Origin of the sequence: Thiomonas arsenitoxydans, from assembly GCF_000253115.1 — a bacterium.
GTDB lineage: Bacteria > Pseudomonadota > Gammaproteobacteria > Burkholderiales > Burkholderiaceae_C > Thiomonas > Thiomonas arsenitoxydans.
Window position 1 is genome coordinate 1,599,221 of sequence record NC_014145.1, and the last position, 226,855, is coordinate 1,826,075.

A 226,855-nucleotide genomic window follows, 5' to 3' on the forward strand; every position below is an offset into this window, starting at 1 on the left:
TTGCTGGGGCAGATGGACATCGACCAGCCCGCGCGGCGTGCGGCGGACTATCCGCATCAGCTCTCCGGCGGCCAGAGGCAGCGGGTAATGATTGCCATGGCGTTGGCTTGCCGCCCCCGGCTGCTGCTGGCCGACGAGCCCACCACCGCGCTCGACGTGACCGTACGCCGCCAGATTCTCGATCTGCTCGACGCCTTGCAGGCCGAATACGGCCTGGCCTTGCTGTTCATCACCCACGACCTTCATTTGGTGCGGCGCTACGCGCACCGCGTGGCCGTGATGCAGCAGGGCAGGGTGGTGGAGGCCGGAACGGTTACCTCAGTATTCGCCGCGCCGCGGCACCCCTATACGCAAATGCTGCTGCGCAGCCGCCCGCGCCGCCTCGTGCAGGAGTCCGAAAAAAATGCGGCGCCGCCGCCCACCGTGCTTCAGGCGCGCGCGCTGAGTGTGCGCTTCGCCCAAAACAGCGGTTTCTGGCGCAAACACTGGCACACCGTGCTGCAGGACGTTTCGCTGGAATTGCCCGCAGGGCAGACCTTGGGCGTGGTGGGCGAATCGGGCAGCGGCAAATCGACCCTCGCGCTCGCACTGCTCGGCCTGCTGCGCCGACAGGGCGGGGAGGTGAGTCTGCTGGGACGCGATCCGGCCCGGTTGTCCGCTGCCGCGCTGCGCCCCTTGCGCGCGCAGGCGCAAATCGTGTTCCAGGACCCGTTTTCCAGCCTATCGCCGCGGCGCACCGTGGCGCAGATCGTCGAAGAGGGTCTGGAAAACCATCGTCCTGAGTGGAGTGTCGTGCAACGTAGCGAGCGCGCCCAGCAGATTCTGGCAGAAGTCGGCTTGCCGCTTTCTCCGGCCGAAATGCAACGCTATCCGCATGCATTTTCGGGTGGGCAACGCCAGCGCATCGCGATAGCGCGGGCCTTGATTCTGGAGCCCAAGGTGCTCATTCTCGACGAGCCGACCAGCGCGCTCGACGTGTCCGTGCAGCAGCAGGTACTTGATCTTCTCGCTGCATTGCAGCAAAGGCATGGGCTGGCCTATGTGCTCATCAGCCACGATCTGTCGGTCATTGGCGCGCTGTCGCACCGTGTGCTGGTGCTGCACCAGGGAAAGGTGGTCGAGCAAGGGCAGGCAGACGCCGTGCTGCGTGCGCCACGCCAGCCCTACACCCAGGCCTTGCTCGCAGCATCCGACCTGGGGGAAGAAGTGCGCCGATGAATGGCACAAGGAATAGGGCAGGAAGAGGGCGCAGAGTACGCGCAGCCGAGGCGCGTTATTGCCAAAAAGTTCCTTCCTCTCTATAATCCACTTTTTTGTTGACCGCAAGAAAATTTCCGAGAATTTCAGACTCAGGTTTTGTCAGACTTTATCTGATGGGGCACAGAGGGCGCAGTTCAGAGCGCAGTTTTCAAAGAAAAAGTAGTCAAAGAGCAGTCGCTTGGCAGTGGCAGAACACCGGGAGAGCGCAGTGTGCGGGCCCGACCACAGCAGTGAGCAAAAACTGGGCGACGTCATCGCCCTTTTTTTTTGCTTGCGCGGCGGGCGATTGACGAGATTTGCGGTCAGGTGATGAACGAAATATTGGCAAACGCATGAGTGCAGCACAGGCAATCGATACGGCAGTCACCAGTCTTGGACTGGAACTCGTGGAGGTGGAGCACCTTCCGCGCGGCTTGCTGCGCGTGACCATCGATCATGCCGACGGCGCCCCGGTGACGGTGGAAGACTGCGAGCGGGTGACCCGTCAGTTGCAGTATGTGTTTGAAGTAGAAAACGTGGACTACGGTCGTCTGGAGGTGTCGTCTCCCGGCTTGGACCGTCCTCTGCGCAAGTCAGAAGATTTTGTGCGATTTGCCGGGTTGGAGATCGACGTCGTTCTTCGCGTGCCGTTTCAGGGTCGCAAGAAGTACCGCGGCGTTTTGCTCGAGCGCTCGCAAGACGACGAGCCGGGGCGTTTTTCCGTCGCCTTGTCGCCGCCTGAGGTGGGTGAAAAAGGCAAAGGCAAAGGCAAACCCGGCGCCGCGAACAAAAAGCCGAAAGCTGTCGGAGCGCCTGTCGCTCCCAAGGCAGAAGAGCAGGACGTGTTGTCCGTCATGAATTTCAGTCTGGCCGAGGTGCGCGATGTGCGCCTGGTGCCTGTTGTCGATTTTGGGAGTGGTCGAAAATGAGTCGCGAGATTTTGATGTTGGTGGACGCCCTGGCGCGTGAAAAGAATGTCGATCGCGATGTTGTCTTCGGCGCGGTCGAGGCCGCGCTGGCCTCCGCAACCAAGCGTCTGTACGAAGGCGAGGCGGATGTGCGCGTGCAGATCGACCGCAATACCGGCGAATACGAAAGCTTCCGTCGCTGGCATGTGGTGCCGGACGAAGCCGGGCTGCAGTTGCCCGATAGCGAAATTCTGCTGTTCGAAGCGCGGGAACAGATTCCCGATATCGAAGTGGGCGACTACATCGAGGAACCGATCGAGAGCATCGCCTTCGGCCGAATCGGCGCGCAGGCGGCCAAGCAGGTCATTCTGCAGAAAATCCGTGACGCCGAGCGCGAGCAGATCCTCAATGATTTCCTGGCCCGCAACGACAAGATTTTCAACGGCTCGGTCAAGCGCCTCGACAAGGGCGACCTCATCATCGAATCGGGCAAGGTCGATGCGCGACTGCGCCGAAGCGATCTGATCCCGAAGGAAAACCTGCGGGTGGGTGACCGGGTGCGCGCGGTGATTACCAAGATCGACCGCACCGCCCGCGGCCCGCAGATCGAAATCTCGCGCACCGCGCCGGAATTCATGATCGAGTTGTTCCGCCTGGAAGTGCCCGAGATCGAGCAGGGCCTGATGGAAATCAAGTCTTGCGCCCGTGAGCCGGGAGTTCGCGCCAAGATTGCGGTGGTGTCGCACGACCGCCGTGTCGATCCCATCGGCACCTGCGTGGGCATTCGCGGCTCGCGCGTCACCGCGGTGACCAATGAACTCGGCGGCGAACGGGTCGATATCGTGCTCTGGTCGGAAGATCCGGCGCAGTTCGTCATCGGCGCGCTGGCGCCGGCGAATGTTTCGTCCATCGTGGTGGACGAAGAAAAGCACGCCATGGATGTGGCTGTGGACGAGGAAAATCTGGCGCTGGCCATCGGCCGCACCGGGCAGAACGTGCGGCTGGCCTCCGAGTTGACGGGGTGGAAGATCAATATTCTCAGCGCCGAAGAGTCCGACGCCCGCAACACCCAGGAAACGCAGAAAATGCGCAGCCTGTTCGTTGAAAAGCTCGACGTCGATCAGGAAGTGGCTGACATTCTCATTGCCGAGGGGTTCACCAGCCTCGAAGAACTGGCCTACGTGCCGATCAACGAAATGCTGGAGATCGAGGCCTTCGATGAAGACACGGTCAATGAACTGCGTGAACGCGCCCGCAATGCCTTGCTCACGCAGGAAATCGCGCGCGAGCAGAAGCTCGATGAAGTCGATCCGGCGCTCAAGGCGCTCGATGGCCTGAGCGCAGACGAGCTGGCCCTGCTGGCCGAAGCCGGTGTGCTCACCCTTGACGATCTGGGCGATCTGGCGACCGACGAGCTCACCGGCATTCTCCGCACCGACGAGGCCCGGGCCGCCGACCTCATTCTGAAGGCGCGCGCGCACTGGTTCGACGCCTGAACCCCTCCGAACCCGCCGCCCGCACTTCACACGTTTCAAGCCGTACTAGGACACACCATCAATGGCCAGTCATACCGTCTCACAACTCGCTGCAGAACTCGGCAAACCCTTGAACCTCTTGCAGGAGCAACTGCAACAGGCGGGAGTCGGAGCGCGCGCGGCAGACGACGTCATCAGTGAGGCCGACAAGGCCCGCCTGCTCGAGCACTTGCGCGCGGCGCATGGTGGTGCTGCTGGCGGCGAGCGCAAAAAAATCACCCTGACCCGCAAGCAGACCAGCGAGATCAAGCAGGCGGACGCCACGGGCAAGGCGCGCACCATTCACGTGGAAGTGCGCAAAAAGCGTGTGTTCGTCAAGCGCGACGAATCCGCACCGGTTGCCGAGGCGTCGGCTGCACCCGAGTCGAACGAGCCGGTGGTGGATGATGCCGAACTCCAACGCCGCGAGGCCGAGGCGCAGCGTCAGGCCGATTTGCTCGCGCGCCAGGCCGAAGAGTTGGCCGCGCAGCGCGCAGCCGAGCAGGAACGTCGGGCTGCCCAGGAGCGCCAGGAGCAGCAAGCCCGCGAGCAGGCCGAGCGCGAGGCTCAGGCGGCCCGCGAGGCTGCAGCCAAGTCGCAACAGCCCGCGATCGTGACGGCCGAGCCGACCGCGCAAATACAAGACAAGCAAGACAAGGAGCCGTCGCAAGCGAGCGAGGCGGCTGCCTCGGCTTTGGCGAGTTCGCAGGCCGCTGCAGCCGAGCGCGCCGCAGCGCAAAAGAAGCAGGACGCCGAAGAAACCGCCAAACTGGCGCAGATCGAAAAGCGCCGCAAGGCCGCCGAGGCGGAAGCCGCCGCCATTCGCGACATGATGGCCCGCCCGCGCACGGTGATGCGCGCCGAGAAACCTGCGGTCAAGACGGCCGAGGCAGCTCCCGTCAGCGGCACCATCAAGGGCACGATCCACAAACCGGCGGCGGGTGCAGCCAAGACGGCCGGGGCCAGTGCCACGGCCGCGCCGGGTACTGCGGCGAAGAAGGACGACAAGCAGGTCAAGTCGGAAAAGCTGTCGTCCTCCTGGGCGGACGACGCGGCGAAAAAGCGCGGTGCGTCGATCAAACCCCGCGGCAATCCCACCGGAGCGCCGGGTGGCTGGCGCGGCCCGAAAACGACGGTTGGGCGTCGCGGCGGACGCAATGATCGGGGCGGTGAGCAGCATGTGCAGGCAGCGCCTGCAGAGATGATCGTGCGCGAGGTGCATGTGCCCGAGACCATTACCGTGGCCGAATTGGCGCACAAGATGTCGGTGAAGGCCGCCGAGGTCATCAAGAGCCTGATGAAGCTGGGACAGATGGTGACCATCAACCAGGTGCTCGATCAGGAAACCGCGATGATCGTGGTCGAGGAACTCGGTCATACCGCCGTTGCCGCCAAGCTCGACGATCCCGAAAACTTCCTGACGGAAGACGGCGAAGGCGCGATGGCCGACGCGGAACAATTTCCGCGAGCGCCGGTGGTCACGGTCATGGGTCACGTCGACCACGGCAAGACTTCGCTGCTCGACTACATCCGCCGCGCCAAAGTGGCGGCAGGCGAGGCCGGCGGTATTACGCAGCACATCGGCGCCTATCACGTCCAAACGCCGCGCGGCATCATCACCTTCCTCGACACCCCGGGTCACGAAGCCTTCACGGCCATGCGGGCGCGTGGTGCGAAAGCGACCGATATCGTCATTCTGGTGGTGGCCGCAGACGACGGCGTGATGCCGCAGACCAAGGAAGCGATCGCCCACGCCAAGGCGGCAGGCGTGCCCTTGGTGGTGGCGCTCAACAAAATCGACAAGCCGGGGGCCAACCCGGATCGCGTCCGCCAGGAACTGATTGCCGAGAGCGTGGTGCCCGAGGAATACGGCGGCGACTCGCCCTTCGTGCCCGTGTCTGCCAAGACCGGCGAAGGCATAGATAGCCTGCTTGAACAAATTCTGCTGCAGGCCGAAGTGCTGGAGCTCAAGGCCCCGATTGACGCCCCAGCCAAAGGGCTGGTGATCGAATCGCGCCTCGACAAAGGCCGTGGTCCTGTGGCCACCATCCTGGTGCAGTCGGGCACGCTCAAGCGCGGGGACGTGGTGCTCGCCGGGGCCGCATTCGGCCGCGTGCGCGCCATGCTCGACGAGTTGGGCAAGCCGGTGACCGAAGCTGGGCCGTCCATCCCGGTGGAAATTCAAGGCTTGACCGAAGTGCCCAGCGCCGGTGAAGAAATCATGGTGCTGCTCGATGAGCGCAAGGCGCGCGAAATTGCGCTGTTCCGCCAGGGCAAGTACCGCGATGTCAAGCTGGCCCGCCAGCAGGCCGCCAAGCTCGAAAACATGTTCGAGCAATTGAACGAAGGCGCGCAAAACCTGCCGCTCATCATCAAGGCCGACGTGCAGGGTTCGCAAGAAGCGCTCATCCATGCGCTCACCAAGCTCTCCACCTCCGAAATCAAGGTGCAAGTGGTGCATGCGGCGGTCGGCGGCATTTCCGAGAGCGACGTCAATCTGGCCATCGCCTCGAATGCGGTGATCATCGGCTTCAACACCCGCGCCGATGCTGGAGCGCGCAAACTGGCCGAGAACAACGGCATCGACATCCGCTACTACAACATCATTTACGAGGCGGTCGACGAGATCAAGGCGGCCATGTCGGGCATGCTCACGCCGGACAAGAAGGAAGAGACTCTGGGTCTGGTCGAAATTCGCCAGGTGTTCCGCATCCCGAAGGTGGGCGCGGTGGCCGGCTGTATGGTGTTGTCGGGTCTGGTGCGCCGCTCCGCGCAGGTGCGCGTGTTGCGCAACAACGTGGTCATTCACACCGGCGAGCTCGATTCGCTCAAGCGCTTCAAGGACGATGCGCGCGAAGTCAAGGAAGGCTTCGAGTGCGGCCTGTCGTTGAAGAACTACCAGGACATCGAAGAGGGTGATCAGCTCGAAGTCTTCGAGATCAAGGACGTGGCGCGCACCCTGTAATGGGCCAGCAGCCAGACTGAGATGAAGCGCGCAACGCCCAACCGCACCCAACGCATCGCCGATCAGATTCAGCGCGATCTGGCCGAACTGATCCAGCGCGAGCTGCGCAACCCGCAGCTCGGGCTGGTGACGCTCACCGATGTGCAGCTCACGCCCGACTACGCCCATGCCAAGGTTTACTTCAGCGTGATCGGCGCCGAGCCAGACACTGCGCGCCAGATCTTGAGCGACAAGGCCGGGTATCTGCATAGCCTGCTGTTCAAGCGCCTGCAGATCCACACCGTGCCTACGCTGCACTTTCTGTTCGATCCGACCACCGAGAAGGCGGCGGAGATGGACGGGCTGATCCGCCAGGCCTTGGCGCAACAGGCCAAAGACGATTGACCCGGCGTGCCGCGCCCGGGTTTTGACCACCATGAATGTCCAGAAAACGCCTTGGGAGGCGGTCAACGGCGTGCTCCTACTGAACAAGCCCCGCGGGTTGACCTCGCAGCAGGCTTTGTTTCGCGTGCGCCGCAGGCTGCGCGCCGCGAAGGCCGGGCATGGCGGCACGCTCGATCCTCTGGCCGACGGCCTGTTGATGCTTTGCTTCGGCGCCGCGACCAAGTTCGCCCAGCGTCACCTCGAAGCCGACAAACGCTATGTGGCTGTACTGCAACTGGGCGTGCGCACGACGACCGATGACGCCGAAGGTGAGATCGTCGAACGCCGTGCGGTACATGTGAGCCAGTCGCAGGTCGATGCCGTTCTGCCGCGGTTCATCGGCGCCATCAGCCAGACGCCGCCGGTGTATAGCGCGCTCAAGCGCGACGGAAAGCCGCTTTACGCCTATGCCAGGGCGGGCGAGACCGTCGAGGTGGCGGCCCGCACGGTGCAAATTCACTCGATGGACTTGTTGTCGCTGCAAAACGATCAACTCACGCTGGCCGTGCATTGCGGCAAGGGCACATACATTCGCGCGCTGGCGCGTGACATCGGTGAGGCGCTAGGCTGTGGCGCGCATCTGGCGGCACTGACGCGCACGGCAAGCGGCGGTTTTTCGCTGGAACAGGCTTTGACGCTCGACGAGGCCGAAGCGCTGGCCTCTGCCGATCTGCGCAGCAGGCTGCTGCCGACCGACGTGCTGCTGCAATCTTCGCCGCGCCAGAATCTCGACCTTGCCTTGGCCCAGCGGTTTTTGCACGGTGCTCGTCTGAGTGGTTTGGCGCCGGATGAACCTGTAGTGCCGGGCGAAGACGTACGGGTTTACGGACCGCTAGCGGCGGGCCAGGACGCCGTGCTGCTGGGCATCGGCGCCTGGGAGCAAGGCGCGGAGTCGGTTGTGTTATCGCCGCGCCGCCTGCTTTGCTCCGACGAACTCGCCCCTGCCAGAACTTTTGCGATACCGCCTCCCATTTCACAACCCCGAACCGAATCTCTCCCCGAATCTCTCCATCAGGACGCAACACCATGAGCAAATCCATCCGCAATATCGCCATCATCGCCCACGTCGACCATGGCAAGACCACCATGGTCGACCAGCTGCTGCGTCAGTCGGGCACCTTCGCCGAACACGAAAAAGTCGTGGATACGGTGATGGACAACAACGCCATCGAACGCGAACGCGGCATCACCATTCTGGCGAAGAACTGCGCGGTGAGCTGGGAAGGTACGCACATCAACATCGTCGACACCCCGGGCCACGCCGACTTCGGCGGTGAAGTCGAGCGCGCGCTGAGCATGGTCGATGGCGTGGTGCTGCTGATCGATGCCCAGGAAGGCCCGATGCCGCAGACGCGCTTCGTCACCAAAAAAGCGCTGGCCCTGGGGCTCAGGCCCATTGTGGTGGTCAACAAGGTGGACAAGCCGGGCGCCAAGCCCGATGCGGTGGTGAATGCCGCGTTCGACCTGTTCGACAAGCTGGGCGCCACCGACGAGCAGCTCGACTTTCCCGTGGTCTATGCCTCGGGCATCAACGGCTGGACTTCGCTGGAAGAGGGCGAGCCGGGCCAGCAATGGGGCCCGGACATGTCCGCCCTGTTCAACACCATTCTCAAGCATGTGCCGCCGCATAGCGGCGACGCGGCAGCGCCGCTTCAACTGCAGATTTCGGCGCTGGACTACAACAGCTTCGTCGGCCGCATCGGCGTGGGCCGCATCAATGCCGGCACGATCAAACCCGGCATGGACGTGCTGGTAATGGAAGGGGTGGACGGCAACTCGATCAAGGGCCGTGTCAATCAGGTGCTGACCTTCCAGGGACTCGACCGCGTGCAGGTGACCGAGGCGGGCCCGGGCGACATTGTGCTGATCAACGGCATTGCCGACATCGGCATTGGCGTGACCGTCACCGATCCGCTCAACCCGGCGCCGCTACCCATGCTCAAGGTGGACGAACCGACGCTGACCATGAACTTCTGCGTCAACACCAGCCCTCTGGCCGGCCGAGAAGGCAAGTACGTCACCAGCCGCCAGATCTGGGATCGGCTGCAGAAAGAATTGCAGAGCAATGTGGCGCTGCGGGTGAAGGAGACTGACGAAGACGGCATTTTCGAAGTCTCGGGTCGCGGCGAACTGCACTTGACGATTCTGCTGGAAAACATGCGCCGCGAAGGTTACGAGCTGGCGGTGTCCAAGCCGCGTGTGGTGTTCAAGGACGTGGACGGCGTGCGCCATGAGCCGATCGAGTTGGTGACCGCTGACATCGAAGAGCAGCACCAGGGCGGTGTGATGCAGGCGCTGGGCGAGCGCAAGGGTGAGCTGGTCAATATGGAGCCGGACGGCCGCGGCCGCGTGCGCCTCGAATACCGTATTCCGGCGCGCGGCCTGATCGGTTTCACCAACGAATTTCTCAACCTGACTCGCGGCTCGGGCCTGATCTCCAATATTTTCGACGGCTACGAGCCGCACAAGGGCGAGATCGCGGGACGCAAGAACGGCGTGCTCATCTCCATGGACGATGGCGAAATCTTCACCTACGCGCTGGGCAAGCTCGATGACCGCGGCCGCATGTTCGTCAAGGCGGGTGATCCGGTTTACGAAGGCATGATCGTGGGCATACACAGCCGCGACAACGATCTGGTGGTCAACGCCACCCGGACCAAACAGCTGACCAACTTCCGCGTGTCCGGCAAGGAAGATGCGATCAAGGTCACGCCGCCTATCGACCTGAATCTGGAATATGGCGTCGAGTTCATCGAAGACGACGAACTGGTCGAAATCACCCCCAAGAGCGTGCGTCTGCGCAAACGCTATCTGACCGAACAAGAGCGCAAGCGCGCCGGTCGCTCGGCCTGAGTCTGCTCTGAATCCCGCCCCGAATCCCGCTCTACACCCCGCGCGGCAGATGGTGGCCAAGCCTCACCTCCGCGCCGTGCTCGCCATGGTTGGCGCCACGCTGATGTGGAGCGTGGCGGGGGTGATCACCCGGCATCTGCATCACCAGAACGGGCTCGATCTGGTTTTCTGGCGCAGCAGCTTCGCGGCGCTGGGTGTGTTGGCCTGGCTGCTCTGGCGCCAAGGGCCACGCGGTCTGGCGCGCGACGTGCGGCATGCTTCGCCGCTGTTGTGGCTGTCGGCCGGGTTCTGGGGGGTGATGTTCACCGCCTTCATGGTGGCGCTCACCCTGACCACGGTGGCGCAAACCCTGATCGCCGAAAGTCTCAGTCCCCTCATCGCCGCCTTGCTGGGTTGGCTGGTGCTGCGCCACGCCTTGCCCGCGCGGACCTGGCTGGCCATCGCGCTTGCCCTGACGGGCATGGGATGGATCGTCTGGCAAAACCTGCATCACCTCAACGGATCGACACAGTTGCTCGGTATGCTCGTCGCGCTGGCCGTGCCGTTCAGCGCGGCGGCCAACTGGGTCAGTCTGAGACGGGCCGGGGCCGCTGTGCCGATGCAGGCTACCGTGATGTTGGGTGCGCTGTTCTCGGTGCTTGCCGTGGCGTTTCCGGCCTGGCCGGTGAGCGTGGACCTGCACGATCTACTTTGGCTGGCGTTCTTAGGCGTGTTTCAGCTCGCTGCGCCGGGTTTGCTCGCTGTCTGGGCGGCTCAGCGTCTGGCCCCGGCAGAGGTCGGTTTGCTCGGCCTGCTGGAGATTGTGTTCGGCATTCTCTGGGCGTGGATCGGCGCAGGTGAACAACCCAGCTTCGGGACTTTGATGGGCGGTGGACTGATCATGTTCGCACTAGTAGGCAACGAATTACTGGGATGGCGGCAGATCAAACGGGGAGAGCAAATTTATGCTTAAAAATTTGCGCCACGCAGGCCTTTGGATCGGCCTGACGGCTTTGTTGTTGGCAGGCTGCGGCGGCGGGGGCGGCACCAGCGCCTCTACCGACAGTGCGACCACGGGCGCCACACCTGTTGCCTTGAAGCGCACCACGCCGATGGGTGTGCTCGTGCCGCTCTACGGCTATCCGCTGGTGTCCAGCGGCAGCGGCGCGACTTACACGACGGCCGAGAATCCCGCCTGGACGGAGGTGGCCGCTAATGCGGCCGCGGTGCCCACGGTCGCCATCATCAACCCGCAAAACGGGCCGGTCGCATGCACCACTCCGCCCTCGGCCACGCTCAGCGCTTTCACGCAGGGCATCGGTCAGCTTCACGCCGCCGGGGTGAAAGTACTGGGCTACGTTCACACCAGTTACGGCTCACGCGCGCTCTCGCTGGTGCAGCAGGATGTGCAGACCTACGCCCAGTGTTATGGCGTGGACGGCGTCTTTTTTGACGAGGTTTCCAATAAGGGCAGCCTGGCGAGTTATTACGCGGCAGCCGCTGCCACGATGCGTCAGGACATTCTGCCGGGCAGTGGTCAGGCCGCGCTGGTCGCCATCAATCCCGGCACCTATCCCGACCTGTCCATCGCCCAAACGGCCGACATCACGGTGATGCACGAAAGCGCAGACCTGAATCTACCCGCCGCGCCGGCGAGCCTCGCTTCTTACCCGTCGGCGAAATTCGCCTATCTGGCGCTGGGTATCAGCAATCTGACGCAGACTCAGGCGGCTACGCTTTCCAGTCTGTACCAGCAGGGCGTCGGTTATGTTTATCTGACCGATCAGGGCAACGGCAACGATCCGTGGGCCAAGCTGAGCACCAGTTATCCGGCGCAGATCCAGATCATTCAGGCGTTGAACCAAAGCAAGAACTGAGGCCCCCATCGCCCCCTTCGACTGTCGTGTAGATTTCGAGACAGAAAAACAGGAGGCGCGATGGAATTCGATACGGTGATTGTCGGCGCGGGTTCGGCGGGCTGCGTGCTGGCCAATCGGCTCAGTGCTGACCCTGCGCATCGGGTGCTGTTGATCGAGGCCGGTGGCTCGGACTGGCATCCCTACATCCGCATGCCTGCGGGCATCGCCAAGTTGGCGGGCCACAAGCGCTTCAACTGGGGCGTCACCACGGAGCCCGAGCCGCAGCTGCACCATCGCCGTTTGTGGTGGCCGCGGGGCAGGGTGCTCGGGGGCTCCAGTGCGATCAACGCCATGTGCTATGTGCGGGGTGTGCCGCAAGACTATGACCGATGGGCCGAGCTGACCGGAGAGTCGGCGTGGTCGTGGGACGCCGCGCTGCCGCTGTTTCGCGCCGTGGAATGCAACACGCGCGGCGCCGACGCCTGGCATGGTGATCAAGGCGAATTGGGGGTCAGCGATCTGCGGCATCACAATGTGCTGACCGATGCGTTCATGGCCGCTGGAGAGTCGTTCGGGTTGAACCGCAACGTCGATTTCAACGGCCCCACTCAGGAAGGCGTTGGGCTCTACCAGGTCACGCAGAAAAACGGATTGCGGCATTCCAGTGCTGCCGCCTTTCTTGCTCCCGTACGCGGGCGAAACAACCTCACCGTGCTGACGCAGACCCTGACGGAGCGCGTGCTGATCGAACGTAACCGGGCAGTCGGCGTGCAGGTGCGCACGCACGGCGCTTCTCCGACGCGCATCGAAGCCGGGCGCGTGGTGCTCAGCGGCGGGACGATCAATTCGCCCCAACTTCTGCTGCTCTCGGGCATCGGGCCAGCCGATCATCTCCGCGACATCGGCATTCCGGTCGTGCGCGATCTACCCTCCGTGGGCGAGAACCTGCAGGATCACCTCGACATCTGCACCTTGAACGCCGCCACCCAGCCCGTAACCTACGACCACGTCAATGTCGTCCTGGCCGGTTTGCGGTTCTGGCTCACCCGTCAGGGAGTTGGAACCTCCAATGCCGCCGAGGGCGGTGGCTTCATGCGCTCGCATTACGCCACCGATGCGCGCTGCGACCTGCAATTTCACTTTGTTCCCGCGCTGCTCGACGACCATGGCAGGGGACGCCTGCCAGGCTACGGCTACACCCTGCACGCCTGCGTACTGCATCCGCACAGCCGCGGGCGTATCCGGCTGCGCAGTGCCGATCCCGCCGCACATCCACTGATTCAACCCAACTACCTGAGCGACGCCGATGGCTTCGACCTGCGGCGCATGTGCGAAGCCGCGCGCGTGTCGCGCGAAATCCTGGCGCAACCCGCATTCGACCCATGGCGAGGCGCCGAGATCTTTCCTGGAACGCTCGCCTCGCCGGACGGCGACTTTGCCGAATTCATCCGCAGCAAAGCCGAAACGGTCTATCACCCGGTCGGAACCTGTCGCATGGGGGCAGACGAAGCCAGTGTGGTCGATCCGCAGCTTCGCGTCCGGGGCATCGAGGGCCTGCATGTCGTGGATGCGGCCATCATGCCCGAGGTCCCTACGGGCAATACCAACGCTCCGACGCTCATGATTGCCGAGCGCGCCAGCGCATGGCTACTCGCCGATAACTGACCCCAAGTCGTGCTGTTTGTTGTTTTGCGTTTGACTTTTCGATTGGTTTTGCAATCGCACCCTTTGAATTGGGGGGTGTGCCGCCTGTGCCGGGGATAGACCTGTCATTCCCGATTGACAACAATCCCACGAACCCAACAAGAAACCCAGATTTGTCGTCAGAACTGCCAAAAATTTCACATCGATCTGACCGCCTCGCAGCGCAAAATTCTGGCAACGAGCTGGTGTCGCAACCGCGCCAGATTGCAGTCTGTTTTCCTGACGCAATAATCCAATACCCAGAGTGAAAAATGTTCAAGATCTTTAATCTATACATTCCCGCAAAAATGACGCTGGAATTGCTGGTTGATCTGGCGATTTCCATTCTGTCGTTTGCGCTTGCAACCTGGTCTGTTTATGTGATGACTGTAGGTAAGCAAGATTTTTCGTATTGGATTCAGCAGGGGTTCTATCCGCTGATTCTGTATACGGCGTTGACTATTTTGCTATACACCGCATTGGGTGTTTACCGTATTGATGCGGAAAACAGCTTGCGCAGCTTTTTAGGGCGCACCTCGGTTGCCTTCGCCTTCGTCTTCTTCCCGGTTTACTGGTTCACCCTGATGTTCACCGAAGCCGGCAGTTCTTTTCGAGTGCTGGCGTTTGCCTATCTGTTTCAAATGGCACTTCTCGTGCTGATCCGTTATATTTTCCTGCGACAAACAGCGTTGTCTGGCATGACGCGACGCATTTTGATCGTCGGAAATGGGCGCGAGGCGCAAGCGCTATCGCGCCAGATCATGGAAAATCACGGTACTTCCTACAGCATCGTCGGCTTCTACCCCACTCAGCAAAATGATCAGCCGCCGGTTCAACTTGCTGGGAAGGTGTTTGACGAAAATACGCCTCTCGAACAGGTCGTGCTCGATATGCGGGTGGATGAAATCATTGTTGCCGTACGCGAACATCGGGGCGGCGTACTCCCGATCCGCCAACTGCTCGAGGCCCGGATTCTCGGCACCCCGGTTCACAATCTGCCGACTTTCTACGAGCGCTTGAAGGGCGAGGTTCCGCTGGAAAGCATGAAGGCGAGTTGGCTGATTTATGGGGGCGGTTTTACACAAGGCCATATCCGTGCCTGGGCCAAGCGTCTATTCGATATCATTAGCGCCAGCGTTCTTCTGCTTGCCCTCTGGCCCATCATGTTATTGGCTGCTCTGTTCATCAAATTAGAAGATCGGGGGCCTGTATTTTTTCAGCAAGAGCGTGTCGGCTTGTTTGGAAAGTCTTTTTACTGCCTCAAATTCCGCAGTATGCGCACGGATGCAGAAAAAGATGGCGTGGCACGATGGGCCAGCACCAATGACAACCGGATCACCCGTATTGGCGCTTTCATCCGAAAAACGCGCATTGATGAACTGCCGCAGTTGATCAATGTCTTGCGCGGAGAAATGAGTATGGTCGGGCCGCGCCCGGAGCGCCCGACTTTTGTGGACATGCTCGAAAAGGATATTCCTTTCTATGCAATTCGTCACAGCGTCAAACCGGGGGTCACAGGTTGGGCGCAGGTGCGCTACGCCTATGGCGCTTCGGTGGAAGATGCGAAGCGTAAGCTGCAGTTCGATCTTTACTACGTAAAAAATAACAGCGTCTTTCTCGATTTTTTTATTTTGTTCGAGACGGTGCGCGTCGTGATTTTCGGTGAAGGTGCAAGATAATTTTTAACTTATAGAAAGAGAACGATGACAGTAGTTGCTGTGGTGGGATTGGGGTATGTCGGTCTTCCTTTGGCCGTCGAGTTTGGTAAAAAATATCGCACGATCGGATTCGACCTCTCGGTCGAAAAAATAGCGGCTTATTGCAAGCATGTCGATCCGACTGGGGAAGTCAGTCAGGAGAGCCTCAAGCAGGCGACCTTGCTCGAGCCGACAACCGATGCTTCGAAACTGAAAGAGGCCGACTTTGTGATCGTCGCCGTGCCAACGCCGGTTGACGATGCCCACAACCCGGATTTCAGCCCCCTCGTGGGCGCTAGCACCTCCGTTGGCAAATATCTCAAACCCGGCGCCATCGTGGTCTATGAATCGACCGTTTATCCTGGGGCTACCGAAGAAATCTGTGTGCCGATTCTTGAAAAACAGTCGGGGCTGAAGTGGAAAAAAGATTTCTTCGTCGGCTATTCACCCGAGCGTATCAATCCAGGCGACAAAGAGCACACCCTGACCCGAATTGTCAAGGTGGTTTCTGGAGATACCCCGGAGACGCTTGAAACCGTCGCAAATGTTTATGCCTCGGTGATTACGGCCGGGGTTCACCGAGCCGAAAGCATCAAAGTGGCCGAGGCGGCGAAAGTGATTGAAAACACGCAGCGCGACCTGAATATTGCGCTGATGAATGAGTTGTCGCTCATTTTTCATCGCATTGGCATTGATACGCTGGACGTGCTCAAGGCGGCGGGTACCAAGTGGAATTTCCTGCCGTTTCGTCCGGGCCTGGTGGGTGGGCATTGCATCGGTGTCGATCCTTATTACCTCACGCACAAGGCCGACATGCTCGGCTATCACCCGCAAGTGATTCTGGCGGGGCGTCGCATCAATGACGGTATGGGCAAATACATCGCTGAACAGACGATCAAGCAAATGAGTCAGGCGGGCCTGCCGATCAAGGGGAGCGACGTGATCGTTCTCGGTCTGACCTTCAAGGAAAACTGCCCCGATCTGCGCAATTCCAAGGTGATCGACGTGATTCGCGAACTGGCGTCATATGGGGTCAACGTGATCGTGCACGACCCCATTGCCGATGCGGACGAGGCTGTGCATGAATATGGCGTCACGCTCACGCCTTGGGCCGAATTGCCTCGCGCTCAGGCCATCGTGGCGGCCGTGGCGCACCAAGCCTACAAGGACATGTCGGTCGCCGAAACTCTCGAAAAGCTGCTGCCGTCTGGCATTTTCATGGACATCAAGTGCCAATACGACGCTGCCGCGCTCCAGTCGCACGGTGCCCAGGTCTGGAGACTTTGAGCCGCCATGTCGATCGAGCAAATGCTGTCTTCGAAGCCCCAGCGCTGGCTGGTGACGGGGAGCGCCGGATTCATCGGCTCTCACCTGATCCAAACGCTTCTGACCCATGGCCAGGACGTGGTCAGTCTGGACAATTTTTCAACCGGCCATCAATCCAATCTGGATGAAGTGCGGCGCCTCGTTGGCGAAGAGGCCTGGAAGCGGCACACCTTCATCGAGGGTGACATTGTCGATCCGCAGACTTGCCAGCGGGCTTGTCAGGGCGTCAACATCGTGTTGCATGAGGCGGCTTTGGGATCTGTGCCGCGCTCGATTGAAAACCCGCTGGCAACGCACGCGGTCAACGCCACGGGTTTTCTGAACATGCTGGTCGCCGCGCGCGACGCGGGCGTGGGTCGCTTCGTTTATGCGGCGTCCAGCTCCACCTATGGCGATCACCCGGGCTTGCCCAAGGTCGAAGACCTCATCGGCAAGCCGCTGTCGCCCTATGCGGTGACCAAATATCTCAACGAACTCTACGCAGACGTATTCGGCCGGGTCTATGGCTTGCAGAGCATCGGACTGCGCTATTTCAACGTGTTCGGCACCCGCCAGGACCCCAATGGGCCTTATGCGGCGGTGATTCCCAATTGGGCCAAAGCCATCCGCGGCAATCAGCCTTGTTTCATCAATGGCGACGGCGAAACCACGCGCGACTTCTGCTATATCGACAACGTGGTGCAGGCCAATGTGCTGGCAGGGCTGAGTACGCATCCTGAATCGGCGAATCAGGTCTACAACGTGGCGTTTGGCGAGCAGACAAGCCTGAACACCCTTCACCAGTTGTTGAGCGAGGAAATCATGGCGCTCGACACTAGCGTGAAATTCACCCCGCCGGTTTACCGCGACTTTCGCAAGGGTGACGTGCGGCATTCCCTTGCCGACATCAGCAAGGCCAAACGCCTGTTGGGCTACAGCCCCGATTTCAGCGTGCGCGCGGGCTTGAAAATCGCCATGCCGTGGTACGTTGCCAAGTCGTAAAGGCCAAGGCTTGATCGTTGATCTTTCTCTCAGCAAGCTGCCGGATAGGCAGCTCGCTGAGAGACTGGGGCGTCAAGTCAATCTAGGCGTTGAATTGACCCGTTCAGACCGTCGCCGGGGTGGCGTCGAGTGAGGGGTAGTCGGTGTAGCCGGCTTCGCCGCCGCCGTAGAAGGTGGCAGGGTTGGGTTTGTTCAGTGCAGCGCCTTGCTGAAAACGCGCCACCAGATCCGGGTTGGCGATGAAGGGGCGGCCGAAGGCTACCGCGTCGGCCAGTCCCGAAGCCAGGCGGGCCTCGGCGGATTCCAGGGTGTAGTTGCCGCAGACGATGATGCGGCCCGCATAAGCGGCACGCAGCTTTTTGCGGAACTCGTCGGTCAGCGCCGGTCCGCCCGCCCAGTCGGGTTCGGCGATGTGGATGTAGGCAATGCCGCGGCGATTGAATTCCTGCGCCAGGTAGAGGTGAATCTCTTCGGTCTGCGCGTCCTGAATGTCGTGACGATTGAAATGCGGCGAGATTCGCACCCCTACCCGGTTGGCGCCGGCCACCGCAATCAGTGCATCGATGGCTTCGAGCACGATGCGGGCGCGGTTTTCCAAGCTGCCGCCGTATTGATCGGTGCGTTGGTTGGCGTTGGTCGCGAGAAATTGTTGCAGCAGATAGCCGTTGGCGCTGTGCAACTCCAGCAGGTCGAAGCCCGCTTGCAGCGCGCGCTCGGCTGCTCGTCGGTAGTCGGCGATGATGCCCGGAATTTCGGCGGTTTCGAGCGCGCGCGGCATATCGCAGGGCACGCGCTTGGGGCCTTCATCAGGCAGCACGACGAAGGATTCGCCCGTGTCGCTGCGCAGGGCACTGGGCGCGACCGGGGCCTGGCCGTCCTGTTGAAGCAGGTGATGGGAGATGCGTCCCACATGCCAGAGCTGCATGGCCATATGGCCGCCGGCGGCGTGCACCGCATCGGTGACTATTTTCCAACCGGCGACTTGCGCGTCGCTATAAATGCCCGGGGTGAAGGCGTAACCCTGCCCTTGCCGGGAAATTTGCGTGGCCTCGCTCACGATCAGTCCGGCGGAGGCGCGCTGGGCGTAATAGCGTGCATTCATTTCGCCTGGAATGTCGCCCGGTTGTTGCGCGCGGGAGCGCGTCAGCGGCGCCATCACCATGCGGTTGGGCAGTTGCAGGGCGCCGAGTTGGAGGGGGGTGAACAGGGTAGGTGCAGTCATGTCATTCCTTTTGTTGTTGCAGTGCCGCAATATCGTAGGGGGCTTTCGCAAGGCCTGCACGAGTGCCGAAAAACAGACCGAGCCTCCCAGCTCAGCGCGCGCCTGGAGCGCTTTTGTAGATCGGGCTTTGCTCGGGGCCGGGAAGCTGGGCCTCGTAGAGCGACGGATAACGCGCTTTGCGCGTCAGCCAGACCTGAAGCAGAAAGCTGATGACCACCGCGAGCATGGTGGGCGCCATGAGCTTGGTGGCGATGGGCACGCGCGCGGCGCCGCCTAACCAACCGCGGCGCTGGTGATGGCGCAGGGCAGGGCGCGGTCGTCTGTTGACAGGGGCGGGTGAACAAGCCGCTCAATTCATCACAAAATCAGATATAAAAAATCAGAACAATTCGTTTGTTGAATCAATGGTCGGCGGCTAAGGTCTATCCATCTCAATAAAAAGAGACAGCCTCCACCATGTCCGCCCTGTTCAAACCGCTCAATCGCCTGTTTTCCAACGGCCAGCCGCTGCACGACCCGCTCACCCCGCCTCCCGGCGATACCGAGGTGAAGACGACTACCTGCTATATGTGCGCCTGCCGCTGCGGCATCAAAGTGCATCTGCGCGATGGCGAGGTGCGTTTCATCGAGGGCAACCCCAACCATCCGCTCAACCAGGGCGTGATTTGCGCCAAGGGGTCGGCCGGCATCATGAAACAGGTGTCGCCCGCGCGCCTGACGCAGCCCTTGCGCCGCAAACCCGGCAGCGAGCGCGGCGCGGGTGAGTTCGAGCCGATCTCGTGGGACGAAGCGCTGCAGACGCTGGAAGACCGGCTGCGTCACCTGCGTGCCACCGACCCCAAGCAATTCGCGCTGTTCACCGGACGCGACCAGATGCAGGCGCTCACCGGGCTGTTCGCCCGGCAGTACGGCACGCCCAACTATGCCGCGCACGGTGGCTTCTGCTCGGTGAACATGGCTGCTGGCATGATCTACACCTTCGGCGGCAGTTTCTGGGAATTCGGCGGCCCCGATCTGGAGCGCGCCAAGCTGTTCGTGATGATCGGCACCGCTGAAGATCACCACAGCAACCCGATGAAAATCGCCCTGTCCAAATTCAAGCGGGCGGGCGGGCGCTTCATCTCCATCAACCCGGTACGCACCGGTTACTCCGCCATTGCCGATGAGTGGATCCCGATCCGCCCCGGCACCGATGGCGCTTTGCTGCAGGCGTTGGTGCACGAACTGCTGCGTACCGGCCGCTTCGATGCTGACTTCACCGCGCACTACACCAACGGCGCGCAACTGCTGCGGGTGCAGCCGGGCCACTTGCAAGACGGCTTGTTCATCCCCGATGCCTCTGGCGCGGAGCAATCGCAAGGCCGGATGTGGTGGGACGCCGTGACCCAGCGCCCCGTGCCCGCCTGGGCTGAGGGCGCGCAGCCTGCGCTTTCGGGCCGCTACCGTCTGGCCGATGGCACGCCGGTCGCGCCCGCGCTGCAACTGCTGCGCGAACAACTGGCCGACAGCACGCCGGAATGGGCCGCGGGCATCACCGGCGTGAGCGCCGAGCGCATTCGCCAACTGGCACAAGAGATGGCGCAGGCCGCGCTCGATCAGGGCGAAGACCTGCCCATCGCCTGGACCGACTGGCTCGGCCGCGAGCACGCCAAGGTGCGCAGCAAACCGCTGGCGTTTCACGCCATGCGGGGCCTCGCGGCGCATTCCAACGGCTTTCAGACCATCCGCGCGTTGTCCATTCTGATGAGTCTGCTGGGTACGATCGATGCGCCCGGCGGCTTTCGCCACAAGGCGCCTTACCCGAAGGACGTTCCGCCCGAGGTGCGCAACCCGCGCGGCCCGCAGGACGTGCGACCCGACACGCCGCTGAACGGCGCGCCGCTGGGCTGGCCGACTTCGCCCGACGATCTCGCGCTGATGGACGACGGCAGCCCGCTGCGCATCGACAAGGCGTTTTCCTGGGAGCATCCGCTGGCGGTGCATGGCCTGATGCACAACGTCATCACCAACGCCTGGCGCGGCGACCCTTATCCCATCGACACCCTGCTGATCTTCATGTCCAACATGGCGTGGAATTCGGCCATGAACACCGTGGACGTGCGGCAGATGTTGCGCGACAAGGGCGAAGACGGCAGCTACCGCATTCCCTTCCTCGTGGTGTGCGATGCCTTTCACAGCGAGATGACCGCCTTCGCCGATCTGCTGCTGCCCGACACCAGCTATCTGGAGCGGCATGACGCCATGTCCTTGCTCGACCGGCCCATCTCCGAGTTCGACGGCCCGGTGGACTCGGTGCGCGTGCCGGTGCTGCCGCCTCTAGCGCAGGCGCGGCCGTTCCAGGAAGTGCTGGTGGAGCTTGCAGGTCGCCTCGGCCTGCCGGCTTTCGTCAACGCCGACGGCAGCCGCAAATACAAAAACTATCCCGACTTCATCGTCAACTACGAAACCGCGCCCGGCTCAGGCATCGGCTTTCTGTCGGGCTGGCGCGGCAAGGACGGCACGCAGTCGCTCAAGGGCGAGCCCAACCCAAAGCAATGGGAGATGTATGCGCAGAACGACTGCGTGCACTTTCACCACCTGCCCGAGCCGCTGCGCTATATGCGCAACTGGAACCGCGACTACCTCGACTTTGCGCAGGAGCAGGGCTGGCGCGCGCGCAACACGCCCATCATCATCGCGCTCTACTCCGACGTGCTGCAGCAGTTCCGGCTGGCGGCGCGCGGCCAGCGCCCCGGTCGGCAACCGCCCGAAGCGCTGCGGGCGCGGGTGGCGCATCACTTCGATCCGCTGCCCTTCTGGGAGCCGCCGCTGGAACATGCGGCCACCGATCTCTCGCGCTATCCGCTGGCTGCCGTGACCCAGCGCCCGATGGCGATGTATCACGCCTGGGACTCGCAGAACGCCTGGCTGCGGCAGATTCACGGCCACAACCGGCTTTACGTCAATCCCGCCGTGGCCGCACAGCAAGGCATCGCCGATGGCGACTGGCTGTGGATCACCTCGCCCTGGGGCCGGGTGCGCGCGCGTTGCCAATACAGCGAGGCGGTCGAGCCCGGCACGGTGTGGACCTGGAATGCCATCGGCAAGGCCAGCGGCTTCTGGGGACTGCATCCGCATGCCGAAGAGGCGCAGACCGGCTTTTTGCTCAACCATCTCATCCGCGAGGAGCTGCCGGCCAACGCGCTGGGCGCCGGGCAGGGACTGATCTCCAACAGCGACCCGGTCACTGGCCAGGCCGGCTGGTATGACGTGCGGGTGCGCATCGACCACGCCGAAGCTCCGCCCGAAACCGACGAGCCCCTGCCTGCTTTCGCCGAGCAGAGCTGGCCGCAATTTGCACCTCCCGCCGCGCCGCCCCAGTCTGCTCCGCACGCACCGCAGCTCAGTGTGCTGCGCTATTTCGCCGGGCGTTCGTCCCGCCAAGGAAAACAGCCATGACCCAACTCGCCCTGGTCATCGACCTCAATGTCTGCGTGGGCTGCCACGCCTGCGTCACTTCCTGCAAACAGTGGAACACCTCCGGTACGGCCGGGCATTTGAGCGACCACGAACCCTACGGCGAGAATCCGCTGGGGGTGTTTTTCAACCGGGTGCAGACCTACGAGGTCGGTCAGTTTCCGCAGACGCAGACCGTGCACTTTCCCAAGAGCTGCCTGCACTGCGAAGAGCCGCCCTGCGTGCCCGTTTGCCCGACCGGCGCGTCGTACAAACGCCAGGAAGACGGCATCGTGCTGGTCGATAGCGACAAGTGCATCGGCTGTAAATACTGCTCCTGGGCCTGCCCCTACGGCGCTCGCGAATACGACGAAGACCGCGGGGTGATGACCAAGTGCACTCTGTGCGTCGATCGCATCTACGACGAGAGCATTCCGCAGGCGCAGCGCCGCCCGGCCTGCGTCAACGCCTGCCCGACCAACGCAAGGCTGTTCGGCGATGTGCACGACCCCGATTCCGAGGTGTCTCGCGCCATCCGCGAGCGCGGCGGCTATGCCCTGATGCCCGAACTCGGCACCCGTCCGGCCAATCACTATCTGCCTCGTCAATTGCCGCATGGCGCTGCACCGGCGAACGCAGAGGCCGCGTCGCCGCACCAGACCACGGCGCGCCCACAAGCCGCTGCGGTGCGCCCGGCCCCGAGTGAAGCGGTGCTGGAAGTCGAAGCGCGCGGGCTGTTCGCCAAGCTGTTCGGCGCGTTCTCCAAGCCCTCGCCAGCGCGCGCGGGCCACAAGACCGTCGAGATCACTCAACTGGAGGCTCGCTAAAGTCATGCGTCCCGCGTTTTCCGTTTTATTGCTCACCACCCTGGTCGGCTGCGCGCAGGGGCTGGGGGTTGTGGTGGCGCTGCCAGCGCTGTTCGGCGCGGCGCAGAGCGCCTCTTGGCTGGCGTTCTGCAGCCTGAGTCTGTGGATCATCCTGGGGCTGGGCGTCATCGGGCTAGCCGCCTCGTTCGGCCATCTCGGACGCCCGGAGCGCGCCTGGCGCGCCGCCGCCATGTGGCGCACCTCCTGGCTGTCACGCGAGGTCATCGCCCTGCCGGCCTTCCTGGGATTGACCGCCTTGAGCCTGCTGGGCATTCAAACCCTGCACGATTGGCCTGGTCTGCTGGCAGCGGTCTTGATCATCGGTGCGCTGGCGCTCTGGGTCTGCACCGCCATGATCTACGCGGGGGTGCGGTTTCTGCGCGAATGGGCTACTCCGCTCACCGCGCTGAACTTCGTGCTGATGGGTCTGGCCAGCGGCTGTCTGCTGGCTTCCGTGCTGGCGCTGTGGCGGCTCGCGCCGCAGGCGGCGATCTATGCCCACGCCGCCGCCGTATTGCTGGGTATCGCCCTGGTGGGGCGTCTGGCGGCGCTGCTGCGTGTGCGGGGTCTGACACCTGCGGGGTCGATGCAGTCGGCCATCGGGGTGGGCAGTGCGGTGATCCGCCAGACCTCCAAGGGCTTCACCGCCGGGGCATTCAACACCCGCGAGTTCTTTCATGGACGAAGCGCGCTATGGGTGGCGGGTGCGCGCTGGGGCTTCGTGGCGTTTGGCTTCGTGCTGCCGATCTCGCTGCTGCTTCTCACGCCGCAGCCGCTGCGCTTGGTCGGCTGGCCGCTGGCGCTGGCCAGCAATCTGCTGGGCATGCTGGCCGAGCGCTGGGATTTTTTCGCTCAGGTCCGTCATCCGCAAAACCGCTATTACCAGGCTGCGCTGTGACCGATTGAAACCAGCGGGAACGCCCGTGCGCGGCGCGGCTCCATCCTTCTTTTGAAAGAGGATGAACATGCGTGGAATCGGTTTTTTGTGCGGCGGGTTGTTGGTGTTGACGTGTTTCGGGCAGGCGCAGGCCGCGATTGAGGTGAAGACCCCGCCCATCTGCCTGTCGCAACCGCGTAGCGCAGATTGCGCCGCACAGACCCGTCGCGCGCTCAATGAGCGCATGACCCATCTCTATCACCTGGAATTGCAGAAGGTGATGGGCACCTACACCGAGCGGCGGCTCGATCATGCGCAGAATCTGTGGCGGCGCTGGGCGAATGCGGAATGTGAGTTCCGCAACGGCCCGCCCGATTGGCCAAATGCCGCCTGGAGCACGCGGCAGGATGACTGTCTGTCGGGCATGATCCGCAGACGAATCGCCCAGCTCGACGGCTTTTTGCACTGTTCCGGCGCCACCTGCCCACCCAAATGACCCGCGTCAGATAAGGTTCAGCATGTGCTTGCATCATCTACTGAAAACCCAAGGAGACCGCCATGCCCAACCCCACGAACCCGACCGACGTCCTGCTGCATGAACGCGATGCGCGCGGCGTGGTTACCGTCACGCTCAACCGCCCGCAGGCGTTCAACGCCTTGTCGGAGGCTTTGCTCGATGCACTGCAGGCGCAGATCGACGCCTTGACGGAAGACGACGGCGCCCGCGTGGTCATCCTGCGCGGCGCAGGCCGAGCTTTTTGCGCCGGGCACGATCTCAAGGAAATGCGCGCCCAGCCCTCGCAGGCCTATTACCAGTCGCTCTTCGCTCGTTGCGGCAAGGTCATGACCGGATTGATGCGGCTGCCCCAGCCCGTCATCGCTCAGGTGCATGGCATCGCCACGGCGGCCGGCTGTCAGTTGGTGGCGAGTTGCGATCTGGCGGTGGCCAGCGCTGACGCGCGCTTTGCCGTCTCGGGCGTGAATTACGGGCTGTTCTGTTCCACGCCCGGCGTGGCGCTGGCGCGCAATCTGCCGCGCAAGCAGGCGATGGAAATGCTGCTCACCGGCGAGTTCATCGACGCCGCCACCGCGCAGCAGCGCGCCCTGATCAATCGCGTCGCCCCGGCCGATGCGTTGGAGGCTGAAGTGGAGCGACTGGTCGCCAGCATTCTGAACAAACCCGCCGCCGCGGTGCGCATGGGCAAGGCGCTGTTCTACCGCCAGGTCGAGACCGGCATCGATGCGGCTTACCAACTCGCGGCGCAGACCATGACCTGCAATATGCTCGACGACTGCGCGCTAGAAGGCGTGCAGGCCTTCATCGAAAAACGCGAACCGAGTTGGCGCGTGGCCTCAGGCGCCTGATGACGTACTTGATGTCTCACCCGGCGCGGGCAGCCGCGCCAACTCGATGACGATGAGGGACAGATTGTCGCCGCGGCCGCCGGCGCGGGTGCGGGCCTTGTCGATCAGGTACTGACAGCACTCGCGCGGCTGCAGTTTGGAGGTGGCGATTTCAAGATCCTGATCGGTGAAGTAGTGCCACACGCCGTCGCTGCACAGCATGAGCACATCACCCGGCATCAGCGGGCTTTCTTCCACCGGCTTGGACGGCAGCTCCGACATGCCCAGACTGCAGGTCAGCACATTGCTCATCGGATGGTTGCGGGCCTTGGCTTCGGTGATCTCGCCCTTGTCGACCAGGGTTTGCACATACGAGTCATCGGTGGTGCGCAGCAGCAGTCGACCGTTGCGGAAGATGTAGAGGCGGCTGTCGCCCACATGCGACCAGTAGCAGCGGCCTTCGTCGGCGTGAAACAGGGCGCAGACGATGGTGGAATGCGGCTCCTGCTCGGTGGACAGTGCTGTGAGCCGGATCATGCTGTGGCTTTCCTGCACGATCTGCTGCAGCAGCGCATGCGGATCGTCGCTGTCCGGGTGATAGCGCTCGAACAGTTGTTGTGCGGTGAGCATGACCTGATCGGCCGCTTTGCGTCCGCCGCTTTTTCCGCCCATGCCGTCGGCAATCACCGCCAGCACGCAGCCCTGCACGCGGGGGTGGGCAATGACCCGCAACTGATCCTGCTGATACGGCCGGTCGCCTTTGTGCAGGCCACTTGCCGCGCTTAACCGCCAGCGGGTACCCGCACGGTGCTGCACCGGCGTGGGCAGGGGCGGCAACCGGGACGGCGGGTAGTGATCGGTGGGATCCATAGAATCGGCGGCGATTCGGTGCAGAAGGCGGCTATGAGTGAGCGGATGAACAAACTGATGGAAAACACTAATTCTAGGGGGCGCGCATGTCCGCCTTCGCCACGCTGTGCGGCACTGGAATGTGCCCGCCATCGGCATGCGCGCTGATTCCCCGTCTTCGACGCCTCAGGCGCCAGAAACCTCCACAGCTTTGGCCGAGCATTGCGACGCGCTGTTTTCTCCCGGCAGTCCGCTGCAGGAGGAATTGCCGCAGTGGTCGGTGCGCGAGGGGCAGCGAGAGCTGGCGATGGCGGTGGCCGGGGCCATCGCCGACCGGGCCATCCTCATGGCGGAAGCCGGTACGGGCACGGGCAAAACGCTGGCTTATCTCGTGCCCGCGCTGCTGCATGGCGGGCGGGTGATCATTTCCACCGCGACCCGCAATCTGCAGGATCAGCTTTACAACAAGGATCTGCCCGCCGCACGCCGTGCGCTGGGCGCAGCGGTGAGTACCTGCGTGCTCAAAGGCCGCTCGAATTACGTCTGCCTCTACCGCCTGCAGCGCGCGGCGGAATGGGTGCACGGCCGCCATGCCCATACGCAATTGCGCCGCATCACGCAGTTCGCCAAAAGCGATGCGCGTGGCGATCTGTCGGCGCTGTCGGGGCTGGAAGAAAACTCCGCGCTTAACTTTCTCCTCACCTCCACCACCGACAACTGCCTCGGGGCCGACTGCCCTGACTACAAAGCCTGTTTTGTGATGAAGGCGCGCCGCGAGGCCTTGGCTTCCGACGTGGTCATCATCAATCACCATCTGTTTTTCGCAGATCTGGCGTTGCGCGGTGAAGGCGTGGCCGAATTGCTGCCGACCGCAGACACGCTGATTCTCGACGAGGCGCATCAGCTTGCCGAAATCGGGGTGCAATTCCTCGGCGCGCGCTGCGGTACGGCGCAGGTGGTCGATCTCAGCCGGGACGTGCTGGCCGGCGGCCTGCAACATGCCAAAGGCCTGGCCGACTGGCAGACCTTGAGCGGTGCACTGGAGCGCGCAGCGCGCGATCTGCGCCTGGCCGCACCGCAAAACCCCGGGCGTCTGAGTCAGCCCCAGGTGCTCGATCTGCCCGGCTGGGACGTGGCCTTGCACGATCTCCAGGCGCAACTGGCGCATACCGCGGAGGTGCTGTCGGCCCATGTCGAGGCGGCGGCTGAGTTCGAGCGGCTGATGGATCGCTGCACCGCCTTGCACCAGGCCTTTTCAAGTTGGCAGGCCGCACCTGACCCCGAACAGACCGACGCGCCGCCACAGGTGCGCTGGGCCGACGTGGGCAGCGCGCATCTGCGGTTGCAAGCCGCGCCCTTGTCCATCGCACCGGCGTTTGCCGCCCTGGTGGCCCAACGCAGTCAGGCCTGGATTTTCACCTCGGCGACCTTGAGCGTGGGCGGCAGCTTTCGCCACGCTCGCGCCGCGCTGGGGTTGACGCCGGAGCAGGGCGGCTGTGCGCCGGTGGAAGGCGGGGCGGCGCCGCGTTGCCGCGAATTGCGAGTGGCCAGCCCGTTCGACTATGCCGAGCAAGGGCGCTTGCTGGTGCCGCAAGACCTGCCGCTGCCCAATCAGCCGGGCCATTCGGAATCGGTGGGGGCGCTCGCCGCCCAGCTTGCCATGGGCAATACCGGCGGCACGTTCGTGCTCACCACCACGCTGCGGGCGGCGAAGATCATCGCGCAAACCCTGCGCGCGCTGCTGCCCGGCAGGGCGGTGCTGGAACAGTTCGACGAATCGAAAGCCGCCTTGCTGGCCCGCTTCGCCAGCACGCCGCAGGCGGTGCTGGTGGGTAGTCAGAGTTTTTGGGAGGGCGTCGATCTGCCCGGTGACCGACTGACCCTGGTGATCATCGACAAACTACCGTTCGCCCCGCCCGACGACCCGCTCACCGCCGCACGGCTCAAGCAGATCGAGGCCGAAGGGCGCAGCGGCTTTACCGACTACAGCATGCCCCAGGCCGCACTCTCGCTGCAGCAAGGGGCGGGCCGGTTGATCCGCACCGAAAGCGATCGGGGGGTTCTGGTGGTGTGCGACCGGCGCCTGACGGCGACCGGCTGGGGGCGACAACTTCTGACGAGCCTGCCGCCCTTCACGCGCGTGAGCCAAACCGCAGAGGCTCAGGCGTTTTTGCAAGGAACGAAGTGAATCAGGCTTACCAGAGCTTCCAGAACGGATCGTCGCGCTTGGGCAGGCCTTCGGTGAGGTAGGTGCTCTGCGGGTAGTTCAGCTTGAGCACGCGCTCGGCGTCGTCGCGTAGTTGGGTCATGCCCAGTTTGCCGTAGGCATCGACCAGTATCGCCAGGGCGAGTTGATTGGCCGGCGCGTCCTGGTAGTGCTCGATGGCGCGTTGCGCGCGGTCGGCCGCGGCGACATAGGCCCCGCGGCGGTAATAGAACAGCGCGACATGCGTCTCATACTCGGCCAGCGAGTTCACGATGTAGCGCATGCGCTGGCGGGCGTCGGGCGCGTACTTGCTCTCAGGAAAACGGGTGACGAGTTCCTTGAAGCTCTCGAACGACTGCTTGGCCGCAGCCTGATCGCGCTCGTACAACTTCTGGTCGGACAGGAAGGAGAACCAGCCCTGATTGGTGTTGAAGTTGATCAGGCCCTTAAGGTAGAGCACATAGTCGGTGTAGGGGTTGTTGGGGTAGAGCTTGAGAAAGCGGTCGGCGGCGGCCAGGGCCTGCGCCCGCTCGCCCTGCTTGTAGTTGCCGTAGGCGATCTCGATCAGCGCCTGCTGCGCCAACAGCCCGTAGGGGTAGCGCGACTCGAGCTTCTCGTACAGCTTCACACCCTTGTCGGTGTTGCCGCTGTTCATTTCGTCCTTGGCCTCTGCATACAATTTGGCCGACGACCAGCCCAGGGTTTCGTCTTTCGACGGCGTGGAGGCACAGCCTGCAAGGCCCAGCAGCACGACTGCCGCCGCAGCGCCCAACAACCGCAACGTCCAGAGACGGTACAACGCAACACGCATATCAATCGCCCAGGGTGGTGTAAAGCTTGCAGATTATAGGGAGCCTCGCTTCCCCCTCATGACCGATCTCTCTCCACATGCTTCGCCCTCTGCGGTCGACGGCGATTTCGCCGATCTCGACGAAGACAGCGCCGCTGACGATTCGACGGTGCTCGAAGCCGTCGTCCCCGAGGCCGACGCCGGGCAGCGGCTCGACAAAGTACTTGCCGCGCAGTTTTCGCAATATTCCCGCAGCCGCCTGCAGCAGTGGTGCGAAGCGGGGCTGGTGCGCATGGGCGCTCAGGTGGCTGGCGTGCGCGACAAGGCCCGCGCGGGCGAAACCCTGCGCATCGCTGTGCCCGCATTGCCTGAAGACACCGCCTTCGCACCCGAAGACTTGCCACTCAACGTGGTGTTCGAAGATGCCGATCTGGCCGTGCTCAACAAACCGGCGGGGCTGGTGGTGCATCCGGCCGCGGGCAACTGGAGCGGCACCCTACTCAACGGCTTGCTGGCCCGCTACCCCGAGACGGCAGGGCTGCCGCGAGCGGGCATCGTTCACCGTCTCGACAAAGACACCAGCGGGCTGATGGTGACGGCGCGTACGCTGGAGGCGCAGACCGAGTTGGTGCGCCGGTTACAGGCGCGCACCATCCACCGCCAATATCTCGCGCTGGCCTGGGGCTCGGTCAGCCGCGCATTCAACGTGGAGGCGCCCATTGGCCGTCACCCGCGCGATCGTCTGCGCATGGCGGTGGTGCATGGCGGCAAACCTGCCCGTACCGATTTCACCCCGCTGGCCGAACTCGACACCCGCTGGGGGCCGCTGACGGCGCTGCGCTGCAAGCTGCACAGCGGGCGCACGCATCAGATTCGGGTGCATCTGCAGTTTGCCAAGCTGGAGATGGTGGCCGATTCGGTTTATGGCGGGCGCTTGCGGCCCGATCTGCCGCTGCAGCGGCAGGCGCTGCATGCCGCGCGGCTGGCGTTTGCCCATCCCCTGAACGACAAGCCGATGGATTTCATCGCTCCCATTCCGGACGATATAGCGAGTTTCTGGGACGCCTGCGGCGGTGAGATGGATGAGATCGATCCGCAGGGCTGGTGAGCGCTGCCCTATCTTTGCACGCGTCAGGGGGATATAGCCCGGACGAACTGCTCGAAATGCAGCCCGGGCTCTTGCTGCCAGGCCTGCAGATAGGCCGCGTTGAGCCGCCGTTTGCGGTGCAGACACGCAGCCAACGTCGCGGTTTCGCCCGAGGCCGGCGACAGGCGCGACAACATCTGCGCGTAGGCCCGCTCGGCCCGGTGGCTGGCAGAGGGCATGTGATGCGTGGCCGAATCGGGGCGAATGCGGTAGTGCATCAAGGGTTGCGGATGCACGAACAGACCACCGGCGTTGACCACGGCAACGTGGTTGAACAACAGGTCTTCGGCGAAATCGAGCTCTTCATCCCAGGTGTGGGTGATGCAATCGCGGCGGTACACCGGGCAGAACCCACCGTCGATCAGCAGGCTGTCCTGCGGCGAGAGGTGTCCGTGTTTTGGCAATACCGGGGTCAGCTTCGGCGTGCCTGGCGCGTCGAGGGCGGTGATCGCCATGCGGCAAACCGCGGCGCCGTGGGCTACGGCCAAAGGGAGCAAGGCGGCGGCGCGGCCGGGCAGCCAGAGATCGTCCGCATCCAGAAACGAGATGAAATCGCCGCTGGCGCGATTCAGTCCGATATTGCGCGCTGCCGACGGCCCTGCCGCGATGCGTCCTGTCGTGGCGGAAAGGCACTCCAGAGTTTGTCGGCGGGCAGCGGTGAAGTGGTGGGCATAGTCGGTGCCGTCATCCGCAACCACGATGACTTCGAGGGCGAGCCCGTCTGGCTGCTGCTGCGCCGCCAGCGAATCCAGCGCATCGCCGATGAAGGCGTGCGACCGATGGGCGGGAATGATGACGGAAAGGCGCATCGCAGGGTAGAAGGCTCGGGACTGAAACGGGTTGTACGCTTTCACTATAAATTGCGCACCCAGCCCACAGGCTGCGGACTCTGCCGACCGCAGCAGATTGATACACCCCTTACCCTTTTTCCGGGCCCGGCTTGCCGCCGGCCTCACACGCCATGCTCCACACGCCTGTTCTGACGGACTTCAGCCCCGACAACCTCGCTGCACCTACGGCGCAAGCGCCTTGGCTGCAAGTCGCCTGGCCTGGAAACCCGCGGGTGCGCGCGGTGTTCACCAGCTGCGCCGGGGGCGTGAGTGTCGCGGCCTATGGCTGCGCGCAAAGCACTCTGGGCGGTGGAATGAATCTGGGCAACCATGTCGGCGACGATCCGGCCGCCGTTTCGCAGAACCGCAGGCTGCTCAGCGACGCGCTGGGCGGCGCACTGCCTCGCTATTTGCAGCAGGTGCACGGCATCGCGGTGGCCGATCTCGATCAGTTCCATGACGACGACCCGGAACCCGTGGCGGACGCGGCCTGCACTTCGCAGCGCGGCGTTGCGGCCACGGTGCTGGTCGCCGATTGTCTGCCGGTGTTGTTTGCCGCACCTGGGGGCAAGGCGGTGGCCGCCGCGCATGCCGGGTGGCGCGGCCTGGCGGGTGGCGTGCTCGAAGCCAGCGTTCAGGCCGTCTGCGACCGCGCCGGTTGCCCTGCGGCCGAAGTGCAGGCCGTGCTGGGCCCGGCGATCGGGCCCGGGGCGTTCGAGGTGGGTGATGAGGTGAGAGCGGCTTTTGTCAATCGTCATCCGCAGACAGCCGTCGCGTTTTTGCCGGGCCAGCCGGGAAAATGGTGGGCCGACCTCTGGCAGCTTGCGCGCATCCGCCTGCAGGCGGCGGGCCTGTCGGCCGAGCATATTGCGGGCGGCGGTCTTTGCACCTTTGGCCTTGCCCAGCGGTTTTACTCCTACCGCCGCCAACCGGTTACTGGGCGGCAGGCCGGCTGCATCTGGGTGGAGTAGGGTGGTTTCCGCATCGTGGAAGCGCCGTTGACACGGCCTGCGGCCTGTTCAAGAATGCCGTGGCCTGCCGCCTTTGCGGATGGGCTCGCTCCCTTCCCCGTCCCACCCAACCCCATGGCCCAAAACACTTCGACCGGCTCCGCCGCGCCGCCTTTTTTTTCGGGACAGACCGATCCTTGGGCCGCATGGGCCGACATGCAGCCGATGTGGACTTCGCTGCTTTCAGGCGCGGCAAAGGGGCAACCCGTCCTGTTCGAGCCCTCGCGGCTGCAGGCGCTGCAACAACGCTACGTTGACGAGTTTCGCCAGTTGTGGAGCGGTCTGCTGGAGGCGGACGCGGCCAACACATCCGCTCCGCCGGAAAATGATCGGCGTTTCTCCCACAACACCTGGGCAGAGAGCCACATTTCCCGCTACACCGCGGCGCTCTATCTACTGGGCGCGCGGGCCCTGTTCGATTTGGCCGAAAACGTGCAGGCCGACGAGACGACGCGGCAGAAGCTGCGCTTCGCGGTGCAGCAGTGGGTCGATGCGGCGGCGCCGTCCAACTTTCTGGCGCTCAATCCCGAGGCCCTTGAGAAAGCGGTGCAGACGCAGGGGGAAAGCCTGCGCGCCGGCGTAGAAAATTGGCTCAAGGACCTGAAACAGGGTCGAATGACGCAGACCGATGAATCGGTTTTCGAGGTGGGCCGCAACGTGGCAACTACCGCAGGCCAGGTGGTGTTTGAAAACGATTTGTTCCAGCTCATCGAGTACACCCCGCTGACCGAGCGCGTGCATGCGCGGCCGCTGCTGTTCGTGCCGCCTTCGATCAACAAGTACTACATCCTCGATCTGCAGCCCGACAACTCGCTGGTGCGGTTTGCGGTCGAGCAGGGGCACCGGACTTTCGTCGTGTCGTGGCGCAACCCGGACGCCAGCATGGGCCACCTGACCTGGGACGATTATGTGCAGGACGGCGTGATTCGCGCCATGGAGGTGGTGCGCGACATCGCGGCGCAGGGCAGCGATGGCACCATCAATACCCTGGGGTTCTGCGTAGGCGGCACCCTGCTGGCCAACGCGCTGGCGGTGCTGCAGGCGCGGGGCGAACAGTTCGCCCATAGCGCGACCCTGCTGACCACGATGGTCGATTTCACCGATACAGGCATTCTGAGCGTTTACGTCGATGAAGCCTCGGTGGCCCTGCGCGAAGCCACGCTGGGCAAGGGCGGGCTGATGACCGGGCGTGAACTGGCCTCGGCTTTTTCCAGCTTGCGACCGAACGATCTGGTGTGGAATTACGTCGTCGGCAATTACCTCAAGGGCGAAACGCCGCCGCCGTTCGATCTGCTGTACTGGAATTCCGATTCGACCAATCTGCCGGGGCCGCTGTTTGCCTGGTATCTGCGCAACACCTATCTCGAAAACAAGATGCGCCAGCCCGGCGCGCTCACCGTGGCCGGGGTGCCGCTGAACCTGCAGGCGGTGAAGCTGCCGACCTATGTGTACGCCTCGCGTGAAGATCACATCGTGCCGTGGAAAACCGCGTATGAAACCACGCGCATCCTCGGCGGGCCGATGCGCTTCGTGCTGGGCGCTTCGGGGCATATCGCCGGGGTCATCAACCCGGCCAAGCGCAATAAGCGCAGCCACTGGACTTCGCCCGCCAGCCAGCGCAAACTGCCAGCGCAAGCGCAAGCCTGGTTCGACGTCGCAACAGAGCATCCGGGAAGCTGGTGGACCGACTGGGCGCAGTGGCTGGCGAAACAGGCCGGGCCGGAAGTCGCCGCGCCGAAAAAACCCGGCAACGCACGCTACAAGCCGATCGAGCCCGCGCCCGGGCGCTACGTCAAGGTGCGGGCCTGATGCTCTGCAAGCGGTCTTTTATTTTTGTATTCGTCATCTCACTCAAAAGGAAATTCGATCATGACTGATATCGTCATCGTGTCCGCCGTGCGCACGGCGGTGGGGAAATTCGGCGGTGCGCTGGCGAAAGTGTCGGCGGTCGATCTGGGCGCTCTGGTCATCAAGGAGGCGGTCGCGCGCGCCAAGCTGGAGCCAGGGCAAGTGTCCGAGGTCATCTTCGGGCAAGTACTGCAAGCGGGCTGTGGACAGAATCCAGCGCGTCAGTCCAGCATCAAGGCAGGGTTGCCGGACATGGTGCCCGCGATGACCATCAACAAAGTCTGTGGCTCCGGCCTGAAGGCCGTGATGCTGGCCGCCCAGGCGATTCGCGATGGCGATGCCGACATTGTGGTGGCGGGCGGGCAAGAGAGCATGAGCGCCTCGCCGCATGTGCTGCCGGGCTCGCGCGACGGTCAGCGCATGGGCGACTGGAAGATGATCGACACCATGATCGTCGATGGCCTGTGGGATGCGTTCAATCAGTACCACATGGGCACCACGGCCGAGAACGTGGCAAAGAAATACGGCATCACCCGCGAAATGCAGGATGCTTTCGCCGCAGCCAGCCAGAACAAGGCCGAGGCGGCGCAAAAAGCCGGGCGCTTCACCGATGAAATCGTGCCGGTGATGCTGCCGCAGAGAAAAGGCGACCCCATCGCGTTTGCCAACGACGAGTTCGTGCGGCATGGCGTGACGGCAGAGAGTCTCGGCGGGCTGCGTCCGGCATTCGACAAGGGCGGCACGGTCACCGCGGGCAATGCCTCGGGCCTCAACGACGGTGCTGCGGCGGTGGTGGTGATGTCGGCCCGGCGCGCCGCTGAGCTCGGCCTCAAGCCGCTGGCGACCATCCGGGCCTATGCCAACGCGGGTCTCGATCCGGCCTATATGGGCATGGGGCCGGTGCCGTCTTCCACCCGCTGTCTGTCGCGCGCAGGGTGGACGCCGCAGGAACTCGATCTCATGGAGATCAACGAGGCGTTTGCCGCGCAGGCCATCGCGGTGAATCAACAGATGGGCTGGGATACCGCCAAGGTCAACGTCAACGGCGGCGCTATTGCCATCGGCCACCCCATCGGCGCCAGTGGTTGCCGCATTCTGGTGACTTTGCTGCACGAGATGAACAAGCGCGATGCGAAAAAGGGCCTGGCCTCGCTGTGCATCGGCGGCGGCATGGGCGTGGCCATGGCGCTGGAGCGTTGAACCACCGCAGATTGATCAAACTGAAACCAAAACGAGGAGAACAAAATGAGCAAAAAAGTGGCTTATGTCACGGGTGGTATGGGCGGTATCGGCACCGGCATCTGCAAACGGCTGTGCGAGGCAGGGCACAAGGTCATCGCAGGCTGCGGCCCCAATTCCAGCCGCAAGGAGAGTTGGCTGGAAACCATGCGCTCGCAGGGCTTCGATGTCTATGCCTCCGAGGGCAATGTGGCCGACTGGGACTCGACTCAGGCGGCCTTTCAGAAAGTATTCGCCGAGCACGGAAAGGTGGACATTCTGGTGAACAACGCCGGCATCACCCGCGACTCCGTACTGCGCAAAATGAGCTACGAAGATTGGGATCTGGTGCTGCGAACCAATCTCTACTCCATGTTCAATGTGACCAAGCAGGTGATCGACGGCATGGTCGAGCGGGGCTGGGGCCGCATCATCAACATCGCGTCGGTGAATGGCGAAAAAGGCCAGTTCGGCCAGACCAATTACGCCGCGGCCAAAGCGGGCATGCATGGTTTCGCCATGTCGCTGGCGCTGGAAGTGGCCTCCAAAGGGGTGACGGTCAACACGGTGTCGCCGGGCTACATCCTGACCGATATGGTCAAGGCCATCCGGCAGGACGTGCTCGACAAGATCGTGTCTTCCATTCCGGTCAAGCGTCTGGGTACACCCGAAGAGATCGCCTCCATCGTGGTCTGGCTGGCCAGCGAGGACGCCGGGTTCACCACCGGTGCCGAATTCAGTTGCAACGGCGGGCTGCACATGAGCTGAAGCGCGATGCTGCGGTGCGGGAAAGCCTCGGTGGCGCTCGCCGGGGAATATGGTTCAATCCGCAAATCTTTTGCCTGTGCACCTTCGCTTTTTCCGACCGCTTTTGCCGACTGCATTCCACCGCCATGCCCAAGTCCGATATTCCTCTGCGCATCATCAAAAAGTACCCCAACCGCCGTCTTTACGACAGCGAGGCGAGCGCCTACATCACCCTAAGCGATGTCAAACAACTGGTGATGGACGGGGTGCGCTTTGTGGTGCAGGACGCCAAGACCGGCGAAGATCTCACCCGCAGCATCTTGCTGCAGATCATTCTGGAAGAAGAGAGCGGCGGCGTGCCCATGTTCAGCTCGGTCATGCTTGAGCAGATCATCCGCTTCTACGGCCACGCCATGCAGGGCATGATGGGCAGCTATCTGGAAAAGAATGTGCAGGCGTTCATCGACATTCAGAACAAGCTCGCCGAGCAGTCGCGCGGCGTGTATGACAACGCAGCCGTCAACCCCGAGGCGTGGACCCAGTTTCTCAACGTGCAAAGCCCTATGTTGCAAAACATGATGGGCAATTACCTCGAGCAGAGCAAGAACCTCTACATGCAGATGCAAGAACAGATGCAGGAGCAGGCCAAGCAGATGCTGGGCGCCTTTCAGCCGCCTGCGCCCAAGAAATGAAGCCTCTGGTGAGCTGAGAGGGTGTGAATAAATCCGCCTGGCTTCAGCGACAATGTCGGGATGGAAACATCCCTCACGCCAACATCGCCTGCCGCAGCCGCGGCGCCAAAAATCGGTTTTGTCTCGCTCGGCTGCCCCAAGGCGCTGGTGGATTCCGAGCGCATCCTGACCGAACTGCGCGCACAAGGATATGACACCTCCAAGAGTTATGCGGGGGCGGATCTGGTCATCGTCAACACTTGCGGCTTCATCGACGCCGCAGTACAAGAAAGTCTCGACGCCATCGGCGAGGCCTTGGCCGAAAACGGCAAAGTGATCGTGACCGGCTGCCTGGGCGCGCGCAACGATGCGGCCACGGGCAACAACCTGGTGCGCGAAGTGCACCCCAAGGTGCTCGCCGTTACCGGGCCGCACGCGACCGACGAGGTGCTGCAGCATGTGCACGCCGTCTTGCCCAAGCCGCACGATCCCTTTGTCGATCTCGTGCCGCCAGCGGGCATCAAACTCACGCCCAAGCATTACGCCTATCTCAAAATCAGCGAGGGCTGCAACCATCGCTGTACCTTCTGCATCATCCCAGCGATGCGGGGCGATCTGGTGTCGCGCCCGATCGGAGAGGTCTTGAGCGAGGCGCGTGCGCTGTTCGCGTCGGGTGTGAAAGAACTGCTGGTGGTCAGTCAGGACACTTCGGCCTATGGGGTCGATGTGAAGTACCGCACAGGCTTTTGGGACGGTCGGCCGATTCGCACTCGCATGACCGAACTGGTCGATGCGCTGGGCAGTCTGGCCGCCGAGCATGACGCCTGGGTGCGTCTGCACTACGTCTATCCCTATCCGCATGTGGATGAAGTGTTGCCGCTAATGGCGCAGGGGCGCATCCTGCCCTATCTGGACGTGCCTTTGCAGCACGCCCACCCTGACGTGCTCAGACGCATGAAGCGCCCGGCTAGTGGCGAACGCAACCTCGAACGCATCGCCCGCTGGCGCGAGATTTGCCCCGAACTGGTGGTGCGCTCAACCTTCATCGCGGGTTTTCCGGGCGAGACAGAAGCGGAATTCCAGACCCTGCTCGATTTCATCCGCGAGGCAGAGCTCGACCGCGTGGGCTGCTTCGCCTATTCGCCGGTGGAGGGGGCGACCGCCAACGCGCTGGCCGATCCGGTGCCCGAAGCGCTGCGAGAAGAGCGCCGCGCCCGCTTCATGGCCGTGGCTGAAGAGGTATCCACCCGCAAACTGCACAAGCGGGTGGGACAGGTGATGCGGGTGTTGGTCGATCAGGCAAGCCGCGAGGGGGGAGTGGGCAGAACCTTCGCCGATGCGCCCGAAATCGACGGTAAAGTGCATTTGCTGCCGCCCGATAAACCCTCGACCATAATGCGCCTGGCACAAAGCGGCGGCCAGTTCGTGCGCGCCCGCATCGTGCGCACCGACGGTCACGACCTGGTGGGTGAATTGGTCTGAGCCGCTCCGGGGCCGGGCGGCGCCCGGCCTCTAGATTTACTGCGAGCCGATGGCGGCCTTGAGCGCGGCTACATCGCGCGCAAAGCCGATGTGTGTAATCTTGCCCTGGCGAACCTGCATGACAGTCACCGCCTCTTTTTCGTGCTGCATGAAGGCAGCCTGTTCTGCCTTGCTGGCCAGCAGGATGGAGTAAGGGCGTTTGCGCATTTTGGGCAGAGCGAAGGTCTGGGTGACAAACCCCGGCATGCCGCTGATATCCGCGAGGAACACGATGCCCTGTTTGTGCATCGCTTCGACGCCCAAGGCCGTCAGGTAGTCGTTGACCACGTCGGAGGGGGCCTTTTCCACCGCGAACAACACGACCCGGGTATCAGCACCCGGAAAGTCTTCCATCTTTCCGTGCTGATTCTCGAATTGCGTCTGGGGCAGGGTGCCTCCCACGCCTAGCGGTGAAGCCAAGGCTAGCGCTGGCGAGGCGCTGGAGCCCAATACGGCGGCGACTAGCGCGGCGGATAGAAAGGTACGGCGTTGCATTCGATCTCCTGTAAACGAATGCAACATCAGAACAGATCGAAGGCCGGAGGTTCCACCCCGATCGAGATCCTCGACCTGCCCGATTGCGGCTGGTCAAAACCTGATGGCCTGATGCCGACCATCCGACCTGAATTTAGAGATGGATGCCGAAGGCCGACATGTTTTTGTAGATCATGTAAGCCGCCACCACGGCCACCAGCGCCGCAAAAATCAGGTTGAGCGTGCCTTTGCTGCTCTTACCCAAGTGGGTGGCCAGTCGTGCGCCGAACACACCGCCCGCAATGCCCCCGGCGATATATAGCCCCGCGACCGTCCAGTCGAGCAGGCCGGAACTCGCATAGTTCACCGCCGTGGTCAGGCCGAATGTGCCTTCCGAGAACAGCGAGGAACCCACCGCCGCCAGCATGGGCATGCCGGTTGCGAACACCAGGCCCGGCACGATGAGAAAACCGCCGCCAATACCGAAGAAACCCGAGAGCGTGCCGACGATGGCCGCGGATACCACCAATTTCCACATCGAAAACTGACCGGGATTTCCTTCCATTTCGCCGGGTTTGACCTTCTTCGGGCGAATCATCAAGGCGGCGATGACCAGCATCAGAATGGCGAAAAGGAATAGCAGCTTTTTGCCGTCGACCGCCTTGCCCAAAGTAGAACCTATATACGCCGCAATGGCGCCGATGATGGCAAAGATCACCGCTTCTTTCCAACGCACATTGCCCGCGCGTGCGTGCGGAATCAGATTCAAGTAGGCGTTGATCGATACCGCCAGCGCCGTCGTGCCAATCACGACGTGGGGATTGGGATAACCCACCAGATAGAGCAAGAGCGGCACCGCGAGGATGGAGCCGCCTCCGCCGATCAGGCCGAGCGTAAAACCGACTGCCACGCCAGAAACGACGGACAGGATGTGTTGGGTCAGGGTCAGGTCTGCGAGCATGATGGCGACAGCATATAAGAACAGTCTTATGAGTTCTGTGAGGATTTGTGCTGATTTGTGGCGAGGCGATGATTTACGTCTTTCGGAAGTGACCCGGGTGACGAGGTGTAAAGCCTGCACGAAGTTTGTGACATGTAGGCGACCCGTCAGGCAGATTGTCGAAGCTTCGCGCGGACTGGCAATGCGCCAGCCACCACGGCGAAATCATCGCTGTGTTCCCTGAAAACAACGAGGAGATTGAAATGGCTGAGAAAAAAGCGATCAACCCGGCGCCATTAGGCCTATCCGGATTTGCCTTGACCACGTGGTTGCTGAGCATGGTGAATGCCGGCTGGTTCCCCGGCGCGGATGTGCCGATGGTGCTGGCCGCCGCCTTTGCATTCGGTGGAACGGCGCAGTTTGTTGCGGGTGTGGCGGAGGGCTTCGTTGGCAACGGCTTTGGCTTTGTGGCGTTCTGCGGATACGGCGCGTTCTGGTGGAGCTTCGCCCTGTTCGTCGACTTTTTCGCCAAGGGCGTTGGCGGCCCGTTCGTCGGCTGGTATCTGCTGCTCTGGGGTGTTTTCACCACTTATCTGTGGATTGCCACCTGGAAAAAAGGTCGCGCCCTGATGCTGGTTTTCACGGCGCTGGTTCCCACCTTCTATCTGCTGGCTGCGGGCGCATTGACCGGCAACAGTGGCTTGACCGTATTCGGGGGCTATCTGGGACTGATTACGGCGGCACTGGCGTTTTATCTCGCAGGGGCCGAAGTCATCAACGAGGCTTGGGGGCGCGTGGTATTGCCGGTTTGACGATCTGTTGAGGGGATGTGGCAGGCCCATGCTTGATACAACCGGCGCTGCAGCGCAGCATCAAAACGACTGAATCAACATGAACTGATTCAGCACGGCGTCAGTTTTGCGCTGCAGCATTCTGGCAAGAGTGCTGCGTCCGGCCCGAAGCTCTTCCGGCCGGATGCTGCCATCAGGCGCGGCTGGCTTATCGGTCAGACCGGGCACTCGCACCCAGAGCCTGTTCACATCATGAAAAATCGCTGGATCGTTCTCGGCGCGGCCGTTGCTTTGTCCGCGCCTATTGCCTGGGCCAGTCTGGTCCAGACACACTCATCACAACCCGACGCATCGAAGCGGCGGATGGTTCCGGCCGCGACCGCACAGATTGTGTCACGCTCGTTGCCTGACAATCTGCAGATCCGCGCCGCAACGGGGCCTCAGGGCATCCCGGTGCAGGAATACATCGGGGCCGATGGATCGCTATTCGCCATCACCTGGGCCGGCCCGCAGCGCGTGCAAGCGCAAGACATGGTGCGCCATTTCTTCCCTCAAGCCTCGGCTGAAAACGCCCATGCCGCGCATGGCCTGCAAGCGGTGGTGCGCAGTGCGCGGCAATCGTGGGGCAATGAAGGCGTGGCCTACTTGCCCGCCTTGATGCCGATGGATTTCGATCCGAACGGGCTGGCGCCCTGAGGCATTTCCCAAGGCCGCCTCTAGCTGATAGCTGGGCGGCGACTATTGCCTTGCCGATGCCCTGGCCCACAAAGGTTTCATCCGAGTGCGCAGCGCATCGTATTCGTGGTTGATGCGAACGATTTCGGCTTTTTGGCCTTGGATGAGTGCGGTTTGCTGCTTGGTCAGCACTTTGTTCTCATCGAGCTTGGTTCGCAGTTCGAGGGGCAGTGGGCCTTGCGGATAAAACTGCGCATCGATCTGCAGACGCTTGAACTGACGCTGCAGAGTAGCGAGTTGTTTTTCGGCGTCCTCAATCATCGACTGCGGCCGATTCAAATCGCTGACGCGGGCGGCCTCCAGCGCGGCTTCGTTTGGGTAGCGCAGCAACAGGGCACGATCCTCACGTTGCTGATCGCGCTGCTGTCTGGCCAGATTCTGCGCGGCCTCTTTTGCCTGGGCCTGCTCGGCCTGTTCCTTCATGGTCAGAATGCGCCGACGCACGGTGCCGTCTGAGCCGATCACTTTGCCGCCATAGGTCAGGCAATCCTGCGTCAAGCGATCACTGGAAACCAGCGTGCCGTTCGCGTCGCGACAGAGGTAGATGTCAGCGTGCGCCCACGGAGCGGTGCACAACAGCAAGCCGAGGAGGAGGGGTCGAAGTTGGCGCACGGTCAATTTCATGAACTGCGGGTGAGAGTGTTGCTGCAACAATGTCGAAGTGGGCCGTCGCGTTGACGAGCCGCCTTATTGTGCCTTGCTTTGCGGCGTTGCAGGCGCTGCCTGTGTTGCAGAGCAGATACCCGAGTGCCTGCCTGTTCATTGCCTGACCCAACCGGATGCCTGGATATGTTGCCTTTCCCCTTGCGCGTGACCACTCTGAATCTCAATGGCGTACGTTCCGCCGCGAACAAGGGGGTCGATGACTGGCTGCGCTCGCAGGCACGCCCGGATGTGCTCTGCGTGCAGGAACTCAAAGCGCTGGAAGCCGATATGACGCCCAGCCTGCGTACCTTGGGTGGATTGCCCGGGGCCGCATTTCAGCACGCCGAGAAGCCCGGCTACAGCGGCGTCGGCCTCTATTGGAAGCACGAACCCGATGAAGTGCGCATCGGTTTTGGCCATGCCGAGTTCGACGCGGAAGGGCGCTATGTCGAAGCCATTTACAAGCGCTCGGGCGGCGGGCGTCTATCCATCGTGTCCGCCTACTTTCCCTCGGGCTCCAGCTCCGAGGAGCGCCAGCAGGCGAAATTTCGGTTCCTGGCCGATTTCCACGAACACCTTCTGGCCCTGAAGGCCGCAGGCGAGGTGCTGCTGTGCGGCGATGTCAACATCGCCCACAAAGAGATCGACTTGAAGAATTGGAAAGGCAACCTCAAGAACAGCGGCTTCCTGCCGGAAGAGCGCGCCTGGATGACCCGACTGATTGATGAGGCGGGCTATGTGGACGTGTTTCGCCAACTCGACCCCGCGCCAAATCGCTACACATGGTGGAGCAATCGCGGGCAGGCCCGAGCGAAAAACGTGGGATGGCGCATCGACTATCACCTGGCCACTCCCGGCATCGCGGCGCAGGCTAAATCGGATAGCGCCTGGATTTACACGGAGCAGCGGTTTTCCGATCATGCTCCGCTAACTATCGACTACGCCTGAGGTCGGCTACGGTCGGTGGGCAGTGGGGCGCGGCCGCAAATAAAAAAACAGCCCGGTGGGCTGCTTGTTGTCGCCGACCGATAACTGAGATGCTTTGGATGCCCTCCCACCTGCGGGGGGCTGAGGCAAAAGGTGACCTTGCTGTCGGCAGCGGTAAGTCTGCATGTGGACTCCTGGGAGTCTGTCGGGCTTGGGGCGCGGATGGCGAAAAAAACCGCTGGCGCAGGGCGCCGCAGCGCCATTTTGCAGCCCGCGATCCTCAAATCCGACAGACTCCTAGCCAATACCATGAGGCTTTATCCCCAATTCAATAGCCATTGGGTGTGGCACTTTCACTATTGAACCCGCACTCAATAAACCAATAACAAAAGTCAAGACCGGTGCTGGCGAGCGCGTCGGAGTTCGTCCACGATCGCCAGCATGGCGCCGATGAAAATCGCCGAGTCGGCCAGATTGAACGCGGGCCAGTGCCACTGCTGGCCGTTGAGGGTGATGTAAAAGTCGAGGAAGTCGGTCACCTTGCCCCACAGCACGCGGTCGATCACATTGCCCAAGGCCCCGCCGAGAATGCACGCCAGCGCCAGGTTGAACAAAGGCTTTCCCCGGTTGCGGAACATCAGCCAGAGGATGAACAGCGAAGCGGCGAGGCTTAGCGCGGTGAAAAACCAGCGCTGCCAGCCCGGCGCACTGGCGAGAAACGAGAACGCCGCTCCGGGGTTGTGGATGTAGACCAGATTGAAAAAACCGGTCACCGGATGGCTGCTGTCGAGCGGCAGGTCTTGCCGTACCCACCATTTGGTGAACTGGTCGGCGGCAATGATCGCCAGCGAGACCAGCAGCCAGGGCCAGACCCGGCCGCGCCGGGCAGTGAAGGAGCTGTCAGACAGTGCAGAGGGCATGGGCGGGGGAGTCTCAGGCGAGATGGCGCGGTTCGCCCGCGCCGAAGAGGTTGCTCACGCAGCGCCCGCACAGACCGGGATGCGCCGGATCGGCATCGACATCTTCGCGCCAGTGCCAGCAGCGTTCGCATTTGGGTTGCTTTGTGGGCGTCACCACGATGCGCAGTTCTCCATCGCTCGGATGCAGGCTGGCGCGCGAGGTGATGAGCACAAAGCGCAGGTCGTCTCCTAAGCGTTCGAGCAGGGCGTGCTCGGTCTGCGGGGCGTAAATATCGACTTCGGCCTGCAGCGAGGCGCCGATTTTTCCTTGCTCGCGCAAGGCCTCGATTTCCTTGTTGGTCGCCTCTCGTAGGGCGCGAATACGCGCCCACTGATCGAGTAGCAAGGCGCTGTCGGTCTGCTCGGGCCACTGCCAATAGGTCTCGACAAAAATGCTCTCGCTCTTGCCGATCAGCGCCCAAGCCTCTTCAGCGGTGAAGCTGAGGAAGGGCGCCATCCAGCGCAGCATGCCTTGGGTGATTTGCCACAGCGCGGTCTGGGCGCTGCGTCGGGCAAGGCTGTCGGGCGCGGTGGTGTAGAGGCGGTCTTTCAGGGCGTCGAGATAGAACGCGCCCAGGTCTTCGGAGCAATAGACCTGCAGCTTGGCCACCACCGGGTGGAACTCGTATTGCTCGTAATGCGCCAGGATGACCGATTGCAGACTCTGCGCGTGGGCCAGCGCCCAGCGGTCGAGTTCGAACATCTGGCTCAGCGGTACGGCATGCTGGGCGGGATCGAAGTCGCTGGTATTGGCCAGCAGAAACCGCAGTGTGTTGCGGATGCGGCGATAACCATCGACCACGCGGGCGAGGATTTTGTCGTCGCCCGCAATGTCGCCGGAATAGTCGGAGGCGGCTACCCACAGGCGGATGATCTCCGCGCCCAGCTTGTTGCAGGTCTGCAGCGGATCGATGCCGTTGCCCAGCGACTTGCTCATCTTGCGGCCCTGGCTGTCCACGGTGAAGCCGTGGGTCAACAGCCCTTTGTAGGGCGCGCGGCCGTACATGGCGCACGAGGTGAGCAGCGAGGAATGAAACCAGCCGCGGTGTTGGTCATGGCCTTCCAGATAGAGATCGGCCTGCGGGCCTTCGGCATGGCCCGCGCCTGCATGACTGCCCATGAGCACGGTGGTGTGCGTGGTGCCCGAGTCGAACCAGACTTCGAGGATGTCAGCGCTTTTGCTGTAATGCGCCGCGTCGTTTGCGCAACCCACGCGGCCGAGGATGTCGGCGGCGCTGGCCTTGCTCCAGGCCTCGATGCCGCCGTGCTCCACCATCTCGGCGGCGACATCGAGGATGTCCATGGTGCGTGGGTGCAGTTCGCCGCTGTCCTTGTGCAGAAAAAACGGGATCGGCACGCCCCAGCTCCGCTGGCGGCTGATGCACCAATCCGGCCGGTTGGCGATCATGTCGTGCAGGCGCGCCTTGCCGTTCTCGGGGTAAAAGCTGGTGTGCTCAATGGCCTCGAGCGCCATCTGCCGCAGCGTTTTCGGCGCCTTGTCCTTGGTGAACACGCCTTCGCCTTCGTCCATGCGGATGAACCACTGCGCCGCCGCGCGATAGATCACCGGCACCTTGTGGCGCCAGCAGTGCGGGTAGCTGTGGGTGATGCTGTAGGTGGCCATCAGCCGATCAGCCTGACGCAAGGTGTCGATGATGTGAGGCACCGCCTTCCAGATGTTCTGCCCGCCGAACAGCGGAAAGTCGGGCGCGTAGTTGCCGTCGCCCTGCACCGGGTTGAGGATGTCCTCATAGGCCATGCCGTGCGCAACGCAGGAGTTGAAGTCGTCGACGCCGTAAGCGGGTGAGGAATGCACGATGCCGGTACCGTCGTCGGCGGTGGCGTAGTCGGCCAGATAGACCGGCGACAGTCGGCGGTAACCCGCATCCACCTCGTAGAGCGGGTGGCGGAACTCCAGCCCGCCCAGCGCCTTGCCGGGCGCGGTGGCCACGATCGCGCCCTCAATCTCATAACGCTTCAGGCAGGGTTCGACCAGGCTGGCGGCCAGCACCAGGTAGCCACGCGGCGTATCGACCAGGGCGTATTCGATTTCCGGGTTGAGATTGAGCGCCTGATTGGCGGGAATCGTCCAGGCGGTCGTCGTCCAGATGACGGCGAAGGCGGGCTTGGCGGCATCGGGTAGCGCGGGCAGACCAAAAGCCGCAGCGAGTGCCACGCGATCATTCGACTCAAAGGCGACATCGAGCGTCTGCGATTTTTTGTCAGCATATTCGATCTCGAATTCAGCCAGCGATGAACCGCAATCAAAACACCAGTACACCGGCTTGAGGCCACGGTACACAAAGCCGCGCTCGATCACCCGTTTGAAAGCGCGAATCTCCGCTGCTTCGTTGACGAAATCCATGGTGCGATAGGGATGATCCCAGTCGCCCAGCACGCCCAGACGCTTGAAATCCGTCCTTTGCTGGTCGATCTGCGCCGTGGCATAGGCGCGGCTCTTGGCCTGCATCTCGTCGCGCGGCAGGCAGCGGCCAAACTGCTTTTCAATGGCGTTTTCGATCGGCAGACCGTGACAGTCCCAACCGGGAATGTAAGCCGCATCAAAGCCGCTCAACTGACGTGCCTTGACGATCATGTCCTTCAGAATTTTGTTGACCGCATGTCCCATGTGAATCTGACCGTTGGCATACGGCGGACCGTCGTGCAGCACAAATTTCGGCGCCCCGGAGCGCGCCAGGCGCAGCCTCTGGTAGAGACCGTTTTCGTTCCAGTCCTTGATCCATTGCGGTTCGCGCTTGGGCAGGTCGCCGCGCATGGGGAAGGGGGTGTCTGGCAGATTCAGCGTGGCCCGGTAATCGGGTTTTTCGGCTGCGGAGGAGTCGGCGTGATCCATGGAATGGCAGTGCTGTGCTGGAGCCCCGAGCAAAGGGTCCAATGAGAAGGAGTGAGCGAGAAAAAAGTGAACCGCGATATCACCCGAAGCAACCGATCGTCAAAGCTGGGCGAGTCGGGTGCCCAAGGGCGAGCGCCGTCAAATTCGATCGCGGGTGGTTTGTCGGGCGAGCTGAGCAAACCAGGCACGCGCCTGGTCGCTGTCGTTCTGAATCGCCGCGATCAGTTGAGTCAGGTCGGGGTAATGCGCTTCGTCGCGCAGTTTGTGCAGGAGTTCCACCCGGATGAGTTTACCGTAGGCCTCTCCATGCCAATCGAACACATGCGTTTCCAGCAACACCCGCCCGTCGGTCTCGACGGCCGGTCGTGTTCCCAGGCTTGCCACGGCGGGCAGGGGCGCCAACTCCAGCCCGTGCACCCGGGCGACGAAAACACCGCCAAGCGCGGGGCGTGCGCGATCAAAACGCAGATTCAGCGTAGGAAATCCCAGCTTGCGGCCAAGTTTGGCCCCGTGCAACACATGCCCCGAAATGGCATAGGGGCGACCCAGCAAAACCTGCGTGGTCTCCATGTCACCCGCCTGCAGCGCCTGCCGCACAGCCGAACTCGAGATTCGCAACGCGGTTTCCGTGACCACAGGCATCTGACGTGCTTCGCCGCCCAGGTTGCGCATCAAGGTATCGAGCTGGGCGAAATCTCCCGCGCGCCTGGCGCCAAAGCGGAAATCATCGCCGACCAGGACGAATTGCGCCTTGAGGCCCTGCCATACGATCTGCACCACAAACTCCTCTGGAGATAACGCGGCGATGCGAGGATCGAAGCGCAGCACGACAACTTGCTGCACTCCGGCTTCACGCAAGGCGCACAACTTGTCGCGCAAGGTCGAAATATGGCTGGGTGCGGAGTCAGGGTGCCCCTGGAGTGTTGCAAAAAAATCACGCGGGTGCGGCTCGAAAGTCAGCACCGTCGGCACCAGCCCACGCGACCGGGCGACTTGCACCAACTGGTGCAACATGGCGAGATGTCCCCGGTGCACCCCATCGAAATTGCCGATGGTCAGTGCCGTTTGCGAGGCCAACGATTTGTGATGAATTCCTCTAAAAACATACATAAAAACAATTTATTAGAGTGTTATTTTGAGAGATTTTTTGAGCTGCTGCAGCAATCAAAAAATTTTAAGGGTGCGCTCCAATCTGATGCGCACGTCGGCGCATCGCTGCGACCTTGCCTGCCTGAAAAACGTCTATTGTCCGCCTTATCCAACACCGCGCCGATTGCTGTCGTGCACAGAGGGTTTGCCCTGCGCTGAATTGTCGCGCGCGCTGGTTTTTTGCGTGTATAGTTAGTGCGCAGTCGAAACAAGAACCAAGGTTCTCATTTGCTTGAAATGTTGGCTTGTGGCGGTTTCACAGTAGTGATTTGCCGGGCTTGTTGAAGATTTGCACTTATCTATATTTTCTTTAAAGGTTGATTCATGGCTACCGGTACTGTGAAATGGTTTAACGAGTCCAAGGGCTTCGGCTTCATCAAGCCTGATGAAGGCGGCGAAGATCTGTTCGCGCATTTTTCTGAAATTCAGGCCAAAGGTTTCCGCACTCTGCAGGAAAACCAGCGCGTCGAATTCACGGTGAAGGCTGGCCCGAAAGGTCCCCAGGCTTCTGCCATTCGCCCCATCTAATTAGATAGGGTGGCTGCGTCCTGATCAAAAGTCAGGGCGTTGCAAAATCAACCGGCCACTGGCCGGTTTTTTTGTGCGCCAACTATCTCGATAGACTCGTAACTCATGGTCGAGGATTTCGTTCGACATTACGGCTATGCCGCAGTAGCTTTAGGCGCCCTTGCCGAGGGAGAGACCGTACTGCTGCTTGCGGGGTATGGGGCCCACCGTGGCTGGCTGGAGTGGCCTTGGGTTGTTTTGGTGGCTGCACTGGCAGCTACTCTGGGGGATCAGTTTTTTTTCTTTCTGGGGCGTTGGTTTGGGCCGCAGTTGGTCCAGCGTTTCTCGGGCCTGGAAAACAATCTGCCCCGCGTTCAGCGCTTGCTGCATCGCGGGGCGCCCTGGGCGATTGTCAGCGTGCGTTTTCTCTATGGCTTGCGCATCGCCGGTCCCGTGCTGATCGGCATGGCGGGCGTAGCACCCTGGCGGTTTGTGCTTTACAACGCCATAGGCGCCGCCTTGTGGGCGCCGCTGGTCACGGGGCTGGGATGGTTTTTCGGCGCTGGCGTGGCGGAGTTGGCGTCTCGCTTGCAATGGGCCGAAGAAATCCTGCTGGCTATCGCCATCGTCGTCTTGTTGATCGTCTGGCGTCTGTGGAAACGCCGACAACGCGCATCTTCAAATCTTTAGGCCCATCGCGTCTCGGACGGCGTGCATAGTTTGTTGTGCCGTGGCGCGCGCCTTGTCGCTGCCGTGCGCCAGGATGTCGTGCACCAGCGCGGGGTTGTCGAGGTAGGGCTGGGCCCGCTCGAACATGGGTTGCTGTTCACGCAGGATGGCATCGATGACGGGCTGCTTGCACTCCAGGCAGCCGATGCCCGCCGTGGTACAGCCGCGTTGCACCCAGTCGCGGGTGGCGTCGTCAGTGTAGGCCAGGTGGAATTGCCAGACGGGACAGAGTTCGGGCGTGCCGGGATCGGTGCGTTTGACGCGCGCGGGATCGGTGGGCATGCGTTTGATTTTGTGCTCGACGCTCGCGCGCTCCTCCCGGATGGCGATGGAATTGCCGTAGCTCTTGGACATCTTGCGGCCATCCAACCCTGGCAGCTTGGACTCAGGGGTCAGCAGCGCTTCGGGTTCGCGCAGGATTTGCCTGCGACCACCGCTGAGTTGCGCTCGCAAGGCGTCTTTTTCTGCACGCGACAGTTTGCTGGCGGCGATCAGTTCGCGAGCCTGTTCGCGTTTTTCGGTCAGCCCCTCCTGATCGGCGGCACGACGCAGGGCAGCGAGTTGTGCGCGAACGTCCTCGGGCAATTTGGCCGCCGCGGCTCGCGACTGCGCCTCAACCGCAGGGTCTTTGCCATAGAGGTTGTTGAAACGGCGCGCGATTTCACGGCTCATCTCTATGTGCGGCACCTGATCGGCCCCGACGGGCACATAACGCGCGAGATAAATGAGGATGTCTGCGGCCTGCAGCAGCGGGTAGCCGAGAAAGCCGTAGGTCGTCAGGTCTTTGTCCTTCAGATTGGCGATCTGATCTTTGTATGTGGGCACACGCTCCAGCCAGGACAAAGGGGTGCCCATACCCAGCAGCAGAAACAGCTCGGCGTGCTCCAGCACCCGGCTTTGTACGAATAAGGTGGCCTTGTTCGGATCGACGCCAGCGGCCAGCCAGTCGATCACCATCTCGGTGGTGTGCGCGTGGATGGTTTCCGGCGTTTCGTAATGGGTGGTCAGCGCGTGCCAGTCGGCGACGAAAAAGTAGCAGTCGTGCGCGTTTTGCAGCTGTGCCCAGTTTTTCAAGGCGCCGTGGTAATGCCCCAGGTGCAGCGCACCCGTGGGGCGCATGCCGGACAAAACGCGATCATCGGCGCCCGTTGCGCCATCGGCCTGTGCAGGGAGAGTCATAAGGAAAGAGTCGGAGGAGAAAAGGGGGCTCAGAGGAGCATCTGAAAGGGGCTGAGCAGAACCTTGAGAACTTGCATGGACAGCGCCATGAGCGGGCTGAGCCAGAAGTTGGTGACGATGCCAGTGAGCACCAGCGCCATCACGATGAAAAAGCCGTAGGGTTCGACCCTTGAGACGGCGATGGCTTGCCGCACCGGCAGCAGCCCCACCAGAATGCGGCCGCCATCGAGTGGCGGCAGCGGAAACAGGTTGAACACGAACATCACCAGATTCACCAGAATACCGGCCTGGGCAACATCGTAAAAATAGACCTCGTTGACGGCGAAGGCGTGCAGGCCGACAAGCAGCAGGCCCCAGAGAAAGGCCTGAAAAAAGTTGGAAGCCGGGCCGGCGAGCGCGACCCAGATCATGTCGCTCTTGGGGTTGCGCAGTCGCCCGAAATTCACTGGGACCGGCTTGGCATAGCCAAAAAGAAAAGCCCCGGAGGTGGCGAAATAGAGAATGAGAGGCACGAGGATGGTGCCGATCGGATCGATGTGCCGCACCGGATTGAGAGATACGCGGCCCATCATGTAGGCGGTGTTGTCGCCGAAGTAGCGCGCCGCATAGCCGTGCGCCGCTTCGTGCAGGGTGATGGCGAAGAGCACCGGCAGGGCGTAGACGGTGACAGCCTGTATGAGTTGATCCATGCGGGAATTGTAGGAAGGGCGTGGTGACAGGACGGGCCAGGGGCGGCTTGACCCGCCCTGCGCCGAGGATGAAGAGCTTGATTGCGGGGTTTACTGCAGGGCCGGGAGGCCGAGCGCATCGAGCGGGCCGCGGCCGATGCGAATGACCACCGGCTCGGCGCCGCACAGATCGACCACGGTGGTGGGCTCGCTAGGGCAGGGCCCGGCGTCGAGCACCAGATCGACTTGATGCTCGAGCTGGTCGCGAATGTCGGCGGCGTCGTTCAGCGCGTGTTCGTCTCCGGGCAGAATCAAGGTGGTGGCGAGCAGGGGTTGGGCCATTTCCACCAGCAGGGTGTGGGCAACGGCGTTTTGCGGCACCCGCACGCCGATCGTCTTGCGCGAGGGGTGCGACACTCGGCGCGGCACTTCCTTGGTGGCTTCGAGAATGAAGGTGTAGGGCCCGGGCGTGCAGGCGCGGATGAGACGGTATTGCCGGTTGTCCACGCGGGCATAGTTTCCTAGCTCAGACAGGTCGCTGCACAGCAGGGTGAGGTGATGCCGCTCATCCACCTGGCGGATTTGCCGCAGGCGTTGCACGGCGGCTTTGTCGTCGAGATGGCAGACCAGGGCATAAGACGAGTCGGTCGGAATCGCCGCCACGCCACCACTGTGCAGCACGGCGGCGGCTTGCTTGATCAGCCGAAGCTGCGGGTTGTCGGGGTGCAGGTTGAAGTATTGCGCCATGGTGGAGGGGTTCAATGCAGCAAATCCCAGACGGGAGCGAGATCGGCAGGCAGGGGGGCGAGACGCCCGAGGTCGCAGATGCTTTCTCCTGGGCTGTGAAAATCGGAGCCACGCGAGGCGTAGAAGCCGAATTCCAGCGCGAGCTTGGCGTATTTGCGGGCCTGCGCTGCGGTATGGCTGCCGGTCACCACCTCGATGCCCTGACCGCCCAGCGACTTGAAGCGTTCCAGCAGGGCCCACTCTTCGGTTTCGGTGAAGCGGTAACGCCCCGGATGTGCAATCACGGTGATTCCCCCGGCGGCGCGAACCCAGCTCAGGGCCTCGTCGAGGCGGGCCCATTCGTGTTCGACATAGCCAGGCTTGCCCGGTGTGAGATAGCGGCTGAACACCTCGTGGGTCTGGCGGCACACGCCGAGTTCCACCAGCAAGCGGGCAAAGTGCGTGCGCGACATCAGCGCCGGATTGCCCGCATAGCGCAGCGCGCCGGCGTATACGTCGGACAGACCCAGATGCTTTTCAAGATCGGCCGCCATATCTCTTGCGCGTTGGTCGCGACCGGAGCGAATCTGTTGCAGGCCGCCTTGCAAGACCGGATGAGAATCGTCGAAATTCAGCGCCACGATGTGCACGGTCTGCGCGGCAAAAGATACCGAAATTTCCACCCCAGTTACAAAACGCAGACCCAGCGACTCGGCGCTTTGCCGCGCTTCTGTCAAGCCGCCGAGTTCATCGTGATCGGTGAGCGCCCAGAGATCAACCCCATTCGCATGGGCCCGCTGCGCCAGGGCGGCAGGCGTCAATGTGCCGTCTGAAACCGTGGAATGACAGTGCAGATCGGGGTTACGCGCAAAAGAAGCAGACATGATGCCGCATTGTAGGGAGGACGTCTAAACTGCGCCGGATGGGCAAATCTTCTCGACATATCAGCCTGACCCCGGCCACGCAATGGCTGCGCGCGCAAGGCGTGGCCTACACCGAGCATGTGTATGACTACGTCGATCATGGCGGAGCCGCCTGGGGCGCGCAGACCTTGGGGCTGCCCGTGCACGCGGTGATCAAAACCCTGGTGATGCAAGACGATGCATCGCAACCGCTGGTCGTGCTCATGCATGGCGACCGGGAGGTCTCGACCAAGCAGTTGGCCCGGGCAATCGGTGCGCGGCAGGTTGAGCCCTGCAAGCCAGAGGTGGCGCAGCGGCATAGCGGGTATCTGGTTGGCGGAACGTCGCCCTTCGGTCTGCGCAAGGCCATGCCGATTTATGGCGAGCAATCGGTGCGGGCGCTGGAGCGCATCTACATCAATGGCGGGCGGCGCGGCTATTTGCTGGGGCTCTCCCCCGACGTGCTCGACGCGGTTTTGCAGGTGCGCTGGGTGAACTGCGTTCAATAGAATCACAAAGCATGAATACATCGAACGTTGTGGCCCTGATCTTCGCCGGGCTGGCCTATCTGTTGGGATCGCTGTCGTTCGCCGTCTTGGTCAGCCGCGTCATGGGCATGGCCGATCCGCGCACCTACGGTTCGGGCAACCCGGGCGCCACCAATGTGCTGCGCAGCGGCAACAAGCTCGCCGCCATCCTGACCTTGCTGCTCGACGCCTTCAAAGGCTGGCTGGCGGTCTGGCTGGGCCTGGTGATCGGTCCTGGCTTCGGGCTTAGCGCGCCGGGTGTGGCCCTGGTGGCTGTGGCCGTGTTTCTGGGGCATCTCTACCCTGTGTTTTTCCATTTCAAGGGCGGCAAAGGCGTGGCGACTGCTGCGGGCGTGTTGCTGGCCGTCCAGCCCTGGCTGGGGCTGGCTACGCTGGCGACCTGGCTGATCGTGGCCGGATTTTTTCGCTACTCCTCTTTAGCGGCGTTGGTGGCTGCGGTATTCGCGCCGTTTTACTACTGGTTTGGCGGCGGGCTGGCCTGGAACGTCGACCCCGCGCTGCTGCTTGCCCTGATGATCATCAGCGCGCTGCTGATCTGGCGACACAAAAGCAATATCGGCAAGCTGATGCGCGGCGAAGAAAGCCGCATCGGGCGGAAGAAATAAAAACCGCGCGCCCCTCAATATCGAGGGCTCAGGGTCATGCGGTCGCCGTCGTGTTGCATATTGACCCGCTGCAGAAAGCTCATGCCGAGCAGGGCGTAGGGCATTGGGGTGTTGATCACCACGGCGGGTACGTTGTGCAGCTCAATATGGCCCACGCGCACTTTGTCGAGATCAATCAAGGTTGCAGGGATGGTGCCATTGGCGGTGTTGACGGCCGAGGTTCGCCTATTCTGCAGATTGATTCCCAGCCGCTGGGCTTGTTCGCGGCTGAGGGTGATGCGGGTGGCCCCCGTGTCCACCATCATGCGCAACAGTTCGCCGTTGATGCGGCACTCTGTCACGAACTGTCCGTTTGATTTCGCAAACAGAACGGTGCGCTGCGCGGCCGTCGCCCCCACGCCCAGCGGCGCGGCGCCCAGGCCCAGTTGCATTTTCTGCCCGCTGACTTCCACCGTGGCCTGTTGGTCCGAGAGGGCCAACAGTTTCATGCCTTGCACCGTTTGACCGATGCGCATTGTGCGCGGCGCGCCACCGTCGATCACCAGCAGCGCCTGATCGCCAAATTTTCCGGCCAGACCCACGCTTGCCGCCGCAAAGGCCGGGTTGCCGCCAAGCGCAAAGACCGTGCAGGCTAAGACCCAGCGGGCAGCGCGCGCAGCAGACCAAGGGCGCAGCAGCCTGGCGGATTTGCTCACGCCAGCTCAGTCCCGAAAATTGTTGAATGACAGCGGCGCTTCCTCGATGTCTTTGCGCAGCACCGCCATAGCTGCCTGCAGGTCATCGCGCTTGGCCCCGGTGATGCGCACGATGTCGCCCTGAATCGCTGCGGTCAGTTTGAGCTTGGAACCCTTGATCGCTGCGGTGATCTTTTTCGCCAGCTCCTGCGGAATGCCGGCCTTCACGGTGATGACCTGTTTGACCTTATCTCCGGAAATTTTTTCGATTTTCCCGAGATCGAAAAAGCGTGGGTCGATTTTGCGCTTGGCGGCCTTGGCCATGAGCACATCGCGCACCTGCCCGAGCTGAAAGTCGCTGTCGGCCGTCAGCGTGAGCGCCTTGTCGTTCTGCTCGACCTGGGCGGAACTGCCCTTGAAATCAAAGCGGGTGGCGATTTCCTTCGCCGCTTGATCGCAGGCGTTGCGCACTTCGACAAGATCGGGTTCGAGAACGGCATCGAAAGAGGGCATAAGTGAACCTTGAAGATAATGGACGTTTGATTTGTGGGATTCTATGAGCCTGGAACTCGAAACCGATGTGCCCCTGCGCGCATTCAACACCTTTGGCATCGAAGCCACCGCGCGGCGTCTGGTGCGGGTGCGCAGTGCGCGCGATGTTCGTCTGGTGGTCGATCATCCCGAATGGGGACGTTCGCCCAAATTCATTCTGGGCGGCGGAAGCAACGTGCTGTTCACCCGCGACATTGACGATGCGGTGGTGGTGAAGACGGAAATTCGCGGCCTGCGCGTGCTCGAAGACGACGCCCGTTCCACCCTGATCGAAGTGGGCGCAGGCGAGCCCTGGCATGACGTGGTGATCTGGGCGCTGGAGCAGGGCTTCGCTGGGCTGGAGAATCTTGCCCTCATTCCCGGCACGGCGGGGGCGGCGCCGGTGCAGAACATCGGCGCGTACGGCTTGGAGTTGTCCGACCGGCTGGAGTCGGTCGATGTGGTCGACTTGGTCACCGGCCGCAGCGCCACCTTGCCTGCGGCACATTGTCGGCTGGGCTACCGCGACAGCATTTTCAAACGCGAACTCGCGGGCAAGTCGGTCATCACCGCGATTCGCCTGCGTCTGCCCAAGCCCTGGGCGCCTGTGGCGGGGTATGCGGATGTGGCGCGGTGGTTGCAGCGCGAGCAGATCTCCGATCCATCGCCCCACGACGTGTTCAAGGCCGTGTGCGCCATCCGAACCAGCAAATTGCCGGATCCTGCCCAGCTGGGCAACGCCGGGAGCTTTTTCAAAAATCCGGTGGTCAATCGCACCATCCGCAATGAAATCCTGGAAGAACATCCCGACATCGTCAGCTACCCGCTGGACGACGGCACCTACAAACTCGCCGCAGCGTGGATGATCGCCGCCTGCGGCTGGAAAGGGCAAACGCTGGGCCGCGCGGGGGTGCATGAGCAGCAGCCCCTCGTTCTGGTCAACCGCGGCGGGGCTACGGGCGCCAACGTGCTGGAACTGGCGCGCGCGGTGCAAGACAGCGTCGAGCAGAAATTCGGCCTTCGACTTGAGCCCGAACCGGTCATTCTGTGATGCAGGCGATCGTCGATTTTTTCGCCTTCCGCACCTTTGTCAGCCTGGACGTCCTGCGCGTGGTTTACGCGCTGGGCGCCATCGGCATGCCGTTGCTGGCCTGGGCGGTTTGGCTGTGGCTCGATCGTTTCGCGCTGTGGCGGTCGATGCGCGGCGTATCAGCGTCTGCGGTTCGCCGGGTTGTTCCCAAGCGTTGGCGTGTGATCTCTGTTTTGTTGTTTCTGCTGTGTTTTTTCTGCATGGAACTCATGTGGCGCATGATGTTTGAATTCATCATCGCCTATCTGCAGATGCACGAGGCCTTGCAACTGCTTTCACAACGCGCGGGCCTGCGCTGACTGGAGAAATAGCCGATGACACTCCACACCATTTTGCGCATGGGCGACCCCCGGCTGTTGCGCGTCGCCAAACCGGTGGTCAAGGCGGATACGCCCGAACTTCACGCCCTGATCGCCGATCTGTTCGAGACCATGCAGGCGGCCGGTGGTGTTGGCCTTGCCGCGCCGCAGATCGGGGTTGACCTGGCCGTGGTGATTTTCGGTTTCAGCCAAAGCGCCCGTTACCCTGAGGCGCCAGCCGTGCCGCAGACCGTCCTCATCAACCCGGAAATTTCAGTGCTCGACGATGCCGAGGAAGAGGGCTGGGAAGGCTGTTTATCGGTGCCCGGCCTGCGCGGCTGGGTGCCGCGCTTTCGCCGGATTCGCTACCGCGGCATGGATCCCTATGGCAACCCCATCGACCGCGAGGCCGAAGGCTTCCATGCCCGCGTCGTGCAGCATGAGTGCGATCATCTGATCGGCAAGCTCTACCCCATGCGCATCCGCGATTTCAGCCGGTTCGGTTTTACGGACGAGTTGTTTCCCGGGCAGGACATCGCTGACGACTAAACCCTCAGGGCTTCACTTCCACCAGCCACATGGAGCTGGTGGGGTTGTTGATGGCGGTTTCCGCTGACCATTCAGGGTTAACCGCTGTGCCAGCATAGGATACGGTCTGCCAGGCATCGGCTCCACTGTTGGAGTTCAGCGAGTTGTTGCCCATATCCAGACGCGTCCAGCCAACAGGCGCGTTGTAGACGTTGGTGGGATCGCTCTGAGAGCCGGTGAAATCGGCGGGGCCCCAGAAGGACACGACCAGACTGTTCGGACCCGTGGTGGTCAGAGGTTTCGCACTGTCGTTTGAGCGCGAATCGCTGTACGTCCAATCGCCCAGCGCGCTTGCGCCCGACAGCACCACAACGAACAAGGTTGCCTCGTTGTCTTCATAGCTCGACGTTTTGTTCAGGCTCCAGGTCTGTCCTGTACCTCCCTTGGCGTTGACGCAGGCATAAAGGTAGCTGCCGGCCCCGACCCCTGCATAGGTTTGCGCATTGCCGATGCGCGTGTAAGTGTTGCCCTTGTTGTCGGTGAGACTGGAGAAAGTACCGGTATTTTGAGTGAGCACCTGCACCAGGATGATGGAACCCGATGCAGGCGTGTTGACCGGGGGCGTGGTCATGGGAGACGTACCGATACCCGACACATCGACCTTCAGCGCGTGTGCGGCGACATTGACGACACCCACATTGTTTGTCGGGGCAGACGGCGATGCAGAACTTGAATTGGATGCGGTGCCGCTGGGTGCCGTGGAACTCGGGGTTGTAGAACTCGGGGTCGTGGAACTCGGGGTCGTAGAACTCGGAGTCGTAGAACTCGAAGTCAAGGCGGAATTTTGGTCCGCCGATGGGCTGGCTGTCGAACTACCTCCACCGCCGCACCCCGTCAACAGCAAGGCGCCGAGGAGCAGAGCGGGAAGGGGAAATACAACAAAGCGTCGTGTCAAAGTTTTGATGGGCATGACGGTGTCCTCGTTAGGCGAACTGCTGGCAATAAGACCAATGCGCGCTCAGCAGGCCTAGGCTTGTCGTGCGCTACTTTTTTTTGCGGATGAGCGCATGGTAAGCATTTGATTTGACTTGCAAGCCCAAGTGATTGCGGGGGCGATGGGCCAAGGGCAGCGCCCCTCAGCTGATCCTTGCTGAAACGCTCACTTACATCCCTGCTTTGCGTTGCATCAAAACTGCGTGCTAGAGTGTTGCCAGACTCGTTTGAGTCCAGGCCCTTCTAAAGCCGCAATCCGCCAATCGGGCAGCCCGAGCCGCGGAAGGATGTTCTCCCACTGAGCGCCGGGGTGCCCGGCAGACTGTGAGCGCATATGTTGATGCAGAAATTCAAAGCCAATTCCTATCTCTTCGGCGGCAATGCCCCGTATGTCGAAGAGATGTACGAGAGCTATCTCTCCAATCCCGGTTCGGTTCCCGACCATTGGCGCGAATACTTCGATGCGCTGCAACATGTGCCCGCGCTCGACGGCAGCAATGCGCGCGATGTGCCGCATGCCCCGGTGGTGTCGGCCTTTGCCGAGCGCGCCAAATCCGGCCCGATCCGCACCTTGCAGGCAGTGGCCGATGGTGAACTGGCGCGTAAACGGGTTGCCGCGCAGCAACTGATCGCCGCCTACCGCAATGTGGGAGTGCGCTGGGCCGATCTCGACCCGCTCAAACGCACCGAACGACCGAATATCCCGGACCTGGAGCCGTCGTTCTATGGCTTTACCGATGCCGATCTGGAAACCGTGTTCAACGTCAGCAACACCTTTTTCGATCGCGAAAATCTGTCACTGCGCGAACTGCTCAACAACCTACACGAAACCTACTGCGGCTCACTGGGCGCCGAGTTCATGTACCTCAGCGATCAGGACCAGAAACGCTGGTGGCAACAGCGGCTGGAATCCACCCGCACGCGCCCGGATGTCGATGCCGAGGCGAAAAAACATCTGCTTGAACGGTTGACCGCTGCTGAAGGGCTGGAGCGTTATCTGGCGACCAAATATGTCGGCCAGAAGCGCTTTTCGCTCGAAGGCGGCGAGAGTTTTATCGTCGCCATGGATACCCTGGTTCAGCGCGCGGGCGCGCTGGGCATTCAGGAAGTCGTCATCGGCATGGCGCACCGCGGCCGCCTCAACGTGCTGGTCAACACCCTGGGCAAACGGCCGCAGGACTTGTTCGACGAGTTCGAGGGCAAACATGCAGATGACCTGCCGTCCGGTGACGTGAAGTATCACCAGGGCTTTTCCAGCGATGTGTCCACGCCCGGCGGCCCGGTGCATCTGAGCCTGGCGTTCAACCCGTCGCATCTGGAAATCGTCAATCCGGTGATCGAAGGCTCCACCCGGGCGCGGCTGGATCGGCGCGGCGACGCGCTCGGTGAAACGGTGTTGCCGGTGCTGGTGCATGGCGACGCGTCGTTTGCCGGGCAGGGCGTGGTGATGGAAACCCTGGCGCTGGCGCAGACTCGCGGCTACACCACGGGCGGCACGGTGCACATTGTCATCAACAACCAGATCGGCTTCACCACCTCCGATCCGCGTGATGCGCGCTCCACGCTGTACTGCACCGATGTGGCGAAAATGATCGAGGCGCCCATCCTGCATGTGAATGGCGACGATCCTGAGAGCGTGGCCTTTGCGACCAGTCTGGCGCTCGACTATCGCAAACAGTTCCATCATGACGTGGTGGTGGATATCGTTTGTTTCCGCAAACTGGGGCACAACGAGCAGGACACCCCCGCCGTCACCCAGCCGCTGATGTACAAAAAGATCGTGGCGCATCCGGGCGCGCGCAAGGTCTATGCAGACCGTCTGGTGAGCCAAGGGGTGATTGCCGCGGCCGATGCCGATCAGTTGGTGCACGAATTCCGTGCCGAAATGGAGTCGGGCATCAGCCTGGAGCCGGTGCTCACCAACTACAAGAGCAAGTACGCGGTCGACTGGTCGCCCTACCTCAACCGCCGCTGGACCGACAGCGCCGACACGGCCCTGCCGATGACCGAGCTCAAGCGGCTGGCCGAGCGCATTACCACCGTGCCAGAGAATTTCAAGCTTCACCCCTTGGTCGAAAAAGTGATTGCCGACCGCGCCAAGATGGGCCGCGGCGAAATGCCGCTGGACTGGGGCATGGGCGAGCACATGGCCTTCGCCTCGCTAGTGGCCAATGGTTTTCCGGTGCGGCTCTCCGGCGAAGACAGCGGTCGCGGCACTTTCAGCCATCGCCACTCGGTGCTGCATGACCAAAGCCGCGAAAAGTGGGACGTCGGCACCTACATCCCGCTGCAGAACGTCGCCGAAGGGCAGGCGCCGTTCACCGTGATCGACTCCATTCTGTCGGAAGAGGCGGTGCTCGGCTTCGAATACGGCTACTCCACCGCCGACCCCCGCACCCTGGTGATCTGGGAGGCTCAGTTCGGCGATTTCGCCAATGGCGCGCAAGTGCTGATCGACCAGTTCATCTCGGCTGGCGAAGTGAAGTGGGGCCGCGCCTGTGGCCTGACGCTGATGCTGCCGCACGGCTACGAAGGGCAGGGGCCGGAGCACTCTTCGGCGCGCCTGGAGCGCTACCTGCAGCTTTGCGCCGAAACCAATATGCAGGTCTGCCAGCCGACCAACCCGTCGCAGATTTTTCATCTACTGCGGCGGCAGATGCTGCGGCCCTTCCGCAAGCCGCTGATCATCATGACGCCCAAGTCGCTGCTGCGACACCCGCATGCCAAGTCGCCGCTATCCGATCTGGCGAACAGCCGTTTCGAGGTGGTCTTGCCTGAGGTGGAAGAACTGCAGGCCGATAAAGTCAAGCGCATCGTGGCCTGCTCCGGGCGGGTGTATTACGACCTGCTGGCGGCGCGCACCGAGCGCAAGATCGACGATGTGGCCATCATTCGTCTTGAGCAGATCTATCCCTTCCCGCACAAGGCCTTTGCGGCTGAAGTCAAACGCTACCCCAATGCGCGCGACATCGTGTGGTGCCAGGACGAGCCGCAGAATCAGGGCGCATGGTTCTTCGTACAGCATCACATCCACGAAAACATGCTCGAAGGGCAGAAGCTCGGTTACGCCGGGCGGCCTGCCTCCGCATCGACCGCGGTGGGCTATTACGCCAAACATGCCGAGCAGCAAAAAGAGCTTCTGAGCGCGGCCTTCGGCAAGCTCAAAGGCTATGTGCTGACGCGCTGATTGATGACGGGCGGCGCGCGTACCGGCCGCCCCGAAACCCACAAAAAATCTTCTGACACCGTTCACTGGCCGCGCAGTTCCCGCAGTTCCCTTCCTTTCTCGCGGCCGCCTTAAAAATACCGGACTCCATCATGGCGCTGATCGACATCAAAGTTCCCCAACTCTCCGAATCCGTGGCTGAAGCCACTCTGCTGACCTGGAAGAAAAAGCCCGGCGAACCCGTGGCGCAGGATGAAATCCTGATTGAAATCGAGACCGACAAAGTGGTGCTCGAAGTGCCCGCTCCCGAAGCCGGGGTGATGGCGCAGATCGTCAAGAACGACGGCGAATTGGTGACCAGCGACGAAGTCATCGCCAAGATCGACACTGAAGCCAAGCCGCAGACCAGCCCGTTGCCCGTGGCGCCAGTCAAGGCGGCTGAACCGGCTGCTTCGGCTCCGACCGCGATTGCATCTGCAGTTGCGCCTGCGGCGCCCTCCGCAGGCGCGGCGGTGGCTATGCCGGCTGCGGCGAAGATCATGGCCGAGCAGGGCGTGAATCCGTCAGACGTGGCGGGCACCGGGCGCGGCGGCCGCATTACCAAGGGCGATGCCTTGCAGGCTGCGGCTGCGCCCAAGCCGCCGACCGTTCCAGCCCCAACGCCCGCGCCGAAACCGGCGACCGCTGCGGCCGCAATGCCCTCGCTCACTATCCCCGCGTTGCAGCCGGTGGAGGCCGATCTCGATCTCGCCGCCTACACCGACCGGCCCGAACAGCGCGTGCCGATGAGCCGCCTGCGCGCGCGCATCGCCGAACGGCTGCTGCAGTCGCAGGCCACCAACGCCATCCTCACCACCTTCAACGAAGTGAACATGAAGCCGGTGATCGACATGCGCAATCTGTACAAAGACAAGTTCGAGAAGCAGCACGGCGTGAAGCTGGGTTTCATGAGCTTTTTTGTGCGCGCCGCGGTGCATGCGCTGCGCAAGTTCCCGCTGCTCAACGCCTCGATCGACGGCAATGACATCGTCTATCACGGCTACTTCGACATCGGCATCGCCGTGGGCAGTCCGCGCGGGCTGGTGGTGCCCATTCTGCGCAATGCCGATCAGATGAGTTTTGCCGACATCGAAAAAGCCATCGCCGATTTTGGTGCCAAGGCACGTGACGGCAAGCTGACCATCGAGGAGCTCACCGGCGGCACCTTCTCCATCAGCAACGGCGGAGTGTTCGGCTCGATGCTGTCCACGCCCATCATCAATCCGCCGCAGTCGGCCATTCTGGGCATCCACGCCACCAAAGACCGACCCGTGGTCGAAGACGGTCAGATCGTGATTCGCCCGATGAACTACCTGGCAATGAGCTACGACCATCGCCTGATCGACGGCCGCGAAGCGGTGCTCGGCCTGGTGGCGATGAAAGAGGCGCTCGAAGACCCCGCGCGTCTGCTGCTCGATCTTTGATCCGGGCGCCGAGCCAAGGCTTCATCCGCTTATTCGCGTCGACGCGCCGCGTGCGCGCAACCAGGAAACCATCATGTCTTCGGAATTTGATCTCATCGTCATCGGCGCTGGCCCTGGCGGCTATATCGCCGCCATCCGCGCCGCTCAACTGGGCCTGAACGTGGCCTGCATCGACGCCTGGCGAAATGCCCAGGGCGGCCCGGCGCCTGGTGGCACCTGCACCAATATCGGCTGCATTCCCTCCAAGGCGCTGTTGCAGTCGAGCGAGCATTTCGAGCAGGCGGGTCACGATTTCGCCGCGCATGGCATTGGCGTGAGCGGCCTGTCCATCGATGTACCCGTCATGCAGCAGCGCAAGGCCCAAGTGGTCAAGCAGAACAACGAGGGCATTCTCTATCTGTTCAAGAAGAACAAGGTCACGTTTTTCCACGGCACAGCCGCGCTCAAAGGCGGCAACGCCGACGCAGGCTGGCAGGTCGCGGTGACGGGCAAGGACGCCGAGCAGGTGCTGTCGGCCAAGCAGATCATCGTGGCGACCGGCTCGGTGCCGCGCAGTCTGCCCGGTCTGGACTTCGATGAGCAGCGCGTGCTGTCCAACGACGGCGCGCTGTCCATCGACGCTGTGCCCAAGACGCTGGGCGTGATCGGCGCGGGGGTGATCGGGCTGGAGATGGGCAGCGTGTGGCGCCGCCTTGGTGCGCAAGTCACCCTGCTCGAAGCCATGCCCGACTTTCTCGCCGCCGCCGATGCGCAGATCGCCAAAGAGGCGCTCAAGCAGTTCACCAAACAGGGGCTGGCGATCCATCTAGGCGCGAAAATCACGGCGACCAAGGTACTGAAAAACGGGGTGACCGTCGAGTGGACCAACGCCAAAGGCGAAGCACAGACGCTCAAGGTCGAGCGGCTCATCGTCTCCGTCGGTCGCAAGCCGAATACCGACTCGCTCGGTGCACAAACCATCGGCCTGCAACTCGACGAGCGCGGCTTCATTCAGGTGGATGCCGACTGCCGCACCAACCTGCCGGGCATCTGGGCGGTGGGTGATGTGGTGCGTGGCCCCATGCTGGCGCACAAGGCGGAGGAAGAGGGCGTGGCCGTGGCCGAGCGCATCGCCGGGCAGAAACCGCACGTCGATTTCAACACCGTGCCCTGGGTGATTTACACCGCGCCCGAAATCGCCTGGGTCGGACAAACCGAGCAGCAGCTCAAGGTCGCAGGCCGCGCTTACAAGGCGGGAAGTTTTCCCTTCATGGCCAATGGCCGTGCCCGTGCCCTGGGCGACACCACGGGCTTCGTCAAAATGCTGGCCGATGCGCAGACCGATGAAATTCTCGGCGTGCACATCATCGGCCCGATGGCCTCGGAGCTGATCGCCGAGGCCGCCGTGGCGATGGAATTCAAGGCCGCCAGCGAAGACATCGCCCGCATCTGCCACGCTCACCCCACGCTGTCGGAGAGCCTGAAGGAAGCGGCGCTGGGCGTTGCGGGCCGCACGCTGAACTTCTGAACGGCAGCGCATGAACGTCACCGAGTATTTCGAGCAATCCCTGAGTGAGAGAGGCTTTACTGCGGATGCCGCCCAGCGCGCGGGCGTGGCCCGTCTGCAGCAGTGTTACGACGAATGGGTCGAGTACAAGTCGCGCCGGTCGAGCGCCATTCGCCGAGCCCTGGTGCATCCCGAATTGCCACGCGGGGTTTACCTCTACGGCGGCGTGGGGCGGGGCAAGTCCATGCTGATGGATGCGTTTTTTGTCACCGTGCCGCTGCTGCGCAAAACGCGGCTGCATTTCCACGAGTTCATGCACGAGGTGCAGCGCGAAATGGCCGCATTGCAGGGCACGGTCGATCCGCTGACCGAGCTTTCCAAACGCATTGCGCGGCGCTTCAGGCTGATCTGCTTCGACGAGTTTCACATCAGCGATGTGACCGACGCCATGATCCTGCACCGCCTGCTCGACGGGCTGTTCGATCATGGGGTGCAAATGGTTGCCACCTCCAACTTTCATCCCGACGATCTTTATCCTGATGGTCTGCACCGCGACCGCATACTGCCCGCCATCGAACTCATCAAACAAAAAATGGATGTGGTCAAAATCGATGCGGGTGTGGACTATCGCCACAAAGCCCTGCGCGAACTCAACCTCTACATCACCCCGCTGGGAGACGAGGCGCAAGCCCGCATGGAACAGGCCTTCGAGCGCATGGCTTCGAGCACTGAAGAAGACCCGGTGCTGACCATCGAAGGCCGCGAAGTGCAGGCTCTGCAGCGGGCCGGCGGCGTGGTGTGGTTCAGCTTTCACGAACTCTGCGAAACCGCGCGTTCGCAAAACGACTACCTCGAACTCGCCAGCCGCTTTCACACCGTGCTGCTGTCCGACGTGCCGCTGATGACCGAAGACATGGCCAGCGCCGCGCGCCGCTTCACCCTGCTGGTGGACGTGCTGTACGACCGCCGCATCAAACTGATTCTGTCTGCCGCCGTGCCGCCCGAGCAGCTTTATGTGCACGGGCCGCTCGACTATGAATTCACCCGCACCGTTTCGCGCCTGAACGAAATGCAGAGCGCCGAATATTTGCGCGAGGGGCGGCGCCAGGGCGAGGCCACGCTGGTATGAACGTCTTCCAAAAGGTTTTCCCAGTCGGGTGGGTGCTGATGGCTTGCCTGGGTTCGAGCGCAGCCCTGGCGACGACGGCGCAACCCACCCCGGCCCAAGACGCTGCGCAACAAGCCGCCTTGCAGCAGCAGCGCGCGCAGGTGCAGGCGGAGTACGCGGCGCAGCGCGGTGCCTGTCTGCAGCGCTTTTTCGTCAACGACTGCCTCGACGCGGCGCACAAGAAAGAGCGCGCCGCACTGACCCCCATCGACACCGATCTGCAGGCCATTGCATTGCGCGGCCGCCTGCGTGCTGCCGAAGACGAACTCCGCCGGGTGCAGGCGAATATGGCCGCCTCACAGCGCGGGCAGCCCGACCGCGCACAAGCCGAGCAGCAGAGCGCGGCACGCGAAGCCGACCTTGCACAGCGACAGCAGCAGGCCGCCCAACAAGCCGCCCAACGCGCCGCACAAGCCGCTGCAGCGCCGCCGAAGACGCCTGCCACCGCCGCTGCGCCCGTGCCACCGCCTGTGGGGCGCCTGTTTCCGGCCCCTGCGCCGCAAAGCCAAATGAGCCCGGCGCAGCGCGCTGCAGAGATCAAGCAGGCGGAGGCCGACTTCGCCGCCAAGCAAAAGACCTACGCCGAGAAGCAGGCCGAGCAGGCGCGACAGAATGCCGCCAAGCCGTCGGCAGCGCCGTTGCCGGTGCCGCCACCCAGCGCACCATAGAAGAGCACGCGGGTGCGGCGGGCTACCATGCCCGCCTGTTCATTCGGGCCATTCGGGCTTTTGCGCATGTTGATCGAATCTCCTCTTATCGCGGCGTTTACCCACCAATCCCCAGAGCAACTGCGGCTGCAGATCGGCATTCTGCTGGGCGTTGTGGCGCTGGGTGTGCTGTTGGGCACGGCGCTTGAAAAGCAGGTGCGCAAGCTGCCCAACTGGAAGACGGCGTTTCACGCGACCTGGCGCTACGGCCTGGGATTTCCTGCGGTGGCCTTGCTGGCGCTGGTTCTGGTGCGGCATGGCTCGTATCTGCTGCTCAAACTGCCGCTGCTCAAACTGGCGCTGCCGGTGCTGTTGGTGCTGCTGCTGGTGCGTCTGGCAGGCTCGGTCGCAAGGCAACGGTTTTCCAAGGATGGCGGCGTGCACTATCTGGTGCGGGTGGTCAGTATCGGCCTGTGGGTGACGCTGGCCCTGCATCTGGCAGGTGTGCTGCCTGAAATTCACGAAGCGCTCGATGCCCTGTCGATTTCCCTGGGCAGTCAGCGACTTTCCGGCTGGACCTTGCTCAAGGGCGCGGCGTCCATCGCCGTCACGCTGCTGCTGGCGCTGTGGGTCTCGTCGCTGCTGGAATCGCGGCTGATGCGCTCGCCGTTGGACGCCAGCCTGCGTCTGGTGTTCACCCGGCTGCTGCGGTCGGTGGTGCTGCTGGTGGCCATCCTCACCGCCTTGCAGATGGTGGGCATCGATCTCACCGTGCTCAGCGTGTTTGGTGGTGCCTTGGGTGTCGGCCTCGGTCTGGGTTTGCAGAAAATCGCAGCCAACTACGTCTCGGGCTTTGTCATTCTGCTCGAACGCAGTCTGCGCGTGGGCGACAACGTGCGAGTGGAGACTTTTCAGGGCCAGATCATCGACATCAAGACCCGTTACACCCTGGTGCGCAGCGCCGGGGGCACGGACTCCATCGTGCCCAACGAAATGCTGATCGCCAACCGCATCGAAAACCTCTCGTATAACGACCCCAACGTCTGGCTCTCCACCACCGTGGGCGTGTCGTACGACACCGACGTTGAAAAGGCGCTGGTGCTGATCAAAGAGGCGGCGCAGTCCGTGCCGCGCGTCTTGCAAAGCCCCGGCCCGAGCGCGGTACTCGATGCGTTTGGCGAAAGCGCCATCAACATCACCGTGGGCTACTGGATTGCCGACCCGGAACACGGCACACTGGGCGTGCGCGGCCAGGTCAATCTCGCCATCTGGCATGCGCTCAAACAAAACGGGATCGAGATTCCGTTTCCGCAGCGGGTTTTGCAATGGGCGCCGGGCAAGGAGCCAGCCGCGCAGGCTGCAGAGCGCCAATAGCGAGCGCAGGCTCCCACGCAAGGTCTGCGAAAGGCGTCTGCTGCAGCATGTTGTCGAGACAAGGAGACCGATATGCAAGACGCTGACCTCACCCCCAATTGCGCCAACCACGCGCCGCTCACGCCGCTGATCTTTCTGGATCATGCCGCCGACCTTTATCCGCAGCGCTTGGCCGTCCTTCACGGCAGCCTGCAGCGCAACTGGGCGCAGACGCGCGAGCGCTGCCGACGGCTGGCATCGGCCCTGGTGCGACGGGGCCTGCAGCGCGGGGATGTGGTGGCGGTCATGCTGCCCAATGTGCCGACCATGGTGGAAGCGCAGTTCGGCGTGCCCATGGCCGGGCTGGTGCTCAACACCCTCAACACCCGGCTCGACGCCGAGGCGCTGGCCTACATGCTGCTGCACGGCGGCGCCAAGGCCGTGCTGGTCGATCCTGAACTGGCGGCCGTGATGCAGCAGGCCGTGGCGCTCGCGGTGGAGCAGGGTCTGGCGCCGCCGCTGGTGATCGACGTGCCCGATCCGGAGTTCGTGCCCGGCGGCCAAGGCATCGGCGCGCTGAATTATGAGGCGCTGCTCGCAGAAGGTCTGGCGAGCGAGGCGTTGCCCGATGTGGCCGACGAGTGGGATTCGATCTCCTTGAATTACACCTCCGGCACGACCGGCAAACCCAAGGGCGTGGTGTACTCCCATCGCGGCGCGTATGTGAATGCGGTGTCCAATATTCTCGAATGGGACATGCCCAAGCACCCGGTCTATCTGTGGACTCTGCCCATGTTTCATTGCAACGGCTGGTGCTTTCCGTGGACGGTGGCCGCGCGGGCCGGGGTCAACGTCTGTCTGCGCAAGGTCGAGGCGCAGGCCATTTTCGATCGCATCCGAAGCGCGGGTGTAACGCATTACTGCGGCGCCCCGATCGTCCAAAATCTGCTGGTCAATGCGCCCGCCGAGATGAAAGCCGGCATTCACCACGCGGTGCGGGCCATGGTGGCCGGAGCCGCGCCACCCGCGGCACTGATCGAGGGGCTCGAAGCCATGGGCTTCGATCTGACTCACACCTACGGCCTCACCGAGGTGTATGGCCCGGCGACGGTTTGCGCCAAACAGGAGTCCTGGACTGAGCTGCCGCTGCCCGAGCGCGCGCGTTTGAATGCGCGGCAGGGCGTGCGCTATCACCTGCAGAATGCCGCGACCGTGCGGAACTCAGACACCCTGGAAGAAGTGCCGCACGATGGGCAAACCCTGGGCGAAATCATGTTTCGCGGCAACATCATGATGAAAGGCTATCTGGGCAACCCCGAGGCGACCGAGCAGGCTTTTCATGGCGGCTGGTTTCACAGCGGCGACCTCGCGGTGGTCGATCCCGACGGCTACATCAAGATCAAGGATCGCAGCAAGGACGTCATTATTTCGGGCGGGGAAAACATCTCCAGCATCGAAGTCGAAGACGTGCTTTACCGCCATCCCGCTGTGCTGGTGGCCGCCGTGGTGGCCATGCCCGATCCGAAATGGGGCGAGAGTCCCTGCGCGTTTGTCGAACTCAAGCAAGGCCGAGCGGTGACCGAAGAAGAAATCATCGCGTTCTGCAAAGCTCACCTCGCAGGCTTCAAAACGCCGCGCAAAGTGGTGTTTGGCGAGGTGCCCAAAACGTCCACCGGCAAGATCCAGAAATACGCCTTGCGCGCGCAGGCGCATTCCCGCGAAGCGATTGATCTGTAGAAATCCGCTTTGAAAGCGGCCCTTCCTGATGCCGCCAAAGGAAATGAGCCCTTTGCGCGGGGCTTGATTTGCGGCCGCGTCCGTCGTTACACTGCCAAAAACGAACGGTCGTTCTATTATGGGTCCGTCAGTCCGTTCAGGTCAGGGCGCTGCCTATACTGACCCACACAACAAACCCTACTGGAGCAATTGCATGAAAGTGCTGGTCGCGGTCAAGCGCGTGGTGGATTACAACGTCAAGGTGCGGGTCAAGTCGGATGGCAGCGGCATCGATACCGCCGGTGTGAAGATGAGCATGAACCCGTTTGACGAAATCGCCGTGGAAGAAGCGGTGCGGCTCAAGGAAAAGGGCGCGGCAACCGAGATCGTCGCGGTGAGTTGTGGTGTAGCCGCCTGCGGCGAGACCCTGCGCACCGCCATGGCGATCGGCGCCGACCGCGGTGTGCTGGTGGAAAGCGAGGCTGAGTTGCAGCCCCTGGCCGTGGCCAAGCTGCTCAAGGCTGTGGTCGAGAAAGAGGGTGCGCAGTTGGTCATTCTGGGCAAGCAGGCCATCGATGACGATTCCAACCAGACCGGGCAAATGCTGGCTGCTCTGCTGGGCTGGTCGCAGGCTACCTTTGCGTCCAAGGTCGAACTCGACGGCACGCAGGCGAAAGTTACCCGCGAGGTGGATGGCGGACTGGAGACGATCGCGGTCAAGCTGCCCGCCGTCATCACCACCGACCTGCGGCTCAACGAGCCGCGCTACGTCACTCTGCCCAACATCATGAAGGCGAAGAAAAAGCCGATTGATACCCTCAAGCCGGAAGAACTGGGCGTGGATGTGAGCCCGCGACTCAAAACGCTGAAGGTTGCCGAGCCGCCCAAGCGCGGCGCGGGCGTGAAGGTGCCCGATGTCGCCACGCTGGTCGACCGTCTGAAGACCGAGGCCAAGGTCATCTGACCTGCCTTCCCTGAGCGGCTTTCCGCAAGCAACCCATTCGAGGATTTTTCCATGACCGCACTCGTCATTGCCGAACACGACAACCAGGTTCTCAAACCCTCCACCCTCAACACCATTGCCGCCGCGCTGCTGTGCGACCCGCAAGTGCATGTGCTCGTTGCCGGGCAAAACTGCGCAGCGGTTGCCCAGGCTGCCGCGCAGGCTGCTGGCGTGAGCAAGGTGTTGTGCGCCGACGCGCCGCAACTCGCCGCGGGCCTGGCGGAAGCCAGCGCTGCGCAAGTGCTGGCTTTGGCGCCGTCCTACAGCCACATCCTGGCGCCGGCCACGGCCTTCGGCAAAAACATCGCCCCGCGCGTGGCGGCCCTGCTCGATGTGGCGCAGGTTTCCGACATCATTCATGTGCACAGCCCCGATACTTTCGATCGCCCCATCTACGCTGGCAACGCCATTGCCACGGTGCAAAGCAGCGACAAGATCAAGGTCATCACCGTGCGCACCACGGGCTTCGACCCGGTGGCCGCGACCGGCGGCACGGCCGAGGTGAGCAGCGTTGACGCCGTGGCCGATGCCGGGCTGTCCAGCCTGGTCGGGCGCGAAACCACCAAGAGCGAGCGGCCGGAACTCACCGCGGCGAAGATCATCGTCTCCGGCGGGCGCGGCCTGGGCAGCAAGGAAAACTTCGAGGCCGTGATGACCCCGCTGGCCGACAAACTCGGCGCCGCGATGGGCGCCAGCCGCGCGGCGGTCGATGCGGGCTATGCCCCCAACGACTGGCAGGTGGGGCAAACCGGCAAGATCGTCGCGCCGCAACTCTATGTGGCCGTGGGCATATCCGGCGCCATCCAGCATCTGGCCGGTATGAAAGACAGCAAGGTCATCGTCGCCATCAACAAAGACGAAGAAGCGCCGATCTTCGGCGTGGCTGATTACGGTTTGGTGGCCGACTTGTTCACCGCCGTGCCGGAAATGGTCAAGCAGATTTGAGGCTTAAACCCCGCCCGTTCACAACGTGTTGACACCCGACTACGGCCGCGCAGACGGCTGCACCCCCAACATCCCCAGACGGAGACTCGCATGAGCTATATCGCCCCCATCCGCGACATGATGTTCGACCTCGAACATCTCGCAGGCCTGGAGTCCATTTCCAAACTGCCAGGTTTCGAGGACGCGACCCCCGACACGGCGGCCGCAGTGCTGGAGGAATGCGGCAAATTCAACCGCGATGTGATCGCTCCGCTGAACCGCGAGGGCGACCTCCATCCCAGCGCCTGGGCAGACGGCAAGGTGACCACCACCCCGGGGTTCAAGCAGGCGTTCCGGCAATTCGTCGATGGCGGGTGGCAAGGGCTGCAGCATTCGGCTGAATTTGGCGGGCAGGGTTTGCCCAAAAGCATCTCGGCGGCCTGCACCGAAATGCTCAACAGCGCCAACCTCAGTTTCGCGCTGTGCCCGCTCTTGTCAGACGGCGCCATCGAAGCCTTGCTCACTGCGGGTACCGATGCGCAGAAGCAGCGCTACATCCCCAGGCTGATCTCGGGCGAGTGGACTGGCACCATGAACCTCACCGAGCCGCAGGCGGGCTCTGATCTGGCGCTGGTGCGCAGCCGCGCTGAGCCGCAGGGCGACGGAACTTACCGGCTGTTCGGCCAGAAAATTTACATCACTTATGGCGAGCACGACATGGCGGACAACATCGTCCACTTGGTGCTGGCCCGCCTTCCGGATGCGCCGGCGGGGGTCAAGGGCATTTCGCTGTTCATCGTGCTCAAGGTGCTGGAAGACGGGCGGCGCAACGACGTTTGGTGCGCCTCCATCGAGCACAAGCTGGGTATCAAGGCCAGCCCGACGGCGGTGCTGATTTACGGCGACGGCAAGGGCGAGGTGGGAACCGGCGCGATTGGCGAGCTGGTGGGCGAGGCCAATCGCGGGCTGGAATACATGTTCATCATGATGAACGCGGCCCGCTACGCCGTGGGCCTGCAGGGCATTGCCGTAGCCGAGCGGGCTTACCAAAAGGCGGCGGCCTATGCCAAGGATCGAGTGCAGTCGCGCCCGGTGGACGGCAGCGCGGCGCAGTCGGTGAGCATCGTGCATCACCCCGATGTGCGCCGCATGCTCATGACCATGCGCGCGCTCACCGAAGGCTGCCGCGCACTCGCGCTGGTGGCCGCGAGTCTGCACGACGTGGGCCGCGCCCATCCCGATGCCGGGCAGCGCGCTGCGCACGAGGCGGCCTACGAGTTTCTGGTGCCGCTGGTCAAGGGCTACTCGACAGAGATGAGCATCGAGGTGGCGAGCCTGGGCGTGCAGGTGCACGGCGGCATGGGCTTCATCGAAGAGACGGGGGCGGCCCAGTATTACCGCGACGCCCGCATTCTCACCATCTACGAGGGCACCACGGCCATCCAGGCCAATGATCTGGTGGGACGCAAGACGGTGCGCGATGGCGGCGCCCTGGCGCTGCACTTCGCCGCGCGGGTGAGCAAGGTCGAAGAGGCGCTCACGGCCACGGGCGATGCGCAGGCCGTGGCCATGGCCGGCCAGCTGCGGCAAGCCCGCGAGGCGTATGCGCAGGTGGTGGCGTTTGTCGCGGCGCACGGCAAGTCCGACCCCAATACGGTGTTCGCGGGCAGCGTGCCGTATCTGATGCTGGCGGGCAACCTGATGGCCGGTTGGCAGATGGCGCAAAGCTGGCTGGCCACGCGCGACCTTCCGGCGGATGAAGCCGCCTTCGCCCAAGCCAAACGGGCCACCGCTGCGTTTTACTGCGCCCACATCCTGCCGCGCTGCGGCGGTTTGCGCGACGCGGTCTTGAGTGGCGCCGACAGCGTGATGGCCCTGCCGGTGGAGGCGTTCTGAGATGAGTCTGCCCGCCATTCTTTCCAAGCTGCAGCTGCCTGTCATCGGGTCGCCGCTGTTCATCATCTCCAATCCCAAGTTGGTGATTGCGCAATGCACCGCGGGCATCGTCGGTAGTTTTCCCGCGCTGAATGCCCGCCCGGCGTCGCAGCTCGACGAATGGCTGGCCGAAATCACCGAGGCACTGGCTGCGTGGAACGCGGCCCATCCCGACCAGCCCGCTGCGCCGTTCGCGGTCAACCAGATCGTTCACCGCAGCAACGAGCGCCTGGAGCAGGACATGATGCTCTGCGCCAAGTACCGAGTGCCCATCGTCATCACCTCGCTGGGCGCTCGCCCCGAAGTGAATCAGGGCGTACATGGTTGGGGTGGCATCGTGCTGCACGATGTGATCAACCAGACCTTTGCGCACAAAGCGGTGGAGAAGGGCGCAGACGGTCTCATTCTGGTGGCGGCCGGCGCCGGCGGACACGCGGGCACGCAATCGCCTTTTGCGCTGGTGCAGGAAACCCGGCGCTGGTTCGACGGGCCGGTTGTGCTTTCAGGCGCCATTGCCCGTGGCGACTCGGTGCTTGCCGCGCAGGCCATGGGGGCCGATCTGGCCTATATCGGCAGCGCCTTCATCGCCACCGACGAGGCGCGCGCCGCCGAGGGCTACAAGCAGATGATCGTGGACAGCAGCGCGCAAGACATCGTGTACTCCAGCCTGTTCACCGGCGTGCACGGCAACTACCTGCGCGGCTCGATTGCCGCCGCCGGGCTCGATCCCGACCATCTGCCCGAGGGCGATCCGAGCAAGATGGATTTCGCCGCCGCCATCGGCGGAGCCAAAGCCTGGAAAGACATCTGGGGCTGCGGCCAGGGCATAGGCGCCGTGGACCGGGTGCAGCCCGCCGCAGACCTTGTGGCCCAACTGCAGCGGGAATACGAAGCCGCGAAAACTCGGATGTGCGGCCGCTGACGCTCCGACAGCTCGCCTACAGTAGTGTAGTCCGAAGCACGAATCTGGAGACACCCCATGCGTGCACATCATCATCGCCCGCAGGCTCAGCCTGAGGCGCCGTCACCCCCCAACGCCGCGCAACTCGCCGGGGCGCGCACGTTTGCCGAGTTTTATCCGCTGTATCTGGCCGAGCACCGGCTGCCGCTCACCCGCAAGCTGCACTTCGCTGGCTCGACCCTGGCGCTGATCTGCTTGTTTTTTCTCATTTTCACCGCCAACCCATGGTGGCTGCTCGCGGCCGTCATCTGCGGCTACGCTTTTGCCTGGGCGGCTCACTTTTTTGTCGAACACAACCGACCGGCGACGTTCAAGCGCCCGCTGTTCAGTTTCATGGGCGACTGGGCGATGTGGTGGCAGATGCTGACGCATCGGCTGTGACGGGCGGTTCCGATAGCAGTTGGGCCAGATTCCAGTCGCGCTCTTCATCGCTGAGCATGTGGCCGAGCAGCGCCGAGGTGTGAGCAGCGCGCTTTTTATCGAGCAGCAGCGCGTCGATCAATGGCCCAAGGGGCGTGGCCTCGGGGTTGCAGAGCAGCGCCCAGCGCGAGGGGCTGCGGGGCTTGGCGGCGACCTTGCCGATCCAGCCCAGACGTTCCAGCACGGTGAGCAGGTCTTGCAATTGCAGGGGATCGATGCGCAGGCGCTTGGAGAGTTGATCGGCGGGCAGGCCGCAATCGGGCGCCAGGCGCGCGCCGTGGAGCAGCTTGAGCACTTGCACCGCGTTGAGAAACTCGGCGCCCGCATAGCCGTCCAGCCGGATCGCGCGCACACGCAGCGAAGGCAGGTAGGCCGCGATCATGGCGCCGACCAGCACGGCGATCCAGCTGAAGTAGATCCACAACAGCAGCAGGGGCAGGGCCGCGAAGGTGCCGTAGACCGCGGTGTAGGTGGTGACGGTGGAGAAATACCAGGCCAGCGCCCGCCCGCCCAGACTGAAGGCCAGCGCGGCGACGAATCCGCCAATGAGCGCATCGCGCCAACGCACTTCGGTGTTGGGAATGAAGCGGAACAGCGCCGCCAGCGCCACAGCCATGACGGCCCACGAAGCAAAGCTCAGCAATGCGCTGGCCCCGCCGGGCAGGTGGTGCAGCAAGCCGCGGTGTGCGCCAGCGACGAAGCTCATCAGACCGATACTCGCGCCCAGCACCAGTGGGCCGAGGGTGAAACCGGCCCAGTAGAGCAGCACGCGCTGCGCCAGCGAACGGGGCCGCGGGGTGCGCCAGATGGCGTTGAGCGCACGGTCGACGGTCAGCATCATCGAAGTGGCGGTGACGATGAGAAAAACCACGCTGACCACCCCGAGGCTCTTGGCCTTGGCGGCGAAATCGCTGAGGTAGTGATACACCTTATCCGAGATGCCATCGGGCAGCATGGTTTGCGCCAGATGCGCCTGGATCTGTCCCTGCATTCTGTCGAACGCCGGAAACGCGGTGAACACCGCCAGCACCACGGTGAGCAGGGGCACCAGGGAGATGAGGGTGGTGAAGGTGAGACTACCCGCGGTTTGCGCCAGATTGTCCTGAGCAAAGCGCCGGGCCAGGGTGCGCAGGCTGGCGAGCAGGGTGTCGGAGGGGCGTAGGCGGGGCATGGCAATACGATAGCGGCATGAAAGACATCCTGATTCTGTATTACAGCGTACACGGCGGCACCCGCACGCTGGCCGAAAGTATGGCGCAAGGCGTGGCGCAGGTGCCGGGGGCGCTGCCGCGGGTGCGTACCGTGCCGCGGGTCAGCACCGTGGCGGAACAGACTGCACCGTCCATTCCCGACGACGGGCCGCCTTATGTGGAACTGAGCGACCTGCAGGAATGCGCCGCTCTGGCGCTGGGCTCGCCCACTCGGTTTGGCAATATGGCCGCGCCGCTCAAATACTTTCTCGACCAGACCTCAGCGCTATGGCTTTCGGGCGCTCTGGCGGGTAAGCCGGCGGCGGTGTTCACCTCCACCGGCACGCTGCATGGCGGCCAGGAAAGCACCCTGCTGTCGATGATGCTGCCGCTGCTGCACCACGGCATGCTGATCGTCGGCCTGCCCTACACCGAGACGGGGCTGATGACCACCCGCGGCGGCGGCACGCCCTACGGCGCCAGCCATCATGCCGCGCCCGATGCCAGCCTGCCGGTGAGCGAAGAAGAAAAGCGCCTGGCCTTCGCGCTGGGGCAGCGTTTGGCGCGAGTGGCGCTCAAGCTTGCGGCAGACTGAACCGTGCGCATGATGTCGGATTCTTCTCAACCGTTATCGACCGCCTCCTGGCAGCATGTCTGGCACCGGGGTGCGGTGGCCAGCCTGCTGGCGCTCATCCTGCTGTGTGTGGTCTGGGAGCTTTGGGCGGCGCCGCTGCATCCCGGAGGATCGCTGCTGGTGCTCAAGGTGCTGCCCCTTTTGCCCGCCGTGCCCGGCGTGCTGAGGGGCCGGGCGCAGACGTTTCGCTGGCTGAGTCTCCTGTTGTGGTTTTACGCGGCCGAGGGCATCACCCGCGCGCTGACCGACCCCAGCGCCGCCTCGCGCGGGCTGGGGTGGATTGAACTGCTGCTCTCGCTGCTGTTGTTCCTCAGCGTGGCCGGTTTTTTGCGCACCGGAGCGCCGCGCCGTGCTGCCCGCTGAACAGCATCGCTTTCTGGACGCCTTGCGCGCCTTGCTGGGCACGTCGCATGTGCTGCACCTGGCGGAAGACTGTGCACCCTATCTTACCGATTGGCGCAAACGCTATCAGGGACGCGCGCTAGCCGTGGTGCTGCCGGGCGACGCCGCGCAGGTGGCCGGGGTGGTGCAGCTTTGCGCGCTGCATGGCGTGGGGGTGGTGCCGCAGGGCGGCAATACTGGCCTGGTCGGCGGGGCCACGCCAGACGCCAGCGGCGAGCAGATCGTGCTGAGTACCCGGCGACTCAACCGCATTCGCTCCATCGACCCCGCGGGCGGCGTGCTCGTCGCGGAAGCCGGGTGTGTGCTGGCCGCCGTGCAGCAAGCCGCGGCCGAGCACGGTCTGCTGTTCCCGCTGTCTCTGGCCGCTGAGGGCAGTTGCACCATAGGCGGCAATCTTTCGACCAACGCTGGCGGCACGGCGGTCTTGCGCTACGGCAATGCCCGCGAGTTGTGTCTCGGACTGGAAGTCGTCACCGCGCAGGGCGAGGTGCTCGACGCACTCAACCTGCTGCGTAAGAACAATACCGGCTACAGCCTGCGCGATCTATACGTCGGCTCCGAGGGTACGCTGGGCATCATCACCGCGGCGGCGCTCAAGCTCTTTGCGCAACCGGCGGCGCAGATCACCGCGCTGGTGGCCGTGCACGACGTGGCCGCCGCCATTGGCCTGCTCGGCTTAGCAAACGCCCGGCTCGGGTGCAGCCTGACCGGCTTCGAGCTGATGAGCGCGCACAGTCTGCAACTGGTGCAGCAACATTTTCCGCAACTCGCTTTGCCTTTTGAGTTGCCCAGCGCCTGGTGCGTGCTGCTGGAGTCGAGCGAAACCGAGGGCGAGCCGCAGGGCAGGGCGCGTCTGGAGTCTTTGCTGGAGATGGCGCTGAACGATGGTTTGATCGTCAATGCAGCCGTGGCGCAGAGCCTGGCGCAAAGCCAGGCGCTCTGGCATTTGCGTGAATCGATTCCGCTGGCGCAGGCGCAGGAAGGGCTGAACATCAAGCACGATATTGGCGTACCGCTCTCGCGCATGGTTGCCTTTGTCGAGTCCACCGCCGAGTTGGTGACGCAGGCGCTGCCCGGCGCGCGTCTGGTGGTTTTCGGCCATCTGGGCGACGGCAATCTGCACTACAACGTGCAGGCCCCGGTGGGCGCGGATGCGGCACGTTTTCTGGCCGAGCATCAAGCCGTTTGCAACCGCATCGTGCACGATGCCGCGGTGGCTTGCGGCGGAACGTTCTCGGCAGAACACGGAGTCGGCCAGCTCAAGCGGGACGATCTGGCGCGTTACGGCAACCCGGTTGCGCTGGCCCAGATGCGCGCCCTCAAGCAGGCGCTCGATCCGCAGAATCTGATGAATCCGGGGAAGATGTGGCCCGGCTGATACCCGGCAGCGCTTCGCCGCAGCGGCGGCAATAGCGGGCATCTGCAGTGTGCCCGACCAGCCCGCAACGCGAGCACGCCTTGGCGTCTTCCTCTTGCGCCTGGCGGTGTTCTTCGACGCGGCGCTGGTTCCGATACGAGTTGATCAGCTCCGCCGAATAGATGCCCGTCGGCACGGCGATGATGCCGTAGCCCACGATGATGATGCCCGCGGTGATGATCTGTCCCAGCGCCGTCTTCGGCGTGATGTCGCCAAAACCCACCGTGGCCATGGTGACGATGGCCCAGTAGATGCCACGCGGGATGCTGGTGAAGCCGTTTTGCGGTCCCTCGACCAGATACATGATGGAGCCGAAAATAGTGGTCAGCGTCAGCACGCTGAGCACGAACACAAAAATCTTGTTCTTGCTGCGAGACAGCGCATCGAGCATCTGATTCGACGCGCTGGTGTATTCCATCAGCTTGAGAATTCGGAAAATACGCAGCACCCGGAGAGTCCGGATAACCGTCAGATGGCCCGACCCGAGAAAAAGCAACTCCAGATACGCCGGCAAGAAAGACAGCAGATCGATGATGCCGAAAAAGCTGCGCGCATACCGCCACGGGTTCTGCACCACGGACAGCCGAAGCACATACTCCAGCGTGAAGGCGATGGTGAAAATCCACTCTAAAACATAAAACACTCCATGCGCACGAACATGCACGGCCTGCACCGAATCGAGCACGGTGATCAGCACGCTGAGCAGAATGAAGCCGATCAGCACCAGATCGAATAGCTTTTCGTCGCGCTCGTCGTGGTAATACATCACCCGGTACCAGTACGCCCGCCACCCCTCCTTGGAGCGTGGCGCAAGCTGGGTGCTGGACTGTCGGTTTTGCATCAGCGTAGGCGTAAGTAAGGCGCTTCGCGATTCTATGGGGGCGCAACTCGGGGCTTGCGGCCACCGATCAGTGGAGCCTCCGGTTGGGGCTCTTCGCGACTGAGGCACTGCACGACCATCCCGGGCATTGGACGCAAGCGGGCAGTGATGTCCTGCGCGACGGTCCTTCATCCAAATTACAGCACGGCGCTGTCGAGTTCGGCTTGCCTTTCAGGCTACCGAAACATCGGCTGGAACGGTGCGAGCCCGGCGCCTGGCGTAATGAAGATCTTGCGGGCGTGGGCGGCCATGTGCACCGATTTGTAGGCGGGCAGCGCGCCCCGTAGGGCAGCGGTCGGGTCTGTCTCGGCGCGGCCGGTGGCCACGGCGTAGCGAATCACGGTGCCGATGGTCTGCTGGGTGCGGTGGGCAGTGTCGAGCACGCCGCGTGTCTCGATCTTGCGCAGCACGGCCAGGATGTCGGGCGCGGTAATGGACGCAATCGGTTTCTTGCCCAGGAATGGGAAGACCTCACGCTCAAGCCTGCGGATTACGCGGGTTCGGTGGCTTTCCGACCGCGCGGCCAGGTGGCGCTTGGCCCATTCCATCGCGATAGCCTCGAATGAGTCTTCAGCCATCTGCAGCGCGCGGGCCTTGGCGGCCTTGCGGGCCTCGCTGGGGTCGATGCCATCGGCCAGCATGCGCCGTGCATCGTCGCGTTTTTCGCGGGCAGCCTTGAGGCTGACTTCGGGGTACACACCCAATGCCAAAGTTTTCTCAAGCTTCAAGTAGTGATACTTGAAGCGCCAGTATTTCGACCCATTCGGGTGAACCAGTAGATAGAGCCCCTTTTCATCCGTGAGCTTTTGGGCGCGGTCGGTGGCCTTTGCGTTGCGGGCGACGGTATCGGTCAGCGGCATGGGTTCCCTCCATCTAGGCATGTACCCCATGCCTTTCTGATGTACCCCTGCTTTGTACCCCTATCAACTCGCGGATGTCAAAGAACGACACCGAACAGCTACGGAATAAAAAAAGCCGTAAAGCATTGATTTCTGTATGCTTTACGGCTCTCTTTGAACTATGCCGAATAATAAACTGGTGGGCGGTACTGGGATCGAACCAGTGGCTTCCACCGTGTGAAGGTGGCACTCTACCGCTGAGTTAACCGCCCGAATCACCCTTCCGTTCCAGGAAGGACGATCAGCAAAGTCCGCAATTATTGCACAGTTTTTTCGGTTCAACTGTTTTGGCTCGCCTCCGCGCCCGGACGCCAGATGCTCTTGCCTTGGCTTTTTTTGTCGAGCAATTGCAGAAACGCTTCATGCGCGGCTTGCTCGTCGCTGCTGGGGGCGCGAACGAGCAGGGAAAAATGATCGAGTCGGTGCGAAGCCACGCTCATCTGTTGTTGAGGCGTCTCCAGATCGATCACCAGGCTTTCTTGACCTCGCGTGAGACTGAGATAGACCTCGGCGAGCAATTCGGCGTCTAGCAGCGCGCCGTGCAGGGTGCGGTGTGCGTTGTCGATGCCGAAGCGCTTGCACAGCGCGTCGAGGTTGTTGAACTTTCCGGGGAACTGCAGCTTGGCCATCGCCAGCGTATCGGTGACCAGCGGGACGTGTTGCTTGAAGGCGGGACGGTTGAGTCGCTCGAGTTCGGCGTCGAGGAAGGCGCAATCGAAGGGGGCGTTGTGAATGATGATTTCGGCATCGCGCACAAACTCGAGCAGGTCGTCGGCGATCTGGGCGAAGCGCGGCTTGTCGGAGAGAAATTCTTCGGTGAGTCCGTGGACTTTGAGGGCGTCGGGGTGGCTGGCGCGGTCCGGGTTGAGGTAGGCGTGGTAGTGCTTTCCCGTCAGCCTGCGGTTGAACAGTTCGACTCCGGCAACTTCGATGATGCGGTCGCCGCTGGCGGGATTGAGGCCGGTGGTCTCGGTGTCGAGGACGATTTGGCGTGTCATGCGGGGTGGGTCTCAGGCAAAATAGCGGGATTTCTGCGCCGCTTTTTATTTGGCGGCCACTTTGCGCGTAGCGGCGGGCTGCAAGGCCTCAGGTCTATGAAATTCAAATTCTTTTCCCGCTACGCAGCCCAAAGCCTACCCCAGATGCAAGCCGTCGCGAGATGCGACCCGGCCAGACCATGAGCACGAACGAATCCGAACTGAACCGCGAGCAGATCCGCAGGCGACGCACTTTCGCCATCATCTCTCACCCCGACGCGGGCAAGACCACACTGACCGAAAAGCTGCTGTTGTTCTCCGGCGCGATTCAGATTGCGGGCAGCGTGAAGGCGCGCAAGGCCAGTCGCCACGCCACTTCGGACTGGATGGAGATCGAGAAGCAGCGGGGCATTTCGGTGGCCTCGTCGGTCATGCAGATGGAGTGGCGCGATTGCGTGATCAACCTGCTGGATACGCCGGGTCACCAAGACTTTTCTGAAGATACCTACCGCGTGCTGACCGCAGTGGACGCGGCCTTGATGGTGATCGACGCGGCCAACGGCGTCGAAGAGCAGACGCTGCGTCTGCTCGAAGTCTGCCGGGCGCGCAACACGCCGATTCTCACCTTTGTGAACAAGATGGACCGCGAGGTTCGCCAGCCGCTCGACTTGATGGACGAGATCGAGCGCAATCTGGGCATGGCCGTGGTGCCGTTTACCTGGCCAGTGGGTATGGGGCGCGAATTTCACGGCGTTTATGACCTGCGCCTGGACCGCATGCGGGTGTTCCGGCCTGGCGAGGAGCGGGTGCGCGACGACGACCAAATGCTGACCGGGCTCGACAATCCCGAGTCGGCGCGCCGCTTTGGCCAGCCCTACGAACAGGCGCAGGGCGAAATCGGCTTGCTGCGCGAAGCAGCGCCGGCTTTTGATGCGGCGGAGTTTCTCGCAGGGCGTCAATCGCCGCTGTTTTTCGGCTCGGCGATCAACAACTTCGGCGTGCAGGAGGTGCTCGATGCGCTGGTGGAACTCGCGCCGTCTCCATTGCCGCGCGCGGCGACTACGCGGGTGGTGCAGCCGGACGAAAGCGCGTTTACCGGCGTGGTGTTCAAGATCCAGGCCAATATGGACCCGGCTCACCGTGACCGCATTGCGTTCGTTCGCATTGTCTCGGGCCATTTCGAACGCGGCATGAAAATTCGGGTGGGGCGCACGGGCAAAGACATTCGGCCGGGCAGCGTCGTCACCTTCATGTCGCAGCGGCGCGAGTTGCTGGACGAAGCGTTTGCCGGCGATATCGTCGGCATTCCCAATCACGGCACGCTGCATCTGGGTGATAGCCTGAGCGAGGGGGAAGAACTGCAGTTCACCGGGCTGCCGTTCTTCGCGCCCGAGATGTTTCGTGCGGTCGAAATTGCCGACCCGATGCGCAGCAAACAACTGCGCACCGGGCTGCAGCAACTGGGCGAGGAGGGCGCGATTCAGGTCTTTCGCCCGTCCACCGCCGGCAGCCTACTGCTGGGGGCCGTGGGAACACTGCAGTTCGAAGTGGTGCAGCACCGGCTCAGGTCGGAGTATGGCGTGGAGGCGCGCATGGAAAGCAGCAAATACCGCATGGCGCGCTGGTTCACTTGCGACGATCCGCAGGCGCTCAAGCGGTTCATCGAAACCAATGCCCACCGCATCGCCTACGACGTGGTCGATGCGCCGGCGGTCTTGCTTACTCATGCCAGCGAATTGCGGGTGATGCAGGAACTGGCGCCCAAAATCCAGTTCCATACCCTGCGTGAGCATGCCGGCCAGGTGTTCAAGACCTCGCTGCAGACTTGACGATCAGGCTGTGGCGGGTTGTTGCAGACTGGGGCAGACGACGCCCCGGTAGGCGTGCCAGCTGGCATGGCCAATGACGGGCAGCACAATGATCCAACCCAGGCCAAAGGGCAGCATGGCCAGCAGGCTGATGCTGCCGATCAACGCCGCCCAGCAGAACATCGCCACCGGATGCTCCAGGCAGACGCGCAGGCTCGTCAGCGCCGCGGTGATGGCGTCCACGGGCCGGTCGAGCATCATGGGGATAGACACCACGCTGATGGCGAACACCAGCCCGCCAAACAGCAGAGCGACCCCCAGATAAACCAGGACGAATGTGACGTTGGCAGGGTCGAGCAAGAGCCGCAACACGCCGCCGGTTTCGGGCATGCCCGCATCGAAAAACAGGGCGAACACCACCAGCGCGGTGCGCCCCCACAGCAACTCGATGACCAGCAGCAGCCCGGCGAAAATGGCCACGCTGCCCCGGTGAGGCCACCAGCAGCGGATACAGAAGTTCAGCCGAGCCTTGAGATTAATCTCGCAGCGGCGGCTGGCTTCCATCAAGCCCATGGCCAGGGCGGGGCCGACCAGCAGCAGGCCAGCCGCCAGCATCAGGGTGTATTCGGGCGAACTCGCCAGCGTCCAGGCGAGCAGCCAGCCCAGCGCAGTGAAAATGAGCCCGTAGCTCAGACCGACAACCGGGCAGCGGGTAAAGTCACGCCAACCGGCGGCCAACCAGCGAAAAGGCGTATTCCATTGCAGACTGCACACGCTCACACGGGTGCGGGTTTCCGCGGCTAGCGGGTGATGCTGCGCTTCTTCTGGCGTCATATCCCTGTTCTCCTCCATGTTGGGGGCAGCCGACTTAGGGCAGCCCATCCAACTCAGAGGCTAAGCTGCGACAAACCGCCGCACAACCCGGGATACCCCGTGGTGTCTATCGTGATGTCTCAGCTGGTATGGGCGCTGGCTTGCGGCAACCAGATCTGAATCTGCAAACCGCCAGGCTGAGCATTGCTGAGCTCAAGCCGCCCGCCCATGGCGGTGATGGTTTTTTCCACGATGGAAAGACCCAGGCCCGTGCCCTTGGCCGAGGTTCTGGCCGCGTCGCCGCGAAAGAACGGACGGGTGAGCTGGGCGAGGTGATCGGCCGGGACGCCCGGGCCGTGGTCGCGCACAGTGAGTTGCACATGGTCGATGCCCGGCTGCAGGCTGATGTCGAGATCGGTGTGCACTTCACCCGGCGTCAAGGCGTAGCGCTTGGCGTTTTCCACCAGATTGACCACAACGCGTTGCAGCTCCAGGGTGTTGGCGCGTACCGGCGGAACCGGCGGAGTCTGCAGATGCAGCACCACGGTCTCGTCTTTCTGATAACGATCGCGCACAAAGTCGATCAAGGCATTGAGATCCACCGTCTCGATCTTCGGCGTGGTGCTGCGCGCATATTCAAGAAATTTGCTGATGATGCGGTCGGCCTGCTCGATGTCTTCGATGATGTGTTCGCGCGCCTGCTCGTCGGGCACGCTCATCTCGGCTTCCAGCCGTAACCGGGCCAGCGGCGTGCGGATGTCGTGCGAAATGCCGGCGAGCATCAGCGCGCGCTCCTCTTCGACTTCCTGAAGGCTGCGCGCCATGCGGTTGAAACCTCGGTTGACTTCGCGAATTTCGCGCATGCCCGACAGCTCGTCGAGCATCTGCGAGTAATTGCCGGCGCCTACGCGGGCCGTGGCCAGGCGCAGATCGCGCAGCGGCTTGTTGACAAAGCTGGCGATGACCGCCGCACCAATGAGCGCCAGCAGGGTGGCGATGACCCCCCAGCTTGCCCAGGTCTCACTCAGCGAGGGATCGATCCGGGAGCGGTCGAGCAGCAACCAGTAGGGGTCGCCTTCGAGCACGAAGCCGATCCACAAGCCAGGGCGGTCGTTCACGACGTCAGCAAAATCGAGATGTTCGTTCAACCGCGTGTCCACCGCGACTTCAAGCCGCCGGGTGAATTCGGAATGATTCATCGGCGTCCACTGATCGCCCGGACTGCGCGGGTAGATGTAGATGCCTTCTTTTTTCGCCAGATCTTCGAGCAGCGAAACCCGGTATTGCGGGTCGGAGTGAATCAGCGCCAGCCGCGTGAGATCGATCAGGCTGGTGATTTGTCGCGAGGTCTGCTCGACCTGGGGGCCGAGTTCGAGCAGGCGAAAGCTCTGGAACCAAGTCGCCAGGCTGGCGCTGACCAGCAGGACGATGAGCAGAAAAGTGCGCCAGTACAGGCGGCCGAACAGCGCGCTGATCCAGCGCGTCATACGGGAAAATGGACTGAGAGAGAAAGCCGCAGAGCCGCCGACCGAGACCGCGCCACGCCCCGGCGTCTGGTCGGGCGGGGTAGGGACTTCGTCAGGATCAGCCTTCGGCGTTGTCGGGGACGAAGACATAGCCCACGCCCCATACGGTCTGGATGTAGCGCGGATGCGCTGCGTCGGTTTCGATGATTTTGCGCAGACGGGAAATGGCGACGTCAAGGCTGCGGTCGAAGGCCTCGTAGTCGCGTCCGCGGGCCAACTCGGCCAGGCGGTCGCGCGACAGCGGTTGGCGGGGGTGGCGTACCAGCGCCTTGAGCATGGCGAATTCACCGGTGGTCAGGCTGATGACTTCGCCGTTTTTGCTGAGTTCGCGCCGGGCCAGATCGAGGCTGAAGGGGCCGAACACCACGGTTTCGTCTTCGCGCGAGGGCGCGCCGGGCAGTTCCGGCGAAGGCTGGCGACGCAGCACTGCGCTGATGCGGGCGAGGAGTTCTCGGGGGTTGAAGGGCTTGGGCAGGTAATCGTCAGCGCCGACCTCCAGGCCGATGATGCGATCCACATCTTCGCCCTTGGCCGTCAGCATGATGATCGGGGTCTGGTCTTTGGAGGCGCGCAGACGCTTGCAGATGGATAGGCCGTCTTCACCGGGAAGCATCAGATCAAGCACGATCAGGTCGAAGCGCTCCTTCACCATGATGCGCGACATCGCCTTGGAATCTTCGGCTACGAACACTTCATAGCCTTCTTGGGAAAGATAGCGACGCAGCAGGTCGCGGATGCGCGCGTCGTCATCGACGACCATCAGCTTCTTCGGTTTTTCGTGGTCCATAGAGGCGTCATTCCTGAATGAAAACAAGGCAAAAACAAGGCAAACTAGGCTGCCGACCTTCCTTGCAGCGATGTGTCAGCTTAAGGCTTGTTACAGAGTTTACTGCGAGAGCAAGGTGATTCGGGTCGATTCGATTCGATAATTTCATTTGCAAACTTTGGATACGCCCTTGCCTGTGATCTTGCGTCCATCCTGGCGTCGATTACGCCTGATTTCCCTGATCGGCGCCTGCCTTGTCGGCACGGTGGCTCAGGCGGGGGCGTCTGCGGCGTTGATGCCGCAGCGGCTGCGCCAGATTGCCGGGCCGGTGGAGGCCAACCTGGCCGAAGGAGCGGGCGGCAAGGTGGCGGATGGCCGACTGGCTACTTCGCAGTTTCTCAGCCCAGCTGCCTCCACCCCCGTCAAGCCGCATGTGTTGACCTTGCATGACCGGGAAATTCTGCGGCAGCAGATTCAGGGCGCGACACAGGGCATGAATGCGCGGGCGCCCTCCGCCACGCACAAATCGCATCACTGATCTCTCTGAGTCGGTCGGTGATCGGTATGATGAGCCGATCCTTCTGAAACTCAGTTGATCGCCGTGGAAAATCAGCCTCGTCTCTGCTCTGTGCAATGCCTGCATCCCGGAGGTTTGCATCGCCTGGCCTATTGGGAATGGGGCGCTGCGGACCAAGATGATGTCGTCGTCTGCGTTCATGGTCTGACCCGGCAGGGCCGCGATTTCGACGTGCTGGCGCAGGCGCTGCAACCGGGTCGCCGCGTGGTGTGCCCTGATCTTCCCGGCCGGGGCGAGTCGGACTGGTTGACCAATCCTGCGCTGTATCAGGTGCCGCAATACCTTGCCGATCTTGTCACTTTGATGGCCCGTTTGAAGGCGCGTCGGGTGTCTTGGGTGGGCACCTCGCTGGGCGGCCTCATTGGTATTGCTCTGGCCGGCATGCAGCACAGCCCGATAGATCGGCTGGTGCTCAACGATGTGGGCCCATCGCTCGATTCGCGAGGGTTGATGCGCATCGCCAGCTATGTCGGACGGCAAATGCGCTTCGACACCCCCGAGCAGGCGGCTGATTCACTACGCGAAATTTCGCAGGGCTTTGGCCCCCACACCCCGGAGCAATGGATGGCGCTGACCCGCCCCATGTTGCGCCCGGACGGTGACGGCTGGCGCTTGCACTACGACCCCGCGCTATCTCAGCCGTTCAGCGCGGCGACGGCGCAGGCCGTAGCGGCTGGCGAAATCGCCCTTTGGCAGGCCTACGATCAGATCGCAGCGCCGACTTTGGTTGTGAGAGGGGCGGATTCCGACATTCTCAATGTGCAGACGGCGCTGGCGATGACGCAGCGCGGCCCCAGGGCGCGTCTGGTCGAGCTTGCTGGCGTGGGGCACGCGCCGACGCTGGTGCAACCCGACCAGGTGGGCATCGTGCGCGACTTTTTGCTGTCGTGAGCCCGAATCAGTCCGTCACGGTGCGTAGCGCCGCCCAGGCGGAGCCCGCAGACCAACGGATCGACCAGGCGCGGGCCTACGCCCTGGCGCTGATCGATACCGTGGTGCTCGAAACCGGCGAGCCCGCCGTGGAGCATGCGGACGGCGTGAGCGCCATCCTGCGCGAAATCGGTGCCGATGCCGACGCCCAGGCCGCGGCCTACCTCAATCTGGTGGTGCCCCAACTGGCGCATCCGCAAGATCAGCTGAGCAAACACTTCGGCGAAGCGCTGGCGGCCTTGTCGGTGGAAACACGCAAGCTGGTTGAAGTCTCCCGCATGGCGCGGGGCGGGCCGGACGAGGCGGAACTGCGGCGTCGGCACACCGAATTGGTGCGGCGCCTGCTGCTTGGATTTTCACGCGATCTGCGTGTCGCCCTGCTGCGCCTGGCGTCAAGGCTGCAGTCCCTGCGATATTTCACCCGCACCAAGCAAGCCGCGCCCGCGGCATTTCTGGCTGAAAGCATGGAGGTCTATGCCCCGCTGGCGAATCGTCTGGGCATCTGGCAGGTCAAGTGGGAGATGGAAGACCTGTCTTTCCGTTTAATGCAGCCCGAGGTTTACAAAGACATCGCCCGCAAACTGGACGAGCGGCGCATCGAGCGCGAACAGGGCATCAGCACGGCCATCTCCCTGCTGCAGAAGGAATTGCAGCGGCAACACATCGCCGCCGAGGTGGTTGGCCGACCCAAACACATCTACAGCATCTGGCGCAAGATGCAAGGCAAGCATCTGCAGTTCGAGCAGGTGATGGACTTGCGAGCCTTGCGCATCATCGTCGGCGACGTCAGCGCCTGCTATGCCGCCTTGAGCGTGGTGCACGCCATGTGGGCTGCGCTGCCGGGCGAGTTCGACGACTACATCGCCAAGCCCAAGCCCAACGGCTATCAGTCGCTGCACACCGTGGTGCGAACCGACTCGGGTCAGATTTTTGAAATCCAGATTCGTACCGCCGCCATGCATGCGCACGCCGAGCAGGGCAGCGCGGCGCACTGGGCCTACAAAGAGGCGGGCGCCAAGGGTTATCTAGGGCAAACGCAGGCGGGCGACTACCAATCGCGCATCGCCTTGGCGCGCCAGCTGCTGGCACTGCAGCAGGAACTCGCCGGTGCAAGTTCGTCAGCAGCAAGTGCGCCAGCATCGACGGGCGCCTCCGCCGACCCCGCCGTGGAGTCCGACGCGGAAGACCGCATCTTCGTACTGACTCCGCAGGCCCGCATTGTCGAGCTGGCCAGAGGCGCCACGCCAGTGGATTTCGCTTATGCGCTGCATACCGATCTGGGGCACCGCTGCCGAGGCGCGCGCGTCGATGGCGCACTCATCCCGCTGACCACGCCGCTGCGCAGTGGGCAGACGGTGGAGATCGTCGCAGCGAAAGAGGGCGGTCCATCGCGAGACTGGCTCAATGCCGAGCTGGGCTATTTGCGCAGCCCTCGGGCGCGTGCCAAGGTGCGCGCCTGGTTCAATCAACTCGCCCAGCAGCAGACGATTGCCAAGGGCCGAGCGCAGGTCGAGCGCCTGCTGCAACGCGAGGGCAAGACCAGTTTCAATTTGCAGAGTCTGGCTGACGGATTGGGGTTTCGCACTGCCGATGAGCTATTCGAGCGCGTCGGCAAAGATGAGTTTTCGCAGCGGCAGATCGAGGCCTACCTGCGCGCCGATCCCGCGACTTCGGCTGTGGACGAGTCACTGGTTTTTTCAAGCGGTGGCGCAGCCCCTAAAAAGCAGGGCGGGCAGGTGCTGGTCGTGGGCATGGGCTCGCTGCTCACGCAGCTTGCGGCTTGCTGCAAACCGGCCCCGCCCGACGCCATCGGCGGCTTTGTCACCCGTGAGAAAGGCGTGACGGTTCACCGCGCCAATTGCCAGAATTTTCGCAATATCGCGCGACAGCATCCCGAGCGCGTGATTGCCGTGACCTGGGCCGGCCAAGATGATGCCAGCGCGCTCTACCCGATTGACCTAGAGGTCAGCGCGAACGACCGCCAAGGCTTGCTGCGCGATATTTCCGACGTGCTGACGCAAGAGCGCATCAACGTCATCGCAGTGAGCACCCGCTCAGTAGGCGACCTAGCGCAGATGCGGTTCACCGTGCAGTTGGCCAACAGCGCCAAACTCAAGCGCGCCCTCAAGCTGATTGCCGACGTGCCCGGTGTGCTGAAAGCTTCCAGAAAATAACTCTGTTATTTGGTGCACAAGAGCCGTGCTAAGATTGCGGGCTTCGTAGGCGGTTAGCTCAGATGGTTAGAGCGCTTGCTTGACATGCAAGAGGTCGTTGGTTCGATTCCAATACCGCCTACCAAATTCTTCCAATCTCCTCATACAACGCCATGCAGCCTTTTCGAACTATCTTGCAGACCCCCTGAGTTTCAGAGGTCCGCACGCCCGTGCATAGCGATGACAAGGTGCGGTCCATCCGCACCTTTTTTATTTGAGCGAGACGCATCATGTTTCAAATCACCCTGCCAGACGGTTCCAAACGTGCTTTCGAAGCCCCGCTGATGGTCGCCGAACTGGCGCAGTCGATAGGCGCCGGGCTGTTCAAGGCGGCCTTGGCCGGAAAAGTTGACGGCAAGCTGGTCGATACCAGCTACCGCCTTTCGCAAGATGCCGAGGTGGCCATCGTCACGGACAAGGATGCCGAGGGGGTGGAAGTGATTCGGCATTCGACGGCTCACCTTCTGGCCTACGCCGTCAAAGACCTGTATCCCGACGCGCAAGTGACCATCGGCCCGGTGATCGAAAATGGCTTCTACTACGACTTCGCCTACAAGCGGCCCTTCACGCCTGAAGATCTCGAAAAGATCGAGGCGCGCATGGCCGAACTTGCCCGCAAGGATGAGCCAGTGCGCCGCAAGGTGCTGCCGCGTGATGAAGCGGTCGACTATTTCAAGTCGCTTGGTGAGCATTACAAAGCCGAAATCATCGCCAGCATTCCTGCGGGTGAGGATGTGTCGCTGTATTCCGAAGGGGCTTTCACCGATCTTTGCCGCGGCCCGCACGTGCCATCGACCGGGCGGCTAAAGGTGTTCAAGCTGATGAAGGTGGCCGGTGCCTATTGGCGCGGCGACCATCGCAACGCGCAATTACAGCGGATTTACGGCACCGCCTGGGCCAAGAAAGAAGATCAGGACGCCTATCTGCATGCATTGGCTGAGGCGGAAAAGCGCGATCACCGCAAGCTGGGCAAGGAACTCGACCTGTTCCATTTCCAGGAAGAGGCGCCGGGGCTGGCCTTCTGGCATCCCAAAGGCTGGGCGCTGTGGCAGGCTGTCGAACAGTACATGCGGCAGGTCTATCGCGATAGCGGCTACCAAGAAGTCAAGGGACCGCAGATTCTCGATGTGAGCTTGTGGAAGCGCTCGGGTCACTGGGACAACTATTCGGAGAACATGTTCTTCACCGAGTCCGAAAAGCGCCAGTTCGCGGTCAAGCCGATGAACTGCCCCGGTCATATCCAGATTTTCAATTCAGGTCTGCGCAGCTATCGCGATCTGCCCATTCGCTATGGCGAGTTTGGCTCATGCCATCGCAACGAGCCCTCCGGTGCGCTGCACGGTCTGCTGCGCGTGCGCGGTTTCACGCAGGATGACGGTCATATTTTTTGCACCGAAGATCAGATCGAGGCCGAGGTAACAGCTTTTCACCAGCAGGCCATGCAGGTCTACACCGACTTCGGCTTTACCGATATCGCGCTGAAAATTGCCTTGCGCCCAGAAAAGCGCATCGGCGAAGAAGCCGTTTGGGACAAAGCCGAGGCCGCATTGCGCGCTGCGCTGCAGGCTTGCGGTGTGGCGTGGCAGGAGTTGCCGGGAGAGGGCGCGTTCTACGGCCCGAAAATCGAATACCACATGAAAGACTCGATCGGTCGCGCCTGGCAGGTGGGCACCATGCAGGTCGACTTCATGATGCCTGAGCGGCTGGATGCCGAGTATGTCGATGAGCATTCGCAGCGGGTGCGGCCGGTCATGCTGCACCGGGCGATAGTCGGCTCGATGGAGCGTTTCATCGGTGTACTGATCGAACACTATGCCGGTGCGATGCCGCTGTGGCTCGCGCCGGTTCAGGCCGTCGTGATGAACATCACCGACGCGCAGGCCGATTACGCACGATCTGTTGCACAAGCGCTGACAAAACAAGGCTTTAGGGTCGAGTTGGATTTGCGCAACGAAAAAATCAACTATAAAATACGCGAAAATGCATTGAGCAAAGTGCCTTACTTGCTTGTGGTCGGTGACCAAGAGCGAGACGCGGGAACCATCGCGGTACGGGCACGCGGCAATGTCAACCTCGGGGTGCTGTCCCTGGAGGCGCTGACGCAAAAACTCTCCCAGGAAGTGCAGTCGCGCGCATCAGCCCAGCAGTAAGAACTCAGCTGGGGCAGCATATTTGTCTAAATGAATTGAAAGGTTTGAGCCATCGCTACGTTCCAGAGCCGTAATACACCGGAAAAACGCGCGCATCGTCTGAATCGCGAAATCACGCTTCCCGAACTTCGCCTAGTCGGACCTGACGGCGAGGCGCTCGGGGTGGTTTCCCTCACCGAGGCGCTCAGACTCGCCGAGCAGCATGATGTGGACCTGGTGGAAATTGCGCCGACCGCATCACCTCCGGTCTGTCGCTTGATGGATTACGGCAAGTTCAAATACGAAGAACAAAAAAAGAACCACGAAGCCCGGGCCAAGCAAAAGCAAATCCAGATCAAGGAAGTCAAATTCCGTCCGGCAACAGACGACGGCGACTACCAGATCAAGCTGCGTAACCTCCGCCGTTTCTTGGAAGAAGGTGATAAAGGCAAGGTCAGTCTGCGTTTCCGTGGGCGTGAAATTACCCACCAGGACATCGGGATGCGGGTGCTGGAGCGCGTTAAGGCCGATGTCGAAGATGTCGGCCAGGTTGAGCAGATGCCCAAGCTGGAAGGGCGCCAGATGATCATGGTCATCTCGCCGAAGAAGAAAAAATAAACAGCCTTTGCTGCGCTGGTTCAAATGGATCTGGTGCAGCGAAGGCGAGAAGTGCGTTCCTGCTTTTTGGCGGTGAACAAACCTGTAGCGCAAGCTGCAGTCGCGTGTGTTTGGCTCAGAGGGGCGAATGCCGCAAAACTCGTGTGCGTGGGCTTGAAAGTGTCTGGTTCATCGTCAGACCGCCTGCGGATATGTCATATTTAATGGAGCAATCATGCCCAAGATGAAGACCAAAAAGAGTGCCGCAAAGCGATTCCGCGTGCGTCCGGGCGGCACTGTCAAACGTGGCCAAGCGTTCAAGCGCCATATCCTGACCAAGAAAACCACCAAGAACAAGCGTCACTTGCGTGGGGCCACGGGGGTGCATGACAGTGATCTGAAGCAGATCGCAGCCATGATGCCTTTCGCCTGAAGCGCCAGTCGCCTCAGTTCGAACAATCAATCAGGATAAGGAGTCTTAAATGCCTCGCGTCAAACGTGGTGTGACTGCACGTGCACGTCACAAAAAAGTTCTCGACCTCGCCAAGGGTTTCCGCGGCCGCCGCAAAAACGTCTATCGCATCGCCAAAGAAGCGGTGATGAAGGCTGGGCAATATGCCTACCGTGACCGTCGTGCCAAGAAGCGTGAATTCCGCTCGCTGTGGATCACCCGGATCAACGCCGCGGTACGCCAGTCCGGCATGACCTACAGCGTGTTCATGAATGGCATGAAAAAAGCGCAGATCGAAATTGACCGCAAGGTGCTCGCCGACATGGCGGTGCACGACGCAGCAGCGTTCGCCAAAATCGTCGCTCAGGTCAAGGCAGCAATGGCCTGATCGCAGGGCCTGGAGCTTTGTTGCTCTGTTGCGTGTCTTGCTGTGCAAAGGCCTGTTTCCACAGGCCTTTGTTCTTTGTTGGCGGTGCTGCGCTTGGGCGCAAGGGTTGGTTGCCGTCTCTTGGGATGCCTGTTCACACTTTTTCGGTGTACTTAGTCTATGAATCCTTTGCAAACCCTGATCGATCAAGCCAGCGCCGAGTTTTCGCGAGCGACGGATTCCGCCACGCTGGAAAACGCCAAGGCGCGCTATCTGGGAAAGACCGGCTTGATCACCATCGAGATGAAAGCCCTGGCGGCTCTCCCGACCGAGGAAAAGCGGGCCCGGGGCGCTGAGATCAATCTGGCAAAACAGGCGATTGAGCAGGCTTTGCAACTGCGGCGCGAGGCGATCGAGCAGGCGGCGCTCCAGGCTCAACTGCAGGCGCAGGCGATTGACGTGACCTTGCCGGGGCGCGCGGGAAATCAAGGCGGCTTGCACCCGCTGACGCGTAGCTGGATGCGGATGGAGCAGATTTTCCGCTCCATGGGTTTCGACGTGGCCGACGGCCCGGAAATCGAAGACGATTGGACCAATTTCACCGCGCTGAATTCGCCACAGAATCACCCCGCGCGCTCGATGCAAGACACCTTCTACGTCGACGCCAAGGATGTGCACGGCCAACCGTTGCTGCTGCGAACGCATACCTCTCCGATGCAGGTTCGCCATGCCCGAGCCCACGTGCAGCGGTATGCAGGGGCCGCCGAAATGCCGCCGATCAAGGTGATTGCGCCGGGACGCACTTATCGTGTGGACAGCGACGCGACGCATTCTCCGATGTTTCATCAATTTGAAGGACTATGGATCGACCAGAATGTGTCGATGGCTGATCTCAAGGGCACCTTCACCAGTTTTCTCAAGGCCTTCTTCGAGCGCGACGATATTCTGGTGCGCTTTCGCCCCTCGTACTTTCCTTTCACGGAGCCGTCCGCCGAGATCGACATGATGTTCGAGAGCGGGCCGCTCAAAGGCCGCTGGCTGGAGCTTGCAGGTTCCGGGCAGGTGCATCCCACGGTGGTGCGCAACTTCGGGCTCGACCCCGAGCGGTTCATCGGCTTCGCCTTTGGCAGCGGTCTGGATCGCATCACCATGCTGCGCTACGGCATCTCGGATCTGCGGCTGTTCTACGAAAACGATCTGCGCTTTCTCCAGCAGTTCGCCTAACCCAGTCGCCACCCCTCGCTTTTATTTTGCGGCCTGACCGCTGAGCTGAACTTTTCAAAGAGCTGATCATGCAGTTTCCCGAATCCTGGTTGCGCCAGTTTTGCAATCCCGACCTCTCGACCGAAGCGCTGGCCGATACCCTGACCATGGCGGGTCTGGAAGTGGAGGAAGTGCAAGCCGCGGCGCTCGCTTTTTCGGGGGTTGTGGTGGGGCTGGTGCGTGATGTGCAGCCTCATCCCAATGCCGACAAACTTCGTGTTTGCCAGGTGGATGTCGGCGCGGCTCAATGGCTGCAAATCGTCTGCGGTGCGCCCAATGTGGCCGTCGGCATGGCCGCGCCCTGTGCGCTGGTGGGGGCCGAGTTGCCGCCGCAGCAAGAGGGGCAGGGCGCGTTCCGGATCGGGCCGGCCAAGATGCGCGGTGTGGAATCGCAGGGCATGCTGTGCTCCGCGCGGGAGCTGGGCCTGTCGGCCGATCATGCCGGTTTGCTGGCGCTTCAGGGAGCACCGCAGGCCGGGGCGGATCTGCGTGAATGGCTCTCGCTCGACGAAGCCGTGTTCACCATCAAGCTCACGCCGAATCTGGGGCATTGCCTGAGCATCATCGGTGTCGCCCGTGAGGTGTCTGCAGTCACGGGTGCGGTGTTCCACAGACCGACGTTCAGGACCGTGGCGCCCACTCTGGCGGACCGATTGCCGGTGAGCATTGAAGCGCCCGATCTCTGCGGGCGGTTTTCCGGCCGCATCATCCGCGGTGTGAATGCTCGGGCCGAAACACCGCAATGGATGAAGACACGGCTGGAACGCAGCGGACAGCGAAGCATTTCGGCTCTGGTCGACATTTCCAACTATGTGATGCTGGAGTTGGGCCGCCCGAGCCATGTGTTCGATCTGGCCAAGATTCGCGGCGGATTGACCGTGCGCTGGGCGCGCGAAGGCGAGCAGCTTGAATTGCTCAACGGGCAGACCATCTCGCTGAGCGCCGACATGGGAGTGATTGCCGCCGAAAACGGCGTGGAATCTCTTGCCGGCATCATGGGGGGCGAGTCCACCGCCGTCACCTTGGACACTACGGACATCTACCTCGAGGCTGCATTCTGGTGGCCGGACGCCATTCGTGGCCGCGCCCGCCGTCTGAACTTTTCTACCGATGCGGCCGCCCGCTTCGAGCGCGGGGTCGACTATGCGACCACCGTCGAGCACCTCGATGCCATCACCGCGCTGATTCTGGACATCTGCGGCGGACAAGCGGGCCCGGCCGACGATCAGATCACCCAACTGCCGCAACGCAAGCCGGTGCGGATGCGGGTGGCGCGGTGCGAGAAAGTCATCGGCATCCCTATCGGCTCAGACCGCATGGGCGAGATTTTTTCGCGGCTCGGGCTTCAGGCTGAACTCGACCGCAACAGCACTGAACCCGCCTGGATCGTGACGCCAGGCGCTGAACGTTTCGATCTGGAGATTGAAGAAGATCTGATCGAAGAAGTCGCACGCATTCACGGCTATCAGCACATTCCAACCCAGGCGCCGGTGGCGCGCCTGCATCCGCTGCCGGTGCCCGAGGGCCAGCGCACTTTGCACAGCCTACGTCTGAAAGCCGCGGCCCTAGGCTATCAAGAGACCCTCAATTTCTCTTTTGTGGATGCGCAAGCGGAGCAGGATTTCGCAGGTCAGGCTGACCCCATCCGCCTGCTCAATCCCATCGCGTCACAGATGTCGGTGATGCGCTCCACGCTCATCGGCTCACTGGTCAAGGTGCTGGCAGACAACCTCAACCATCGTGCTAAACGGGTGCGTCTGTTTGAACTCGGTCGTGTGTTTGCGCGCGATGCGCAGGCCGAGAACGGGCCGATGCAGGTTGCGGGCATTCGCCAGCCGATGCGCCTGGCGGGTCTGGCCTATGGCTCGGTGGTTCCCGTGCAGTGGGCCGAGCCGGAACGGCGGGTCGATTTCTACGATGTGAAGGCAGATGTCGAGGCCTTGTGTGAGGGTTTGGGCAACAGATCCGGTGAGTTGCAATGGACGCCGGTTCAACATCCCGCCTTGCATCCGGGGCGCAGCGCGGAAGTTCGGCTGGGCGGTGAGCGCCTGGGCGTGGTGGGAGAATTGCATCCGCAATGGGTGCAGCGCTATCACCTGCAGTTTGCACCCGTGATCTTCGAGCTGGATGCTGGGCTGTTGCAGGCCCAGAAACTGCCCGTGTTTGCCCCCATCAACCGCGTACCCGCCGTGCAGCGCGACCTGGCGTTTCAGGTTCCCTCGGGCGTCAGCTATGCGAAGATGCAGCAGGCAGTACAAACCGCCATCCAGAACATTCCGGTTTGCGGCATCATCCGGGAGGTGCGACTCTTCGACCTGTTCACCCCGCCCGGAGACACGACCTCGAAAAGCATGGCCTTCCGTCTGCAGTTGCAAGACCAGCAAACCTTGACTGACGAGCGGGTGGATGCCGCCTGTCAGGCGTTGGTTGCCGAGTTGGCGACAGCAACCGGGGCACAACTCAGGGGTTGAAGTCGGTCGAAACAATAACAAAAGCAGCACACAGGAGGACACAGATGGCACGCATTCAGATCGAATCGGTGCAGACACCGACGCTGACCAAGGCAGAACTCGCCGAACAGCTCTATGAGCGTATCGGCCTCAACAAACGTGAATCGAAAGACATGGTCGATGCCTTTTTCGACCGCGTTCGAGATGCCTTGGGCCGCGGCGAAGATGTCAAACTTTCCGGGTTCGGCCATTTCCAGTTGCGCGAAAAGGCGCAGCGGCCAGGCCGCAATCCCCGCACCGGCGAAATCATTCCCATCGCCGCGCGCCGGGTGGTGATTTTCCACGCCAGCCACAAGTTCAAGCATCAACTCCAAGGCCCCGCCCTTGCTGATCTGGCCGAAGAGGTGCAGTGACCTTCGCCGGGTCTGCAAATCGTCGAAGAACGCCGAAATTTGTTGGTAAGGTATGTGAAGAATGCCGCGAACCCACGGTGAATCCGGCTGGACATTGCCGTTATCCGCCTGTGATGCGGCAAAATCCATTAACCAGCCCCTTTGGGCGAATTCCGTTTTGACGTAACCGCTCACGCTTCTAGGATTTGTCACGTCTCCACCATGAGTGCCGTCCCTGCATTGCCGCCCATCCCTGCCAAACGCTACTTCACCATTGGAGAAGTCAGCGAGTTGTGCGGCGTGAAATCGCACGTACTGCGGTATTGGGAGCAAGAATTCGCACAATTGCGCCCGATGAAAAGAAGGGGCAACCGGCGCTATTACCAGCACCATGAGGTGCTGTTGATTCGCCGTATTCGCGAGCTGCTGTATGAGCAAGGTTTCACCATCAGCGGCGCCCGAGCGCGTTTGGGCGGGATTCCTGGCGACGAGCACGCAATGCGAGAAGCAGCGGGCACGCCGGATGCCGGAGAGCAGGCTCCGCTGGTGCCGCTACCTGCCATTCAGCACATCAACGAACTGCGCGCCGAACTCCTCTCGATCCGCAGAAGTTTGATCGAACCCTGAGGAATAGTGTATGATTGCCTGCTTTGGTCGTCGGGGCGTAGCGCAGCCTGGTAGCGCACCTGCATGGGGTGCAGGGGGTCGGAGGTTCGAATCCTCTCGCCCCGACCAAAATTACTCAGAAAATCAAAGAGTTAGAGAGAAATCCCACACTAACACTGTGGGCTTTTTTTCGTCTAAATGGTGAATTTCGCGGATTAATTCCCCCTGAATTCCCCCTAGATTCCCCCAAAACACACCCACGCCGCACCTTTTACAACTCCCCCTGCGTGAGCTGATCGATCTCATGGGGCCGGGTGGCCACAGCGACGGTTCTCGCAGCGCAGAACTTTTCAGGCACGGCAGCGGCGCACCCACTGTGCCGCGCTGTTGCGGATTCTGTCTACAGTGTTGCCCCCGGTTTGTGGAGACAAGGTTGCGACATGGCGTAGCGGCCCGGAAATGGTGATTGCGATTGCCGATATGCTGTATCGCCGCTCACCGCCCAATCCCTCGTGAGCGCTCAATTTCAGCGTTGATCTCAACCTGGCGCATCAATGCGCCCGCCCCATCGTCCATGCGACCGATGGTGTGTTGCGCAGCATCTCCCACACTGCCGCCGTCGGCCCGGATGCGGTCGATGGCGCTCATCCAGGCCGTGGCTGCTGCGGTCTTCTCGCCCCCGGTTTTGGCTTCCTCCCATTCCGCCAGCGCCCGGTCGATGCCGGGGTAGGGGGATTCGTTGGATTGCGTGGGCGCTGGCTGTGCCTGTTTTTCAGGCATTTCAAGCGAGGCCTGTGCTGGCGCATGCACTGGGTGCCTTTCCGCGCTCTTGTCCTTGGCTTTGTCCACAGTTTCTGTGGGCAAGTGCAGCGGCTCTTTCTTCTGGGCCTTGTGTTTCAACAGTCCTTGTTCCTGCATCCGGTTATAGACTGCCTCTCCTGCGACGGTGAGCTGGCCTTTGGCATCAACCAGGGCCTGGCGCGCCGGATCGGTCAGCACAGCTTGCTGTTCGGCGGTCAGCGTTTTGTCTTGCCCCGCCGCTTCGATGGCGTCCCATCCCGCGACGGGCAGGTGTGCCAGAGCGGATTCGGCGGCCATGAAGGCTGTGTCGATGACGTAGCGGGGCCGTGGCGCGCTTGGCGGTTGGGGAGTAGGTTTGACTGGCGGTTGCCGCGGCTGCCGCTGTTTTTGCCGCTCCTGTTGACTTTGCAGCTCATCGGCGACGATAGGCTGCAAATCGGCACTGGTGACGACGATCCCGAGCCGCACAGCCTGCCGCGCTGCCCGCTCCCGAAATTCACTGCTTCCCGTGACGTCCACCTCGCCGCCATACTTCTGCGCGGCGATACGCAAGGCCGCTTCCAGGGAGTCATCTGCCTTGTCGTGCATGACGATGCGCGGCCCTGTGTCGGTGAACTTCGCCTGGCCATCCTGCCCACGGTAGATTACCAACTGGCGCTTGTGGTCGATCTGCACATCGAGCGCGGCCACGGTGAGCTTGCGCAGCGGGTCGAGATCTTCGCCCTCGATGCCGTCCTGCTGCTGGTACTTCTTGCTGTTGCGCTGCTCGCGGTAGCGGATGCCGCGCAGCGTTGCCTTGGCCGCTTCATCGCCCAGATCGGCCAGCTGCTCCAACCAGGTGCGCCACACTTCGGTCCGTGGAGTCTTGGCCGTCAACGCTTTGCGCTCGACGGCCTGGCGCTTTTGGAGTCCTTCCTTGGCCTTGGCTTCTTCCCATGCACGGTAGCTGAGAGCAACCTTGGCGTCCATGCCATCGCGCCGATGCTCCGCTAGTGCAGTGGCACGTTCTCCGCGTAGCGTGGGGATCAACGCTTGCCGCTCGTCACGGTGACGCGCGGTCATCGCATTGCGCAGCGCCTGGCGCTGTTTCCTGATTGCCTCCTGCTCGGCCTTGAAGCGCGCAGCCAGCAGGGCGCGTGCCTGGGCACGTACAGCACGGCGGCGCTGCCGTTCGGGGTCGGCGCTGGCATGCTGCGGTTCACCCCGGAGGCTGGCGCGCTGGCCGTCCAGCGCAGCGGCATACCTCACTTTGGGTTCTGGCATGGGACCGCGTGATGGCTCATAGGGGCCAAGCGCTTTTTCCAGGGCGTTCTTACTTGCCCAACGCCCCATCTGCGATGCCTTGGCCGCCAACACGCGCCCATCGTCGGTAAGCGTGCAGGGAACCCCTCTTGACACCCGAAGTGAAGGTCAGGTGCTGAGTGCAGGGGGATTGGTTTTCGCCCAGTTGTGGGGCAGCAATTCGCCCAGACGGCTGTTGGGCCAGGTGGGCAGCTTCGTCAGCACGTCCTTGAGATAGGCCCAGGGGTCGACCTCGCAGAGCTTGGCCGATTCGATCAGCGTCATGAGCACGGCGGCTCGGCGGCCGGCCTGGGGCGAGCCCACGAAGAGCCAGTTTCGGCGCCCGAGTGCGAGAGGCCGAATGGCGTTTTCCACCGCGTTGTTATCGATCGGCACGCGCCCATCGGTGGCAAACACACACAACGCCCGCCACCGGCCCAGCGCATAGTCGATGGCCCGCGCCGTGGCGTCGGCCTTGGCCAAGAGCGAGCGCTGCCCGATCAGCCAGGCGTGCAAGGCATCGAGCAGGGGTTGGCTTTGGCGCTGGCGCAGCGCGGTGCGCCCATCGGGCGGATGCTCCTGAAGGGTCTGCTCAATGGCATACAAGGCTTTGATGCGCTTAAGCGCCTCCTGCGCAATCGCGCTGCCCGCCAGCTTGTGCGCCTCGAAGAACTTTCTGCGTACATGCGCCCAGCAACCCGCCTCCACAACGCTCCCTTGGGCATACAGCGCCTTGTAGCCGCTGAAGTCATCGGTGAGCAAGGTGCCTGACCAATCCTGCAGGAAGTCGCGCGCATGCGCACCGGCACGACTGGCGCAATAGTCAAACACCACCGCCGGCGTAGCCGCGCTGCGGTAGACCCAGACATAAGCGCGGTGTGTCTTGCCCGTGCCCGGCGCCAGCTCGGCTACCGGGGTCTCATCGGCATGCAGCACGGGTTGCTCCAGCAGATGGTCTTTGAGGGCCTGGGCCAGCGGTTCCAGGCGCACCCCGCACAGGCCCACCCACTGCGCCATGCTCGAGCGCGGGAGGTGCACGCCGCTGCGGCGGTAAATCTCCTCCTGGCGGTACAACGGCAGGTGATCGTCGTGCTTGGCCAGCACCACCTGCGCCAGCAGGCCGGGGGCGGGAATGCCTTTGTCAATGAGTTGCGCTGGCAGGGGTGCAGCCAACACCGTCTGGCAGCACGCACAGGCGTACTTGCCGCGGACGTGCCGGTGCACGAAGAAGCGTGTGGGCTCGCAGTCGAGCTGCTCGCTGATCTCCTGCCCGATACGGCGCAGGGCGTGGCCCTGCGGGCACAGGCCGGAGTCGATCTCGTAGCGGTGTTCGATGCGCGGCAACTGGCTGGGCAGGGGCTGGCGTTTGGGGAGACGTTTGCCTGGGGCGGTGCGCTCCTCATCGGCGGCGCGGTCCTCGGCCTGTTCCTCGGCTTGCAGCAGCGCCTGCGTCTTGGCGTCGAAGAGCTGGCCTTGCGTGTCCAGGCTCTCGCTGGACTGGCCGAAGCGCCATTGCTTGAGGCGCGCCAGCTCGAAGCTCAGGGCCGCAATCTTGGTCGATTGAAATTTGAGCTCGGCACGCTGGTGCGCGATCTGTGCACCGAACTGCGCAATGACCGTGCGCGCGTACTGCGCCGCCGGATCGTCGCCCAGGGACTGGAGTTTGTCGTCGTCGATGGCGCTGACCATGCCGAATTCTCTCGCGCGCACGCGCGCGCGAGAATCGGGAGTTGCCCCGATCGACAAACGTCCGGGGGACTACACCACGGCAATGGCGCTGGCGGTGGCGTGCGCGGTCATGCGCTGCCACGGCAGCCCGGCGGCCAGCCAACTCCATTGCTCGGCACTCAGGTGCAGCGCCTCACGGTCCTCCTGCGGCCAGGCAAACCGGCCTTCTTGCAGTCGGCGCGTGCACAGCCAGATCCCCGAGCCATCAAAGACGAGCACCTTCAGCCGGGTGGCGCGGCGGTTGGCAAACACGTAGGCATGGTGGCGCTGGGCCGAGCCAAACCGGGCCACAACCTGGCCCAGCAGGCTATCCATGCCGCCGCGCAGATCGCTGGCGCCCACGGCCAGCCAGATGGCCTCAATGCGCAGCATGGCTTATCCCAGCCAGGCCTGCAGCCACTGCGCGCACTCGGCTGCGTGGGCCACGGGCCAGTCAATCTGGGCGCGGCGCTGGGCCCCCTCGCAGGTGATGCGGGCGTGTCCGGGATGGGGGCTTCCCTCCGCAGCCGCAGCGGGGGACGGGTTGCAGTGGGCGCGCACGAAGGCGCTGCGCCGAGGCGGCAGGGCCAGACCCGCGCGTTGGGCGCGCCAGCGCGGCGCGCTCGACAGCCAGCCGCGCAGTTGCCCGTAGCCCAGCCCCTTGCTTTGCGCAAACGCTTCGGCCTTCATCCCGCTGGCTTTGAGTTCATCGAGGATCGCCAGAATCTCATCAATCCGCTCTTCACTGAGTTTGTCTGATCGCATGGAGCCCCCGAAAAAACCCAAGCTTCGCTCAGCTCAGACTCATTGAAAAGATGGGTTCGGCAAACGCTTACCGACGTCGAGCGTGGCTGTTACCACCATGCCCGAACCCTTGGGCTGAATCGTCACGCCATAGAGCGCTGCGGCTCGGTGCACGCTGTGCCAACTTGCCCCTGGGGACTGCACGGCGGTGCGGATGCCCTGAGCCGGTTCCCCGGTAAGCCATGCCTGAAACGACGGTGCCCCTGCGTTGCGATGCTCGGCGGCCTTGGCTGCATTGGTTAGGCGCGGGCCGTCCTCCAGACGCCCACGGGCGAAGCGCTCGGCGCGGCTCATCTTGGCAATGATGGGTGTGTCCTGGTCGTCGTGGGTCACGACATACGGCCCAGGGCTGTGTCGCCAGCCATGCGCAAGCTCGATCTCACGCATGGCTTTGTCCAGGAGCAGCCAGTCATACTTGGGCACCTTGGCCGTATGGCCGTCAGCATGCACGCGGTTGACGATCAGATGCACATGATCATGATCGGTGTCGCGGTGCAGCGCCCACAGTGCATCGTGCCCCTCGAAGCCCAGCGTTTTCATGACGTGTTCGCACGCTGCGTCGATCTGCTGGCGCTCGGGATGCTCGGCCTCCTGCCAAGCGAGGGTGACGTGGTACACCGGCCCGCGCGCAGTCGTGTTGCGTGCCGCCGCAGCCATGGCGTCGAGGATGTCGATGGCGGTCTGGCGATCCTCTGGGGTGTCTAACGGGCAGTCGAGGTTGAGCGCGCCCATCTCGGGGCTGGGCTCTGCGACCTGGTCCGGGTTGTCGCGGGCGATATAGCGCACGGCCTCGCCAAATCCGCGTGAGGCCGCTTTACGTGTGATGACTTTGGCAAGCATCGGCGACCTCGGCGATGTGCTGGATGGTGGCGCGCCATTGCGTCAGAGCCAGCTCCACGGCGCTGCGGTCGAGCTGGCCGCGTGCGGCTAGATGCTTGAGCAGTCCGCCTTGACGCCGCAGCTCGGCTTGCAGGGTTTGCAGCCGGGCCACGCGCGTATCGCCACGCAGAGCGATGGTGCGCAGGTAGCTGCTTGTCGTCAGCATCGCCGCATCGGCCATATGGCGGATCAGTGCAGCCTCGGCAGGCGTTGCGCGCAGCGCCAGGTGAACGGTTCGCTCACGCATGAGAGTCTCCCGTCATGCGTGCGCGCAGCTTGCTCGGGTAGAGCTTGTCCCCAGGCGACGCCTTGCGTTCGATGTCGATGCGCCGCTCCACGGCATTGACACCAAAGCGCTCAATGAGCGCGATGATGATCTTGCGGTCGCTCTCGGTCACGCCTGACGCACCGAAGCCGAGCTTGCCGCTTTTGAGCAGCATATCGGCGCGTTCGTCGGGTGATTCCCCGATGGCTTTGAACCCGGCGCTTGGTGGCCCTTCAAGCTGCTTGCGCAGGCGATAGTCCTCGTCGGATTCGTCATCCCGCTTGTCGGAACCATCGGCCCAGCTTGGCAGATCGTGGATGTCGCGCGGTTTGGCCGTGATGACAGGTGCCGGAGTTGCGGTTGTCGTCTCGGTCTTGGCAACCTCCGACGCGTGCGGCACGGTGGGCTGCGATGTCAGGCCAGCGCGTCCAAAAGCCGCCAGCAGTGCCGAAGGACGCACGCCAAGGGCGGGAGCAACGAGCCGCGCGTAGCGCGCCAGCGGCACACCGCTTTGGTGCAGTGCCTTGATGTCAGCGATACGCTCGGTCACGAACGCATCGCTGACCGTGCGCGCTGCAGCTTTGCCCGTGAGCTGACGGGAGAGTTTTGCAGCCTGATCGATGCGTTCAAAGATGGTGGATGATTGAGTCATGTCGATGCTCCATAAAGGTGTGAGAAACGCAGTGCCGAGACGCGGGACAAAACAGGGTGTCGGGCGCAGCCTGACCAAGGGGCCGGTTTCGCCTGAAGCGCGAGCGCCAGGTGAAACCTAGGCTTACCTTGCCCCACAAAAAAACGAGTCTGCGCAGTGTGTCGTGGTGTGCCCATTAGGCTGTCCCTTGATCGTGGCGGAAGAAACCTTGTCGTATCGCCCGCCCAGTTGGGCTCACACACCAATGCGGCAGGCCGTAGGCAGCACCGTCAACCGGGGTCAAGGTGTCAGGCAGATCAGGGTCGCGAAGAGCCTCGCGCAGTGCCCGCCACGGCAGGCCAAGGTTGCGCGCCAGCAGGCCGGTTGACGCGCGCGCGTTGGCCTCGGCTTCGTTGCGCGATAGGCCACCGTCGCATTCGAGAATTGCCGCACGTTCTTCGAAGTGCTCACGCAGGTTTTCTGCCCACAGCAGCGCCATCAGATCAGGCTTGGCTTGGCAAATCGCTTCGCGCAGATCATCGGCCAGGCGCGAGGCCGGGGACACGATCAACGTGTCGCCGTCGGGTTGGATGGTGAAGCCCGATGTGCGCAGATGAGCAAGCAGGGCGCTGGGATTCATAGCGCCACCTTGTCATCGTGCGGGGCGAGCTTCACGGTTTGCAGGCTTCCCCCTTGGGAATCCTGCGAATCCTGCGAAAAGCCTTGCTGCGCTTGGCTTTGCCCCAGTTGCGAAGGCTTGCGAATGCTTGCGAATTCGCAGGCCGCCGGGGTGGTCGTTCGCAGGGTTTCGCAACCATTCGCATGGCCCCCAACCCCAGTGTCCATGCGGGTTTTCGCAGGATTCGCAGCATTCGCACGGGCCGTTTGCGTTTTCGCCTGATCCACTCCCAGTGCGCGCACTGCACCGGTGCCAACGGCCACCAGCCCGGCGGCTAAAAGCCGGTCAAGGGCTGCGTCCCTTCGGCTTGCAGATCGGAGGATCGCCGGGCCAATACGGGGAATGTCGCGGATTGGCATCGACTCGCCCCTCGGGGCGATCCAGCGATAGAGCGTCAGTGCCCAGTCGGGCGTCGGATCGGCCTTGCCACCCAGCGCCGTCAGCCAGCTTTGCAGCGTATAGCGCACCAGGCGGATCGCGTTTTGCGCAGTTTCGCAGTCGATCATGGGCTCGTTCGCCCATGCCGCCATCACACCTGCAATGCGGCAAGCCTGCTCGGTTGCCCGCAGAGCGAAGGGCCGCACGGGGCGCAGCTCGCCGCGTCGGGCCTCGTGCTCCATGAGCTCGAAGAACGCCGCCAGTTCCTGCCGCGCATCGGCGGATAGTTCGATGACAGGTAGGTCGTCGCAGTGATCTGGCATGGGATCACGCAACAGTTCCGTGCAGCGCGCCAAGAAGCCGACAATGGCTGGCGATTCGTCGGGCAGCCAAGGGCGGAACACGCGCGGGGCAAGTTCCTCGGGCCATGCCAGTAAGAAGCGGGGCCAAAAGCCGATCCCCGATAAAGACTCGTCAGATAGGGTGTCACCCAACGCCTCGGGTTGCGCCAGCAGGTGCGCCGACAAGCGCACGCCGTAGCGCTCAAATCTTCCGCCGCCGCCGCCACGGACCACGGACAGGTGCCCACGATCCCACAGGCCGCACAAAGACGCCGCCGTCTTGGTGCGATGGTCTTGGCTCATGGCATGCCCGGCGAGCATGACGCCTGCCTCAGTCGAAAACACGCCTTGCCCGGCGACACCTTCGGCATAGGATCGGTGCAGGCCCTCGATGGTGATGTCGCCTGCCAGCCGGTAAGGGGCAGGGGGAGGGGACGCAGGCTTGGGGGCATTCTTGCTTCGCTCAGAGCAGGTTTCCTCGTACACCTCCACCTCACGCAGCCATGCCTGCCCCACTTCGCGTTGAAACTCATGGATCGCGCGCAGGGCCACGCGATCAGCCATGTCCTTACCATCGCCGGATCGCGCCACGGTCAAGCAATACAGGCTCAGGGGTCGGACTCCGCCGTCGATGGTGCGCACGTTGGCCCGCGATTGCGCCAGCAAGGCGGCGGCGGCGAGGAACGATTGCCCGGCCATGGCGGGGGATACTTGCGCACCGTAGGCCAAGTCACATGCCGCTTGCGCCAAGGGACCAAGCGCATCGGTCGGGTAGCCATCGCTGCCTGCGTCAAGCTCCGGTTTGAGTAACACTTCCGCCCGGCGGATCGCGGCAAGCAGCGGCAAAGGCTCTAATGCGGCTTCTGGCGTTTGTGGGGCAAGATGTTGACCAACACGCTCTGCCAGGGCGTCGAGAATGGACGCGCCACGCGCAGCGTGATCAAATTTTCGGGTTGCTTCGGCAATCACGCTCATGGCCGCATCCCCGCGAGTTGCACCCCGGCAAGAATCCGGGCGTGCGCCACGCTCACGCGCTGACGGTCAGGCTCGGGCAGGGTTTGGCCTTCGCGCAGCATCGCGGCAGCCATGCAGACGATCAGGCTTTCATGCTCGATAGCGCGCAGCACATCGACAGCAGGGAATGGGGCGCGTTCGCGCGGTCGGTGATGATCGACGGCTTGCGGGGGCAGGATGTCTTGCCAGACTAGCCCCACGGCTGCAAGAATGGCCTCGGCGTCGCAGCCCGCGAAACAATGAAAAAGTACGCGCCTATCGTCGAGTTCTCGAACCGAAAGGCTCGCGCGACAGTCGTCATGGGCGGGGCAACGCGCCAGCCACCGACCGGGGCCAGTGCGCTTGACGCCCGAAAGTCGATCAAGCAGGGTCAGGGCCGTCATCGCGTGCCTCCCGATCCGATGGTGGCGTGCGTTGCCACAGTCTTGCGGGGGCGGCCACGTTTGCGTGGTGATGATGCGGGAATCAGCTCTGCGCTGGGTCGCGGCGCGGCGGCCTCAGGTGCGGTGCTTTTTGTGGCAAGCCACGCAGCCAGGGCTGGCAGCATGACCACGACGCGCCCGCCGATATACGTTGTCGGCGGATAGTCGCCACGCTCGCGGCGCTTTTGTGCGGCGGTGATGCTGGTATAGCCCAGCGTCTGGCAAAGATAGGAGTCATCCAGGGCCATGACCATCGGCGCGCCCTGGGCGATCAATGCGCTGAAGAGCGTATCGACGCTAATTTCGTGGGTAGAACTATGGGGTGACATCGTCATCCTCCGTCATGCGCTGCTTGGGAGGTACGACGCGGGCTGCGCAGTGCGCAGCAAAACCGAGGAACGGAGTGCAGCCCGCGCGTCTAGGCGCGGGAGATCGGCGCGGGGACGACGCGCGCGGTGATGGCGATATGGGCGATGCGGCGGTGGGCGATGCGCACAGGCGGCAGGATGGCCGCCTTACACGTCAAGGCTTGCAGACGCGGCACGACCACGGCACGCAGTGCAGCGGCCACGCCTACGGCATCGATTGTCGCGCGTAGGGCTGAAGCGATCAGAGCGACGTTGGCGCGCGCAAACTCGCGCGCCTGACGCGCAAAAAAGCGTGGGACACCGGCGGAGGTTTCTGCCGCCGCAATGAGGATAACGAGTAGCGCGATGATCGCCCAAGCCGCACCGGCCAAGATCGCCCCGTTTCCAGCAATCACACCCATGCCAACGCCAGCCCCCAACACCGCCCCTAGGATAGGACGGTGCTTCACGATGGGCCGCTCCAATGCGGCGCGCAAAATCACGGGGCTAATCAACATGCGCTAAATGTAGTGCATGGTCTTGGTCCAGGCAACTACAGGTAGTGTTTCGATCAGTGTTTTGTTGGTTTTTTCAATCTGGGCAAGGTAAGCCTAGGTTTCACCCGGCGCTTGCGCGGCGGACGTCACCGGCTCATTTGGTCAGGCTGTGCCCGACACCCTGTTTGTCTTGCGATTCGGCACTGCGTTTCGCGGCGTTCTTTTGGAGTCAGGGCCATCCTCGATGCGGGTGTCATGCACCGCATCGATCCCTCGTGCCCCGCTGATCAGATCTGCCGAGAGTGCGGCCGCCGTGACCGCTTGGGACAACTCTTCGCACAGATTTGCAAGCGGTAAGCTCAGGGATGCATTTTGAACGACATGTCGGCGATCGATTCGGTGGCAACCGCCATAGCCTGTCGCGTCTGGGGTTGAAAGATCAGCACCGCGCTGGGGGTCGACAGCAGGTATATCCCAGCAATATCCTTGCCGTCCTTCAAATGCACGTCGATGATTTGTTGCGCGGGAGACGTGGCGGGCGGGGTTTTTACCATTGGAGCCGTGGGAGAACAACCCATGGCTGCGCCGTGGGTATCCTGGCAAAGCAGGGCCGTGCCCGAAGCGATGCCAATGACTACGGGCATCGAAAGTACCAGCGCCACGACGATCAGCGCCAGCGCTGCAAGCAGGGCGGACAGCGGTTGGAACAACACGCCGATGCCGATTGCCAAAACGGTCCTCCAACCCTTCCCTCGCAGGGCTTCCTTGGCCTTTGCCAACTGCCCAGTGAATTGCTCCCACTTCTGCTGCCCACGCCAAGGCTTCTTGGCATCCGCGGCTGGCTGCTGACTCTTATGGAAAAGAACGCTCAGGAGGAAGAATGCGGCAAGACCGATGATGAGCGCAAACGCAGCCGTTCCCAGCCAGTTACTGAGCCACTGCTGGGAGAACAGATGGCCGAAGAATGTGAGTGGATTGTTGTTAATGTCGACGGCAATCTTGGTGATCAGCGGCAGGAGGTACAGCATGCCGATGGAGGACAGGTCCAGCAGATCGATCTGACCCTTGTACAGCGACGAATGGGGAATGCCCAGATGGCTCTCCACGGCCATCGAAACACCGAACCCGATCAGGCACAGGGCGATGTAGATGATCGGAAGAACGAGGGCGAATTTAGCCAGGACGCTTGTTTCCGAACGAGGTGGTCTGGCGGTTGTTTGTTTTGCATCGGAAGAAGAGGGCGTTGGAATCGGTGCGGTTGCAGGGGCGCATGCAGCGTGCGGTTGTTTGTGTGCTGTCGTCATTAATGGGTCCAGAACGAAAACGCCTCAATGGCCGTGCGCTTGCACGAGCAACTGCCACTCAATCCTGCCGCGCCCTGCGGGATGCTGATGATGGTTTTGCTGCGGCAGCGTATGCCCCTGCGCAATGCCAATCTCGTCCCCGCACACAACGCAACGATAGATGCCGGCGTACGGCGCAACGATGCCGGGCGGGTGTTTTTGATCGAATGCGTTGTTACTGTCCTGGCGGAGGTGGATTGCATATTTGAAGGATGCCATCGTGGATTCCATCGATGTTAGATAAATAAGGCGAAGTTCTGCAGGCTGCGAGCTGATCAATCTGTGCGATGAAAAAGCATCGGCTGCCAAGAGCTGCCCTTGACGCTCGGCAACGAAAACCATCTATGCTATTTTGAGCAGCACGATACAGCCAGCTGTCAATCTTGACAGGGCGTACAAGATGTCTCTCGAAGGTTCTAAAACCACCGCCTCCGTGTTGTTCCAGGAATGGTTGGTGCGATCAGCCCAGCATTCCCAGCATTCCCGCTCGAATGACCGCTGCGGTCTTGTTCGGCGCGTGCAGCTTGGCGATTGCATTGGCAATGTGGAAGTTCGCCGTGCGCTCGGAGATGTTGAGGATGTCGGCGATCTCCGATGCCGTCTTGCCATCCGCGGTCCAGCGCAGCACCTCGATCTCCCGGTCGGTGAGCGGAGCTGTTACTGCGGGCATTAGTTTGGCCGTAAGAATGCGCGACATGCCCAGATGCACCATCTGCGTCAGCCAAGCCAACTGCATCTCTTTATCGCGCAGTTCGATCTCGGAGATTGGCTCCCCCGATCGTGACACCGACAACAGGCCCATGGTGCTGTTCACGTCCCGGCTGGATTGCGCCCAGCCAACACACAAGCCGAACGAGCGGGCTTCTTCCCAGAGATCGCGACTCGAGGCGAAGAACGCGTCCGACCAAACGACGGGCTGCAGGGAATGCGTGCCATGGCGGACAGTCGGGTCAACGGCGAGATAGCCCTTCTCAGTGTAGCGATTCTCCCAGGCGCGCGGATAATTGGTCAGCAATACCACCTTAGGCCTGGAGACCGGTAACGGCATGCGCAGTCCATAGGAACAGTGGTCGAATCCTAGGGAGTGGACCATTGAGACCACGATCTCGAACAACTGCGCGTCACACGTGATCGTCTGCAGCGCATGGAGTTGGTGTTCTTGCCATCCCTTCACGGCCTTCTCCTGCAGACAGTTCTTGTGGCGGACTGTCATATTTGACACTATCCCAGCATTGTGTCGTCATGTAACGTGCGTCTCCCTTCGAACTCTGTTGAGGACGACAACCATGATGCATGCAATTTCCACTGACGGGCTTGCATTAGCCCGGGCACCCATGATGACCCTTTCGGATGACGGCCTGATCCGTCTCACCGTTGAAGCCCTAAGGACGATCCCTTTCATCCATCTGCTGTCCGGGTTGGATGAACACAACGGATCTCCTCCCACCTTTGAAGGTGCCAGTCTGGACCCGATCTCCGGCTACACCGAATGGGTGAGTACGACATCCCCGGTCATCACTCTCGGCTGGGATTGGTGGCTGGATGCCTCTGCGATGCCGTTCATCTATACCCATGTCGGCGAACCCCGAAGCAATGTGATGATTGAGGATGCTCAGCACCGCGACCTGGGCAGACGCAAGACCGATGCGACGCTGGAGACGCTGATCTCAACGTTGTCCTGGCAAGCTGCTGTCGCGGAGCATATTCGTTCACGTTACGCATGATGGCCTGTCAGATCTGACAGTTACGCGTGCGTGTTGGCGCAGGTTGAATACATCCTCCAAGTATCGATGCCAATTGGAGGTGGTATGCAGATCGTGTCAGGATCCCCGGCGCAGCTTCAACAGGGCTTGCACGCCAGCGTCGGGCGCTATCGCCATCGGGTGTTTGTAGAGAAGCTCGGCTGGGACGTGCCCTCTCAGGAGGGCATTGAAGCCGACCAGTTCGATCGCCCGGATACCGTCTATGTTGTCGGCCGAGATGATCAGGGGCATGTCTGTGGCTGTGCTCGGTTACTGCCCACCACCCGACCCTATCTTCTGGGCGAGGTGTTCCCGCAGTTGTTGAGCGGCCTCGCCCCGCCTGCATCCCCCGATGTCTGGGAGTTGTCGCGATTTGCGGCCACAGATTTCAACAGCGAGGCCACCTCTGCGCTGGGAAAGATGTCCTCAGAAGCGGCTATTGAATTGATGTGCGCGTCGATTGCTTGCGCCGCTGAGCAAGGTGCCAAGCGGCTGATTATGGTGACGAATATCGGGGTGGAAAGATTGCTGCGGAGAGCTGGCTTTCAAGCACACCGCGCGGGGCCACCTATGATTATTGATGGGCATCCGATTTTTGCCTGCTGGGTTTTGTGCGCGTAAATAGTTGCCCCTAGATTATGGCTTAACGCGCCATTATGGAACCATATCAAATTCTAAGAATAAAACAAATTCTGATTTCTTTTCTCGATTGTGTTTTCAAAAGTAGGAATTTGTCTGATGATGTTTAGAACTCGAAAGCGAGTCACACTCGACGACCCCAGCCTAGCGCGTGTCGCGCTGACCCCACAGATGCTGGACTATGATCGTTTCGCTGGTCGTGGGAAATCCCAGTATCTTCCATATGTTATGAGCTTCAATGCTGCCGATTTCCATTCTGCGGCGATCAATACCGACCAGCTAGGCTTTCGTTTCGCGCATGATGCCAAAGGTAATGCGCTAAGCGTCGGAACACTGGACGTTTCCGAGCCCAAGTCTGTGAATCTACTGATTGGAGCCTCACCCGCTCTGGGCTATGGCGCATCTAGCGATGCAACATCAGTGGTCAGCCGCCTGTCTGCAACGGATCCTGATGGTACTCCGTGGCTAAATTTCGCGGGGCACTGCTTCAATGCCGTGCAGGAATTGATGCTGTTCATGCTTCATTCCCACCGCTTGCCCAATGTCAAGCAAATCGTGGTAATGGGCGGCTTCAATACCCTGGTTATGGCACGGCTTCCAGAATTCATTCGGGGTGAACTTCCGCCATTCTATTTCTGTGGAGAATATTACGAAAAATTCGATGAAATCGCTGAGGATAATGGTGCCCAACTGTCACCTGCGAAGTTGCCGAAATGGCCGGCAGAAACAACTACGGTACCCCCCGTTGAGCAAACCATTGATCGCGCCTTTGAAGAGACCCTGCGTCGCCTAGCAACGTGGAAACAACTGGCGACTTCACTGGGCGCAGAACTTTCTTTTGTGTTGCAGCCATTGGCAACCTGGGTTCGAAAACCTTGTGCGGAAGAGCAGACCTTGTTCAAGGAATTGGATCAGATTTCAAGACTCGGTACTTGGCAGCACTTGTACGGTGATATATCTGAATATTCCGTTGCAGAACGATATGCCGACAAATTGAGCACTGGCTGTCATTCATTAAATATTCGTTTCGGTAATTTAGTCAGTGACTTGCGACAGCGTCCGACCGGAGAATGGCTTTTCGTGGATCGCGCTCATTTCACCGATCTTGGCAACGATGTCGTGGCACGCGCCATCCATCAGAACTTATAAGATAAACACTGGAGAATTTATATGTTTAATCGAATCCTCAAGGTACTTGGTTCGCTGTTCACGAAAAAGAAGAAAGCCAAGAAAAAAAATAACTCGTCCATCTATCCGATGTACTAATGAATACTAATCGGCAAATATTTTCCAACTTCCTGGGAGCCCAGGCGAGGGAAGAGGTTAGGCGGATTTTCGCGCCTGCAGCCGTCCGAGCCCGTATCACCTCGGTGCTCCCGGCTGACTTGGTGGAAGCTGACTTTGCCTGCCCGTCAACATTGGCTGCACTGGTCAGCGTGGCTCACGAACGTATTCAACCCTTGCGTGAAGGCTTTCTTAGGTTGGCCGCCTTGATCGCGATTGAGACTAATGAGCTAAATGCCCTTGCCCTGCGCTCAAAGGCAGCGTTGGAATCGGCACCCTTTCTGATTGGCAGTCAGCACCTGATTCACTCCGTGTGCGGAAGTTGGAACAACGAAAGCCGCTACGCCATGGCCACGCTCAGGATCCACGCTGCCGATCTCGGTGTCGGCCAGCCGGGAGCTAGCCGTATTTGCCGCTACCAAGAGTTGCTGCGCCAGCATAGCCTAGCCGATGCTGGGGAGGATCTCTTGCATACCGGGGACGATCTGCGGATATCGGACGGTGCCTTCAATTTTGCCGCGCCCTTGGTGGTGCTTGGTCATTTCCCGGAATCTCTTACGGGAGAGATTCTTGGCGTTAACCTGTACCTGAGACAGTGCGGCCTGTTGCCACCTCTAGAGTTTGTCGCGAACGACGATTGGCCCGCCATGCAGTATCTGGACCTGGGGCGCGATCCCAGTGGCAACTCCACCGATTTGCTCGAACTCGCCCAGATAGCGGTGCGGGAATTTTTAGGCGATGCGGCTGAGGTCAAGTACACGGCCGTGCGCCAGGGTTATCACTGGGCGCGGCGGCAGACTGAGGCGATGAGCCAAGCCATGCTCGCTGTGCTTGAGCGCTGGGTCGATCCCAGGGAAGCGGCCCAGCATTTGGTCAGCCGCCGTCGACTGGACGCATGCCAGTATCACGAGAAAATCCGGTTGAATGGCGTGCCAATGCAGTCTTTGCTTAAAGATGATGGGGCGCTGCCGTTCCTCGATCACCTTGCTGCCAGTGCCTACGTGCGGGCGGGGAAACCCGAGTTGAGCCTGCTGCTGACCAGCTTGATCTCGCCTCGGGGGAAAATGTTCCGCATTTTCAACCGTGATGACATCACCGTCCTCCATCGCTGGATCTTAGGCCTACCCTACGCCGATGCGCCGCTGCATCCGGCAGCCCATCACATGTGGAAAGATGATGATGCGTTCGCCGGGGCCGCCGGATCAATCGAAGATGGCGTTGAGGCGCAAACCCTGGTGCCGAGCATCGGCGCGCGTCAGGCCTACCCGCGTCTTTTGCACGAGGAGCTTACGCCTGCCGAGGAAATCTACGCGAGGCAATACGTGGTGCGCTGGCTCGCACGGGCCGCGCGCAACGTTGCCAAGGGGAATTGCCCGCTACCGGAGGAGTGGGTACCTGGTGTCCTGCGTCAGTGGTTACAGTGCCAGCACGAAGCCTCCAACAAGGCGATCGAGCAGGAGGATGACTTACCCTCGAGAGAGGGCGTGGTCGCAGACGTCCTTTCCCTGGCGCCGCTAACGATGATCGACGGTGCCTGGCTGGCGGGATTCGCGCATCCGGCCGTGGCCTGCTCGGGGTACGGTTGCAGGCTATTCGAAACATTCTTTGATGAGCTGGGCAACGGCATCGAGACACAAAATCATCCTGCCATCTACCGCAACCTGCTCAGGGCGCTTCATGGCGACCTACCCGCCACGGTTGATTCCGGATACGCCAATGCATCCTGCTTCAGCGACAAGGATTTCGAACTGCCGGTGTTCTGGCTGGCGATTGGGCGTTATCCCCTGACCTATTGCGCTGAAATTCTCGGCCTGAACTTGGCAATGGAATTATCTGGCGTTGGTGGGGGCTACAGGCGAACTCACAAGGCATTGGTCGCTTATGGCTACCCCACGATGTTCGTCGACTTGCATAACTCCATTGACAACATCTCTTCCGGGCACACAGCGTGGGCTGCTGCAAGCCTAGATGCCTACCTATCGACATTTCCTCGCAGTGATAGCGCTGCAGTATGGGTACGAGTTCGTAACGGATTCGCTGCTCTGAATCTACCTAAGGGGCAAACAATGCTTGACAAAATCCGTGAGAAAGTGGAATCGCTGTTATGACTTGCACGCTTGGTATCTCAGCCTTTTACCATGACAGCGCGGCGACGTTGGTCGTGGATGGCAGGATCATCGCTGCCGCCCAAGAGGAGCGCTTCAGCCGGATCAGGCATGACCCAGATTTTCCTCAGCAGGCGATCTCCTATATTCTACGGCATTCGGGCATCAAACTGTCCGATGTCGACCATGTCGCATACTACGAGGATCCTGCGCTCAAATTCCGGCGAGTGCTTTCTACAGTAGCGGTGGCAGGTCTTGGCGCTGCGCAAAACTATGCGCCAGTGCTGGGTGAGTGGCTGTCGACCAAGCGGCGGATGTACCGTGAAGTTGCCCGGCACCTCAAAACGATGGGGGACCGTAACAACCGAAAGATCGAAGTACATGGCCACCACGATTCGCACGCGGCATCGGCGTTTTTCCCGAGCCCGTTTGAAGGTGCGGCGATCCTGTGCACCGACAGCGTTGGCGAATGGGCCACAACCAGCATCTGGCACGGCAGGCCAGAAGGAATCAAGCTCGTCGCGGAGTTGTCCTTCCCCCATTCGCTGGGCTTGTTGTACTCCGCATTCACCTATTTCTGCGGCTTCAAGGTGGATTCGGGCGAATACAAACTCATGGGACTCGCGCCATATGGGAAGCCAATCTATGTCGACAAAATTCTATCTGAATTGATCGACGTCAAGGCAGATGGCAGTTTCAGGCTCGACTGGACCAAGTTCGAGTTCATTAATGGCGAGACGATGACGGGGGAAGCATTCGAAAATCTGTTCGGTGGCTCCCGGCGCTTGCCCGAAGCGCCGCTGACCGACCGGGAGTTCAACCTGGCGGCATCGATCCAGAAAGTCACCGAAATAGTGGTATCGCGCTTGGCCAAAACCGCCGCTGATCTCACCGGGGAGCGCTCGCTGTGCATGGCTGGAGGTGTCGCCCTGAACTGCGTGGCCAACGGTGTGATTTCTCGCGAAAGGATCTTCGATCGGCTGTGGGTTCAACCGGCTGCGGGGGATGCGGGGGGATCGTTGGGTGCCGCGATACTTTCCGACCGCAGACATCGTGGAGTGATGACCCGTGAGCTTCCCTCGGTCTCCACTGATGGCATGAGCGGATCCCTGCTCGGCCCTGAGTATCGCGAGGAGCAGATCAAGGCCGCCCTGGACGATTGCGGTGCTGTCTACCACAGACTGTCGCAAAGCGATCTGGATGAGAAGGTGATCGTGCGCATCGAGGACGGCGCTGTAATCGGATGGTTCCAAGGGCGCATGGAGTTCGGTCCCCGCTCGTTAGGCAACAGGTCCATCCTCGGCGACCCGCGTCGTGCCGACACCCAGTCGACCATGAACCTGCGCATCAAATTTCGCGAGTCGTTCCGTCCGTTCGCGCCCGTGGTTCTGGCAGAGAAGGCCGTCGATTACTTCAATATCGTCGAGGAAAGCCCGTACATGCTGGCAGTCTCGCCGGTGGCCGAGGCCATTCGCAAGGCGATAACGCAAGAACAATCGTTACTAACCGGGATCGACTTGCTCAATGTGACTCGCAGCAAGCTGCCAGCTATCACCCATGTGGATTTTTCGGCACGGGTCCAGACTGTGGATCGGGAGCGCAATCCACGGTTCCGCACATTGCTCGAACGATTTTATCAGCGCTCGGGATGTCCTGTGCTGGTTAACACTTCATTCAATGTCCGTGGCGAACCCATCGTCAACACGCCGTTCGAGGCATATCGCTGCTTCATGCGTACCAATATGGACGTGCTGGCGATTGGCGATTTCTACCTGGACAAATCGGAGCAGCCTCCTTTCAAGGAATCTGTGGACTGGCGCGAGTGCGTGCCATTGGACTGATCATTTCATTCATTTGAGGAGTTGCAACATTGGATTTCCTGTTTCTCTATCTGATTCTGCCGCTAGGGATATTCCTCAGGCGAAGTGCTGCCTTTGCCCATCGACCAGATCCCAAAATGAACTCATATCTGAGGCGAAAATCATGAGCATCATGCTTTGCGATGCTCATGAGACAAAAGATCTCACAAAAGATCTCAAGGTCGTTCTAGTGGAACATTCACACCCCTCGGCATACTTGGAGGATTTCCGTGCCCGGCTGGCCAACAGATCGCATGCTGCTGACAGCGTCGGTCAGGTTGGTGCCGACTGGCTCAATTCTGTGCTTAGCCATGATGCTATTAAGGCTGTCCGTGATTTCACCCGCAGCTGCCACAAGACTCTTTTGCTGCGTGGTATTGCGCTGTCCACGGACGTCTCTACACCACGGGATGGGTTCCTGCCTGACAACCAGTGCGTCCTAGATTTCGATCTTCTGCATTTTGGCATGCTACGCCTGATGGGCATCCGTCCGTATGCCGTCGAGTACGAGAACCACGGCAAATTGGTCAGGAATGTGCTGCCTGTGCCCGAGGCGTCAGGCATCACCAGTTCCTGGGGGGCGGATGTCGATTTTTCCTGGCACACCGACAACCCCAACTGGCCGTTCGCGGGCCAAGCCTGCGATGTCGAAGTTCGTGTCCCGAATTTCCTGGCCTTCGTCGCAGTACGCAACCATGAAGGCGCCTCGACTGACGTCGTCTGTGTGGATCAAATTCTCGAGCAGTTGCCTGATTGGGTGATAACAGAGTTGAGTAGGCCTGCCTATGCCTTCGGGGCCCCGGCTTCCAACGAGGGGTTCGAGGGACAAAAGCGGATTTTTCCAATCCTCGAGCATGATGGTCTTGTAAATCGGATGCGTTTCGACGAAGGCGTCGTGGAAGCGGTCGATCCGCTAAGTGCAGAAGCACTGAGCATCCTGCGCCGGTGCCTGAAAGGCACGCAAGGTGAGCAAATCGTGCTGCGACCGGGGGACTTCTTCATCTTCAAAAATACGCAGGTGCTGCACCGACGAAGGGCATTCAAACCGCTTCCTGAGGGTAAGGCTCGCTGGCTTCGCAGGGTCTACGCGAGCTGACTCCCGCTTCTTTCATAAATTCAAACGGTTAACAACATAGAAGTCTACACATGAACAAGCGTATTGCAGTCGTCGGTGGCCGCCCCTCACCCATTCATGGGGCCAAGGAACTGGGTATCGATGTCGTACTGGTTCACGAAGTCGGTGCCTACGAGCAGGAAATTGTCGCTCACTGCGAACAGGTGGTACATGCCAGTATCACCGATGCTGATGCGATCATCAAGGTACTCGAACCACTCCACCGCCAACGTTCTTTTGACCGCATCATGACGACGACGGAGGCAGCCGGCGAATCTACGGGAAAAGTCGTAGACCATTTTGGTCTCACTGGTGTTTCCTACAAAACAGCTCACCTTTTGAAAGACAAGGTGGCCATGCGTGACCTGCTGGTTCGGCATAACCTGAGTCCAGTCGCCTATAGGAGTATCACAGGCAAACAAGACGCGATTGATTTTGTCGCCCAGTACGGACGTTCGGTACTCAAACCTGCTGACGGTGTCGCCAGCTTACATATTCATCCCTGCGAGGATGAGGCTTCCGTATTGGTAGCTATGCTGGCTCTGGAAAAAGCGAACGTTACCAAGATCATCATCGAGGAGTATCTGGATGGGCCTGTTGTTAGCGTCGACTCCTTCTCTTTTGCGGGCCGACATCTACCAATCGGCTACTCCGAGTACCGCATGAACGACAAATACGTTGAATGGGAGGTCAGCACGCCAAGTACCGCAGCGAAGCCTTGGCTAAGGGAGCTGCGCGCATTGACTTGCCGTCTACTTGATGCCGTTGAGCTTCAGGAGGGACCCTCCCACAGTGAATTCGTGCTGACCCCAAAGGGTCCGCGTGTACTTGAGTCCCATGCCCGTCTGGCGGGCTCGGGTGCCCCAGAACTCGTCAAGCGAGCGTTTGGCCTAAATCTGAATCGAATGTTCCTCACTGTTCCGCTCGGTATAGATAAGTTGCCTGATGTTTCACCAGAACCTCAGGCTGGAGCAGCGATTCAGTTTTTTGTACCAACGTCCGGAACAGTTAAGAAAGTGGAGTTGGATCTGCCGCCTGGCGTTGAAGTTCGCTACACTAAAGTCGGGGAGATTCCTTTGGTGTTCCTTCCGTTTATCTTTGAGCTGGGCAATGCGCCGCTCGCTGTCGTCGTCCAAAAGCACGAAGGTGACCATATTCCCCCGCTCGATACTGTCGCTGACTGTGTCTCTGGCTACGCTTTGGCAACAGGTTCTTCTCGTGAAGACGCCGTCGCTATCACCGATAAACTGGTAGAGGCCGTGCGTTTCATTGTAGATCCCAAGCCATGAGCTATGTGCTTTGCTTGCACCGCTGGGTTGGTAATCAGGCGCTCTATGACCGGTACGAATTACCAGCGGACATGAAAATTCGGGCGATCTGCACGTCCGAATCCGTTGCCTCGCTGCCAACTGAACGTTTGGCATCCTGGACAAGCTTGCCATCGTTAGACGATGCTATCGCGGTCAGGAAAGAGGCTGAGCAATTTGTCACCCAGCACGGAGTGCCCGCGTTGGTGGTGGCTCTCAATGAGGGCGATTTACTCAATGCAGCCTCAATTCGCGAGCGTTGGGGGGTACCAGGTGATCATGTCGCCTGGACCGAGCGATTCCGCGACAAACTAAAAATGCTCGAAATCGCCGAGCAACAGACAGCAATCGGCGTCCTACCTGCCGTGAGAGTGCAATCGCAGGAACTCGTCGAGCAGTTGGCGACAAAGCATGGCTATCCCCTAGTTCTCAAGCCCCGGTATGGCACGGCAAGTAGAGGAGTGAAGATCCTCCGTAATCTTGGGGATGTGCAGAAACTAGAGGCCACTCATGCTGAACCTATGATGGTTCAAGTTTATTGCGCGGCCCCCATCTTGCATGTCGATGGCTGGTGGGATGGTCAACATATCGTTGTCGCCACAGTATCTAGATACGTGAATAGTTGTGCCGATTTTGGCCCGGAGAGCCCCTTGGCCAGCATTGAGCTGGAGGAAGGGGATCACGAACGACGAATCACCAACAGAGTTGCGCAATTGCTAGAGGTTTTTGCGCCGCATCGAGAGATCGTGTTCCACCTCGAACTGTTTGATAGAGGTAATGAGTTGCTGTTCCTGGAAATTGGTGCTCGGGTGGGTGGTGCCGAGATCCCGTTTATCTGGCGAGAAATCAGAGGCATCGATTTGATAGGAATCGCATGGGAATTGCAGACTGGTGCGTCCACCCACTACAGAGACTTGGCACGCAACCTCAGCCGCAATGGTCGGCCACTGCTGAGTGAGCGTGGCGCGTGGGTGATTGCGCGGCGCAGCAGTGCTCTGCGAGACAACCTAGAGTCCCTGTATTGGTCCCAGCCACAGAGCGTGGAGCATTCCGCTAGTGGTGTCTATGAAGGTTCGAAGACCCGTCTTCGCTTGCGCAGCTTCCAGCGCACGGCGCTGGAGCGGAGCGTTAGAACGGTCTTCGAGCAATTGTCAAAACCTGAATCAGGGGGAGTTCAATCTTGAAAACAGCAGTTATTACAGGAGCGAGCAGTGGTATTGGCGAAGGCTGCGCCCGATTACTGGCCCGCAGTGGCTGGAAGGTATTCCTTATGGCGCGCAGGCGGGAGCGGCTGGAGAACATCGCACGTGAAATAAATGGGCACGCCATCATACTGGATGTAACCAAGGCCCAGGAAGTCGAAATTGGGCTAGTGACCCACTGCGATTTGCTGGTGAACTGCGCGGGTGGCGCACTTGGCCTGGATGCAGTGCGCCAAGCCAATGCCGATGATTGGACAAGTATGTTCAACACAAACGTGCTGGGCACCCTGCGCATGACACAGCTGCTGCTGCCGCGACTGATCGCGTCCCAGGGCTGCATCATCAACATCACCTCTACGGCTGCGCTGGGTGGATACGAAGGTGGTGGTGGGTACTGCGCGGCCAAGAGCGCCCAGCGGGCACTCACCCAGTCCTTGCGACTAGAGATGAAAGGTGTACCGGTACGCATCACCGAAGTGCTGCCCGGCATGGTTCATACGCCGGAGTTTTCCCTGAACCGTTTTTGTGGCGATGCTGAAAGAGCCAAGGCCGTGTATGAGAACGTCGACCGGCCTTTGAGTGCGGAGGATATCGCCCAGGTTGTGGCAACGGTTGCCGAGTTGCCGGCCCATGTCAATGTCGATGAAATTGTGGTTCGTCCGGTGGCGCAGCGTGCCCAGCATGCGCTGTTCCGCGGAAGTCTCGGTTGGCGCGAAGCGCCCCCGGTGGCCCATTCACCTGTGAACGAAGGAGAGCGTTGATGATACCCCTGGAAAACCTGGCCGGTATGGCCATCATCGCTTTGGGCATGGTGCTGACACCCGGACCGAACATGGTCTATCTGACATCGCGGGCGATTTCCCAGGGGCGACTGGCGGGGATGATTTCCCTGGCGGGTGTGACCCTGGGCTTCTTGTGCTATCTGCTGGCATCAGGGCTGGGACTAGCCGCTTTGTTTAAAGCAGTACCGATTGCCTACGACATCGTCAGGATCGCGGGCGCCTTCTATCTCGGCTACCTAGCTTGGAACATGCTCAAGCCCAAAGGTGTTTCTCCTTTCGAGGCGCGAGAGCTGTCGCCTCACTCGCCTCGGCGCCTATTCACCATGGGTCTGGTGACGAACTTGCTAAACCCAAAGATCGCGTTGATGTATTCGGCGTTGATCCCTCAGTTTATCGATCCTTCAGCTGGATCGACTATTCAACAATTCATCCAACTGGGGATCATCCAGATCGTCATCTCAGTTACCGTCAATGGCATGATTGTCCTGACTGCTTCGACGTTCAGCAGTTACCTCGCCAAGCACCCTTCCGTCATGCGCGCCCAACGCTGGCTTTCTGGGGCTGTGCTGGGTATCTTCGCGGTGGATATTCTCGTGCGCAAACCGTAGTCAATTCCAATAGCGGTATGAGTCTGAACGATTGGTTTTGACTTGCGAATGGCCGATCAAAACCGAGGTGGCCTGTGGAGTTTGTGGGCGAAGGGGAGCGCGATAAATAAGTCGCGGCTTTTTGCCACTTATCCCCCCGGCGGCCACCCAAACTGCTCCACCCTGGCCGCGGTGATCTGACGCATTGAGCAAGGTGCGTCGGGCGCCGCGAGGCCCGACAGGTAGGACGTTACTTTCTGCTCCCTGATTCCGAGGGAGCCCGAGGTTGAACGTCTTGAAGCCACATCTACAAACCACGGACGCTGCTCAAGGGCGGCGCCACGCAGCGCGAGATCGAGCGCATCACCGGCATCTCGCGCCACACCATCCGCGCGTATCAGCAGCGCTTTGCCGCCGACTCAGCAAACTGCCCCGGGGTGGCCACCGACTCCCCCAGCCAAACTGCGCCACCCTGGCCACCCGAGTTCGACACTTCAAGAGCGTAAGTCATTGATTTGACGAGGACGATGGTCAAAGGCGCAGACTACAAAACGGGCTTGGAGAGTGCGGCAGGCGTCGGCATTGGCAGTTGGAGAACGGAGAACAGCGACTTTTGCGTCGGCGTCATTTCGGTCAGCCCGTGCAGAGCTTGCCCGTCGGCGGTGCGCACGGTCTGCTGATGGATGCGCTGCAGTTGCTGCAGCAGGCGGATCGGTGACTCATCGTGGTCGTTGGCCTTTAGCCGCATGCGCATCACCCGGTACAGGATCAGCGCCATGAAGCACACCAGCGCGTGCGCGCGAATGCGCTTTGGCAGCCGGTGGTACACCGGACCGATCTCGATGTCGGACTTCAGCACCCGGAAGCCTCGCTCGATGTCGGCCAGGCTCTTGTAGCGCTGCACCACCTCGACCGCTGGCGCGTCGGTGTTGGTCACCAGCAGCAGCTTGCCGTCGAGCAGTTCAAGGTCGCGCTGCTTGTCCTCGTCGACGTGGAAGCTGAAGGCCTCGGCCTGCAGATCGACCTTGATCAGGTGGGCCAGGCTCGCGTCCTGGGCCGCGTGATAGAAGCGCGCCTTCGCACCCGAGTCCGACAGCGGGCGGCCGCGGCGGCTTGCGCCAGCGTCCTGCGCATCGAGCTTGCCGCCCCACTGCTCACCCAGGGCCAGCAGCTCCGTGATCGCCTTGTTGCGCGCCTGGGTGCGCCGCCGGGCCACCTCGGGGTCGTGGGCGATGACCAGTCGGCGCTGGATGGGCGCTGATGGTGACGTCGACTTGGACGACGACTTGCTGGATGACTGCCAAGTGCTCTCGGCCACCCACGGCTGGTCGGCAGGCTGGCTGCTGGCCGAGGTGCGCAGCGCCTCGGCGAAGTCCCCATAGCGTGCTGTCGGCACCGCCAGCACGTACTCCAGGCTCACGGCGCGCCCCTCGCCGGCCAGCGTGGCCTGCAGCGTGGCCAACTCGTCGAGGTTGTTCACGCTCAGCAGCCCACGGTCGGCCACCAGCACCACACGCTTGAGCGGGTAGCGCGCCAGCAGCGACTTGATCATCGGCAGCAGTGTCTTGGCCTCGGCGATGTTGCCCGGGTGCACCTCATGGGCGATCGGCAGGCCTTCAGCGGTCTGCACCAGCGACAGCATGAACTGCCGCGCCACCATCCCTGACTTGCTCATCCCGTAGGCGCGCACGTCGTCAGCCACCACCGCCTCGCCGGCGACCTCGACGGTGGTGAGGTCGTAGAACACCACTGACAAGTCTTCGTCGATCAGGGGGCGCATGAGCGTGGCCAGTCGTGCGCCAAGCGCATCGCTGTGTTCGTCGATGACGTCCATGGCGCGCAGCAGGTGCTGGTGCTGCGGCGGCCCGTCGGCGAACCCGAAGTCCAGCGGCAACGCCACCGTCTCCAGCCAGCGCAGCACGCCGAGCTTGCTGCCGGTGTCGCACAGGCGGTTGAAGACCATGGCGCGCAGGCACCCCAGCACATCGACCTCGACCCGCGAGCCACGCCAGGCGGTGGCCAGGCCATCGAAGCCCAGGGTGCGCCACAGTTGCCACAGCGCCCACACATCGCCGGCACAGCGGCTGCCCTCAAAACGCAGGCCGTCGAGCGGGTTGCCGGCGGGGGCGGCGTCCAGGCCCCGCGCCCGCTGCAACGAGGCGATCAGCTTGTCGACATCACCGCCGGGCTCCAGCCGGCCCAGCGTGCAGATGGTGCGCTGGCGCGGCTGGCCGGCCTCGTTGCGGAAGGACGCGACGAGCTGCGCGTAATGCCGGCCGCCAGACTTCGTGAGCTTGAGAAACATGGCGCAAGTGTAGCGCAACAGCGAGAAACAAGGAACTACATCACTCATTAAACGTGCCACTACAAATGTCGTCTGGACCACGCGCTCTCGATGTGCCAAACCCCTGTCAACAATGAGCTTCTTGCGCCTTGGAGCGGGGAAAATCGGCGGAGCGGTGTCGAACTTGGGTGGCCACCGACCCTGGCGCCGGTTGCAACACCGTTGGGCATCTCCAGGTGCGAACCCCACCGCGCTTTCATCGACGCCCAGTTGCGCCTGGGCCGCAACGCCACCGCCATCTACCAGGATCTGTGGACCCGCACCATCGAAGGCCGGGTGGGCCAGCGCAAGCTCTGGGGCATCGTCAACCTGGCGCGGCGCTATCCACACCTGTTTATCGACGCGGCCTGCGAGGCGGCCATGGAGCAAGGTGTGCACAGCTACCGCCACGTCAAGGCGCTGACCGAACGGCTCGTGGCCGATGCCTTGGCTGCCCTGGAGGCCGACACCCCGAAACCGTCGGCGTCGCCTTCAACGTTGACCCAGCAACACGCGCTCATTCGCAGCGCCGACGAGTATGGCGATCTCTTTGCCCACGCCGCCACCCAATCCCTTGAGGGCACTCAGCCATGAACAGGATCGAGATCGAACGCGCCCTGCGCGAGTTGCGCCTGTCCGGCATTGCAGAGACCCTGTCGACCCGTGTGATGCAGGCCCAGGCCGCCCAGCAGCCCTTCCTGGAAACCTTCGCGGCCATGCTCCAGGACGAGCTGGACCGGCGCCGCTCGCGCCTGTCCGACATCGCCGTGGCGGTTTTGCGCAAGGCATCGAGCGTGACGCCCGGTCGCAGGAAGGCAGGCGCGTCCGGCAGGCTGGCAAGCCTCTCGAAGGGCGTTCTGACCCAATCGAGCCGATAGCGCTTTCTCATCTTGCCCTTCTTGTCCGTGATGTCCTCGGCGAACAGACAAGGGCGACGAAAATTGACGTACGGATTTCATCGAGGGCTGCAGCCACGCAGGCTGCAACAAGCCCGGATATAAAGCTGCAGTCCATCCTGTCCGTCGACGCACAAGAAGACATGCACAAACGGGAGACGTTCATATAGGTGACCTGCCCCCCGTCAGCCGCCGCGTCCAGGTCAGCCGCATAAGGGGTTTCGACATGTCAGCGCCGGTGGCGGCTTTGGATCAGGATGGCTGGCGGGTTTGCGCTGGAATACGCACGAGTTGATGTGTTCCCCGCTCACGCGGGGATGAACCGCGCGCAGTTATGTGGGCCGTTTGAGTGCTTGCTTACCCTAGCTTCTGCGCCAACTTCTCCGCCTCGATGTGGGTGTAGCGCTTGAGCATGGCGAGTGACTTGTGGCCGGTCATGGAGGCTACTTCCATGACGCCAAGACCTTTCTCGAACAAACGCGACGTGGCTTCGTGGCGTAAGTCATGGAAGCGTAGGTCGATCAGGAATGTGGGGTCGGGCTTGGAGTTGGATGCCGTGCAGTCAGTTTGATACGCCGCCAGCGCACGCACCTTGCAACGCGTCCATGCCTTCTCGAAACTGTCCTTGTTCTGCCAACCGAACACCCGGCCATCGATGCGGCGGGGCAGGGTGCGCAGGGCGTCCAGGGCGGCGCTGGACAGTGCCACGGTTCGGCTTTCACCATTCTTGGTGTCCACCAGATGCGCGGTGCGTCGCGCCAGATCGATGCGCGACCATTCCAGACCTAGCAGTTCACCCAGGCGCATGCTGGTCTCGACGGCCAGCGTGATGATCTGCGGCAGGCCCACCACTTGCGACCGCGCGGCAGCCGCGCCTCGCCGCAATGCATCGAGTTCACCGGGCCGCAGCCGACGATCACGGCCCTTCGGCTTTATCGGCTTGCGAATCGCGCGCACCGGGTTGCCCGCAGGCAAGGTAATGGACATTTCCTGCTCGGCATAAGTGAACAGGTTCGAGAGGGCTGCAAGCCGATGGATAACGGACTGCGCCGCGTAACCTGCCTCGACGAGCTCATTGCGCCACGCCGCCACATCGACACTTCGCACGGCGCTCAGGAATGACGCGCCGAACCGCTCATGTACCACGCGCAGGTTCGACGCAGCACTATGATCCTTTTTCATCGGCAACACATGCTTTGTGTAGAGGGCCACAACCTGATCGATGGTGATCTTCCCTGCGTCGTCGCGTAGCACGGCACGATTGCCGCGTTGGACTTCGCGCTCGACCTCGCGAGCCCAGGCTTCGGCATCGGCTTTCAGATCAAAGGTGCGCGAAATGGACGGCATACCGCGCTGCCTGATTTGTGCGCGCCAACCGTTTTTACGTTGCTCGAAGTAGGCCATCAATTCCCCCTAGATTCCCCCAAATGAGGTAAATAATTCATGCAGAGCAAGCTTTCATGCGGGTTCCAGCCTACTGCATATCGGAATGGGGTGCAGGGGGTCGGAGGTTCGAATCCTCTCGCCCCGACCAAAATTACTAAGTAAATGACCAGTCGTCAGATCTGATCATTGACGGAAAAGCAATAAAAAAGCCCGCCTTAGCGGGCTTTTTCTTTTGGTGCGCATTCCCTAGTAAGGGTTCAAGCTACAGCACGCAATGGGGCTTGCAGGGATTCCAGATGCTGCCGCGCCTCGGCTTCTGGCAGGCGCTGCAGCAGGCGGTTGGCGCCGGAGATCAACGCGCGCACGGAGGCGGTGACGATGTTGGCGTCCATGCCCACTCCGTAGGTGCTGGTGGCCGTTCCTGCGATGGCCATTTCGACGACGGCCGAGGCTTTGGCATCCGCGCCAAGGCCGAGTGCGCGCTCTTCATAGCTGTGCACGGCCAGTGGCAGGCGCAGGGCATGGATGGCCGCGTCGATGGGGCCGTTGCCTTCGCCTGTGAGACTCAGACGTTTGCCATCCACTTCGATTTCGAGGCGAACGCCCTGGCGCTCGCCGTGGTCGCTGAGGTGGTAGCTGTGCAGATGCAGCGGCTGCCCAATCTGCACATACTCTTCATTGAACATCTGCCAGAGTTGTTGTGCGGTGACTTCAGCGCCAGTGGCGTCAGTGTGTTTCTGCACCACGCCGCTGAACTCGACCTGCAAACGGCGGGGCATGACCAGACCGTAGGTGGCTTCGAGCAGATAGGCAATGCCGCCCTTGCCGGACTGGCTGTTGACGCGGATGACCGAATCGTAGGCGCGGCCGAGATCGGCCGGATCGACGGGGAGATACGGCACTTCCCACAGGGCATCTTGACGTTGTGCGGCCAGACCTTTTTTGATGGCGTCCTGATGTGAGCCGGAGAAAGCGGTAAACACCAGATCACCTGCATAGGGGTGGCGAGGATGCACGGGCAACTGTGTGCATTCCTCCACGGTGCGCGCCACGGCGTTGATGTTCGAAAAATCCAGCCCCGGGTTCACGCCTTGTGAATAGAGGTTGAGCGCAAGGGTGACCAGATCGACATTACCGGTGCGTTCGCCATTGCCGAACAGGCAGCCTTCCACGCGGTCGGCACCGGCCATCACGCCGAGCTCTGCAGCCGCGACGGCGCAGCCCCGATCATTGTGCGGATGCAGCGACAGGATGATGCTGTCACGCTTGTCGAGATGGCGGTGCATCCATTCGATCTGGTCGGCATAGATGTTGGGGGTGCTCATCTCGACCGTGGCCGGCAAGTTGAAAATGATCTTGTTTTCCGGCGTGGGCTGCCAGACTTCGGTCACGGCGTTACACACCGAGACGGCAAAGGGAAGCTCGGTGCCGCTGAACACCTCGGGGCTGTACTGGAAGGTCCATTGGGTTTCCGGGTGCTCGGCAGCGATCTGCTTGATGAGTTTGGCCGCATTCACCGCGATCTGCGTGCAGCCCGCTTCGTCGACGTTGAACACGATGCGTCGGAAATTTGGGGCCGTGGCGTTGTAAACATGCACGATCGCCCGCTTGGCGCCCCGCAGTGAGTCGAAGGTGCGGCGGATGAGATCTTCGCGCGCTTGGGTCAGCACTTCGATGGTGACATCGTCGGGAATGTGACCGCCCTCGATGAGTTCGCGCACAAAATCGAAATCGGTTTGCGAGGCAGACGGAAAGGCCACTTCGATCTGCTTGACGCCAACGGCGCACAGCATTTTGAACATGCGCATCTTGCGCTGTGCATCCATGGGTTCGAACAGCGCCTGATTGCCGTCGCGCAGATCAGTGCTCATCCAGATCGGCGGCTGGGTGATGACCCGATCGGGCCAGGTGCGGTTTTTCAGATCGATCTGAGGAAAGGCGCGGTATTTGGTGTTCGGTTGCTTCAACATGAGGTCATCTCCAGAAAGCGAATGGGGTTGCGCAGGGCATAGAGGGTGCGACGATGGGGCGGTCGGGCTGTCGCGGGTGCAGGACCCGACCGCCGGTGGGTAGTCGTCTCAGATCGGTGCAGAAAATCGTCATGGCAAGCGCATATAAAAGAAAAGCGCCCGGTGGCTTAAGCCGCGGGCGCTTGGGATTTAGAAAAACGAGATGAAAACGTCAATCAGTCGCGCGCGGCATTCGATGGCAAAGCCAGTAGTAGACCGCCCAGTAGCAAAGCGTCGCAAGCGCCCTCGCCGCCCCCGAAAGACCGAACACTAACATCACGCGCAACTTCAGCGTTGATCGATAACTTTGAGACGAAAGGAATGCGAGACATAGACATGAGAGCAAGTTAGCAAAAGTCTGCATTTTCGTCAATGCCAGGGCGGGGACGACGATAGGGTAAATCGGCCCAGCTTGCCGCCATCCACAACGGCAGTGTGGCGGCGGTGAGTCCGCCGGGGCCGTGTTTGCGGGCGTAGTGGATAGCCGCTTGGCCGTGCAGCCAGACGGCGGCGAGCACTGATGAAGCCTTCCCTGTTGCTGCGAGCAGGGCGGCCGCGCTGCCGGCCAGCACATCGCCGCTGCCTGCCGTGGCCAATAGGCCATTGCCGGTGGCATTGATCCACGCTGTTTGTTGCGGCGAGACGATGAGGGTGCCGTGACCCTTGAGCACAATCCAGCAGGCGAAGCGCTGAGCCAGGGTGCGCGCAGCGGTGAGACGGTCCGACTCAATCGCCTGTACCGAGACGCCCATCAGTCGGGCCGCCTCAAGGGGGTGGGGCGTCAATAGGGTTGTGATGGGCTTGCGTTGCCGTAGCAGGGTTTGCAGCGAATCAGTCGCGGCCAGGAGATTGAGCGCGTCGGCGTCGAGCACCAGGGGGACGGGTTGGGCCAGAGCCTGCGCCAAGTAGGTGCGGGCGGCGTCGTCGCAACCGGCGCCGGGGCCGACGAGCAGACAGGTTCGGCCACCTTGGGCGTCGAGTAGCGCGGCTGGGGAGCGCAGCATCAGTTCTGGCGCCAGCAGATCTACGGCGGGGGCTTGGTCATCGAGCAGGCCGACGAACACTCTGCCGGCGCCGAGCTGGGCTGCCGCGCGGGCGGCGAGCAGGGCAGCGCCTGTCATGCCTGCGGCACCTCCGATCACCGCGACGTCGCCCCGCTGCCCCTTGTGGGCGGACTGTGACAGGTCCGGCAGCAGAGGGCGAATCAGATCGGCGCCGAGCCAGGTGGCATCAATCGCTACCTGCGGATGATGCGTTGCCGCATCGACGCCGAAATCGTCCTGCCACAGCGTGCCGCATAAGCTTGATGCAGGCCCAGTGCGCAAACCGGGTTTGAGCCCGAGCAGGCTGAGAGTCAAGGTGGCGCGCACGCAGACGTCGGTTGCGGCGCCGGTGTCGGCATCCAGCCCCGAGGGCAGATCGACGCTGAGCACCGGGGCGCCGCGCTGCGCGTTGAGCCCTTGAATGATCTCGGCCATCTGCGCTCGCATGGGGCCCCGCAGGCCAAGGCCCAGCAGCGCGTCGATGTAGAGATCGGCCTCGGGCAAGGTGCTGTGATCGTCCAGGGCGCACCGAACCTCAGCCGTCTGCGCTTGCGCCCAGGCCCACGCAGCGTCGGCGGGCAGGCGAGAGCGCCATTCGTTCAGCGTCTCGGCGCCGCAGGCGAGGACGAGCACGTCGCGTCCAGCCTGGTGCAACTGCGTGGCCGCCACAAGGCCGTCGCCGCCGTTGTTTCCCGCGCCCGCGAGCACGACGACGCGTCTTGCGTGCGGATAGCAAGCCTGCGCCAACCGGGCCACGGCACTGCCCGCGCGCTGCATGAGGCTGTGCGGGGGTAATGTGCGCGCGGCCTCGGATTCGATCTGGCGCAGCGCGTCGACGCGATACACCGGCTCGGATTGCAGGGGGCTGATGCGTTTGAGCATGTGCGTGATTTCTCCCTCAAATGAAGCCGAGCAGACCCAACAATGCCCCGGCGAGCAGTAGCCATAAGGGGTTGAGCCTCGTGCGGACGACCAGCACGACGGTCAGCAGCATGAGCGCGATGCGCTGCCAACTGGTGGCTTCCTGCCGCGCCAGCAGGCAGCCGGAGGAAAGCAGCAGGCCGACGGTGATGGGCGCCATGCCATCGTGCATGGCGCGTACCCAGTGGCGATCCTTGTGAATCCGGCTGTAGCGGAAATAGGCCACGGTAATGAGCGATGACGGCAGAATCAGCCCGATGGCCGCTAGCAGGGCACCGGGCAGTCCGAGAATCTGCCAGCCGAGCAGGGCGGAAAACAGAATCATGTTGGGGCCGGGCGAAGCCTGCCCCAGCGCCAGGGCCGAGGTAAACGCCGAATCGCTGAGCCAATGTTGCTCCACCACCAGATAGCGGTGCATGTCGGGCAGCAGGCCGATGGCGCCGCCCACTGAAAGCAGAGACCACAGTAGAAAATGGCCGAAAAAAGCCAGGGCGACTGAGAGGGTGTGCATCAGGCCCTCCGAATGCGCCACCAGGCCAGTGCTACGGCAATCGGACCGAGTACGACCAAGACCCAGAGCAGGTTGATACGCAGCAGGCCCACCCCGGCAAACGCCAGCCCCGCCCAGCCCCAGTTGGGCAGGTAATGGCGAATGGCGGGAAAGAGCTTGATGGCCATGGCAATCACCAGTCCGGCCACCACGGCCGACATTCCCGCAATGCATGAGTCACTGCGGGCGTGCTGGCGTATTGGGCGTAGGCGATGGCAACGAGGAAGATCAGCACCAGCGGCGCGACCAGCATGCCCGCCAGGGCCACGGCCGCCCCACGCCAGCCGAAGAAATGCTGCCCGACCATCAGGGCAAGATTGATCAGGTTGGGCCCTGGCAGCACTTGGCTCAGGCTGAGCATCTCGACGAACTCTCCATTGCTCAACCAGCGTTTGTCTTCCACCAGAATGCGCTGAGCAAACGGCAATACCCCGCCGACCCCCAGCAGGGTAAGGTGGTTGAACACCCAAAACAATTCGGCCTTGTGACGCGGCGACTCATGGGGAAAGGCGGTCGGGCGACTCGGACCCGGTTTGTCCGCAGAGGGTAGGGAAGTCATGGAACGAGGAAGTGAAAGAGAACTCGCCGGGCCGCCCCAAGTTTCCTTGAGAGGGGAGTGTCGAGGGTAGCGAAGGCTTTCGGGACGGGCGCATTTCTCACAATGCGAAATTTGGAAATCGTGATGTGAAAACAGCCTGCTGCAACGCAGACCTGAGGGGTTTCACTCAGCAAAAAAATGTTCCGTATTGCAAAAAATAGAATTTAAATCATTGATCTATAAAGACATAAAATTATCTCTTATATAAGACACAAGACTATGCTGCGCCGCAAAAGTCAACTACGCTCAAGCATCGAATTTTCATTCACCCGGAGAAGCAAGATGGCAGATCGCAAACAGCAAGTGGCAGCGTTGGAACAGGACTGGGCGCAGAACTCGCGCTGGAAGGGCATCAAGCGCGGTTATGGCGCAGAGGAAGTGGTGCGCCTGCGCGGTTCGGTGATGGTTGAGCATACGCTGGCCCGTCGCGGTGCGGATCGTCTTTGGAAGCAGATGCACGACATGCCGTTCGTCAACGCCCTGGGCGCCTTGACTGGCAACCAGGCCATGCAGCAGGTCAAGGCCGGCCTGCAGGCCATCTACCTGTCGGGCTGGCAAGTGGCGGGTGATGCCAACCTGGCTGGCGAGATGTATCCCGACCAGTCGCTGTATCCGGCCAACTCGGTGCCCAGCGTGGTCAAGCGCATCAACAACACCCTCACCCGAGCCGATCAGATTCAGTGGATGGAAGGCAAGCAGCCCGGTGACGAAGGCTTCATCGACTATTTCGCCCCCATCGTGGCCGATGCCGAAGCCGGTTTCGGCGGCGTGCTCAACGCCTTCGAGCTGATGAAGTCCATGATCGAGGCCGGCGCCGCCGGCGTGCACTTCGAAGACCAGTTGGCCTCGGTGAAGAAATGCGGCCACATGGGCGGCAAGGTGCTGGTGCCGACTCGCGAGGCTGTTGCCAAGCTCGTGGCAGCGCGCCTGGCGGCCGACGTCATGGGCGTGCCGACGGTGCTGGTGGCGCGCACCGACGCCGAAGCGGCCGACCTGATCACTTCCGACGTTGACGATACCGACAAGCCCTTCTGCACTGGCGAGCGCACGGTCGAAGGCTTCTACCGCACCAAGCCCGGCCTGGAGCAGGCCATCTCCCGCGGTCTGGCCTACGCGCCCTATGCCGATCTGGTGTGGTGCGAAACCGGCAAGCCCGACCTCGCCTACGCCAAGGCCTTCGCTGAAGCCATTCATGCCAAGTTCCCCGGCAAGATGCTGGCCTACAACTGCTCGCCGTCCTTCAACTGGAAGAAGAACCTCGACGATGCCACCATCGCCAAGTTCCAGAAGGAATTGGGCGCCATGGGCTACAAGTTCCAGTTCATCACCCTGGCCGGTTTCCACGCGCTGAACTATTCGATGTTCAACTTGGCCTACGGCTATGCCCGCAACCAGATGAGCGCCTTCGTCGAGTTGCAAGAGGCCGAATTCGCCGCAGCGCCCAAGGGCTTCACCGCGGTCAAGCATCAACGCGAGGTCGGCACCGGCTATTTCGACGCCGTCACCACGACGATCGAGAACGAGGCTTCCACCGCCGCGCTCAAGGGTTCGACCGAAGACGAGCAGTTCTTCGACCGCAAAGTGGCCTGAGGTATCTGGAGAAGAGTGGGCCAGGCCGGGTTGGCCTCGGCGCGCCGAGGAGACGCAGCCGCCTCAAGATTTCTTGAGGCGGTTTTTTATTTCCGACGTTGGGGCGTGGGTTCTTACTTCACGTCGCCGCAATCGCTGCCCAGGCGCTTGCCATTCACTTGCATGTCTGATTGGGTGGTTGCGCCGGAGGGGGCGACGCTGGTGATGCTCCATTTCGACTCGAATGTTGCTGGGCCGGTGCGGAAGGTGCCGGTCTGCGTGACCTTGGCTTGCGGCAAATCGCAGTGGAAGGTCCATTGCGTCTCGCCATCGGCCAAGGTGGCTTGTTCGCGTGTGCACTGCTTGCCGTCCATTGGCACCACCACGCTCTCCGGTTTCTGCCCCGGTTTGACGCAGATCTTGACATCGCGCTGCATCGGCACGCTCAGGTTCGGATCGACGCGAGTCGTGCCGTGAATGTCCATGCTCCAGAGCCCGGGCTCCATGGGCGCATCTTTGGCGGACGCGGTGGCGCTCAATCCGGCGAAAACCATCATCAAACCCAGGGTGGTATGGCGCATCAAAAGACCTCCAGGGCACAGGGCCCGCAAATCATCAGGAAATGGAAACAGACTCGGTTTGAGCGAGATCCCGGTGCCGGGTTTCACCCAGCCCTAGAACGGCGAGCAGGCTGATGACAGCCGCCACGGAAATGTAGCCGCCTACCCAGCTCAGCCCACCGTGCGCCACCAACACCTGAGCGACATAGGGAGCAAGCGAAGCCCCCAGAATGCCACCGAGGTTGTAGGCCGCGCCCGAGCCGGTGTAGCGCACCGTGGTGGGAAAAATCTCGGGCAGCATCGCGCCCAGCGGCGCATAGGTCATGCCCATGAGAAAGAGGGCGCCGCACAGAAATATTCCTACGCCCGTGGTGGTGGCTGAGCCCAGCAGCGGCGCGAGGGCGAAGCCCCAGAGCACCGCGGCCCCGGCCGACGCGACCAAGACGGCGCGTCGGCCCAGGGCGTCGCTGGCCCAGGCCGACAACACGGTGGCCACGGCCATGCAGACGATGGCCAACATCAGCCAGGCCTGCAGCGTCGGCTTGGGCAGATGCAAGGTGCCGATGCCATAGCTCAGCACGAACACCGCGCTGATATAGAACAAGGCGTAGCAGACCACGATAGACAACGAGCCGAGTATCAGCGGCTTGAGGTGGCCGCTGAGCAGTTCGGTCAGCGGAACGCGTCGGGGTTGCTTGGCGACTGCCTGGAACAAGGGGGTTTCAGTGAGTTTGAGTCGCGCATACAGGCCGATGAACACCAGCACGGCGCTAACCAGAAAAGGAATGCGCCAGCCCCAGGCCATGAACTGTTCGTGGCTGAGCAGCAGTCCCAGCAGCAGAAACAGACCGTTGGCCACGAGAAAGCCGATGGAGGGCCCAAGCTGGGGAAACATGCCGAACAGACCGCGGCGGTGCTTGGGCGCGTTTTCTGTGGCGAGCAGCGCCGCGCCGCCCCATTCGCCGCCGAGCCCCAGCCCCTGGCCGATGCGCAGAATGACCAGCAACCACGGAGCCAGCTCGCCGATGTGGTCATAACCGGGCAGCAGGCCGATGAGCGTGGTGCACACGCCCATCGTGAGCAGCGTGGCGACCAAGGTGGACTTGCGGCCGAATCGATCGCCGAAATGTCCGAACAAAAAGGAGCCGACCGGCCGCGCCAGAAACGCGATGCCGAAAGTGGCAAAGGCGTTGAGCGTTTGCGCCGTGGGCGAGGCGCTGGGAAAGAACACCGGCCCGATGACCAGCGCCGCAGCAATGGCGTAAACGTAGAAGTCGTAGAACTCGATGGCCGTGCCGATGAAGCTGGCGATGGCGATATGCGATGTCTTGTTGACCGGGGCGATGGACGCGGCTGTCATAGAGTCTCCTCGTGTTTGTTTACGAGCAATCTACCGGAAGGCGCGAATCCGGCATGTTTCAGAATGCAAACCGCGTTACGGAGCTTTTTGCTTGCTGCGTTTTGGCAAAGCCAGCCGCCAGATCGCCGCTGCGCAGGCTGCGATGACGGTCAGCGCCAGCAGCAGCCAGGCCAGATTGAGCCACCAAAGCCCTTCAGCAGAGAGCATGCGCGCAGCGCAGCCCAAACCGCAACAATCGGGCAGCCAGGCGCTGGCGTTTGCCCAGCCGGCGCAGGCGATGGACAGCCCCTGCGCGGCCAACCCGGCGAGACCGAGCAGCAGCAAAATCCAGGTGAACCGGGTATTGAGGCGGAACCCCAGCAGCATGAGGGGCGAACAAAAAGGCGGGCAGCCCCGCCCAGACGGCGACGCCTTGGAACAACATTGCGCATACCGCCACGGTTCACACTCTCTCAGACTATCGATGCAGTCTTGGCGGTGTAGGTGACGAAGTGATACTCCCAGCCTTCTGGCGCGAGGTGCGATTCGCGTGCGGTTTCGGTGAAGCGGCCGCGGTCCCAATCGGGAAAGCGCGTGTCGCCGTCGAAGTCGTAGTCGATCTCGGTGAGTTCCAGCCGGTCGGCCAGGGGCAGTGCCTGGGCATAGAGCTGGGCGCCGCCGATGACGAAGGCCAGTGCATCGTTGCTCACATCGTCACTGACCCGCTGCAGTGCCGCCGGAAGTGACTCGGCATGTTCCGCCCCCGCCGCCTGCCATCCGGGCTGACGGCTGATCACGATATTGCGCCGCCCTGGAAGCGGTCGTCCCAGCGAATCCCAGGTACGGCGCCCCATCAGAATGGGGTGGCCCAGGGTGAGGCGCTTGAAGTGCTGCAGATCGGCCGGGAGATGCCAGGGCATGCCGCCGTCTTTGCCGATCATGCCGTTGCGCGCCACGGCGGCGATGAGGACGAGTTCGGTCATACCGCCACAGGCGCCTTGATCGCCGGATGGTGCTGATAGTGGCTCAGCACGAAGTCGTCGAAGGTGTAGTCGAACAGGCTCTCGGGTTTGCGCGCGAACTCCAGTGTGGGGTAGGGGTAGGGCGCGCGGCTGAGTTGCTCCTGCACCTGGGCGAAGTGGTTGCTGTAGAGGTGGCAGTCGCCCCCGGTCCAGACGAAATCGCCCGGTAGAAGATCGGTCTGTTGCGCGATCATCAAGGTGAGCAGCGCATAGCTGGCGATGTTGAAGGGCACGCCAAGAAAAATATCGGCGCTGCGCTGATAGAGCTGGCAGCTCAGGCGTCCCGGTCCTCCGGGTTGGCGCGGCGGGGCGACGTAGAACTGGAAAAACGCATGGCAGGGCGGCAGGGCCATTTCCGCGATCTGGCCGACGTTCCAGGCGCTGACGATGATGCGGCGCGAATCGGGCTGGGTGCGCAGTTGCCGCAGCACTTCGCTGATCTGGTCGATGGAACGGTGCGGATCGTCTGCCGTGGGCGCGGGCCAAGAGCGCCATTGCACACCGTAGACCGGCCCGAGTTCGCCGTCTTCGCGCGCCCATTCGTCCCAGATCGTCACGCCATGTTCTTGGAGCCAGCGCACGTTCGACTCGCCGCGCAGAAACCACAACAGCTCGTAGGCGATGCTTTTGAAATGCACCCGCTTGGTGGTGATGAGCGGAAAACCGGCCGACAGATCGAAGCGCATCTGGTGACCGAACACGCTGCGCGTGCCCGTGCCCGTGCGGTCGGTCTTGTCCTGGCCGTGGGTGAAGACGTGACGCATCAGGTCTTCGTAAGGGGTGGAAAGGGAAGGCATGAATCGGGTCAAAGTACTCGGAATGGGGAGGGATACTATCGGTTTGTCAATTTCAAGGAGATTTTGCATGCAGCCAGCCATCGATCTTCAACCGGACGTCAACGGCAACTTCGGGCCCTACGGCGGCCAGTACCTGCCGCCGCATCTCAAGGCCGTCATGGACGACATCGGCCGCGCCTATCTGTCCATCCGCGACACCAAGGCTTACCGCAGCGAGCTGGATGATCTCTATACCCATTATGTCGGTCGCCCCAGCCCGATTTATCTGGCCAAACGCCTGACCGCGCATTGCGGCGGCGCGCGCATCTGGTTCAAGCGCGAAGACCTCAACCATACCGGCGCGCACAAGATCAATCACTGTCTGGGCGAGGCGCTGCTGGCCAAGCACATGGGCAAGACCAAGGTGCTGGCGGAAACCGGCGCCGGGCAGCATGGCGTGGCGCTGGCCACGGCCTGCGCGCTGGTCGGGCTGCCGTGCGAAATCCACATGGGCGAGATCGACGTCGCTAAGGAACACCCCAATGTCACCAAGATGAAGATTCTCGGCGCCAAGGTGGTGAGCGTCGATCGCGGCACCAAGACGCTCAAAGATGCCGTGGACAGCGCCTTCGACGAATATCTGCGCGACCCCGAGCATTTCTTCTACGCCATCGGCTCGGTGGTCGGTCCGCACCCCTTCCCGATGATGGTGGCCGAGTTCCAGTCGGTCGTTGGCCGCGAAGCGCGCGAGCAATTTCCGAAGCAGGCGGGCAAGCTGCCCGATGTGGTCGCGGCCTGCGTGGGCGGTGGATCGAACGCGATGGGTATTTTTTCCGGCTTCATCAATGATCCGGGCGTGCGTCTGGTGGGCGTAGAGCCCTCGGGCATCGGTCGCGAGACCGGCAAGCATGCGGCCACGCTCACCTACGGCAAGCCCGGCACGCTGCACGGCTTTCGTTCCTATCTGCTGCAGGTAGTGAAGGAGGGCGAGCCCGATCCGGTGTATTCCATCGCCTCCGGACTCGACTACCCCGGCGTGGGGCCGCAGCATGCCTATCTCAAGGATCTGGGCCGCGCCGAGTATTACGCCGTCGACGACGCGGCCTGCCTGGAGGCGTTCATGACCCTGTCGCGCACCGAAGGTCTGATTCCCGCGCTCGAATCGGCCCATGCCGTCGCCTGGGCGATGCAGCAGGCCGCAGTGCTCGGCAAGGACGCTGACATTCTGGTCAACCTCTCCGGCCGCGGCGACAAGGATGCGGATTTCGTCGCGGACAAGCTGGGACTGTAAACCTCACTGCATGAACTGCAGCGACGCCAGGCTGGCGTAGAGGCCGCCGCGAGCCATGAGTTCGGCGTGGGTGCCGATGTCGATGATGCGGCCCTGATCCATCACCACAATGCGGTCGGCGCGCTGCACGGTGGCGAGGCGGTGGGCGATGACCAGGGTGGTGCGGTCGCGCATGGCGTGTTCGAGCGCGGTCTGCACATCGCGTTCGCTGGCGGCGTCGAGCGCGCTGGTGGCTTCGTCGAGCAGCAGCAGCGGGGCGTTTTTCAGAATGGCGCGGGCGATGCTGATGCGCTGGCGCTGCCCGCCGCTCAAGCGCACGCCGCGCTCGCCCAGATAAGTGGCGTCGCCCTGCGGCAGTTCGCGCAGAAATTCTTCAGCCTGCGCCGCGCGGGCTGCGGCCTGCACTTCGGCGTCGGTGGCTTCAGGGCGGCCGTAGCGAATGTTGTCGGCCGCGCTGGCGGAAAAAATCACCGCGTCCTGCGGCACCAGGCCGATGCGCTGGCGCAAGGCCTTGAAGTCGGCCTGCTGCACGTCCACGCCGTCGATACGGATGCTGCCTTGCTGCGCGTCGTAAAAGCGCAGCAGCAGTTGCAGCACCGTGGTCTTGCCCGCGCCGCTGGGGCCGACTAGGGCCACGGTTTCTCCGGGTTCGATTTGCAGCGAAAAGTCGTCGAGCGCCGGTTTGTCCGGCCGCGAAGGGTAGAAAAACCGCACATGGTCGAGCACCACCGCCGAGCCGCGCTGCACCGCGGGTAGCGCGACCGGATGCGCCGGATTGCGCACGGGCGATTGCTCAGCCAGCAGTTCCATCAGGCGCTCAGTGGCGCCGGCGGCGCGCAGTAGATCGCCAAACACTTCGGCCAGCGCAGCGGCCGAACCGGCCACCAGGCCGATGTAGAGCACCGTCTGGCCCAGAACACCGGCGCTCATGCGGCCTTCCATGACCGACACCGTGCCCAGATACAGGCCATAGAGCAGGGCGCCGAACATGGCGACGATGATGAAGGCGGTGAGCAGCGAGCGCACCTTGTTGCGGCTGACCGCGGTGCGGAATGCGGTTTCGGCCGAGTTGGAAAATCGCCGGGCTTCGTCGTCTTCGCGGGCGTAGCTCTGCACCACAGGCATGGCGGCGAGCACTTCGGAGGCCAGCGCGCTGGCGTCGGCTATGCGGTCCTGGCTGGCGCGCGACAGGCGCCGCACACGGCGGCCGATGAACACGGCGGGGGCCACCACCACGGCAATCACCACCAGCACGCCCAGCATCAGACCGGGATTGGTGATGATGAGCATGGTCATACCGCCGATCAGCACCACCACGTTACGCAGTCCCATGGAAAAACTGGTGCCGACAACGGTCTGCACCAGCGTGGTGTCGGTGGTGAGACGAGACAGCACTTCGCCGGTTTGCGTGTGCTCGAAAAACTGCGGGCTCTGCCGCAGCACGTGGGCATAGACGGCGCTGCGCACATCGGCGGTGATGCGCTCGCCCAGCCAACTCACCATATAAAAGCGCGCGGCGGAAAACACCCCCAGCGCCACGGCCAGCCCGAACAGTCCGGCGAAATGCCAGCCTAAAGCCGCCCGGCTGGCTTGCGCATGCAGCATGCCGGCGTCGATCAGCCAGCGTAGCGCCATGGGGAAGGCCAGGGTGCTGCCCGCAGCGAGCAACAAGAAGAGCAGCGCCACCGCAATGCGTCCACGATACGGGCGCAGAAACGGCAGCAAGCCGCTCAAGCTACGCATCGAGCGGCTGCGGGGGCGTTTGTCGGTTTGGGGGAGGGAGCGGGATGAGGCGTATTCGGCTGACATGCAGGCATTACAGCATGTCAGCTTTCAGCATGCAGGATGAATGTCAAACGGCGGATCGAATGTCGGGATCGCCTTGCGCCTGATTGGGCTCGGGCACCTGAGCCTCGTGATCGAGTTGCAGCACCTCCGGCTCTTGCGTCATGCCGGTGCGGCTGTAGCCGGTGAAATGCGCCCCGGCTTCGATGTCGAGTGATTGTGCCGTCACGTCGCCTTCGACCTGACCCTGGCCGTGAATGCGCAGTTGTTCCGTCGCGTGCACTTTGGCCTTGATGCGCCCGTGCACCAGCACACTGCGAGCGCTGACCTGTTTGCCTTCGATCGCGCCAGTGGTGGAGACTTCGAGATCGCCATCGACCTGCACCGTGCCGAAGATCGTGCCGTCAACGCGCAGATTGCCCGCCGCGCGTAGGTCGCCATGCACCTCGCTGCCCGCACCGATGTACGTCAGCGCCGAGGGTGTGACGGCGGTCGTCGCGGCGGAGGCGGCGGCGGATTCTTTCGACCAGACATCGGTGGTCTTCGGCGTTTTCGGCTTGAACATGAGACAGTCCTATCGTTGGGCAAGCAGGTAGATGGTGGGGTCGAGCGTCTTGTCCCCGTAGAGCAAGGTGTAGTGCAAATGCGGGCCGGTGGAGCGGCCGGTATTGCCCGACAGGGCGATGACCTGACCACGGGTGACCGTATCGCCCGCCTTGACCCGGATGGTGCTGAGATGGCCAAACAGGCTGCGATAGCCGAAGGGATGGTCGATCACCACGCAGTTGCCATAGCCCGACTTCCACCCCGCACTCTCGACCACGCCGTTGGCGGTGGCGTGGACGGGCGTCCCCGGTTTCACGCCGAAGTCGATGCCGTTGTGAAACTCCACGCCGCCGCCCATGGGGTTGGGGCGCAGGCCGTAATCCGATGTGATGGGCGCATCGCCATTGACAGGGTCGCCCATGGGCCGCGCCGCCTCCAGCGAAGCGAGGTGATGGGCTTGCGGCAGCAACAGACTCAGGCGCGCACCGATCAGATCGACTTCATCATGCAGCAGCGCTGGGGCATTGGCCGCGTTGAGCGGTTGGGCGATGCCGCCCTGGTTGACGTTTTTCTCCTCCACCGGAAACTGCTCGGCCCGCTTCTGCACAAATCCGCGCATGGTGGTGGCGAGGCTATCCACGCGTTGTTTGAGCGCGAGAAGATGGCTGGCCATGGCGCCGTTTTCGGCCTGTAGCCGGGCGTTGGCGCTCTGGGCGGTGGCGGCTTGCGCGGCCAGTTGATCCGCACGCTGCTGCAGATTGCCGCTGGCGACTTGGCGCCAGGCCATGAAAAACGTGACCATGAGCCACAGGGCCACGGCCGCCAGCACCCAGAAAGCCGCACGACGCAGGGCATCGAGGTCGATACGGAAACTGTGCGCGGCATGGCCCGGCCGGGTAATGAGAATTTCCAGATGCCGCGAGTGCGCCGCCGCGCGCGGGTTGGCTGGCTTGCCGAACAGGGCGGAGATCAGGGCAGGGCGCTTGGGCAATCGCATGAGTGAAGAGTCTGCGGGCGGATCGTTGACAAATTCTACCCAGCGCAGGGGGCGAGCCCCCGCAAACGCGGGTGAATGGTTACAGCTTGAAACGACACAGTCGGGCGCGGCTGAAGGACGGCTGTGAGTCAGTTTTTGATGGGCCGCCAACGCAAAGTCCTGCTGGAGACGCGGTGCAATCGCTGCCGGTATAGTGCTCGGATGACTGCACATTTCCCCAGCTCTTCGGCCTCTTCCTCAGATGGGGAGAGCGCCATCCGCATCATCGGTGCGCGGCAGAACAATCTCAAGAACCTCGATCTGGACATTCCGCTGGGGCGCATTGTCGTCGTCACCGGCGTTTCGGGGTCGGGCAAGAGCTCGCTGGTGTTCGACACGGTGTACGCCGAAGGCCAGCGGCGCTATGTCGAGACTTTCTCGCCTTACGCGCGGCAGTTTCTCGACCGCATGGATCGCCCGCAGGTCGATCGCATCGAGGGCATTCCGCCGGCGATCGCCATCGATCAGACCAACCCGGTGCGCACCTCGCGTTCCACCGTGGGCACCATGACCGAGCTGGCTGATCATCTCAAGCTGCTGTTCGCCCGCGCGGCCAGACTGTACTGCCGCGGCTGCGGCGCGGAGGTGCGGCGGGATACGGCGCAGAGCATCGTCGAGGACGTGCAGCGCCGCGCGCGCCTGCTGCCGCAGGGGCTGCGCGCCGCCGTGGTGTTCGCGGTGGCAATGCCGCAGGGCATGAGCGTGGAGCACATCACCCAGCAGCTCGCCGCGCAGGGTTACACCCGCATTCTCGGCGAGCGCGACACGCCCAAAGGACGGGTGCTCGACGTGGTGCAGGACCGGCTGCGTCTGCCGACCGACGAGCCCGCGCGGCTCAGTGAGGCCGTCGAGGTGGCGCTGCGGCTGGGCCAGGGACGCATGGAAGTGCACGAGCTGCCGCGCGATGCCGAGGCCGCCGAGGGTAAAGGAGCCATCTGGCGTTATTCCTCGGATCTGCACTGCCCGGATTGCGACATCCATTACCGCGACCCCAGTCCCGGCCTGTTCAGCTTCAATTCGCCTGTCGGCGCTTGCGAAACCTGTCGCGGCTTCGGCCGGGTGATCGGCGTCGATCTCGATCTGGTGATTCCCGATGTGCGTAAAACCCTGCGGGCCGGGGCGGTGAAACCCTGGCAGACGCAGAGCTTTGCCGAATGCCAGACCGATCTGGAGCGCTACGCCGCGCAGGCCGAGATCAGGCTCGATGTGCCTTGGGCCGACCTCAGCGAACGCGAGCGCATCTGGGTCATCGAGGGCGACCCCGATTGGCGCGGCAACTGGCAGAAGCAGTTCTACGGCGTGCGGCGCTATTTCGACTGGCTGGAGAGCCGCGCTTACAAGATGCATGTGCGCGTGCTGTTGTCCAAGTACCGCAGTTACACCGCCTGCCCCACCTGCCAGGGCGCGCGGCTCAAGACCGAAGCGTTGCTGTGGCGCATCGGCTCGAAGCTCCAGGCCGACACCGCGCTGCAAGGCGGCTACCGGCGCTTCCGCCCGGTCGGGGCGCTGTGGAGCGACGCCGTGCTCGGTGGTCTGCCAGGCTTGAATCTGCACGACGTCAATTCACTGCCGATCGAGCGCCTGCAGCGTCTGTTCGCCGATCTGGCGCTGCCGGACATGGCGCAGGCCGCCAGCAGCATGCTGCTCGACAACATCCGTTCGCGGCTGCGCTACCTGCGCGATGTCGGCCTGGGCTATCTCACCCTCGACCGTCAGTCGCGCACCTTGTCGGGAGGAGAGGTGCAGCGCATCAACCTCACCACCGCGCTAGGTACGGCGCTGACGCAAACCCTGTTCGTGCTCGACGAGCCGTCCATCGGTCTGCATCCGCGCGATCTCGACCGTCTGGGCGGTGTGCTGCATCGGCTCAAGGAGGCGGGCAATTCGCTGCTACTCGTCGAGCACGATCCCCAGCTCATGCGCACCGCCGACTGGATGCTGGAAATCGGCCCCGGCCCGGGCGAGCGCGGCGGGCATCTGGTATTCCAGGGCACACTCGATCAGGCGCAGCGCTCAAACACGCTGACCGGCCGTTACCTCAGCGGTGAACTGAAGGTGAGCGACGCTTTACCGCGCCGACGCACCCCGCGCCGCGATGCGCAGGGCGGTCTGCTGGCGCCACGCCTCATTCTGGAAGGCGCGCGCGAGCACAACCTCAAGTCGCTGACGGTCGAGATTCCGCTGGGCTTCATGACGGCGCTCACTGGCGTGTCGGGCTGCGGCAAATCCACCCTCATCGGCGACGTGCTGTATCCGGCGCTGGCCCGCTCGCTGGGCAAGACCGCACCCGTGCCCGGCGCTTTCGACCGCCTGCTCGGCGCCGATCAGGTGGGTGACGGGGTGCTGGTCGATCAGTCGCCCATTGGCAAGACGGCCCGTTCCAATCCGGTGAGTTTCGTCGGCGCTTTCGACGGCATTCGCGCCCTGTTCGCCGCTTTGCCCGCCGCACGCGAGCGCAGCTACACCGCGGGCACTTTCAGCTTCAACAGCGGCGACGGCCGTTGCCCCACCTGCGGCGGTTCGGGCTTCGAGCATGTGGAGATGCAGTTCCTGTCGGACGTCTACCTGCGTTGCCCCGACTGCGACGGCAAGCGCTACCGCGCTGAAGTGCTCGAAGTGCAACTTCCGGCGCAGGCCGGGTTCGCCCCGCTGAACATGGCGCAGGTGCTCGATCTCACCGTGGCCGAGGCGCTGCAGCGCTTTCGCGGCCAGTCCGACATCACCCGGACGCTGCAGGCCCTGGTGGATGTGGGACTGGACTATCTACGCCTGGGCCAGCCCACGCCAACGCTCTCAGGCGGCGAGGCGCAGCGGCTCAAGCTCGCGGGTTTTCTGGCCGAGGCCGCCAAGACCCGCGCCGGGCTGGCGCGCAAGGGCACGCTGTTCCTGTTCGACGAGCCGACCACCGGCCTGCATTTCGACGACGTAGCCAAACTGCTGCGGGCCCTGCGCAAACTGTTGGACGCCGGGCACACCGTGCTGGTGATCGAGCACAACCTTGATGTCATCGCCTCGTCGGACTGGGTCATCGACCTCGGCCCCGAAGGCGGTGACGCCGGGGGGCGGCTGGTGTTCGCCGGTCCGCCCGACGAACTGGCCGCCTGCGCGACATCGTTCACCGGCCAGGCGCTGGCGCGGGATGCGGCGCAACGACGGGCCGGGCAAAACCCCTCCCCACCCCAACCCTCCCCACTCAGTGGGGAGGGGGTGTTCTCCTCCTCCACGCGTGGGGGAGGCCGGGAGGGGCATCCGAAGGACGCGCGAAGCGCCGTTCTCACCTCCTCCACTTGTGGGGGAGGTCGGGAGGGGGCAGCGAACGCCTCGTCTCTGTTGCAAGCCGCCGAACCCGCTGCGACCTACTCCGCCGCTGACGAACCCGTCGGCCCGCACCTCGCCAGCGCGCTGCGCGCCGGCAAGGCTGGATTCATCGCCATCCGTCTGGCGCGTGAGCACAATCTGCGCGGGGTCGATGTGGATATTCCGCGTGGCGAGATGACGGTCATCACCGGCGTTTCCGGTTCCGGCAAATCGACCCTGGCCTTCGACGTGCTGTTCACCGAAGGTCAGCGGCGCTATCTGGAGTCGATCAATGCCTACGCCCGGCAGTTCGTGCAACCCGCGGCGCGGCCCGATGTGGAGGCCATCGTCGGCATTCCGCCCACGGTGGCCATCGAGCAACGCACCAGCCGCGGCGGGCGCAAGAGCACCGTGGGCACGCTCACCGAGGCGTACCACTTTCTGCGACTGATCTATGCCAAGTGCGGCACGCAATACTGTCCCGACTGCAACATCCCCATCGAGCCGCAAAGCCCCGAGGCCATTGCCGCGCAATTGCTGCGCGACTGGCGCGGTCAGCACATCGGCCTGCTGGCGCCGCTGGTGGTACAGCGCAAGGGATATTACACCGATCTGGCGGTGTGGGCGCGCAGCATGGGCTACACCCATCTGCGGGTGGACGGCGCATTCGTGCCGACCGATCCCTGGCCGCGGCTCGATCGCTTCAAGGAGCACAGCATCGAACTCCCCGTGGGCGATGTGGTGGTGCGGGCGGAGAACGAGGAGGCATTGCGCGATCTGCTGCGGCGTGCCTTGGCACTGGGCAAAGGCGTGGTGCTGGTACTGGCGCCGCTCGATGGTTTGAAGGAGGCGATGGAAGCCGGGCAACCCGAGCCGCCGATGCGCAGCCTGCTGCTGTCCACCAAGCGCGCCTGTCCAGGCTGCGGGCGCAGCTTCCGCGAACTCGATCCGCGTCAGTTTTCCTACAACTCGCCCACCGGCTGGTGCCCCACTTGCTTCGGCACAGGGGAATTGATTGCTGGTTTCGATGCCGAGCAGACCGGCGAGGAGGCCGCCTGGGTCGAGGCCGATGGCGAGAAAGCGACGCCGCGAGACAAACCGGGCCGGGGCCGCAAGGCCGCGCCCGTGGCTGAGCCGGGCGCTCCGTCCACCTGCCCGAGCTGCCACGGCGCGCGGCTGAACCGCGACAGTCTGGCGGTTCGGCTGCGCGATCAGTCCATCGCCCAGCTGGCCGCACGCGACATCGATGCCGCCGCAGCCTGGTTCGGCGCGTTGGAACTCACCCCGCGCGAAGCCGAGATCGTGCGCGACGCCCTGAGCGAAATCCGTTCGCGCCTGGCCTTCATGCAGCAGGTGGGCCTGGGCTATCTGGGGCTGGACCGCGGCGCGCCCACGCTCTCCGGCGGCGAGGCGCAGCGCATCCGGCTGGCGGCGCAACTCGGCAGCAATCTGCGCGGCGTGTGCTACGTGCTCGACGAGCCGACCATCGGCCTGCATCCGCGGGACAACCGCATCCTGCTCGACGCGCTGGCCCTGCTCAAAGCCAAGGGCAACACCCTGGTGGTGGTGGAACACGATGAAGACACCATGCGCCGGGCCGACCATCTCATCGACATCGGCCCAGGGGCGGGGCGTCGTGGCGGGCAGGTCGTGGCCAGCGGCGCGCTGGCGGAAGTCATGGCCCATGCCGACACGGCCACCGCGCGCAGCCTGCGCGATCCCATGCCCTGGCCGCTGCAGCCGCGCCCGCTCACCCGGGCCGTCCAACCCGCGTTGCATCTGCATAGTGCGCATCTGCACAATCTGCAGGGCTTGAGCGCGCAGTTTCCGCGAGGACGGCTCACCGTGGTCACTGGGGTGTCGGGTTCGGGCAAATCCACGCTGGCCCGCGAGGTGCTGGTGCCTGCGCTGCGTCAGCGGCTCGCAGGGCATTCGGGCGAGATCGACGGCGCGGGCGATCTGACGGGCTGGGAGGGCCTGGAGCGCGTGCTCGAAGTCGATCAGTCCCCCATCGGCAAAACGCCCCGCTCCTGCGCCGCCACCTATCTGGGCCTCTGGGACGGCATTCGTCAGTTGTTCGCCGACACCGAGGAAGCGCGCATCCGCGGCTATTCCGCCAGCCGCTTCTCCTTCAACACCGGCCCCGGCCGCTGCCCGACCTGCGAGGGGCAGGGCGCGGTGAAGGTGGCGATGAACTTCCTGCCCGACGTCACCGTGCCCTGCACCGATTGCAACGGTCTGCGCTTCAACCCTGAAACGCTCGCCGTGCGGCTGCGCGGCCGCAACGCCGGCGAGGTGCTGCAGATGGAGGTGGACGAAGCCGTCGAGTTTTTCGCGGCGCACCGCAAAATCCATCACGCGCTGCAATTGCTGCAGGACGTGGGGCTGGGTTATCTGCAACTCGGCCAGCCCAGCCCCTTTCTGTCGGGCGGCGAGGCGCAGCGCATCAAGCTGGTTACCGAGCTGGCCACCGCCGGAACCCGGCCGACGGTGTACGTGCTCGACGAGCCGACCGTGGGTCTGCACAAGACCGATACCGAAAAACTCATTCGCGTGCTGCACCGCCTGACCGACAGCGGTCATACCGCGGTGGTCATCGAGCACGACCTCGACATGATGGCCAATGCCGACTGGCTGATCGATCTCGGCCCGGAAGGCGGCAAGGGCGGCGGGCGGCTGGTGATGCAGGGGCCAACGGCCGACTTCCTCAAGGCCGATGCGCCGGGGCATACCGCCAAGGCGCTGCGCGACGCCTGGACGCAGCATCAGGCGCAATATGGAGTGGCGCACGCCGATTTGGCTTGAGCCACGCAAAAACCCACTCTTATGTCATATACAAGACTGTTTCATTCCACCCTCGCCGAGGCATAGAATGCTCGGGTTACTACCGAAGGAGACCCCCCATGGATCAACACATCCGCGTGCCCGCAGGCGAAAAAATCACGGTCAACCCGGACTTTTCGCTCAACGTTCCCGACCATCCCATCATTCCTTACATCGAGGGCGACGGCACGGGCTTCGACATCACCCCGGTGATGATCAAGGTGGTGGACGCGGCGGTTGAGAAGGCCTACAGCGGCAAGCGCAAGATCGCCTGGATGGAAATTTTCGCCGGCGAAAAGGCCACGCGGGTGTACGGCCCTGACGTGTGGCTGCCCGAGATCACCCTTCAGATCCTGCGCGATTACGTGGTGTCGATCAAGGGCCCGTTGACCACCCCGGTGGGTGGCGGCATCCGCTCGCTCAACGTCGCGCTGCGGCAGGAGCTCGACCTCTACGTCTGCCTGCGTCCGGTGCGCTATTTCCAGGGCGTGCCATCGCCGGTCAAACACCCGGAAAAGACCGATATGGTCATTTTCCGCGAGAACTCCGAAGACATCTACGCCGGCATCGAGTGGGCCGCCGAGTCGGAGGGGGCGAAGAAACTCGTCAATTTCCTCATCAACGAGATGGGGGTGAAAAAAATCCGCTTCCCCGAAACCTCGGGCATCGGCATCAAGCCGGTGTCGCGTGAGGGCACCGAGCGGCTGGTGCGCAAGGCCCTGCAGTACGCCATCGACAATGACCGCAAGTCGGTCACCCTGGTGCACAAGGGCAACATCATGAAGTTCACCGAAGGTGCCTTCCGCGATTGGGGCTACGGTCTGGCCGGCAAGGAATTCGGCGCGCAGTTGCTCGACGGCGGGCCGTGGATGCGCTTCAAAAATCCCAAGACCGGCCGCGACATCGTGGTGAAAGACATGATCGCTGACGCCTTCCTGCAGCAAATCCTCCTGCGCCCGGACGAATATGACGTGATCGCCACGCTCAACCTCAATGGCGACTACGTTTCCGACGCGCTCGCGGCCCAAGTGGGCGGCATCGGCATTGCGCCGGGCGCCAATCTCTCCGACAGCGTGGCCATGTTCGAGGCCACCCACGGCACCGCGCCGAAGTATGCCGGTAAAGACTATGTCAACCCCGGCTCAGAAATTCTGTCCGCCGAGATGATGTTGCGCCACATGGGCTGGGTCGAAGCCGCTGACCGCATCATCGCCAGTATGGAAAAATCCATCCTGTCCAAACAGGTGACCTACGACTTCGCCCGTCTGCTGCCCGACGCGACCCAGGTGAGCTGCTCCGGCTTCGGTCAGGTGATGATCGACCATATGTGACCCTCGTTGCTGGCGCCTGAAAGCGCCCCCAGACCTGCCGCGTTCGCGTCAGCCCCCGAAGGGGATGAGGCCCGCGGCTCCAAGCTGCCCTGCGGCAGCTTGGACGGAGCCGAATCCGAGCAGCTTGCAAGCTGCGAGGTGGACAAGAAAACTTGGGGCGGCCCTGCGTTTTCTCATAAGACCGCTCCGGCGGTCTTTTTTATGCGGGTTGCGAGTGAGGGATCATCCGCTCTTGTTTTCTGTCGGCCCCGCCGCAGATGGATGGCTCGGATGCGGTTTTTTGTTATTCGGCCGACCTTGCGGAATTACCCTTGGCGACAACAAACCACGGCAGACCTCCCTACAATTTTGAGCATGTCAGCTTCCCATTCCCCCCCTCCAGCAGACGGCGGCGCCGTCGTTGTCGAGCGTCAGACGCTGCGGCTCAAGCCGCCGGCGATGTATCAGGTCATCCTGCTCAACGACAACTTCACGCCGATGGAATTCGTGGTTGTCGTGATTCAGCACTATTTCAACAAAGACCGCGAAACGGCGACGCAAATCATGTTAAAAGTGCACCGTGACGGCCGGGGCGTTTGCGGGGTTTACACCCGCGACATCGCGGCCACCAAGGTGGAGCAGGTGATCGGCGCGGCCCGTCAGGCCGGTCACCCTTTGCAGTGTGTGATGGAAGCCATTTAGGAGGCTCGTGATGATTGCGCAAGAACTGGAAGTCAGCCTGCATATGGCTTTTGTCGAGGCGCGCCAACAGCGCCACGAATTCATTACCGTCGAGCATCTGCTGCTGGCCCTGCTCGACAACCCTTCTGCCGCCGAGGTGCTGCGCGCTTGCTCGGCGAATCTGGACGATCTGCGCAAAAGCCTGACCGCGTTCATCAAGGAAAACACCCCCATCGTGCCGGGTTCGGACGATGTGGACACCCAACCCACGCTGGGATTCCAGCGCGTCATTCAGCGCGCCATCATGCACGTGCAGTCCACCTCCAACGGCAAGAAAGAGGTGACGGGCGCCAATGTGCTGGTGGCGATCTTCAGCGAGAAAGATTCGCATGCGGTCTATTACCTGCACCAGCAGGGTGTCACCCGGCTCGACGTGGTGAATTTCCTCTCGCATGGCATCCGCAAGTCCGAGCCGGTCGAACCGGCCAAGTCGGCCTCGGCGCCGAGCGAAGACGGTGGGGACGAGAAAGAGGGCAAGGAATCGCCGCTCGATCAGTTCACCCTCAACCTCAACGCGCTGGCGCAGCAGGGCAAGATCGATCCGCTCATCGGCCGCGAGCATGAAGTCGAGCGCGTCATTCAGATTCTTTGCCGCCGTCGCAAAAACAACCCGCTGCTGGTGGGTGAAGCCGGCGTGGGCAAGACCGCTATTGCCGAGGGTCTGGCCTGGCGCATTACCGAAGGGCAGGTGCCGGCCATTCTCCAAGACGCCGTGGTCTATTCGCTCGACATGGGCGCGCTGCTGGCGGGCACCAAATATCGTGGCGATTTCGAGCAGCGCCTCAAGGCCGTGCTCAAGCAACTCAAGGACAAGCCGCACGCGGTGCTGTTCATCGACGAAATTCATACCCTCATCGGCGCCGGCTCGGCTTCGGGCGGCACGCTAGACGCCAGCAATCTGCTCAAGCCCGCGTTGTCGTCGGGCCAGTTGCGCTGCATCGGCGCCACCACCTTCACCGAGTATCGGGGCATTTTCGAGAAAGACGCCGCGCTGTCGCGCCGTTTCCAGAAGATCGACGTGGTCGAGCCCAGCGTGCAACAGACCGTCGAAATTCTGCGCGGCCTTAAGTCTCGGTTTGAAGAGCATCACGGCGTGAAGTATTCGCCCGGCGCGCTGTCGGCCGCGGCCGAGCTTTCGGCCAAATATATCAACGACCGCCACCTGCCCGACAAAGCCATCGACGTCATCGACGAAGCTGGCGCGGCGCAGCGCATTCTGCCCAAGAGCAAGCAGAAAAAGACCATCGGCAAAATCGAGATTGAGGAGATCATCTCCAAGATCGCCCGCGTGCCGGTGCACAGCGTCACCACCGACGATCGCTCCAAGCTCAAGAGCCTCGACCGCGATCTGAAAAACGTCGTGTTCGGGCAAGAGGCCGCCATCGACGCGCTGGCCGCCGCCATCAAAATGGCGCGCTCCGGCTTGGGCAAGCCCGACAAACCCATTGGCGCCTTCCTGTTCAGCGGCCCCACGGGCGTTGGCAAAACCGAGGTGGCCAAGCAACTGGCGTTCACTCTGGGCGTCGATCTCATTCGCTTCGACATGTCCGAATACATGGAGCGCCACACCGTCTCGCGCCTCATCGGCGCGCCGCCCGGCTATGTGGGCTTCGACCAGGGTGGCCTGCTTACCGAGGCCGTCACCAAGAAGCCGCACGCCGTGCTGCTGCTCGACGAAATCGAGAAAGCCCACCCGGATGTGTTCAACGTGCTGTTGCAGGTCATGGACAACGGTACCCTCACCGACAACAACGGGCGCAAGGCTGACTTCCGCAACATCATTCTCATCATGACCACGAATGCCGGCGCGGAAGCCATGCAGAAATCCGTCATCGGTTTCACCAATAAGCGCGAGCAGGGCGACGAGATGGCCGACATCAAGCGCCTGTTCACCCCCGAGTTCCGCAACCGGCTCGACGCGACCATCAGCTTCAAGCCGCTGGACGAAACCATCATCCTGCGCGTGGTCGACAAATTCCTGCTCCAACTCGAAGCCCAACTGGCTGAAAAGAAGGTGGACATCACCTTCTCCGACGCCCTGCGCAAGCATTTGGCCAAGGCCGGTTTCGACCCCCTCATGGGCGCCCGCCCGATGCAGCGTCTCATCCAGGACACCCTGCGCCGCGCCCTGGCCGACGAACTGCTGTTCGGCCGCCTGGTCGATGGCGGGCGGGTGTCGGTGGATATTGACGAAGCGGCAGCCGAGAAAGACAAAATCAAACTCGACATCACCCCGCCGGAACCGCGCCCGAAGAAAAAAGAAGCCGAGGACGCCGCAGCCTGACGTTCTCAGGCATCGGTTAATTAATGCGCCCCGTTATGCGGGGCGTTTTACTTTTTGATGCGGGTGTTTCAAATGTGGCGCGGGCTGTGGGTGGGGCAGGGGATAGACTCAGCCCAAGGAATGGTTCGGGAGTGCTGCGAACATAGACCTGATCCCAATTCTCCTCCCTCGCGCAGTTGATCGAGCAGGCGCACCGACTGCAGGACGGTGGTTGCCGGGTTTCGTGGTACGTTTATACCTGTTTGTTTGCACAAGTCAATCGCGCGGAACCTAAGCCAAAAGCGGCTTAGCAGCGCAGGCGCTGCCCAGAATATCCCGCAACGGTCAGCTTATTTGGCAAGGATTGCGGGATATATTACGTTTGGCAACTTGATCGGAGGCAGCAATGAACTTGGATGAATTCGTCAAGGAAGTCCTGTCCCAAATTATCTCTGGTATCCGTAGTGCCCAGAAGGCCAAAGGCGGAGCCTTTGTCGTTCCAGCAGGCGATGGAGGTCACGACTACGCAAAACACCCAAGGGTGTCATCGAGTGCTCGAATCAAATCCACCATCGTCGATTTCGACATTGCTCTCACGGTCGAAGACTCAAGCAAAGGCTCTGGCGGCGGAGGGCTTAAGGTTTTTGGTATTGGCGCAAATGTTCAGGGCGAGCTGGCATCCAAAGACACAACAGTTAGTCGCATCCAATTCGCGGTTCCAATCCTTTTGCCTACAAGCGAGCGCGACTGGGACGTAGAATTCAAGGACAAGGGTGAGTAAGTTGCCCAGGAATGACGGAGGTCAGGTCTAGTTTTGATATATTTGCGACAAGCTAGACCTGACCCCCGTTTTTTCGTTTTTGTACAAGTGGTTTAATGACACCCAGGCGAACGGACGTCGGCCATGAGGGGCAGAGGTGGTATCTAAAGATCGTGCTTCCGACTAAAAAATGAAGTAAAGGGTCCAACATCATGATCCACACAGCCGAGGTTGTCTTTGGGATTTTTTTACTGGTATTTTTCATTAAAGCAGGGGTAGAAATTATTCGATCTCTTCGGGAGAGGGTCGATGCGGTTGCCTGGAAAGTTGATTCAATTGAATCAACTATGAAGCAACTCGATCAAAAAATTGAGGAAGTAATTGATTGCAGGTTCAATTACTCATTGACTAATGTATACAATGAAAAGCAATTGCTTGGCCATGAGTGGCAGTATAAGATTGAGGATGGGCATTGGGTGACGGCCATTTACAGCGAGAAAACAAAAAAATTTATCGTTAAACATTTTCGAACCGACGAAAATGTCCAAAAAATAAATCTAGGTGAAAGAATTGCAAGCGACATGAAGCATAACGCCGAAAACATCTATGGCGGGGTGCCTGACAACGCAAAGGATATGCGATTTTGCAACGGCATATATGTGCCTGAAGACCTGAATCCGTGACTTCAGGAAAGATCGGGTTCAAGGAAAGTGCAGGAAAGTAACGGGGTCAGGTCTGGCTTCATAGCATAAAACGAATCTATCCTAGATTTGCCCTTGCAAGGTTTCTTTGCCTGGACCATCACCTGCGAAGAAGTCGTTTGAGAAGTATGTTTGTATAATCCTGACGGTGGCCTGCTGCGAGGTAGAGATAGGTTTTTCCGTCAAGTCGTTGATAGACCAGTTGGTGGTGGGATGTATAGGCGTTTTATAAATGGTGATGCCTACAGCAGCCAGTTCTGGAATCGGTGAGCCGTCTACAAAGCCTGTTTCTATCAGGTGCAATTTTTCAAAAATTTCATCTTCTGCAAGCCCCCAGGCTGATTCTCCCCATTGATCTAGCATGTAGTCTTGCAGCGACAGCAAATCGTCCTGTGCGTCAGGAAGGATGATGGCCATTATCTACGGTGCTGGCGGGCAGCTTTTAGTTGGGCGCGTGATTCCTCGACTGAAAGCGCTTTCCCCTGTTGCTGGTCATTCTCGCCGAGGGCGATGATTTTGAGCGCGGCAATGAGCGCTTCTTTTTCCTGAAACTGTTTGACATGCTCAATCACCATGCTGGCCTCGCCATTTTGGGTGATGACATAGGGAGTGCCGTTCAATTCCAGATCTTCGGATATCTGGGCGGCGTGGCTTTTGAGGTAGGAGATGGATTTGATGTTGCTGACGGATTGCATGGGGCCTCCGGGGTGAATTCAGTCTGAATTTGGTCTGAATTCAGTCTCAGTCAATGACCGCAGTGGCCTACGTCTGCGCCAGACCTTGCGCAGCTTCTTGTAGCGCCCGGATGAAATTCTCCCGCAGGGGATTGGACGTCTGGGACAGTTGAAGAATGCCGAGTTCGATGTTGGCGGGTTGGCCGAGCAGGGGGCGGTACTGCACGCCGGGGCGTTTTAGCTGGCGTAGTGAAGCCGGCACGAGAGCCACGCCCATGCCGCAGGAGACCAGGCCGATGACGGTTTGCATCTGCCGGGCGTGCTGGGTGATGCGGGGGGCGAAACCGCTGGCCTGACACAGGCTAAGGGTGAGGTCGTACAGGCCGGGGCCGATGTTGCGGGGCGGCACGATGAAGGGTTCTTTGGCGAGGGCGCGTAGATCGACGGCGCCGCTGCCTTCTCGTAGGACGGGGTGGGCGGTCGGGGCGGCGAGCATCAGCGGCTCTTGCAGCAAGGGGGTGAAGGTCAGTCCGGGCTCGTCCACGGGGGCGAGGCCGATGCTCAGATCGAGTTCGGCGGCACGAAGCTCGCGGATCTGGGCATCGGTGGTGAGTTCGTGCAGCTGCACGTCCACTCGCGGATACCGCGCGCGAAAACTCTTGAGGGTGGGCGGCAGGATGCCGAAGTCGGCGATGGAGACGAAGCCGATGGACAGGGTGCCCGCATCGCCACGCTCGGCCTGGCGCACCCGCTCGACGGCGTGTTCGAGCTGTGCGAGGACGGAGCGGATGTCTTCAAAGAAGGCGGCACCCGCAGCGGTGAGCGTCACGCCGCGGTTGCTGCGCTCAAGCAATCGGGCGCCCACTTCGTCTTCAAGCGCCTTGATCTGGGTGGACAGCGGCGGCTGCGAGATGTGCAGCCGCTCGGCCGCGCGCGAGAAGCTGCCTTGTTCCGCAATGCTCACAAAGTACCGGAGCTGCCGCAGTTCCATGATTCGTTTGGCATATAGCGCTGCCATAAAAAATGTATTGTTCAATATAGCCGAGGGGCGGGACAATCTGCCTCTTTGTCCATCATTTCCCCGCAGGAGAACCGCCCCATGCCCGCCTACCGTTCCCGTACCAGCACTTCCGGACGCAATATGGCGGGCGCCCGCGCACTGTGGCGCGCCACCGGCATGCAGGACGGCGATTTCGGCAAACCCATCATCGCGGTGGCCAATTCGTTCACCCAGTTCGTGCCCGGCCATGTGCATCTGAAAGATCTCGGCCAGTTGGTCATCGAGGAAATCGAGCGCGCGGGCGGGGTGGGCAAGGAGTTCAACACCATCGCGGTGGATGACGGCATCGCCATGGGGCACGACGGCATGCTCTACAGCCTGCCGTCGCGCGACATCATTGCCGACAGCGTGGAGTACATGTGCAACGCGCATACGGCCGACGCGCTGGTGTGCATTTCCAACTGCGACAAAATCACCCCGGGCATGCTGATGGCCGCGCTGCGGCTGAACATTCCGGTGGTTTTCGTGTCGGGCGGGCCGATGGAGGCCGGCAAGACACGGCTGGCCGGCAAGGTGATTTCGCTCGACCTGATCGACGCCATGGTGGCCGCGGCCGACGACAAGGTGTCTGACGACGACGTGCAGGCCATCGAACGCTCGGCCTGCCCGACCTGCGGGTCGTGCTCGGGCATGTTCACCGCCAACTCGATGAACTGTCTGACCGAGGCGCTGGGTCTTTCGCTGCCGGGTAACGGCTCGCTGGTGGCCACGCACACCGACCGCGAGCAACTGTTCCGCCGCGCCGGGCGCACCATCGTCGATCTGGCCCGCCGTTATTACGAAGGCAACGACGACAGCGTGCTGCCGCGCCGCATCGCCTGCAAGGCGGCGTTCGAGAACGCGATGTCGCTGGATATCGCCATGGGTGGTTCGACCAACACGGTGCTGCACCTGCTGGCGGCCGCGCAGGAAGGCGGCGTCGATTTCGGCATGGGCGACATCGACCGCCTGTCGCGCAAGGTGCCCACGCTGTGCAAGGTCGCGCCGTCGAGCCACTATCACCTCGAAGATGTGCACCGCGCCGGCGGCGTGATGGCCATTCTGGGCGAGCTCGACCGCGCCAAGCTGCTCGATACCCGCGTGCCGACGGTGCATGCGCCCTCGCTGGCCGCCGCGCTCGATACCTGGGACGTGGCGCGCCAGCCCAGCGACGACGTGCAGGCCTTTTACCGCGCAGGCCCGGCGGGTGTGCGCAGCACGAAGGCGTTTTCGCAGAGCTGCCGTTACGACACGCTGGACACCGACCTCACCAATGGCTGCATCCGCGATGTCGCGCACGCCTACAGCACCGACGGCGGGCTAGCCGTGCTGTTCGGCAATCTGGCCGAACGCGGCTGCATCGTCAAGACCGCCGGGGTGGACAAGAGCATCCTCACCTTCTCCGGCCCCGCCGTGGTGCTGGAAAGCCAGGACGCGGCGGTCGAGGCAATTCTGGGCGGGCAGGTGAAGCCGGGCGATGTGGTCGTCATCCGCTATGAAGGCCCGCGCGGCGGCCCCGGCATGCAGGAAATGCTCTACCCGACGAGCTATCTCAAATCGAAGGGCCTGGGCAAGGTCTGTGCCCTCATCACCGACGGCCGCTTCTCGGGCGGAACGGCGGGGCTGTCCATCGGCCATGTATCGCCCGAAGCGGCCGAGGGCGGCGCCATCGGCCTGGTGCGCACGGGCGACCGCATCGTCATCGATATTCCCAACCGCCTGGTGCGGGTGGATGTGAGCGACGACGAACTGGCCCGCCGCCGCGCCGAGCAGGATGCCCGGGGCTGGAAGCCCGCGGCGCCGCGCGCCCGCAAGGTGAGCCAGGCGCTCAAGGCCTATGCCAAGCTGGTGACCAGCGCCGACAAGGGCGCGGTGCGCGACGCTAATTTGCTGGACGATTGACGCGGGGCGGGCTGGCGCCTGCTCAGCTTGTCCGTCAGCCTGCTTGTTTGCCGACCTGTCCGGCAACCTGAAGCAACTGCGCCGCCACCGAGGCGGCGATCACCTCTGGCGCCTTGCCCGGAATGCCGGGGATGCCCACTGGGCAGACCAGCCGCTCCAGCGCCGACTCGGAAACACCGCGTTCGCGCCAGCGCCGCAGAAAGCGCGCGCGTTTGGTGGCGGAGCCGATGAGGCCGAACCAGCCGATGTCGGCGCGTCGCAGAATGGTTTCGCCCAGGTGAAAGTCGAGGTCGTGACTGTGGGTCATCACCAGATAGAACGCGCCGGGCGGCGCGGTGGCGATTTCGGCTTCCGGGGCGTCCACCGCCAGCACGCGCAGCGTGGAGGGCCACTCGCCGCCGACTTCGGGCGCGAAGGCGTCTAGCGGAAACTCCTGCTCGCGCTCATCGATCCAGTCGATGTGACAAGGCAGCGGCCGCAGGGCGCGCACCAGCGCCCGACCGACATGGCCCGCGCCGAAAAGCTGCAGATGGAACAGCGGGACGGGAACGGGAAGCGCGCTGCTGGTCGCGAGCTCGTAGCGAAGCTCGACGTGGCCGCCGCAGCATTGCCCGAGTGCGGGGCCGAGGGCGTGGCTTTCGAGGTGGGGTTCGGCCGCAGCCCCGGCGGCCCAGCGCGCCCGCAGTTGCCGCGCGGTGGCGATGGCCTTGTATTCCAGATGTCCGCCGCCGATGCTGCCGCGGGTTTGTGTGGTGCCCACCAGCATGCAGGCGCCTTGTTCGCGCGGCGCGGAGCCGCGCACCCGGCTGAGGGTGACGCAGACCCAGGGCGTCTGCGCGGGTTCGCCGTCAAGCAGGTTGAGCGGTGCGGGTTCGCGTTTCATGGCGCTGTCGAACTCTGCTGGATGCGCACCGCCTCGATGGCGTCGAGGATGGCTTCAGGTGTGGCTGGCGCGCGCAGCGGTGGGTCGGTGCCATGGTCGCCGACGGCGGAAATGGCATCGCGTATCGCCAGCAGCACCGAGAAGGGCAAGAGCAAAGGCGGCTCGCCCACGGCCTTGGAGCGATGGATAGTCGGCTGGGCGTTGGGGTTATCGAACAGCGCGGTGCGAAACGAGGGCGGGCAGTCGTTGGCGGTGGGAATTTTGTAGGTGCTGGGGGCGTGGGTGAGCAGCCGCCCGGTTTTCGCCTGCCACACCAGTTCTTCCGTCGTGAGCCAGCCCATGCCCTGAATGAACGCGCCTTCGACCTGCCCGATGTCGATGGCCGGATTGAGCGACCTCCCGGCATCGTGCAGCAGATCGGCGCGCAGCAGGCGCCATTCGCCGGTGAGGGTATCGACCAGCACTTCGCTGACCGCGGCGCCGTAGGCGAAGTAGTAGAACGGGTGGCCGGTCAGCGTCTTGGCATCCCAATGCAGGTCGGGCGTGGTGTAGAAGCCGTCGCTCCACAACTGCACCCGGGCCAAATAGGCCTGCTGCACCAGGGCGGCAAAGGGCAGGGTGGTGTTGCCCGCGTGCACCATGCCACCGCTGAAGCGCACCGACTCGGTGCGGCCGCCGTGCTGTTCGGCGGCGAACGCCGCCAGGCGCTGGCGCAGGGTGCGCGCGGCGTCGAGTGCGGCCATGCCATTGAGGTCGGCCCCGGTAGAGGCGGCGGTGGCCGAAGTGTTGGCCACCTTGTGGGTGTCGGTGGCGGTGCAGCGCACGGCGGCGAAATCCAGCCCCAGTTCCTCGGCGACGACTTGCGCCACCTTGGTGTTCAGCCCTTGCCCCATTTCGGTGCCGCCGTGGTTCACCAGCACGCTGCCATCGGTATAGATGTGAACGAGTGCGCCCGCCTGGTTCAGGTGCACGACATTGAACGAGATGCCGAACTTGACCGGGGTGAGCGCCAGCCCCTTCTTGAGCACCGGGCTGTGGGCGTTGAAGCGAGTAATGGCGGTGCGGCGCGCAGCGTAGTCGGCGCTCTGCACCAGCTGGTCCACCAGCGGGGAGATGACGTTGTCGGTCACGCCCTGGCCGTAGGGCGTGTGGTTGTTCCGGCCGATGCCGTAGAAATTGGCGCGGCGGACCTGCAGCGCGTCATGCCCCAATTTGCGCGCGATGGAGTCGAGCACGAATTCGGTGACGAGGGCGCCTTGCGGCCCGCCGAAGCCGCGGAAGGCGGTGTTGCTCTGGGTGTTGGTCTTGGCGACGAAACCGTGGATGGCGACATTGGGCAGCCAGTAGGCGTTGTCCACATGACAGATGGCCCGGGTGAGCACCGCGCCGGAGAGATCGGCGGAATGCCCGGCATTGGCGATCAAGGTCACCTCGTAGGCGAGGATGCGACCGTCGTCATCGAAGCCCACGGCGTAGTCGTACTCGAAACCGTGGCGCCGGCCGGTGATGAGGAAGTCGTCGTCGCGGTCGAGCCGCAGCTTCACCGGCTTTTGCAGCAAGTGGGCAGCCAGCGCCGCGCAGCAGGCGAATTGCGCCGACTGCGATTCCTTGCCGCCGAAGCCGCCGCCCATGCGTCGGCATTCCACCTGCACCTGATGCTGCATCCACCCCAGCATGTGGGCGACGACATGCTGCATCTCGCTGGGGTGCTGGGTGGAGCACAGCACGCGCAGCCCCGAGTTTTCGGTGGGCATGGCATAGGCCACCTGGCCTTCGAGGTAGAACTGCTCCTGCCCGCCCACGCTCAAGCTGCCTTGCAGGCGATGCGGGGCGCAGGCCATCGCCCGTTCGAGTTCGCCGGGCGCCGTCTCGCGCGTCAGGTGCATGGGGGGCAGCACATATTGGCCCTGGGCATGGGCTTCGCGGGCGGTGAGCACCGCCGGCAGGGCCTCGGTCTGGATCACCTCACGTGCCAGGGCCGCCGCGCGGCGCGCGAGGGTCTGCGTGGTGGCCACAACCAGGAAGACCGGCTGACCGACGAAGCGCAGCGTGCCGTCGGCCAGAATGGGATCGTCGTGCACCACGGGGCCGCAGTCATTCGTCGCCGGAATGTCGGCGGCGGAGAACACGGCCACCACGCCGGGCTGGGCGCGCAGGCGGGCGAGGTCGATGCCGAGCAGCTTGCCGTGCGCCAGGGAAGAAAGCCCCAGCGCCGCGTGCAGTGTGCCGTGCAGTTCGGGCGCGTCGTCGGTGTACGTGGCCTGACCGCTGACGTGTAGATGCGCCGATTCGTGCGGCGGGCTAACTCCGACTCGGGCGCCCTCGCGCAGGGCGGGCCATTCGGCTTTGCTCCACGGCGTGTTGTCCTGGCGGGAAAAGTTCGGAATGGCGGGAGATCGGGCTAAGAGGTCGTGGGGTTTGTTCATGGTGCGGTCCTCAAACCGTGTGCAGCGCTGGTTGAAGTTCCGCCCAGACGCGGGTCTGGCTGGCAGGCAGGGGCGCTTCGAGACGGGTTTCCAGCCAGAATCGCCAGAGCAGATTGCGCGCCACGCGCTGCCGATGGACGCTGCTGGCGCGCAGATCGGTCAAGGGCTGGAAGTCGGCGTCGAGCGCCTGCATGGCCGCGCGCACGCTGGCTTCACTCCACGGTTCGCCCAGCAGCGCGGCTTCGGCCTGCGCCGCGCGCTTGACCACCGCGGCCATGCCGCCGAAGGCCAGACGCGCATGGCTGACGCGGCCTTGCGCATCCAGCCGCAGGGCCAGGCCGCAGCTCACCGCCGAGATGTCACAGTCGTAGCGTTTGGAGAGTTTGTAGGCGCGCAGCCGCAGCGCCTGCCGCGGGGTTTCGCTCGGGGTGGGCAGAGGCAACTCGATGGCCCGCAGGAACTCACCGGGCTGCAGGGCGTTTTTCATATAGTCGAGATAGAAATCTGCAAGCGGCAGCCGTCGCAGGGTCGGCCCGCGCTGCAGCAGCAGTACGGCGTCGAGCGCGAGCAGCACGGGCGCGCTGTCGCCGATGGGTGAGCCGTTGGCCACATTTCCGCCGAGAGTGCCGGCGTGACGAACGGGCGGCCCGGCGAAGCGCAGCGCCATCTCGCGCAGCTCGGACCAGTGCTGCACCAGCGCAGCCCAGGCATCTTCCAGCGGCACGGCCGCGCCGATGCGAAGCTGGGGGCCGTCGTGTTCCACCTCATGCAACTCGCGCACATCGCCCAGATAGAGCAGATCGCCCACATCGCGGAACTGCTTGTTGGTCCACAGGCCGATGTCGGTGGCGCCAGCCAGCAGTCTGGCCTCTGGCCGTTCGGCCCGGACGGCGGCAAAAGCTTCAAGGGTGCGTGGGGCAATGAAATGGTCGATGCGGGGTTGACCGCGCGCATCGGGATAGGCGGGGTTGGGCGCGGCGTGCACAAAAGGCTCGGTCGTGCGCTCAGCAATCTGGCGCAGCAGCGCGGCAAGGGGCTCGGGGTCGAGCCGCGCCGCTGGCGCCTCGAACATCGCCTGACCCGCATCGAGAATAGGGCGGTAGCCGGTGCAGCGGCACAGATTGCCCGACAGGTCGTCGGCGAGTTGCTGCCGCGTGGGCCGCGTGCCCGCGCCCTGGTGGCGCTCGTAGCTTGCGTAAAGCGACATGGCGAAGCCGGGGGTGCAGAAGCCGCACTGTGAGCCGTGGCAATCGACCAGGGCCTGCTGCACCGGATGCAGCGGGCGGCCGGGGGCGAGTCGCTGAAGGTCTTCGACAGTCAACAGCGCCTTGCCATGCAGAGTGGGCAAGTAGCGGATGCAGGCGTTGATCGGACGCAGCTGCAACGATCCCACGGTCACCGCGGCGCAATCTTGATTGATGCTATCGGCCAGCTCCGCCACGACCACGGTGCAGGCGCCGCAATCGCCTTCGGCGCAGCCTTCCTTGGTGCCGCACTGGTGCACCTGCTCGCGCAGCCACTGCAGCACGGTGGTCGTGATGGGCAGACCGCTGATTTCAGTGATCTGGCCGCGATGGACGAAGCGGATAGGTTGGGTGTTCATGGCAGATAGCGGGCCATCAGGCGGTGAATAGGTGAAAACAGAGTGAAGCACGATGCTGCAAGTATTGGGCCACGATCCGGCGCGATTGACATATGCTGAACTGTATACAAAACATGCGAAGCGGCTGATGCCGCAAGGGGCTGCACCATGAACAATGCGCTGGACTCCATTGACCTGCATCTCATCCGGGTACTGCATACCGTGCTGACCGAATCCAACGTGTCCCGCGCCGCCATGCGGCTGGGCTCGACCCAGCCCGCCGTGAGCGCCGCGCTGCGTCGCCTGCGCGGCATCACCGGCGATGAACTGCTGGTGCGCAGCGGCAATGCGATGGTGCCCACGGCCTTCGGCGCCAGCCTGATCGAGCCGAGCGCCTGCATCCTGCGGGAAGCGCAGCGCTTGCTCGGCGGCGCCAGTCCGTTCGATGCGATGCACAGCACGCGGCAGTTTCGCCTTGTGGCGGCCGACTATATGGACCCGGCCTTTCTGCCGCAGCTCATCGCCACGCTCAAACGCGAAGCGCCGCTGTGCGGGGTGGACGTGCTGCCGTTGTCGGCCACGCTGGATTACCGCCGCGCGCTGGCCGCTGGCGATGTCGATGCCGTGCTGGGCAACTGGCTGGAGCCGCCGCAGGATCTGCACCTTGCGCCGCTGATCGAAGATGAAATCGTCTGTCTGGTTGCCGCCGATCACCCCGCGCTGCGGCGCGGTCTGGATCTGGAGCAGTACCTGCAGGCCGAGCATGTGGCGCCGTCGCCGCTGCGCGCCGTGGGCGAGGGCGTGATCGACCAGCACCTGCACCATCTGGGGCTGCAACGCAACGTCACGGTGCATTGCGCCTTTTTCAACCTGATTCCGGGGCTGGTGGCGCGCAGCCTGCTGGTGCTCACCACCGGGCGCCGCTTCTGCCAACGCTATGTGGATGCCGGTTTGCCGGTACACATCCTGCCCTGCCCGGTGCCGTTTCCGCCGCTGACCTATTACTTGCTGTGGCACGCCCGCGTGCATCTGGACGCCGCGCACCGCTGGCTGCGTGCGCATATTCGTGAGGCCGCCGACCCCCGACCGGGCTGACCTCCTTCTCAACTCCTTATCAACCCCGCGCCGATGCGGCACGGGCCTATCGACCTCGCCACCCTGAGCGAGGCGTTAAACCCAGGAGACTGTTCATGAATCTGCAAACTTTGTTCAAGCTCGATGTGCACGGCACCGATGTGCGCACCGAGATTCTGGCGGGGGTGACGACCTTTCTCACCATGTCGTACATCATCTTCGTCAACCCGTCGATTCTGTCGACCACGGGCATGGACGCCAGCGCCGTGTTCGTCGCCACCTGTCTGGCGGCGGCCCTGGGCACATTCATCATGGCCTTCGTCGCCAACTGGCCGATAGGACTGGCGCCGGGCATGGGGCTGAACGCCTTTTTCGCCTTCACCGTGGTCAAGGGGATGGGCTTCACCTGGGAGCAGGCGCTGGGGGCGGTTTTCATCTCCGGCTGCATCTTCATTCTGCTGACCATCACCGGCGTGCGGTCGTGGCTGGTGGCGGGCATTCCGAAGTCGCTGCGCAGCGCCATTGCGGCAGGGATCGGCATGTTCCTGGCGATCATCGCGCTGTCGAACGCGGGGGTCGTGGTGGCGAATCCGGCCACCAAGGTGGGGCTGGGCAATCTGGCCTCGCTGCCGGTGGTGCTGGCAGCCGGCGGCTTTCTGCTGATTGCGCTGCTCGATTACTGGCGGGTGCGCGGCGCCATTCTCATCGGCATCGTGGCGGTGACGCTGGCCAGCATGGCGCTCGGGCTGACCCAATATCACGGCATCGTGTCGATGCCGCCGAGCATTGCGCCGACCTTGTTCAAGCTCGACATTCTGGGCGCGCTGCATGCCGGGTTTTTTCACATCATTCTGGTGTTCGTGCTGGTGGAAATTTTTGACGCCACCGGCACGCTCACCGGCATCGCCCGCAAGGCCGGGCTGCTGAAAGACGGTGCCAAGGACGGCCAGAGCGGCCTCGGGCGCGCGCTGTTTGCCGACAGCCTGGCCATTTTCTCCGGCTCGCTGCTCGGCACCAGCAGCACCACGGCTTATATCGAAAGCGCTTCCGGCGTGCAGGCGGGTGGCCGCACCGGGCTCACGGCGCTGACCGTGGGCGTGCTGTTTCTCGCTGCGCTGTTCATCGCGCCGCTGGCCGCCGTCGTGCCCGCTTACGCCACGGCCCCGGCCTTGCTCTACGTTGCCGGGTTGATGATGCGCGAGTTGCTGGAGATCGACTGGAGCGACATTACCGAATCGGTACCCTCGGCGCTGGCGGCGCTGATCATGCCGTTCACCTATTCCATCGCCAACGGCCTGGCGTTCGGCTTCATCATGTACGCCGCGCTCAAGCTGCTGACCGGGCGGGCACGCGAGGTGCATCCGGCCCTGTGGGTGGTGGCGGGGTTGTTTTTGCTGCGCTACGCGCTGTTTCCCTCCGACTGACTGACGATCGATGACTGCTGTGAACACTTTGGCCTCTACCGTCGCCCCCGGCCAAGCTCGCATGGCCTTGCGCGGCGACATTCTCTACTTCCTGCGCGACCCCGGCTGGAGCGAAGACGCCACCGGCGCCGTGCGCTTCGAGCCCGACGGCTGGCTGCTGATCGAGCAAGGCCGGGTGCATGCGGTGCGGCCCGCCGACGAGCCCCCCGACGCGAGCTGGGCGCGGCAGGACTGGCGCGGCCATCTGGTGATGCCGGGCTTCATCGATACCCATGTGCACGCGCCGCAGCTCGATGTCATCGCCTCCTTCGGTGCGGCGCTGCTCGACTGGCTGGAGCGCTACACCTTCCCGGCCGAAGCGCGCTACGCCGACCCCGAGCTGAGCCAACTGGGCGCCGAGCGTTTTCTGCAGGCGCTGCTGGCGCACGGCACCACGTCGGCGCTGGTGTTCGCCACGGTGCACAAGACCAGCAGCGAGGCGCTGTTCGCAGTCGGTCAGCGGCTGGGCATGCGGCTCATCACCGGCAAGGTGCTGATGGACAGCAACTGCCCGGCCGACCTGCGCGACGATGTGGTGCAGGCTGAGCAGGACTGCATCGATCTGATCGAGCGCTGGCATGGTGTCGACCGCCTGGCCTACGCCGTGACCCCGCGCTTCGCCGCCACCAGCAGCGCTGCCCAACTGACCATGGCCGGTGGCTTGCTGCAACGCTACGCCCAGCGCGCCGGCGGGCTTTATATGCAGACGCATGTGGCCGAAAACTGCGACGAAGTGCGCTGGATCGCCGAGTTGTTTCCCGACAGCCGCAGCTACCTCGACGTCTATGACCGCCGCGGTCTGCTCACCCGCCGCAGCATTCTGGCGCATGGCATCTGGCTCGACGATACCGACCGGCAGCGCATGGCGCAGACCGGCAGCAGTATCGCCTTCTCGCCTTCGTCCAACCTCTTTTTGGGCAGCGGCCTGTTCGACTGGGCCAAAGCCGAGGCTGCAGGCGTGAGCGTGGCCCCGGCGAGCGATGTGGGCGGCGGTACCAGTCTGTGCCAGTTGCGCACCCTGGCCGATGGCTACAAGGTGCTGGCGCTGCAGGGCCAGCGTATGACGGCCTGGCAGGGGCTTTACGCCGCCACCCGAGGCGCGGCGCGCGCCCTCGATCTCGAGCACGAAATCGGCCACTTCGCCCCCGGCACCGCGGCGGACGTGGTGGTGTGGCGCTGGGCCGAGGGTGCCGTGCAGCAGCGGCGGCAAGACATGGCACGCAGCTTGCATGAGCGTTTGTTCGCGTGGATGCTACTGGCCGACGAACGCAATGTCGCGGCCACCTATGTGCTGGGGCAGTTGCGATACCGGCCGGGATAGAGCCAGCATCAGGCCAGCATCAGGCCAGCATCGTTTGGGGCTGCGGGCCGCATCTGCGCAAGGTCAGGTATAGGACAATCCGGCATTCCGTCTTTCCGCTTCATTCGATTTCCCCATGCGGCTCGCGCTCGAACACATCAGCAAGTCCTATCCCGGCGTCAAGGCCAACGACGACATCAGCCTGGCGGTGCAGCCCGGGGAAATCCATGCGGTGCTGGGCGAGAACGGCGCGGGCAAGTCCACGCTGATGAAAATCATCTACGGCGCGGTGCAGCCCGATGCCGGGAGTATCGTGTGGAACGGCGCGTCCGTTCGCATGAAAAACCCCGGCATGGCCCGCGAGCTGGGCATCGCCATGGTGTATCAGCACTTCTCGCTGTTCGACACCCTCACCGCCGCCGAGAACATCTGGCTGGGACTGGGGCGCGGTGTCAGTCTGGCAGACATCGAAACCCGCATTGCGGACATCTCGGCGCGTTACGGGCTGGACTGCGCGCCGCGCCGCCCCGTGCACACCCTGTCGGTCGGTGAGCGCCAGCGGGTGGAGATCATTCGCTGCCTGCTGGCCGATCCCAAGCTGCTCATCCTCGACGAGCCGACTTCGGTGCTCACGCCGCAGGCGGTCGAAAAACTGTTCGTGGTGCTGCGCCAGCTCGCCGCAGACGGCTGCAGCATTCTCTACATCAGCCATAAGCTCGATGAAATCCGCAGCCTGTGCCACAACTGCACCGTGCTGCGCGGGGGCAGGGTGAGCGGCCGCGTCGATCCGGCCCAGGAAACCGAGGCCAGCCTGTCGCGGCTGATGATCGGCGCCGATCCGCCCGAGCTGCAGCACCGGCCGTCGCAGGCGGGCGAGGTGCTGCTGAAGGTGGACGATCTGGCCCTGCCGGGCGATGGCGAGTTCAGCGTGGCCATCGACCACCTCTCGCTGCAGGTGCGGGCCGGAGAGATTCTGGGCATCGCCGGGGTGTCGGGCAACGGCCAGCAGGAATTGCTCGCCGCGCTGTCGGGTGAAGACCGGCGCGCTCGCCCCGCGGCCGTGCTGCTGGCAGGTGAGCCGGTGGGAGCGCTAGGGCCGAGGCAGCGCCGCAAGCGCGGGCTGCACTTCATCCCGGAAGAACGCTTAGGAAGAGCCACGGTGCCGGTGCTGTCGCTGGAGCAGAACATGCTGCTGACCGCGCGCCCCGCCGAGGCGACGACGCGGGGCCTGATCCGCCGCCAGACCCTGCGCGAGCAGGCGCAGGCGGTCATCCAGCGATTTGGCGTCAAGGCCAGCGGACCGCAGGCCGCGGCGCGCAGCCTGTCGGGCGGCAATCTGCAGAAATACATCGTGGGCCGCGAAATACTCGGTCGTCCTCGCGTGCTGATCGTTGCGCAGCCGACCTGGGGCGTGGACGTGGGTGCGGCGGCGCAGATCCGCGCCGAGCTGCTGGCGTTACGCGACGGGGGCTGCGCTGTGCTGGTCATCTCGGAAGAACTCGACGAACTGTTCGAAATTGCCGACCGGCTGCAGGTGATGGCGCGCGGCAAGCTGTCGCCCTCCATCGCCCGTGCCGACGCCACGGTCGAGCAGATCGGCATGTGGATGAGTGGTCTGTGGCCGCAAGGCCCGGCCACTACCGCGCAAACCGCAACGGAGGTGGCCCATGTTGCGGCTTGAGCCCCGTGGCGTGCCCTCAAGGTGGATGGTGTGGCTGTCGCCGCTGTTGGCGCTGGGCATTACCGTGGCTTTCGGCGTGGGCATTTTTCTGGCCATGGGCAAGAACCCGGTCCACGGCCTGAGCATGTTTTTCTGGGAGCCGGTCAAGAGCGCCTACAACCTGTCGGAACTGGCGCTCAAGGCCACGCCGCTCATTCTCATCGGCTTGGGGCTTGCGGCCTGTTATCGCAGCAATGTGTGGAATATCGGCGCCGAAGGACAGTACATCCTCGGTGCGATTTTCGGCGGCGGCGTGGCGCTGCTGGCAGGCGACCACACCTCGCATGTCATCGTCCTGCCCATTTTGCTGGCCGGCATTCTGGGCGGCATGGTGTGGGCGGCGCTGGTGGCGGCACTGCGCGACTGGTTCAACGCCAACGAAATCCTGGTCAGCCTGATGCTGGTGTATATCGCGCAATACCTGCTCGACTACCTCGTCTACGGGCCGTGGAAAGACCCGGAGGGCTACAACTTTCCGCAGACCAAGATGTTTGCCGATCCCACGCTGCTGGGCCACTTGATTGAAGGCACGCGGCTGAACTGGGGTTTCCCCATCGCGCTGGTCTCAGTGGGTTTGGTGTGGCTGTTTTTGTTTCGCAGCGTGGCCGGGTTTCGGCTGCAGGTGGGCGGGCTGGCGCCGGGCGCGGCGCGCTACGCCGGGTATTCCTCGCGCAAGGCGCTGTGGACGGTGCTGCTGATGTCGGGCGGGTTCGCCGGTCTGGCCGGGGCGCTCGACGCCATCGGCCCGCTGCAGCAACTCACGCCACAGGTCTCGCAGGGCTATGGTTTCGCGGCCATCATCGTGGCCTTCGTCGGCCGCCTCAATCCGGTGGGCATCGTGCTGTCGGGCGCGCTGATGGCGATGTTCTACATCGGTGGCGAATTGGCGCAGTCGCGTCTGGGCCTGCCCAATGCGATGACGGGCGTGTTCCAGGGCCTGCTGCTGTTTTCGCTGCTCGCCTGCGATACCTTGATCTACGACCGCATCCGTTTCAAGCGCTGAAGGACATCACGCATGGATATGGCCGCTTCTCTCATCGCCACCACCCTGAGCGCGGGTACGCCGCTGGCGCTGGCTTCGCTCGGCCTGCTGATCAACGAAAAGTCGGGCGTGGTCAACCTCGGCGCTGAGGGCATGATGCTGATGGCCGCGGTCATCGGCTTTGCCGTGGCGCTGCACACCGGCAATCAGTGGGCCGCCTTCGGCGCGGGTGCCGTGACCGGCGCGCTGATGGCCGGCGCCTTGGGGCTGCTGGTGATCTGGCTCAACACCAATCAATACGCCACCGGGCTGGCGCTCACCCTGTTCGGCGCCGGGCTGTCGGCCTTTATCGGCATTGACTATGTCGGCAAGACCCTGCCCAACTTTCAGCCGTGGGACATTCCGGGGCTGAGCGATCTGCCCTTCATCGGCCCGGCGCTATTTCGCCATCATCTCATGGTGTATCTCACTGTGCTGCTGGCGCTTGGTCTGATCTGGTTTTTCGACCGTACCCGCGCCGGCCTGGTGCTGCGCGCGGTGGGCGAGTCCCCCGAATCGGCACATGCCCTGGGCTATCCGGTGCGGCGCATCCGCTTGCTAGCCTTGATGTGCGGCGGCGCGCTGGTGGGTGTTGCAGGCGCTTATCTTTCCGTGATCTACACCCCCTTGTGGGTGCAGGGCATGACGGCGGGGCGCGGCTGGATCGCGCTGGCGCTGACCACCTTCGCCACCTGGCGCCCGGCGCGCGTGCTGCTCGGCGCGTATCTGTTCGGTGGCGTGACCATGCTGCAGTTCTTTTTTCAGGGCAGCGGGGTGCAGATTCCGTCGCAATTCCTGTCGATGTTGCCTTACATTGCCACCATCGTCGTGCTGGCGCTGATGTCGCGCAACCCACTGTGGATTCGCATCAATATGCCTTCGTCCATCGGCAAGCCGTTCACTCCCGGAGGGTGAGTTTTTCTCGCACGCGGGCACGATTTTTGTATACAGTTTCACATCACTTTTACGGAGGACTCCATGTTGAAAACCCTGTTGAAAAAACCGCTGGTCGCGCTTGCGGCCGTGGCCAGTGTGCTGGCGATGAGCACGGTGCCTGCGCATGCCACCGATCCGCTGAAGGTCGGCTTCGTCTACGTCGGCCCGGTGGGCGATGCCGGCTGGAGCTTTGCGCACAACCAGGCTCGCCTGGCGCTGCAGGCTAAATTCGGCGACAAGATCAAGACGCAGTTCGTGGAGAGCGTCCCGGAAGGCCCGGATTCGGCGCGCGTCTTCCGCGATCTGGCGCAGCAGGGCGACGGCCTGATTTTCGCCACCAGCTTTGGCTATATGGAATCGGTGCTGCGCGTGGCCAAAGACTTTCCGAACATCAAGTTCGAGCATGCCACTGGCTATAAAACCGCCAAGAACGTCGGCACCTACGACGCCCGCACCTATGAGGGCGCTTACCTCGCCGGTGTGCTCGCCGGCGGCATGACCAAGACCAATGTGCTGGGCGTGGTGGGTTCAGTGCCCATTCCAGAAGTGATTCGCAACATCGACTCCTTCACCCTCGGGGCGCAATCGGTCAATCCGAAGATCAAGACCAAGGTCGTCTGGGTGAACAAGTGGTTCGATCCGCCGAAGGAAACCGAGGCCGCCACCTCGCTCATCAACCAGGGCGCCGACGTGCTGTTCCAGAACACCGATTCGCCCGCCGTGCTGCAGACCGCGGCCAAAATGGGCAAGTACGGTTTTGGCTGGGACAGCAATATGAGCAAATTCGGCGGTAAATCGCATCTGGCCTCGGCCACGATCAACTGGGCGCCGCTGTATGAAATGCTCACCGCCGAAGTGCTCAAGGGCGACTGGAAACCCGCGCAATACTGGTGGGGCATGAAGCACGACACCATTCAGCTGCAGGACATCAGTCCCGCCGTGCCGGAGGCGCTGAAAAAGACCGTGCTCGAGCGCGAGGCCGGTCTGAAGAACGGCAGCTTCAGCATCTGGAAGGGCCCCATCGTCGATCAGTCTGGCAAGACGATGGTGGCGGCGGGTCAGGTGGCTGACGACAAATTCCTCCACGGCATCACGTTCTACGTGAAGGGTGTGGAAGGCAAGGTGCCGGGGCAGTAAGCCACCAGAGTTTTGCTTGCTGAAAACGGGCCGGTGACTGCATGAGCCGGCCCGTTTTCATTCAGGCCGCGGCGTCGACCAGCACGACCTCCGCCTCTTCGAGGGCAGTCAGACGCAGCAGGGTTTCGTCGCGGATGGCAGCACCGTCGCGAGCTTGCAGACTCACGCCATTGACCTCCACCTTTCCCCGTGCAGGAACGAGATAGGCCCTGCGGCCCGCGCCCAGCGCGTACTCGACCGAGTCGCCTGCCTTGAGCGTTGCGCCCAGCACTCGGGCATCGGCGCGGATCGGAAGCGCTTCGGCGTCGTCTTTCATGCCGCTGGCCAGGGGGATGAACCGGCCGGATCGGTCGGTTTTCGGAAAAGGCTTGGCGCCCCAGGCCGGCGACTCACCGCGACGGTTGGGCAGAATCCAGATCTGAAAGATGGTCGTCGGGACGGCTTCCCGGTTGAATTCGGAATGCCGGATTCCTGTACCGGCACTCATCACCTGCACGTCACCCGCTTCGGTGCGCCCGCGATTGCCGAGGCTGTCTTCATGCGTGATGGCGCCCTCGCGGACATAAGTGATGATTTCCATGTCGGCGTGGGGATGCGGTGCAAACCCGGTCGATGGCGCGATGGTGTCGTCGTTCCAGACGCGCAGCGCCCCCCAGTTCATGCGCTGAGGGTCGTGATACCCGGCAAATGAAAAGTGGTGCCGCGTGTCCAGCCAGTCGAGGCGGTCGCCGCCGAGTTGTTCAAACGGTCTGCGTTCGATCATGCCGTGCTCCTGTTGGAAGTTGGATTTGTAAGGCACAACATAGTGCAAGGGCAGGGGGTTTGCAGGGCAGCAATTCGGGAGAAGGCAACTGCATTTCCAAGGCCTTGCTCCTAAACTGTGCGAATGATTTCAGACAACCTCACCCCGTCCCGTCCAGACATCGCCGCCTTGCCTGCCGAGCGCGTTGCCCATCTACTGCGCGCCAGCCCGAAGGCTGAATTGCATGTGCATATCGAGGGCACGCTGGAGCCGGAGTTGATCTTTGCGCTGGCGCAGCGCAACGGCGTGTCGCTGCCGTATGCCGATGTCCAGGCGCTGCGCAAGGCCTATGCCTTCAGCGACCTCCAGTCCTTCCTCGATCTGTATTACGCCGGGTGCGATGTGCTGCGCACCGAGCAGGATTTTTTCGATCTGGCCTGGGCTTATTTTCAGCGCGCCGCGCGCGATCATGTGGTGCGCGTGGAACCGTTTTTCGATCCGCAGAGCCATACCGTGCGCGGCGTCGGATTCGAGGTGTTCATGCCGGCCTTCATCCAGGCGGCGCAGCGGGCGCAGGACGAACTCGGTCTGAGTGTCGGCTGGATTGTGAGCGTGCTGCGCCACCTGCCCGAAGAAGACGCCTTGCAGACGCTCGACGCCGCGCAGCCCTGGCTCGACCATCTCATCGGCATCGGGCTCGATTCGTCCGAGCGCGGCAATCCGCCCGAGAAGTTCGCCCGCGTGTTCGCCCGCGCCCGCGAAATGGGGCTGTACGCCGTGGCGCATGCCGGTGAAGAAGGCCCGCCGGCCTATGTGCTGGGCGCGCTCGACGTGCTGAAAGTCGAGCGCATCGACCACGGTGTGCGCGCCAGCGAAGACCCGGCCTTGATGCAGCGTCTGGCCCGTGAGCAGATGCCGCTCACCGTCTGCCCGCTGTCGAATGTGCGGCTGTGCGTGGTGCCCGACTTGGCACAGCACAACCTGCCGCAGCTGCTGGCCGCTGGGCTGAAAGTCACGGTCAATTCCGACGATCCGGCGTATTTCGGCGGGTATATCAACGACAACCTGACCGAGTTGTTCGCCGCGCAACCCGCCTTGGGTGCGCCGCAGGCCTACGCGCTGCTGCGCAACAGCCTCGAAGCGAGCTTCGCCGCCAATGGCGACAAGGCGCTGTGGATCGCGCAGCTCGATGCGCAGTGGCGACAAGCCGCCTGACGCACGGCATGAACCGCCCGCAATCGCTCAACGATCCCGTCGTGGCGCAGACCCGCGCCTGGGTTGACCGCATGGTGATCGGGCTGAATCTGTGCCCCTTTGCCAAGGCGCCGCAGGTGAAAGGCCGTATCCGCTATGTCCATTGCGAGGCCACGACGCCCGAGGACTTGCTGAGCCGCCTCGGCGATGAGCTGCAACTGCTGATGCGTACCGCGCCCGACGAGGTGGAGACCACCTTGCTCATCCACCCGCACACGCTCGCACATTTCGCGCAGTACAACGCCTTTCTCGACGAGGCCGATGCGCGGGTGGAACAACTCGGCCTGCGCGGCATCCTGCAGATCGCCAGTTTTCACCCGCAGTATCGGTTTGCCGGCGCTCGCCCGAACGACGTGACCAACGCGACCAATCGCTCGCCGTTTCCCATGCTGCATCTCATCCGAGAATCCAGCATCGACCGAGCGGTGGCCGCTTTTCCAGAAGCGGCCGCCATCTACCATGCCAACCGGGCGACGATGCGCCGTCTCGGCAAGCAAGGCATCGCGGCCTTGCTGGCGCAGTGTCGGAGCGGGGCGGGGTAGGTCAATTTATCCCCATCTGCATCACTGGATTGGCTCGCTGTAGCATTTGCTCACATTTCGACGTGAGGAGACAGCGATGTGGAACGAAGATCTGAAGGCGCAATTCCAGAGTCTCGCACCGGGCCGTCCCGACGGCGAGTTGTCCCGGCGTGATTTCGTGCGTACCGCGCTGGGGGTGGGTTTCGCCGCAGCGGCAGGACCGGTGATCGCGCAGACCGTGGTGCAAACCTCTGTGGACGGCCTGCTCGCTGGAGAGGTGCGGATCGAATCCGGCGGCCAGAAGATTCCGGTCTACCGGGCGCAGCCCAAGGGCAAGACCGATCTGCCCGTGGTGCTGGTGGTGTCGGAGATTTTCGGGGTGCACGAGTACATCGCCGATGTCGCCAGGCGCTTCGCGCATCAGGGTTATCTGGCGCTGGCGCCCGATCTGTTCGTGCGGCAAGGCGACCCGATGGCCTATGGCAGCATCGCCGAGGTGATGAGCAAGGTCATCTCCAAAGTGCCCGATGTCCAGGTGATGCAGGATCTGGACGCCTGCCGAAACTGGGCGCTGGCCAATGGCGGCAAGGCGGGCCATGTCGGCATCACCGGGTTCTGCTGGGGCGGGCGCATGGTCTGGCTTTACTGCGCGCATGCGCCGGTACAGGCGGGAGTGGCTTGGTATGGTCGCCTGGTCGGCACGCCTTCTGATTTGGCGCCCAAGAACCCGGTGGATATCGTCAAGGAACTCAAGGCGCCCGTGCTCGGTCTTTACGGCGGCAAAGATCAGGGCATTACGCAGGAATCAGTCGAGCAGATGCGCAAGGCGCTTGCCGACGGCAGCGCTGCGGCCAAGGCGTCCGAAATCGTGGTGTATCCCGACGCCGGTCACGGTTTTCACGCGGACTACCGGCCCAGCTACAACGCCAAGGACGCCCAGGACGGCTGGAACCGCGCGCTGGCCTGGCTGCGTCAGCATCAGGTGGTTGCCGTAGCCGCCGCCGACGAGCCGCCGCAGGACGGCATGTGTCAGACGGAACGAGGGTTTCCGCAGACTTTTCCGGTGGACAAACTGCTCAGCGGCTGAGGTGGTTTTTGGGGTGCCTACGCCCTCAGCGAACGACCAGCACCGGCAGTTTGGAATGCGACAGAACCCGCGAGGTCTGGCTGCCCAGCATGGCCGAGGTCATGCCGCTGCGGCCGTGCGAGGCAATGACGATGGCGTCGCAGCCCTGCTTTTCGGCGGCGGCGAGCAGGCCGCGCCAGGCTTGGGCGTCTTCTTCCACCACGGTGTCGCAACTCAGCCCGGCCGCATTGATGCGCTCGCTCATGTGCTGCAGCGCCACATTGGCCTGTTTGCGCACTTCGTCCTGCCACTGGTCCATGCCGACGGGCATGACTTCGATCGCTCCGATGTAGGGATACAGATCGATGACCGAGCAGACGGTGATTTTGGAGCCGAATTTTTTCGCTAGCTCGATGGTGTAGGGCAGTGCCTTGTCCGCGAGCTCTGAGCCGTCGGTGGACAAGAGTAGATGGTTGAACATGGGAGTGCTCCTTTTGAATGGCTGGTCAGCGCAGGACCAGTACCGGAATGGTGGAATGGGTCAGCAGCTTCTGGGTTTCGCTGCCCAGTAGCAGGGCTTGCATGCCGCGGCGTCCGTGGGAGGCGATCACCACCAGATCGCAACCGCGCTCCTTGGCCACGTCGAGCATGGCTTTCCAGGGGTGGATGTCTTCGGCAATGATGGGCTCGAAGGCCAGATCAGCGGCCTTGCAGGCGTCCTGCAGGGGCTTGAGGGCGTCTTCAGCCTCTTGCGTGACGTGCACGCGGTACTGATCCGCCGTGATGGGCACGGTTTCGGCCAGGCCGGAGTAGGGATACGGGTCGGTGACGTTGAGGCCCACCACCGCAGCGCCACAGCTTTTGGCCAAAGCTACTGCATGGGGAATCACTTTTGCCCCGGTGTCGGAACCGTCGGTGGGGACGAGTATTTTTTTATACATATCGATCTCCGTTTAGAGTAGGTGAGCTGTAGGTGAACTGATCGGGATTGCGGTGGATATAAGCCTCAATCACTATCCATATGCTGCTCCTCGAATGTATTGGCGGGCTTGTTGCAGATCAAACCTTGCCGGGGGCGCGCCCGGTTGCCACGGGGCGTGCCGGATCGGCGCACCACTCGCTCCAGGAGCCGGGGTAGAGCAGGCTACCGTCCATGCCCGCGTAGGTCATCGCCAGCAGATTGTGGCAGCCCGTGACGCCGGAGCCGCAATGATGGATCACATCGCGCGGGTCCCAGTCTTCGAGCAGCGCGGTGAATTCTTCGCGCAATTGCTCGCGCGATTTGAAGGTGCCGTCGGGCTGCAGATTGGTCTGAAAGAAGCGGTTTTTCGCCCCGGGAATATGCCCACCGACCGGATCAATCGGCTCGACTTCGCCCGCATATCGCTCCGGCGCGCGCGCGTCCAGAACGAGGTGCTTGCCGCTGTGCAGGTTGACGAGCACGCCGCGCGCAGGCACGGCGCCCACCAGTGTGGGGCGACGTCTGAAGTCGCCCGGGACCCTAGCCGCTGGCGCCGTGCCCTCGCTCGTGCCGCCAGCGGCCGTCCAGACCTGCCAGCCGCCGTCGAGCACGGCCACCGCGTCGTGGCCGAGCCAGCGCAGCATCCACCACAGGCGCACGGCAAAGCTGCCTCCGGTTCGGTCGTAAGCGACGACCTGCTGGTTTTGGCGCAGGCCGAGTTGGGCGAGTCGGGCTGCGAAGGCGTCGGCATCAGGCAAAGGGTGCCGACCGTTGTGCCCGCTTTTTGGGGAGGACAGATCGCGGTCGAGGTGAAGAAAGATCGCGCCAGGAATATGGGCCAGGTCATAGGCCTGCTGGCCCGCTTCGGGCTGGGCGAGGTCATGACTGCAGTCGACGATGAAAGCGTCACGCAGTGCGGCCAGTTCGGAGGCGGTAATCAGGGTGGTGTAGTGTGAGGACATGGTGCGTAGCGTCTGTTCCGAAGCAGGGAATGCGAAACCATAAAGCAAAAACCCGCACGGTGGCTTCCGATGCGGGTTGAAAAGGGTCTGCAGCCCGCTCAGGCTGGAACCTGCAGTTTGTCGCGGTACCAGGCGTGGAAGTGGCGCATGCCGTCTTCCATCGGCGACTGGTAGGGGCCGTGCTGATCGTCACCGCGCTCAAACAGCGCTTTGCGGCCAGCGTCCATGCGCTCGGCGATTTCGTCGTCTTCTGCACAGGTTTCCATATAGGCCGCGCGCTCGGCCATGATGAACTCGCGCTCGAACGCTGCGATTTCTTCCGGGTAGAAAAACTCCACCATGTTCAGGGTCTTCTGCGGGCCCAGCGGGTAGAGCGTGGACACCACAAGCACATGCGGATACCACTCCAGCATGATGTTGGGGTAGAGGGTGAGCCAGATGGCGCCATGTTCGGGCAGCTTTTTGTCGGAGCGGAAGTTGAGTACCGCCTGATGCCATTTGCTGTACACCGCGCTGCCCGGGTGCTGCAGACCTTCATGAACGCCCACGGTCTGCACGCTCCACTGCGGCGCGAACTGCCATTGCAGCACGTTGCAATCGACGAACTTGCCCAGCCCGGGGTGGAAGGGCACGACGTGGTAGTCCTCCAGATAGACCTCGATGAAGGTCTTCCAGTTGTAGTTGCACACGTGCATTTCGGTGTGGTCGTGCACAAAGCCGGTGAAGTCGAACTCCTTGAGCACGGCCAGTTGCGCCATGGTCTGGGCCACGGGATAGCCGTTGTCCTCGAACAGCATGCCGTTCCAGCGCTGCAGCGGGTAGGTTTGCAGATGCAGGCAGGGGTCTTGCTCGAAGTGCGGGGCGCCGACGAGTTGACCGTCGAGACCGTAGGTCCAGCGATGCAGCGGGCACACGATATTCTTGCCCGTGCTGCCCATGCCGCGCAGCATCACGGCCTGCCGGTGGCGGCAGATGTTGGAGAGCAGTTCAATGCCTTCAGGCCCGTGAATCAGCGCGCGGCCTTCACCTTCCTGGGCGAGCGCGGCGTAGTCGCCGATCTTGGGTACCGTGAGTTCATGTCCGAGATAGCGCGGGCCGGAGCGGAATATCTGTTCCTGCTCCAGCTTGAACAAGTCGTCATCGAAATAGGTTGAAACCGGCAATTGCAAATGATCTTGCGACAGACGAATGCTCAGATCGGACATGATGGCGATGCACCTCCACAATTCGTTGAAAAGAACCCCTACCTAATGCAGCGGCCGATTGTAGAGTCCATGCTTCACGCCGAGCCGCGATGCCGCGCCTAAAATGGGCACTTCTCTTCCCTTCGCCACAAGATGCCCGCCGCCAAAACTGCCCGCCATGCCGATCAGGCCCCAGCCAGCTACGAACAGGCGCTGGCCGAGTTGGAGCAGATCGTGCAGGCCATGGAAGGAGGGCAGCTCAGCCTCGACGACACGCTGTCTTCCTACAAGCGTGGCAATCTGCTGCTGCAGTTCTGCCGCGGCAAACTGCAGGCGGTGGAGCAGCAGGTTCAGGTGCTCGATGGCGAGCAGCTCAAACCCTTGCGCACGGAACCCGATGAGGAGGATGACCGTGTCTGAGGTGCTGCAGTTGGAGAGCGTGCCACCGGGTTCCACCCAACCGGGCGTGCTGCCGCTCAACCACTCCTTTGATCACTGGCTGCACCAGCACCAGGCTCGGGCCCAGCAGTTGATCGAGCGCTTTGTGCCGCCGGAGCATCCGCTGGTGCCGCAGTTGCACGAGGCCATGCACTATGCCGCGGCCATGGGAGGCAAGCGCGTTCGCCCCCTGCTGGTGTGGGCGGCTGGCGAGTGTGTGCAGGCCGACGATCAGGCGCTCGACCGTGCCGCCTGCGCGGTGGAATTGGTGCATGCCTATTCGTTGGTGCACGACGATCTGCCCTGCATGGACGACGACGTGCTGCGGCGCGGCCAACCCACAACCCATGTGCGATTCGGCGAAGCCCTGGCGCTGCTAGCCGGAGATGCCTTGCAAGCCCTGGCCTACGAAGTGCTGACGCCCGAGGCAGACATCGCCCCGGCGCTGCAGGCGCGGCTATGTGCGCTGCTGGCGCGGGCTTCCGGCGCTGACGGCATGGCCGGTGGCCAAACGCTCGACATTCTTGCGACCGGAGGCGCGGTCAGCGGTGACGATCTGATGCATATGCACAGCCGCAAGACCGGCGCCTTGCTCAAGGCCAGCGTGCTGATGGGCGCAGCCTGCGGCGGGTTCGATACGGCGCATCCGGCGCAAACGTATACGGCTCTGGAAACCTATGGCGACGCCGTGGGCCTGGCCTTTCAGGTGGTGGATGACATTCTGGATGTCACCGCCGATTCACATACCCTCGGAAAAACCGCGGGCAAGGACGCGCAGCAAAACAAGTCCACCTACGTCTCGGCGCTGGGTCTCGACGCCGCGCGCAAGCTGGCGCATGGTCTGCGCGACAAGGCGCAGGCCGCACTCGACACCCTGCCGCCGCCGCAACGCGCGGCCAGCCAGCGCTTGCGCGAACTTGCCGATCTGATCGTGTTGCGCGAGCATTGACCTGGCCACACCTCGATTTCCTCATCTACTTAAGAGACAGTCGCTATGAATCAACGCCAAGGTGGCGCGCTCCCGGCTCTCGCAGCAGCCACTGCGCTGGGCACGCTGGGCGGGGCGCTCTGGCTGCAGCGCAAGGGGTTTGCCCCCTGCCCGCTGTGCATTCTTCAGCGCATGGCTTATCTGGGCGTGTTGATTTTTTCGCTTTCCGCCATCAGCCTGATGCGCTCGAATGCTCGGCTTGCCGCGCGTGTCGTGTTGGGCTTCGGAGTGCTCAGCGGCCTTGTCGGGCTGGGTTTTGCCGCCCGGCATATCTGGCTGGTTTTGCACCCGGGGCAGCTCTGCGGCCTTGATCCGCTGGCTGCGGTGATCAACCACTGGCCGGTTACGCAGTGGGCGCCTTGGATGTTTCGCGCAGATGGGCTTTGCGCCGATACCCCTTCGGTGTTCGGTTTGGCGCTGCCGTTCTGGTCTGCGGCCGGATTCGTTCTGGCGTCTGCCCTGCTGCTCGCCGCGATGTGGCGTCGCGCTTCCCCCCCAACACGCTGACTCAGGCGCCGCTCCACGCGTGGTTCCACGCTTCGCCCCTTATGACTGCTACGTTTTCTCTGCTGAACCGCATCGCCTCGCCTGAAGACCTGCGTGCGCTCGACCGCGCGCACCTGCGGCAACTGGCGGTTGAGCTGCGTGAATTCATTCTGCAATCGGTGTCGCGCACTGGTGGGCATCTTTCATCGAACCTCGGCACCGTGGAATTGACCATTGCGCTGCACGCGGTGTTCAACACCCCGCATGACCGACTGGTGTGGGATGTCGGGCATCAGACCTACGCCCACAAAATTCTCACCGGACGCCGCGAAGGCATGCGCGGTCTGCGGCAGAAGGGCGGCATATCCGGCTTTCCGCGCCGTGACGAATCGCCGTTCGATGCCTTCGGCACCGCCCATTCGTCCACCTCGATTTCGGCTGCGCTGGGTATGGCGCTGGCCGCTCAGCGCAAAGGCGAAGCGCGGCGCGTGGTCGCCGTGATCGGCGATGGAGCGCTCACGGGGGGCATGGCTTTCGAGGCGCTCAACAACGCCGGCGTGCATCCCGAGGCCGATCTGCTCATCGTGCTCAACGACAACGACATGTCGATCTCTCCGCCGGTGGGCGCGCTCAATCGCCACCTCACCGGCCTGCTGTCGGGCGGACTGTTCACCGCCGCGCGCAGCACCGCCAAGCAGGTGCTCAGCGCCGCGCCGCCTTTGCTCGGTCTGGCGCGCCGCCTGGAGGAATATGCCAAGGGGCTGGTGGCGCCTTCGCCTTTGTTCGAAGAGCTCGGGGTGAAGTATTTCGGCCCGATCGACGGCCACGACCTCGACGCGCTCATTCCCACCCTGCACAATCTGCGCGACATGCACGGCCCCATCCTGCTGCATGTGGTGACCAAGAAGGGGCAGGGCTACAAGCTGGCCGAGGCCGATCCGGTGGCCTATCACGGGCCGGGACGGTTCGATCCGGCCGTGGGGCTGGCGCCCGGCAAACCGGGCAAGGCGCCCACCTTCACCCAGGTGTTCGGTCAGTGGCTGTGCGACATGGCGCAGGCCGACGCGCGTCTGGTGGGCATCACGCCGGCCATGCGCGAGGGCTCCGGCCTGGTTGAATTTGCCGAGCGCTTTCCGCAGCGTTATTTCGATGTCGGCATTGCCGAGCAGCACGCAGTTACCTTTGCTGCCGGTCTGGCTTGCGAAGGCATGAAGCCGGTGGTAGCGATCTACTCCACCTTCCTGCAGCGCGGCTACGACCAGGTGATTCACGATGTGGCCATTCAGAATCTGCCGGTGATGTTCGCGGTGGACCGGGCCGGTGTGGTGGGGGCTGACGGGGCGACGCATACCGGCGCCTTCGACATCCCCTTCCTGCGCTGCGTGCCCAATCTCAGCGTGCTCGCCCCAGCGGACGAAAATGAGTGTCGGCAACTGCTCACTACGGCCTACCGCCACGATGGCCCTGCGGCCGTGCGCTACCCGCGCGGCAGCGGTGCTGGCGTGGCCGTGCAGACCTCGCTCACCGAATTGCCCTGGGGGAAATCGCAGCCGCGGCGCGCCAGTGCCGCCAAACCGGGACAGCGCATCGCCCTACTCGCTTTCGGCCCGGTGCTCTACGCCGCGCTCCAGGCGGCTGAAGAGTTCGACGCCAGCGTGATCAATATGCGCTTTGTGAAACCGCTCGATACGGCGGCGCTGCTGGCCGCTGCAAGTAGTCACGATGCCCTGGTCACCGTGGAAGAGGGGGTGGTTAGTGGCGGGGCGGGTTCGGCCTGTCTGGAGGCACTGCAGGCGGCGGGCGTTCTAATTCCGGTGCTCAACCTCGGTCTACCCGACGCCTGGCTCGAACACGGTGACCCCGCGCAAATCACCACTGACATCGGGCTGGACGCCGCGGGCATTGCCGCGAGCGTACGCAAACGCTTTGGCGCCTTGCTTCATCCCGCAGGCCGTCAGCGCGCGGCCAACGAATAAAACCTCACGGTGCGCCGAGGCACTGGCCGAGGTTATTCGCCAGATTGCGCATCAGCTGGGTATAGCCTTCCAGGCCCAGCGGGCCCTTGGCGCCGAGCGGGTCAAGTGTGCCGACTCGCGCCTGGGTTCCCTCGATCAAGGTCTGCACCAGACGCGGTTCGAACTGAGGCTCGGCAAACACGCAGACCACGCCCAGCGACTTGATCTTGTCGCGCATCTGACTCACGCGTCGCGCATTGGCCATGGCGTCGGGGCTGACCAGAATCGAGCCGACCGCACGCAGCCCGAAAGCATGTTCGAAGTATTGATAAGCGTCGTGAAACACGATGAAGGGCTTGCTTTTGACCGGGGTGAGTTGCGCGGTGAGTTCCGCCGTTATGGCATCGATGCGCTGCACCGCCTGCTCTGCATTGGCCTGGTATTCCGGCGCATGTTGCGGGTCTTTCGCCGCCAGCGCGCGGGCCGCGGTGCGCACGATGACCTTGGCATTGGTGGGCGACAGCCAGAGGTGGCCATCGAAGCTGCCGGTGTGCACATGGTCATGTTCGCCGCCGTGTTCATGTTCGTCGCCGTGGTCGTGCGACACCGCCAGCTTCGGGGCAGGGCGCTTGCGTTCCCAGTCGCCGCCCGTGCGCGCGGGCAGCAAGTCCATGCCGGGCTGGGTGGAAAGCGTGACCACCTGGGTCGATTTGGGCAGGGCCTTGGTGATCTTGGTCAGCGCTGGCTCGACGTCCGGCCCGATCCAGAACAGAAGCTGCGCCTGTTCGGCGCTGGCTCGCTCAGAGGGCTTGAACGCATAGGTGTGGGGCGAATTTCCCGGCGGAATCAGCACCGTGGGTTTGCCCACCCCGGCCATGACGGCCGCCACCAGATCGGCCACGGGTTTGATGCTCACCGCGACCCTTGGGGTTTCAGCCTGCGCCCCCAGCGGGGTCAGGGTGGCAGCGAGCAAAGCCGAAAGGGATAAGAGGCGTCGTAGGAAGATCATTTTGAGCGATGACGTTGAGAAAGTAATTAGTTACAATATAACACTTGCAACAGAAAATAACGCCCTTGTCTCCCACAGAACCCCTTATAGCCCTCGAGGGCATCCATGTGCAACGTCACGGTAACGCGCTGCTCACCGACGTGAGCCTGCGCGTGCTGCCGCGCCAGATCGTGACGCTGGTCGGCCCGAATGGTGCGGGAAAGACCACGCTGGTGCGCGTGCTGCTCGGCTTGATGAGCGCGGATCGCGGCGCCGTGCGGCGGCGTAGCGGGCTGCGCGTGGGCTATGTGCCGCAGCGTTTCACCCCGCCGCCCAGCCTGCCGATGGATGTGGACGGTTTTCTGCGTCTGGCGGGCCCGAGTACCGAGCCGCAGCGCAAGCAGCGGCTGGCCGATAACGGCGCGAACGATCTGCTGCGGCGGCCGCTGCGTGCGCTTTCCGGCGGAGAAATGCAGCGGGTTCTGCTCGCCCGGGCGATGCTTCGCGAGCCCGATTTGCTGGTGCTCGACGAACCGGCGCAAGGGCTCGATGTGCAGGGCCAGCAGGAGTTCTATGCCTTGATCGCCCGCCTGCGTGACGCATCAGGTTGTGGCGTGCTGCTGGTTTCGCACGATCTGCATCTGGTCATGGCCGCCACCGACGAGGTGGTTTGCCTAGAGCGCCATGTGTGCTGCGTGGGGCGGCCCGAAGACATCAGCGTGCATCCGGAGTACCTGCGACTTTTCGGGCGCGATCTGACCGGGCTGGCGATCTATCGTCATCACCACGATCATCATCACGATCTGCACGGCAATATCGTGCCCGATGCAGCCGAAGGACGGACGGCCCATGACTGAATTTCTGCTGCCTGATTTCGTCTGGCGCGCCTTGATCGGCGGCTTGGGGGTGGCGCTGCTGGCGGGGCCGCTGGGTTGCTTTGTGGTGTGGCGCCGCATGGCCTATTTCGGCGAAACGCTGGCGCACTCGGCCTTTCTGGGGGTGGCGCTGGGGCTGCTGCTGCACCTCGATCCGGTCATCGGCGTGCTCGCGGTGAGCGTGGTCATCGCCCTCGTTCTGGCGCGACGACAACCGGCGGAAGGCATTGCCGAAGACACGCTGCTGGGTCTGCTGGCGCACACCAGTCTGGCGCTGGGCTTGGTGGTGCTGGCCTTCATGGAGAACGTGCGCGTCGATCTGTTCTCTTACCTGTTCGGCGACATCCTGGCGCTCAGGGCGGCAGATTTGGGTTGGATTCTTCTGATCGACGTCGTGGGCCTGTCTTTGCTGGCTTGGCTGTGGCAGGGCTTGCTGGCGCTCACCGTGCACGAAGAACTCGCCGCCGTCGAGGGGCGGCGGGTGAAATGGTTGCAACTGGCGTTCATGCTGGTGCTGGCGGTTTTCGTCGCGCTGGCGATGAAGCTCGTGGGTATTTTGCTCACCGTCGCCATGCTCATCATTCCGGCGGCGGCGGCGCGGCGACTGGCGCGCACGCCGCTGCAGATGGCGCTGGGGGCGGCCGCAATCGGTGCAGTCGCCGTCCTGCTGGGGCTGCTGGCCTCACTGCATTCCGACCTGCCCTCGGGCCCGGCCATGGTGGTCGCGGCGGCGCTGCTGTTTCTGCTGCTGCGGGTGTTGCCGCAGCGCGGCTGAGAGGGTGTGAACAAATCCGCCATGCCCGCTCATCGCGCCCAAATCGTCCCACTCGGCGTTGCAAATGCGCGCCGTGCCGACGGGCACGGCTGTGCTTTGCGCCTTGATTGGAACCCTTTGGGCGCGCTGCTCGGCCACGCCGGATTCATTCACACCCTCTGGCGCCGCCATTTCCGCAAACCGGACAAGGATGTGCACAGTCCGGGATAATCTGAGAACTTTTCTCAACTATGCCCCGGGCGGGCGATACCGAACCCCATCGGCGCAGCCCCACCCGTCATTCCATGAACAAACCCTTTGAAGCCATTCCGGATATCCAGAGCACTGTGGACGAGCGCCATATCGCGATCCAGCGGGTCGGGGTCAAGGGTTTGCGCTATCCGCTCAATGTGCGTCTGCGCGACGGCAGCATTCACCCGAGCATCGCCCAGGTAACGGCCGACGTGGCGCTGCCCGCCGAGAAAAAGGGCACGCATATGTCGCGCTTCGTCGAGCTGCTCGAGGCCATGCCCGAGGCGATGGACGCGCAGGCGTTTGCCGCGCTCACCCGGCAAATGCTGCCCAAGCTCAATGCCACGGCGGGGCGTCTGGAGTTCGCTTTCACCCTGTTTCTGCGCAAGACCGCGCCGGTCTCGGGCGTGCAAAGCCTGCTCGACTACGAAGCGGGGTGGATCGCGGAAGCGCGCGGCGATCAACTCAAGCTGACCGCCAAGGTCATGGTGCCGGTGAAATCGCTGTGCCCGTGTTCGAAGGAGATCTCGGATTACGGCGCGCACAACCAGCGCTCGCACATCACCATCACGGCCGAACTGCTTCAGCCCGTGGCGCTGGAAGAACTCATCCGCATTGCCGAGGAAGAGGCGTCGTGCGAGATCTGGGGCCTTCTCAAGCGCCCGGACGAAAAATATGTCACCGAGCACGCCTATGAAAATCCCAAATTCGTCGAGGATCTGGTGCGTGATGTCGCCGCCCGGCTCAATGCCGATCCGCGCATCGGGCATTACGTGGCCGAGGCGGAGAACTTTGAGTCCATCCACAATCACTCGGCCTACGCGCTGATCGAGCGGGTTTGAGCTGCGTCATTCGACCTCTCGCAAGGCCTTGAGACGGTAGAGAGTTTCAAGCGCCTGACGCGGCGTGAGGGTGTCGGGATCGATGTCATCGAGCGCCTCGATCACCGCTTCGTGCGTGGGGGCTGGCGCTGGCTCTGCTTCATCGATTTCTGCAGACGCGGCAAACAAATCGAGCTGCGCTTCCTGTTGCTGATGCTGGCGTTCCAGCGCGTCGAGCCGCTTGCGGGCGTCGCGGATGACGGCAGGCGGCACCCCCGCCAACTGGGCGACCTGCACGCCATAGCTGCGGCTGGCCGGCCCTTCGCGCACCTCGTGCAGAAACACAATGCCCTGTGGTGTTTCCGCTGCGCCCACATGCACATTGGCGGCCTGCGGGTGGCGCAGCACCATGTCCGTCAACTCGAAGTAATGTGTGGCGAACAGGGTGAGGCTGCGGTTGCGGTCGTGCAACTGCGCCGCAATGGCCGCGGCCAGCGCGAGGCCGTCGAAAGTGGAGGTGCCGCGCCCGACCTCGTCCATCAACACCAGGCTGTGCGGTGTGGCTTGCCGCAGAATCGCCGCGGTTTCGGCCATTTCGACCATGAAGGTCGATTGCCCGCCGGCCAGATCGTCGGAGGCGCCGATGCGGGTGAAAATCGCGTCCAGCGGGCCGATGCGAGCGCTGCGGGCCGGGACATAGCTGCCGAGATAGGCGAGCAGGGCAATCAGCGCGGTCTGCCGCATATAAGTGGATTTGCCGCCCATGTTCGGCCCGGTGAGAATGAGCAGGCGGCGCTGTTCGTCGAGCTGGCAATCGTTGGGAATGAAGCGGTCAACCCGGCTCTCGATGACCGGATGGCGGCCACCCACGATGTCGATGCCCGGCGCCTCGACGAACTCGGGGCAGACCCAGCCGAAGGTGCTCGCGCGCTCGGCCAGGGCGGCCAGGGTGTCGAGCAGGGCGACGGCCTGCGCGGCGCGGCGGATATCGGCCAGCGCGGGCTGCAGCGCTTCGATGACGCCCTCGAACAAGACTTTCTCACGCGCCAGTGCGCGATCCTGCGCGGAAAGCGCCTTGTCCTCGAAAGCCTTGAGTTCCGGGGTGATGTAGCGCTCGGCGCCTTTGAGCGTCTGGCGGCGACGGTAGTCGTCGGGCACTTTGTCGGTTTGGCCGTGGGTGACTTCGATGAAAAACCCATGAACCTTGTTGTATTGCACCCGCAGATTAGCGATGCCGGTGCGCGCGCGCTCGCGCTGTTCCAACTCCATGAGAAAGCTGCCGCAGTCGGTGTCGATGGCGCGGAGTTCGTCGAGTTCGGCATCGAAATCGGCGGCGATCACACCGCCATCGCGCAGATTCAGCGCCGGTTCGGCCGCGATGGCGCGTTGCAGCAAGGCGGCGGGTTCGGGCGGCAAATCAAGCTGCGCATCGATGGTTTGCAGCAAGGCGCAGCGTTCGAACGCGGCCGCCTGGCGACGCAGTGCAGGCAGGCGCTGCAGGCCGTCGCGCAACGCCGACAGTTCGCGCGGCTTGGCCTGCTTCAGCGCGATGCGCGCGGCAATGCGCTCCAGATCGGCCATGCCGCGCAGGCTGCCACGCAATGCCGCCAAGTCGCCGTCGATCAGTGCCTGCAAAGCGGCGTGGCGCGCGCGGGCGACGTTGGCGTCACGCGGTGGCGCCTGCAACCAGTCGTGCAGCAGGCGGCTGCCCGCCGCAGTCTGACAACTGTCGAGATGGGAAAGCAGCGTGGGGCTGTCTTCGCCGCGCAAGGGTTGCAGAATCTCCAGATTCCGGCGGGCCACGGCGTCCAGCCGCAGACTGTGTTCGGCTCGCTCAACGCGCAGATCGGCCAGCAGGGGCAGCGTGCCACCCTGGGTCTGCTCGGCGTAGGTCAACAAGGCGGCAGCGGCGGCGTGTGCCGCGCCCAGGGCTTGCGCGCCGAACCCGTCGAGATGCGCCACCTGCAGCTGCGCGCAGAGCTTGCGCAGACCGAGCGCGGCGTCGAAATGCCATTCCGGTCGCTCGGTCGTATGGGGCCAACGAGGTTCGTTCGGCAGGCTTTGGTGTTGCGGCCACAACACCTCGGCAGGCGCGATGCGGGCCAGCCAGTCGGGCAGGGCGGCCGCTTCGCATTGCGCCAGGGTGAGGCCGCCGCCGGTCAGCGCCATCCACGCCAGCCCCCATTCGCCACGCGCCGATTTCGGCGGCGCAACGGCCAGCAGAATGGCGTCGCGCTTGTCGTCGAGCAGCGTCTGTTCGGTGAGCGTGCCCGGTGTGACCACCCGCACCACACGGCGTTCGACCAGCCCCTTGGCCTGCGCCGGATCGCCGATCTGCTCACAGATCGCCGCTGACTCACCGAGCTTGACGAGCTTGGCCAGATAGCCATCGAGCGCCTGCGCCGGCACCCCAGCCATGATGACCGGCTCGCCCGCCGACTGACCGCGCCGGGTCAGCGTGATGTCGAGCAGCCGCGCGGCCTTCTCGGCGTCGTCGTAAAACAGTTCGTAGAAATCGCCCATGCGACACAACAGCAGCGTGCCGGGATGCTCCGCCTTCATGCGCAGGTATTGCTGCATCAGCGGAGTGTGTGCGGAAATGCTACTCAATTGATTTCCTTGATCAAATTTTTTAAGTTATTGTTAATAACAGGTGTTTTCAGCATATCGAGCGCGTGGCGAGAGCCTGAGAAATCGGAACATCGCCCTGCGCCATATCTCTGCACTCATGATTCAGGCGTAGCTTTTTGGGCGTTGATAAAAAAGTTACGCCAAAAATTTCGACTCCCAGAAAAACTTACGCTGACCTCTGTGCCGATTATGGAGTTTGGCGCGTGCTGCTCTCATGCTCTTTCCGGGAAAGCTCATGGCGCCAGCACCGGGCAAATGCTAGAGCCCAACGGTACGCGATGTTTGCGATATCTATCTGAGAGGGCACATCAAGAATCGAGCCGAAAAGGGGAGGGTGGAGATTCGTCGGACGTTCGATTTGATGCTTGCAGGCATTGCCGACCACGATGCCGCCGCAGTCACCCGCAAGGTCGCATCAGTTCATCTCAGCGATTCGACCACATCCCAGTGCAGGCGGCGATCCTGCAAGGAATTGAGGGCGGCCTGGAACACCACCCGGATTCCGGCGATCTTCCGCAGACCACGCCAAATGGGTGGCGTTCGGCGCTCCGCGGCAAACTCAAGTCCAAAGAGCGCGCGAAGCTGGTCGATGAGTCGCAAGAGTAACTGCTGGGATCATGCGCCGGAGAGCCTGTAGGTCAGCCCGATGAAGTTCGAAGCAAACTGGCACGCGGGCCAGTCAAAACAAGCCGCGTAACCAGGTGGCTTTGGACTACGTCGAACAGGGGCAAGGTCTCTGCTTCGATCGGCTCACCCCGCGCAGCATGACAGTTGCGTCACATCCTTGGTGAAGGTCTGGGCGGCCAGCTTCAGGCCTTCGACCATGGTCAAGTAGGGGAAGAGTTGGTCGGCCAGTTGCTGCACCGTCATGCGGTTGCGAATGGCGAGCGCGGCCGTCTGGATGAGTTCGCCTGCCTCGGCGGCCACCGCCTGGACGCCGAGCAGGCGCCCGCTTTGCGCCTCGGCGACCAGCTTGATGAAGCCGCGCGTGTCGAAGTTGGCCAGGGCGCGGGGGATGTTGTCCAGGCTCAGCGTGCGGCTGTCGGTCTGGATGCCTTGTCGCTGCGCCTGCGCCTCGCTCAGCCCCACCGTGGCCACTTGCGGGTCGGTGAACACCACGGCCGGCATGGCCGAGAGGTCGAGCGTCGCCTCGCCGCCGGTCATGTTGATGGCCGCACGCGTGCCCCCGGCTGCGGCCACATAGACGAATTGCGGCTGATCGGTGCAGTCGCCCGCGGCGTAAATGTGCGGCACATTGGTGCGCAAATGGTCATCGACCACGATGGCGCCGTGCGCATCGCAATGCACGCCTGCAGCGTGCAGATCGAGCGCCGCGGTGTTGGGCGCGCGGCCCGTGGCCACCAGCAGGCGCTCGGCGCGGATTTCGCCCTGGTTCGTGGTCAGCGCGAAGCAGCCGTCGGCGTAGGCCACCGCACCGACCTGGGCGTGAGTCAGCACGGTGAGGCCCTCTTCGCGCAGTGCGGCGGTCAACGCCTCGCCGATGGCCGGATCGTCGCGCGACAGCAGGGTGTTGCGCGCGATCAGGGTGACCTGGCTGCCCAGGCGGGAGTAGGCCTGGGCCAGCTCCAGCGCGACGACAGAAGAGCCGATGACCGCCAGGCGCGGCGGAATGGTATCGGCCTCCAGCGCCTCGGTCGACGTCCAGTACGGCGTGCCCTTCAGTCCCGCAATCGGAGGAATGGACGGACTGGCGCCGGTGGCGATAAGGCAGCGATCGAAGCTCACCTGGCGTGAGCTGCCGTCGTGCAGGGTCACGGCCAGCGTTCGGTCGTCCTGGAACCGGGCGGTGCCGTGCAGGGTGGCGATGGCGGGCTGACCCTCGATGATGCTTTCATATTTGGCGTGGCGCAGCTCGTCCACCCGCGCCTGCTGCTGGGCGAGCAGTTTGTCGCGCAGGATGGCGGGGGAGGTGGGTGGGATGCCCGCGTCGAACGGGCTGCGGCGGCGCAACTGGGCGATGTGCGCGGCGCGGATCATGATCTTGGACGGCACACAGCCGACGTTGACGCAAGTGCCGCCGATCACCCCGCGTTCGATCAGCGTGACGCGCGCGCCGCTGTCGGCCGCCTTGATCGCCGCCGCCATGGCCGCGCCGCCGCTGCCGATGACGGCGATGCGCAGATCGCTGGCGTCACCGCGGGCAGGATGGGTAGAACGGGCCGAGTCGGTTGAACCGTACGACGGCGTCGGCGCACGATCCGCCTGCTTCGCCGCGTAGCCCGCCTTGGCCACGGCCGCAGCCATCGCGTCGAACGAGATGCTGTCATCGGCCACGACTTCGGCCGTCCCCAGCGGGTACGACACCTGCGCGGACTTCACGCCGGGTAGCTTTTCCAGGGCGTGTTTGACGTGGGTAGCGCAGGCGTTGCAGGTCATGCCGCTGATGCTCAGGATTTCCATGGGCTTCTCTTCGGGTTGGAGGGGGCCGGTTCAGATCGGCCGGTCGCGTGCGCTGCGGCCATAGCAAAGCGCGATCGGCTCATCATGGTCGGCTTATTGCACGACCGTCGAGGGATAGCCCGCATCGGCGGTGGCTTTGATCAGGGTCTTGACGTTGGTCTTGGCATTGTCGAAGGTGACCACTGCGTCTTTTTTCATCTCGTTCACGCTGACTTTTTCCACGCCGGGAACGGCGGTAAGCGCTTTGTGCACGGTGATCGGGCAGACCCCGCAGGTCATGCCCGGCACAGCGAGGGTCACGGTCTGCTCTGCAGCCCAGGCAGGGGCACTGAAAACGCAGGCGGCGGCAATAGCAGTCAGGAGCTTGTTCATGAGGATTCCTTTCGATTCAATAAAACAGGGGAGCGACATAGGGAAACGACAGCGCCACGACGATCAGCGCGGCGACGATCCAGAACAGCAGCCGGTAGGTGGCGTTGACCTGGGGAATGGCGCAGACCTCGCCCGGTTTGCAGGCCGCAGGCGCTCTGAACAGGCGGCGCCAGGCGAAGAACAGGGCGATGAGAGCCGCGCCGATGAAAATCGGCCGATACGGTTCGAGCAGGGTGAGGTTGCCGATCCACGCGCCGCTGATGCCCAGCGACAGCAGGATCAGCGGGCCCAGGCAACAGGTCGAGGCCAGGATGGCCGCGAGCGCGCCGGCAAACAGCGCGCCACGCCCGGTGGGCGCGTGTGGAGGTCTGGATTGCGACATGCCGAAACTCCATGGAGTGGACGATGTCTACACTGTAGAGCCGTACCAAAGTACGGAGTCAAGCCGCATCGCGCCTTGGTTGACAAGGCGGCATGGCCTTTGCCGTTCAGCCAGCGCACGGCCGCTGGAACCTGGCTGGTCAGGGAGCGTGAACCTCGCCGTGGAGCGCGTCGATCAGGGGGCAGGACATGGAGCCATCGCTGCAGGCGCAGGCGCGAATCATCTCGGCCAGCGCCGACTCGATGCGCCTGAGGTTATCGAGCTTGGTGCGCACATCGCGGAGCTTGCGCTCACCGAGCTCACGCGCCTGGTCGCAGTGCATGCCGTCATCGAGCTGTAGCAGACCGGCAATCTCGTCGAGGCTGAAGCCCAGACCTTGGGCCGATTTGATGAAACGCAGGCGGGCAACGTCACCTGGCCCGTAATGACGGAAGCTTCCCTGGGTTCGCTCGGGTTCACCCAGCAAGCCCTTGCGCTGGTAGAACCGAATGGTTTCGACGTTGACGCCGACCGCCTTGGCGACGGCGCCGATGGTCAAACCATTTGAATTGAGTTGCATCATCTTGGCTCCGATTCGGGGCGGCAAATTGCTGCGCGACGGGACGAGCTGCCGATCGGCGCCAACAGCTCCGATTTAAATGGCAGGCTTTGATCGTCATGCTTTCTAAGTGCGATCGCGTGTAGCCTTTGCGATCGTTGCGACTGGAAAGCTGCGCCCCTATGGCTGCATTATTCTCAAAAAGGGGTGTGGCTCTGAGGGGCGAATGAAACCTAACCTCAAATGCCGAACGGCTGTTGATTCAGGCCCTGGATTCGGCCACGATGCGCACCACGATCTTGCCCTTTGCCTCGCGCTGGCTGAGCCGCAGAAGGGCTTGCGTGGCCTGCTCCAAACCCAGCTGTTCCGTGATTTCCGGGCGCACACTCCCAGCCACAAACCACTGCAGCAATTGCCGCACGTTGGCGGCATGCTGCCTGGGGTTGCGCTGCACGGCCTCGCCCCAGTACACGCCGAGAATCTGACGCTCCTTCAGTAGCGCCAGATTCAGTGGGATGCGTGGAATGTCGCCCGCAGCGAAACCCACCACTAGGAGGCCGTCGGACTTGAGCCCGAGGGGCGGGTGGTGGTGGCGAGGGGCGCGGCTTTCGCGCGGCCCGGCACGACGCGAGCGTCTTCATCACTTGCACAGACTCCTGGGCGGCCCGTTGGGGCGCAGAGCAGGTCGTGCGGGGCGTGATCCGGGCGCACTTTCCCCCTTTGCTCGTCACCCGGCGCGCAGCACATGCATGCGCTTGATGTTCCAGGCCAGGGTCACGAGGTTCCACTCGCCTTGCGCCTTGTGCAGCCCGCGCATGCTCATCTGACGCCAGCCCATGACGTGCTTGATGATGCCGAACACGGGCTCGACGGTCTGCTTGCGCAGTTTGTACAGCGCCCGGCCTGCCTGTGTGCACAGGCGATGGGCCATGCTGGCGACCGGCTCCGCAGTGCGCGGCGCGTTGATCTGGGCCTTGGCCTGCGCGATGGCACGCAGACGGTCCTCGCGGCGGGCAATCTCGGCGGGCACATCCATGCCATCGGGCGCGCTGGATCGATCATCCTTCTCCGCCCGCGCCAACAGGTCCTGGACTTCCTGGCGCAACTGCGCCTCGATCTTGTTGGCATGCCCCCACGACAGCGCCTTGTGCTTGCTCGCGTTGGCTCGGATCTTGGTGCCGTCCAGCGCAATGTGGCCGAGCTTGAGCAACTTCATCTCGCGCGCCAGCACCAGCACCTGCACGAACAGCGCCTCGATCTCCTTCAGAAAGCGCCGCCGGAACGCGGCCAGCGTATCGTGGTCCGGATGCGTATTGGCCGCCACAAAGCGGAACGCCACCGAGTCGTAGGTCGCGCGCTCGATCTTGCGGCTCGAATGCACCCCGTTGGCATACCCGTAGATCAGCAGTCCCAGCAGCACCGCAGGGTGATGCGCGGCCGAGCCCCGGCCCGCGTACTGCTTGACCAGATCATCCAGATCAAGCCGATCAATCACTTCCACCACAAAGCGCGCGAGGTGATCACTGGGCAACCACTCGTCCACCGAAGGCGGCAGAAGGTAGGCCGTGTCTCGATCAACACAAACGAAGCGACTCATCGCGAGGAACTCCTCAATGGACTGTCGCCATTGTCTCGGATTCATCCATCAGGCGTAAGCCTGGAAAGTCCGACAGCCTCCTATCCTAGGTAGCGGCCACGCCAAGCCGTGGCGCGCAGCGCGGCCTCTGCGTAAACACCACCGATAGGATCCAGCACCACGTCGGCGCCTTTGCCGTCGGTCAGTCCCATCAGGCGTTGGCGCAGGTCCTCGCTGGCATAGTCCAGCAGCGTGTCAGCGCCATGCTGAAACATGCCGACACGCTTGACATAGAAAGAAATAAAAACAAGAATGCGAACCGTTATCAATAACGGAGCGTGTCTTGAAAGCAGTCAAAGCTATCCATCGATCTGTGATCGTCGGATTGATGTTCGCAGCAACGTCTGGCGCCGCTTCGGCCGACGAGAATCTTCTGGGCTACACCACAGGGGCGGAAACGCTGCCTGCAGGAACTTCAGAGGCCTATTTCTGGATCACTGATCACAGCGGCAAACGGCGCGGTAGCTATTCGGCACAGTATCTGCGCGCCGAATACGAATATGGCATCACCAACAGCCTGAGTGGCGCGATCTACCTCAACGGCTATCGTCACAGCTACAACTGCGGCACGATAGGCTGCGCCGGGCCGGTGGCGGACGGAGAAATCACCGGCAGTCTCCACCGGACGCAGTTCAGCGGGTTCTCGCTGGAACTGAAAAAAATGCTGCTCTCTCCCTATAAGGATGATTTGGGCGTTGCGCTGTATGGCGAAGTGACCTACGACAGCGTTGACCCGATTACCGGCGAAAAAGGGCAGGGCTATGAGGTGGAGACCAAGCTCATTTTGCAGCGGCCCTATCTCGACGGCCAGTTGCAGTGGATCACCAATCTGGAGCTGGAAGCCGAGTCGTGGCGGCCCAGCGCTGGTGGCGGCACGGAGTATGCGGTGGCCCCGCGGCTGCGAACGGGCCTGTCGTATCGCTTTGCACCGAACTGGTTCATTGGCGCCGAAGGCTGGGTCGATGCCGAGATTCTCAAACCCGCGAATCAGTCCTGGGAATTCGATCACTGGGATTTCTTCGCCGGCCCGTCCATTCATTACGGCGGCAAGGCTTGGTGGGCCACGCTGACCTGGGCCCAGCAGATCGGCGGCTCCAACGAGTCGGACAACAACGCCACGGGCGTGCATCTTGCCGATCATGAACGGCGTGAAATCCGGCTCAAGGTTGGCTACAACTTCTGAGGCCTGAATCATTTTTGAAAGGAACAGGCATGCAAGGATGGCACCCCTATTTATTGATGCCTCTGGCCGCGTTGGTCGCTGCGCCGGTCGGCGCCACCGAATATCTGACAGTTGAGCAGGCACAGAAATCGCTATTCCCCGAGGCTGATCGATTCATCGCGGCGCCGGTGCAGTTGAGTGCGGAGCAAAAATCCGCGATCGAGGCGCGCTCCGGCTTGAAGCAGCGCTGGGACAAGCAGGAGGTCTGGCGAGCAGAGCGAGCGGGCAAGTTGCTCGGCTGGTTCATCGTCGATGATGTGGTGGGCAAGCATGAATTCATTCACTACGCGGCCGCGCTCTTGCCACAGGGGCGTGTGCGCGGGATCGAAGTCATGATCTACCGCGAGACCCACGGCGATCAGATCCGCCAGTCCAGTTGGCGAAAGACGCTGGAAGGCAAAATGCTGGCCGACCCGTTCAAGCTCGACAAGGACGTGCCCAATATCAGCGGTGCCACGCTGTCTTGCCGCAATGTGATGAACGGAGTCAAACGCCTTCTGGTGTTGCAACAAGTTGCGCTGCAGCCGGGCACATGAAAGACGAATCCATTACCGTGCGCAGGCTTCGGCCCTTGCTGGGAACCTGGGTGGAGATTCAGGCCACTGGGCGACCGGCTCGAGTGGAGCGGGCCGTGAAAAGCGCTTTTTTGCATATCGCCCGGGTGCAGCAACGCATGAGTTTTCATGCACCAGGCAGCGTGCTGAGTCGCATCAACCTGCATGCGCACCATACGCCCCAGCCCGTTGATGCCTGGACCTGGGATGTGCTGCGCAAGGCGCTTGCCATGTCGCTGGCCAGCGAAGGCCACTTCGACATCACCTTGGGCGCGCGCCTGGTCGAGCGTGGCGTACTGCCCGATCATGGCTTTGCCACGCTTGAAGCAGCCATCGGCAGCTATGCGCTGGTGATGTGGCCCGGACGGCGCGTGGGGTTGCGTCGCCCCGTGCTGCTGACGCTCGATGGCATCGCCAAAGGCTATGCGGTGGATCTCGCCATCCAGAGTTTGCAGCGCGCAGGCATTGAGCAGGCCGTGGTGAACGCCGGCGGTGATTTGCGGGCTTTTGGCGCCCACGCCGTGCCCTTGGGTATACGCCAGGCCAGCGGCGCCGTGTACCGGGCAGGGTCGCTGCGCAACGCGGCTGTGGCCAGTTCGATGGTGGGGCATGCGCCATCAGCGAAGCAGAACTTTCCCGGCTGTGTCATGCACCCCGGTGATGGCAACTGGGACGCGGCGGCGCCTCGGGTCTGGACGGTGCAAGCCGAGACTTGCTGGCGGGCCGACGCGCTGACCAAAGTGGCGGCGCTCTCGGCTCCGGCGCGGCGGCAAGCATTGGTCGCGCGCTTGGGAGGCCGGATTCTTCAGCCTGAAAGGGTTTCAGTACAGGATGCAGCCGCTTGAAAACTTATCCGCGTCATTTCGTATCGGTCTTGTATGTGACCTTGTTCGCACTGTTGACGACGGGCTTGTTGCTGACGCCCGGCGCGCTGCAAATGCGCCTGGATTGGGACATGCCCTGGTCTTTGCCCAGCGGTTTGCGTACCTGGGTGGCTGCGGGCCATGCGCTGAGTTTTCTTTCGATACTCGGCCTCGTCGGGGCGGTGTGGGCCGTCCATATTCGAGCCGGATGGGTCAGGCGGGAGAATGTGCGCAGCGGTCTGCTTCTGCTGGCGGCCTTTGGCTTGCTTAGCCTTAGCGGGCTGGGCCTGTATTACGCCGGAGGTGAAAACCTTCCTGCTTGGAGCGCGGTGGCTCACTTGCTGGCCGGCGTCCTGCTGCCCTTGTTGTTCGTAGCGCACCTGTTGGGCGCCCGCGCAGCGTCGCGTCGAGCATGGCCGCGACACCGCAAAATGTTTCAACCGATTGCTCAATCGACCGTTGAGCCCGCCGCTCGCGCCAGCACGGCGCGCACTGCGCCCTGCGCATCGCAAACGGTTTCGACCCGGTCGTAAGCCGGATGCTTTTCCAGCAGTTGCATCATCGCCGGGCCTTGGCCGAGGCCGACTTCCATGCCCAGCCAGCCGCCGGGGCGCAGCAGAGGAGGGGCTTCGCGGATCAGCCGCATGAGAATGCGCACGCCGAACGGCCCGCCGTCGAAGGCGAGATGGGGTTCATGTCCGACGATTTCGTGCGGCATGGTGTCCAGCTTGGCGGTGGAAATGTAGGGCGGCAACGAGACCACCAGGTCCACCTTGCCCTGAAACTCGGCGCCGAACGGGGCGAGCAGATCGCCGGTATGCAGGCTGACGCGCTGGCCCAGATCGAGATTTTGGGTGTTGGCGCGGGCCAGGTCGATGGCGGTTTGGGAAATGTCGGCGCCATGCACCTGCGCCTGGGGTACGGCGTGCGCAAGCGCCAGGGCGAGATTGCCCGAGCCGCAACACACGTCGATCACGATAGGGGGCGTTGCCGCGGCCTCGGCCATCGAACGCAGTTTTTGCGCTGCGATCTGGCCGAGCAGTTCGCTTTCGGCGCGCGGAATGAGGGCTTCGGGCGAGGCCCGCAGTTCGAGCCCCATGAAGCGCTGCCATCCGGTGAGATAGGCGATGGGCTCCCCGGCCACACGGCGCTCGATCAGCCCGTCGAGCGCTTCGAGCTGCGCGGCGCTCAGCGCGACCAGGGGCGTTTCTGCCGCAGCGTGCAGAGACATTGGGCGTCCGGCGGCCAGCAGCCAGAGGGCACGCAGGGCGGAGGCGGGCGTCTCTTCCGGCTTGTCGGGCAGGATGTCGAGGGCCTGAGTGAGCCGACCCAGGCGCTGTTCGAACGCAGCCTGCGCGTCCGGCCCAAGGGCTTGCAGATCGGGGGCGGTGTGTGCGGGCAGTGATGCGGCGTCGAGATTCAAGAAACACTCTCCTGAGAAGGATGAAAAACGGGCTCGATCAGCGCGGGCCGGGCGTGCAGGTAGCGGGTGGTGCGACGCTTGGCGTCGATGTCGCTGAGCACGGCAGCGGCTCGGGCCTCTGGAATGGCCAGTGTCTCGGCCAGTTCCGCGGCGCTGTAGCCGTGATTGCGGGCCCAGAGGGCCAGATCCATTTGATGCCAGGGCAGGGCGAAATAAAACTCGTCCTGGCCCTGCGGCAGGCTGTAGGTGTCGGTGGTCGGGGCGGCGTTGCACACGGCATCGGGTAAGCCGAGATGCCGCGCCAGGGCGTAGACCTGGGTTTTGTAGAGGTGGGCGATGGGTTTGAGATCGGCGGAGCCATCGCCGTTTTTCACAAAAAAGCCCTGGTCGTATTCGAGCCGGTTGGGGGTGCCGATGACCGCATAGTTCAGGCGGTCGGCGTGGAAATATTCGAGGGTTTTGCGCAGTCGCTGCTTGTGGTTGGTGGCGGCGACGATTTGCAGATATTCGCGCAGCGGCAACCGTGCCTCATGCATTTGCCCGTCAGGCGCCTGGGCGATGATCTTGAAATGGTTGATGCCACCGGCCAGCCCGCCGGAGATGGCGAGCTTGATTTTCCATTGCGCGTTGTAGCCAGGCAGCACCGCGCGCACGGCCTCGTCGCGCCAGTGATAGCAGCCGATGGCCTCCAGCGCGGGGGCGATGTTTTCCACCGTGGATTCGATGCCGAGCTGCTGTGCGACCTGCCCGCCCAGAGTCGCGCTGTTGTCCGACGAATCGCGCTCGGGCATGAGCAGGCCGAACACCCGCTGCGGCCCGAGGGCGCGCACCGCCAGAGCCGCGCACACCGAGCTGTCGACGCCGCCGGATAGGCCCAGCACCACGCCGCGCTTGTTGAAGCCGCGCAGGGTGTGGAGGAAAAAGTCGGCGATGCGGACGGTTTCAGCCTCGCAGTCGATGGCGAGAACGTCGGTAGTCAGCGCAGGGCGGGCCATTTTTTAGGCCGCCTGCTTGCGTTGCACATAGGCAGTGATGGCGGCCACGCTGTCGAGGTTGTCGGGCACCATTTCGATGTCGGCCACCTGAATGCCCCAGTTCTCTTCGAGGAAGAGGATGAGTTCGAGCACGCCGGTGGAGTCGAGAATGTGCAGATCGAGCAGCGAGTCGGTGTCGCTATAGCTGGTGTCGCGCGCGCCGAGCAAGAAGTTGCTGTCGATGTAGTCGCGAATTTTTTTCTGAATGTCAGACATGGGAATGAAGCCTCGGTGAGAGCAAAGATGAGGAAGGACAGCAGAAGGGGCGGGCTCAGCGCAAGCCGGTTTTTTTGATTTTTCCCGTGTCGGTGCGGGGCAGGGCATCGACAAATTCAACGTATTTGGGGGCCATGAAGTTTTCGATGTGCGCCAGGCAGTGCTTGATCACATCGCGCTCGGTGAGCGTGTAGCTCGGCTTGCACACCACAAAGGCTTTGACCGCCTGGCCGAGCAGGGCGTCGTCCACGCCGATGACGGCGGCCTCAAACACGCCATCGAGCGAATGCAGCACGTTTTCAACTTCACGCGGGCTGACTTTTTCGCCCCGGCTTTTGATGATGTCGTCTCGCCGCGCCACGAAATACAGCCAGCCTTCTTCGTCGGTGCGAAACAGGTCGCCCGAATACAGCACCATTTCACCGGGAATCGGCCCCGGACGCAGACGCTGCGCGGTTTGCTCGGGCTTGCGCCAGTATCCGCGCATCACATGGCTGCCGCGGATGACCAGCTCGCCGGTGCTGCCGTTGGGCAGGGGACGGCCTTCGTCGTCCGCCAGCCAGACTTCTTCATTGGGCATGCCGCGCCCGACGCTGCCGGGGCGCACATCGAGCTGTTCCGGCGGCAGGTAGGTCACCCGCTTGCACTCGGTCAGCCCGTACATGGAAAACAGCGTGGCCTGCGGAAACAGCGCGCGAATCTGCGCAATTTGCGTTTGCGGCAAGGCCGCCGCGGTATTGGTGATCAGCCGCAGCGCCGAGAGATCGAACTCATGGAGCGCCTTGAGGTTGGTCAGCAGGGTGAACATGGTGGGCACGCCGGGAAACACCGACACCCGCTCCCGCGCCATATTGGCCAGCACCTTGACCGGAAAGGTGAACGAGCGCTCCAGCAGCACGGTGGCGCCCAGGCTGAAGGCCATGAGAACCTGATACAGCCCATAGTCGAACGCCAGCGGCAGGGCGCAGACGATGATGTCGTCCTGCCGCAGCCCGAGGTAGCCGCGCACCGAGCGCAGCGCGGTGAGCATGTTGAGATGCGTGAGCATCACCCCTTTGGCATCGCCGGTAGAGCCCGAGGTGTAAATGATGGCGGCCAGATCCTGATCGATCAGATCGGGTTGCGTGGGCGAGCAGGCCGCGCCGGGCAGGGCGGCAGGAAAGGCGCACTCGCGTGGATCGGGCGTGCCGACGTCCGGCTTGCCCTGCGCGTAGGCCGTGAGCATGTAGCAATGACGCACGCTGGGGTTTAGCGCCAGGGCCGTACGGCTGGTTTCGGCCAGTTCCTGCTGGGTGAAAAGGGCGCAGGCTTCGGAATCGTTGAGGATATAAGCCAGCTTGTCAGCCTTGGTGAGGGTGTTGACCGGCATGAACACCGCACCGATTTTGAGCACGGCGTACATGGCCGCGATCATTTCCACGCAGTTGTCGAGAAACAGCGCCACCCGCTCACCGCGCTGCACCCCATGAGCTCGCAGTGCCGCGGCGATGCCCTCCACCTGGTCGGCCAATTCGCCATAGCGGGTCGTCACGCCTTCGCGCACGATGGCGCGATGTTCGGCAAAGTCGGTGGCGGTGGTCTCGAAAGTGTGGTGAAGCAGCATGAGCGTCCATTAAAAACGAGGTAACCCAGCATAAAGGCGGAGTGTGCTGAAGCGTCACCCCGCAATCGCACGGAAAGCGCCAGAGTGTGATTTTTTTGGGGGGTTTGGTGGCGCGAAAGCGACGGCGCCCCGCTATGCTTGGATTTTCAATTCAGAGCACAAGCATGGGACTGGGGCTATACATCATCGGCGACGAAATCCTGTCGGGAAAGCGGCAGGACAAACATTTCCCTCAGATCCTGGCTCTCCTCAAAGCGCGAGAGATGCGGCTGGACTGGGTGAGCTATCTGGGTGACGATCCCGCCCAGCTGACCGAGGCATTTGCCGCCAGTTTCCGGCGCGGCGATGTGGCGCTGAGCTGCGGCGGCATCGGTGCCACGCCAGACGATCACACTCGGCAGAGCGCCGCAGCCGCGCTGGGCCTGCCGCTGGAGTTACACCCCGAGGCCAAGGCGCTGATTCAGCAGCGGGTCATCGAAGCCGGGCTGGGCGATGTGGACAGCCCCGCCAACCAGCAGCGTTTGAACATGGGCATGTTTCCGCAGGGCAGCGCCATCATTCCCAACCCTTACAACCGCATTCCGGGCTTTTCCATCCGGCAGCACTACTTCGTCCCGGGCTTTCCGGTCATGGCGTGGCCGATGCTCGAATGGGCGCTGGATGGTCCGCTGGCGCATCTGCACGGCCAGGGTCATCAGGTTGAACGGGCCGTGATCGTGCGCCACGCAATGGAGTCCGACCTCACGCCCTTGATGGAAGACATCGAGCAGCGGTATGCGGGCGTCAAGGTTTTCAGCCTCCCCAGCGTGGATCACCCGGTTTGGGGGCGGCACATTGAACTCGGCGTGAAGGGCGACTCGGCGGCCGTAAGTGAGGCTTTCGACTATTTGCGAGCCCACCTCCCGGAAGGCAGTTGGGAAGATGCACCAAAATGAGCTGAATCGCACCGAGAAAGTGCATGAGAGTTTTCGGCACGTTTTTGGTGCATTTTCCGCCGTCTGCAAACCCCGTCTTTTCTCCTGGTGGGAGGCGCTGGGTTTCAAACGATCTGGGCACGCTTTCTGCTAGATTCCCTGCACTGCGCGGAGCATTGCAGCAAACGATGTCAAGTGGCGTCTTCAGCACGGCCGATGACCACCCCCAACGCATTTCAACCTGACAGGAGATTTTTATGAGCAAAACAGTCGCCGACGTGATGGGCCTGGTGAAAGAGCACGATGTCAAATTCGTGGATTTCCGTTTCACCGACACCCGCGGCAAAGAGCAGCACGTCACGGTGCCTGTCTCGCATTTCGATGAAGGCAAGTTCTCCGATGGTCACGCCTTCGACGGCTCGTCCATCGCTGGCTGGAAGGGCATCGAAGCCTCGGACATGCTGCTCATGCCCGACCCGAACACCGCCAATATCGACCCGTTCTACGAAGAAACCACGCTGCTGCTGAGCTGCGATGTGCTCGAACCCGGTGATGGCAAACCCTACGACCGCGATCCGCGCTCCATCGCCAAAAAGGCCGAGGCTTATCTGAAAGCATCGGGCATCGGCGATACCGCCTATTTCGGTCCGGAACCCGAGTTTTTCATTTTCGACCAGGTCCGCTGGAATGTGGACATGTCGGGCTGCTTCGTCAAGATCGACTCCAACGAAGCCGCCTGGGCCACCGGCGACAAGATGGAAGGCGGCAATATGGGCCACCGCCCGTCGGTGAAGGGCGGCTATTTCCCGGTGCCCCCGGTTGACAGTCTGCAGGACATCCGCTCGGAAATGTGCCTGCTGCTCGAACAAATGGGCGTGCCGGTCGAAGTGCATCACCACGAAGTGGCCAACGCCGGCCAGTGCGAAATCGGCACCAAATTCTCCACTCTGGTGGAGCGTGCCGACTGGACGCAGATCATGAAGTATGTGATCCAAAACGTCGCCCACGCCTACGGCAAGACCGCGACCTTCATGCCCAAGCCCATCGTCGGCGACAACGGCTCGGGCATGCATGTGCACCAGTCCATCTGGAAAGACGGCAAGAACCTGTTTGCTGGCAATGGCTACGCCGGTCTGAGCGACTTTGCGCTGTATTACATCGGCGGCATCATCAAGCACGCCCGCGCGCTCAACGCCATCACTAACCCTGGCACCAATTCCTACAAGCGTCTGGTGCCCGGCTTCGAGGCCCCGGTGATGCTGGCTTACTCGGCGCGCAACCGTTCGGCTTCGATCCGCGTGCCGTTCGTGCAGAGCGACAAGGCCCGCCGCATCGAAGTGCGTTTCCCCGATCCGACTGCCAACCCTTATCTGGCCTTCTCCGCCATGATGATGGCCGGCCTGGACGGCGTGGAAAACAAGATCCACCCGGGCGAAGCCGCGAGCAAGAACCTCTACGACCTGCCGCCGGAAGAAGAAGCCAAGATCCCGACCGTGTGCTCCAGCCTCGATCAGGCACTGGACTATCTGGACAAGGATCGCGCCTTCCTGACCAAGGGCGGAGTGTTCAGCGACGACTTCATCAGCGCCTACATCGAGCTGAAGATGGAAGAGGTCACCCGCTTCCGCATGACCACGCACCCGGTCGAGTTCGATATGTACTACTCGCTGTAAGGTGGGATGGTTTTCAAATGCGGCCTTCGGGCCGCTTTTTTTTGGCAATTCCGCCACGTCCTGTCGGCCGGGTGTGCGGCACGCGCGTTGCCAGACTTACACTGACCGCTGATTTTTTGAATGCGTGCCACCATGACCTTGTTTGCCCAATTGACTTCCCGATCAAGCGTTCGTTACGCCGCGTTTGCTTTGTTCGCGTCCCTGGCGGGCGCCTCTGCCGCTGTGGCGCAGACCGACCCGCAGCGCGTTTACCGCTGCCCGGACAACTCCTACACCAACGATCTTTCCGAGGTGAAGGCGAAGAACTGCAAGCTGATCGATAACGCCAATGTGAGCATCCTCTCCAGTCCGGGCATGACGCCCAAGGTCATCGGATCGGGCAGCAAACCCAGCGCGCAAAATGCAGAGCCGAGCGGCAACCAGGCCGCGCGGGTTGCGCCCTCCACGCAAAAAGAGCGCGATCTCGAGGCGCGGCGCATTCTGGAGCAGGAATTGCAGCAACAGCAGGCGCGGCTCGAGCAGCAACTCAAGGCCTACAACAATGGCCAGCCCGATTACCTGCCCAGCGAACGGCTGGTGGGCGGCGGGGTCAAGGGCGGCGAATACGCCCAGCGCGTGGCGCAGATGAAAGACCAGATCGCCATGACGCAGGCCAATATTGCCGCCTTGCAGCGCGAGTTGCAAAAGTATCCGCAATGAACGCCGCAGCGGTCGGCCAGCCGGGCGCGACCGAGTATCCCGGCCTGGAGTGGCTGGCCTCGATGGCCGCTCTGGTGGATGCCGAAGGCGCGATTGAATACGCCAATCCGGCGCTGGAAAACGGGCTGGGCGTGTCCCGCCGACTTTTGAACGGGCAAAACCTGAGCCACTGGATGGACTGCCCCGCCCTCTGGCAGGAGTCTTTGCTCCAGGTGCGCAGCAATGAGTTCAGCAGCAAGCGCTTCGACTGCATGATGCGGCTGCGCGATTTGCGTGAGGCGGTGCAAGTGCAGCTGATCGTGGCGCGCACCGATCATCCTCAGGGCCTGCTGCTCGCCGAGGTGGTGGAGATCAGTCAGCAGTCGCGTCTTGAGCGCGAGGAGCAGTGGCACAACCAGGCGCAAGCCAACAAAGAGCTGATTCGCAATCTGGCGCACGAGATCAAAAACCCGCTGGGCGGCCTACGCGGTGCAGCGCAGTTGCTGCACGCCGAGCTGCCGTCTGCGGAATTGCAGGAGTACACCCAGGTCATCATCGCCGAGGCCGACCGGCTGCAAACCCTGGTGGACCGCCTGCTGGCACCGCATCGCAAGCCGCATGTGGTGGGCGACGTGAACATCCACGAAGTGTGTGAGCATGTGCGCACCCTGCTGCAGGCCGAGTTTCCGCAAGGGCTGACCATCGAGCAGGACTACGACGCCAGCCTGCCCGAATTCCGCGGCGACAAGGAACAGCTCATCCAGGCGGTGCTCAACATCGCCCACAACGCGGCGCAGGCCTTGCAACAGCGTATCGTGCAGGGCGATGCGAGCATCGTGTTCCGCACCCGCGTGGCGCGGCAGATGACGCTGGCCCGTCAGCGCTATAAGCTGGCACTGGTCTTGCATATCGTGGACAACGGCCCCGGGGTGCCAGCGGAACTGAAGGATCGCATTTTTTTTCCGCTGATCTCGGGCCGAGAAGGAGGGAGTGGACTGGGGCTCACCCTGGCCCAGACCTTCGTCCAGCAACATCAGGGAACCATCGAATGCGACAGCCAGCCCGGCCACACAGAATTCCGCATTACCCTTCCGCTGCCTTGAAGGCAGGGCTTTCGTCGCAAGGGAGCGCGCGATGAAACCGATCTGGCTGGTTGACGACGACGCCTCGATCCGCTTCGTGCTGGAAAAGGCGCTGCAGAAGTCGGGCATGGAAGTGCGCAGTTTTTCCAATCCGCGCGACGTGCTCAGCGCCTTTGCCGAAGGCTGCCCGCAAGTGCTCATCAGCGACATCCGCATGCCGGGCGGCAACGGTATCGACTTGCTGCAACAAATCCGCCAATCGCATCCAGGCCTGCCCGTCATCATCATGACGGCCTACTCCGATCTCGATAGCGCGGTGGCCTCGCTGCAGGGCGGCGCGTTCGACTATCTGAGCAAGCCCTTCGATGTGGACAAAGCGGTCGAACTGATCCAGCGGGCCGTCGATGAAAGCCTGCGCGAAGAGCAGGCCGATGAAGCACACAACGAAGCCCCCGAGCTGCTCGGTCAGGCCCCGGCCATGCAAGATGTGTTCCGCGCCATTGGTCGGCTTGCGCATTCGCAGGTCACCGTGCTGATCACGGGAGAGTCGGGTTCGGGCAAGGAGCTCGTCGCCCGCGCTCTGCACAAGCACAGCCCGCGCTCGGGCGGGCCGTTTGTCGCCATCAACACCGCGGCCATTCCGAAGGATCTGCTGGAAAGCGAGCTGTTCGGCCACGAGCGCGGCGCCTTCACCGGCGCGCAGACCCTGCGGCGCGGCCGCTTCGAGCAGGCTGAAGGCGGCACCTTGTTCCTCGACGAAATCGGCGACATGCCGCTTGAACTGCAGACCCGCCTGCTGCGCGTGCTATCCGATGGACACTATTATCGCGTGGGCGGGCACAGCGCGATCAAGTCGCATGTGCGGGTCATTGCCGCCACGCACCAGAACCTCGAACAACGTGTGACCCAGGGCCAGTTCCGCGAGGATCTGTTTCACCGCCTCAACGTCATTCGCCTGCGCCTTCCGGCCCTGCGCGAGCGCAGCGAAGACATTGCTCCGCTGACCAAACATTTCCTGCAGCGCAGCGCGCAGGAACTCGGCGTCGAGGCCAAGCGCATCTCCGCCGAGGCCCTGCGCGTGCTGCAGCAGTTCCCCTTTCCCGGCAATGTGCGGCAGCTGGAGAACCTGTGTCAGTGGCTGACCGTCATGGCGCCGGCGCAGACCATTCAGGTCAAAGACCTGCCAGACGATGTAAAAACGGAAGTGCGCTCTGAGCAAGCGCCGATGCCTGCTGTGGCGGCAACAGCGTCGGCCGATATCCCTTTTATTGCGGCTTCAAACCCCGATTCAACGGCGATTGAGCCGTCGAACGAGGACTGGGAGCACCGCGTCGAACAGGTGGCCCAGGGCTTGATCCGCAGGGGCGAGCCCGACGTCATGCACCATCTGACCCAGCGATTCGAACGCGCGGTGATCGCCGCCGCGCTGGCGCAAACTCACGGTCGGCGCATCGAAGCGGCGCAAAAACTCGGCATCGGTCGCAACACCATCACCCGAAAAATTCAGGAACTGGGAATGGAAGAATGAGCTGGGTCACACGACGGCAATCACCGGCGCGTGATCGCTGGGGCGCTCGTTCTTGCGCGGCGCCTTGTCGATGACGCAGCTCTGCAGCGAATCGCGCAAGCCCTCGCTCACCAGAATGTGGTCGATGCGCAGGCCCTGATTTTTGCGGAAGGCCAGATTGCGGTAATCCCACCAGCTCCAGCTCTTGGGAGGCTGGTCAAAGGCGCGGAAAGCGTCGATCAGACCGAGCCCGAGCAGCGCCTTGAAATGCCCTCGCTCTTCGGGCGTGCAGTGAATCTGCCCGGCCCAGGCGACCGGATCAAACACATCACGATCTTCCGGGGCAATGTTGAAGTCGCCCATCAGCGCCACTTTCGCATAACGCTGCAGTTCCGCAGCGACCCATGCCTGCAGCGCATCGAGCCAGCGCATTTTGTAGGCGAACTTGTCGCTATCCGGAGCTTGCCCATTGGGAAAATAGGCGCCGATCACCCGCAGATCGCCAAACGTCGCGGCGATCACGCGGGCCTGCGCATCCTCGAAGCCGGGAATGCCGCGCTGCACCTCCGCCGCTTCGCGGCGACTGAGCAGGGCCACGCCGTTGTAGGTCGGCTGCCCGAGGCACACGCTGTGATAACCCGCGTTCAGCAACTCGGCATGCGGAAACCGATCGTCGGTCAGCTTGGTTTCCTGCAACGCCAGCACGTCGGGCGACTGGGCCTGCAACCAGTCGAGCACCTGCGGCAGGCGCACGGAGAGGGAGTTCACATTCCAGGTGGCAATTTTCATGGTCGTCGCTTTTTCAAACGTCCTATTCTGCCTGCGACGCACCAGCGGAAAACTTGCATCTGGATACATTCGCTTTATTTGAGATGTTATAAAGTAACTCCTGTTTTGTCCTCAGAGATTTCCCATGAAAGCCCGATCCTTCCTGCTTTACCTCGCTCTTTTGTCGCCGCTCTCGCAGCTGTTCGCCAGCGGCGCGCAGGCGGCGCCGATTTCCATCGTGGCGGCAGAAAGTACCTATGGCGTCATTGCGCAGGCCATCGGCGGCGATGAGGTGAAGGTGGACAGCATCATCAGCAATCCGAACGTCGATCCGCACAGCTTCGAGGCGACGCCGGCCGTAGCGCGCAAGGTGGCGAAGGCGCAGATCGCCATTCTCAACGGCATCGGCTACGACGAGTGGATGAGCAAAATGCTGGCCGCCAATCCCGCCCCGCAGCGGCAGGTGATCGTGGCCGCCGAACTCGACCCCGCGCTGATCATGGCCGATCGCAATCCGCATGTGTTCTACGATCCGCTGATCGCGCTCAAGGTGGCGGAAAAACTCACGCAACTGCTGCAGCGAGCCGATCCGGCGCATCGCCAAGTCTTTGCCGCGAATCTGCAGGGTTTCAAAGCGCAGTTGAGTCGGCTAAACGAAGCGCAGACCGCGCTGAAAAAGCAATATCCGCAGCTCAAAGTCACGGCCACGGAGCCGGTGGTCGGCTATCTGCTGCGGCAACTGGGTTGGATCAGTGTGGGTGAGAAATTTCAATTCGACGTGATGAACGACACCGAGCCCTCTCCCGCCGAAGTGGCGCGCTACGAAGACCGTCTGCGTCAGCACAAAGTGGCGCTGCTGCTCTACAACCGCCAGGTGACCGATCCGCTGACGGATCGCCTGCGCAGGGTCGCGCTGGATTCCGGGGTGCCGGTGGTGGGGGTGGATGAATTCGTGCCGCCCAAGACCGGCTATGTGCAGTGGCAACTGCAAACCCTCGCAGCGATCGAGCGTGCGCTGGGCAAATCGCATTGACCGTGTCGGCTCAACCTTCCGCGATGAACCTTCCGACCGAGTGGGCGGTGCAAGCACAGGGCCTGCGCTGCGCACTCGGGGGGCGCACCGTGCTCGAAGGACTGGATCTGCACATCCGCGCTGGGCAGTTTGTCGGCGTGTTCGGCGCCAACGGTGCGGGCAAAACCACCTTGCTGCGCGCCCTGCTGGGTTTGCAGCCGCTGGAGTCGGGGCGCTTGCGTTTGCTGGGGCAGGAGGGCGTTTCCGCGCGGGCTCGCATCGGCTATGTCTCGCAGCGCGACCCGGTGGGCGCCGACAGTTTTCTGCGGGTGCGCAGCTTTGTCGCCACGGCCTGGCAGGGCGAACGCTGGGGGCTGGGGCTCGGAGGTGCGCAGCAGTGTGCGCAGGCCGTCGATGCGGCGCTGAAGGCGATGGAAATGGGGTCGCTTGCCGAACGCGGCATGGACGCGCTCTCCGGCGGGCAGCGCCAGCGGGCGCGCATCGCCCAGGCGCTGGTCAACCCGGTGCGCATGTTGCTGCTGGATGAACCGCTCTCGAATCTCGACCCCCAGGCGCAGCAGCGCATTTTGCAAACGGCGCGCCGGTTGTGTACCGAGCAGGGCATGACGGTGTTGATGACCGCGCACGACATCAATCCGCTGCTGCCGCACATGGATCAGGTGCTCTACCTCGCGGGCGGCCGGGGGCGGCTAGGCACGGTGGATGAGGTGGTCAACGCACCGGCGCTCTCGGCGCTGTATGGTCTGCCAATGGCCGTAGCGCGCGAAGGCGGCTATCTGTTCATTCATCCCGCCGGTGGCTTCATGCCCGAAGAGGCCGCACATTGCGGGCACGATCACGGTCATGCCGGCGAAGGAGAGGGCGCGTGATCCTCGGTCTGGAATATGGCTTCATGCGGCATGCACTGCTGGCGGGCAGCGCGATTGCGGTGTTGAGCGCCGCCGTGGGCTATTTCATCACCTTGCGGCGGCAGGCGTTTGCCGCGCATGCGCTGTCGCATGTTGGCTTCACCGGCGCGGCGGGGGCCATTCTGCTGGGCCTGAGCCCTTATCTCGGCCTCTTTGCGTTTACGCTGACCAGCGGCGTTGCCCTGGCGCTAACGGGCGGGCGCATCCGCCAGCGCGACATTGGCATCGGCATGGTGCTCATGTTCGCCTTGGGGCTGGGCGTGCTGTTTCTCAATCTCTACACCGCCAACGCGCAGTCGGCGATGAGCATTCTGTTCGGCAGTATTGTGGGCATTACCGCGGAGCAGGCGGGTTTGTCGTTGCTGGTGTGTGTGGCCGGTCTGGCGGGGCTGGCCTTGCTGTATCGCCCGCTGTGCTTCGCCAGTTTCAACCCCGAAGGCGCTCAGGCGCGCGGGGTAAATACCCGCCTGCTCGACCTGCTGTTCATCTTGCTGGTGGCGGCCACGGTGGCGATTGCCGTGCCGGTGATCGGAGCCTTGCTGATTTTCGCTTTGCTCATCGGCCCCGCGGCCACGGCGCAGACCGTGAGCCGCAGCATCGCGGGCGGCGTCGGCCTGTCGATGGCGCTCGGGCTGGCGGTGACCTGGGGCGGGCTGGCGGCGGCGTATTACATCGGTTATCCGGCCAGCACCTGGATTGCCTCGCTGAGCTTTGGCCTGTATTTGCTCGGCCACGCCTGGCGCGCCTGGCAGGGCGGTTCGGGTTGAGGTGAGCGCGCCCCGGCTGCGTCAGCCCAGATCGGCATCGAGCACCGCGCCGCGATGCGAACTGCCGACCAGCGCCGCGAACTTGGCCATCACGCCGCGGGTGTAGCGTCTGGCGGGCGGCGTCCAGGCAGCGCGGCGGCGGGCGAGTTCTTCATCGCCGACGTGCAGGGTCAGGCTCAGGGAAGGCGCGTCGATGGTGATGCGGTCACCTTCCTGCACCAGGGCGATGGAGCCGCCCACCATGGCTTCGGGGGCGACGTGGCCGACGACCATGCCCCAGGTGCCGCCGGAGAACCGGCCGTCGGTGATAAGCCCAACCGACTCACCCAACCCCGCGCCCACAAGTGCCGACGTGGGCGCGAGCATCTCGGGCATGCCGGGGCCGCCCTTGGGCCCAAGGTAGCGCAGCACCATGATGTCGCCGGCCTTGATCTTGCCGGCCAGAATGGCTTCGAGCGCGCTTTGCTCGTCGTCGAACACGCGCGCGGGGCCGGTCATGCTGGGTTTTTTCAGCCCGGTGATCTTGGCCACGCAGCCGTCTTCGGCCAGATTGCCCTTGAGGATGGCCAGGTGGCCGTGGGCGTACATCGGCTTGTCGATGGGGCGAATCACGTCTTGCTCCGCGCTGGGCTGGGCGGGAACGTCCCTGAGATTCTCGGCCACAGTCTTGCCGTTGATGGTGATGCAGTCGCCATGCAGTACACCGGCTTCAAGCAGAATTTTCATCACTTGCGGAATGCCGCCAGCGCGGTGCAGATCGGTGGCGACATATCGGCCCGAGGGCTTCATGTCGCAGAGCACTGGGGTGCGCTTGCGAATCACCTCGAAGTCTTCGATGGCAAACGGCACTTCGGCGGCATGCGCAATGGCCAGCAGATGCAGCACCGCGTTGGTCGAGCCGCCCGTGGCCATGACCACGGCAGCAGCGTTTTCCAGCGCCTTGCGGGTGACGATGTCGCGCGGCTTCAGCCCGGCGCGCACCGCGGCGAGCAGCGCCTGGCCAGAATCGCGCGCGGACTGCACTTTTTCCTCATGCACATTCGCCATGGTGGACGAGTAAGGCAGCGACATGCCCATGGCCTCGATGGCGCTGGACATGGTGTTGGCGGTGTACATGCCGCCGCAGGAGCCGCTGGTGGGCACAGAGCACTGCTCGATGGCGTCGAAATCGGCATCGCTCATACGCCCGGCGGCGTGTTCGCCCACGGCCTCGAAGACCGAGACGATGTTCAGATCCTTGCCCTTGTAATGGCCCGGCAGAATGGTGCCGCCATAGACGAAAATACCCGGCACATTGCAGCGCAGCATACCGATCATGGCGCCGGGCATGTTTTTGTCGCAGCCGCCCACGGTGACCACGCCGTCCATCCACTGGCCCTGCACGCAGGTCTCGACGCAGTCGGCAATGACTTCGCGCGACACCAGCGAGTACTTCATGCCCTCGGTGCCCATGGACATGCCGTCGGCAATGGTCGGCGTGCCGAACATCTGCGGATTGCCGCCAGCGGCGCGCACGCCCTCGATGGCGGCGTCGGCCAGGCGCTGCAGGCCGGAGTTGCACGGGGTGATGGTGGAGTGCGCGTTGGCAATGCCGATCATCGGATTGCTGAAGTCCGACTTCTTGTAGCCCATGGCATAGAACATGGAGCGATTGGGCGCACGCGATGCGCCCACGGTGATGTTTTCGGAACGCAGTTTCTGGGGCATGGCAGGCAGTGGGAGCGGGTCGACAATAACGTCATTGTCGTGCGGCAAGCGGCGGCGCGCACCGTCATGGAAGCGGCGCAGTAGTATCCAAAGGTAAATATTGGTTTGCCCGCGCGCCGCTTGAAAGGATTGCTCAAGGCAAGCCCGTACACTTCACGCCCATGCTGATCCACCCCGACTTCAATCCCATCGCCCTGCAACTTGGCCCAATCAAGGTGCATTGGTACGGCATCATGTACCTGCTGGGCTTCATCACTTTTTGGCTGCTGGCGCAAAAGCGCCTCAAAGACCAGCCTTATGCGCGCCAAGGCTGGACCTCGCGCGATATTGAAGACTTGCTGTTTGCCGGTGTGTTGGGCGTGATTCTGGGGGGGCGCACCGGCTACGTGCTGTTCTATCAGCCGGACTATTACTTCTCTCATCCGGCGCAGATCGTCGCGGTGTGGGACGGCGGCATGTCCTTCCACGGCGGGCTGCTCGGCGTGATGGTGGCGGCCTACTGGTTTGCGCGCACCCGGCGCTATTCGTGGCTGCAGATCATGGACTTTGTCGCTCCGCTCATTCCGCCGGGCCTGGCGTTCGGGCGCATCGGCAACTTCATCAACGGCGAGTTGTGGGGACGGCCAGCGCCCGCTTGGTGGCCGGGGGCGATGATCTACCCCAAGTCCGGCAGCATGGTGCCGCGCTTTCCCTCCGAGCTCTACGAAATGTTCCTCGAAGGCATTGTGTTGTTCGTGGTGCTGTGGTGGCTGTCGCGCAAAGAGCGGCCGCGCGGTTTCATTGCCGGGTGCTTCGCGCTCGGCTATGGGCTGGCGCGTTTCACCGATGAATTTTTCCGCCAGCCCGATGCGTTTCTCGGCTATCTCTGGTTTCACCTCACCATGGGGCAGTTGCTGTCGATCCCGCTGATCATTCTGGGCAGCGGCATGATCTGGTGGTCGCTGCGGCGCAAAAACCGTCTGCTGGCGCTGGGGCAGTCGGCTTCTTGACATCGGTTTCAGCCTGGCGCCGACGCGCTCTCGGGCGGGCCGATGTGCAGGCCGAGCGGCCTGGCGCGCCGCGCCAATTGCAGCACTGCGCGGTCGCGGCTCAACAGGTTTGCTGCATGCTGCGCCAAGGCAAGGTCGAGAAACATTTGGTCGTCAGGATCGGCACACACCAAGCAGTGCTGCGTGGGCGGTGTGGCGCAGCACTGCCCCCAACGCGCAAAACAATCGGCCAACTTATCGGCTGATGCCTGGGGGTCGAACCGCCTGGCCAGCGCCGGATAGTGCACCACGCGCAAGGCCTCGACCTGCATGGCGGCACAGTAAATCCAGCGCACGCTGCCGCGCTGTATGGCCTCGGCCCAAGGACGCACGCGCGGGTCGTCGAACAGCGCCCAGTCGAGCAGCACCTGGGTGTCGAGAACGCACAGGGCAGGGCGAAGCAAAGGGGAGGTCATGCGGGGGAGGTGTCTGCCGGAACCTGATTGAGCGTTGATCCCTGAACCCTACTGGGACAGGTGGGCAAGGTCACTGCGCTTTGGGGACGTCTGCGCGAGACGTCACGCGCACACACAGAATTTCCAAGCCCGAGGCACAAATTTATCGGTTCAGGAAATGCCGACCCAACCAAACCCGACAGACGAGACTGATTGTAGGGCGATGAATCGCGGCCGGGGAAGAATCAGAGCAATTTGCCCTCGGCGCCCAGGGCATCGTCGAGCTGACGGGTGAGTTGGGCCACGGCCTGCGCATCTTCTTCAAACGCCAGCGACGCCTGCGCCGAAGCGCCTGCGGCCTTGTTCGCATTGCGCGACTCGATCAGGCTGTGCGCCAGATTGAGCGCGGCAAGCACGGCGATCCGCTCGCGGGCGCGCACCTTGCCCATATCGCGAATGGCGCACATCTCGGTGTCCACTTCGCGCACGGCGGCCAGCAGCGCGGCTTGCTCGTCGGCGGGGCAGGCCAGGGTGTAGATCTGGCCCATGATGTTCACATCCAGCGTGGTCGTGCTCATGCGTGTGGGTCGGGCTCGCCCGAAATGGAAGGGGTCTGATCCAGCCGTGCCAGCAATCGGTCGATGCGCTGGGTGGCATCGTGCAGGCGCTGACGCATCTGGTCGCGCTCGGCTTCGAGCGATTGCACCCGCTCGGCCAGCAAGGCGTTGGTGCGCAGCAACTCGTTGTGACGCAGCAGCAGCCGCTCAACGCGCGATTGCAACTGAGCGATGGCGGGGGAGGGCTGTCGTTCGTCCATGCGAGGCATTCTAAAGTCGGCCACCCGAGAGTCGGCAAAACGACGCTGTCGCCCGGCTAAGATGACGGTTGTTGGTGCTCGCGCGGTGGTTCACGCTGCGCAGTTAAACGGGAAACAGGAAGAGCCATGCCCCCGGCAGATGCTCCGGCCTGTGCTGCCCCCGCAACGGTCAGCGACCGAAGGCGCAAGCCTTCCGTTCGGACAAGCTCTCCACTGAATTTTCGGATTTGGGAAGGAGGTTCGGATCGCGTCGCCAGCCCGGATACCGGCCAACGACGAGAAGACGCGCAGCTTCGGGGCGAAGGGGCGCATCAAGGCCAGCCGGGTGCGCGCAGCGCAGCGCCTGCGAAGGTTGAGATGCGCTCTGGGCCCTGCCGCGGCGCACTTCAGCCGCGCCAGCCGTGCGGGGGAACACGGCAGCGCTCATTCATCCGGAAATTCAGTCATGTCTCAGCAGTTCCCTTCAAACGGCGTTGCTCCAGCCTCGTCTGGGCCTCGCGTGGTCCACTCATCTCAACCGATTTTCTTTCGCACCGCGCTGGCCGCGGCCATCAGTCTGGTCGGGCTGAACGCGCAGGCGCAGACCGCTCCGGCCGACGCCACCACGCTGCCGCCGGTGGTGGTGTCGGCCACGGGCTACCCGCAGCCGCTGGCCGATGCCTTGCCGGGCGTCAGCGTGATCACCCGCGAGCAGATCGAGCAAAGCGGTGCGCAAAACCTCACGACCTTGCTGCAGGTGGCTGGCGTGCAGGTGACGAGCAACGGTGGCCCTGGGCAGTCGGGCAATGTGTATGTGCGCGGTTTTGGCGGGCCGGATGTACTGGTGCTGCTCGACGGCGTGCCCATGAACGCACAAGACGCCACGGGCGTCGCGTATCTCAACAACTTCACCACCGATCAGATTCAGCGCATCGAGATCATCCGCGGCAATGTGTCGGCCATCTACGGCTCGGGCGCGATCGGCGGAGTGGTGCTGATCACCACACGCGCGGGCAGCAAAAAGCCGCAGGCCTCGATCTCGGTCACCGCGGGCAGCCGCAATACGGCCACCGTGTCGGCCAATGCCAGCGGACAGGTCGGCAACACGGCCTTGCAGGCAGGGGTCAGCCGTTATACGACGCAGGGTGTCAGTGCAATCAACCCCGCCCAGCTCAGCAATGCCAACCCGAACAACAACGGCTACGGCAACACGACGATGAACGGCTCGATCGTGCAGACCCTGGCACCGGGGCAGTCGCTGGGCCTGCGCGCATTCAGTAGCAAGGGCCGCGCCAGCTACGACAGCTATGGCGCCTACGCCAGTCCGACCGATACCAATCTCAGCAGCACCTCGCAGGACCTGTATCAACTGTTCAGCGACAACCAATTGACCGCCGCTTGGAAGTCTCATCTGAGCGTCTCGCAGCAGAGCACCACCAACACGACCGAGAACTTCAGCGCCTACCCCTACAGCGGTACTTATCGCACCCGGGTTCAGCAACTGCTGTGGCGCAATGTGGTGCAACTCGGCAGCGGCTGGACGGCCACGGGTGGGCTGGAATGGCAGAGCCAGGGCATCAGTTCGATCACCGGTTCGATTCCCTCCAGGGATCGCCAAGCCAAGGCGGCCTTCGTCGGACTGGACGGCAGCGTCAACGGCAACGAGTTTCAATTGAATCTGCGCCATGACGCGATTGACGGCTACTCGGGCCAGAACACCGGCTATTTCGGCTACGGACGAGAACTGGGCAGCGGTTTCAAAGCGATTGCCAGCTATTCCACCGCTTTCAATGCGGCGCCGCTGGGCTATCTGTACGCGCCTTACTACGGCAACGCCAATCTGAAGGCGGAGAAGGCGCACTCTGTCGAGGCCGGTTTGCAGTGGTCACAAGGGGCGAACGTGCTGCGGGCCACGCTGTTCCAGACCAAGGCGACCGACCAGTGGCAGTATGACTTCACGACCAGCACCTTCCAGAACATCGCCAGCAGCCGCACGCGGGGGTTGGAGTTGACCGGGCGCGGCGCGTGGAAGGGCTGGGCGTATGACGCCAACCTCACGCTGCAACAACCCGTGAATACCAGTCTGCCCGGCGACCCGACGCTGCAGCGCCGCGCCCGCAGTCTGGCCAATGTCTCGGTCAACCACGAGCTCGCCTCAGTGCTTTATGGCGCTGCGGTGCATTACAGCGGCCCCCGTTGGGATAATGGTTCGACCGGCCGGGTCACGCTAGGGAGCTACACCACGGTCGACCTCACCGCCAGCGGCGCGGTGTCGAAAGACTGGAGCTGGAATGCGCGGGTGCAGAACCTGTTCAACAAGAAGTATCAGACGGTTTACGGCTACAACCGCGAACCGCTGGGCGTGTTCGTCGGTCTGACCTGGCGGCCCGCGTTCTGAGAGGGCGTGAACAAATCCGCCATGCGCTTTGAACGCTCAGTAAGCCCCGGTGCACGCAGTTTGTCGCTGTGGCGCTGGGGCTTGCCGCTGCTGCTCGCCGCGGTCGTCGCGGTGGCGCTGTCGGTCGGGGAGGGTGGCTGGAATGCGGACATCGTCTGGCAGTTGCGCCTGCCGCGGGTGCTGGCCGGCATGGGGGTGGGCGCGTTGCTGGCGCAGGCGGGGCTGGCCATGCAGATTCTGCTGCGCAATCCGCTGGCCGATCCCTATGTGCTCGGGGCATCCGGCGGCGCAGGCTTGGGTGCCATCGTGGCGCTGCTGCTGGGCGCGGCCTTGTGGCTGGGCAGCGTGATCGGGGCGGGCGCGGCGCTGCTTGCGCTGCTGCTCATGGGGCGACGCATCATGGCGAGCCGCGATGATGAAGCCTCGGCCCAGCTCATTCTGATTGGCGCCATGTTGGCCGCAATGGCCGGGGCGCTGTCCACCCTGCTGCTGACCCTGGTGCCCGATCAACAATTGCGCGGGGCGATGTTCTGGCTGGTGGGTAATCTTTCGGGGGCCACGCATGGCCTGTGGCTGTGCGGGCTGGCTTTGTTGGGCGCCGTGTGGCTGCTGTGGCGTCAGCGCCGCTATGACCGGCTGTTGCTCGGCAGCGAGGCCGCGTGGCTGCTCGGCGAGCCGGTGACGCGGGCGCGGTTGGAACTCGTGCTCTTGGCCGCTTTGGCCACAGGCGCTTCGGTGGCGGTGGCCGGGGCGGTGGCGTTTGTCGGGCTGGTCGTGCCGCAGGCCTTGCGGCTGGTCGGTCTGCAGCGCATGCGCGATCAGGCCTGGGCCGCTCCCCTGGCCGGGGCGGCTCTGGTCGTGGCCGCCGACACGCTGGCTCGCGGGGTCGTCATGCCCTATGAGCTGCCGGTCGGTGCGGTCACGGCACTGGTTGGCGCGCCCGTGTTCATTCTTATGTTGCGGCGGGCGCGATGAAGTCGGACGCCTGGCTGCAGGTCGATGCGCTCGATGTCGTGGCCGCAGCGCATCAGCCGGCCTTGGCCCGCAATCTGTCGTTTCGCCTGCAGCCGGGACAGCGGCTGGGGCTGATTGGTCGCAATGGCGCGGGCAAGTCCACCTTGCTGCGTCAACTGGCCGGGCTACTTCCTTTGCATGGCGAGCGCGCCGCGGTTCAGCTGGCCGGGCAGCCCTTGTCTGAACTGGGCCCGGAGCGTCTGGCAGCGCTGCGCACCCTCATGCCAGCCCAGCCGCGCGACCGCTTCAACCTGTCGGCGCTCGCCCTGCTCGAACTCTCGCAGCCGGAACCAGACGGGCCCTCCGCCCATGAGGCACTGCGCCGGGTGGATGCCTGGGCGCTGCGTGATCGCCCGGTGCTCGACCTGTCCGCCGGTGAGCGGCAAAGGGTGAGCCTGGCGCAGGCGCTGGTGCAAGGCGCAACCCTGCTGCTGCTCGACGAGCCGGTGGCGTTTCAAGATCCTGGGCATCAGTCTCTCGTGGGTACGGTGCTGTCCAACCTGAGCGACCGCGTGGTGGTGTTCTGTGCGCACGATGTGAACTGGGTCGCGCGTTGCGCCACTCATGTGCTGGGCCTCGGCTTGCAGCAGCAGGCGCAAGGCTGGTTCTTCGACACCTGCGAGGCTGCTCTGCAAGCCGAGCGGCTGCATCATCTGTACGACTGCCGCTGGACGCAGTTGCGCGACGCCAACGGTCTCAGCGCCTGGGTGGCCCTGTAGCGCTCGATTCAAGGCTGCGGCTGCGAATCGCCGATACTTACGCCATGGCAACAACGATCTCGCACCCGGATACCCCCAAACCCCCGCTGCCTAGGGCCAGCCGCTGGCGTGTGCTCAAGGCCAAGGTGAGCACGGCGACGCGGCGGCTGCTGAGCAAGCTGGGGCAAAACGGGCCACAGTGGCTGATCGCCTTTCTGGCGCTGGCAACAGGCGTGGTGCAGATCAGCCCGCAATTCGTGCAGATGCGCCAAGCCGTGCTCGACATCCTGGCGCAGGGCGCCGACGGCATCTCAGGTCTGGCCGATCTGGCCGCGTTTCCGCATGTGATCATTGGCATCGGGCTCATTCTCATGGTGCCGGGGTTGCTGCTGCGGGCACGGGTGGCCTGGGTGCTCGGGGTGCTGCTCAGCGCCCTGTCGGCCGGGCTGGCACTGTGGGCCGCTCATGGTGGAATCAACGCCACCGTTGCGCTCTCGGGCCTGTTGCTGCTGGCGCTGCTGCTTTACACCAGCCGCTTTGCCCGCAGCAGCCTGGCCGCCAGCTCACTATTTGCCCTGCTGGGCGTGGGCAGCTTGCTGATCTACGGCACGCTGGGCAGCCTGTGGTTCGGCGCGGGATACACGCCGCCGATTCACAGCCTGCCCACGGCGTTTTATTACACCATCGAGACCATGTCCACGGTCGGCTATGGCGACATCGTGCCGCACACAGTGCAGGCGCGAATGTTCACCGTATCGATGATCGTGATGGGCATTTCGGTGTTTGCCACCACGCTGTCGGTCGTGATCGGGCCGCTGATCGGGGGCAGTCTCAAACGGACTCTGGAGGGAAAAATGCAACGCGAACAGCGCAAGAACCATTACGTCATCATCGGCGCGTCGAGCCTGGCTTATGCCATGTGGAAGGAGCTGAGCAGCCGGGGCGTGCCGGTCACCATCATCGCTCCCAGCGGCCACCCCTCGCCGTTTCCCGAAACCGCCGACGTTATCACCGCCGACGCCACGCGCAGCGAAACGCTCGAACTCGCCGGTGTGCCCAAGGCCAAGGCCGTGCTCACCCTGCGCGACGACGATGCCGAAAACGCCTTCGCCGTGCTCGCGGTGAAGGAATTGGCCCCGGGCGTGAAGACCATCGCCGGGGTCAACGACGTGCGGCACGTCAACAAAATCCGGCGGGTGCAACCCGACGTGCTGTTCGCCCCGCAGCTCCTCGGCAGCCAGTTGCTCGCGCGCGATCTGTTCGACGAGCCCATCGACAACAGCACCGTTCACAAACTGTTGTTTCCAGAGACTTGAGGCATGAGCTGAACAAGCCATGAAAAACGCCCGCAGATGCGGGCGTTTTGTTGCAGGGCCGAAGCCGGATCACTCGGTAATCTTGGCTTTGGCGCGCAGTTCGTCCTGATACTTGGTGACTTCCTGGCGCTGCAGTTCGGCCTGGATTTGCGGCTTGAGTTGATCGAGCGTCGGGGCCTTGGCCGGGCGGGTGGCGTCGAGCTTGATCACATGCCAGCCGAACTGGCTCTGCACCGGCGTCTGGGTGTACTGGCCGGGCTTGAGGGCTTCAAGCGCCTTGGCGAACGGCGGCACATAGTTGTTGGGGGTGGACCAACCCAGATCGCCGCCATTGGCTGCGCTGCCGGTGTCCTTGGAGTATTTCTTCGCCAGCTCGGAGAACTTGGCGCCCTTTTTCAGCTGGGCGATGATGTCCTGAGCTTCTTTTTCGCTCGGCACCAGGATGTGCTGCGCCTTGTATTCGGTGGAGCCGAAGCTCTTGACGAATTTGTCGTATTCGGCCTTGATCTGGGCATCGGTGATGGGATGCTTTTGCAGATAGGCGTTGAACAGCGCGCGGATGAGGATGTTCTGACGCGCGATGCGAATCTCGTCTTGCACTGCGGTTTCTTTGTCCAGGCCGAGCTTGTCGGCTTCCTGCACCATCACTTCACGGCTGATCAGCTCGTTTTTCACCATCTCTTTGAGTTGGGGCGTGACGGCCTGGCCCTGTTGCTTGGCCATGCTGTTGGCGACGGAGTCGGCCAGGGACTGCGGAATGGGTTTGCCATTCACAGTGGCGATGTTCTGTGCCCAGACGGGGGCGGCAAACGCGCAGCTCAATGCGGCAACGGCCAGAATGCGGGAGAGTTTCAACATGAAGTCATCCAGAAGGGGAGGGAACAAACGACCAGGGCGCACGGTCAAGTTTTCAGTGTGCGCTGACCTCGGGAGGGTCTCCGGGGGCCTGGCAATCGAGCACCAACGCATGAATCTCATGGTGCATCATCGAAGCCAAGGCATCATACACGAGGCGGTGTCGCGCGAGACGCGAGGCGCCAGCGAAACGCGCGCTGACGATGCGCACGCGGAAATGGCTGCCCATCGCATCGAATCCGCCATGCCCGGCGTGAGCGGCAGAGTCGTCGGTCACCTGCAGTGTTTCGGGCTTGAACGCCTGCTGCAACAGGGCCTCGATGCGATCTCGGCGGGAAATCGGCCCGGACATCAAGCGTTCTCGTCCAGCTTCATATGTTTGGCCAGCAGCAGCGACTGCCCGAGCACGAACACCAGCGTCAGCGCCAGACTACCGAACAGCTTGAAGTCCACCCAGAGGTTGGTGGAGAAGTTGTAGGCGATCACGATGTTGAGCACGCCCATCAGCGCGAAAAAAACCACCCACGACCAGTTGACGCGGTTCCAGATCGGATCGGGGAGTTGCATCTGCTTGCCCATGAGGGCGCGCATCAGGTTCTTGCCCTGAAACACTTGCGTCCCGGCGAGGATAAGGGCAAACAGCCAGTACAGCACGGTGGGTTTCCACTTGATGAAGGTGTCGTTGTGGAACAGCAAGGTCGCGCCGCCGAAGACGACGACCACGGCCAGACTCATCCACAGCATCGGCTCGACCTTACGGTGCTTGAACCAGACCCAGCCAATTTGCGCAAAGGTCGCGGCGATGGTCACCGCCGTGGCGGCGTAAATGCCCGCCACCTTGAATACGATGAAAAACAGGATGATGGGGAAGAAATCAAAAATCAGTTTAGGCATATGAAAAATAAAAAATAGATTTTTTGGGCCGCAGAAAATTGCCTCAAAGATTGAATGGGTTGCTGGCGCCGGCGGAATAGCAATTGGTCGATGGTATCGGCTTACCGAAGGTACTCCTACCTGCGTCCCTACACCTGGCGGTGGCCGCTCCCATCATCTGGTTAGCGGGATTGTTGCCCGCGGTCCGGGTCATGAGGCGTTCTCCATGTCAGCCTGGACCGGTAGTTTGCGGGCGGATGCGGCGATCTCGGCCCCCGCCCCGGCAAAGCGGCTGTCTTGTTCAGCGATGAGCACATGGCAGTTTTCAAGTTCGTGGTAAAGCGGGATCAGAGATCGATCACATCGCCTTGTTTCGGGCGTTGTACCCGGGTGTTTTTGAGCAGCGCGGCAAACACGTCCATGCTGTCCGGATCGCCGTGAACCAGGATGGTCTGCTCGGGTTTGAGTGCTTGCTGCCAGGCGAGCAGTTCGCGCTGATCGGCGTGTGCCGAGAAACCGTTGATGGTGTAGAGCCGCGCGTGCACCGGAATCTCTTCACCAAACAGCTTGACCTTCTTGGCGCCATCGATCAGCAGCCGCGCGAGGGTGCCGCGCGCGGCGTATCCGACAAACACCACACTCGACTCGTGCCGCCCCAGGTTGTGACGCAGGTGATGCCGCACCCGCCCGCCGGTGGCCATGCCCGAGCCGGCCATGATGACCGCGCCGCCCACCAGACGGTTGAGGGCGATGGAATCGGCGGCTTCGCGGGTGAAGCGCAGCCCCGGCAAGGAAAACGGGTCGCTGCCTGCGCGAAACAAAGCGTCAATGGCGTTGCCGTAGCACTCGGGGTGGTGGCGAAAGATTTCGGTGGCGGAAATCGCCATCGGGGAATCGAGAAAGACCGGCAAGGTGCGAGGCAGTTTGCCCGCCTCGAGGCCTTCGCGCAGGTAAAAGAGAATCTCCTGCGCGCGCTCGAGTGCAAATGTCGGAATGACGACATTTCCCCCGCGCTTGAGGGTCTCGCTGATGGCCGCGAATAACTCGGCGATCGAGGGCTCGATGGGTTTGTGCAAACGGTCGCCGTAGGTCGTCTCCATCACCACCGAGTCGGCGCGGGGCGGCAGTTGCGGGTCGCGCAGCACGGCGTGGCCGCCATTGCCCAGGTCGCCAGAAAAAATCACCGAGCGGTGCGCCCCCGATGCGGTCTGTTCAATGCGGATGCTGGCTGAGCCCAGAATGTGTCCGGCATCGAAAAAGGTGGCGCTCAGGCCCGGTGCGAGCTCCAGCGTCTGCCCATAGACCGCGGTGCGGCCGAAAAACTCCAGGGCATTGAGCGCATCGAGCGTGGTGTAGAGCGGCTGTGCCTGGGCGTCGCCGCGACGGTGGGCGTGACGCGTGTTGCGCTCGGCCTCCTCTTCCTGCAGATGGGCGGCGTCGAGTAGCACCACACGGGTGAGTTCACGCGTGGCTGCCGTGGTGATGATCTCGCCGCGAAACCCGCGCTTGACCAACAGCGGAATGCGGCCGCAGTGATCGAGGTGCGCATGGGTGAGCAGCAACAGGTCGATCGACTTGGGGTCGAAGCCGAAGTCCTCGGCGTTTTCCTCGTCGAGTTCATGGCTGCCCTGGAACATGCCGCAGTCGATGAGCACTCGTTTGCCCTGCGCATGCAGCAGATGGCAGGAGCCGGTGACATTGCGATCGGCGCCGTGGAAGGAGAGTTTCATGGTTATTGTCCTTGTGGTGACTCGGTTGCGGAGCCTTCCAGCGGCGAGCCGTTGCGGGCATGCCAGGTGCAAATGCCCTCCCAGGCCTCCCGCGCGTCTTCGGCAAACCAGAACAGCCGGGCATCTTCTTCGTCGATGCTGCCGGCTTCGAGCAGAAAGTCGACGTTGAACACGCCGCGCCAGTACGACTCGCCGATCAGCACGATGGGAATGGGGGCGGATTTGCGGGTCTGGATCAGCGTGAGTGCGCCGAACAGTTCATCGAGTGTGCCGAAGCCGCCCGGCAGCGCGACGATGGCTGCGGCGCGCTGCATGAAGTGCAGCTTGCGCAGCGCGAAGTAATGAAACTGAAAACACAGCCCCGGCGTCAGGTAGGGGTTGGGGTATTGCTCGCGCGGCAGGGAGATGTTCAAACCCAGGGTTTCAGCCCCTGCCTCGAACGCGCCGCGATTGGCTGCCTCCATGCCGCCAGGGCCGCCGCCGGTCATCACCGCGAGCCCTGGAATCCGTGCCGCGCCGATCATCTGGCCGAGTTCGAAGCCGATTTGGTAATAGCGCGACAGCGCCATGCGGCGCTCGGCCAGACGCAGCGCCCGGGCGACGGCTGCGTCGTGCGGTTGCTCGGCAGCCTGATGCCGGGCTTGTTCGAACTCGCTTCGCGCCGTCTGCGGCTCGCGCAGCCGCGTGCTGCCGAAGACCACGATGGTGCGAGTGATGCCGTGCGCCTGCAACGCCTGCTCGGCTTTCTCATAGTCGAGCTGCAATCGCAGGCCGCGGTGCGCGTCGGTATGGAGAAAGGCCACATCGCGGTCGGCCTCGACATACGATGGATGCTCCATGATGGCGCGCAGCCGGGCCTGCGCCTGTGCCTCTTCTTCGACCGGTTTGGGACGTTCCCAAGGCAGCGGTTGGGTACGCTTCGTTCGATGGGGCGGTTGCGGGATGCGGGTTGAATCACTCATCGCTGGGCCACCTCGGCGCTGGGCTTGTCATCGGCCTGCTTGATGCGGCGCACGAAGGCAGCATCAGAATGACGTTGCTCAGCCCCATCTCCTCGCGCACCTGTTTCATCGCCAGACACTTCAGGTCAAAACCCTCGGCATGGGCCAGGTCTTCACCGAGGATGCGACGCAACTGTGATGCTTCGCGGGGTGAGCTGAGAAGCAGCCCCGCAACTCACTTCTTGCGCATCGGGCAGGTGCGAATGCCGAGCACCATGTAGAGCGGACAAATGCCCACCGCCCCCGCGACCAAAGGCACAACGCCAATCCAGCCCCAGAGTCCAATCACATGGGTCAGCGTCAGGGCGATAAGCACCAGACCCACTATCACGCGCAAAGCGCGATCCAAGGTTCCTTCATTGACTGACATGAGTGTGTTTCTCCAGTTGTGTTCAGCGATTACGCCAAACTGATCGACTTTGACTCTAGCAGCATCCTGATACATCAGGGCTTATCGGAAATCCGTACGCTGTGCATGCATGCTGGAGCATGCTGCAGAGCATGACAGGTATTGCGCCCCGACTTTTTCATCACTCCACGTTTTCCCATGACTGTAGACGACCTCAAAACCCAATTTCGCCAGCAATCCCAGGCCGCGCTTAGCCTGAACATCGCTTACATCGGCGTCGTCAATGGCCTCTTCAGCACGCTGCATCGCCTGGGCACGGCGTCTGCCGCCACCTTGGCCGATGCGGCCGGGCTGGATTCTGCCTATGTGCTGCGCTGGTGCGACGCCGCCTACGCCTTCGGTTATCTGGAGTCGCAGGGCGACGTCTTCCGTCTTACGACGACAGGCGAAGCCATGCGCCCCGATGCGCCGGGCACGCTTATGCCGATGGCCGTGCAATCCGTCCTGTCGGCGCACATGGCCGAGCGCGCGGCAGGACTGATGCGCACTGGGGAACGCCCGGGCGAGCAGGTTTTGGCCGAGCGCGACACCGTGTTGCCCTGGTTCGGGCCGATGCTAGAGGCGAATTTCGCCTCGATGTTCGAACAAACGATTTGTCCGGCAGTACCCGCTTTCGCCGATGTGGACGCCCGCGGAGGTCTTGCCGTCGACCTGGGCTGCGGCAATGGCTGGTATTTGCGTGCACTGGCGCGGCGTTGTGGCAAGCTGCGGGGGTTGGGCATCGACGGTTTCCAGGAGAACATCGCCCAAGCCGAAGACATTGCGCGGCAGCAGGGCTTGGCCGACAGGCTGCGTTTCATCCAGGGTGACATCCACGCGCTCACGCTGGAAGAACCTGCCGACCTGATTGCGATGAACCGCGCCCTGCATCATGTATGGGAGAAAGACACCCACACGCTGTTCACCTGGCTGCACGGCAATCTCAAGCCGGGCGGTTATGTGGTGATCTGGGAACCGGCCTGGCCGGCAGACCGCACCGCCCTGCGCGAACCCAGCCGTAAGGGGTTGGCGTTTCAGAATCTCAGCGAACATGTGCAGGGCAACCATTTTCTGCGGCCGGACGAAATCCAGGCGGCTTTTGCCCAGGCGGGTCTGCAGTCGCAGGTGCACCTCTTCGCACAGGGCAACGAGGCCGTGATCGTCGCACAGAGATAAAGCCGTAGCGAACCTGCGGCGTTGATCCTTTGCTCGCCGGCCCAGCCGCGAGGGCTCTCAAGTTGAACGGTTGGTGCGAGCCGCGGCCAATGCTCGCCTCGGCCGAGATGAGGACGTCGGCGCGGCGGTTTTGTGCGTCAGCAAGCACGTCGGCACGCCTGGCCTGTGCTGATCGGGCTGATTGGGGCCGCTGATCCTGGAGTTTGCTCCGCATGACATCGGCTGGCCGTTGCCGGTGATCCGCGGTATGGCATTCTCGGCGCCGCTTACCATGTTCACAAGTCGCATCGCCCCGGCGCACTGGCTGCGGCGGCTTCGGTTGCTGCTGACCCCGGAAGAGACCGATCCGCCAGCAAGCTCGCCGTACTGCAGACCCCGCCCCTGAAGGGCGCCATCGCTGCACACCGATGGCGCAGGCCGATCCCCTGGCGCAAGAACTGAGGACACATTGATGCATCGACGCGATTTTCTGCGCGGCAGTGCGGCGAATTTCGCCGCGCTGGCGCCCTGGCCAATGGAATTCAAGCAACAAAAGCGGTCGCCACCGGCGCCGGCGCGCGGCATCGCGCACTTCGGAGATCCGCAGCAGTTCTCCTTCGACTGGTTGAAGGGGCTGGCGCAAGCGAAGTCGCTCACCGCTTACAGCGAACCGGTCGCGCCGCTGCCGGCTGCGGTGCAGAAGCTCTCCTGGGACCAGTGGCAGTCGATCCGCTACCGTCCCGAGCGCACGCTGTGGTGTGAGGACGATCTCTTCTTTCGCATCCGCTTCGATCACCTCGGCTACACCATGAAGCGCTCGGTGCGCATGTACGCCGTGGAGCGCAATACCGCGCGCCAGATCCTGTTCGATCCGACACTGTTCGACTACAGCCGCTCGGGGCTGAAGCCGGGTGAGATTCCTAAGCAATTGGGCTTTTCCGGATTCAACGTGCTGTTTCACACCAACTGGGAGGACGACCGGGCGGTGTTCCAGGGTGCCTCCTACTTCCGCGCCGTCGACGCCAGTGGCCAGTACGGCATGTCACAGCGTGGACTGGCGATCGACACAGGCATGGCCCGGCCGGAGGAATTCCCTGACTTCGTCGCCTTCTACCTGCAGAAGCCCGCACCCGAATCGACGCTGCTCACCGTGTATGCCCTGCTCGACTCCCCGAGCGTCACCGGCGCTTATCGTTTCATCATCGATGTGGCGAGCACCCTGGTGATGGACGTGGACTTCACGCTCTACCCGCGCCGTCGGATCGAGCGGCTGGGCATCGCGCCGGGCACCAGCATGTATCTGGTCGGGGAGAACGACCACCGCGTGGCCGACGACTGGCGCCCGCAGATCCACGACTCGGACGGCCTGCAGATGCACACCGGCGTCGGAGAGTGGATCTGGCGGCCGCTTACCAACCCGGCGCATCTTCAGGTCAATTCCTACCTCGACGACAATCCGCGCGGTTTCGGCCTGATGCAGCGCGACCATAACTTCGCCGACTACCAGGACGACGGGGTCTGGTACGACCGGCGGCCGAGTTGCTGGGTCGCCCCGAAGGGCGCCTGGGGCAAGGGCGCGGTCATGCTGGTGGAAATCCCCACCATCGATGAGACGATGGACAACATCGTGGCGTTCTGGAATCCGGCCGAGGAAATCGTTCCAGGCCGCGACTACAGCTACGGCTACCGCCTGTACTGGTGCCGCGAGAATCCCTTCGCATCCCGACTCGGACACGTCCAAGCGACCCGCGACGGCATCGGCGGAATCGTCGGTCAGAAGCGCAGTGAGTTCTCCTGGCGCTTCGTGATCGATTTCGTCGGCGGTGATCTGCCGATGCTGGTCGCCAGCGACAAAGTCCGCGCCGTGGTCAGCACCTCGCAGGGCCAGGTACAACTCGTGTCGGCCCGCCCGTTGCTGCCCCTCAAGGGCTGGCGCGCGATGTTCGACCTGGTGCCCGGTGAGGCCGTAGAGCCGATCAACCTCAGGCTGTTCCTGCAGCTCGACGGCCAGGCGCTCACCGAAACTTGGATCTACCAATACACGCCGCCGCCGCTCGCCGTGCAGCGCAGTTACGTCCAGACCTGACCATGGCGCCGCGGGGGCCTGACGCGCAGCGGCTGGTCTGGGGACGCTCAGGAATCCGGCTCCGGCGTCTCTTCCCCCAGTTGCGGAGCTGGCACCCAGAAAAAGCCCAAGGCATGGGCTAGGCTTCCCAGGCGCTCGCTGGAGGTCCAGCTAATCAGCCAGGGCGAACTCAGCAGCCCGAGCGTGATCGGCGAGAACCACAGGCCGACCACCGGGTCGAACCAGGCCAGCGCGGCGAAGGCCAGACCGAGCACGAGGTGCTCGCGCAGGTCGGCAAGGGTCGACAGCACCGGGATGCGGCGAGCCTCGCGCACCTGGGCCGACCAGCCGGAGGGAATTCCCAGCGCCATTGCCAGCAAGCTCTTGGTCTGGGTCATCATGATCACCGGCGCCATCAGCATCGCCAGGGGAATATCGAGCGCCACGGATCGCACGATGCGCGCAGCGCCGCCGAAGCTGCGCCTGCGGGCGGCGGACGACAGCATCCAGGTCAATCCCATCAGCTTGGGGCCGAACAGCAGCAGCAGCGTGAGCCACAGCACCCAGGAAGTCGAGATCCCCATCAGCGTGGCCTCGCGGGAAAAGATCACCTGCAAGGCGCTGGTCAGCAGCAGCAACAGCCAACCCGGCGAGGTCAGGTAGGCCGAGGCGCCGAGCAGCAGGTGCAGCCGGCTGGCCCAGTGCAGCCCCGAGGTGCCGAGCAGCCGCAGGTGTTGGAGGTTACCCTGCATCCAGCGCCTGTCGCGCTTGGCGTAGTCGATGATCGACGGCGGGAATTCCTCGTAGCTGCCGTCGATCATCACCATGTGAACCGCCCAGCCACGTCGGCGCAGCAGAGCCGACTCGAACATGTCGTGGCTCTGAATATGGCCGCCTAACGGATGCTTGCCCGGCAACTCGGGCAGGCCGCAGCTCTGCGCGAACGCGCGCGTGCGCACAATCGCGTTGTGGCCCCAGAAATTGGCTTCCGAGCCCGACCACCACAGCAGGCCCGCTGTGGCGATGGGGCCGTAGGCTTCGCTGGCGAACTGCATCCAGCGCTGGAACAGGGTGTGCGCGTTAGTGATCATCGGCACCGTCTGCAGCAATCCGATCGACGGCCGTTCCTCCATGATCGACGCCATGCCCACGATGGCGTCACCGCTCATCAGGCTGTCGGCGTCGAGCACCAGCATGCACTCGTAGGCGGCGCCGAACCGGCGCACCCAATCGGCGATGTTGCCCGGTTTGCGTGCGGTGTT

The 226,855-nt window shown here is 62.8% G+C and carries 208 protein-coding genes, 3 tRNA genes, 5 pseudogenes and 1 riboswitch (2 of these 217 cut by a window edge); of the genes and pseudogenes, 123 read left to right on the plus strand and 93 right to left on the minus strand.

Annotated elements, in window-relative coordinates; genetic code table 11:
* The 13 genes from THI_RS07350 to THI_RS07410 form a co-directional block, all read left to right on the plus strand.
* On the plus strand, window positions 1-1,218 hold the 3' portion of the coding sequence (locus tag THI_RS07350) for an ABC transporter ATP-binding protein (protein WP_013105622.1). 399 nt of this gene lie to the left of the window's left edge; only the last 1,218 of its 1,617 coding nucleotides appear in the window; its start codon lies beyond the left edge, outside the window; the stop codon is at window positions 1,216-1,218.
* Window positions 1,219-1,592: 374 nt separating this feature from the next.
* Window positions 1,593-2,168, plus strand: a complete 576-nt coding sequence (gene rimP, locus THI_RS07355; RefSeq protein WP_013105623.1) for a ribosome maturation factor RimP — start codon at window positions 1,593-1,595, stop codon at window positions 2,166-2,168.
* A complete protein-coding gene (gene nusA, locus THI_RS07360) occupies window positions 2,165-3,643 on the plus strand; it encodes a transcription termination factor NusA (protein WP_013105624.1) in 1,479 nt (492 codons plus the stop codon). The genes rimP and nusA overlap by 4 nt, the downstream gene beginning before the upstream one ends.
* A gap of 61 nt (window positions 3,644-3,704) precedes the next feature.
* Complete coding sequence (gene infB / locus THI_RS07365) at window positions 3,705-6,626, plus strand: translation initiation factor IF-2 (protein ID WP_013105625.1); 2,922 nt, start codon at window positions 3,705-3,707, stop codon at window positions 6,624-6,626.
* A 21-nt stretch (window positions 6,627-6,647) separates the two neighbouring features.
* Entirely contained in the window at window positions 6,648-7,010 is a 363-nt protein-coding gene (gene rbfA, locus THI_RS07370; RefSeq protein WP_013105626.1) for a 30S ribosome-binding factor RbfA, read from the plus strand.
* 31 nt (window positions 7,011-7,041) lie between these two features.
* Complete coding sequence (gene truB / locus THI_RS07375; RefSeq protein WP_013105627.1) at window positions 7,042-8,079, plus strand: tRNA pseudouridine(55) synthase TruB; 1,038 nt, start codon at window positions 7,042-7,044, stop codon at window positions 8,077-8,079.
* Entirely contained in the window at window positions 8,076-9,902 is a 1,827-nt protein-coding gene (typA, locus tag THI_RS07380) for a translational GTPase TypA (protein WP_013105628.1), read from the plus strand. Before truB ends, typA begins: the two co-directional genes overlap by 4 nt.
* A 76-nt stretch (window positions 9,903-9,978) precedes the next feature.
* A complete protein-coding gene (locus tag THI_RS07385; RefSeq protein ID WP_255356465.1) occupies window positions 9,979-10,854 on the plus strand; it encodes a DMT family transporter in 876 nt (291 codons plus the stop codon).
* Window positions 10,847-11,758, plus strand: a complete 912-nt coding sequence (locus THI_RS07390; protein ID WP_013105630.1) for a spherulation-specific family 4 protein — start codon at window positions 10,847-10,849, stop codon at window positions 11,756-11,758. The genes THI_RS07385 and THI_RS07390 overlap by 8 nt, the downstream gene beginning before the upstream one ends.
* A 60-nt stretch (window positions 11,759-11,818) precedes the next feature.
* A complete protein-coding gene (locus THI_RS07395) occupies window positions 11,819-13,405 on the plus strand; it encodes a GMC family oxidoreductase (protein WP_013105631.1) in 1,587 nt (528 codons plus the stop codon).
* A 290-nt stretch (window positions 13,406-13,695) separates the two neighbouring features.
* On the plus strand, window positions 13,696-15,102 hold the full coding sequence (locus THI_RS07400; RefSeq protein ID WP_013105632.1) for a TIGR03013 family XrtA/PEP-CTERM system glycosyltransferase: 1,407 nt from the start codon (window positions 13,696-13,698) through the stop codon (window positions 15,100-15,102).
* A 24-nt stretch (window positions 15,103-15,126) separates the two neighbouring features.
* Window positions 15,127-16,407, plus strand: a complete 1,281-nt coding sequence (locus THI_RS07405) for a nucleotide sugar dehydrogenase (RefSeq protein WP_013105633.1) — start codon at window positions 15,127-15,129, stop codon at window positions 16,405-16,407.
* A 6-nt stretch (window positions 16,408-16,413) separates the two neighbouring features.
* Window positions 16,414-17,427: an SDR family oxidoreductase gene (locus THI_RS07410; RefSeq protein ID WP_013105634.1), complete on the plus strand. Its 1,014-nt coding sequence runs from the start codon at window positions 16,414-16,416 to the stop codon at window positions 17,425-17,427.
* Window positions 17,428-17,530: 103 nt separating this feature from the next.
* Here the strand turns inward: THI_RS07410 and THI_RS07415 are convergent, their stop codons facing one another.
* Together THI_RS07415 and THI_RS07420 are read right to left on the minus strand one after the other, a co-directional pair.
* Complete coding sequence (locus tag THI_RS07415) at window positions 17,531-18,649, minus strand: alkene reductase (RefSeq protein WP_013105635.1); 1,119 nt, start codon at window positions 18,647-18,649, stop codon at window positions 17,531-17,533.
* Window positions 18,650-18,740: 91 nt separating this feature from the next.
* The gene (locus THI_RS07420) at window positions 18,741-18,908 is read right to left on the minus strand and encodes a hypothetical protein (RefSeq protein WP_013105636.1); all 168 of its coding nucleotides are present in this window, start codon (window positions 18,906-18,908) and stop codon (window positions 18,741-18,743) included.
* A gap of 197 nt (window positions 18,909-19,105) precedes the next feature.
* Between THI_RS07420 and THI_RS07425 the strand changes: the two genes are divergently transcribed.
* The 5 genes from THI_RS07425 (at window position 19,106) to THI_RS07445 (ending at window position 25,192) form a co-directional block, all read left to right on the plus strand.
* On the plus strand, window positions 19,106-22,087 hold the full coding sequence (locus THI_RS07425) for a molybdopterin oxidoreductase family protein (protein ID WP_013105637.1): 2,982 nt from the start codon (window positions 19,106-19,108) through the stop codon (window positions 22,085-22,087).
* Complete coding sequence (locus tag THI_RS07430; protein WP_013105638.1) at window positions 22,084-22,911, plus strand: 4Fe-4S dicluster domain-containing protein; 828 nt, start codon at window positions 22,084-22,086, stop codon at window positions 22,909-22,911. Before THI_RS07425 ends, THI_RS07430 begins: the two co-directional genes overlap by 4 nt.
* Before the next feature lie 4 nt (window positions 22,912-22,915).
* Entirely contained in the window at window positions 22,916-23,848 is a 933-nt protein-coding gene (locus tag THI_RS07435; protein ID WP_013105639.1) for a dimethyl sulfoxide reductase anchor subunit family protein, read from the plus strand.
* Window positions 23,849-23,915: 67 nt separating this feature from the next.
* The gene (locus tag THI_RS07440; RefSeq protein ID WP_013105640.1) at window positions 23,916-24,323 is read left to right on the plus strand and encodes a lysozyme inhibitor LprI family protein; all 408 of its coding nucleotides are present in this window, start codon (window positions 23,916-23,918) and stop codon (window positions 24,321-24,323) included.
* A 62-nt stretch (window positions 24,324-24,385) separates the two neighbouring features.
* Window positions 24,386-25,192 carry an enoyl-CoA hydratase gene (locus THI_RS07445; protein ID WP_013105641.1) on the plus strand — a complete coding sequence of 269 codons (807 nt, stop codon included), beginning with the start codon at window positions 24,386-24,388 and terminating at the stop codon, window positions 25,190-25,192.
* On the opposite strand, the gene THI_RS07450 is transcribed toward THI_RS07445, so the two are convergent.
* Window positions 25,181-26,041: a PP2C family protein-serine/threonine phosphatase gene (locus THI_RS07450; protein WP_013105642.1), complete on the minus strand. Its 861-nt coding sequence runs from the start codon at window positions 26,039-26,041 to the stop codon at window positions 25,181-25,183. The genes THI_RS07445 and THI_RS07450 overlap by 12 nt on opposite strands.
* A 136-nt stretch (window positions 26,042-26,177) precedes the next feature.
* Here THI_RS07450 and THI_RS07455 point away from each other — a divergent pair, with 136 nt between their 5' ends.
* Window positions 26,178-28,208, plus strand: coding sequence for a DNA repair helicase YoaA (locus THI_RS07455; protein WP_013105643.1), 2,031 nt, complete (start codon window positions 26,178-26,180; stop codon window positions 28,206-28,208).
* Between the two features lie 7 nt (window positions 28,209-28,215).
* On the opposite strand, the gene THI_RS07460 is transcribed toward THI_RS07455, so the two are convergent.
* Entirely contained in the window at window positions 28,216-29,037 is an 822-nt protein-coding gene (locus THI_RS07460; RefSeq protein ID WP_013105644.1) for an outer membrane protein assembly factor BamD, read from the minus strand.
* A gap of 58 nt (window positions 29,038-29,095) precedes the next feature.
* Between THI_RS07460 and THI_RS07465 the strand changes: the two genes are divergently transcribed.
* A complete protein-coding gene (locus THI_RS07465; protein WP_013105645.1) occupies window positions 29,096-30,124 on the plus strand; it encodes an RluA family pseudouridine synthase in 1,029 nt (342 codons plus the stop codon).
* 23 nt (window positions 30,125-30,147) lie between these two features.
* Here THI_RS07465 and THI_RS07470 read toward each other — a convergent pair whose 3' ends face one another.
* Window positions 30,148-30,972: a glycosyltransferase family 2 protein gene (locus tag THI_RS07470; RefSeq protein ID WP_013105646.1), complete on the minus strand. Its 825-nt coding sequence runs from the start codon at window positions 30,970-30,972 to the stop codon at window positions 30,148-30,150.
* A gap of 152 nt (window positions 30,973-31,124) precedes the next feature.
* Between THI_RS07470 and pgeF the strand changes: the two genes are divergently transcribed.
* The 6 genes from pgeF (at window position 31,125) to rimO (ending at window position 37,969) form a co-directional block, all read left to right on the plus strand.
* Window positions 31,125-31,964, plus strand: a complete 840-nt coding sequence (gene pgeF / locus THI_RS07475; RefSeq protein WP_013105647.1) for a peptidoglycan editing factor PgeF — start codon at window positions 31,125-31,127, stop codon at window positions 31,962-31,964.
* Between the two features lie 114 nt (window positions 31,965-32,078).
* Window positions 32,079-33,812, plus strand: a complete 1,734-nt coding sequence (gene phaC / locus THI_RS07480; RefSeq protein ID WP_041608940.1) for a class I poly(R)-hydroxyalkanoic acid synthase — start codon at window positions 32,079-32,081, stop codon at window positions 33,810-33,812.
* Window positions 33,813-33,872: 60 nt separating this feature from the next.
* Window positions 33,873-35,051, plus strand: a complete 1,179-nt coding sequence (locus THI_RS07485; RefSeq protein ID WP_013105649.1) for an acetyl-CoA C-acetyltransferase — start codon at window positions 33,873-33,875, stop codon at window positions 35,049-35,051.
* Window positions 35,052-35,096: 45 nt separating this feature from the next.
* Entirely contained in the window at window positions 35,097-35,837 is a 741-nt protein-coding gene (gene phbB, locus THI_RS07490) for an acetoacetyl-CoA reductase (protein ID WP_013105650.1), read from the plus strand.
* Window positions 35,838-35,962: 125 nt separating this feature from the next.
* Window positions 35,963-36,508 carry a polyhydroxyalkanoate synthesis repressor PhaR gene (gene phaR, locus THI_RS07495; RefSeq protein ID WP_013105651.1) on the plus strand — a complete coding sequence of 182 codons (546 nt, stop codon included), beginning with the start codon at window positions 35,963-35,965 and terminating at the stop codon, window positions 36,506-36,508.
* Window positions 36,509-36,568: 60 nt separating this feature from the next.
* Complete coding sequence (rimO, locus tag THI_RS07500) at window positions 36,569-37,969, plus strand: 30S ribosomal protein S12 methylthiotransferase RimO (RefSeq protein ID WP_013105652.1); 1,401 nt, start codon at window positions 36,569-36,571, stop codon at window positions 37,967-37,969.
* 36 nt (window positions 37,970-38,005) lie between these two features.
* Here the strand turns inward: rimO and THI_RS07505 are convergent, their stop codons facing one another.
* Both THI_RS07505 and THI_RS07510 read right to left on the minus strand, forming a co-directional pair.
* Window positions 38,006-38,503 (minus strand): hypothetical protein, encoded by a 498-nt coding sequence (locus THI_RS07505; RefSeq protein ID WP_013105653.1) that lies wholly within the window; start codon window positions 38,501-38,503, stop codon window positions 38,006-38,008.
* 133 nt (window positions 38,504-38,636) lie between these two features.
* Window positions 38,637-39,563, minus strand: coding sequence for a sulfite exporter TauE/SafE family protein (locus THI_RS07510; protein WP_231836444.1), 927 nt, complete (start codon window positions 39,561-39,563; stop codon window positions 38,637-38,639).
* A 122-nt stretch (window positions 39,564-39,685) separates the two neighbouring features.
* On the opposite strand from THI_RS07510, the gene THI_RS07515 reads away from it, so the two are divergent.
* The gene (locus THI_RS07515; protein WP_013105655.1) at window positions 39,686-40,234 is read left to right on the plus strand and encodes an acetate uptake transporter; all 549 of its coding nucleotides are present in this window, start codon (window positions 39,686-39,688) and stop codon (window positions 40,232-40,234) included.
* A gap of 231 nt (window positions 40,235-40,465) precedes the next feature.
* Window positions 40,466-40,909: a DUF2844 domain-containing protein gene (locus tag THI_RS07525; RefSeq protein WP_013105656.1), complete on the plus strand. Its 444-nt coding sequence runs from the start codon at window positions 40,466-40,468 to the stop codon at window positions 40,907-40,909.
* 42 nt (window positions 40,910-40,951) lie between these two features.
* Here the strand turns inward: THI_RS07525 and THI_RS07530 are convergent, their stop codons facing one another.
* Complete coding sequence (locus THI_RS07530; RefSeq protein WP_013105657.1) at window positions 40,952-41,572, minus strand: DUF4124 domain-containing protein; 621 nt, start codon at window positions 41,570-41,572, stop codon at window positions 40,952-40,954.
* A 165-nt stretch (window positions 41,573-41,737) separates the two neighbouring features.
* Between THI_RS07530 and THI_RS07535 the strand changes: the two genes are divergently transcribed.
* On the plus strand, window positions 41,738-42,541 hold the full coding sequence (locus tag THI_RS07535) for an exodeoxyribonuclease III (RefSeq protein ID WP_013105658.1): 804 nt from the start codon (window positions 41,738-41,740) through the stop codon (window positions 42,539-42,541).
* A gap of 371 nt (window positions 42,542-42,912) precedes the next feature.
* Here the strand turns inward: THI_RS07535 and lspA are convergent, their stop codons facing one another.
* The 3 genes from lspA to THI_RS07550 form a co-directional block, all read right to left on the minus strand.
* On the minus strand, window positions 42,913-43,440 hold the full coding sequence (gene lspA / locus THI_RS07540; RefSeq protein WP_013105660.1) for a signal peptidase II: 528 nt from the start codon (window positions 43,438-43,440) through the stop codon (window positions 42,913-42,915).
* Between the two features lie 13 nt (window positions 43,441-43,453).
* Entirely contained in the window at window positions 43,454-46,333 is a 2,880-nt protein-coding gene (gene ileS / locus THI_RS07545; RefSeq protein WP_013105661.1) for an isoleucine--tRNA ligase, read from the minus strand.
* 138 nt (window positions 46,334-46,471) lie between these two features.
* Window positions 46,472-47,443, minus strand: coding sequence for a bifunctional riboflavin kinase/FAD synthetase (locus THI_RS07550; RefSeq protein ID WP_013105662.1), 972 nt, complete (start codon window positions 47,441-47,443; stop codon window positions 46,472-46,474).
* Here THI_RS07550 and THI_RS18805 point away from each other — a divergent pair.
* From THI_RS18805 to THI_RS07560, 3 genes are all read left to right on the plus strand, one after another.
* Window positions 47,363-47,641 (plus strand): hypothetical protein, encoded by a 279-nt coding sequence (locus THI_RS18805; protein ID WP_162097918.1) that lies wholly within the window; start codon window positions 47,363-47,365, stop codon window positions 47,639-47,641. The genes THI_RS07550 and THI_RS18805 overlap by 81 nt on opposite strands.
* Before the next feature lie 165 nt (window positions 47,642-47,806).
* Window positions 47,807-48,010 carry a cold-shock protein gene (locus THI_RS07555; protein WP_013105664.1) on the plus strand — a complete coding sequence of 68 codons (204 nt, stop codon included), beginning with the start codon at window positions 47,807-47,809 and terminating at the stop codon, window positions 48,008-48,010.
* Window positions 48,011-48,115: 105 nt separating this feature from the next.
* Window positions 48,116-48,679 carry a DedA family protein gene (locus THI_RS07560; protein ID WP_013105665.1) on the plus strand — a complete coding sequence of 188 codons (564 nt, stop codon included), beginning with the start codon at window positions 48,116-48,118 and terminating at the stop codon, window positions 48,677-48,679.
* Here the strand turns inward: THI_RS07560 and THI_RS07565 are convergent.
* From THI_RS07565 to THI_RS07580, 4 genes are all read right to left on the minus strand, one after another.
* On the minus strand, window positions 48,668-49,897 hold the full coding sequence (locus THI_RS07565; RefSeq protein ID WP_013105666.1) for a tryptophan--tRNA ligase: 1,230 nt from the start codon (window positions 49,895-49,897) through the stop codon (window positions 48,668-48,670). The two genes, THI_RS07560 and THI_RS07565, sit on opposite strands and share 12 nt — an antisense overlap.
* 29 nt (window positions 49,898-49,926) lie before the next feature.
* Window positions 49,927-50,586: a site-2 protease family protein gene (locus THI_RS07570; RefSeq protein ID WP_013105667.1), complete on the minus strand. Its 660-nt coding sequence runs from the start codon at window positions 50,584-50,586 to the stop codon at window positions 49,927-49,929.
* Between the two features lie 90 nt (window positions 50,587-50,676).
* Window positions 50,677-51,312, minus strand: coding sequence for an L-threonylcarbamoyladenylate synthase (locus THI_RS07575; protein WP_013105668.1), 636 nt, complete (start codon window positions 51,310-51,312; stop codon window positions 50,677-50,679).
* 11 nt (window positions 51,313-51,323) lie between these two features.
* Complete coding sequence (locus THI_RS07580) at window positions 51,324-52,175, minus strand: 3',5'-nucleoside bisphosphate phosphatase (protein ID WP_013105669.1); 852 nt, start codon at window positions 52,173-52,175, stop codon at window positions 51,324-51,326.
* A 38-nt stretch (window positions 52,176-52,213) separates the two neighbouring features.
* Here THI_RS07580 and THI_RS07585 point away from each other — a divergent pair, with 38 nt between their 5' ends.
* Complete coding sequence (locus THI_RS07585) at window positions 52,214-52,702, plus strand: aminoacyl-tRNA deacylase (RefSeq protein WP_013105670.1); 489 nt, start codon at window positions 52,214-52,216, stop codon at window positions 52,700-52,702.
* An 11-nt stretch (window positions 52,703-52,713) separates the two neighbouring features.
* Window positions 52,714-53,346 (plus strand): glycerol-3-phosphate 1-O-acyltransferase PlsY, encoded by a 633-nt coding sequence (plsY, locus tag THI_RS07590; RefSeq protein WP_013105671.1) that lies wholly within the window; start codon window positions 52,714-52,716, stop codon window positions 53,344-53,346.
* Between the two features lie 14 nt (window positions 53,347-53,360).
* On the opposite strand, the gene THI_RS07595 is transcribed toward plsY, so the two are convergent.
* Together THI_RS07595 and THI_RS07600 are read right to left on the minus strand one after the other, a co-directional pair.
* Window positions 53,361-54,041 (minus strand): retropepsin-like aspartic protease family protein, encoded by a 681-nt coding sequence (locus THI_RS07595; protein WP_013105672.1) that lies wholly within the window; start codon window positions 54,039-54,041, stop codon window positions 53,361-53,363.
* 6 nt (window positions 54,042-54,047) lie between these two features.
* Complete coding sequence (locus THI_RS07600) at window positions 54,048-54,533, minus strand: YajQ family cyclic di-GMP-binding protein (RefSeq protein ID WP_013105673.1); 486 nt, start codon at window positions 54,531-54,533, stop codon at window positions 54,048-54,050.
* 43 nt (window positions 54,534-54,576) lie between these two features.
* On the opposite strand from THI_RS07600, the gene murB reads away from it, so the two are divergent.
* Genes murB through def form a run of 3 tightly spaced genes read left to right on the plus strand, consistent with a single transcriptional unit; the run spans window position 54,577 to window position 56,489 of the window.
* Entirely contained in the window at window positions 54,577-55,602 is a 1,026-nt protein-coding gene (murB, locus tag THI_RS07605) for a UDP-N-acetylmuramate dehydrogenase (protein WP_013105674.1), read from the plus strand.
* The gene (locus tag THI_RS07610; protein ID WP_013105675.1) at window positions 55,602-55,940 is read left to right on the plus strand and encodes a DUF4282 domain-containing protein; all 339 of its coding nucleotides are present in this window, start codon (window positions 55,602-55,604) and stop codon (window positions 55,938-55,940) included. The genes murB and THI_RS07610 overlap by 1 nt, the downstream gene beginning before the upstream one ends.
* Window positions 55,941-55,955: 15 nt before the next feature.
* Window positions 55,956-56,489, plus strand: a complete 534-nt coding sequence (gene def, locus THI_RS07615; RefSeq protein ID WP_013105676.1) for a peptide deformylase — start codon at window positions 55,956-55,958, stop codon at window positions 56,487-56,489.
* Window positions 56,490-56,493: 4 nt separating this feature from the next.
* Here def and THI_RS07620 read toward each other — a convergent pair whose 3' ends face one another.
* Window positions 56,494-57,165, minus strand: a complete 672-nt coding sequence (locus THI_RS07620) for a hypothetical protein (protein WP_231836446.1) — start codon at window positions 57,163-57,165, stop codon at window positions 56,494-56,496.
* A 630-nt stretch (window positions 57,166-57,795) separates the two neighbouring features.
* On the opposite strand from THI_RS07620, the gene THI_RS07630 reads away from it, so the two are divergent.
* From THI_RS07630 to THI_RS07685, 12 genes are all read left to right on the plus strand, one after another.
* Window positions 57,796-60,648 carry a 2-oxoglutarate dehydrogenase E1 component gene (locus THI_RS07630; RefSeq protein WP_013105678.1) on the plus strand — a complete coding sequence of 951 codons (2,853 nt, stop codon included), beginning with the start codon at window positions 57,796-57,798 and terminating at the stop codon, window positions 60,646-60,648.
* A 131-nt stretch (window positions 60,649-60,779) separates the two neighbouring features.
* Window positions 60,780-62,090, plus strand: a complete 1,311-nt coding sequence (gene odhB, locus THI_RS07635; RefSeq protein WP_013105679.1) for a 2-oxoglutarate dehydrogenase complex dihydrolipoyllysine-residue succinyltransferase — start codon at window positions 60,780-60,782, stop codon at window positions 62,088-62,090.
* Window positions 62,091-62,163: 73 nt separating this feature from the next.
* Complete coding sequence (lpdA, locus tag THI_RS07640) at window positions 62,164-63,597, plus strand: dihydrolipoyl dehydrogenase (protein WP_013105680.1); 1,434 nt, start codon at window positions 62,164-62,166, stop codon at window positions 63,595-63,597.
* Window positions 63,598-63,607: 10 nt separating this feature from the next.
* Entirely contained in the window at window positions 63,608-64,705 is a 1,098-nt protein-coding gene (gene zapE, locus THI_RS07645; protein ID WP_013105681.1) for a cell division protein ZapE, read from the plus strand.
* Window positions 64,702-65,412, plus strand: a complete 711-nt coding sequence (locus THI_RS07650; protein WP_013105682.1) for a hypothetical protein — start codon at window positions 64,702-64,704, stop codon at window positions 65,410-65,412. The genes zapE and THI_RS07650 overlap by 4 nt, the downstream gene beginning before the upstream one ends.
* A gap of 66 nt (window positions 65,413-65,478) precedes the next feature.
* Window positions 65,479-66,765 carry a mechanosensitive ion channel family protein gene (locus tag THI_RS07655; RefSeq protein WP_013105683.1) on the plus strand — a complete coding sequence of 429 codons (1,287 nt, stop codon included), beginning with the start codon at window positions 65,479-65,481 and terminating at the stop codon, window positions 66,763-66,765.
* Window positions 66,766-66,837: 72 nt separating this feature from the next.
* Complete coding sequence (locus tag THI_RS07660) at window positions 66,838-68,481, plus strand: acyl-CoA synthetase (protein ID WP_013105684.1); 1,644 nt, start codon at window positions 66,838-66,840, stop codon at window positions 68,479-68,481.
* A gap of 193 nt (window positions 68,482-68,674) precedes the next feature.
* A complete protein-coding gene (locus tag THI_RS07665) occupies window positions 68,675-69,424 on the plus strand; it encodes an electron transfer flavoprotein subunit beta/FixA family protein (protein WP_013105685.1) in 750 nt (249 codons plus the stop codon).
* A 51-nt stretch (window positions 69,425-69,475) separates the two neighbouring features.
* Window positions 69,476-70,408, plus strand: coding sequence for an electron transfer flavoprotein subunit alpha/FixB family protein (locus THI_RS07670; protein WP_013105686.1), 933 nt, complete (start codon window positions 69,476-69,478; stop codon window positions 70,406-70,408).
* Between the two features lie 90 nt (window positions 70,409-70,498).
* Window positions 70,499-72,283 (plus strand): acyl-CoA dehydrogenase, encoded by a 1,785-nt coding sequence (locus tag THI_RS07675; protein ID WP_013105687.1) that lies wholly within the window; start codon window positions 70,499-70,501, stop codon window positions 72,281-72,283.
* A 1-nt stretch (window position 72,284) separates the two neighbouring features.
* Window positions 72,285-73,244, plus strand: coding sequence for an NAD(P)H-dependent flavin oxidoreductase (locus tag THI_RS07680; RefSeq protein ID WP_013105688.1), 960 nt, complete (start codon window positions 72,285-72,287; stop codon window positions 73,242-73,244).
* Window positions 73,245-73,301: 57 nt separating this feature from the next.
* Window positions 73,302-73,664 carry an Mpo1-like protein gene (locus tag THI_RS07685; protein ID WP_013105689.1) on the plus strand — a complete coding sequence of 121 codons (363 nt, stop codon included), beginning with the start codon at window positions 73,302-73,304 and terminating at the stop codon, window positions 73,662-73,664.
* Here the strand turns inward: THI_RS07685 and THI_RS07690 are convergent.
* Window positions 73,615-74,874, minus strand: coding sequence for a YihY family inner membrane protein (locus THI_RS07690; RefSeq protein ID WP_013105690.1), 1,260 nt, complete (start codon window positions 74,872-74,874; stop codon window positions 73,615-73,617). The genes THI_RS07685 and THI_RS07690 overlap by 50 nt on opposite strands.
* 17 nt (window positions 74,875-74,891) lie before the next feature.
* Between THI_RS07690 and wrbA the strand changes: the two genes are divergently transcribed.
* From wrbA to THI_RS07705, 3 genes are read left to right on the plus strand one after another with little or no spacing between them, the layout of a single operon-like run.
* Window positions 74,892-75,488: an NAD(P)H:quinone oxidoreductase gene (gene wrbA / locus THI_RS07695; RefSeq protein ID WP_013105691.1), complete on the plus strand. Its 597-nt coding sequence runs from the start codon at window positions 74,892-74,894 to the stop codon at window positions 75,486-75,488.
* A 12-nt stretch (window positions 75,489-75,500) separates the two neighbouring features.
* On the plus strand, window positions 75,501-75,890 hold the full coding sequence (locus tag THI_RS07700; protein WP_050986039.1) for a DUF2069 domain-containing protein: 390 nt from the start codon (window positions 75,501-75,503) through the stop codon (window positions 75,888-75,890).
* Window positions 75,877-77,307: an FAD-binding oxidoreductase gene (locus tag THI_RS07705; RefSeq protein WP_013105693.1), complete on the plus strand. Its 1,431-nt coding sequence runs from the start codon at window positions 75,877-75,879 to the stop codon at window positions 77,305-77,307. Before THI_RS07700 ends, THI_RS07705 begins: the two co-directional genes overlap by 14 nt.
* Here the strand turns inward: THI_RS07705 and THI_RS07710 are convergent.
* The 4 genes from THI_RS07710 to dnaQ form a co-directional block, all read right to left on the minus strand.
* A complete protein-coding gene (locus THI_RS07710) occupies window positions 77,249-78,187 on the minus strand; it encodes an ion transporter (protein WP_013105694.1) in 939 nt (312 codons plus the stop codon). The genes THI_RS07705 and THI_RS07710 overlap by 59 nt on opposite strands.
* Window positions 78,188-78,402: 215 nt before the next feature.
* A complete protein-coding gene (locus THI_RS07715; protein ID WP_050985925.1) occupies window positions 78,403-79,086 on the minus strand; it encodes a tyrosine-type recombinase/integrase in 684 nt (227 codons plus the stop codon).
* 176 nt (window positions 79,087-79,262) lie between these two features.
* Window positions 79,263-79,337: transfer RNA gene (locus THI_RS07720), tRNA-Val, on the minus strand.
* A gap of 66 nt (window positions 79,338-79,403) precedes the next feature.
* Complete coding sequence (dnaQ, locus tag THI_RS07725) at window positions 79,404-80,123, minus strand: DNA polymerase III subunit epsilon (protein ID WP_013105695.1); 720 nt, start codon at window positions 80,121-80,123, stop codon at window positions 79,404-79,406.
* A 179-nt stretch (window positions 80,124-80,302) separates the two neighbouring features.
* On the opposite strand from dnaQ, the gene THI_RS07730 reads away from it, so the two are divergent.
* A complete protein-coding gene (locus THI_RS07730) occupies window positions 80,303-81,931 on the plus strand; it encodes a peptide chain release factor 3 (RefSeq protein ID WP_041609200.1) in 1,629 nt (542 codons plus the stop codon).
* 3 nt (window positions 81,932-81,934) lie between these two features.
* Here THI_RS07730 and THI_RS07735 read toward each other — a convergent pair whose 3' ends face one another.
* From THI_RS07735 to ompR, 3 genes are all read right to left on the minus strand, one after another.
* Window positions 81,935-82,744: a DUF2189 domain-containing protein gene (locus THI_RS07735; protein ID WP_013105697.1), complete on the minus strand. Its 810-nt coding sequence runs from the start codon at window positions 82,742-82,744 to the stop codon at window positions 81,935-81,937.
* A 119-nt stretch (window positions 82,745-82,863) separates the two neighbouring features.
* Window positions 82,864-84,210, minus strand: a complete 1,347-nt coding sequence (locus tag THI_RS07740; protein WP_013105698.1) for an ATP-binding protein — start codon at window positions 84,208-84,210, stop codon at window positions 82,864-82,866.
* 97 nt (window positions 84,211-84,307) lie between these two features.
* The gene (gene ompR / locus THI_RS07745) at window positions 84,308-85,036 is read right to left on the minus strand and encodes an osmolarity response regulator transcription factor OmpR (protein ID WP_013105699.1); all 729 of its coding nucleotides are present in this window, start codon (window positions 85,034-85,036) and stop codon (window positions 84,308-84,310) included.
* A 175-nt stretch (window positions 85,037-85,211) separates the two neighbouring features.
* Here ompR and THI_RS07750 point away from each other — a divergent pair, with 175 nt between their 5' ends.
* The 13 genes from THI_RS07750 to THI_RS07810 all read left to right on the plus strand — a co-directional run bounded on the left by THI_RS07750 (window position 85,212) and on the right by THI_RS07810 (window position 97,119).
* On the plus strand, window positions 85,212-85,553 hold the full coding sequence (locus THI_RS07750) for a transglutaminase (protein WP_231836507.1): 342 nt from the start codon (window positions 85,212-85,214) through the stop codon (window positions 85,551-85,553).
* Window positions 85,554-85,643: 90 nt separating this feature from the next.
* Window positions 85,644-86,483 (plus strand): alpha/beta fold hydrolase, encoded by an 840-nt coding sequence (locus THI_RS07755; RefSeq protein WP_231836448.1) that lies wholly within the window; start codon window positions 85,644-85,646, stop codon window positions 86,481-86,483.
* Window positions 86,480-88,696, plus strand: a complete 2,217-nt coding sequence (locus tag THI_RS07760; RefSeq protein WP_013105702.1) for a RelA/SpoT family protein — start codon at window positions 86,480-86,482, stop codon at window positions 88,694-88,696. Before THI_RS07755 ends, THI_RS07760 begins: the two co-directional genes overlap by 4 nt.
* Before the next feature lie 47 nt (window positions 88,697-88,743).
* Window positions 88,744-88,820: transfer RNA gene (locus THI_RS07765), tRNA-Val, on the plus strand.
* 145 nt (window positions 88,821-88,965) lie between these two features.
* On the plus strand, window positions 88,966-90,885 hold the full coding sequence (thrS, locus tag THI_RS07770) for a threonine--tRNA ligase (RefSeq protein ID WP_013105703.1): 1,920 nt from the start codon (window positions 88,966-88,968) through the stop codon (window positions 90,883-90,885).
* Window positions 90,886-90,936: 51 nt separating this feature from the next.
* Window positions 90,937-91,482: a translation initiation factor IF-3 gene (infC, locus tag THI_RS07775; protein WP_079668473.1), complete on the plus strand. Its 546-nt coding sequence runs from the start codon at window positions 90,937-90,939 to the stop codon at window positions 91,480-91,482.
* 214 nt (window positions 91,483-91,696) lie between these two features.
* Window positions 91,697-91,894, plus strand: coding sequence for a 50S ribosomal protein L35 (gene rpmI / locus THI_RS07780; RefSeq protein WP_013105706.1), 198 nt, complete (start codon window positions 91,697-91,699; stop codon window positions 91,892-91,894).
* Window positions 91,895-91,943: 49 nt separating this feature from the next.
* The gene (gene rplT / locus THI_RS07785; RefSeq protein WP_013105707.1) at window positions 91,944-92,300 is read left to right on the plus strand and encodes a 50S ribosomal protein L20; all 357 of its coding nucleotides are present in this window, start codon (window positions 91,944-91,946) and stop codon (window positions 92,298-92,300) included.
* Window positions 92,301-92,459: 159 nt separating this feature from the next.
* Window positions 92,460-93,503 (plus strand): phenylalanine--tRNA ligase subunit alpha, encoded by a 1,044-nt coding sequence (gene pheS, locus THI_RS07790; RefSeq protein ID WP_013105708.1) that lies wholly within the window; start codon window positions 92,460-92,462, stop codon window positions 93,501-93,503.
* Window positions 93,504-93,571: 68 nt separating this feature from the next.
* Entirely contained in the window at window positions 93,572-96,013 is a 2,442-nt protein-coding gene (gene pheT, locus THI_RS07795) for a phenylalanine--tRNA ligase subunit beta (protein WP_013105709.1), read from the plus strand.
* A gap of 44 nt (window positions 96,014-96,057) precedes the next feature.
* On the plus strand, window positions 96,058-96,405 hold the full coding sequence (locus THI_RS07800; RefSeq protein WP_013105710.1) for an integration host factor subunit alpha: 348 nt from the start codon (window positions 96,058-96,060) through the stop codon (window positions 96,403-96,405).
* A gap of 201 nt (window positions 96,406-96,606) precedes the next feature.
* Window positions 96,607-97,011 carry a MerR family transcriptional regulator gene (locus THI_RS07805; protein ID WP_013105711.1) on the plus strand — a complete coding sequence of 135 codons (405 nt, stop codon included), beginning with the start codon at window positions 96,607-96,609 and terminating at the stop codon, window positions 97,009-97,011.
* A gap of 31 nt (window positions 97,012-97,042) precedes the next feature.
* A tRNA-Pro gene (locus tag THI_RS07810) sits at window positions 97,043-97,119 on the plus strand.
* Window positions 97,120-97,485: 366 nt separating this feature from the next.
* On the opposite strand, the gene THI_RS18075 is transcribed toward THI_RS07810, so the two are convergent.
* The 15 genes from THI_RS18075 to THI_RS07885 form a co-directional block, all read right to left on the minus strand.
* Entirely contained in the window at window positions 97,486-99,054 is a 1,569-nt protein-coding gene (locus THI_RS18075) for an LPD7 domain-containing protein (protein WP_141130543.1), read from the minus strand.
* Between the two features lie 147 nt (window positions 99,055-99,201).
* Complete coding sequence (gene tnpC / locus THI_RS07820; RefSeq protein WP_013105713.1) at window positions 99,202-100,761, minus strand: IS66 family transposase; 1,560 nt, start codon at window positions 100,759-100,761, stop codon at window positions 99,202-99,204.
* Window positions 100,762-100,830: 69 nt separating this feature from the next.
* Entirely contained in the window at window positions 100,831-101,172 is a 342-nt protein-coding gene (gene tnpB, locus THI_RS07825) for an IS66 family insertion sequence element accessory protein TnpB (protein ID WP_013104727.1), read from the minus strand.
* Window positions 101,173-101,175: 3 nt separating this feature from the next.
* Window positions 101,176-101,544 (minus strand): hypothetical protein, encoded by a 369-nt coding sequence (locus tag THI_RS07830; RefSeq protein WP_013104728.1) that lies wholly within the window; start codon window positions 101,542-101,544, stop codon window positions 101,176-101,178.
* 39 nt (window positions 101,545-101,583) lie between these two features.
* On the minus strand, window positions 101,584-102,423 hold the full coding sequence (locus THI_RS18085; RefSeq protein ID WP_013105714.1) for a relaxase/mobilization nuclease domain-containing protein: 840 nt from the start codon (window positions 102,421-102,423) through the stop codon (window positions 101,584-101,586).
* Complete coding sequence (locus tag THI_RS07840; protein ID WP_013105715.1) at window positions 102,398-102,709, minus strand: plasmid mobilization protein; 312 nt, start codon at window positions 102,707-102,709, stop codon at window positions 102,398-102,400. The genes THI_RS18085 and THI_RS07840 overlap by 26 nt, the downstream gene beginning before the upstream one ends.
* Window positions 102,702-103,457, minus strand: coding sequence for a hypothetical protein (locus THI_RS07845; RefSeq protein ID WP_141130545.1), 756 nt, complete (start codon window positions 103,455-103,457; stop codon window positions 102,702-102,704). The genes THI_RS07840 and THI_RS07845 overlap by 8 nt, the downstream gene beginning before the upstream one ends.
* A 97-nt stretch (window positions 103,458-103,554) precedes the next feature.
* Window positions 103,555-103,998, minus strand: coding sequence for a hypothetical protein (locus THI_RS07850; RefSeq protein WP_013105717.1), 444 nt, complete (start codon window positions 103,996-103,998; stop codon window positions 103,555-103,557).
* The gene (locus THI_RS07855) at window positions 103,995-105,731 is read right to left on the minus strand and encodes a DUF3987 domain-containing protein (RefSeq protein WP_013105718.1); all 1,737 of its coding nucleotides are present in this window, start codon (window positions 105,729-105,731) and stop codon (window positions 103,995-103,997) included. The genes THI_RS07850 and THI_RS07855 overlap by 4 nt, the downstream gene beginning before the upstream one ends.
* Window positions 105,728-106,153 (minus strand): DNA primase, encoded by a 426-nt coding sequence (locus THI_RS07860; protein ID WP_013105719.1) that lies wholly within the window; start codon window positions 106,151-106,153, stop codon window positions 105,728-105,730. Before THI_RS07860 ends, THI_RS07855 begins: the two co-directional genes overlap by 4 nt.
* Window positions 106,150-106,521 carry a hypothetical protein gene (locus THI_RS07865; RefSeq protein WP_013105720.1) on the minus strand — a complete coding sequence of 124 codons (372 nt, stop codon included), beginning with the start codon at window positions 106,519-106,521 and terminating at the stop codon, window positions 106,150-106,152. Before THI_RS07865 ends, THI_RS07860 begins: the two co-directional genes overlap by 4 nt.
* Before the next feature lie 89 nt (window positions 106,522-106,610).
* Window positions 106,611-107,057, minus strand: a complete 447-nt coding sequence (locus tag THI_RS18090; RefSeq protein ID WP_013105721.1) for a hypothetical protein — start codon at window positions 107,055-107,057, stop codon at window positions 106,611-106,613.
* A 338-nt stretch (window positions 107,058-107,395) separates the two neighbouring features.
* The gene (locus THI_RS07875; RefSeq protein ID WP_013105722.1) at window positions 107,396-108,340 is read right to left on the minus strand and encodes a putative Cation transport ATPase; all 945 of its coding nucleotides are present in this window, start codon (window positions 108,338-108,340) and stop codon (window positions 107,396-107,398) included.
* 24 nt (window positions 108,341-108,364) lie between these two features.
* Window positions 108,365-108,598: a hypothetical protein gene (locus tag THI_RS07880; RefSeq protein WP_050986041.1), complete on the minus strand. Its 234-nt coding sequence runs from the start codon at window positions 108,596-108,598 to the stop codon at window positions 108,365-108,367.
* Window positions 108,599-108,839: 241 nt separating this feature from the next.
* A complete protein-coding gene (locus THI_RS07885; protein WP_013105724.1) occupies window positions 108,840-109,553 on the minus strand; it encodes an autoinducer binding domain-containing protein in 714 nt (237 codons plus the stop codon).
* A 112-nt stretch (window positions 109,554-109,665) separates the two neighbouring features.
* On the opposite strand from THI_RS07885, the gene THI_RS07890 reads away from it, so the two are divergent.
* The 11 genes and pseudogenes from THI_RS07890 to THI_RS18420 all read left to right on the plus strand — a co-directional run.
* Window positions 109,666-110,103: a DUF4902 domain-containing protein gene (locus THI_RS07890; protein ID WP_013105725.1), complete on the plus strand. Its 438-nt coding sequence runs from the start codon at window positions 109,666-109,668 to the stop codon at window positions 110,101-110,103.
* Between the two features lie 84 nt (window positions 110,104-110,187).
* Window positions 110,188-110,742 (plus strand): acyl-homoserine-lactone synthase, encoded by a 555-nt coding sequence (locus THI_RS07895; RefSeq protein ID WP_013105726.1) that lies wholly within the window; start codon window positions 110,188-110,190, stop codon window positions 110,740-110,742.
* A 189-nt stretch (window positions 110,743-110,931) separates the two neighbouring features.
* Window positions 110,932-111,909: a hypothetical protein gene (locus THI_RS18415; protein WP_197535440.1), complete on the plus strand. Its 978-nt coding sequence runs from the start codon at window positions 110,932-110,934 to the stop codon at window positions 111,907-111,909.
* Window positions 111,910-112,148: 239 nt separating this feature from the next.
* Window positions 112,149-114,152, plus strand: a complete 2,004-nt coding sequence (locus THI_RS07905) for an iron-containing redox enzyme family protein (protein WP_197535441.1) — start codon at window positions 112,149-112,151, stop codon at window positions 114,150-114,152.
* The gene (locus THI_RS07910) at window positions 114,149-115,990 is read left to right on the plus strand and encodes a carbamoyltransferase family protein (RefSeq protein WP_013105730.1); all 1,842 of its coding nucleotides are present in this window, start codon (window positions 114,149-114,151) and stop codon (window positions 115,988-115,990) included. Before THI_RS07905 ends, THI_RS07910 begins: the two co-directional genes overlap by 4 nt.
* Window positions 115,991-116,132: 142 nt before the next feature.
* On the plus strand, window positions 116,133-117,104 hold the full coding sequence (locus THI_RS07915) for a TauD/TfdA family dioxygenase (RefSeq protein ID WP_013105731.1): 972 nt from the start codon (window positions 116,133-116,135) through the stop codon (window positions 117,102-117,104).
* A gap of 50 nt (window positions 117,105-117,154) precedes the next feature.
* Window positions 117,155-118,411 carry an ATP-grasp domain-containing protein gene (locus THI_RS07920; protein WP_013105732.1) on the plus strand — a complete coding sequence of 419 codons (1,257 nt, stop codon included), beginning with the start codon at window positions 117,155-117,157 and terminating at the stop codon, window positions 118,409-118,411.
* Window positions 118,408-119,613: an ATP-grasp domain-containing protein gene (locus THI_RS07925; RefSeq protein ID WP_013105733.1), complete on the plus strand. Its 1,206-nt coding sequence runs from the start codon at window positions 118,408-118,410 to the stop codon at window positions 119,611-119,613. The genes THI_RS07920 and THI_RS07925 overlap by 4 nt, the downstream gene beginning before the upstream one ends.
* Window positions 119,610-120,392 (plus strand): SDR family NAD(P)-dependent oxidoreductase, encoded by a 783-nt coding sequence (locus tag THI_RS07930; protein WP_013105734.1) that lies wholly within the window; start codon window positions 119,610-119,612, stop codon window positions 120,390-120,392. The genes THI_RS07925 and THI_RS07930 overlap by 4 nt, the downstream gene beginning before the upstream one ends.
* Window positions 120,392-121,021 carry a LysE family translocator gene (locus THI_RS07935; protein WP_013105735.1) on the plus strand — a complete coding sequence of 210 codons (630 nt, stop codon included), beginning with the start codon at window positions 120,392-120,394 and terminating at the stop codon, window positions 121,019-121,021. The genes THI_RS07930 and THI_RS07935 overlap by 1 nt, the downstream gene beginning before the upstream one ends.
* 265 nt (window positions 121,022-121,286) lie before the next feature.
* Window positions 121,287-121,482: pseudogene (locus THI_RS18420) on the plus strand (IS21 family transposase); the annotation flags it as partial.
* Window positions 121,483-121,544: 62 nt separating this feature from the next.
* On the opposite strand, the gene THI_RS07940 reads toward THI_RS18420, so the two are convergent.
* Complete coding sequence (locus tag THI_RS07940; RefSeq protein ID WP_013105737.1) at window positions 121,545-123,305, minus strand: IS1634-like element ISThsp12 family transposase; 1,761 nt, start codon at window positions 123,303-123,305, stop codon at window positions 121,545-121,547.
* 234 nt (window positions 123,306-123,539) lie between these two features.
* On the opposite strand from THI_RS07940, the pseudogene THI_RS07945 reads away from it, so the two are divergent.
* Together THI_RS07945 and THI_RS18425 are read left to right on the plus strand one after the other, a co-directional pair.
* Window positions 123,540-123,917 (plus strand): annotated as a pseudogene (locus THI_RS07945) (IS21 family transposase); the annotation flags it as partial.
* Window positions 123,914-124,084 (plus strand): annotated as a pseudogene (locus THI_RS18425) (ATP-binding protein); the annotation flags it as partial. The pseudogenes THI_RS07945 and THI_RS18425, both read left to right, overlap by 4 nt.
* A gap of 492 nt (window positions 124,085-124,576) precedes the next feature.
* Here the strand turns inward: THI_RS18425 and THI_RS07955 are convergent.
* From THI_RS07955 to THI_RS07975, 6 genes are all read right to left on the minus strand, one after another.
* A complete protein-coding gene (locus THI_RS07955) occupies window positions 124,577-125,623 on the minus strand; it encodes a tyrosine-type recombinase/integrase (RefSeq protein WP_013105738.1) in 1,047 nt (348 codons plus the stop codon).
* Window positions 125,624-125,862: 239 nt separating this feature from the next.
* On the minus strand, window positions 125,863-127,575 hold the full coding sequence (gene leuA / locus THI_RS07960; protein WP_013105739.1) for a 2-isopropylmalate synthase: 1,713 nt from the start codon (window positions 127,573-127,575) through the stop codon (window positions 125,863-125,865).
* 386 nt (window positions 127,576-127,961) lie between these two features.
* Window positions 127,962-129,539, minus strand: coding sequence for a bifunctional ADP-dependent NAD(P)H-hydrate dehydratase/NAD(P)H-hydrate epimerase (locus THI_RS07965; RefSeq protein WP_013105740.1), 1,578 nt, complete (start codon window positions 129,537-129,539; stop codon window positions 127,962-127,964).
* Window positions 129,540-129,555: 16 nt separating this feature from the next.
* Window positions 129,556-130,089 carry a chromate transporter gene (locus THI_RS07970; RefSeq protein ID WP_013105741.1) on the minus strand — a complete coding sequence of 178 codons (534 nt, stop codon included), beginning with the start codon at window positions 130,087-130,089 and terminating at the stop codon, window positions 129,556-129,558.
* Window positions 130,089-130,289 (minus strand): hypothetical protein, encoded by a 201-nt coding sequence (locus THI_RS19315; protein WP_231836451.1) that lies wholly within the window; start codon window positions 130,287-130,289, stop codon window positions 130,089-130,091. The genes THI_RS07970 and THI_RS19315 overlap by 1 nt, the downstream gene beginning before the upstream one ends.
* On the minus strand, window positions 130,262-130,687 hold the full coding sequence (locus THI_RS07975; protein WP_231836453.1) for a chromate transporter: 426 nt from the start codon (window positions 130,685-130,687) through the stop codon (window positions 130,262-130,264). Before THI_RS07975 ends, THI_RS19315 begins: the two co-directional genes overlap by 28 nt.
* A gap of 321 nt (window positions 130,688-131,008) precedes the next feature.
* Here THI_RS07975 and aceA point away from each other — a divergent pair, with 321 nt between their 5' ends.
* Window positions 131,009-132,316: an isocitrate lyase gene (aceA, locus tag THI_RS07980; RefSeq protein ID WP_013105743.1), complete on the plus strand. Its 1,308-nt coding sequence runs from the start codon at window positions 131,009-131,011 to the stop codon at window positions 132,314-132,316.
* A gap of 113 nt (window positions 132,317-132,429) precedes the next feature.
* Here aceA and THI_RS07985 read toward each other — a convergent pair whose 3' ends face one another.
* The 5 genes from THI_RS07985 to THI_RS08005 all read right to left on the minus strand — a co-directional run bounded on the left by THI_RS07985 (window position 132,430) and on the right by THI_RS08005 (window position 136,013).
* Window positions 132,430-132,876, minus strand: a complete 447-nt coding sequence (locus THI_RS07985; RefSeq protein WP_013105744.1) for a DUF3617 domain-containing protein — start codon at window positions 132,874-132,876, stop codon at window positions 132,430-132,432.
* A gap of 34 nt (window positions 132,877-132,910) precedes the next feature.
* Complete coding sequence (locus tag THI_RS07990) at window positions 132,911-134,215, minus strand: MFS transporter (protein WP_013105745.1); 1,305 nt, start codon at window positions 134,213-134,215, stop codon at window positions 132,911-132,913.
* 75 nt (window positions 134,216-134,290) lie between these two features.
* The gene (locus THI_RS07995) at window positions 134,291-134,581 is read right to left on the minus strand and encodes a hypothetical protein (RefSeq protein ID WP_013105746.1); all 291 of its coding nucleotides are present in this window, start codon (window positions 134,579-134,581) and stop codon (window positions 134,291-134,293) included.
* Window positions 134,582-134,667: 86 nt separating this feature from the next.
* Window positions 134,668-135,177: a dihydrofolate reductase gene (locus THI_RS08000; protein ID WP_013105747.1), complete on the minus strand. Its 510-nt coding sequence runs from the start codon at window positions 135,175-135,177 to the stop codon at window positions 134,668-134,670.
* Window positions 135,174-136,013 (minus strand): thymidylate synthase, encoded by an 840-nt coding sequence (locus THI_RS08005; protein ID WP_013105748.1) that lies wholly within the window; start codon window positions 136,011-136,013, stop codon window positions 135,174-135,176. Before THI_RS08005 ends, THI_RS08000 begins: the two co-directional genes overlap by 4 nt.
* Window positions 136,014-136,080: 67 nt before the next feature.
* Here THI_RS08005 and trpB point away from each other — a divergent pair, with 67 nt between their 5' ends.
* A complete protein-coding gene (gene trpB, locus THI_RS08010; protein WP_013105749.1) occupies window positions 136,081-137,283 on the plus strand; it encodes a tryptophan synthase subunit beta in 1,203 nt (400 codons plus the stop codon).
* 3 nt (window positions 137,284-137,286) lie between these two features.
* Here trpB and THI_RS08015 read toward each other — a convergent pair whose 3' ends face one another.
* The 3 genes from THI_RS08015 to THI_RS08025 all read right to left on the minus strand — a co-directional run bounded on the left by THI_RS08015 (window position 137,287) and on the right by THI_RS08025 (window position 140,611).
* Window positions 137,287-139,026 (minus strand): ABC transporter transmembrane domain-containing protein, encoded by a 1,740-nt coding sequence (locus tag THI_RS08015; RefSeq protein ID WP_013105750.1) that lies wholly within the window; start codon window positions 139,024-139,026, stop codon window positions 137,287-137,289.
* A gap of 109 nt (window positions 139,027-139,135) precedes the next feature.
* A complete protein-coding gene (locus THI_RS08020; RefSeq protein ID WP_013105751.1) occupies window positions 139,136-139,633 on the minus strand; it encodes a bactofilin family protein in 498 nt (165 codons plus the stop codon).
* A 9-nt stretch (window positions 139,634-139,642) separates the two neighbouring features.
* Window positions 139,643-140,611, minus strand: a complete 969-nt coding sequence (locus THI_RS08025) for a M23 family metallopeptidase (RefSeq protein WP_064135046.1) — start codon at window positions 140,609-140,611, stop codon at window positions 139,643-139,645.
* A gap of 201 nt (window positions 140,612-140,812) precedes the next feature.
* Here THI_RS08025 and uvrA point away from each other — a divergent pair, with 201 nt between their 5' ends.
* The 6 genes from uvrA (at window position 140,813) to THI_RS08055 (ending at window position 152,527) form a co-directional block, all read left to right on the plus strand.
* The gene (uvrA, locus tag THI_RS08030; protein WP_013105753.1) at window positions 140,813-146,752 is read left to right on the plus strand and encodes an excinuclease ABC subunit UvrA; all 5,940 of its coding nucleotides are present in this window, start codon (window positions 140,813-140,815) and stop codon (window positions 146,750-146,752) included.
* Window positions 146,753-146,850: 98 nt separating this feature from the next.
* On the plus strand, window positions 146,851-148,101 hold the full coding sequence (icd, locus tag THI_RS08035; RefSeq protein WP_013105754.1) for an NADP-dependent isocitrate dehydrogenase: 1,251 nt from the start codon (window positions 146,851-146,853) through the stop codon (window positions 148,099-148,101).
* Window positions 148,102-148,455: 354 nt separating this feature from the next.
* On the plus strand, window positions 148,456-148,782 hold the full coding sequence (gene clpS, locus THI_RS08040; protein ID WP_013105755.1) for an ATP-dependent Clp protease adapter ClpS: 327 nt from the start codon (window positions 148,456-148,458) through the stop codon (window positions 148,780-148,782).
* Window positions 148,783-148,792: 10 nt separating this feature from the next.
* Complete coding sequence (gene clpA, locus THI_RS08045; protein ID WP_013105756.1) at window positions 148,793-151,105, plus strand: ATP-dependent Clp protease ATP-binding subunit ClpA; 2,313 nt, start codon at window positions 148,793-148,795, stop codon at window positions 151,103-151,105.
* Window positions 151,106-151,490: 385 nt separating this feature from the next.
* Window positions 151,491-151,865 (plus strand): hypothetical protein, encoded by a 375-nt coding sequence (locus THI_RS08050; RefSeq protein ID WP_013105757.1) that lies wholly within the window; start codon window positions 151,491-151,493, stop codon window positions 151,863-151,865.
* 191 nt (window positions 151,866-152,056) lie between these two features.
* Complete coding sequence (locus THI_RS08055; RefSeq protein WP_013105758.1) at window positions 152,057-152,527, plus strand: hypothetical protein; 471 nt, start codon at window positions 152,057-152,059, stop codon at window positions 152,525-152,527.
* Between the two features lie 81 nt (window positions 152,528-152,608).
* On the opposite strand, the gene THI_RS08060 is transcribed toward THI_RS08055, so the two are convergent.
* The 3 genes from THI_RS08060 to THI_RS08070 all read right to left on the minus strand — a co-directional run bounded on the left by THI_RS08060 (window position 152,609) and on the right by THI_RS08070 (window position 154,210).
* The gene (locus THI_RS08060) at window positions 152,609-152,962 is read right to left on the minus strand and encodes a type II toxin-antitoxin system RelE/ParE family toxin (RefSeq protein WP_013105759.1); all 354 of its coding nucleotides are present in this window, start codon (window positions 152,960-152,962) and stop codon (window positions 152,609-152,611) included.
* Window positions 152,962-153,240 (minus strand): type II toxin-antitoxin system Phd/YefM family antitoxin, encoded by a 279-nt coding sequence (locus THI_RS08065; protein ID WP_013105760.1) that lies wholly within the window; start codon window positions 153,238-153,240, stop codon window positions 152,962-152,964. Before THI_RS08065 ends, THI_RS08060 begins: the two co-directional genes overlap by 1 nt.
* A gap of 67 nt (window positions 153,241-153,307) precedes the next feature.
* The gene (locus tag THI_RS08070; protein ID WP_013105761.1) at window positions 153,308-154,210 is read right to left on the minus strand and encodes a LysR family transcriptional regulator; all 903 of its coding nucleotides are present in this window, start codon (window positions 154,208-154,210) and stop codon (window positions 153,308-153,310) included.
* 108 nt (window positions 154,211-154,318) lie between these two features.
* Between THI_RS08070 and ilvD (THI_RS08075) the strand changes: the two genes are divergently transcribed.
* Complete coding sequence (gene ilvD / locus THI_RS08075; protein WP_013105762.1) at window positions 154,319-156,160, plus strand: dihydroxy-acid dehydratase; 1,842 nt, start codon at window positions 154,319-154,321, stop codon at window positions 156,158-156,160.
* A gap of 34 nt (window positions 156,161-156,194) precedes the next feature.
* Here the strand turns inward: ilvD (THI_RS08075) and xdhC are convergent, their stop codons facing one another.
* Genes xdhC through xdhA form a run of 3 tightly spaced genes read right to left on the minus strand, consistent with a single transcriptional unit; the run spans window position 156,195 to window position 161,072 of the window.
* Window positions 156,195-157,043 carry a xanthine dehydrogenase accessory protein XdhC gene (gene xdhC / locus THI_RS08080; protein WP_013105763.1) on the minus strand — a complete coding sequence of 283 codons (849 nt, stop codon included), beginning with the start codon at window positions 157,041-157,043 and terminating at the stop codon, window positions 156,195-156,197.
* On the minus strand, window positions 157,040-159,469 hold the full coding sequence (gene xdhB, locus THI_RS08085; protein ID WP_013105764.1) for a xanthine dehydrogenase molybdopterin binding subunit: 2,430 nt from the start codon (window positions 159,467-159,469) through the stop codon (window positions 157,040-157,042). Before xdhB ends, xdhC begins: the two co-directional genes overlap by 4 nt.
* 10 nt (window positions 159,470-159,479) lie before the next feature.
* Window positions 159,480-161,072: a xanthine dehydrogenase small subunit gene (xdhA, locus tag THI_RS08090; RefSeq protein ID WP_013105765.1), complete on the minus strand. Its 1,593-nt coding sequence runs from the start codon at window positions 161,070-161,072 to the stop codon at window positions 159,480-159,482.
* A gap of 147 nt (window positions 161,073-161,219) precedes the next feature.
* Here xdhA and THI_RS08095 point away from each other — a divergent pair, with 147 nt between their 5' ends.
* From THI_RS08095 to THI_RS08125, 7 genes are all read left to right on the plus strand, one after another.
* On the plus strand, window positions 161,220-162,146 hold the full coding sequence (locus THI_RS08095) for a LysR family transcriptional regulator (protein ID WP_013105766.1): 927 nt from the start codon (window positions 161,220-161,222) through the stop codon (window positions 162,144-162,146).
* A gap of 95 nt (window positions 162,147-162,241) precedes the next feature.
* The gene (locus THI_RS08100; RefSeq protein ID WP_013105767.1) at window positions 162,242-163,549 is read left to right on the plus strand and encodes an NCS2 family permease; all 1,308 of its coding nucleotides are present in this window, start codon (window positions 162,242-162,244) and stop codon (window positions 163,547-163,549) included.
* A gap of 10 nt (window positions 163,550-163,559) precedes the next feature.
* Window positions 163,560-164,909: a guanine deaminase gene (gene guaD, locus THI_RS08105; RefSeq protein WP_013105768.1), complete on the plus strand. Its 1,350-nt coding sequence runs from the start codon at window positions 163,560-163,562 to the stop codon at window positions 164,907-164,909.
* A gap of 115 nt (window positions 164,910-165,024) precedes the next feature.
* Complete coding sequence (locus THI_RS08110; RefSeq protein WP_013105769.1) at window positions 165,025-166,569, plus strand: ABC transporter ATP-binding protein; 1,545 nt, start codon at window positions 165,025-165,027, stop codon at window positions 166,567-166,569.
* Window positions 166,556-167,611, plus strand: coding sequence for an ABC transporter permease (locus THI_RS08115; RefSeq protein ID WP_013105770.1), 1,056 nt, complete (start codon window positions 166,556-166,558; stop codon window positions 167,609-167,611). Before THI_RS08110 ends, THI_RS08115 begins: the two co-directional genes overlap by 14 nt.
* 12 nt (window positions 167,612-167,623) lie before the next feature.
* Window positions 167,624-168,544 (plus strand): ABC transporter permease, encoded by a 921-nt coding sequence (locus tag THI_RS08120; protein ID WP_013105771.1) that lies wholly within the window; start codon window positions 167,624-167,626, stop codon window positions 168,542-168,544.
* Between the two features lie 63 nt (window positions 168,545-168,607).
* On the plus strand, window positions 168,608-169,702 hold the full coding sequence (locus THI_RS08125; RefSeq protein WP_013105772.1) for a BMP family ABC transporter substrate-binding protein: 1,095 nt from the start codon (window positions 168,608-168,610) through the stop codon (window positions 169,700-169,702).
* 61 nt (window positions 169,703-169,763) lie between these two features.
* Here THI_RS08125 and THI_RS08130 read toward each other — a convergent pair whose 3' ends face one another.
* Complete coding sequence (locus THI_RS08130) at window positions 169,764-170,465, minus strand: pirin family protein (protein WP_013105773.1); 702 nt, start codon at window positions 170,463-170,465, stop codon at window positions 169,764-169,766.
* A gap of 123 nt (window positions 170,466-170,588) precedes the next feature.
* On the opposite strand from THI_RS08130, the gene THI_RS08135 reads away from it, so the two are divergent.
* From THI_RS08135 to THI_RS08145, 3 genes are all read left to right on the plus strand, one after another.
* On the plus strand, window positions 170,589-171,659 hold the full coding sequence (locus THI_RS08135) for an adenosine deaminase (RefSeq protein WP_013105774.1): 1,071 nt from the start codon (window positions 170,589-170,591) through the stop codon (window positions 171,657-171,659).
* 8 nt (window positions 171,660-171,667) lie between these two features.
* Complete coding sequence (locus THI_RS08140) at window positions 171,668-172,240, plus strand: DUF1415 domain-containing protein (RefSeq protein ID WP_013105775.1); 573 nt, start codon at window positions 171,668-171,670, stop codon at window positions 172,238-172,240.
* A 76-nt stretch (window positions 172,241-172,316) separates the two neighbouring features.
* On the plus strand, window positions 172,317-173,306 hold the full coding sequence (locus tag THI_RS08145) for a dienelactone hydrolase family protein (RefSeq protein ID WP_013105776.1): 990 nt from the start codon (window positions 172,317-172,319) through the stop codon (window positions 173,304-173,306).
* 25 nt (window positions 173,307-173,331) lie between these two features.
* Here THI_RS08145 and THI_RS08150 read toward each other — a convergent pair whose 3' ends face one another.
* The 4 genes from THI_RS08150 to THI_RS08165 all read right to left on the minus strand — a co-directional run bounded on the left by THI_RS08150 (window position 173,332) and on the right by THI_RS08165 (window position 176,413).
* Window positions 173,332-173,766 carry a universal stress protein gene (locus tag THI_RS08150; RefSeq protein WP_013105777.1) on the minus strand — a complete coding sequence of 145 codons (435 nt, stop codon included), beginning with the start codon at window positions 173,764-173,766 and terminating at the stop codon, window positions 173,332-173,334.
* Window positions 173,767-173,791: 25 nt separating this feature from the next.
* On the minus strand, window positions 173,792-174,226 hold the full coding sequence (locus THI_RS08155) for a universal stress protein (RefSeq protein ID WP_013105778.1): 435 nt from the start codon (window positions 174,224-174,226) through the stop codon (window positions 173,792-173,794).
* Between the two features lie 118 nt (window positions 174,227-174,344).
* Window positions 174,345-175,208, minus strand: coding sequence for a sulfurtransferase (locus THI_RS08160; protein WP_013105780.1), 864 nt, complete (start codon window positions 175,206-175,208; stop codon window positions 174,345-174,347).
* Window positions 175,209-175,306: 98 nt separating this feature from the next.
* On the minus strand, window positions 175,307-176,413 hold the full coding sequence (locus THI_RS08165) for an aromatic ring-hydroxylating oxygenase subunit alpha (protein ID WP_013105781.1): 1,107 nt from the start codon (window positions 176,411-176,413) through the stop codon (window positions 175,307-175,309).
* 132 nt (window positions 176,414-176,545) lie between these two features.
* Between THI_RS08165 and THI_RS08170 the strand changes: the two genes are divergently transcribed.
* Genes THI_RS08170 through dxs form a run of 4 tightly spaced genes read left to right on the plus strand, consistent with a single transcriptional unit; the run spans window position 176,546 to window position 180,280 of the window.
* Window positions 176,546-176,812 carry an exodeoxyribonuclease VII small subunit gene (locus tag THI_RS08170; RefSeq protein ID WP_013105782.1) on the plus strand — a complete coding sequence of 89 codons (267 nt, stop codon included), beginning with the start codon at window positions 176,546-176,548 and terminating at the stop codon, window positions 176,810-176,812.
* Complete coding sequence (locus tag THI_RS08175; protein ID WP_013105783.1) at window positions 176,799-177,779, plus strand: polyprenyl synthetase family protein; 981 nt, start codon at window positions 176,799-176,801, stop codon at window positions 177,777-177,779. The genes THI_RS08170 and THI_RS08175 overlap by 14 nt, the downstream gene beginning before the upstream one ends.
* A 45-nt stretch (window positions 177,780-177,824) precedes the next feature.
* The gene (locus tag THI_RS08180; RefSeq protein ID WP_013105784.1) at window positions 177,825-178,325 is read left to right on the plus strand and encodes a disulfide bond formation protein B; all 501 of its coding nucleotides are present in this window, start codon (window positions 177,825-177,827) and stop codon (window positions 178,323-178,325) included.
* Window positions 178,326-178,366: 41 nt separating this feature from the next.
* Window positions 178,367-180,280 (plus strand): 1-deoxy-D-xylulose-5-phosphate synthase, encoded by a 1,914-nt coding sequence (gene dxs, locus THI_RS08185; protein ID WP_013105785.1) that lies wholly within the window; start codon window positions 178,367-178,369, stop codon window positions 180,278-180,280.
* 4 nt (window positions 180,281-180,284) lie between these two features.
* Here the strand turns inward: dxs and THI_RS08190 are convergent, their stop codons facing one another.
* Complete coding sequence (locus THI_RS08190; RefSeq protein ID WP_231836455.1) at window positions 180,285-181,232, minus strand: zinc ABC transporter substrate-binding protein; 948 nt, start codon at window positions 181,230-181,232, stop codon at window positions 180,285-180,287.
* A gap of 143 nt (window positions 181,233-181,375) precedes the next feature.
* Here THI_RS08190 and THI_RS08195 point away from each other — a divergent pair, with 143 nt between their 5' ends.
* The 3 genes from THI_RS08195 to folE2 all read left to right on the plus strand — a co-directional run bounded on the left by THI_RS08195 (window position 181,376) and on the right by folE2 (window position 183,970).
* Entirely contained in the window at window positions 181,376-182,104 is a 729-nt protein-coding gene (locus THI_RS08195) for an ATP-binding cassette domain-containing protein (protein WP_231836457.1), read from the plus strand.
* Window positions 182,097-182,897, plus strand: coding sequence for a metal ABC transporter permease (locus THI_RS08200; protein WP_013105788.1), 801 nt, complete (start codon window positions 182,097-182,099; stop codon window positions 182,895-182,897). The genes THI_RS08195 and THI_RS08200 overlap by 8 nt, the downstream gene beginning before the upstream one ends.
* A 284-nt stretch (window positions 182,898-183,181) precedes the next feature.
* Entirely contained in the window at window positions 183,182-183,970 is a 789-nt protein-coding gene (gene folE2, locus THI_RS08210) for a GTP cyclohydrolase FolE2 (protein ID WP_013123239.1), read from the plus strand.
* A 6-nt stretch (window positions 183,971-183,976) separates the two neighbouring features.
* Here folE2 and mutS read toward each other — a convergent pair whose 3' ends face one another.
* From mutS to THI_RS08250, 9 genes and pseudogenes are all read right to left on the minus strand, one after another.
* A complete protein-coding gene (gene mutS / locus THI_RS08215; RefSeq protein ID WP_050985931.1) occupies window positions 183,977-186,529 on the minus strand; it encodes a DNA mismatch repair protein MutS in 2,553 nt (850 codons plus the stop codon).
* Window positions 186,530-187,000: 471 nt separating this feature from the next.
* Window positions 187,001-187,180 (minus strand): hypothetical protein, encoded by a 180-nt coding sequence (locus THI_RS18810; protein WP_141130549.1) that lies wholly within the window; start codon window positions 187,178-187,180, stop codon window positions 187,001-187,003.
* 150 nt (window positions 187,181-187,330) lie between these two features.
* A complete protein-coding gene (gene merA / locus THI_RS08220; protein ID WP_013105792.1) occupies window positions 187,331-189,001 on the minus strand; it encodes a mercury(II) reductase in 1,671 nt (556 codons plus the stop codon).
* Between the two features lie 93 nt (window positions 189,002-189,094).
* Window positions 189,095-189,373 carry a mercury resistance system periplasmic binding protein MerP gene (gene merP / locus THI_RS08225; RefSeq protein WP_013105793.1) on the minus strand — a complete coding sequence of 93 codons (279 nt, stop codon included), beginning with the start codon at window positions 189,371-189,373 and terminating at the stop codon, window positions 189,095-189,097.
* A 16-nt stretch (window positions 189,374-189,389) separates the two neighbouring features.
* Window positions 189,390-189,755: a mercuric ion transporter MerT gene (gene merT, locus THI_RS08230; protein ID WP_013105794.1), complete on the minus strand. Its 366-nt coding sequence runs from the start codon at window positions 189,753-189,755 to the stop codon at window positions 189,390-189,392.
* Between the two features lie 139 nt (window positions 189,756-189,894).
* A complete protein-coding gene (merR, locus tag THI_RS08235) occupies window positions 189,895-190,314 on the minus strand; it encodes a mercury resistance transcriptional regulator MerR (RefSeq protein WP_041609209.1) in 420 nt (139 codons plus the stop codon).
* A gap of 241 nt (window positions 190,315-190,555) precedes the next feature.
* Window positions 190,556-190,846, minus strand: a pseudogene (locus tag THI_RS08240) (zinc-binding dehydrogenase); the annotation flags it as partial.
* Between the two features lie 174 nt (window positions 190,847-191,020).
* The gene (locus THI_RS08245) at window positions 191,021-191,890 is read right to left on the minus strand and encodes a transposase (protein WP_041608957.1); all 870 of its coding nucleotides are present in this window, start codon (window positions 191,888-191,890) and stop codon (window positions 191,021-191,023) included.
* A gap of 86 nt (window positions 191,891-191,976) precedes the next feature.
* Window positions 191,977-192,138 (minus strand): annotated as a pseudogene (locus THI_RS08250) (zinc-binding dehydrogenase); the annotation flags it as partial.
* A 74-nt stretch (window positions 192,139-192,212) separates the two neighbouring features.
* Here THI_RS08250 and THI_RS08255 point away from each other — a divergent pair.
* From THI_RS08255 to THI_RS08265, 3 genes are read left to right on the plus strand one after another with little or no spacing between them, the layout of a single operon-like run.
* A complete protein-coding gene (locus THI_RS08255; RefSeq protein WP_013105796.1) occupies window positions 192,213-193,112 on the plus strand; it encodes a DUF6662 family protein in 900 nt (299 codons plus the stop codon).
* Window positions 193,113-193,141: 29 nt separating this feature from the next.
* Window positions 193,142-193,687 carry an FMN-binding protein gene (locus tag THI_RS08260; protein WP_013105797.1) on the plus strand — a complete coding sequence of 182 codons (546 nt, stop codon included), beginning with the start codon at window positions 193,142-193,144 and terminating at the stop codon, window positions 193,685-193,687.
* A complete protein-coding gene (locus THI_RS08265) occupies window positions 193,684-194,550 on the plus strand; it encodes an FAD:protein FMN transferase (protein WP_013105798.1) in 867 nt (288 codons plus the stop codon). Before THI_RS08260 ends, THI_RS08265 begins: the two co-directional genes overlap by 4 nt.
* Before the next feature lie 466 nt (window positions 194,551-195,016).
* On the opposite strand, the gene prmC is transcribed toward THI_RS08265, so the two are convergent.
* The 4 genes from prmC to THI_RS08290 are packed head-to-tail and all read right to left on the minus strand — an operon-like array spanning window position 195,017 to window position 198,844.
* Entirely contained in the window at window positions 195,017-195,991 is a 975-nt protein-coding gene (gene prmC / locus THI_RS08275; protein WP_013105799.1) for a peptide chain release factor N(5)-glutamine methyltransferase, read from the minus strand.
* Complete coding sequence (nadE, locus tag THI_RS08280; protein WP_013105800.1) at window positions 195,988-196,986, minus strand: NAD(+) synthase; 999 nt, start codon at window positions 196,984-196,986, stop codon at window positions 195,988-195,990. The genes prmC and nadE overlap by 4 nt, the downstream gene beginning before the upstream one ends.
* A 3-nt stretch (window positions 196,987-196,989) precedes the next feature.
* The gene (locus tag THI_RS08285; RefSeq protein WP_013105801.1) at window positions 196,990-197,241 is read right to left on the minus strand and encodes an acyl carrier protein; all 252 of its coding nucleotides are present in this window, start codon (window positions 197,239-197,241) and stop codon (window positions 196,990-196,992) included.
* 55 nt (window positions 197,242-197,296) lie between these two features.
* On the minus strand, window positions 197,297-198,844 hold the full coding sequence (locus THI_RS08290) for a class I adenylate-forming enzyme family protein (protein WP_013105802.1): 1,548 nt from the start codon (window positions 198,842-198,844) through the stop codon (window positions 197,297-197,299).
* 164 nt (window positions 198,845-199,008) lie between these two features.
* On the opposite strand from THI_RS08290, the gene THI_RS08295 reads away from it, so the two are divergent.
* From THI_RS08295 to ntrC, 5 genes are all read left to right on the plus strand, one after another.
* Entirely contained in the window at window positions 199,009-199,779 is a 771-nt protein-coding gene (locus tag THI_RS08295; RefSeq protein WP_013105803.1) for a competence/damage-inducible protein A, read from the plus strand.
* A 236-nt stretch (window positions 199,780-200,015) separates the two neighbouring features.
* Entirely contained in the window at window positions 200,016-201,431 is a 1,416-nt protein-coding gene (glnA, locus tag THI_RS08300; protein WP_013105805.1) for a type I glutamate--ammonia ligase, read from the plus strand.
* A 132-nt stretch (window positions 201,432-201,563) separates the two neighbouring features.
* Window positions 201,564-202,130: a hypothetical protein gene (locus THI_RS08305; RefSeq protein ID WP_013123073.1), complete on the plus strand. Its 567-nt coding sequence runs from the start codon at window positions 201,564-201,566 to the stop codon at window positions 202,128-202,130.
* A complete protein-coding gene (gene glnL, locus THI_RS08310) occupies window positions 202,127-203,212 on the plus strand; it encodes a nitrogen regulation protein NR(II) (RefSeq protein WP_013105807.1) in 1,086 nt (361 codons plus the stop codon). The genes THI_RS08305 and glnL overlap by 4 nt, the downstream gene beginning before the upstream one ends.
* Window positions 203,213-203,243: 31 nt before the next feature.
* Window positions 203,244-204,719, plus strand: coding sequence for a nitrogen regulation protein NR(I) (gene ntrC / locus THI_RS08315; RefSeq protein ID WP_013105808.1), 1,476 nt, complete (start codon window positions 203,244-203,246; stop codon window positions 204,717-204,719).
* Between the two features lie 6 nt (window positions 204,720-204,725).
* Here the strand turns inward: ntrC and xth are convergent, their stop codons facing one another.
* Entirely contained in the window at window positions 204,726-205,487 is a 762-nt protein-coding gene (xth, locus tag THI_RS08320; protein WP_013105809.1) for an exodeoxyribonuclease III, read from the minus strand.
* 124 nt (window positions 205,488-205,611) lie between these two features.
* Between xth and THI_RS08325 the strand changes: the two genes are divergently transcribed.
* Genes THI_RS08325 through THI_RS08335 form a run of 3 tightly spaced genes read left to right on the plus strand, consistent with a single transcriptional unit; the run spans window position 205,612 to window position 208,174 of the window.
* Complete coding sequence (locus THI_RS08325) at window positions 205,612-206,499, plus strand: metal ABC transporter solute-binding protein, Zn/Mn family (RefSeq protein WP_013105810.1); 888 nt, start codon at window positions 205,612-205,614, stop codon at window positions 206,497-206,499.
* A 23-nt stretch (window positions 206,500-206,522) separates the two neighbouring features.
* Window positions 206,523-207,368 (plus strand): metal ABC transporter ATP-binding protein, encoded by an 846-nt coding sequence (locus THI_RS08330; protein WP_013105811.1) that lies wholly within the window; start codon window positions 206,523-206,525, stop codon window positions 207,366-207,368.
* Complete coding sequence (locus THI_RS08335) at window positions 207,365-208,174, plus strand: metal ABC transporter permease (protein WP_013105812.1); 810 nt, start codon at window positions 207,365-207,367, stop codon at window positions 208,172-208,174. Before THI_RS08330 ends, THI_RS08335 begins: the two co-directional genes overlap by 4 nt.
* A 21-nt stretch (window positions 208,175-208,195) precedes the next feature.
* On the opposite strand, the gene ilvD (THI_RS08340) is transcribed toward THI_RS08335, so the two are convergent.
* Window positions 208,196-209,881 (minus strand): dihydroxy-acid dehydratase, encoded by a 1,686-nt coding sequence (ilvD, locus tag THI_RS08340; protein WP_013105813.1) that lies wholly within the window; start codon window positions 209,879-209,881, stop codon window positions 208,196-208,198.
* A gap of 161 nt (window positions 209,882-210,042) precedes the next feature.
* Between ilvD (THI_RS08340) and lgt the strand changes: the two genes are divergently transcribed.
* Window positions 210,043-210,870, plus strand: a complete 828-nt coding sequence (gene lgt / locus THI_RS08345) for a prolipoprotein diacylglyceryl transferase (protein WP_013105814.1) — start codon at window positions 210,043-210,045, stop codon at window positions 210,868-210,870.
* Between the two features lie 8 nt (window positions 210,871-210,878).
* Here the strand turns inward: lgt and THI_RS08350 are convergent, their stop codons facing one another.
* From THI_RS08350 to THI_RS08360, 3 genes are all read right to left on the minus strand, one after another.
* A complete protein-coding gene (locus THI_RS08350; RefSeq protein WP_013105815.1) occupies window positions 210,879-211,325 on the minus strand; it encodes a PIN domain-containing protein in 447 nt (148 codons plus the stop codon).
* A 224-nt stretch (window positions 211,326-211,549) separates the two neighbouring features.
* On the minus strand, window positions 211,550-211,882 hold the full coding sequence (locus THI_RS08355) for a cell division protein ZapA (RefSeq protein WP_013105816.1): 333 nt from the start codon (window positions 211,880-211,882) through the stop codon (window positions 211,550-211,552).
* Window positions 211,879-212,121, minus strand: coding sequence for a hypothetical protein (locus tag THI_RS08360; protein WP_013105817.1), 243 nt, complete (start codon window positions 212,119-212,121; stop codon window positions 211,879-211,881). The genes THI_RS08355 and THI_RS08360 overlap by 4 nt, the downstream gene beginning before the upstream one ends.
* Before the next feature lie 55 nt (window positions 212,122-212,176).
* Window positions 212,177-212,409, plus strand: a riboswitch (cobalamin riboswitch).
* Between the two features lie 211 nt (window positions 212,410-212,620).
* Here THI_RS08360 and THI_RS08365 point away from each other — a divergent pair.
* From THI_RS08365 to THI_RS08380, 4 genes are read left to right on the plus strand one after another with little or no spacing between them, the layout of a single operon-like run.
* Window positions 212,621-214,498: a TonB-dependent receptor domain-containing protein gene (locus THI_RS08365; protein ID WP_231836469.1), complete on the plus strand. Its 1,878-nt coding sequence runs from the start codon at window positions 212,621-212,623 to the stop codon at window positions 214,496-214,498.
* Between the two features lie 21 nt (window positions 214,499-214,519).
* Window positions 214,520-215,473 carry an iron chelate uptake ABC transporter family permease subunit gene (locus THI_RS08370; RefSeq protein ID WP_041609210.1) on the plus strand — a complete coding sequence of 318 codons (954 nt, stop codon included), beginning with the start codon at window positions 214,520-214,522 and terminating at the stop codon, window positions 215,471-215,473.
* Window positions 215,470-216,231 carry an ABC transporter ATP-binding protein gene (locus tag THI_RS08375; RefSeq protein ID WP_013105820.1) on the plus strand — a complete coding sequence of 254 codons (762 nt, stop codon included), beginning with the start codon at window positions 215,470-215,472 and terminating at the stop codon, window positions 216,229-216,231. Before THI_RS08370 ends, THI_RS08375 begins: the two co-directional genes overlap by 4 nt.
* A gap of 44 nt (window positions 216,232-216,275) precedes the next feature.
* On the plus strand, window positions 216,276-217,526 hold the full coding sequence (locus THI_RS08380; RefSeq protein WP_079668475.1) for an NAD-binding protein: 1,251 nt from the start codon (window positions 216,276-216,278) through the stop codon (window positions 217,524-217,526).
* Window positions 217,527-217,595: 69 nt separating this feature from the next.
* Here THI_RS08380 and THI_RS08385 read toward each other — a convergent pair whose 3' ends face one another.
* The 6 genes from THI_RS08385 to THI_RS08415 form a co-directional block, all read right to left on the minus strand.
* On the minus strand, window positions 217,596-218,384 hold the full coding sequence (locus tag THI_RS08385; protein ID WP_013105822.1) for a peptidylprolyl isomerase: 789 nt from the start codon (window positions 218,382-218,384) through the stop codon (window positions 217,596-217,598).
* Between the two features lie 52 nt (window positions 218,385-218,436).
* Window positions 218,437-218,733 carry a BolA family protein gene (locus THI_RS08390; protein WP_013105823.1) on the minus strand — a complete coding sequence of 99 codons (297 nt, stop codon included), beginning with the start codon at window positions 218,731-218,733 and terminating at the stop codon, window positions 218,437-218,439.
* A complete protein-coding gene (locus tag THI_RS08395; protein WP_013105824.1) occupies window positions 218,733-219,275 on the minus strand; it encodes a septation protein A in 543 nt (180 codons plus the stop codon). Before THI_RS08395 ends, THI_RS08390 begins: the two co-directional genes overlap by 1 nt.
* Window positions 219,276-219,601: 326 nt before the next feature.
* Entirely contained in the window at window positions 219,602-220,984 is a 1,383-nt protein-coding gene (locus THI_RS08400; RefSeq protein ID WP_013105825.1) for an MBL fold metallo-hydrolase RNA specificity domain-containing protein, read from the minus strand.
* A gap of 2 nt (window positions 220,985-220,986) precedes the next feature.
* Window positions 220,987-221,946 carry an LOG family protein gene (locus THI_RS08405; RefSeq protein ID WP_013104631.1) on the minus strand — a complete coding sequence of 320 codons (960 nt, stop codon included), beginning with the start codon at window positions 221,944-221,946 and terminating at the stop codon, window positions 220,987-220,989.
* Window positions 221,947-222,160: 214 nt separating this feature from the next.
* Window positions 222,161-222,355 (minus strand): YgaP family membrane protein, encoded by a 195-nt coding sequence (locus tag THI_RS08415; RefSeq protein WP_013105826.1) that lies wholly within the window; start codon window positions 222,353-222,355, stop codon window positions 222,161-222,163.
* A 177-nt stretch (window positions 222,356-222,532) separates the two neighbouring features.
* On the opposite strand from THI_RS08415, the gene THI_RS08420 reads away from it, so the two are divergent.
* A complete protein-coding gene (locus tag THI_RS08420) occupies window positions 222,533-223,549 on the plus strand; it encodes a class I SAM-dependent methyltransferase (protein ID WP_013105827.1) in 1,017 nt (338 codons plus the stop codon).
* Between the two features lie 451 nt (window positions 223,550-224,000).
* A complete protein-coding gene (locus THI_RS08425; protein WP_013105828.1) occupies window positions 224,001-225,614 on the plus strand; it encodes an OpgD/OpgG family glucan biosynthesis protein in 1,614 nt (537 codons plus the stop codon).
* Window positions 225,615-225,661: 47 nt separating this feature from the next.
* On the opposite strand, the gene mdoH is transcribed toward THI_RS08425, so the two are convergent.
* Window positions 225,662-226,855, minus strand: the 3' portion of a protein-coding gene (gene mdoH / locus THI_RS08430; protein ID WP_083829878.1) for a glucans biosynthesis glucosyltransferase MdoH. The gene runs 603 nt beyond the window's last position; 1,194 of the gene's 1,797 nt are visible here — the last part of the coding sequence; its start codon lies off the right edge, out of view — the gene reads right to left on this strand; its stop codon occupies window positions 225,662-225,664.

Bases quoted from the DNA above. Each gene is read 5' to 3' on its own strand.
- rimP (WP_013105623.1), top strand. From the start codon at position 1,593: ATGAGTGCAGCACAGGCAATCGATACGGCAGTCACCAGTCTTGGACTG.
- nusA (WP_013105624.1), top strand. From the start codon at position 2,165: ATGAGTCGCGAGATTTTGATGTTGGTGGACGCCCTGGCGCGTGAAAAG.
- infB (WP_013105625.1), top strand. From the start codon at position 3,705: ATGGCCAGTCATACCGTCTCACAACTCGCTGCAGAACTCGGCAAACCC.
- rbfA (WP_013105626.1), top strand. From the start codon at position 6,648: ATGAAGCGCGCAACGCCCAACCGCACCCAACGCATCGCCGATCAGATT.
- truB (WP_013105627.1), top strand. From the start codon at position 7,042: ATGAATGTCCAGAAAACGCCTTGGGAGGCGGTCAACGGCGTGCTCCTA.
- typA (WP_013105628.1), top strand. From the start codon at position 8,076: ATGAGCAAATCCATCCGCAATATCGCCATCATCGCCCACGTCGACCAT.
- THI_RS07390 (WP_013105630.1), top strand. From the start codon at position 10,847: ATGCTTAAAAATTTGCGCCACGCAGGCCTTTGGATCGGCCTGACGGCT.
- THI_RS07395 (WP_013105631.1), top strand. From the start codon at position 11,819: ATGGAATTCGATACGGTGATTGTCGGCGCGGGTTCGGCGGGCTGCGTG.
- THI_RS07400 (WP_013105632.1), top strand. From the start codon at position 13,696: ATGTTCAAGATCTTTAATCTATACATTCCCGCAAAAATGACGCTGGAA.
- THI_RS07405 (WP_013105633.1), top strand. From the start codon at position 15,127: ATGACAGTAGTTGCTGTGGTGGGATTGGGGTATGTCGGTCTTCCTTTG.
- THI_RS07410 (WP_013105634.1), top strand. From the start codon at position 16,414: ATGTCGATCGAGCAAATGCTGTCTTCGAAGCCCCAGCGCTGGCTGGTG.
- THI_RS07415 (WP_013105635.1), bottom strand. From the start codon at position 18,649: ATGACTGCACCTACCCTGTTCACCCCCCTCCAACTCGGCGCCCTGCAA.
- THI_RS07425 (WP_013105637.1), top strand. From the start codon at position 19,106: ATGTCCGCCCTGTTCAAACCGCTCAATCGCCTGTTTTCCAACGGCCAG.
- THI_RS07430 (WP_013105638.1), top strand. From the start codon at position 22,084: ATGACCCAACTCGCCCTGGTCATCGACCTCAATGTCTGCGTGGGCTGC.
- THI_RS07435 (WP_013105639.1), top strand. From the start codon at position 22,916: ATGCGTCCCGCGTTTTCCGTTTTATTGCTCACCACCCTGGTCGGCTGC.
- THI_RS07440 (WP_013105640.1), top strand. From the start codon at position 23,916: ATGCGTGGAATCGGTTTTTTGTGCGGCGGGTTGTTGGTGTTGACGTGT.
- THI_RS07445 (WP_013105641.1), top strand. From the start codon at position 24,386: ATGCCCAACCCCACGAACCCGACCGACGTCCTGCTGCATGAACGCGAT.
- THI_RS07450 (WP_013105642.1), bottom strand. From the start codon at position 26,041: ATGGATCCCACCGATCACTACCCGCCGTCCCGGTTGCCGCCCCTGCCC.
- THI_RS07455 (WP_013105643.1), top strand. From the start codon at position 26,178: ATGCGCGCTGATTCCCCGTCTTCGACGCCTCAGGCGCCAGAAACCTCC.
- THI_RS07460 (WP_013105644.1), bottom strand. From the start codon at position 29,037: ATGCGTGTTGCGTTGTACCGTCTCTGGACGTTGCGGTTGTTGGGCGCT.
- THI_RS07465 (WP_013105645.1), top strand. From the start codon at position 29,096: ATGACCGATCTCTCTCCACATGCTTCGCCCTCTGCGGTCGACGGCGAT.
- THI_RS07470 (WP_013105646.1), bottom strand. From the start codon at position 30,972: ATGCGCCTTTCCGTCATCATTCCCGCCCATCGGTCGCACGCCTTCATC.
- pgeF (WP_013105647.1), top strand. From the start codon at position 31,125: ATGCTCCACACGCCTGTTCTGACGGACTTCAGCCCCGACAACCTCGCT.
- phaC (WP_041608940.1), top strand. From the start codon at position 32,079: ATGGCCCAAAACACTTCGACCGGCTCCGCCGCGCCGCCTTTTTTTTCG.
- THI_RS07485 (WP_013105649.1), top strand. From the start codon at position 33,873: ATGACTGATATCGTCATCGTGTCCGCCGTGCGCACGGCGGTGGGGAAA.
- phbB (WP_013105650.1), top strand. From the start codon at position 35,097: ATGAGCAAAAAAGTGGCTTATGTCACGGGTGGTATGGGCGGTATCGGC.
- phaR (WP_013105651.1), top strand. From the start codon at position 35,963: ATGCCCAAGTCCGATATTCCTCTGCGCATCATCAAAAAGTACCCCAAC.
- rimO (WP_013105652.1), top strand. From the start codon at position 36,569: ATGGAAACATCCCTCACGCCAACATCGCCTGCCGCAGCCGCGGCGCCA.
- THI_RS07505 (WP_013105653.1), bottom strand. From the start codon at position 38,503: ATGCAACGCCGTACCTTTCTATCCGCCGCGCTAGTCGCCGCCGTATTG.
- THI_RS07515 (WP_013105655.1), top strand. From the start codon at position 39,686: ATGGCTGAGAAAAAAGCGATCAACCCGGCGCCATTAGGCCTATCCGGA.
- THI_RS07525 (WP_013105656.1), top strand. From the start codon at position 40,466: ATGAAAAATCGCTGGATCGTTCTCGGCGCGGCCGTTGCTTTGTCCGCG.
- THI_RS07530 (WP_013105657.1), bottom strand. From the start codon at position 41,572: ATGAAATTGACCGTGCGCCAACTTCGACCCCTCCTCCTCGGCTTGCTG.
- THI_RS07535 (WP_013105658.1), top strand. From the start codon at position 41,738: ATGTTGCCTTTCCCCTTGCGCGTGACCACTCTGAATCTCAATGGCGTA.
- lspA (WP_013105660.1), bottom strand. From the start codon at position 43,440: ATGCCCTCTGCACTGTCTGACAGCTCCTTCACTGCCCGGCGCGGCCGG.
- ileS (WP_013105661.1), bottom strand. From the start codon at position 46,333: ATGGATCACGCCGACTCCTCCGCAGCCGAAAAACCCGATTACCGGGCC.
- THI_RS07550 (WP_013105662.1), bottom strand. From the start codon at position 47,443: ATGTATGTTTTTAGAGGAATTCATCACAAATCGTTGGCCTCGCAAACG.
- THI_RS07555 (WP_013105664.1), top strand. From the start codon at position 47,807: ATGGCTACCGGTACTGTGAAATGGTTTAACGAGTCCAAGGGCTTCGGC.
- THI_RS07560 (WP_013105665.1), top strand. From the start codon at position 48,116: ATGGTCGAGGATTTCGTTCGACATTACGGCTATGCCGCAGTAGCTTTA.
- THI_RS07565 (WP_013105666.1), bottom strand. From the start codon at position 49,897: ATGACTCTCCCTGCACAGGCCGATGGCGCAACGGGCGCCGATGATCGC.
- THI_RS07570 (WP_013105667.1), bottom strand. From the start codon at position 50,586: ATGGATCAACTCATACAGGCTGTCACCGTCTACGCCCTGCCGGTGCTC.
- THI_RS07575 (WP_013105668.1), bottom strand. From the start codon at position 51,312: ATGGCGCAATACTTCAACCTGCACCCCGACAACCCGCAGCTTCGGCTG.
- THI_RS07580 (WP_013105669.1), bottom strand. From the start codon at position 52,175: ATGTCTGCTTCTTTTGCGCGTAACCCCGATCTGCACTGTCATTCCACG.
- THI_RS07585 (WP_013105670.1), top strand. From the start codon at position 52,214: ATGGGCAAATCTTCTCGACATATCAGCCTGACCCCGGCCACGCAATGG.
- plsY (WP_013105671.1), top strand. From the start codon at position 52,714: ATGAATACATCGAACGTTGTGGCCCTGATCTTCGCCGGGCTGGCCTAT.
- THI_RS07600 (WP_013105673.1), bottom strand. From the start codon at position 54,533: ATGCCCTCTTTCGATGCCGTTCTCGAACCCGATCTTGTCGAAGTGCGC.
- murB (WP_013105674.1), top strand. From the start codon at position 54,577: ATGAGCCTGGAACTCGAAACCGATGTGCCCCTGCGCGCATTCAACACC.
- THI_RS07610 (WP_013105675.1), top strand. From the start codon at position 55,602: ATGCAGGCGATCGTCGATTTTTTCGCCTTCCGCACCTTTGTCAGCCTG.
- def (WP_013105676.1), top strand. From the start codon at position 55,956: ATGACACTCCACACCATTTTGCGCATGGGCGACCCCCGGCTGTTGCGC.
- THI_RS07630 (WP_013105678.1), top strand. From the start codon at position 57,796: ATGTTGATGCAGAAATTCAAAGCCAATTCCTATCTCTTCGGCGGCAAT.
- odhB (WP_013105679.1), top strand. From the start codon at position 60,780: ATGGCGCTGATCGACATCAAAGTTCCCCAACTCTCCGAATCCGTGGCT.
- lpdA (WP_013105680.1), top strand. From the start codon at position 62,164: ATGTCTTCGGAATTTGATCTCATCGTCATCGGCGCTGGCCCTGGCGGC.
- zapE (WP_013105681.1), top strand. From the start codon at position 63,608: ATGAACGTCACCGAGTATTTCGAGCAATCCCTGAGTGAGAGAGGCTTT.
- THI_RS07650 (WP_013105682.1), top strand. From the start codon at position 64,702: ATGAACGTCTTCCAAAAGGTTTTCCCAGTCGGGTGGGTGCTGATGGCT.
- THI_RS07655 (WP_013105683.1), top strand. From the start codon at position 65,479: ATGTTGATCGAATCTCCTCTTATCGCGGCGTTTACCCACCAATCCCCA.
- THI_RS07660 (WP_013105684.1), top strand. From the start codon at position 66,838: ATGCAAGACGCTGACCTCACCCCCAATTGCGCCAACCACGCGCCGCTC.
- THI_RS07665 (WP_013105685.1), top strand. From the start codon at position 68,675: ATGAAAGTGCTGGTCGCGGTCAAGCGCGTGGTGGATTACAACGTCAAG.
- THI_RS07670 (WP_013105686.1), top strand. From the start codon at position 69,476: ATGACCGCACTCGTCATTGCCGAACACGACAACCAGGTTCTCAAACCC.
- THI_RS07675 (WP_013105687.1), top strand. From the start codon at position 70,499: ATGAGCTATATCGCCCCCATCCGCGACATGATGTTCGACCTCGAACAT.
- THI_RS07680 (WP_013105688.1), top strand. From the start codon at position 72,285: ATGAGTCTGCCCGCCATTCTTTCCAAGCTGCAGCTGCCTGTCATCGGG.
- THI_RS07685 (WP_013105689.1), top strand. From the start codon at position 73,302: ATGCGTGCACATCATCATCGCCCGCAGGCTCAGCCTGAGGCGCCGTCA.
- THI_RS07690 (WP_013105690.1), bottom strand. From the start codon at position 74,874: ATGCCCCGCCTACGCCCCTCCGACACCCTGCTCGCCAGCCTGCGCACC.
- wrbA (WP_013105691.1), top strand. From the start codon at position 74,892: ATGAAAGACATCCTGATTCTGTATTACAGCGTACACGGCGGCACCCGC.
- THI_RS07700 (WP_050986039.1), top strand. From the start codon at position 75,501: ATGTCGGATTCTTCTCAACCGTTATCGACCGCCTCCTGGCAGCATGTC.
- THI_RS07710 (WP_013105694.1), bottom strand. From the start codon at position 78,187: ATGCAAAACCGACAGTCCAGCACCCAGCTTGCGCCACGCTCCAAGGAG.
- THI_RS07715 (WP_050985925.1), bottom strand. From the start codon at position 79,086: ATGCCGCTGACCGATACCGTCGCCCGCAACGCAAAGGCCACCGACCGC.
- dnaQ (WP_013105695.1), bottom strand. From the start codon at position 80,123: ATGACACGCCAAATCGTCCTCGACACCGAGACCACCGGCCTCAATCCC.
- THI_RS07730 (WP_041609200.1), top strand. From the start codon at position 80,303: ATGAGCACGAACGAATCCGAACTGAACCGCGAGCAGATCCGCAGGCGA.
- THI_RS07735 (WP_013105697.1), bottom strand. From the start codon at position 82,744: ATGACGCCAGAAGAAGCGCAGCATCACCCGCTAGCCGCGGAAACCCGC.
- THI_RS07740 (WP_013105698.1), bottom strand. From the start codon at position 84,210: ATGACGCGCTGGATCAGCGCGCTGTTCGGCCGCCTGTACTGGCGCACT.
- ompR (WP_013105699.1), bottom strand. From the start codon at position 85,036: ATGGACCACGAAAAACCGAAGAAGCTGATGGTCGTCGATGACGACGCG.
- thrS (WP_013105703.1), top strand. From the start codon at position 88,966: ATGTTTCAAATCACCCTGCCAGACGGTTCCAAACGTGCTTTCGAAGCC.
- rpmI (WP_013105706.1), top strand. From the start codon at position 91,697: ATGCCCAAGATGAAGACCAAAAAGAGTGCCGCAAAGCGATTCCGCGTG.
- rplT (WP_013105707.1), top strand. From the start codon at position 91,944: ATGCCTCGCGTCAAACGTGGTGTGACTGCACGTGCACGTCACAAAAAA.
- pheS (WP_013105708.1), top strand. From the start codon at position 92,460: ATGAATCCTTTGCAAACCCTGATCGATCAAGCCAGCGCCGAGTTTTCG.
- pheT (WP_013105709.1), top strand. From the start codon at position 93,572: ATGCAGTTTCCCGAATCCTGGTTGCGCCAGTTTTGCAATCCCGACCTC.
- THI_RS07800 (WP_013105710.1), top strand. From the start codon at position 96,058: ATGGCACGCATTCAGATCGAATCGGTGCAGACACCGACGCTGACCAAG.
- THI_RS07805 (WP_013105711.1), top strand. From the start codon at position 96,607: ATGAGTGCCGTCCCTGCATTGCCGCCCATCCCTGCCAAACGCTACTTC.
- THI_RS18075 (WP_141130543.1), bottom strand. From the start codon at position 99,054: ATGCCAGAACCCAAAGTGAGGTATGCCGCTGCGCTGGACGGCCAGCGC.
- tnpC (WP_013105713.1), bottom strand. From the start codon at position 100,761: ATGGTCAGCGCCATCGACGACGACAAACTCCAGTCCCTGGGCGACGAT.
- tnpB (WP_013104727.1), bottom strand. From the start codon at position 101,172: ATGCTGCGCATTGAGGCCATCTGGCTGGCCGTGGGCGCCAGCGATCTG.
- THI_RS07830 (WP_013104728.1), bottom strand. From the start codon at position 101,544: ATGCGATCAGACAAACTCAGTGAAGAGCGGATTGATGAGATTCTGGCG.
- THI_RS18085 (WP_013105714.1), bottom strand. From the start codon at position 102,423: ATGCTTGCCAAAGTCATCACACGTAAAGCGGCCTCACGCGGATTTGGC.
- THI_RS07840 (WP_013105715.1), bottom strand. From the start codon at position 102,709: ATGCGTGAGCGAACCGTTCACCTGGCGCTGCGCGCAACGCCTGCCGAG.
- THI_RS07850 (WP_013105717.1), bottom strand. From the start codon at position 103,998: ATGAATCCCAGCGCCCTGCTTGCTCATCTGCGCACATCGGGCTTCACC.
- THI_RS07855 (WP_013105718.1), bottom strand. From the start codon at position 105,731: ATGAGCGTGATTGCCGAAGCAACCCGAAAATTTGATCACGCTGCGCGT.
- THI_RS07860 (WP_013105719.1), bottom strand. From the start codon at position 106,153: ATGACGGCCCTGACCCTGCTTGATCGACTTTCGGGCGTCAAGCGCACT.
- THI_RS07865 (WP_013105720.1), bottom strand. From the start codon at position 106,521: ATGTCACCCCATAGTTCTACCCACGAAATTAGCGTCGATACGCTCTTC.
- THI_RS18090 (WP_013105721.1), bottom strand. From the start codon at position 107,057: ATGTTGATTAGCCCCGTGATTTTGCGCGCCGCATTGGAGCGGCCCATC.
- THI_RS07875 (WP_013105722.1), bottom strand. From the start codon at position 108,340: ATGACGACAGCACACAAACAACCGCACGCTGCATGCGCCCCTGCAACC.
- THI_RS07880 (WP_050986041.1), bottom strand. From the start codon at position 108,598: ATGGCATCCTTCAAATATGCAATCCACCTCCGCCAGGACAGTAACAAC.
- THI_RS07890 (WP_013105725.1), top strand. From the start codon at position 109,666: ATGATGCATGCAATTTCCACTGACGGGCTTGCATTAGCCCGGGCACCC.
- THI_RS07895 (WP_013105726.1), top strand. From the start codon at position 110,188: ATGCAGATCGTGTCAGGATCCCCGGCGCAGCTTCAACAGGGCTTGCAC.
- THI_RS18415 (WP_197535440.1), top strand. From the start codon at position 110,932: ATGCTGGACTATGATCGTTTCGCTGGTCGTGGGAAATCCCAGTATCTT.
- THI_RS07910 (WP_013105730.1), top strand. From the start codon at position 114,149: ATGACTTGCACGCTTGGTATCTCAGCCTTTTACCATGACAGCGCGGCG.
- THI_RS07915 (WP_013105731.1), top strand. From the start codon at position 116,133: ATGAGCATCATGCTTTGCGATGCTCATGAGACAAAAGATCTCACAAAA.
- THI_RS07920 (WP_013105732.1), top strand. From the start codon at position 117,155: ATGAACAAGCGTATTGCAGTCGTCGGTGGCCGCCCCTCACCCATTCAT.
- THI_RS07925 (WP_013105733.1), top strand. From the start codon at position 118,408: ATGAGCTATGTGCTTTGCTTGCACCGCTGGGTTGGTAATCAGGCGCTC.
- THI_RS07935 (WP_013105735.1), top strand. From the start codon at position 120,392: ATGATACCCCTGGAAAACCTGGCCGGTATGGCCATCATCGCTTTGGGC.
- THI_RS07940 (WP_013105737.1), bottom strand. From the start codon at position 123,305: ATGTTTCTCAAGCTCACGAAGTCTGGCGGCCGGCATTACGCGCAGCTC.
- THI_RS07955 (WP_013105738.1), bottom strand. From the start codon at position 125,623: ATGGCCTACTTCGAGCAACGTAAAAACGGTTGGCGCGCACAAATCAGG.
- leuA (WP_013105739.1), bottom strand. From the start codon at position 127,575: ATGTTGAAGCAACCGAACACCAAATACCGCGCCTTTCCTCAGATCGAT.
- THI_RS07965 (WP_013105740.1), bottom strand. From the start codon at position 129,539: ATGCTCAAACGCATCAGCCCCCTGCAATCCGAGCCGGTGTATCGCGTC.
- THI_RS07970 (WP_013105741.1), bottom strand. From the start codon at position 130,089: ATGCACACCCTCTCAGTCGCCCTGGCTTTTTTCGGCCATTTTCTACTG.
- THI_RS19315 (WP_231836451.1), bottom strand. From the start codon at position 130,289: ATGTCGGCCGTGGTGGCCGGACTGGTGATTGCCATGGCCATCAAGCTC.
- THI_RS07975 (WP_231836453.1), bottom strand. From the start codon at position 130,687: ATGACTTCCCTACCCTCTGCGGACAAACCGGGTCCGAGTCGCCCGACC.
- aceA (WP_013105743.1), top strand. From the start codon at position 131,009: ATGGCAGATCGCAAACAGCAAGTGGCAGCGTTGGAACAGGACTGGGCG.
- THI_RS07985 (WP_013105744.1), bottom strand. From the start codon at position 132,876: ATGCGCCATACCACCCTGGGTTTGATGATGGTTTTCGCCGGATTGAGC.
- THI_RS07990 (WP_013105745.1), bottom strand. From the start codon at position 134,215: ATGACAGCCGCGTCCATCGCCCCGGTCAACAAGACATCGCATATCGCC.
- THI_RS07995 (WP_013105746.1), bottom strand. From the start codon at position 134,581: ATGCTGCTGGGGTTCCGCCTCAATACCCGGTTCACCTGGATTTTGCTG.
- THI_RS08000 (WP_013105747.1), bottom strand. From the start codon at position 135,177: ATGACCGAACTCGTCCTCATCGCCGCCGTGGCGCGCAACGGCATGATC.
- THI_RS08005 (WP_013105748.1), bottom strand. From the start codon at position 136,013: ATGCCTTCCCTTTCCACCCCTTACGAAGACCTGATGCGTCACGTCTTC.
- trpB (WP_013105749.1), top strand. From the start codon at position 136,081: ATGCAGCCAGCCATCGATCTTCAACCGGACGTCAACGGCAACTTCGGG.
- THI_RS08015 (WP_013105750.1), bottom strand. From the start codon at position 139,026: ATGCGTAGCTTGAGCGGCTTGCTGCCGTTTCTGCGCCCGTATCGTGGA.
- THI_RS08020 (WP_013105751.1), bottom strand. From the start codon at position 139,633: ATGTTCAAGCCGAAAACGCCGAAGACCACCGATGTCTGGTCGAAAGAA.
- THI_RS08025 (WP_064135046.1), bottom strand. From the start codon at position 140,611: ATGCGATTGCCCAAGCGCCCTGCCCTGATCTCCGCCCTGTTCGGCAAG.
- uvrA (WP_013105753.1), top strand. From the start codon at position 140,813: ATGACTGCACATTTCCCCAGCTCTTCGGCCTCTTCCTCAGATGGGGAG.
- icd (WP_013105754.1), top strand. From the start codon at position 146,851: ATGGATCAACACATCCGCGTGCCCGCAGGCGAAAAAATCACGGTCAAC.
- clpS (WP_013105755.1), top strand. From the start codon at position 148,456: ATGTCAGCTTCCCATTCCCCCCCTCCAGCAGACGGCGGCGCCGTCGTT.
- clpA (WP_013105756.1), top strand. From the start codon at position 148,793: ATGATTGCGCAAGAACTGGAAGTCAGCCTGCATATGGCTTTTGTCGAG.
- THI_RS08050 (WP_013105757.1), top strand. From the start codon at position 151,491: ATGAACTTGGATGAATTCGTCAAGGAAGTCCTGTCCCAAATTATCTCT.
- THI_RS08055 (WP_013105758.1), top strand. From the start codon at position 152,057: ATGATCCACACAGCCGAGGTTGTCTTTGGGATTTTTTTACTGGTATTT.
- THI_RS08060 (WP_013105759.1), bottom strand. From the start codon at position 152,962: ATGGCCATCATCCTTCCTGACGCACAGGACGATTTGCTGTCGCTGCAA.
- THI_RS08065 (WP_013105760.1), bottom strand. From the start codon at position 153,240: ATGCAATCCGTCAGCAACATCAAATCCATCTCCTACCTCAAAAGCCAC.
- THI_RS08070 (WP_013105761.1), bottom strand. From the start codon at position 154,210: ATGGAACTGCGGCAGCTCCGGTACTTTGTGAGCATTGCGGAACAAGGC.
- ilvD (WP_013105762.1), top strand. From the start codon at position 154,319: ATGCCCGCCTACCGTTCCCGTACCAGCACTTCCGGACGCAATATGGCG.
- xdhC (WP_013105763.1), bottom strand. From the start codon at position 157,043: ATGAAACGCGAACCCGCACCGCTCAACCTGCTTGACGGCGAACCCGCG.
- xdhB (WP_013105764.1), bottom strand. From the start codon at position 159,469: ATGAACAAACCCCACGACCTCTTAGCCCGATCTCCCGCCATTCCGAAC.
- xdhA (WP_013105765.1), bottom strand. From the start codon at position 161,072: ATGAACACCCAACCTATCCGCTTCGTCCATCGCGGCCAGATCACTGAA.
- THI_RS08095 (WP_013105766.1), top strand. From the start codon at position 161,220: ATGAACAATGCGCTGGACTCCATTGACCTGCATCTCATCCGGGTACTG.
- THI_RS08100 (WP_013105767.1), top strand. From the start codon at position 162,242: ATGAATCTGCAAACTTTGTTCAAGCTCGATGTGCACGGCACCGATGTG.
- guaD (WP_013105768.1), top strand. From the start codon at position 163,560: ATGACTGCTGTGAACACTTTGGCCTCTACCGTCGCCCCCGGCCAAGCT.
- THI_RS08110 (WP_013105769.1), top strand. From the start codon at position 165,025: ATGCGGCTCGCGCTCGAACACATCAGCAAGTCCTATCCCGGCGTCAAG.
- THI_RS08115 (WP_013105770.1), top strand. From the start codon at position 166,556: ATGTTGCGGCTTGAGCCCCGTGGCGTGCCCTCAAGGTGGATGGTGTGG.
- THI_RS08120 (WP_013105771.1), top strand. From the start codon at position 167,624: ATGGATATGGCCGCTTCTCTCATCGCCACCACCCTGAGCGCGGGTACG.
- THI_RS08125 (WP_013105772.1), top strand. From the start codon at position 168,608: ATGTTGAAAACCCTGTTGAAAAAACCGCTGGTCGCGCTTGCGGCCGTG.
- THI_RS08130 (WP_013105773.1), bottom strand. From the start codon at position 170,465: ATGATCGAACGCAGACCGTTTGAACAACTCGGCGGCGACCGCCTCGAC.
- THI_RS08135 (WP_013105774.1), top strand. From the start codon at position 170,589: ATGATTTCAGACAACCTCACCCCGTCCCGTCCAGACATCGCCGCCTTG.
- THI_RS08140 (WP_013105775.1), top strand. From the start codon at position 171,668: ATGAACCGCCCGCAATCGCTCAACGATCCCGTCGTGGCGCAGACCCGC.
- THI_RS08145 (WP_013105776.1), top strand. From the start codon at position 172,317: ATGTGGAACGAAGATCTGAAGGCGCAATTCCAGAGTCTCGCACCGGGC.
- THI_RS08150 (WP_013105777.1), bottom strand. From the start codon at position 173,766: ATGTTCAACCATCTACTCTTGTCCACCGACGGCTCAGAGCTCGCGGAC.
- THI_RS08155 (WP_013105778.1), bottom strand. From the start codon at position 174,226: ATGTATAAAAAAATACTCGTCCCCACCGACGGTTCCGACACCGGGGCA.
- THI_RS08160 (WP_013105780.1), bottom strand. From the start codon at position 175,208: ATGTCCTCACACTACACCACCCTGATTACCGCCTCCGAACTGGCCGCA.
- THI_RS08165 (WP_013105781.1), bottom strand. From the start codon at position 176,413: ATGTCCGATCTGAGCATTCGTCTGTCGCAAGATCATTTGCAATTGCCG.
- THI_RS08170 (WP_013105782.1), top strand. From the start codon at position 176,546: ATGCCCGCCGCCAAAACTGCCCGCCATGCCGATCAGGCCCCAGCCAGC.
- THI_RS08175 (WP_013105783.1), top strand. From the start codon at position 176,799: ATGACCGTGTCTGAGGTGCTGCAGTTGGAGAGCGTGCCACCGGGTTCC.
- THI_RS08180 (WP_013105784.1), top strand. From the start codon at position 177,825: ATGAATCAACGCCAAGGTGGCGCGCTCCCGGCTCTCGCAGCAGCCACT.
- dxs (WP_013105785.1), top strand. From the start codon at position 178,367: ATGACTGCTACGTTTTCTCTGCTGAACCGCATCGCCTCGCCTGAAGAC.
- THI_RS08200 (WP_013105788.1), top strand. From the start codon at position 182,097: ATGACTGAATTTCTGCTGCCTGATTTCGTCTGGCGCGCCTTGATCGGC.
- folE2 (WP_013123239.1), top strand. From the start codon at position 183,182: ATGAACAAACCCTTTGAAGCCATTCCGGATATCCAGAGCACTGTGGAC.
- mutS (WP_050985931.1), bottom strand. From the start codon at position 186,529: ATGCAGCAATACCTGCGCATGAAGGCGGAGCATCCCGGCACGCTGCTG.
- merA (WP_013105792.1), bottom strand. From the start codon at position 189,001: ATGGAAATCCTGAGCATCAGCGGCATGACCTGCAACGCCTGCGCTACC.
- merP (WP_013105793.1), bottom strand. From the start codon at position 189,373: ATGAACAAGCTCCTGACTGCTATTGCCGCCGCCTGCGTTTTCAGTGCC.
- merT (WP_013105794.1), bottom strand. From the start codon at position 189,755: ATGTCGCAATCCAGACCTCCACACGCGCCCACCGGGCGTGGCGCGCTG.
- merR (WP_041609209.1), bottom strand. From the start codon at position 190,314: ATGCAACTCAATTCAAATGGTTTGACCATCGGCGCCGTCGCCAAGGCG.
- THI_RS08245 (WP_041608957.1), bottom strand. From the start codon at position 191,890: ATGAGTCGCTTCGTTTGTGTTGATCGAGACACGGCCTACCTTCTGCCG.
- THI_RS08260 (WP_013105797.1), top strand. From the start codon at position 193,142: ATGCAAGGATGGCACCCCTATTTATTGATGCCTCTGGCCGCGTTGGTC.
- THI_RS08265 (WP_013105798.1), top strand. From the start codon at position 193,684: ATGAAAGACGAATCCATTACCGTGCGCAGGCTTCGGCCCTTGCTGGGA.
- nadE (WP_013105800.1), bottom strand. From the start codon at position 196,986: ATGGCCCGCCCTGCGCTGACTACCGACGTTCTCGCCATCGACTGCGAG.
- THI_RS08285 (WP_013105801.1), bottom strand. From the start codon at position 197,241: ATGTCTGACATTCAGAAAAAAATTCGCGACTACATCGACAGCAACTTC.
- THI_RS08290 (WP_013105802.1), bottom strand. From the start codon at position 198,844: ATGCTGCTTCACCACACTTTCGAGACCACCGCCACCGACTTTGCCGAA.
- THI_RS08295 (WP_013105803.1), top strand. From the start codon at position 199,009: ATGGGACTGGGGCTATACATCATCGGCGACGAAATCCTGTCGGGAAAG.
- glnA (WP_013105805.1), top strand. From the start codon at position 200,016: ATGAGCAAAACAGTCGCCGACGTGATGGGCCTGGTGAAAGAGCACGAT.
- THI_RS08305 (WP_013123073.1), top strand. From the start codon at position 201,564: ATGACCTTGTTTGCCCAATTGACTTCCCGATCAAGCGTTCGTTACGCC.
- glnL (WP_013105807.1), top strand. From the start codon at position 202,127: ATGAACGCCGCAGCGGTCGGCCAGCCGGGCGCGACCGAGTATCCCGGC.
- ntrC (WP_013105808.1), top strand. From the start codon at position 203,244: ATGAAACCGATCTGGCTGGTTGACGACGACGCCTCGATCCGCTTCGTG.
- xth (WP_013105809.1), bottom strand. From the start codon at position 205,487: ATGAAAATTGCCACCTGGAATGTGAACTCCCTCTCCGTGCGCCTGCCG.
- THI_RS08325 (WP_013105810.1), top strand. From the start codon at position 205,612: ATGAAAGCCCGATCCTTCCTGCTTTACCTCGCTCTTTTGTCGCCGCTC.
- THI_RS08330 (WP_013105811.1), top strand. From the start codon at position 206,523: ATGAACCTTCCGACCGAGTGGGCGGTGCAAGCACAGGGCCTGCGCTGC.
- ilvD (WP_013105813.1), bottom strand. From the start codon at position 209,881: ATGCCCCAGAAACTGCGTTCCGAAAACATCACCGTGGGCGCATCGCGT.
- lgt (WP_013105814.1), top strand. From the start codon at position 210,043: ATGCTGATCCACCCCGACTTCAATCCCATCGCCCTGCAACTTGGCCCA.
- THI_RS08350 (WP_013105815.1), bottom strand. From the start codon at position 211,325: ATGACCTCCCCTTTGCTTCGCCCTGCCCTGTGCGTTCTCGACACCCAG.
- THI_RS08355 (WP_013105816.1), bottom strand. From the start codon at position 211,882: ATGAGCACGACCACGCTGGATGTGAACATCATGGGCCAGATCTACACC.
- THI_RS08360 (WP_013105817.1), bottom strand. From the start codon at position 212,121: ATGGACGAACGACAGCCCTCCCCCGCCATCGCTCAGTTGCAATCGCGC.
- THI_RS08370 (WP_041609210.1), top strand. From the start codon at position 214,520: ATGCGCTTTGAACGCTCAGTAAGCCCCGGTGCACGCAGTTTGTCGCTG.
- THI_RS08375 (WP_013105820.1), top strand. From the start codon at position 215,470: ATGAAGTCGGACGCCTGGCTGCAGGTCGATGCGCTCGATGTCGTGGCC.
- THI_RS08380 (WP_079668475.1), top strand. From the start codon at position 216,276: ATGGCAACAACGATCTCGCACCCGGATACCCCCAAACCCCCGCTGCCT.
- THI_RS08385 (WP_013105822.1), bottom strand. From the start codon at position 218,384: ATGTTGAAACTCTCCCGCATTCTGGCCGTTGCCGCATTGAGCTGCGCG.
- THI_RS08390 (WP_013105823.1), bottom strand. From the start codon at position 218,733: ATGTCCGGGCCGATTTCCCGCCGAGATCGCATCGAGGCCCTGTTGCAG.
- THI_RS08395 (WP_013105824.1), bottom strand. From the start codon at position 219,275: ATGCCTAAACTGATTTTTGATTTCTTCCCCATCATCCTGTTTTTCATC.
- THI_RS08400 (WP_013105825.1), bottom strand. From the start codon at position 220,984: ATGAAACTCTCCTTCCACGGCGCCGATCGCAATGTCACCGGCTCCTGC.
- THI_RS08405 (WP_013104631.1), bottom strand. From the start codon at position 221,946: ATGAGTGATTCAACCCGCATCCCGCAACCGCCCCATCGAACGAAGCGT.
- THI_RS08415 (WP_013105826.1), bottom strand. From the start codon at position 222,355: ATGTCAGTCAATGAAGGAACCTTGGATCGCGCTTTGCGCGTGATAGTG.
- THI_RS08420 (WP_013105827.1), top strand. From the start codon at position 222,533: ATGACTGTAGACGACCTCAAAACCCAATTTCGCCAGCAATCCCAGGCC.
- THI_RS08425 (WP_013105828.1), top strand. From the start codon at position 224,001: ATGCATCGACGCGATTTTCTGCGCGGCAGTGCGGCGAATTTCGCCGCG.